At 33.9% G+C, this 230,686-nt stretch carries 207 protein-coding genes, 6 tRNA genes, 1 rRNA gene and 3 pseudogenes (2 of these 217 only partly in view); 91 read left to right on the top strand and 126 right to left on the bottom strand.

All coding sequences use genetic code 11. The annotated features are described in order from the left end of the window. The 11 genes from EJB00_RS01455 to pheS form a co-directional block, all read right to left on the bottom strand. Positions 1-316 carry the 5' end (the start) of a cytochrome c oxidase subunit 3 gene (locus EJB00_RS01455; RefSeq protein WP_015588331.1) on the bottom strand. It extends 512 nt beyond the left edge of the window, so only the first 316 of its 828 coding nucleotides appear in the window; the start codon lies at positions 314-316; the stop codon falls past the left edge of the window. A 47-nt stretch (positions 317-363) separates the two neighbouring features. Then, positions 364-1,023 carry a TenA family protein gene (locus tag EJB00_RS01450; RefSeq protein ID WP_135352899.1) on the bottom strand — a complete coding sequence of 220 codons (660 nt, stop codon included), beginning with the start codon at positions 1,021-1,023 and terminating at the stop codon, positions 364-366. A 39-nt stretch (positions 1,024-1,062) separates the two neighbouring features. After that, positions 1,063-1,728 carry a TenA family protein gene (locus EJB00_RS01445; protein WP_015588329.1) on the bottom strand — a complete coding sequence of 222 codons (666 nt, stop codon included), beginning with the start codon at positions 1,726-1,728 and terminating at the stop codon, positions 1,063-1,065. Positions 1,729-1,837: 109 nt separating this feature from the next. Beyond that, positions 1,838-3,004 carry a methionine adenosyltransferase gene (gene metK / locus EJB00_RS01440; RefSeq protein ID WP_015588328.1) on the bottom strand — a complete coding sequence of 389 codons (1,167 nt, stop codon included), beginning with the start codon at positions 3,002-3,004 and terminating at the stop codon, positions 1,838-1,840. Between the two features lie 42 nt (positions 3,005-3,046). Continuing rightward, a tRNA-Ile gene (locus EJB00_RS01435) sits at positions 3,047-3,120 on the bottom strand. Between the two features lie 8 nt (positions 3,121-3,128). After that, the gene (rpmA, locus tag EJB00_RS01430) at positions 3,129-3,398 is read right to left on the bottom strand and encodes a 50S ribosomal protein L27 (RefSeq protein WP_006012184.1); all 270 of its coding nucleotides are present in this window, start codon (positions 3,396-3,398) and stop codon (positions 3,129-3,131) included. Positions 3,399-3,408: 10 nt separating this feature from the next. Beyond that, positions 3,409-3,711 (bottom strand): 50S ribosomal protein L21, encoded by a 303-nt coding sequence (gene rplU, locus EJB00_RS01425; protein ID WP_015588327.1) that lies wholly within the window; start codon positions 3,709-3,711, stop codon positions 3,409-3,411. Positions 3,712-3,928: 217 nt separating this feature from the next. Further along, the gene (locus tag EJB00_RS01420) at positions 3,929-4,408 is read right to left on the bottom strand and encodes an outer membrane protein (RefSeq protein ID WP_015588326.1); all 480 of its coding nucleotides are present in this window, start codon (positions 4,406-4,408) and stop codon (positions 3,929-3,931) included. Between the two features lie 235 nt (positions 4,409-4,643). After that, positions 4,644-5,120, bottom strand: coding sequence for a P44/Msp2 family outer membrane protein (locus EJB00_RS01415; protein WP_015588325.1), 477 nt, complete (start codon positions 5,118-5,120; stop codon positions 4,644-4,646). 82 nt (positions 5,121-5,202) lie between these two features. Continuing rightward, on the bottom strand, positions 5,203-6,438 hold the full coding sequence (locus EJB00_RS01410) for an NTP transferase domain-containing protein (RefSeq protein WP_135352900.1): 1,236 nt from the start codon (positions 6,436-6,438) through the stop codon (positions 5,203-5,205). Further along, on the bottom strand, positions 6,439-7,482 hold the full coding sequence (gene pheS / locus EJB00_RS01405) for a phenylalanine--tRNA ligase subunit alpha (protein WP_015588323.1): 1,044 nt from the start codon (positions 7,480-7,482) through the stop codon (positions 6,439-6,441). A 781-nt stretch (positions 7,483-8,263) separates the two neighbouring features. On the opposite strand from pheS, the gene EJB00_RS01400 reads away from it, so the two are divergent. Genes EJB00_RS01400 through EJB00_RS01390 form a run of 3 tightly spaced genes read left to right on the top strand, consistent with a single transcriptional unit; the run spans position 8,264 to position 11,507 of the window. Continuing rightward, entirely contained in the window at positions 8,264-10,225 is a 1,962-nt protein-coding gene (locus tag EJB00_RS01400) for a hypothetical protein (protein WP_135352901.1), read from the top strand. Positions 10,226-10,265: 40 nt separating this feature from the next. Next, positions 10,266-10,862: a riboflavin synthase gene (locus EJB00_RS01395; RefSeq protein ID WP_135352902.1), complete on the top strand. Its 597-nt coding sequence runs from the start codon at positions 10,266-10,268 to the stop codon at positions 10,860-10,862. A 57-nt stretch (positions 10,863-10,919) separates the two neighbouring features. Beyond that, on the top strand, positions 10,920-11,507 hold the full coding sequence (locus tag EJB00_RS01390; RefSeq protein ID WP_015588320.1) for a CvpA family protein: 588 nt from the start codon (positions 10,920-10,922) through the stop codon (positions 11,505-11,507). 130 nt (positions 11,508-11,637) lie between these two features. On the opposite strand, the gene EJB00_RS01385 is transcribed toward EJB00_RS01390, so the two are convergent. After that, positions 11,638-12,963, bottom strand: a complete 1,326-nt coding sequence (locus tag EJB00_RS01385; protein WP_179943651.1) for a phosphomannomutase/phosphoglucomutase — start codon at positions 12,961-12,963, stop codon at positions 11,638-11,640. A 129-nt stretch (positions 12,964-13,092) separates the two neighbouring features. On the opposite strand from EJB00_RS01385, the pseudogene EJB00_RS06590 reads away from it, so the two are divergent. From EJB00_RS06590 to EJB00_RS01365, 4 genes and pseudogenes are all read left to right on the top strand, one after another. After that, positions 13,093-15,264: pseudogene (locus EJB00_RS06590) on the top strand (hypothetical protein). Positions 15,265-15,457: 193 nt separating this feature from the next. Then, on the top strand, positions 15,458-16,963 hold the full coding sequence (locus tag EJB00_RS01375; RefSeq protein ID WP_135352903.1) for an actin-bundling T4SS effector WalE1 family protein: 1,506 nt from the start codon (positions 15,458-15,460) through the stop codon (positions 16,961-16,963). A gap of 228 nt (positions 16,964-17,191) precedes the next feature. Continuing rightward, positions 17,192-17,899 (top strand): uroporphyrinogen-III synthase, encoded by a 708-nt coding sequence (locus EJB00_RS01370; protein WP_015588316.1) that lies wholly within the window; start codon positions 17,192-17,194, stop codon positions 17,897-17,899. Further along, entirely contained in the window at positions 17,899-18,681 is a 783-nt protein-coding gene (locus tag EJB00_RS01365) for an exodeoxyribonuclease III (RefSeq protein ID WP_135352904.1), read from the top strand. Before EJB00_RS01370 ends, EJB00_RS01365 begins: the two co-directional genes overlap by 1 nt. A 32-nt stretch (positions 18,682-18,713) precedes the next feature. Here the strand turns inward: EJB00_RS01365 and EJB00_RS01360 are convergent, their stop codons facing one another. From EJB00_RS01360 to EJB00_RS01330, 6 genes are all read right to left on the bottom strand, one after another. After that, positions 18,714-19,667 (bottom strand): hypothetical protein, encoded by a 954-nt coding sequence (locus EJB00_RS01360; RefSeq protein ID WP_135352905.1) that lies wholly within the window; start codon positions 19,665-19,667, stop codon positions 18,714-18,716. Between the two features lie 899 nt (positions 19,668-20,566). Next, positions 20,567-23,095: a DNA polymerase I gene (gene polA, locus EJB00_RS01350; protein WP_015588313.1), complete on the bottom strand. Its 2,529-nt coding sequence runs from the start codon at positions 23,093-23,095 to the stop codon at positions 20,567-20,569. A 111-nt stretch (positions 23,096-23,206) separates the two neighbouring features. Beyond that, positions 23,207-24,673, bottom strand: coding sequence for an Asp-tRNA(Asn)/Glu-tRNA(Gln) amidotransferase subunit GatA (gene gatA / locus EJB00_RS01345; protein ID WP_135352906.1), 1,467 nt, complete (start codon positions 24,671-24,673; stop codon positions 23,207-23,209). Between the two features lie 185 nt (positions 24,674-24,858). After that, positions 24,859-27,231 carry a DNA topoisomerase (ATP-hydrolyzing) subunit B gene (gene gyrB / locus EJB00_RS01340; RefSeq protein WP_015588311.1) on the bottom strand — a complete coding sequence of 791 codons (2,373 nt, stop codon included), beginning with the start codon at positions 27,229-27,231 and terminating at the stop codon, positions 24,859-24,861. A 218-nt stretch (positions 27,232-27,449) separates the two neighbouring features. Further along, positions 27,450-28,685 (bottom strand): hypothetical protein, encoded by a 1,236-nt coding sequence (locus EJB00_RS01335; RefSeq protein WP_015588310.1) that lies wholly within the window; start codon positions 28,683-28,685, stop codon positions 27,450-27,452. Positions 28,686-28,772: 87 nt separating this feature from the next. Further along, positions 28,773-29,912 (bottom strand): ankyrin repeat domain-containing protein, encoded by a 1,140-nt coding sequence (locus EJB00_RS01330; protein WP_135352907.1) that lies wholly within the window; start codon positions 29,910-29,912, stop codon positions 28,773-28,775. Positions 29,913-30,145: 233 nt separating this feature from the next. On the opposite strand from EJB00_RS01330, the gene EJB00_RS01325 reads away from it, so the two are divergent. The 5 genes from EJB00_RS01325 to plsY are packed head-to-tail and all read left to right on the top strand — an operon-like array spanning position 30,146 to position 35,009. Beyond that, positions 30,146-30,829 (top strand): phosphatidylserine decarboxylase, encoded by a 684-nt coding sequence (locus tag EJB00_RS01325; RefSeq protein WP_135352908.1) that lies wholly within the window; start codon positions 30,146-30,148, stop codon positions 30,827-30,829. Then, positions 30,826-31,611: a CDP-alcohol phosphatidyltransferase family protein gene (locus tag EJB00_RS01320; protein WP_015588307.1), complete on the top strand. Its 786-nt coding sequence runs from the start codon at positions 30,826-30,828 to the stop codon at positions 31,609-31,611. Before EJB00_RS01325 ends, EJB00_RS01320 begins: the two co-directional genes overlap by 4 nt. 8 nt (positions 31,612-31,619) lie before the next feature. Further along, positions 31,620-32,954 carry an alanine/glycine:cation symporter family protein gene (locus tag EJB00_RS01315; protein ID WP_135352909.1) on the top strand — a complete coding sequence of 445 codons (1,335 nt, stop codon included), beginning with the start codon at positions 31,620-31,622 and terminating at the stop codon, positions 32,952-32,954. Positions 32,955-32,956: 2 nt separating this feature from the next. Next, on the top strand, positions 32,957-34,423 hold the full coding sequence (locus tag EJB00_RS01310) for an alanine/glycine:cation symporter family protein (protein WP_135352910.1): 1,467 nt from the start codon (positions 32,957-32,959) through the stop codon (positions 34,421-34,423). Between the two features lie 10 nt (positions 34,424-34,433). Further along, positions 34,434-35,009, top strand: coding sequence for a glycerol-3-phosphate 1-O-acyltransferase PlsY (gene plsY / locus EJB00_RS01305; RefSeq protein WP_015588304.1), 576 nt, complete (start codon positions 34,434-34,436; stop codon positions 35,007-35,009). Here the strand turns inward: plsY and EJB00_RS01300 are convergent. The 3 genes from EJB00_RS01300 to EJB00_RS01290 form a co-directional block, all read right to left on the bottom strand. Beyond that, positions 35,004-36,884, bottom strand: coding sequence for a hypothetical protein (locus EJB00_RS01300; RefSeq protein WP_135352911.1), 1,881 nt, complete (start codon positions 36,882-36,884; stop codon positions 35,004-35,006). The two genes, plsY and EJB00_RS01300, sit on opposite strands and share 6 nt — an antisense overlap. 55 nt (positions 36,885-36,939) lie before the next feature. Next, complete coding sequence (locus tag EJB00_RS01295) at positions 36,940-37,836, bottom strand: cation diffusion facilitator family transporter (protein ID WP_015588303.1); 897 nt, start codon at positions 37,834-37,836, stop codon at positions 36,940-36,942. A 27-nt stretch (positions 37,837-37,863) separates the two neighbouring features. Beyond that, positions 37,864-37,936: transfer RNA gene (locus tag EJB00_RS01290), tRNA-Val, on the bottom strand. A 695-nt stretch (positions 37,937-38,631) separates the two neighbouring features. Between EJB00_RS01290 and EJB00_RS06585 the strand changes: the two are divergent. Continuing rightward, positions 38,632-38,739, top strand: a pseudogene (locus tag EJB00_RS06585) (DnaJ domain-containing protein); the annotation flags it as partial. A gap of 269 nt (positions 38,740-39,008) precedes the next feature. Next, complete coding sequence (locus tag EJB00_RS01280) at positions 39,009-39,452, top strand: hypothetical protein (protein WP_015588301.1); 444 nt, start codon at positions 39,009-39,011, stop codon at positions 39,450-39,452. 12 nt (positions 39,453-39,464) lie between these two features. Here EJB00_RS01280 and EJB00_RS01275 read toward each other — a convergent pair whose 3' ends face one another. Then, on the bottom strand, positions 39,465-40,484 hold the full coding sequence (locus EJB00_RS01275; RefSeq protein WP_135352712.1) for an IS110 family RNA-guided transposase: 1,020 nt from the start codon (positions 40,482-40,484) through the stop codon (positions 39,465-39,467). 261 nt (positions 40,485-40,745) lie between these two features. Continuing rightward, positions 40,746-42,020, bottom strand: coding sequence for a collagenase (locus EJB00_RS01270; protein WP_225416293.1), 1,275 nt, complete (start codon positions 42,018-42,020; stop codon positions 40,746-40,748). A 543-nt stretch (positions 42,021-42,563) separates the two neighbouring features. On the opposite strand from EJB00_RS01270, the gene EJB00_RS01265 reads away from it, so the two are divergent. The 6 genes from EJB00_RS01265 (at position 42,564) to EJB00_RS01250 (ending at position 47,269) form a co-directional block, all read left to right on the top strand. After that, positions 42,564-43,583, top strand: coding sequence for an IS110 family RNA-guided transposase (locus EJB00_RS01265; protein WP_135352712.1), 1,020 nt, complete (start codon positions 42,564-42,566; stop codon positions 43,581-43,583). Between the two features lie 162 nt (positions 43,584-43,745). Further along, complete coding sequence (locus EJB00_RS06300) at positions 43,746-44,927, top strand: hypothetical protein (RefSeq protein WP_225416292.1); 1,182 nt, start codon at positions 43,746-43,748, stop codon at positions 44,925-44,927. Positions 44,928-45,067: 140 nt separating this feature from the next. Beyond that, the gene (locus tag EJB00_RS06295; protein WP_225416291.1) at positions 45,068-45,550 is read left to right on the top strand and encodes a hypothetical protein; all 483 of its coding nucleotides are present in this window, start codon (positions 45,068-45,070) and stop codon (positions 45,548-45,550) included. A 165-nt stretch (positions 45,551-45,715) separates the two neighbouring features. Continuing rightward, positions 45,716-45,913: a hypothetical protein gene (locus EJB00_RS01255; protein WP_041581343.1), complete on the top strand. Its 198-nt coding sequence runs from the start codon at positions 45,716-45,718 to the stop codon at positions 45,911-45,913. Positions 45,914-46,027: 114 nt separating this feature from the next. After that, a complete protein-coding gene (locus EJB00_RS06115; RefSeq protein WP_158673911.1) occupies positions 46,028-46,171 on the top strand; it encodes a hypothetical protein in 144 nt (47 codons plus the stop codon). Between the two features lie 141 nt (positions 46,172-46,312). Continuing rightward, complete coding sequence (locus EJB00_RS01250; protein WP_136132826.1) at positions 46,313-47,269, top strand: hypothetical protein; 957 nt, start codon at positions 46,313-46,315, stop codon at positions 47,267-47,269. A gap of 479 nt (positions 47,270-47,748) precedes the next feature. Here EJB00_RS01250 and rlmB read toward each other — a convergent pair whose 3' ends face one another. After that, entirely contained in the window at positions 47,749-48,516 is a 768-nt protein-coding gene (gene rlmB / locus EJB00_RS01245) for a 23S rRNA (guanosine(2251)-2'-O)-methyltransferase RlmB (protein WP_015588218.1), read from the bottom strand. Between the two features lie 92 nt (positions 48,517-48,608). Here rlmB and EJB00_RS01240 point away from each other — a divergent pair, with 92 nt between their 5' ends. Further along, the gene (locus EJB00_RS01240) at positions 48,609-49,100 is read left to right on the top strand and encodes a Smr/MutS family protein (protein ID WP_015588217.1); all 492 of its coding nucleotides are present in this window, start codon (positions 48,609-48,611) and stop codon (positions 49,098-49,100) included. An 11-nt stretch (positions 49,101-49,111) separates the two neighbouring features. Here the strand turns inward: EJB00_RS01240 and uvrC are convergent, their stop codons facing one another. From uvrC to secB, 13 genes are all read right to left on the bottom strand, one after another. Beyond that, positions 49,112-50,929: an excinuclease ABC subunit UvrC gene (gene uvrC, locus EJB00_RS01235; RefSeq protein ID WP_015588216.1), complete on the bottom strand. Its 1,818-nt coding sequence runs from the start codon at positions 50,927-50,929 to the stop codon at positions 49,112-49,114. After that, a complete protein-coding gene (glyS, locus tag EJB00_RS01230; RefSeq protein ID WP_015588215.1) occupies positions 50,913-53,021 on the bottom strand; it encodes a glycine--tRNA ligase subunit beta in 2,109 nt (702 codons plus the stop codon). Before glyS ends, uvrC begins: the two co-directional genes overlap by 17 nt. A gap of 3 nt (positions 53,022-53,024) precedes the next feature. Next, positions 53,025-53,864, bottom strand: a complete 840-nt coding sequence (locus EJB00_RS01225; RefSeq protein ID WP_015588214.1) for a glycine--tRNA ligase subunit alpha — start codon at positions 53,862-53,864, stop codon at positions 53,025-53,027. Positions 53,865-53,919: 55 nt separating this feature from the next. Further along, on the bottom strand, positions 53,920-54,678 hold the full coding sequence (locus EJB00_RS01220) for a hypothetical protein (RefSeq protein ID WP_015588213.1): 759 nt from the start codon (positions 54,676-54,678) through the stop codon (positions 53,920-53,922). 684 nt (positions 54,679-55,362) lie between these two features. Next, on the bottom strand, positions 55,363-56,361 hold the full coding sequence (gene hemB / locus EJB00_RS01215) for a porphobilinogen synthase (RefSeq protein WP_015588212.1): 999 nt from the start codon (positions 56,359-56,361) through the stop codon (positions 55,363-55,365). Next, on the bottom strand, positions 56,354-57,379 hold the full coding sequence (gene nuoH, locus EJB00_RS01210) for an NADH-quinone oxidoreductase subunit NuoH (protein ID WP_135352920.1): 1,026 nt from the start codon (positions 57,377-57,379) through the stop codon (positions 56,354-56,356). Before nuoH ends, hemB begins: the two co-directional genes overlap by 8 nt. Continuing rightward, positions 57,363-59,411 (bottom strand): NADH-quinone oxidoreductase subunit NuoG, encoded by a 2,049-nt coding sequence (nuoG, locus tag EJB00_RS01205; RefSeq protein ID WP_135352921.1) that lies wholly within the window; start codon positions 59,409-59,411, stop codon positions 57,363-57,365. The genes nuoH and nuoG overlap by 17 nt, the downstream gene beginning before the upstream one ends. 5 nt (positions 59,412-59,416) lie before the next feature. Next, positions 59,417-59,629, bottom strand: coding sequence for a hypothetical protein (locus EJB00_RS01200; protein WP_015588209.1), 213 nt, complete (start codon positions 59,627-59,629; stop codon positions 59,417-59,419). A gap of 257 nt (positions 59,630-59,886) precedes the next feature. Continuing rightward, positions 59,887-61,389, bottom strand: coding sequence for a leucyl aminopeptidase (locus EJB00_RS01195; protein WP_051063891.1), 1,503 nt, complete (start codon positions 61,387-61,389; stop codon positions 59,887-59,889). A gap of 96 nt (positions 61,390-61,485) precedes the next feature. Beyond that, complete coding sequence (locus EJB00_RS01190; RefSeq protein WP_015588207.1) at positions 61,486-62,127, bottom strand: protocatechuate 3,4-dioxygenase; 642 nt, start codon at positions 62,125-62,127, stop codon at positions 61,486-61,488. Positions 62,128-62,293: 166 nt separating this feature from the next. Continuing rightward, complete coding sequence (gene putA, locus EJB00_RS01185; RefSeq protein ID WP_135352922.1) at positions 62,294-65,434, bottom strand: bifunctional proline dehydrogenase/L-glutamate gamma-semialdehyde dehydrogenase PutA; 3,141 nt, start codon at positions 65,432-65,434, stop codon at positions 62,294-62,296. A 127-nt stretch (positions 65,435-65,561) separates the two neighbouring features. After that, a complete protein-coding gene (acnA, locus tag EJB00_RS01180; protein ID WP_135352923.1) occupies positions 65,562-68,165 on the bottom strand; it encodes an aconitate hydratase AcnA in 2,604 nt (867 codons plus the stop codon). Between the two features lie 6 nt (positions 68,166-68,171). Continuing rightward, the gene (gene secB, locus EJB00_RS01175; protein ID WP_015588204.1) at positions 68,172-68,675 is read right to left on the bottom strand and encodes a protein-export chaperone SecB; all 504 of its coding nucleotides are present in this window, start codon (positions 68,673-68,675) and stop codon (positions 68,172-68,174) included. A 164-nt stretch (positions 68,676-68,839) separates the two neighbouring features. Between secB and EJB00_RS01170 the strand changes: the two genes are divergently transcribed. The 3 genes from EJB00_RS01170 to EJB00_RS01160 are packed head-to-tail and all read left to right on the top strand — an operon-like array spanning position 68,840 to position 70,838. Beyond that, positions 68,840-69,499 (top strand): Tim44/TimA family putative adaptor protein, encoded by a 660-nt coding sequence (locus EJB00_RS01170; protein WP_135352924.1) that lies wholly within the window; start codon positions 68,840-68,842, stop codon positions 69,497-69,499. Beyond that, the gene (gene dnaQ, locus EJB00_RS01165) at positions 69,499-70,203 is read left to right on the top strand and encodes a DNA polymerase III subunit epsilon (protein ID WP_015588202.1); all 705 of its coding nucleotides are present in this window, start codon (positions 69,499-69,501) and stop codon (positions 70,201-70,203) included. The genes EJB00_RS01170 and dnaQ overlap by 1 nt, the downstream gene beginning before the upstream one ends. 35 nt (positions 70,204-70,238) lie before the next feature. Continuing rightward, positions 70,239-70,838 (top strand): SCO family protein, encoded by a 600-nt coding sequence (locus EJB00_RS01160; protein ID WP_015588201.1) that lies wholly within the window; start codon positions 70,239-70,241, stop codon positions 70,836-70,838. Between the two features lie 52 nt (positions 70,839-70,890). Here the strand turns inward: EJB00_RS01160 and rnc are convergent, their stop codons facing one another. The 19 genes from rnc to EJB00_RS01065 form a co-directional block, all read right to left on the bottom strand. Further along, positions 70,891-71,583, bottom strand: coding sequence for a ribonuclease III (rnc, locus tag EJB00_RS01155; protein ID WP_041581511.1), 693 nt, complete (start codon positions 71,581-71,583; stop codon positions 70,891-70,893). Between the two features lie 100 nt (positions 71,584-71,683). Further along, positions 71,684-72,709: a quinone-dependent dihydroorotate dehydrogenase gene (locus tag EJB00_RS01150; RefSeq protein ID WP_015588199.1), complete on the bottom strand. Its 1,026-nt coding sequence runs from the start codon at positions 72,707-72,709 to the stop codon at positions 71,684-71,686. Between the two features lie 121 nt (positions 72,710-72,830). Beyond that, positions 72,831-73,628 carry a hypothetical protein gene (locus EJB00_RS01145; RefSeq protein ID WP_015588198.1) on the bottom strand — a complete coding sequence of 266 codons (798 nt, stop codon included), beginning with the start codon at positions 73,626-73,628 and terminating at the stop codon, positions 72,831-72,833. Positions 73,629-73,735: 107 nt separating this feature from the next. Beyond that, positions 73,736-73,807 (bottom strand) — tRNA-Cys (locus EJB00_RS01140). Between the two features lie 6 nt (positions 73,808-73,813). Then, complete coding sequence (locus tag EJB00_RS01135) at positions 73,814-74,704, bottom strand: class I fructose-bisphosphate aldolase (protein WP_135352925.1); 891 nt, start codon at positions 74,702-74,704, stop codon at positions 73,814-73,816. Between the two features lie 58 nt (positions 74,705-74,762). Beyond that, entirely contained in the window at positions 74,763-75,761 is a 999-nt protein-coding gene (locus tag EJB00_RS01130) for a molecular chaperone DnaJ (RefSeq protein WP_135352926.1), read from the bottom strand. A 56-nt stretch (positions 75,762-75,817) separates the two neighbouring features. Further along, a complete protein-coding gene (locus EJB00_RS01125; RefSeq protein ID WP_135352927.1) occupies positions 75,818-78,097 on the bottom strand; it encodes an AAA family ATPase in 2,280 nt (759 codons plus the stop codon). Between the two features lie 297 nt (positions 78,098-78,394). Continuing rightward, on the bottom strand, positions 78,395-79,621 hold the full coding sequence (locus EJB00_RS01120; protein WP_015588194.1) for a DEAD/DEAH box helicase: 1,227 nt from the start codon (positions 79,619-79,621) through the stop codon (positions 78,395-78,397). A 34-nt stretch (positions 79,622-79,655) separates the two neighbouring features. Further along, the gene (locus tag EJB00_RS01115; protein ID WP_015588193.1) at positions 79,656-79,907 is read right to left on the bottom strand and encodes a cold-shock protein; all 252 of its coding nucleotides are present in this window, start codon (positions 79,905-79,907) and stop codon (positions 79,656-79,658) included. A 173-nt stretch (positions 79,908-80,080) separates the two neighbouring features. Beyond that, complete coding sequence (locus EJB00_RS01110; RefSeq protein WP_135352928.1) at positions 80,081-81,415, bottom strand: TldD/PmbA family protein; 1,335 nt, start codon at positions 81,413-81,415, stop codon at positions 80,081-80,083. Between the two features lie 18 nt (positions 81,416-81,433). Further along, positions 81,434-82,306 carry an ATP synthase F1 subunit gamma gene (gene atpG / locus EJB00_RS01105; RefSeq protein WP_015588191.1) on the bottom strand — a complete coding sequence of 291 codons (873 nt, stop codon included), beginning with the start codon at positions 82,304-82,306 and terminating at the stop codon, positions 81,434-81,436. A gap of 105 nt (positions 82,307-82,411) precedes the next feature. After that, complete coding sequence (locus tag EJB00_RS01100) at positions 82,412-83,635, bottom strand: tetratricopeptide repeat protein (RefSeq protein ID WP_135352929.1); 1,224 nt, start codon at positions 83,633-83,635, stop codon at positions 82,412-82,414. Further along, entirely contained in the window at positions 83,632-84,363 is a 732-nt protein-coding gene (locus EJB00_RS01095) for a hypothetical protein (RefSeq protein WP_135352930.1), read from the bottom strand. The genes EJB00_RS01100 and EJB00_RS01095 overlap by 4 nt, the downstream gene beginning before the upstream one ends. Then, positions 84,356-85,585, bottom strand: coding sequence for a lipoprotein-releasing ABC transporter permease subunit (locus EJB00_RS01090; RefSeq protein WP_015588188.1), 1,230 nt, complete (start codon positions 85,583-85,585; stop codon positions 84,356-84,358). Before EJB00_RS01090 ends, EJB00_RS01095 begins: the two co-directional genes overlap by 8 nt. Before the next feature lie 116 nt (positions 85,586-85,701). Beyond that, positions 85,702-87,003: a sugar phosphate nucleotidyltransferase gene (locus tag EJB00_RS01085; RefSeq protein WP_135352931.1), complete on the bottom strand. Its 1,302-nt coding sequence runs from the start codon at positions 87,001-87,003 to the stop codon at positions 85,702-85,704. Positions 87,004-87,096: 93 nt separating this feature from the next. Next, on the bottom strand, positions 87,097-88,332 hold the full coding sequence (locus EJB00_RS01080) for a hypothetical protein (RefSeq protein ID WP_135352932.1): 1,236 nt from the start codon (positions 88,330-88,332) through the stop codon (positions 87,097-87,099). 76 nt (positions 88,333-88,408) lie between these two features. Continuing rightward, positions 88,409-88,774: a succinate dehydrogenase, hydrophobic membrane anchor protein gene (gene sdhD, locus EJB00_RS01075; protein WP_135352933.1), complete on the bottom strand. Its 366-nt coding sequence runs from the start codon at positions 88,772-88,774 to the stop codon at positions 88,409-88,411. Next, positions 88,771-89,148, bottom strand: a complete 378-nt coding sequence (gene sdhC / locus EJB00_RS01070) for a succinate dehydrogenase, cytochrome b556 subunit (protein WP_015588184.1) — start codon at positions 89,146-89,148, stop codon at positions 88,771-88,773. The genes sdhD and sdhC overlap by 4 nt, the downstream gene beginning before the upstream one ends. Before the next feature lie 102 nt (positions 89,149-89,250). Continuing rightward, positions 89,251-90,754 (bottom strand): 16S ribosomal RNA (locus EJB00_RS01065). Positions 90,755-90,907: 153 nt separating this feature from the next. Between EJB00_RS01065 and EJB00_RS01060 the strand changes: the two genes are divergently transcribed. Next, positions 90,908-91,525, top strand: coding sequence for a hypothetical protein (locus EJB00_RS01060; RefSeq protein WP_015588183.1), 618 nt, complete (start codon positions 90,908-90,910; stop codon positions 91,523-91,525). Positions 91,526-92,233: 708 nt separating this feature from the next. Here the strand turns inward: EJB00_RS01060 and EJB00_RS01050 are convergent. The 9 genes from EJB00_RS01050 to EJB00_RS01005 all read right to left on the bottom strand — a co-directional run bounded on the left by EJB00_RS01050 (position 92,234) and on the right by EJB00_RS01005 (position 97,741). After that, on the bottom strand, positions 92,234-92,377 hold the full coding sequence (locus EJB00_RS01050; protein ID WP_041581334.1) for a hypothetical protein: 144 nt from the start codon (positions 92,375-92,377) through the stop codon (positions 92,234-92,236). 775 nt (positions 92,378-93,152) lie between these two features. Next, the gene (gene rpoD, locus EJB00_RS01040; RefSeq protein ID WP_135352935.1) at positions 93,153-95,051 is read right to left on the bottom strand and encodes an RNA polymerase sigma factor RpoD; all 1,899 of its coding nucleotides are present in this window, start codon (positions 95,049-95,051) and stop codon (positions 93,153-93,155) included. A 139-nt stretch (positions 95,052-95,190) separates the two neighbouring features. Then, on the bottom strand, positions 95,191-95,493 hold the full coding sequence (locus EJB00_RS01035; protein ID WP_010404276.1) for a cation:proton antiporter subunit C: 303 nt from the start codon (positions 95,491-95,493) through the stop codon (positions 95,191-95,193). Continuing rightward, entirely contained in the window at positions 95,490-95,909 is a 420-nt protein-coding gene (locus EJB00_RS01030) for a Na(+)/H(+) antiporter subunit B (protein ID WP_010404274.1), read from the bottom strand. Before EJB00_RS01030 ends, EJB00_RS01035 begins: the two co-directional genes overlap by 4 nt. Further along, positions 95,902-96,426: a DUF4040 domain-containing protein gene (locus tag EJB00_RS01025; RefSeq protein WP_015588181.1), complete on the bottom strand. Its 525-nt coding sequence runs from the start codon at positions 96,424-96,426 to the stop codon at positions 95,902-95,904. Before EJB00_RS01025 ends, EJB00_RS01030 begins: the two co-directional genes overlap by 8 nt. A gap of 11 nt (positions 96,427-96,437) precedes the next feature. After that, positions 96,438-96,710 (bottom strand): monovalent cation/H(+) antiporter subunit G, encoded by a 273-nt coding sequence (mnhG, locus tag EJB00_RS01020; RefSeq protein WP_135352936.1) that lies wholly within the window; start codon positions 96,708-96,710, stop codon positions 96,438-96,440. Positions 96,711-96,716: 6 nt separating this feature from the next. After that, positions 96,717-96,962: a monovalent cation/H+ antiporter complex subunit F gene (locus EJB00_RS01015; RefSeq protein WP_135352937.1), complete on the bottom strand. Its 246-nt coding sequence runs from the start codon at positions 96,960-96,962 to the stop codon at positions 96,717-96,719. Positions 96,963-96,991: 29 nt separating this feature from the next. Further along, the gene (rpoZ, locus tag EJB00_RS01010; protein ID WP_015588178.1) at positions 96,992-97,384 is read right to left on the bottom strand and encodes a DNA-directed RNA polymerase subunit omega; all 393 of its coding nucleotides are present in this window, start codon (positions 97,382-97,384) and stop codon (positions 96,992-96,994) included. Positions 97,385-97,444: 60 nt separating this feature from the next. Then, the gene (locus tag EJB00_RS01005) at positions 97,445-97,741 is read right to left on the bottom strand and encodes a helix-turn-helix domain-containing protein (protein WP_135352938.1); all 297 of its coding nucleotides are present in this window, start codon (positions 97,739-97,741) and stop codon (positions 97,445-97,447) included. An 853-nt stretch (positions 97,742-98,594) separates the two neighbouring features. On the opposite strand from EJB00_RS01005, the gene purE reads away from it, so the two are divergent. From purE to EJB00_RS00950, 10 genes are all read left to right on the top strand, one after another. Continuing rightward, the gene (purE, locus tag EJB00_RS01000) at positions 98,595-99,095 is read left to right on the top strand and encodes a 5-(carboxyamino)imidazole ribonucleotide mutase (RefSeq protein WP_015588176.1); all 501 of its coding nucleotides are present in this window, start codon (positions 98,595-98,597) and stop codon (positions 99,093-99,095) included. Then, on the top strand, positions 99,095-100,924 hold the full coding sequence (mutL, locus tag EJB00_RS00995; protein WP_135352939.1) for a DNA mismatch repair endonuclease MutL: 1,830 nt from the start codon (positions 99,095-99,097) through the stop codon (positions 100,922-100,924). Before purE ends, mutL begins: the two co-directional genes overlap by 1 nt. Before the next feature lie 414 nt (positions 100,925-101,338). Beyond that, complete coding sequence (gene hflK, locus EJB00_RS00985; RefSeq protein ID WP_015588174.1) at positions 101,339-102,364, top strand: FtsH protease activity modulator HflK; 1,026 nt, start codon at positions 101,339-101,341, stop codon at positions 102,362-102,364. Positions 102,365-102,366: 2 nt separating this feature from the next. Continuing rightward, positions 102,367-103,239 carry a protease modulator HflC gene (gene hflC, locus EJB00_RS00980; RefSeq protein WP_135352941.1) on the top strand — a complete coding sequence of 291 codons (873 nt, stop codon included), beginning with the start codon at positions 102,367-102,369 and terminating at the stop codon, positions 103,237-103,239. A gap of 3 nt (positions 103,240-103,242) precedes the next feature. Next, the gene (locus tag EJB00_RS00975) at positions 103,243-104,706 is read left to right on the top strand and encodes a DegQ family serine endoprotease (protein WP_135352942.1); all 1,464 of its coding nucleotides are present in this window, start codon (positions 103,243-103,245) and stop codon (positions 104,704-104,706) included. Between the two features lie 372 nt (positions 104,707-105,078). After that, the gene (locus EJB00_RS00970) at positions 105,079-107,172 is read left to right on the top strand and encodes a collagen-like protein (RefSeq protein WP_136132825.1); all 2,094 of its coding nucleotides are present in this window, start codon (positions 105,079-105,081) and stop codon (positions 107,170-107,172) included. Positions 107,173-107,270: 98 nt separating this feature from the next. Next, positions 107,271-108,290 carry an IS110 family RNA-guided transposase gene (locus tag EJB00_RS00965; RefSeq protein ID WP_135352742.1) on the top strand — a complete coding sequence of 340 codons (1,020 nt, stop codon included), beginning with the start codon at positions 107,271-107,273 and terminating at the stop codon, positions 108,288-108,290. Between the two features lie 64 nt (positions 108,291-108,354). Beyond that, positions 108,355-108,498: a hypothetical protein gene (locus EJB00_RS00960; protein ID WP_225416329.1), complete on the top strand. Its 144-nt coding sequence runs from the start codon at positions 108,355-108,357 to the stop codon at positions 108,496-108,498. Further along, entirely contained in the window at positions 108,491-108,979 is a 489-nt protein-coding gene (locus EJB00_RS00955; RefSeq protein WP_015588274.1) for an RNA pyrophosphohydrolase, read from the top strand. The genes EJB00_RS00960 and EJB00_RS00955 overlap by 8 nt, the downstream gene beginning before the upstream one ends. Continuing rightward, complete coding sequence (locus tag EJB00_RS00950) at positions 108,969-109,757, top strand: TatD family hydrolase (RefSeq protein WP_135352735.1); 789 nt, start codon at positions 108,969-108,971, stop codon at positions 109,755-109,757. The genes EJB00_RS00955 and EJB00_RS00950 overlap by 11 nt, the downstream gene beginning before the upstream one ends. 5 nt (positions 109,758-109,762) lie before the next feature. Here the strand turns inward: EJB00_RS00950 and mdh are convergent, their stop codons facing one another. Genes mdh through EJB00_RS00915 form a run of 7 tightly spaced genes read right to left on the bottom strand, consistent with a single transcriptional unit; the run spans position 109,763 to position 113,547 of the window. Continuing rightward, entirely contained in the window at positions 109,763-110,707 is a 945-nt protein-coding gene (gene mdh, locus EJB00_RS00945) for a malate dehydrogenase (RefSeq protein ID WP_015588276.1), read from the bottom strand. Positions 110,708-110,710: 3 nt separating this feature from the next. Further along, complete coding sequence (locus tag EJB00_RS00940) at positions 110,711-111,286, bottom strand: NADH-quinone oxidoreductase subunit C (protein WP_135352736.1); 576 nt, start codon at positions 111,284-111,286, stop codon at positions 110,711-110,713. 1 nt (position 111,287) lies between these two features. Continuing rightward, positions 111,288-111,791: a NuoB/complex I 20 kDa subunit family protein gene (locus EJB00_RS00935; protein WP_015588278.1), complete on the bottom strand. Its 504-nt coding sequence runs from the start codon at positions 111,789-111,791 to the stop codon at positions 111,288-111,290. Beyond that, positions 111,782-112,135, bottom strand: coding sequence for an NADH-quinone oxidoreductase subunit A (locus EJB00_RS00930; protein ID WP_015588279.1), 354 nt, complete (start codon positions 112,133-112,135; stop codon positions 111,782-111,784). Before EJB00_RS00930 ends, EJB00_RS00935 begins: the two co-directional genes overlap by 10 nt. A 17-nt stretch (positions 112,136-112,152) precedes the next feature. Continuing rightward, positions 112,153-112,521, bottom strand: coding sequence for an HIT domain-containing protein (locus EJB00_RS00925; protein WP_015588280.1), 369 nt, complete (start codon positions 112,519-112,521; stop codon positions 112,153-112,155). 6 nt (positions 112,522-112,527) lie between these two features. Then, the gene (locus tag EJB00_RS00920) at positions 112,528-112,809 is read right to left on the bottom strand and encodes a hypothetical protein (RefSeq protein WP_041581354.1); all 282 of its coding nucleotides are present in this window, start codon (positions 112,807-112,809) and stop codon (positions 112,528-112,530) included. A 3-nt stretch (positions 112,810-112,812) separates the two neighbouring features. After that, the gene (locus EJB00_RS00915; RefSeq protein WP_015588282.1) at positions 112,813-113,547 is read right to left on the bottom strand and encodes a hypothetical protein; all 735 of its coding nucleotides are present in this window, start codon (positions 113,545-113,547) and stop codon (positions 112,813-112,815) included. Positions 113,548-113,731: 184 nt separating this feature from the next. Here EJB00_RS00915 and EJB00_RS00910 point away from each other — a divergent pair, with 184 nt between their 5' ends. After that, the gene (locus EJB00_RS00910) at positions 113,732-115,108 is read left to right on the top strand and encodes a UDP-N-acetylmuramoyl-tripeptide--D-alanyl-D-alanine ligase (RefSeq protein ID WP_135352737.1); all 1,377 of its coding nucleotides are present in this window, start codon (positions 113,732-113,734) and stop codon (positions 115,106-115,108) included. 48 nt (positions 115,109-115,156) lie between these two features. Further along, complete coding sequence (locus tag EJB00_RS00905; RefSeq protein ID WP_015588284.1) at positions 115,157-116,107, top strand: complex I NDUFA9 subunit family protein; 951 nt, start codon at positions 115,157-115,159, stop codon at positions 116,105-116,107. A gap of 8 nt (positions 116,108-116,115) precedes the next feature. Here EJB00_RS00905 and EJB00_RS00900 read toward each other — a convergent pair. The 4 genes from EJB00_RS00900 to rpmF all read right to left on the bottom strand — a co-directional run bounded on the left by EJB00_RS00900 (position 116,116) and on the right by rpmF (position 118,509). Continuing rightward, positions 116,116-116,189 (bottom strand) — tRNA-Arg (locus EJB00_RS00900). 142 nt (positions 116,190-116,331) lie between these two features. Continuing rightward, positions 116,332-117,288 (bottom strand): beta-ketoacyl-ACP synthase III, encoded by a 957-nt coding sequence (locus EJB00_RS00895; RefSeq protein ID WP_015588285.1) that lies wholly within the window; start codon positions 117,286-117,288, stop codon positions 116,332-116,334. After that, entirely contained in the window at positions 117,281-118,318 is a 1,038-nt protein-coding gene (gene plsX, locus EJB00_RS00890) for a phosphate acyltransferase PlsX (RefSeq protein WP_015588286.1), read from the bottom strand. Before plsX ends, EJB00_RS00895 begins: the two co-directional genes overlap by 8 nt. Before the next feature lie 8 nt (positions 118,319-118,326). Further along, positions 118,327-118,509 (bottom strand): 50S ribosomal protein L32, encoded by a 183-nt coding sequence (rpmF, locus tag EJB00_RS00885; protein ID WP_006014434.1) that lies wholly within the window; start codon positions 118,507-118,509, stop codon positions 118,327-118,329. A 231-nt stretch (positions 118,510-118,740) separates the two neighbouring features. On the opposite strand from rpmF, the gene EJB00_RS00880 reads away from it, so the two are divergent. Continuing rightward, the gene (locus tag EJB00_RS00880; protein ID WP_012481974.1) at positions 118,741-119,523 is read left to right on the top strand and encodes an MlaE family ABC transporter permease; all 783 of its coding nucleotides are present in this window, start codon (positions 118,741-118,743) and stop codon (positions 119,521-119,523) included. Further along, positions 119,516-120,217, top strand: a complete 702-nt coding sequence (locus EJB00_RS00875) for an ABC transporter ATP-binding protein (protein ID WP_015588287.1) — start codon at positions 119,516-119,518, stop codon at positions 120,215-120,217. Before EJB00_RS00880 ends, EJB00_RS00875 begins: the two co-directional genes overlap by 8 nt. 279 nt (positions 120,218-120,496) lie before the next feature. Here the strand turns inward: EJB00_RS00875 and ffh are convergent, their stop codons facing one another. From ffh to rseP, 7 genes are all read right to left on the bottom strand, one after another. After that, positions 120,497-121,840 (bottom strand): signal recognition particle protein, encoded by a 1,344-nt coding sequence (gene ffh / locus EJB00_RS00870; protein WP_015588288.1) that lies wholly within the window; start codon positions 121,838-121,840, stop codon positions 120,497-120,499. Continuing rightward, positions 121,825-123,384 carry a proton-conducting transporter transmembrane domain-containing protein gene (locus EJB00_RS00865; RefSeq protein ID WP_015588289.1) on the bottom strand — a complete coding sequence of 520 codons (1,560 nt, stop codon included), beginning with the start codon at positions 123,382-123,384 and terminating at the stop codon, positions 121,825-121,827. The genes ffh and EJB00_RS00865 overlap by 16 nt, the downstream gene beginning before the upstream one ends. A gap of 303 nt (positions 123,385-123,687) precedes the next feature. Beyond that, positions 123,688-126,498 (bottom strand): FAD-dependent oxidoreductase, encoded by a 2,811-nt coding sequence (locus EJB00_RS00860; protein ID WP_135352738.1) that lies wholly within the window; start codon positions 126,496-126,498, stop codon positions 123,688-123,690. 30 nt (positions 126,499-126,528) lie between these two features. Continuing rightward, complete coding sequence (gene fabZ, locus EJB00_RS00855; protein WP_015588291.1) at positions 126,529-126,975, bottom strand: 3-hydroxyacyl-ACP dehydratase FabZ; 447 nt, start codon at positions 126,973-126,975, stop codon at positions 126,529-126,531. Positions 126,976-126,979: 4 nt separating this feature from the next. Next, complete coding sequence (locus EJB00_RS00850) at positions 126,980-127,540, bottom strand: OmpH family outer membrane protein (protein WP_015588292.1); 561 nt, start codon at positions 127,538-127,540, stop codon at positions 126,980-126,982. After that, positions 127,541-129,874, bottom strand: coding sequence for an outer membrane protein assembly factor BamA (gene bamA / locus EJB00_RS00845; protein WP_135352739.1), 2,334 nt, complete (start codon positions 129,872-129,874; stop codon positions 127,541-127,543). It abuts the gene before it with no gap. Between the two features lie 7 nt (positions 129,875-129,881). Next, positions 129,882-130,997 carry an RIP metalloprotease RseP gene (gene rseP, locus EJB00_RS00840; RefSeq protein WP_015588294.1) on the bottom strand — a complete coding sequence of 372 codons (1,116 nt, stop codon included), beginning with the start codon at positions 130,995-130,997 and terminating at the stop codon, positions 129,882-129,884. Positions 130,998-131,096: 99 nt separating this feature from the next. Here rseP and EJB00_RS00835 point away from each other — a divergent pair, with 99 nt between their 5' ends. Beyond that, entirely contained in the window at positions 131,097-131,363 is a 267-nt protein-coding gene (locus EJB00_RS00835) for a succinate dehydrogenase assembly factor 2 (RefSeq protein ID WP_010404229.1), read from the top strand. Here EJB00_RS00835 and EJB00_RS00830 read toward each other — a convergent pair. Genes EJB00_RS00830 through EJB00_RS00820 form a run of 3 tightly spaced genes read right to left on the bottom strand, consistent with a single transcriptional unit; the run spans position 131,341 to position 133,652 of the window. Then, on the bottom strand, positions 131,341-131,658 hold the full coding sequence (locus EJB00_RS00830) for a cell division protein ZapA (protein ID WP_010404232.1): 318 nt from the start codon (positions 131,656-131,658) through the stop codon (positions 131,341-131,343). The two genes, EJB00_RS00835 and EJB00_RS00830, sit on opposite strands and share 23 nt — an antisense overlap. A 43-nt stretch (positions 131,659-131,701) precedes the next feature. Further along, entirely contained in the window at positions 131,702-131,980 is a 279-nt protein-coding gene (locus EJB00_RS00825) for an HU family DNA-binding protein (RefSeq protein WP_015588295.1), read from the bottom strand. 19 nt (positions 131,981-131,999) lie between these two features. Further along, positions 132,000-133,652 (bottom strand): 30S ribosomal protein S1, encoded by a 1,653-nt coding sequence (locus tag EJB00_RS00820; protein ID WP_015588296.1) that lies wholly within the window; start codon positions 133,650-133,652, stop codon positions 132,000-132,002. A gap of 103 nt (positions 133,653-133,755) precedes the next feature. Here EJB00_RS00820 and trmB point away from each other — a divergent pair, with 103 nt between their 5' ends. After that, a complete protein-coding gene (trmB, locus tag EJB00_RS00815) occupies positions 133,756-134,400 on the top strand; it encodes a tRNA (guanosine(46)-N7)-methyltransferase TrmB (protein ID WP_135352740.1) in 645 nt (214 codons plus the stop codon). A gap of 40 nt (positions 134,401-134,440) precedes the next feature. Here trmB and EJB00_RS06195 read toward each other — a convergent pair whose 3' ends face one another. From EJB00_RS06195 to terL, 3 genes are all read right to left on the bottom strand, one after another. Further along, the gene (locus EJB00_RS06195; RefSeq protein ID WP_167470134.1) at positions 134,441-134,632 is read right to left on the bottom strand and encodes a hypothetical protein; all 192 of its coding nucleotides are present in this window, start codon (positions 134,630-134,632) and stop codon (positions 134,441-134,443) included. After that, positions 134,608-135,129, bottom strand: coding sequence for a pyrimidine dimer DNA glycosylase/endonuclease V (locus EJB00_RS00810; protein WP_015588298.1), 522 nt, complete (start codon positions 135,127-135,129; stop codon positions 134,608-134,610). Before EJB00_RS00810 ends, EJB00_RS06195 begins: the two co-directional genes overlap by 25 nt. A 130-nt stretch (positions 135,130-135,259) precedes the next feature. Beyond that, entirely contained in the window at positions 135,260-136,657 is a 1,398-nt protein-coding gene (gene terL, locus EJB00_RS00805; protein WP_135352741.1) for a phage terminase large subunit, read from the bottom strand. 69 nt (positions 136,658-136,726) lie between these two features. On the opposite strand from terL, the gene EJB00_RS00795 reads away from it, so the two are divergent. Continuing rightward, positions 136,727-137,806, top strand: a complete 1,080-nt coding sequence (locus EJB00_RS00795) for an alpha/beta hydrolase (RefSeq protein ID WP_167470138.1) — start codon at positions 136,727-136,729, stop codon at positions 137,804-137,806. 397 nt (positions 137,807-138,203) lie between these two features. On the opposite strand, the gene EJB00_RS00790 is transcribed toward EJB00_RS00795, so the two are convergent. The 3 genes from EJB00_RS00790 to EJB00_RS00780 form a co-directional block, all read right to left on the bottom strand. Then, entirely contained in the window at positions 138,204-139,223 is a 1,020-nt protein-coding gene (locus EJB00_RS00790; protein WP_135352712.1) for an IS110 family RNA-guided transposase, read from the bottom strand. Between the two features lie 374 nt (positions 139,224-139,597). Beyond that, positions 139,598-140,149, bottom strand: coding sequence for a DNA-3-methyladenine glycosylase (locus EJB00_RS00785; RefSeq protein WP_041581326.1), 552 nt, complete (start codon positions 140,147-140,149; stop codon positions 139,598-139,600). A gap of 68 nt (positions 140,150-140,217) precedes the next feature. After that, positions 140,218-141,204: a hypothetical protein gene (locus tag EJB00_RS00780; RefSeq protein WP_015588122.1), complete on the bottom strand. Its 987-nt coding sequence runs from the start codon at positions 141,202-141,204 to the stop codon at positions 140,218-140,220. A gap of 155 nt (positions 141,205-141,359) precedes the next feature. Here EJB00_RS00780 and mraY point away from each other — a divergent pair, with 155 nt between their 5' ends. Beyond that, positions 141,360-142,340, top strand: coding sequence for a phospho-N-acetylmuramoyl-pentapeptide-transferase (gene mraY / locus EJB00_RS00775; protein WP_135352948.1), 981 nt, complete (start codon positions 141,360-141,362; stop codon positions 142,338-142,340). Between the two features lie 5 nt (positions 142,341-142,345). Continuing rightward, entirely contained in the window at positions 142,346-142,939 is a 594-nt protein-coding gene (locus EJB00_RS00770; RefSeq protein ID WP_015588120.1) for a ribonuclease HII, read from the top strand. A gap of 7 nt (positions 142,940-142,946) precedes the next feature. Here the strand turns inward: EJB00_RS00770 and virB9 are convergent, their stop codons facing one another. From virB9 to EJB00_RS00755, 3 genes are all read right to left on the bottom strand, one after another. After that, complete coding sequence (virB9, locus tag EJB00_RS00765) at positions 142,947-143,732, bottom strand: P-type conjugative transfer protein VirB9 (protein WP_015588119.1); 786 nt, start codon at positions 143,730-143,732, stop codon at positions 142,947-142,949. Between the two features lie 548 nt (positions 143,733-144,280). Continuing rightward, positions 144,281-144,646 (bottom strand): histidine phosphotransferase family protein, encoded by a 366-nt coding sequence (locus EJB00_RS00760; protein ID WP_158673926.1) that lies wholly within the window; start codon positions 144,644-144,646, stop codon positions 144,281-144,283. Next, on the bottom strand, positions 144,631-144,906 hold the full coding sequence (locus EJB00_RS00755) for a hypothetical protein (RefSeq protein ID WP_012481935.1): 276 nt from the start codon (positions 144,904-144,906) through the stop codon (positions 144,631-144,633). The genes EJB00_RS00760 and EJB00_RS00755 overlap by 16 nt, the downstream gene beginning before the upstream one ends. Before the next feature lie 137 nt (positions 144,907-145,043). Here EJB00_RS00755 and purM point away from each other — a divergent pair, with 137 nt between their 5' ends. Beyond that, entirely contained in the window at positions 145,044-146,081 is a 1,038-nt protein-coding gene (gene purM, locus EJB00_RS00750) for a phosphoribosylformylglycinamidine cyclo-ligase (RefSeq protein WP_135352949.1), read from the top strand. Here purM and purC read toward each other — a convergent pair. Beyond that, entirely contained in the window at positions 146,078-146,800 is a 723-nt protein-coding gene (gene purC / locus EJB00_RS00745) for a phosphoribosylaminoimidazolesuccinocarboxamide synthase (protein ID WP_015588116.1), read from the bottom strand. The genes purM and purC overlap by 4 nt on opposite strands. A 74-nt stretch (positions 146,801-146,874) precedes the next feature. On the opposite strand from purC, the gene trmD reads away from it, so the two are divergent. The 5 genes from trmD to EJB00_RS00720 all read left to right on the top strand — a co-directional run bounded on the left by trmD (position 146,875) and on the right by EJB00_RS00720 (position 151,756). Continuing rightward, the gene (gene trmD, locus EJB00_RS00740) at positions 146,875-147,573 is read left to right on the top strand and encodes a tRNA (guanosine(37)-N1)-methyltransferase TrmD (RefSeq protein ID WP_015588115.1); all 699 of its coding nucleotides are present in this window, start codon (positions 146,875-146,877) and stop codon (positions 147,571-147,573) included. Further along, the gene (gene rplS / locus EJB00_RS00735; protein WP_135352950.1) at positions 147,570-147,947 is read left to right on the top strand and encodes a 50S ribosomal protein L19; all 378 of its coding nucleotides are present in this window, start codon (positions 147,570-147,572) and stop codon (positions 147,945-147,947) included. Before trmD ends, rplS begins: the two co-directional genes overlap by 4 nt. Positions 147,948-148,201: 254 nt before the next feature. Beyond that, a complete protein-coding gene (locus EJB00_RS00730) occupies positions 148,202-149,452 on the top strand; it encodes a PstA family ABC transporter permease (protein ID WP_015588113.1) in 1,251 nt (416 codons plus the stop codon). Further along, complete coding sequence (locus EJB00_RS00725; protein ID WP_135352951.1) at positions 149,449-150,246, top strand: phosphoribosylformylglycinamidine synthase subunit PurQ; 798 nt, start codon at positions 149,449-149,451, stop codon at positions 150,244-150,246. Before EJB00_RS00730 ends, EJB00_RS00725 begins: the two co-directional genes overlap by 4 nt. 403 nt (positions 150,247-150,649) lie before the next feature. Continuing rightward, positions 150,650-151,756, top strand: a complete 1,107-nt coding sequence (locus tag EJB00_RS00720; RefSeq protein ID WP_015588111.1) for an ankyrin repeat domain-containing protein — start codon at positions 150,650-150,652, stop codon at positions 151,754-151,756. A gap of 144 nt (positions 151,757-151,900) precedes the next feature. Here the strand turns inward: EJB00_RS00720 and pdxH are convergent, their stop codons facing one another. From pdxH to EJB00_RS06510, 3 genes are read right to left on the bottom strand one after another with little or no spacing between them, the layout of a single operon-like run. Next, positions 151,901-152,494: a pyridoxamine 5'-phosphate oxidase gene (gene pdxH, locus EJB00_RS00715; protein WP_015588110.1), complete on the bottom strand. Its 594-nt coding sequence runs from the start codon at positions 152,492-152,494 to the stop codon at positions 151,901-151,903. A 15-nt stretch (positions 152,495-152,509) separates the two neighbouring features. After that, complete coding sequence (gene mutM, locus EJB00_RS00710) at positions 152,510-153,325, bottom strand: bifunctional DNA-formamidopyrimidine glycosylase/DNA-(apurinic or apyrimidinic site) lyase (RefSeq protein ID WP_135352952.1); 816 nt, start codon at positions 153,323-153,325, stop codon at positions 152,510-152,512. Next, positions 153,291-153,425: a hypothetical protein gene (locus EJB00_RS06510; protein WP_255324779.1), complete on the bottom strand. Its 135-nt coding sequence runs from the start codon at positions 153,423-153,425 to the stop codon at positions 153,291-153,293. Before EJB00_RS06510 ends, mutM begins: the two co-directional genes overlap by 35 nt. A 28-nt stretch (positions 153,426-153,453) precedes the next feature. Between EJB00_RS06510 and EJB00_RS00705 the strand changes: the two genes are divergently transcribed. The 3 genes from EJB00_RS00705 to EJB00_RS00695 all read left to right on the top strand — a co-directional run bounded on the left by EJB00_RS00705 (position 153,454) and on the right by EJB00_RS00695 (position 154,536). Further along, positions 153,454-153,526, top strand: a tRNA-Thr gene (locus EJB00_RS00705). A 66-nt stretch (positions 153,527-153,592) separates the two neighbouring features. Continuing rightward, positions 153,593-154,204: a glycoside hydrolase family 25 protein gene (locus tag EJB00_RS00700; RefSeq protein WP_015588109.1), complete on the top strand. Its 612-nt coding sequence runs from the start codon at positions 153,593-153,595 to the stop codon at positions 154,202-154,204. Between the two features lie 41 nt (positions 154,205-154,245). Beyond that, the gene (locus EJB00_RS00695) at positions 154,246-154,536 is read left to right on the top strand and encodes a hypothetical protein (RefSeq protein ID WP_041581325.1); all 291 of its coding nucleotides are present in this window, start codon (positions 154,246-154,248) and stop codon (positions 154,534-154,536) included. A 591-nt stretch (positions 154,537-155,127) separates the two neighbouring features. Here EJB00_RS00695 and EJB00_RS00685 read toward each other — a convergent pair. Both EJB00_RS00685 and EJB00_RS00680 read right to left on the bottom strand, forming a co-directional pair. After that, on the bottom strand, positions 155,128-156,645 hold the full coding sequence (locus EJB00_RS00685; protein ID WP_015588108.1) for an acyl-CoA carboxylase subunit beta: 1,518 nt from the start codon (positions 156,643-156,645) through the stop codon (positions 155,128-155,130). Between the two features lie 207 nt (positions 156,646-156,852). Next, entirely contained in the window at positions 156,853-157,830 is a 978-nt protein-coding gene (locus EJB00_RS00680) for a hypothetical protein (RefSeq protein ID WP_135352953.1), read from the bottom strand. A gap of 134 nt (positions 157,831-157,964) precedes the next feature. On the opposite strand from EJB00_RS00680, the gene der reads away from it, so the two are divergent. From der to lpdA, 4 genes are all read left to right on the top strand, one after another. After that, the gene (gene der / locus EJB00_RS00675; RefSeq protein WP_015588106.1) at positions 157,965-159,290 is read left to right on the top strand and encodes a ribosome biogenesis GTPase Der; all 1,326 of its coding nucleotides are present in this window, start codon (positions 157,965-157,967) and stop codon (positions 159,288-159,290) included. Between the two features lie 133 nt (positions 159,291-159,423). Beyond that, positions 159,424-160,476, top strand: a complete 1,053-nt coding sequence (locus tag EJB00_RS06285) for a hypothetical protein (protein ID WP_015588105.1) — start codon at positions 159,424-159,426, stop codon at positions 160,474-160,476. Between the two features lie 79 nt (positions 160,477-160,555). Beyond that, positions 160,556-161,029, top strand: coding sequence for a disulfide bond formation protein B (locus EJB00_RS00660; protein ID WP_015588104.1), 474 nt, complete (start codon positions 160,556-160,558; stop codon positions 161,027-161,029). Between the two features lie 688 nt (positions 161,030-161,717). Continuing rightward, entirely contained in the window at positions 161,718-163,103 is a 1,386-nt protein-coding gene (gene lpdA, locus EJB00_RS00655) for a dihydrolipoyl dehydrogenase (RefSeq protein ID WP_015588103.1), read from the top strand. Position 163,104: 1 nt separating this feature from the next. Here the strand turns inward: lpdA and EJB00_RS00650 are convergent, their stop codons facing one another. Then, a complete protein-coding gene (locus EJB00_RS00650; protein ID WP_015588102.1) occupies positions 163,105-163,470 on the bottom strand; it encodes a hypothetical protein in 366 nt (121 codons plus the stop codon). A gap of 73 nt (positions 163,471-163,543) precedes the next feature. Between EJB00_RS00650 and EJB00_RS00645 the strand changes: the two genes are divergently transcribed. Beyond that, positions 163,544-164,566: a UDP-N-acetylglucosamine--N-acetylmuramyl-(pentapeptide) pyrophosphoryl-undecaprenol N-acetylglucosamine transferase gene (locus EJB00_RS00645; RefSeq protein ID WP_015588101.1), complete on the top strand. Its 1,023-nt coding sequence runs from the start codon at positions 163,544-163,546 to the stop codon at positions 164,564-164,566. Here the strand turns inward: EJB00_RS00645 and gshB are convergent. Then, positions 164,551-165,477, bottom strand: a complete 927-nt coding sequence (gene gshB, locus EJB00_RS00640; RefSeq protein WP_015588100.1) for a glutathione synthase — start codon at positions 165,475-165,477, stop codon at positions 164,551-164,553. The genes EJB00_RS00645 and gshB overlap by 16 nt on opposite strands. A 63-nt stretch (positions 165,478-165,540) precedes the next feature. Here gshB and bcp point away from each other — a divergent pair, with 63 nt between their 5' ends. Beyond that, positions 165,541-166,008 (top strand): thioredoxin-dependent thiol peroxidase, encoded by a 468-nt coding sequence (bcp, locus tag EJB00_RS00635; RefSeq protein ID WP_015588099.1) that lies wholly within the window; start codon positions 165,541-165,543, stop codon positions 166,006-166,008. 8 nt (positions 166,009-166,016) lie between these two features. Further along, positions 166,017-167,096: a DNA replication/repair protein RecF gene (gene recF / locus EJB00_RS00630; protein WP_015588098.1), complete on the top strand. Its 1,080-nt coding sequence runs from the start codon at positions 166,017-166,019 to the stop codon at positions 167,094-167,096. A 15-nt stretch (positions 167,097-167,111) separates the two neighbouring features. Here the strand turns inward: recF and EJB00_RS00625 are convergent, their stop codons facing one another. The 3 genes from EJB00_RS00625 to EJB00_RS00615 all read right to left on the bottom strand — a co-directional run bounded on the left by EJB00_RS00625 (position 167,112) and on the right by EJB00_RS00615 (position 170,658). Then, on the bottom strand, positions 167,112-168,272 hold the full coding sequence (locus EJB00_RS00625; RefSeq protein ID WP_015588097.1) for an aspartate kinase: 1,161 nt from the start codon (positions 168,270-168,272) through the stop codon (positions 167,112-167,114). A gap of 89 nt (positions 168,273-168,361) precedes the next feature. Next, positions 168,362-170,080, bottom strand: coding sequence for a monovalent cation:proton antiporter-2 (CPA2) family protein (locus EJB00_RS00620; RefSeq protein WP_015588096.1), 1,719 nt, complete (start codon positions 170,078-170,080; stop codon positions 168,362-168,364). 5 nt (positions 170,081-170,085) lie between these two features. Further along, positions 170,086-170,658 (bottom strand): thioredoxin family protein, encoded by a 573-nt coding sequence (locus EJB00_RS00615; protein WP_015588095.1) that lies wholly within the window; start codon positions 170,656-170,658, stop codon positions 170,086-170,088. 106 nt (positions 170,659-170,764) lie between these two features. On the opposite strand from EJB00_RS00615, the gene tmk reads away from it, so the two are divergent. Then, positions 170,765-171,382, top strand: coding sequence for a dTMP kinase (tmk, locus tag EJB00_RS00610; RefSeq protein WP_015588094.1), 618 nt, complete (start codon positions 170,765-170,767; stop codon positions 171,380-171,382). 131 nt (positions 171,383-171,513) lie between these two features. Here tmk and EJB00_RS00605 read toward each other — a convergent pair. Beyond that, positions 171,514-171,590: transfer RNA gene (locus EJB00_RS00605), tRNA-Met, on the bottom strand. A gap of 96 nt (positions 171,591-171,686) precedes the next feature. Between EJB00_RS00605 and EJB00_RS00600 the strand changes: the two genes are divergently transcribed. The 5 genes from EJB00_RS00600 to EJB00_RS00580 all read left to right on the top strand — a co-directional run bounded on the left by EJB00_RS00600 (position 171,687) and on the right by EJB00_RS00580 (position 177,792). Next, the gene (locus EJB00_RS00600; RefSeq protein WP_015588093.1) at positions 171,687-173,678 is read left to right on the top strand and encodes a ComEC/Rec2 family competence protein; all 1,992 of its coding nucleotides are present in this window, start codon (positions 171,687-171,689) and stop codon (positions 173,676-173,678) included. 168 nt (positions 173,679-173,846) lie between these two features. Continuing rightward, positions 173,847-174,812 (top strand): IS110 family RNA-guided transposase, encoded by a 966-nt coding sequence (locus tag EJB00_RS00590; RefSeq protein WP_135352759.1) that lies wholly within the window; start codon positions 173,847-173,849, stop codon positions 174,810-174,812. Positions 174,813-175,029: 217 nt separating this feature from the next. Then, on the top strand, positions 175,030-175,860 hold the full coding sequence (locus EJB00_RS06280; protein WP_225416287.1) for a hypothetical protein: 831 nt from the start codon (positions 175,030-175,032) through the stop codon (positions 175,858-175,860). Between the two features lie 25 nt (positions 175,861-175,885). Further along, positions 175,886-176,839 (top strand): coiled-coil domain-containing protein, encoded by a 954-nt coding sequence (locus EJB00_RS06275; RefSeq protein WP_225416286.1) that lies wholly within the window; start codon positions 175,886-175,888, stop codon positions 176,837-176,839. Beyond that, on the top strand, positions 176,839-177,792 hold the full coding sequence (locus tag EJB00_RS00580) for an RluA family pseudouridine synthase (protein WP_015588260.1): 954 nt from the start codon (positions 176,839-176,841) through the stop codon (positions 177,790-177,792). The genes EJB00_RS06275 and EJB00_RS00580 overlap by 1 nt, the downstream gene beginning before the upstream one ends. A gap of 6 nt (positions 177,793-177,798) precedes the next feature. Here EJB00_RS00580 and EJB00_RS00575 read toward each other — a convergent pair whose 3' ends face one another. The 4 genes from EJB00_RS00575 to EJB00_RS00560 form a co-directional block, all read right to left on the bottom strand. After that, entirely contained in the window at positions 177,799-178,146 is a 348-nt protein-coding gene (locus EJB00_RS00575) for a diacylglycerol kinase (RefSeq protein WP_007302306.1), read from the bottom strand. A gap of 270 nt (positions 178,147-178,416) precedes the next feature. After that, positions 178,417-181,791 (bottom strand): carbamoyl-phosphate synthase large subunit, encoded by a 3,375-nt coding sequence (gene carB / locus EJB00_RS00570; protein WP_135353030.1) that lies wholly within the window; start codon positions 181,789-181,791, stop codon positions 178,417-178,419. Positions 181,792-181,907: 116 nt separating this feature from the next. Beyond that, positions 181,908-182,672, bottom strand: a complete 765-nt coding sequence (locus EJB00_RS00565) for an SDR family NAD(P)-dependent oxidoreductase (RefSeq protein WP_015588258.1) — start codon at positions 182,670-182,672, stop codon at positions 181,908-181,910. Then, positions 182,659-183,474 carry a YihY/virulence factor BrkB family protein gene (locus EJB00_RS00560; RefSeq protein ID WP_015588257.1) on the bottom strand — a complete coding sequence of 272 codons (816 nt, stop codon included), beginning with the start codon at positions 183,472-183,474 and terminating at the stop codon, positions 182,659-182,661. The genes EJB00_RS00565 and EJB00_RS00560 overlap by 14 nt, the downstream gene beginning before the upstream one ends. A 128-nt stretch (positions 183,475-183,602) precedes the next feature. On the opposite strand from EJB00_RS00560, the gene EJB00_RS00555 reads away from it, so the two are divergent. Continuing rightward, entirely contained in the window at positions 183,603-183,941 is a 339-nt protein-coding gene (locus EJB00_RS00555) for a TrbC/VirB2 family protein (RefSeq protein ID WP_015588256.1), read from the top strand. Between the two features lie 208 nt (positions 183,942-184,149). On the opposite strand, the gene EJB00_RS00550 is transcribed toward EJB00_RS00555, so the two are convergent. After that, positions 184,150-184,530 (bottom strand): hypothetical protein, encoded by a 381-nt coding sequence (locus EJB00_RS00550; RefSeq protein WP_135353031.1) that lies wholly within the window; start codon positions 184,528-184,530, stop codon positions 184,150-184,152. A 214-nt stretch (positions 184,531-184,744) separates the two neighbouring features. Continuing rightward, a complete protein-coding gene (gene purF / locus EJB00_RS00545; RefSeq protein WP_015588255.1) occupies positions 184,745-186,130 on the bottom strand; it encodes an amidophosphoribosyltransferase in 1,386 nt (461 codons plus the stop codon). 249 nt (positions 186,131-186,379) lie between these two features. On the opposite strand from purF, the gene EJB00_RS00540 reads away from it, so the two are divergent. From EJB00_RS00540 to EJB00_RS00520, 5 genes are all read left to right on the top strand, one after another. Further along, the gene (locus EJB00_RS00540) at positions 186,380-187,390 is read left to right on the top strand and encodes a hypothetical protein (RefSeq protein ID WP_225416285.1); all 1,011 of its coding nucleotides are present in this window, start codon (positions 186,380-186,382) and stop codon (positions 187,388-187,390) included. A 226-nt stretch (positions 187,391-187,616) separates the two neighbouring features. Beyond that, complete coding sequence (locus tag EJB00_RS00535; RefSeq protein WP_135352712.1) at positions 187,617-188,636, top strand: IS110 family RNA-guided transposase; 1,020 nt, start codon at positions 187,617-187,619, stop codon at positions 188,634-188,636. A 15-nt stretch (positions 188,637-188,651) separates the two neighbouring features. After that, a complete protein-coding gene (locus EJB00_RS00530; protein WP_225416284.1) occupies positions 188,652-189,461 on the top strand; it encodes a hypothetical protein in 810 nt (269 codons plus the stop codon). Continuing rightward, positions 189,458-190,420 carry a ferrochelatase gene (gene hemH / locus EJB00_RS00525; protein WP_015587997.1) on the top strand — a complete coding sequence of 321 codons (963 nt, stop codon included), beginning with the start codon at positions 189,458-189,460 and terminating at the stop codon, positions 190,418-190,420. The genes EJB00_RS00530 and hemH overlap by 4 nt, the downstream gene beginning before the upstream one ends. A 62-nt stretch (positions 190,421-190,482) precedes the next feature. Beyond that, positions 190,483-191,286: a hypothetical protein gene (locus tag EJB00_RS00520; protein ID WP_015587998.1), complete on the top strand. Its 804-nt coding sequence runs from the start codon at positions 190,483-190,485 to the stop codon at positions 191,284-191,286. Between the two features lie 3 nt (positions 191,287-191,289). Here the strand turns inward: EJB00_RS00520 and gshA are convergent, their stop codons facing one another. After that, positions 191,290-192,444 carry a glutamate--cysteine ligase gene (gshA, locus tag EJB00_RS00515; protein WP_015587999.1) on the bottom strand — a complete coding sequence of 385 codons (1,155 nt, stop codon included), beginning with the start codon at positions 192,442-192,444 and terminating at the stop codon, positions 191,290-191,292. An 81-nt stretch (positions 192,445-192,525) separates the two neighbouring features. On the opposite strand from gshA, the gene hslV reads away from it, so the two are divergent. Then, positions 192,526-193,080 carry an ATP-dependent protease subunit HslV gene (gene hslV / locus EJB00_RS00510; RefSeq protein ID WP_015588000.1) on the top strand — a complete coding sequence of 185 codons (555 nt, stop codon included), beginning with the start codon at positions 192,526-192,528 and terminating at the stop codon, positions 193,078-193,080. A 1-nt stretch (position 193,081) separates the two neighbouring features. After that, a complete protein-coding gene (gene hslU, locus EJB00_RS00505; RefSeq protein ID WP_135352864.1) occupies positions 193,082-194,533 on the top strand; it encodes an ATP-dependent protease ATPase subunit HslU in 1,452 nt (483 codons plus the stop codon). 70 nt (positions 194,534-194,603) lie between these two features. Here the strand turns inward: hslU and EJB00_RS00500 are convergent, their stop codons facing one another. Next, positions 194,604-195,476, bottom strand: coding sequence for an FKBP-type peptidyl-prolyl cis-trans isomerase (locus tag EJB00_RS00500; protein ID WP_015588002.1), 873 nt, complete (start codon positions 195,474-195,476; stop codon positions 194,604-194,606). Beyond that, positions 195,469-196,251, bottom strand: a complete 783-nt coding sequence (locus tag EJB00_RS00495; RefSeq protein ID WP_015588003.1) for a polyprenyl synthetase family protein — start codon at positions 196,249-196,251, stop codon at positions 195,469-195,471. Before EJB00_RS00495 ends, EJB00_RS00500 begins: the two co-directional genes overlap by 8 nt. A 127-nt stretch (positions 196,252-196,378) precedes the next feature. Between EJB00_RS00495 and acpP the strand changes: the two genes are divergently transcribed. The 6 genes from acpP to EJB00_RS06190 all read left to right on the top strand — a co-directional run bounded on the left by acpP (position 196,379) and on the right by EJB00_RS06190 (position 200,603). After that, on the top strand, positions 196,379-196,639 hold the full coding sequence (gene acpP / locus EJB00_RS00490) for an acyl carrier protein (protein WP_015588004.1): 261 nt from the start codon (positions 196,379-196,381) through the stop codon (positions 196,637-196,639). A 6-nt stretch (positions 196,640-196,645) separates the two neighbouring features. Beyond that, complete coding sequence (fabF, locus tag EJB00_RS00485) at positions 196,646-197,917, top strand: beta-ketoacyl-ACP synthase II (protein ID WP_015588005.1); 1,272 nt, start codon at positions 196,646-196,648, stop codon at positions 197,915-197,917. 86 nt (positions 197,918-198,003) lie between these two features. After that, positions 198,004-198,141, top strand: coding sequence for a hypothetical protein (locus EJB00_RS06110; RefSeq protein WP_158307661.1), 138 nt, complete (start codon positions 198,004-198,006; stop codon positions 198,139-198,141). Positions 198,142-198,145: 4 nt separating this feature from the next. Next, entirely contained in the window at positions 198,146-199,432 is a 1,287-nt protein-coding gene (murA, locus tag EJB00_RS00480; protein WP_135352863.1) for a UDP-N-acetylglucosamine 1-carboxyvinyltransferase, read from the top strand. Then, on the top strand, positions 199,425-200,258 hold the full coding sequence (gene thyX, locus EJB00_RS00475; RefSeq protein WP_135352862.1) for an FAD-dependent thymidylate synthase: 834 nt from the start codon (positions 199,425-199,427) through the stop codon (positions 200,256-200,258). The genes murA and thyX overlap by 8 nt, the downstream gene beginning before the upstream one ends. Positions 200,259-200,462: 204 nt before the next feature. Then, a complete protein-coding gene (locus tag EJB00_RS06190; protein WP_167470133.1) occupies positions 200,463-200,603 on the top strand; it encodes a hypothetical protein in 141 nt (46 codons plus the stop codon). 24 nt (positions 200,604-200,627) lie between these two features. On the opposite strand, the gene EJB00_RS00470 is transcribed toward EJB00_RS06190, so the two are convergent. The 3 genes from EJB00_RS00470 to EJB00_RS00460 form a co-directional block, all read right to left on the bottom strand. Continuing rightward, positions 200,628-201,797: a hypothetical protein gene (locus tag EJB00_RS00470; RefSeq protein ID WP_135352861.1), complete on the bottom strand. Its 1,170-nt coding sequence runs from the start codon at positions 201,795-201,797 to the stop codon at positions 200,628-200,630. A 288-nt stretch (positions 201,798-202,085) separates the two neighbouring features. After that, a complete protein-coding gene (locus tag EJB00_RS00465; RefSeq protein WP_015588009.1) occupies positions 202,086-205,517 on the bottom strand; it encodes an ankyrin repeat domain-containing protein in 3,432 nt (1,143 codons plus the stop codon). Between the two features lie 79 nt (positions 205,518-205,596). Continuing rightward, positions 205,597-206,490: a hypothetical protein gene (locus EJB00_RS00460; protein ID WP_015588010.1), complete on the bottom strand. Its 894-nt coding sequence runs from the start codon at positions 206,488-206,490 to the stop codon at positions 205,597-205,599. A 127-nt stretch (positions 206,491-206,617) separates the two neighbouring features. On the opposite strand from EJB00_RS00460, the gene priA reads away from it, so the two are divergent. From priA to EJB00_RS06265, 10 genes and pseudogenes are all read left to right on the top strand, one after another. Further along, a complete protein-coding gene (gene priA / locus EJB00_RS00455; protein ID WP_225416283.1) occupies positions 206,618-208,825 on the top strand; it encodes a replication restart helicase PriA in 2,208 nt (735 codons plus the stop codon). A gap of 115 nt (positions 208,826-208,940) precedes the next feature. Next, a complete protein-coding gene (locus EJB00_RS00450; protein ID WP_135352860.1) occupies positions 208,941-209,747 on the top strand; it encodes an ankyrin repeat domain-containing protein in 807 nt (268 codons plus the stop codon). Positions 209,748-210,305: 558 nt separating this feature from the next. After that, positions 210,306-211,712 carry an ankyrin repeat domain-containing protein gene (locus EJB00_RS00440; protein WP_015588013.1) on the top strand — a complete coding sequence of 469 codons (1,407 nt, stop codon included), beginning with the start codon at positions 210,306-210,308 and terminating at the stop codon, positions 211,710-211,712. 131 nt (positions 211,713-211,843) lie between these two features. Beyond that, on the top strand, positions 211,844-212,431 hold the full coding sequence (gene recR / locus EJB00_RS00435) for a recombination mediator RecR (RefSeq protein WP_179948599.1): 588 nt from the start codon (positions 211,844-211,846) through the stop codon (positions 212,429-212,431). A 120-nt stretch (positions 212,432-212,551) separates the two neighbouring features. After that, positions 212,552-213,415: a hypothetical protein gene (locus tag EJB00_RS00430; protein ID WP_015588015.1), complete on the top strand. Its 864-nt coding sequence runs from the start codon at positions 212,552-212,554 to the stop codon at positions 213,413-213,415. Positions 213,416-213,466: 51 nt separating this feature from the next. Beyond that, the gene (locus tag EJB00_RS00425; protein WP_015588016.1) at positions 213,467-214,669 is read left to right on the top strand and encodes a KAP family P-loop NTPase fold protein; all 1,203 of its coding nucleotides are present in this window, start codon (positions 213,467-213,469) and stop codon (positions 214,667-214,669) included. Positions 214,670-214,827: 158 nt separating this feature from the next. After that, entirely contained in the window at positions 214,828-216,732 is a 1,905-nt protein-coding gene (gene htpG, locus EJB00_RS00420; protein ID WP_015588017.1) for a molecular chaperone HtpG, read from the top strand. 39 nt (positions 216,733-216,771) lie between these two features. Next, positions 216,772-219,425 (top strand): annotated as a pseudogene (locus tag EJB00_RS00415) (ankyrin repeat domain-containing protein); the annotation flags it as partial. Between the two features lie 27 nt (positions 219,426-219,452). Beyond that, entirely contained in the window at positions 219,453-220,049 is a 597-nt protein-coding gene (locus EJB00_RS06680; protein ID WP_422664683.1) for a TomO hydrophobic C-terminal domain-containing protein, read from the top strand. Between the two features lie 150 nt (positions 220,050-220,199). Next, positions 220,200-221,657, top strand: a complete 1,458-nt coding sequence (locus tag EJB00_RS06265) for an ankyrin repeat domain-containing protein (RefSeq protein WP_015588020.1) — start codon at positions 220,200-220,202, stop codon at positions 221,655-221,657. Here EJB00_RS06265 and EJB00_RS06185 read toward each other — a convergent pair. From EJB00_RS06185 to EJB00_RS06260, 4 genes are all read right to left on the bottom strand, one after another. Beyond that, a complete protein-coding gene (locus EJB00_RS06185) occupies positions 221,628-221,771 on the bottom strand; it encodes a hypothetical protein (RefSeq protein ID WP_167470137.1) in 144 nt (47 codons plus the stop codon). The genes EJB00_RS06265 and EJB00_RS06185 overlap by 30 nt on opposite strands. Then, entirely contained in the window at positions 221,768-223,315 is a 1,548-nt protein-coding gene (gene ltrA / locus EJB00_RS00400; protein ID WP_135352711.1) for a group II intron reverse transcriptase/maturase, read from the bottom strand. Before ltrA ends, EJB00_RS06185 begins: the two co-directional genes overlap by 4 nt. Before the next feature lie 687 nt (positions 223,316-224,002). After that, positions 224,003-225,076 carry an AI-2E family transporter gene (locus EJB00_RS00385; RefSeq protein ID WP_135352779.1) on the bottom strand — a complete coding sequence of 358 codons (1,074 nt, stop codon included), beginning with the start codon at positions 225,074-225,076 and terminating at the stop codon, positions 224,003-224,005. A gap of 49 nt (positions 225,077-225,125) precedes the next feature. After that, positions 225,126-226,016 (bottom strand): alpha/beta hydrolase family protein, encoded by an 891-nt coding sequence (locus tag EJB00_RS06260; protein ID WP_225416328.1) that lies wholly within the window; start codon positions 226,014-226,016, stop codon positions 225,126-225,128. Positions 226,017-226,118: 102 nt separating this feature from the next. On the opposite strand from EJB00_RS06260, the gene ispD reads away from it, so the two are divergent. Continuing rightward, positions 226,119-227,324, top strand: coding sequence for a 2-C-methyl-D-erythritol 4-phosphate cytidylyltransferase (ispD, locus tag EJB00_RS00375; protein ID WP_015588128.1), 1,206 nt, complete (start codon positions 226,119-226,121; stop codon positions 227,322-227,324). An 84-nt stretch (positions 227,325-227,408) separates the two neighbouring features. On the opposite strand, the gene EJB00_RS00370 is transcribed toward ispD, so the two are convergent. The 3 genes from EJB00_RS00370 to EJB00_RS00360 form a co-directional block, all read right to left on the bottom strand. Next, a complete protein-coding gene (locus EJB00_RS00370) occupies positions 227,409-228,275 on the bottom strand; it encodes a ParB/RepB/Spo0J family partition protein (protein WP_015588129.1) in 867 nt (288 codons plus the stop codon). Continuing rightward, positions 228,272-229,114 carry a ParA family protein gene (locus tag EJB00_RS00365; protein WP_135352778.1) on the bottom strand — a complete coding sequence of 281 codons (843 nt, stop codon included), beginning with the start codon at positions 229,112-229,114 and terminating at the stop codon, positions 228,272-228,274. Before EJB00_RS00365 ends, EJB00_RS00370 begins: the two co-directional genes overlap by 4 nt. A gap of 86 nt (positions 229,115-229,200) precedes the next feature. After that, positions 229,201-230,686, bottom strand: partial view of a response regulator gene (locus EJB00_RS00360; protein ID WP_135352777.1) — the 3' portion only. 995 nt of this gene lie beyond the right edge of the window; 1,486 of the gene's 2,481 nt are visible here — the last part of the coding sequence; the start codon falls outside the window, past its right edge; its stop codon occupies positions 229,201-229,203.

Raw genomic sequence — 230,686 nt, 5'->3', positions numbered from 1 at the left:
CTTTAAAGAATGAACAAAAGAACGCTATAAAAAACACAACTTCCGAGAGGATAAATAAGTACATTGCAAGCTTGAGTCCATGTTTTACAATGGCAGTATGGCATTTATCATAAATTGTTTCTCTTATTACATCTCTCCACCAATAAAACAGCACTCCTGATACCGCAGAGATCCCCAAAACTAAACCAAATATTCCAGAAATTTGTTTATGGAGTGTACCAACTAATCCAAGTGCAAGAACAAGAATTGCTGCTGATATAGCAATTGGCCAGGGACTTGGGTCCACTAAATGAAAATCATGTTCTTTCCTTTTCATATCACCTTCAAAAATACATATCAAGCATACAAATTAGCTTAAAATTGTCAATATTTCTTAAAATCTTGATCAAATTTTGAAAAATTATATGCGCTATTCCAAAAGTCTAACTCAAATTGTGCAGTTATTTTAAATAATTCAAGCATTCTGGTTCTTTCACTTTCCCTTGCTTTGTTACAATACTCGTCAACAATATCTTCCAAAGCAACACATCCAGATTCCATCAAGCTACTGCCAAAAAAATCAAACCAATCCTTATACCTATTATTTTTTTTAATTTTACTTCTCATACTACCAATAACAACTTTATATATAAAATGGCAAGAGTAAATAACTGTTACAGCTTCATAAATGTCGCTATACGAAGTAGACAAAAGAAAGTTAGTAAAATTGAAACACTCTAGCGACTTTTCTCCACGATTTATAGAGTATACAGCAAAGTAGTGGTCGCATAACACTCTTATAATCTCTATTCCTCCTTGAGCCACCTCAATCAATGGAACAATGTTGTTACAACTCTCCATTTTTGATGCAATAATTAAAACAGTACGAACATAATCAGCTACAAAAAATGCATCTTGTTGTATATAAAACTTGAAATTTTCTATGTTTAAAGTATTATTTGCTAATTCAACATTGAAAGGATGCTCAATAATATCCTTTAAAAGGTTTGACCCATAATAACTCTTAATTATACCACTAAACATCACATAAACTAGAATATAATTTAGTGTTAATACTACAGACTATGCTAGAGAATACATCTCATCCCAAAACATTATTTCTAGCTCTAGACCTCTCTTAAAAAACTCACGCATCTTTTTCCTCTCATAATCACCAGCCTTTGCATATAGATTATTTGCAACGTCAGTAACTTGATTAATCGTAGCATTCATTACTGTGTTATTATAGATATCAATCCACCCTTGATATCTGTGATCTTCAACTTTTTTAGGCATAACCTCTCCTACCATATGATTTATAATAATTTGGTATATATTAAAGCAAGGATAAGACGCTGCTAAAGCTTCAGCAACAGAATTATGATATGCAGCACGCATAAAAAAGTCAGTAAAAGCAGAACAAGATTTTGATTTTTTATGATTATCGGATAAATCACAAGTCTCAAAATATTCAGTATACTGCTTTCGAACCGCAAATGTTCCCCTTGCTATATTAACCAAACTGCCCATTATTTCAATGTCATCAACTTTAGCTGCAATAATCAATAAAGCACGAGTACAGTCCACTAAATATAAAAAATCCTGCTGAAGATAAATTTTGAACTTTTCATAATCTAGCGTATTGTTTATCAATTCAACATTGAAAGGATGTTCTTTTATTTCTTCAATAAGATCAGATGATTCTTTTATAGCAATATCATAAAATTCTTCTTTTGGTTTGTCGGACATCTTGTAAGCCTCATAAATATTAAAACTAGCATGGTTACTAAAAAGTTACTTACAATTTATAATAAGTTATTATATCAGTATCAAGCTAGAAATAAAAGAGTTTAATAGTTTAAAGAAATTCTCTCCTTTTTTCTTCTATATTAAATTCTTTACAAAAATCAGTAGATAAGTCCACACCTTCCCAAGAAAATCCACCATCACCTTCCGAATCTTTACCAAAATGCCCATAGTAGGCTGTACGTTTATATATAGGACGATTAAGTGATAAATGCCTTATTATGCCTTTAGTTGATAAATCTATGTTACCTTCAATAAACCCTTTAATCCTCTCTTCATCTATTGTATTCGTGCCAAATGTATCAATGTAAAATGAAGTAGGTTTTGAGACACCAATTGCATAAGAAAGCTGCACAAGACAACGTTCAGCTAAACCTGCAAAGACAATATTTTTAGCAAGGTATCTAGCCATATAAGCTGCGGATCTATCAACTTTTGTTGCATCTTTTCCAGAAAACGCTCCTCCACCGTGTGGAATATAGCCTCCATAAGTATCAACCATAATTTTTCGTCCGGTTAATCCACAATCACCAACTGGTCCACCAATAACAAATCTACCTGTTGGATTGACTAAGAGATTTTCTTTAGGGCACATCCACCCTTCAGGTAAAGATGAAGCTATGTAAGGATAAATTATTTCCTTCACTTTCGATTGACTCAGATCCTCAAGATGCTGTATTGAAACAACAATACTTTCAGCACGCACTGGAAGGTTATTCTCATACGCCAAAGTGATTTGCGATTTTGCATCCGGACCAAGCTTTACCTCTTTGACCATACTCATGATATTTCTCAGAATCGAGTGTGCATAAAAAATGGGTGCTGGCATGAGGCTTTCTGTCTCTATTGTTGCATAGCCATACATTATGCCCTGATCCCCAGCACCTTGATCCACACCTATTGCAATGTCATTTGATTGTTCATGTAGCAATATATTTACTTTCACTGTTTCCCAGTGGAAACCATCATGCTCATAACCAATATCTTTTATTGTATTCCGTACAATACTTTCAATCTTGCTATTTTCAATGTTCGGCCCAAATACTTCCCCAGCTATAATAACATTATCTTTAGTAACTAAAGTCTCTATTGCAGTACGAGAGGAAGAGTCATTAAAAAGGTATTCGTCAAGTATTGCATCTGAAATCTGGTCTGCTACTTTGTCTGGATGACCAGCTGCTACTGATTCACTGGTTACTGAATTCTTATGTAAAACCATCGTTTAGTTACACAATATCAAAACTATTGCAAATTTAAACGGTGGGTCTGGGAAGAGTTGAACCTCCGACCTCACGCTTATCAGGCGTGCGCTCTAACCACCTGAGCTACAGACCCGTATCTATTCAAGCCAAGGCTTGCATATCATCTGTAGGCACAACATCAATAAACGTCTTTTTATTTGCTGATTTTCTAAAACTCACCCAGCCTTTCGTTTTAGCAAAAATCGTATGATCTTTACCCATACCAACATTCTTTCCAGGATGAAATTTTGTACCTCTTTGACGTACAATTATGTTACCTGGAATAACCTCACCATTCTTCTTTATCCCGAGTCGACGCCCTGCCGAATCTCTACCATTACAGGAACTACCACCTGATTTTTTAGTTGCCATATCTTACCTCTTACTTTTGAAGACTAATTTCATTGATACGAAGAACAGTAATATACTGCCTATGACCATTTTTCCTACGGTAATTTTTTCTTCTCTTTTTCTTAAAGATTATAATTTTTTTATCTCTACACTGCTCCAGTACTTCAGCTTTAACAACAGCATTAGATGAACAAGATAAGCCATTACTTGAAACACAAATCACTTTATTGATTTCCACTTCCTCTTTTTCTTCAGCTTGTAATCTTTCTACTTTAATTATGCTGCCTTTTTTTACTAAATACTGCTTTCCACCAGTTTCGATTACTGCAAACATGACAAATATCAATTATTGTTATTAGCAGTAATCGTAAATGATGTTACACATACTGTCAATATAAATAAAAACATGAAATACTTCTACCTTTATCTGCTTTTCCTTGTGGAGAGTAGTCAAGTTTTAAACTTGACTACTCTCAAATTCTCTTAGTCTCATGAAAACTTTACGACGTTAATAAAAACTCAAGCTTTCACTAAAAACATTCAATCGGAGCTTATAAATTAAAATTCATTCCCAGTTCAAACCCATGAGAAAACTCACTGAACTTGTGAAGTTTGTAGCCAGCGAAAACATTCGTTCTCTCAGAAAGTGAAAGATTAATACCAGAGCCTATCTGGTAAGAAAAAAACTTTTTTACGTCTGGCTGTTGACCTTGCTGTGCTGGTTGAGATACTTTAGCTCCACCTCCTACACCAAAAGTAACATAAGGGGTAATATCCGTATTTTCAAATTGATGATGATAATGAAGCTTTGCCATGAATCCTAGCTCTGCCAAAGATCCTCCAAAAAAAACAGATTTGACTACAGGACCAGCTGAAATTTTTATGCTATCTGTATAATGATAGCCAAGCTCATAATTAATACCAAGATTGCCATATGATAACGAAGTATAGATTTTATCTCTAATCCAATCAACTCCAAAAGACGGTGCTGACAAAGAACAGCAGACTACTAAAGTAAGTAATTTTTTCATTTTCACCCTCTAACCATGAATATACGCATATATACTCACAGAAAAGTTAAAAATCACATAACTTACATAATAAAATCGGAATCACTTTCTTAGCTACTTGCCTTTCTCTTGCAATTGCCAAATTTTTCTTTTTCACATTTTATTACCTGCTGCAATCATCATTTTAGCCTATATAACTTGCTTTTATTTCAACAAAAATTCAAACCAGACTTCACTAAAAACATTCAATCGGAGCTTACAAATTAAAACTCATTCCAAACTCAACCCCATGCGAAAGTTCATGGAACTTTTGCAGCTTGTAGCCAGCAAAAACATTTGTTCTCTCAGAAAGTGGAAGATTAATACCAGAACCTATTTGATAAGAAAAAAATTCTTCTACGTCTGGCTCTTGATCTTTCTGTTCTGATAGAAGCATTTTAGCAACTCCTCCTACACCAAAAGTAATATAAGGAGCAATATCTGTACTTTCAAACTTATAATGATAATGAAGCTTTGCCATAAGTCCCGCATCTAAAATCCCTTCATTAATAACAAGTTTGACTACAGGGCCAACTGAAATTTTAATGCTATCTGTACAATGATAGCCAAGATCATAATTAATACCAAGCATGCCATACGACGAAGAGGTGTAGGTTCTATCTTTAACCCAATCAACTCCAAAAGACGGTGCTGACAAAGAACAGCAGGCCAATAAAGTAAGTAATTTTTTCATTTTTATCCTCTAAAGATTAATATATGCATATACAAGCATATAAATATTAAAAATGGTATAAATTGCAAGTAAAAAATTGGAATTATTTTATTTTTTTTGTTATTTGCCTTTCTCTTGCAATTGCCAGACTTCCCTTTGGCACATCTTTGACTACAACGCTACCTGCTGCAACTAGAGAGTCATCATAAACATTAAGCGGTGCAATTAATGAGCTATTAGCACCAATAAAACAATTTCTTCCAATATTTGTTTTATGTTTCTTTTTCCCATCATAATTACAAATAACGGTACCTGCACCTATGTTACTCCCCTGCCCTACCTGAGTATTTCCTATATAACTTAAATGCTTTATCTTAGTATTTATACCTATATCACTTGCTTTTGTTTCAACAAAATTACCTATGATTGCACCATCACCTATTGTTGTATTTTCACATTTGGCAAATGGACCAACTTGAGCACCAGATCCTATTTTTACTCCAGGACCAAAAAAAACGTATGGGTAAATAATCGAATCCATACCAATTTGCGTATCAAGAGAGAAGAAAACAGTTTCTGGAGCAACAAGCGTTACTCCAGAGTTAGTGAAAAACTTTCTTTTTTCTTCTTGAAAGTAAAACTCGGCCATTGCAAGGTCATTCCTATTATTTATGCCAGTTGCCTCCTCCTCATCAGCAATAACATAGCCGACATTTAAATTACTCTTTACTGCAATGGCAACGATATCGGTCAAGTAATATTCATGAGCTTGGTTATTACACTCTATTTTCTCCACCAATTCACGTAGATTCTTTTCACGTGCAACCATTATTCCAGCATTAGCAAGAAATTCCTCATCATTATTTCTACCATTTTGTGCTTCTACGATTTCTCTTAGGGAACCGTTCTCAATAATTAGTCTACCGTATCCTTTGTTATTAGTTTTAAACCCAAGACAAACTAAAGCATTGCTCTCTCCTAAGCAGCTTATCATTTTAGTTATTGTGCTGCTTTTTATCAGCGGAGTATCCCCATACTGCACAACAACTATATCTGACAATTCTTTCAGGTTTCTCATTGCAATTTTGACTGCATCCCCTGTACCGAGCGTTGACTCTTGTGTAATTAGTTTTATACCCTCAAAGCATTTCAGCCTTTGAGTTAAAGGCAAATCGACTACAATAACTATTTTTTCAGGATTCATCTGCTTTGCATTGTCAATGACGTGCTCAAGCATGGAGAAATTACCTATTTTGTGCAGAACCTTAGGCAAGCTTGAATTCATTCGTTTACCATGCCCAGCAGCAAGTACAACAAATGTATAAGATTTATTTGTCACTTATCTTAAAGACGAAAAATGAAAACCATAATGGTTGAGCCAACTAACTCTATTGTCGTAAAAGCTCCTTAGATCACTAATTTGATATTTCAGCATTGCTAGCCTTTCTATACCAATCCCAAATGCAAAGCCACTGTATTTAGTATGGTCTATTCCAACATTTTTAAAGACATTTGGGTGTACCATACCGCACCCAAGTACTTCAATCCATTTACTATCTTTATAACTTATGTCCACTTCTGCAGAAGGCTCAGTAAAAGGAAAAAAACTATTACGAAAGCGTATTTTTAGACCTTTATCTCCGAAAAATTTACTAAGGAAGCGATGAATAGTAAATTTTAATTGGCCCATATTGACATTTTCATTAACATAAAGCCCTTCTATCTGATGAAACATAGGAGTGTGAGTTGCATCAAAGTCATTTCTGTATACCCTGCCTGCAGCCACTATTTTAATTGGAAAAGTTTTTGTTTTTTCCATAGTTCTAATCTGCACAGATGAGGTATGAGTGCGCAGCACCATTCTTTTATCGTTTATTTTATTCTTTAAGTAGAAAGTATCTTGCTCCTCTCGCGCAGGATGATGACTTGGAGTATTTAGCGCATCAAACACGTGAAATTCATCTTCAATATCAGGACCATCAACTGCTTTGAAGCCCATATGTGCAAAAATGAGCTTTACTTCACTTATAACTTTGCTCAGTGGATGAATCTTGCCAATTCTTTCTGGTCTGACAGGCAGTGTGATATCAACTGCTTCATTTTGCAGTTTTAACTTAACTTCTTTATCTTTTAGTTCATTTTCTTTGCTTGTTATAAGCTGGTCTATCTTATTGCGTAAAACATTAATCACTGCACCTAGGTCGCGTTTTTCTCCTGCATCATCTATATTCTTTAAGTCATCGAAATAAGCTTTTACTACACCCTTTCTCCCCAAGTATGACAACCTAACTTTTTCTAAATCCTGCAAAGAAGCAGCATTTTCAATCTCAGAAACTGCCTTATCTTCAAGTAGAGGTATTTCACTTATTAGCTCTTTATTCACCTTAAAAACGCTAGCTTAAACTTTCATTATAGTGCAATCTTTAATATCATCAATAAAACTATTTGGATAAAAAGGTGTCATCAGAGCATCTGACACTAGTTCCTTTATAATGCCAGTGCTTGACACTGGAATCCAGGAATTTTATTAGGTTGGTAAGCATAAAAGTAGCCGTTTTATGTTAAAATACAACGTTTTGATGATCATGAAAAAACTGGATGCCAGTGTCTGGGCACTGGCATGACATCATCTTTTTTATCAGATGCATATGAAATCAGCGCTTTCTTTCTTGTCATCCCAGTGCTTGACACTGGGATTCAGGACAGGTAATAAGAAGTGCTGGAATGACATCTCCATAGGACTCCTAACTAATCCAGAATATTAAAAAATTTACCAGGCAAAAAAAAGGCAAAAGAATCCCCCAGTAGTGAGTTTTGACCCTATAATAATGTAAATTGGCGTTGTAATAATGTGCTAACGCTTATTTAAAGCGCGTTTTGGCTGAATGTAGAAAAAATAAAAAAGACATACAACCGCTATAATTTTATGTAATCCGCCAATATATACCTGAGTTTTTTACTGAATTTTGTTGTTAAATCTGCAGAGATTAAAAACAAGGATAAATACTCTCATTGTCATGATAAGAAGACTGATGAGATTTGTAAAGTAACTTTTTCTGCTTATTGAACCCAACGCGCCGCTGTTATGCAAGGGTGCTATAATTATTAATTTATCGACTAATTATATTTTTTTGTTAATATTATATTAATAAAAAATTAGAAACATGCACAGTAATAATACCACAACTCCGTGGGAGCAAACAAAAAATTCATTTAAGTCTTTTATGGATAAGGCTAAAAAAAACACAAATAGAGTAATTCCTACCTTTAAAGCTCGTGTAGAGGATTTACCTGAGTCCTTAGCGGGTTTAAAAACAAATGTAAACAAAGCAGTTTCTGGCGTTAGAACTAATGCAGAGAGCTTATCAAAACTTCTCAAAGATAAGTTTCAAGATACAGGAAAAACCCCCGTCAACGTTAAAACTAAGAGAAAATATGAGGTAGAAGATTTACCTAAATTTTTCAAAGATAAATCTAAAGAGATAGGCAAAGTATTTTCCGATGAAGTAGTAGAAATCAGCACTATTCGCTCAAGAAGTGTTGTAAGTGATACACAAGAGTTTTCATTTAAGCTAAGATTGCTAACAGCAGCAGATGAAGACGTCTCTAATATAACCCTACCTAAAATGCAATACTTGATTGGCTTTTTCAAAATCTATCTCCTTCAAGAAAAAAATTTTACAGCCAATATAAAAGTACCAAAAGAAAGTGAAAAATTATATAATAACTACCATAAAGCTAATAAAACTGTAGAAGAATTCATAAGTAATGCTCCAATTCAAATCCTTCTGCAGGGCATAAAGATAACGCTGCAAACAGACGTTAAAAACATCAACCTAGGTAGCTTGCAACAAATCGAGATATTCTTGAATAAGCAGCTAAAACATGTAGAAAAAGCCAAAAGTGAGGAGCAAAGTCAAGATACATTACAAATAGAAGAAACTGAAAATAAAAACGAAAATGTGATTGAAAAAAGAAACACGCAAGATAAACAAATTGTGCAAGGTTCGTTTGGCTACAATATAGCAAGTAACAGAAAGCAAATTACACGTGCACCAGTAATTGTTGCTGCAATGCATGAAAATATTTCCTGGTTTAGGTCTCTTTTTCAGCCATTCAATTTTTTTAATACGGCACAATTCTTTTTCCCACAGCTGCCAAAATTTTCTATACAGAGTAACAATATGCCACCTGGTGTTATTCCAGTACTTGACCAAAAAGAAAAAGAACCAGTGTTAGACACTCGGATAACAGAGGGTAGTATAGGAAATCTAGTACCTCAAGAAACAGAGCGGGATATAGGTCAAACTAGGTCGCACACAGATTATTTTAAGGCTAACAGAAAAAAGAAGTCAAAAAAGCAGGCTAAAGAATTATCGAAAGAGGAAAAACAATCAACTATAAAACAAGCTCAAATTGATGCTAGAATTGCTATAATAGATAACCAGATTGAGTGCAGGGAAAAAAAACTTGATGAAATATTTATTGAAGTAATTAATGGATACAAAAATCAAGACCCAGAAACATTTCGCAATATTTTTAACTCAGTGTTTAATATTGCTTACTTTCAAGATAAACAATTACATGAAGTATTAGAACCAGATGAGATATCAGAAGTGCTAGAGGTACTCAAAAGGCCACAACCCCCTCATAATTCACTTTTAGGTAAAGAATATTTACAAAAGCAAGTATATAGAAAAAAAGAGCAGTTGATTAAATTAGTTTCAGGCCAACCTTCTCCACAGCCTAAAAATGTTTCTCATGAAATTTTACCAAGCAAAGCTGTAGACCATTTACCAAAAACAAATGAAGCTAAAACTCGATTGCCTACTAATATTAGGCTCAAATCACCATTAAAAGCTATGTTTTCTTCGAAAGAGACTTATTTTTGTCTATTTTTAGTAGCAGCTTCTATATCAGCACTCTGCCTATGGCATTTGCCGCTGGGGAAAGTATCAGTTTTAAAGGAATTGGTGTCAACAAAAAAAAGGGAAAGTATCGGTCTAACATTAAACATAGGGTTACCAATATTAATTACACTGTGCGTTTTGAACCTGGCTTACTTTCTATATTCTGAATATTCTGTAGAGCAGATAAGTGAAAAAGATCCTCCTTCGCGCACCTAACAAACAAGATCTTTTGTGATATAATTATTTATTTTATTGCATGTTTAAAGGAATTATCAAAGATATTGGCACTATAACTGATATCACTATCCACCCTAACTCTGATCAAATCTTCCATATTGAGACACAAAATTTATCCTCTATAAACAAAGGAGATTCAATATCCTGCTCCGGAGTGTGTTTAACTGTTGTCGACATAATGAACGATGTATTCACAGTTCAAGTATCTCAAGAAACCATGAAGGTTTCTAACTTAAATACGTGGAAAACAGGGAAAAAAATAAACCTAGAACAAGCAATGAAACTGAGTGACAGAATTGACGGCCACTTGGTTCAGGGTCATGTGGATGACACAACAGAAATTTTAACAATCAATCAAAATTTAGAATCTCATGAAATCAGACTATCATGCCCACAAGAATTAATTAAATTTATTACAAAAAAAGGTTCTGTAACGCTAGATGGAGTTTCCCTTACAGTAAATTCAGTTATCGATCAAGAATTCACTGTGAACATTATTCCCTACACATGGAAAAATACAACTTTTCAATATAACAAAACAGGTAATTACCTAAATTTAGAAGTTGATATGATTGCCCGATACTTAGACCAGCTGATAAAATATCAACATAATTAATTTTACAACTTTGTTATTTACAACTATTATATCTTGAAAATCATATAGATACAAAATATGTTTTTCGATAGCCTAATTATCTTTATTATTGTCTTGTGTGTAATAATATCGATAACTAGAGGTTTTATAAAAGAGCTATGTGCATTAATGTTGTTGCTCTTATCAGTCTTTTTGACAGCTAGTTACTATGATTTTTTTATTATAAATTATAGTAAGTATTTTGACTCTAAAGTTACACAAAACATACTTTCTACAATCTCTGTATTTATCATACTTAATCTTACATTCATGACAATGAATAACTGGCTAATGTACATATTATCACCTATAAGGTTGGGATTAATGGATAGAGTTACTGGAATCTTTGTCGGAGCACTTAGAGGAATATTGCTTTCTTATGTACTATTTTTTGCTGTGCACTTATATTGCCACACAGTATACGTTAAACAAGAGGGAGAGTCTAAAGTAGAAGCAGAAGACATATTGCCCAATTGGATAATAAATTCACACTCTTATCAGGCTTTATTTGTGACAACAGAAGAAGTAATTAACATGTATGTGCCAGAGTCATTGATACTAAAAATAAAAGAGATCGGTGAGGAAATGGTTGATCAAGAAAAATCTCAAAACAATAAAGAAAAGTGAGTGTTCATTTTCTATAGCTAAATTAGCTTAGACAGCTGTTATCCACAGCAGTGCGCCATAGGTTACCAATTCCTATTACTAATCAAACAAAACTGCAAACATTGACGAATAAGTAAATCATCAAAAAAATTTAAATGTATAATTTTAGTGCATCAATGTAATAAAACAAAACTTTTTTAGTGAGTTCAAAATTTTCTAAGGTATTTCCTTCACATCTTGCTGTAATGCAGTTTTGCGTATTTGATACTCTAAGAAGCCACCAACCTTTATTATCGGTTACCTTAATACCATCAAGCTCTGAAAATACAATATTTTTCTGCTTTAGTGTCTCCTTTACTGACTCAATTATTTGAAATTTTTTCTCATCCTTCACTACAATTTTCACTTCATGAGTGATATATAACTTTGGCAAATCTTCAATCATCTCAGATAGGCTTTGGTTTTTCTTAAGTAAAATGTTAATGACTTTAACAGCAGAATATAGTCCATCATCGAAACCCAGCTCAGAAAAGAAAAAATGCCCACTGAGTTCACCGGCAAATTTTGCCCCTTCTTCTACCATCTTTTTCTTAACTAGTGAGTGTCCAGTGGCACAGGTAATTACTTGCCCCCCTAATTTGCTAACGAAATCATGCACTTTCATACTCATTTTTACGTTGGCAATAACTTTGCTTTTTGGGTGTTCCGCCAATACTTCACGTGAAAAAATCATAAACAAGTGATCATTGGAAACAACATTACCTTTATTATCAATCAAGCGTACCCTATCACCATCACCATCAAGTGCAATACCAAGATCACATTTATCTTTCTTGACAATATCTATTAACTGAGCAAGATTTTTTTCTTCTATGGGATCTGGGTCGTGCAGTGGAAACGTTCCATCGATAGAATTATTGGTTATGATGTGTATATGACTTGGTAAAACTTTTTCAATATACCTTACAATTGTTGGACTATTGCCAAAATCCCAGGCTACTTTTAGTTTTTGTGTAGCGTTATTCTTGAGCACATCTTTTAATATGTTAACGTACTCACTATATATATTCGTGTTAATTAAGCTTCCAATTTTCGTGCTGTTTTTAATTGTACTGCCTATAATTTCCTTCATTTCTTGATCTGAGTAAACTTTTTTACTACTGAAAAATTTAAAGCCGTTATATTCTCTGGGATTATGAGAAGCAGTGATCATAATCCCAAGATCTGCCTGCATTGTTGCAGCGTAGAGCATAGGTGAAGAACAGAGCCCAACTCGTATAACATTTGCGCCGGATAAAATTAAGCCTCTGATTAATTCTTTTTCTATGCTTGGTGAATCTATCCTGCTGTCATAGCCTACACAAACGTTAGCTGCAGTTTGACCAAATTTTCTGCCTATCTCGTATCCATCACTGATTTGCAGGTCTCTGCCTACCACACCTCTAATATCGTATTTTCTTATAATAGTATTGTCCATACTGCACTTCTTGGAGTGGTTAATATATAACATTCCCGCAAAATACTCAAGTCTATTTAACTATAAGATTAGTTGATTTTTTAAGAAAATATGCTAATATTATAATATAGTTCTCTAAAAACAGAAATTATGCCAAAAGAAAACTTATTGATAGCTGCAAATCAAGGTTTAGATTTAGATGAGCAGAAGAAAAATGATATTTCAAGTTTCATTAAATCTTGCAGCAATTTTCAGGATTTTATCAGAAAACTAGAGGAAGAAAATTTAATCTGGTACTTTATCGGCCCTTTACGCAAAGATGAGAACGTTAAAGAACAGACAAATTTAAAGTGGAAAAAGGAGTTCCAAAAATTTGAGCAATCAATAAATGCAACACATAAAAATTTTGAAGCATTCCTACCAGGTGAAAATTTCTTAGTATATATAACAAAAGATAATGACTTTAAAATTAGGTTTGAAAATAAAGAAAAACCAATAGAGATTAGCGCCCTTTTAAGAGCCAGCGACGAAGGTAAGGTTTATAACCTATCTCTAGGGCAAGATAGTCAAATCACTGCAACCAAAAAAGGCAGCGAAAGGCACTATGATTTTGCTGGTCCAGGCTCATGTGAAATGACCATCAACTGGCAGGCTAAGGACTCTAAAGGCAATAGCATAGATTGTAGCATGACTGTAGAAGTAAATTCTAAGGGCATAAAAAGAGTGATTGATGAACCAAAATTTGGAGAAATAACTGACCCAGAAGAGGTATTAAAATTAGTTGAGCAGAATAAAGAAGTTTTTATCAATGGCAAAACTCTATATCAAACTTTCACTGACATGGTCAAAAGTGTGAACGATCAACAAACACCAGCAGAGGAAACATTTACAAAAGATTAACCACAGTCAGCTACACCAAGTAGCAGTGGATATTCCTCTCCTGATTCACGTAGAAGTTCTTTCTCTGGCGCTAGTGAATTTAGTGGCGAAGAAGATGAAACGCTTGAGAATAGCATGTCTGATGACGAGAAAAAGTATGAACAAGAAGGATCAGAAAATGGAGTGGATGAAATTATAGATGGAATTGAGGAGTTAAAAGAAGAAAAAGAAACGTTTGCTCAATATTTTGCAAAGCAGGCAAAGCAGCTTGAGGATCTAAAGTTAGAATGCGACTCCTTGAAAAATGAAATTAACAAACAACAGCAAGCAATATTTGAAAGAGATCAAAAAATCGAGGAACAAGATGCTTCTATTAAGTCACTTACAGAGAAACTCAAAAAATCAGAAGAACTTAATCAAAATATAGAAAAGGAAGGTGATACAGGAATAAGAACACTAAGTGAGGAAAAGCAAATTTTGGAAGGAGAAGTTAAAAAACTTAAAGCTGAATTGAAAAGAATAACGCAAGAAAAAGATCAAGGTATTGAACAACTAACACAAGAGATAAAGGCGTTAGAAAAAGAACTACAAGGTCAAAATAATGTAATTGGTCAGTTAAGTGATCAGTTGAAAAATAAAGAAAATGAAATAAATAGGATAAATGAAGAGCAGCAGGAAAAATTAGAGCAAAGTGAAGCTAAGTTAAGTGCACTAGAAAAAAAGAATGCAAATTTGGAAAACGATCTAAAGAAAACATTGTTAGAAGGTTTAAAGAATAATAATGAAAAGCAGTTGGCAGAAAAATTGACAGAAGAAAAAGAGAAAAACAATACATTGGCTAAAAAGATGAATCAATTAGCTAAAGAATTAAGTCAACTGCAAAAAGACAAAGAAGTTTTGGAGGGAAAAATTCAACAACTTGAACCTGGAAAATCACTTGCAGATGAGCTCAGTGAAGTAGGTGAGAATGTAGCTACATCAACTCAAACTGAAGTTGAATATAAAAGTGTAGAAATCCAGGCAAGTGATCAGGAAACTACAGTTCCTAAAACACAAGACCAAGGTACACAAGCTGCGGATAAATCTTCAAGCAAAAAAATTAGTAAATTAGAAAAGGAAAATAAAAATTTGGCTAGAGACAAACTAACTATATCTAATCAACTAAACCAAAAAATACAAGAGATTGGTGAGTTAAAGAAAAATTCAAAGCAATTACAAGAAGAAAATACACAACTAAGACAAAAAGTTACTAAAGGTACAGGTGTTGATGCATCATCTTCAACAGATCAAAAGGAGACTAAAGAAATGGAGATTCAAACTGATGTGCAAATGAATGATTTTCGCGATTTATATGATAAAGAAGGCAAATATGTCAGAACAGAACTATCAGATCCAAACACAGTTCCTGCTAAGACTACGGAAAAATCTACCCCTTTAGGATGATGAGTTTTTGCTTCAACTATAGCTAATCCAAACGAGATATTATATTGCAATAATCACTAATTTTCTGTGCTTTCAAAAAAACACATCAAGCAAAATCATTTGAAAGCAAATGGACATTGTTAGGTGAATTAACCCTAACTTAAGAATCATGTATATACAATATTAGTATGTTTAATTAATAGTGAGGTTAAAAATGTCACCTAGTGAAATAAAATCTAACTCACGTCCTGTTGAAGCTCAACAAGATAATTTGGGTGTTAGTACAATTATGCAAGATTCATTAAGTGCAGATATTGTTCATGATTCTAAAAAACTAAAGGAAAGAATTACTGACTTGTTAAAAGGAGATACAGAATTCTCCAAGATGAAGCAAGGAGATCAGGCTCTTGTAGTAGGTACAGCAAGTGGATTATTTGCAGCAATGTTACCACTTTTGGCAGTTGGTGCAACACTTGCTATACCAAGTGCTATAGTTGGTCTGACTCTATTTTACGCTGCGAAAGTTGCTGTAAAAGCAGTTCAATCTGGATATAAAGGGCTCAAATGGTCAGCAGAAAAAACAGTTGAAGGAGCGAAGCATATTGGCGGAAAAATTAAGGATGGCTATGAGTATTCAGCAGATTCGCTGAAGAGAGGTGCTAGTTTTGTAAGTGAAAAAACAAAGGAAAAGACAAGTAATGTGCTCACTGCAACAGCAAATAAGTTATATCGTGCAGCTGGTAATGAGAATTATTCAGATAGAATAGATAATGAGCTTATTCCTGATTCACCACAAAAGAAGAGAGCTCAAGAAGTGAAAGAAGATCTTAGAGCAATTTGTACTGATGGAAAAAATAATTCCACGTTAATAAAGAGCATACTTTCTGGAATATCAGAAAAAATAGAAGGAAAAATAGCAAAAGAAACATATCTTGATTGGAGAGATTATTTGCCAGACCAGCTAGTAGATAAATGGAGAGAGCAGAAGAAATTTATTGATAACTTGGACGCAGATGGTTTGCGTAATTTAGTTACAAAAAGACTATCAGATAAAGATAAATACTTTAGAGACAGTATTTTCTCTGAACATCATGATGAGATTAAGGAAGTTATTAGAGAATGCAAGGAAGAGCATACTCGTTTTAATACTTTAGAAAGTCTTAATAAGTCAGCAAAAAGGCATAAAGCAAGTTCTATGAATTCACTGGAAAATAGCTTATCAGGTAGTAGTTCAACGAGTTCTATAAGTACTGTTAGCAGCGAAGCAGAATTATTAAATCCTAATGAGCATAAGGAAGTAAAAGCACCTACCTCACTTTGGAGCAAGTTGTCATCATCGCTAAAAGGTGGCAAAAAGCAAGAGGAAGTTACTCTTACACAATATGAAAGGATGAATGCAGATGAGATACCATCTACAAAGAAAGGAAATAGCACTTTTTATGTTGCTCCACCAAGAAGCAATTCAATGGATTCTATAAGTACTGACAGTACTGCTACAACTTCTAGCTTTGCCAGTTATCGTCGTAATTCTGATAGTGGATTCAATTCACCAAGTTCTTCTCCGCAACATGGTATTTTCACTGAGAAAAATGGCAAGTTAAAAACCCAAGCTGACTTAAGAAAGACAGGTTCTTTGGACAAATTGGTGAGACCTTCTTCAGCAGTAACTGTTGACACTAATGTAGAACAGCAAGTTCCAAAAACAAATGAAAGACAGTAACCAAAATTACCCACTTTCTTCAAAAGGATGTTACTCAATGAGTAACATCCTTTTTTCCATTTGATCAAAACGTTCGCTTATTTAATATCAATTTTCTAGCACTAGGCCAATTTATGGAGTTTCTCTTGCCTTTTTCATAGGTTACGCAAGAAACTTAAAAAATAAAAGTTTTTATTCAATAATTTGTGTATAAGGTATATTATTTTACTGCTAGTGAAATAAACCAGAATGAAGTCTATTTTATTGACAAGGCCTTTATTAGATTCGTTGAGCACAAGAAGCACGCTAAAAAAATATGGATACAAAGTTTTTATAGAACCAGTATTCACAATAAAGTACTTAAATCCTGATATATCTACGTATGAATTTGACGTTGTGATATCTACAAGTAAAAACAGTGTAAAGGCTTTCAGTCAAATATGCAAAGAGGATGGCTTTCCAATTATTACGGTTGGTAATTCAACTATGCAGGCTGCAAAAAATTTGGGATTTTCCGATATAATCTCAGCAGACAGCAACGTTGATGGTCTGATATCATTCATAAAATCTCATTATTCAAATGCAATAAAGTTCTTATATATAAGGGGACAAGAAGTATCATGTGACCTAAAAAAGAGATTATCTGAAGAAGGTTTTAACGTAAGAGAAGTTGTACTCTATAAAACAATTACTAAAAGGATTCTAACTAATAGGTGTAAAAATTTACTATTGGACGGTAAAATTGATAGCGTTGCTTTTTTTTCCTCACAAACTGCAAGGGCATTTTGTTCATTAGTTCTAAAAAGTGGGCTATCTCCTGTGATGAATAATACAGTTGCATATACCATGAGTAAAAACATTGCTGATAGTTTAAGGTTAATCAAATGGAAAAAAATTATAACATCAAGGTTACCTACTGGGGAGAGTTTAATTGATATAATTAATAAGGATTGTTGATGCTAAAGATTGCAACTTGGAATGTAAACTCAATACGTAGAAGAGTTAATCAACTTTGTAATTTTATAGGTGATAGTCAGATAGATATAGTTTTGCTGCAAGAGATAAAATGTACGGAAGAGCAATTTCCTTATGCAGAGATAGAAAAGTTAGGATATGAATATGCTATCTATGGACAGGTTGCAAGAAATGGCGTTTGTGTTTTATCTAAATATCCAATACTGGAAAAATTAAAAATCGATGTTGTAGAGAGTTATCAAGAAGCACGTTATATAGAGTGTGTGATAAAGCACACCAATAATAAGATAAGGGTAGGAAGTTTATACGTACCCAATGGTCAAAGCTTGGACTCCCAAGCATTTGAATATAAACTCAAGTTTTTTGATAACTTATATGAAAGGATGGGCACTTTGTTGAAAAATGAAGAGTTAACTATTATAGCTGGCGATTATAATGTTGCACTGGATGAAATTGATGTTTTTGATTCAAATTTATTAAATGGCCAAGTATGCTTTCATATAAAAGAGCGTGAGAAATTAAGAGCGATCTTGAATCTTGGTTTTAAAGATGCATTTAGAATATCTCACCCAAATTTGCAACAGTTTACTTGGTGGCATTATCAAGGTAATTCACTGAGAAATAATCAAGGGATGCGAATAGATTATATGCTACTATCGCCACAAGCTGTAGATAAATTGGAAACATGTTACATAGATGATAGGTTGCGTAAATTAGAAAACCCATCTGATCATACTCCTGTTGTATGTGTTATAAAACAATAAAAGACCTCTTACACAATTCACTTTTGGTAAGTCTATGTCTTACTTGACTGCTGCCTTTGTTCCTCAAATAGCTTATCTACAGTAACTTGCTCATCAAGCACAGTAAGCTGCTCACCCCCTTTATTTCCCACCTGAGGAGCTTGTTCCAGAGTAGGTTGTTTTTTACTCCCGTCAGCAATTGTTTCAAGAGAGCTTTCAATTGGGGTTTTTAAAATATCATCAATACCCTTGCGAATTTTTTCATTCAATTTTACTCTCTTTTCTGTATCATCTTTATCTGGTGAGCTAGGATCATATAAAGTACCTGGCCTATTATTTGAAAAAAGAACTTCAATTCCTCCCTTTACAGCAAATATTGTACCAATAACAGCAGCAACTATCGCAAGTGTAGTAGGACCAAAAATTAATATTGAAGCAATGGAAAAAAGAATAGGAAGAAAAACCTTACGTAAGCACTTTGTTACCATCTCTTCATCACTAAGTAGTGGTTCATCCTCTTCTTTTTTATCTCCACCTAAAAATGGTATTTTTTCTTTCACTCCATCCATAAAGGAGCCAGAAATATTTTTCGGGTCTATTTTTATTCCCAATGGTAACCCAACAAGTTTTATTAGTGAATCTTTAGCTTCTGTACCACGTACATCATCTAAGCATTCCTCTACTACTTGCTTTACTTTACTATCTTCCTCTCCAGCCAATTTTTTCTCTCTAACTTCTTTAAATATAGAAAGTAAAAACTGACAAAAATTCTCTTCACTGAGTGGTCTTATCTTTTCTGGATTGACATTAGTTAGTAGTATCTTCTTATAAGCTAATATAAAATAATCAGTTATTCCTTTGCTCTCCTTTAATTTGGCTTTAACTTCTAATACTTTTACAAAGTAATCGTAAATTTCCTTATGTTCCTTCTTGAAGAGCATCTCATTTTGCCCGGTCACCTGAGTAGATGACTCTAAAGGCTTATTTTTTGCTTTTGGAACTGTCATAACGATCTATTTGTACTAACCTATGTTATAATTATAGCATATTTTTCGTATTAATTCAAATTTCTTAGAACCTGTCTTGAAAGGGAAAAAAGAAAAGAATAAAGCAAAAAATAGAAGAGTAACAAATGATATAAGTGATAAGGGAACGTAAAAAATTGCTTCCATATATTTTAAATCTGATTATAATGATAGTAAGAGATATTTTTAGAGCTCAAAAACTTATCTTTGTCTGCAGACTTTTCAGTCAAACTTTTAATCAAAAAGCGTAGCGTATCTTCTTCAGAGCATGTAAGTGTGCTTAATTTCTGTCGTATGTGCGCTGCACTTTTTTCTAATCTTTTTCACACAGGGGGATTTTATGTCCAGAATTCCAGATATTTGACCTTTACTTTAGCTAAAAATCAATAGGCGCCTATTGTTTAACGCTAATTAAAATAAAAATTTTTCTAATATATAGGAAAATTATAAAATCACTATTTACTGAAAGCGGGATGTTATTGCCAAGAAAGCTGCTGATATCACAGAACCTTAGATTATTCCCAAACGTTGTTTGCGTGACATATGAGCGTGCTCTCCTTACTTCAAGAACTCTTTAATATGACTGCTATTATACTTACGAAATTAACTACTCAAGGCATCCGTTCAGGGGTGTGGCAAAATAAGGTAAAAGTGAATTTACAACAACAAGGCAGTGCTTGACACTGGAATCCAGCCTTTTGTAGTCTCATTGAAAGCGTTGCTTTTAATATCCATGATTAGGTTGCTTGTGAGCAATTTGGATCCCAGTGTCAAGCACTGGGATGACATTATTTTTACTTCAATATTTACACATTAGCCATGCATCTGAACAGATACTACTTAGGTCCTTTCAAGATATGTTCTTAGAGTGTGCAATATAATTAAGAAAAGCCCCAGTTGTCGCTAATTTTTATTTCTACTTCAAGTGGTATAGAGATTTCTATCGCATTTTCCATTACGTCTTTCATAAGTTTTGCTGTTTCTTGTACCTTGTCGTCCTCTACTTCAACCAGTAGCTCATCGTGGACTTGGAGGATTATTTTACCTGTTTTCAATTGATCAAAAAGCTGAATCATTGCACGTTTTATTATATCAGCGGCGGTTCCTTGCAGCGGTGCATTTATTGCTGCCCTTTCTGCAAATTGTCTTAGATAAGGAATTTTATTATTTATGTCTCTTACAAAACATCTTCTACCAAACAAAGTCTCTACATAACCATGATTTCTCGCGATAGATACTGCTTTTTCCATATAGACCTTTATTTCTGGGTAACAAGAAAAATAGTAATTAATGTATTCAGCAGCCTCTTGAAAGGTAATGCCAAGTCGCTTTGCAAGGCCAAATGGACTAATGCCATATATAATGCCAAAATTAATGGTTTTTGCTTTGCGTCTTAATTGCTCATCTATTTCTTGCACTCCAAAAACTTGTCTTGCAGTGATATCATGAATATCTTGCCTGTTTGCAAAAGCTTCTTTAAATGCGGTAACATTTGCAACGTGTGCCAGGAGTTTTAATTCTATTTGTGAATAGTCAGCAGAAATTATCTTGCAACCTTTTGGCACAATAAAGGCTTGCCTGATAAGACTACCTTCTTCGCTTCTGATAGGAATATTTTGTAAATTAGGATTGCTAGAGCTCAGCCTTCCAGTTGCAGTCACAGTGATTGAAAAGCTTGTATGTATCCTACCATCAAGCGGATCAACCTGTTTTATTAACGCGTCAGTATAGGTACCCTTTAATTTACTTGAATGTCGCCAACTTAAAATTTTACCTGCGATTTCTGTCCCCTCCTCTTCAAGTGCCTCTAGAACTTCAGAGTTTGTGCTATAAGACCCAGATTTTGACTTTTTCTTTTTACTTAGCTCCATTTTATTAAACAAAACATCACTTAATTGTTTTGGCGATGCAATGTTGAATTTTTCTCCTGCTAAATTATGTATATCGTTTTCAAGTACAGCAATTAGCTGCTCAAACTTATCAGACAGTTCCTGTAGTTTTTGAATATTAATCAGTATTCCATTTTTCTCCATATCAAATACTACTTTCATGAGAGGCTTGTCGAAGCGTTCGTAAATCGTAAAAAGTTTTTCCTGAAATAATCTTTGTGTCAGTTTCTCATGGATCGCTATTAAAATTTTTGCCGAGAAAGTTTCTACATTTTTACTTAAATTGTGTGCAATTATGTTTGGAATGCTGTGATCATGCTTACCTGTGTCAAGACTATATGACATGATCATCAAGTCATCAATTGAGTCTAGCACTCTCTCTATTGTAGGAAATATTTCTCTGATCTTTCTAATATCATGTATTATTTTAAGCACCCCATTTGAAAATAAAGTTGAATTTATTATAGTGAGTGCATCTTGTAGGCAGCTTTGATCTATGTAGAAAATATTATCTTCACTGCAAGATAAGGAGATTTCGTTTAATGCATTGTTTTCAAAGTGGCAATGAATTGCAATTTTACCTTCATATCTGCAATACTCCAAAAATTTTTCTAATTCTTCACTACTATATTCTGTTTTCTCTTTTGTGCTAGATCCACTATAAGAAAAAAGCTTTTCTACTTTTCCTATCAATGAATTAAATTCATATTTCTTCAAAAAGGATAACAATTTTTCCATATTTGGAGGATGGACTTCATATTTTACAATATCATGTTGAAGATCTACTTTTTTGCATAGTGACAAAAGTTCTCTTGAAATTAGTGCTTTTTCCTTATGCTCAGTAAGAATATTACGAACTCTTGTTTGCTCAATGTTATTGATGTTTTCTATAATGTTATCCAACGAATCAAATTTATCCAGCAATTTAGCTGCAGTTTTTGGGCCTATTCCTGGAACGCCTGGAATGTTATCAGATGCATCTCCAGTTAGAGAAAATAAATCAAGAAGCTTATTTGAATTTACACCAAATTTTTCTATCACTTGTTTTTCATCTACGTATATATTTTTGATAGGATCAAATATTAGAATGTTGTAATTCAAAAGTTGAAATAAGTCTTTATCTGATGAGACTACTACTACTTTAAAGTCTTCGTGGTTGGCATATTTTGCAGCTAGTGTTGCAATTATGTCATCTGCTTCATAGCCTTCAATCTCTTCATAGCTGAAGTTAAAAGCTTCCACCGCTTCTCTCAGTATTGTAAATTGTGGAATTAAATCCTCAGGAGGCGTTACTCTGTTTGCTTTATACTCAGAATATAAACTGTGCCTGAAATTTTTTTTGCCAGAATCAAGTGCTATAGTTAAGTAGTCCGAATGGGCAATATACCTCAGAACCATATTCAAAAAGCCATACACAGCACCTATTGGAATACCGGTTGTGGTAGTTAAATGATGCAAAACGTAATAAGCTCTGAAAAGAAAACCGTAACCATCAATGATTGTGAAAGTCTTTTCTTTCATTTTAGATATTTGAGTGTGCCTTTGATGGTCTATTATTTAGTTACAAAAATCAAGTTCTTGTTTCCTATAGCTAAAATAATCATAATGCTATAGTTACTATAAGAAAATATATTATATAAGAGAGTCAATTATTCTGCCGCAATTTTGCTCTATCACACTTGCCATATTTAATATTCCAGTTTCATCATAATAATTTCCAATTACTTGCAAGGCAAGTGGCAAACCTTCATTTGAGAGCCCAACAGGGATAGAAATAGCAGGTAATCCCGCTAAGCTTGCCGGCACGGTAAACACATCATTAATGCACATCATTAGCGGATCTGACTTTTCATTTAAGCCGAAAGCTTCTGTTGGAGCAGATGGCACAAGTATGTAATCTATTTTTTCAAACGCTTTTATAAAATCATTTCTGATTAATGCCCTAATGCACTGTGCTTTTTCATAATACCCATTGTAATGACCTGAAGAAAGCGCATAAGAACCAATTAAAATTCTCCTTTTCACTTCTTTACCAAAACCTTCTGCTCTTGTTAGCGAGTACATTTCTTCAAGGGTATCAGCATCAACCCTGAATCCGTAACGTACACCATCATAGCGAGCAAGATTAGATGAAGTTTCAGCAGAACAAATTAGATAGTAAACCGGTATCGCATATTTAGTATGAGGCAGAGTAATGTCAACAACTTCAGCACCATTTTCTTTTAAATTGGAAGAAACTTTTTCCCAATGATGAACGATTTCTTCTGAAATCCCATCCATTCTATATTCTTTTGGTATACCAATGCGCTTACCCTTGATATCACCATTTATAAGATTAGAAAATTTAGGCACTGGTTTTTCGCTCGATGTTGAATCTTTTTCATCATAGCCACAAATTGTTTCCAGCATTAATGCTGAATCAGAAACAGAACGAGTAATGACTCCTGCTTGATCAAGAGAGCTTGCAAATGCAATCATACCAAAACGCGAACATCTTCCATAAGTTGGCTTTATTCCAACCACTCCACAATAAGCTGCTGGTTGACGTACAGACCCACCAGTATCGCTTCCTAATGCTCCAGCACATAAAAACCCAGCAACTGATGCTGCAGATCCACCAGATGATCCACCAGGAACAACTTTTTCTCCATCACTTTCTCTAATCCATACATTTTCAACAGGGCCAAAATAGCTATTTATGTTAGCAGAGCCCATAGCAAATTCATCCATGTTAAGTTTACCGAGCATGGCTGCTCCACTTTTTAAAAGCAAATTAGATACCGTAGATTCATAAGTCGGGATGAAATTTTCCAGCATTTTTGAGCATGCTGTTGTTTTTATTCCTTTTGTACAGAATAAATCTTTAACACCAACTGGTATGCCCATAAGTGATGAAATATTATCTTTTTGTTTCAAAAAGTATTCATCTGCTATTTTAGCAGCTTTTATCGCGATTTCTGGGGTTTTTGTTACAAATGCATTTAGTTGCTCATTTTCGACTGCACTAACATGCGTTTCTACAAGCTCAACAGCAGAAAAATCCCCCCGTCTTAGTCCATCATACATCTCTGTAATAGTGAACCTTCTCAATTCATTCATTAACATTCAATTTAGCAAGGTGTTAATTATAACAACAATAGGGCAGAAAATCTATATATTTATGATCAAAAACGGGAATACAACCGAAATCAATTCAGATTTCTGAAATGGATTGGTCAGTAGTACGTTTTAAATAGCCGGTTTGGCACACAATGCTAAGCCATAAGGGTTTAGCGTTTCTAAAATCAAATATCAACATCATGCACGTTAAGTGCATTGTTATTTATAAAGTCACGACGTGGTTCAACTATATCACCCATTAGCACCGAGAATATGCTATCTGCTTCCTCACAATCTTTTATTTCAACTTTTAGCAGAGTTCTAGTTTCTGGATTGAGTGTAGTTTCCCAAAGCTGATCAGCATTCATTTCACCAAGGCCTTTAAATCTCTGCAGAGCTAAACCTTTTTTACCATAATCCATCACTATTTTTGCGAGTGCACTTGGAGACTTTATTTTTATTTCAGTTTCTTGCGACTGTAAAAATGAATCACCATTAAATAAGTCAATTATGTTATCAAGAGAACTCAATATATTCTGTATTTCTTTGCTTTCAAGCATACTAAGCGAGAATACATATTTGTCTGCTAACCCTTGAAACAATTTAGCAATGTGAATTTCCTCATCTTTTACTTCTACTTCCCAAGTATATTCACTATACATCAATTTTAAATATTTTAATATCTCATCAGCAGACAATAGAGCATTCTTTTTACTTAAAATTAGCAATGATTCTAAGAGATCTTTTGGTATTTCCCTATCATAATTTTTGCTAATGTTTGAAATACTGAGACACTTATTCAAAACGAAACGCAAATCTTTGCCTACACCATTTAATGTTAATCTTTTAATCGCTGAATTTACTATATACTCTTCAAAAGTTTCATCATCTTTGATATAAGTATCTTTAGCATTTTTTGTAACTTTATAGAGGGGTGGCTGCGCTATGTATAAATATCCTTTTTCAATTACTTCACGCATATGTCTAAAAAAGAAAGTTAGAATCAAAGTTCTTATATGCGATCCATCAACGTCTGCGTCTGTCATAATGATAATTTTATGATACCTAGTTTTTTCAATATCGAAGTGCTCACTCCCTATTCCAGCTCCAATTGCCGTGATCAGAGAGCCAATTTCTGCAGATGAAAAAATACGATCCAGCCCTGCACGTTCTACGTTTAGAATTTTTCCTCTTAAAGCAAGTACCGCCTGTGTTTTACGATTACGTCCCTGCTTTGCAGTACCACCTGCAGAATTACCCTCTACTATAAACAATTCCGATAACTCAGGAATTTTTTCCTGACAATCGGCAAGCTTTCCAGGTAGAGTTGCAATATTAATATTGTTTTTATTTTTAACTAACTCTCGTGCTTTTCTTGCGGCTTCTCTTCCTTTTGCTGACCTAATTGCTCTTTCTACTATACTTGCTGCTAACTTGGGGTCAGTTTCAAGTATTGTACTCAACTTGTCAAAAACTATACTCTCTATAACTGCCCGCGCTTCAGAACTGACCAATTTATCTTTTGTCTGTGAAGAAAATTTAGGATCAGGCATCTTGAGAGATAAAACACAAGTTAAGCCTTCTCTAACATCTTCTCCAGTCAAGTTCACTTTTGCCTTCTTCAAAAAACCTTCATTATTTGCATAGTTATTGATACATCTGGTTAGTGCAGATCTAAACCCTGCCAAATGCGTACCACCATCCCGTTGTCTTATATTATTTGTGAAGCATAGCATATTCTCATAGTAGGAATCATTCCACTCCATTGATATTTCTACACTGGTACCTAGATCTTTTATATCATCTCTAATGCTGGCAATTTTAGTAACATGTGTCTTATTCTTGTCTAAGTAACGTACAAAATTAGCTGTACCAAAATTATCTTCAGACTCTTTACTATCGTTAAAATGAGACTTTACATGTGGTTTATTACGGAGATCACACAAAATGATCTCAATATTTGAGTTTAAAAATGCCAATTCTCTGATGCGACTCTCAAGAGTGGAGTAACTAAAATCAATACTACTAAAAGTCCCCGTTGATGGCATAAACGTTACTCTAGTTCCTCTTTTACTTGTGTTTTCATTGACTACCTTTAAAGATTCAACAGACTCACCATCTTCAAAGCGCATAAAATGTTCTTTTTTGTTGCGCCAGATGGTTAATTCCAACCAACTCGATAACGCATTAACAACTGAAATTCCAACACCATGTAATCCTCCGGAAACCTTATAGGTATTGCTGTCAAATTTACCTCCTGCATGTAGTTGGGTCATTATTACTTCTGCTGCTGATATTCCTTCCTCTGCATGAATATCAGTTGGAATGCCACGACCGTTATCGGTTACAGATACTGAGCCATCTTCATTTATGCTAACTTCAATCTTACTACAATAACCAGCTAAAGACTCATCTATCGCATTGTCAACAACCTCATACACCATATGGTGCAAGCCTGATCCATCATCAGTGTCACCAATATACATACCCGGACGCTTTCTCACAGCATCAAGACCTCTTAGGATTTTTATTGCGTCAGCGTTGTAGTTACTTTCCATGGAATTGCTTTATTTATAAATATTAATTAATATTACATTTGTATGTGCTGATTAGCAACATCTTTAAGTTGAGAGAAGGATCTTTGACATGTAGATAAAATATAATACATCACCTACACGAAGTGGTTTTACATGTTACTTCAATACATAAACTTAAGTTCAAATAATCCAAAACTCTGCTTCATATTTTAAGATAAATGGCTACAATCAAATACAATTTACCTTCTTCTTTCAATTGGACTTTCTAGCTCAACACAGGATAAGTTGCTCATACACTCTTCTAATATTTCATTCTTTTTATCATTGTTTAATCTATTGCTGAACTCCTGACACCTTCTCTCAAGAGCTGAATGCGTAGTCATAATATACCTTACTGTTTCAGATGATAACTTTGGTAACTCGCTACGGATCCTTTCTTGTTCTGTTCCAGAGAAATTGGTGAAATTGGTTCTGGCCATTTCAGGGAATTTTTGTGTGATCGTTTCTTTTATCATTTCTCTAGCCTCTTCTCCATCGAGTGTAATAACCACTGATGGATGTAAGCCAGATAAAGACTCAAATAATTTATTGTATGTTCCACCTGCACAACTTTGACCTTGATTACCGTAAGTTGTTGCAGCGTCTACAAGACCTTTTACAAACATATCCTTTCTATTTTTTATATATTCATCATTTAAAGGAGTTCTTTGATTTTCTGTCCCTGTATTTCTATCATTGCAGGCTTTCCAACATAAAATAGCTGCTTGCTTTAGTGTTAACTTACTATGATTGTCTTTAAAATTATCTCCTGTTCTATTGATAAATCTTAAGCATTCAAGTGCATGAGATTTATCGCCTTCTGTAAACTCATTTGACTGTTTGATGTACTCTTCAATGCCGGTTGTGTTACCTCTATTTAGCTGTACATAGAATTCATCTTTGCTTAAATTCTCTTTATACTTTTCTACGAGTCTATCAACACTCAAGTTTATACTAGCAACTGCACTTGGATCATGAGTAGTTTGCGCAACAAAGGGAAGAATATTGACTATATCAGCAGCAAAAAGGCCCCTTTCTTCCTCTGGAATTTGTTGTATTAAATCGTTAAACTGCTGTATTGCTTCAGTGAGTGTTTTGTTTAGCAAGCAGAAGAACAACATAGGAAGCACTAAAAATACACAAGAAATAATAATACATATGACTAAAGCAGCCGTTAATATTCCTCTAATAATATTTTTTGGCCATGCTGATAATCTTCTCTCATTTTCCTCTGGTTTTAAAAAATGGTTTACCATCCATAAGCACAAAGAAAATTGTATCAGAAGAGAAAATGGAAGAATCATACTTATTAATAAAGCTATATTAATGAATTTTTTAATTTTATTAGTATTATTATGAGCATTTTGTACTCTTCTTACTAAGTCTTGTGCTCTATTTCTATTCTGCTGTTGATTATTATTTTGACCTGCAAACATACCACACACCCTATTCTAACATTAATATATCATGCTATAGAAAGAATGTAAATAAAGCAAGAAACTTATCAACTACCTGTAAAAGCTTTATTTGTGCTTGATAGGAGGTTCTATCTTTGTACTTTCTACATTATTGAGAGTACTGCCTGTTTTTTGTGCAGCAATTTCTTTAATACCTTTCACAATAAAATACACTACTAGTGCTAAGCCGAAGGTTATAATAGTTAGCGTAATTAATGCTGCTAACTGAACTTTTATCTCTAAACCTGTTTTTGCTTTATTCTCTCTGAGGAATCGAGCCATGTCTTTATCATTTTCCTGCATTGCAAGATCTAAAGGAGTAAGTCCATTCCCATTTTTTATATTAACGTTTGCTCCTTGCTCTAAAAGAAGGCTCACTTTTCCTGTATTACCTTCTTCTACTGCACGAAATATACAACTTTCACCTTCTATCTTTTCAATACTTGCTCCATATGATCTAAGTACTTCAATGGCTTCTTCATTTTCACTGTTGAGCGCAATATCCAAAGCATCCATTCCATCTTTATTTTTATGATTGATAAAATTCTTCAACTGATCTCTATCAAAGCTTCCTACATATTGTTTAATGATGAGTTTCACTACTTTTTCAGGACAATTATTAGCAGCAGGAAAAAGTATTGTGTTGTTATTATTATCTTTTTTCGTTATGTCTGCTTTGAGTTTATTTATCAAATACTCGATAACTTCTATTCTGCTATCATCCTCTGCTCCAGTGCATTGCCTAATAGCTAAAAATAAAGCTGTACGTCCATTATTATCAATATCTTCAATATTCTGTCCCTTATCAACTAAGGCTTGTATTACACTTTTATTCCCATATAAAGCAGCAAGGTGAAAAGGTGTATGTCCTTCAGTGCTTTCTCTTTCATCAATTGACGCACCATTGCTAGCTAGCAATTCTATAAACTCTGGCGTGTTTGCAAAAATTGCAAGGTGCATTGGTGTTAAGTCATCTTTGCCATGATTTTCAGTTTTTGCGTTAACGTTTGCTCCGTTATTTATCAGCAATTTCGCTATTTCAAACTGCTTATACCCGATAGCAATATGTAGTGGTGTACTATTACGTTCATAACTATCATTGACATTTGCACCAAACTTTATTAGCAGCTCTGTAGCTTCAATATCACCCATCCGAATTGCAGAGTATAAGGAAGGAGATTCATCTTTTTCTATTTCCCCTGTCATACGAAATTAAGAACACAACAATTCATATATTATTAAGAATTATTATTAAGTTTTTATTAAAATAATATTAACAATAGCTAAGAAAATTAAATTTTCATTAAAAATTAATCTCTATCAATGGTTATATAAGCAAATGTTTATATAAGCATTCCAAAAGTGAAGAAGTGAAAAAAAGCTTTTCATGAGAAATTATAAATGATAAATTGTTAATAATGAATTATCGAGAATAAATTATGTGCTTTGGTTTGCCTAATATAAACAGAGAAGGTTATTTATTTATAGTTATTTCCTTTATAGTAACATGTATAGCATTTTCTATATCTTGGGGGGCTGGCATTACTTGCTTATTCCCAACATTATTATGTACTTATTTCTTCCGTGATCCGGCAAGAGCTGTACCAAACAATAAGGACTTTATATTAAGCCCTGCTGATGGTGTAATTTCAAAGATAGAAGAAGTTAGTTACTCTTTATCAGAAGAGAATGAAGAAGAAAAGAAGTTTACGCTTGTTAGCATATTTTTAAGTGTTTTGAATGTCCACGTTAATCGTATACCAATATCTGGTACAATAAAGGAAATGAGTTATAAAAAAGGCAAGTTTGTTTCCGCAATAAGCAATAGGTCTAGTAATGAGAATGAAAAACAGGTTATTGCGATTGAATATGAGAAGGGAAAAGAAATCATTGTAGAGCAAATAGCTGGATTTATTGCACGCCGCATTGTTTGTAATTTGAGGACATCTCAGAGCGTAAAAGCAGGTGAAAGATTTGGAATTATAAGATTTGGTAGCAGAGTAAATATTTATATTCCTATTGGTATAGAGGTAAGAGTTTCAGAAGGACAAACTGTCATTGGCGGTGAGACAGTTATAGCAGATTTTAATAAACAAGAGAAGCTTACTTTTGATGTTATATGAATAACGATGAAAGTAACAGTAAATTTTTACCTATTACCAAGTTATTCCCAAACTTTATAACTTTATTAGGTTTATGTGCTGGCCTTACTTCACTTAAATTCACATTTAATGAACAATGGGAATTTTCAGCAATTTTTATTATCATTGCAGCAATAATAGATGGAATGGACGGCAGGATAGCCAGAATTTTAAAATCAACCAGCGATTTTGGAGCACAACTCGATTCTTTTGCAGATTTTCTAAATTTTGGTTCAGCACCTGCTTTTCTTTTATATTTTTGGAAGTTAAATGAAATTAAAGTTGTAGGATGGATTTTAGTAATGATATATGTAATCTGCATATCAATAAGACTTGCAAGATTCAATGTTTCGCTACATTTAGAGCAATTATACTGGAAAAAATTTTTCTTTTCTGGTGTTCCAGCCCCTGTATGCGCTTTACTTGTTCTGTTTCCAATAATTATTACCTTTCAATCTCATGAAAGTGAATATCTACTTCTTATAGAGCAATTTTTTAACGTAAAGAATACAGCTTGTTACTTTTTGACCATCTCATTTTTTTCGATAAGTCATATTCCAACTTTCTCTGCAAAATACATTTATGTCCCTAAAAGTTTATCCTATATATTTGTGTCATTTTTTGGAATATTGATCATATTTTTTATAAGTAAGCCCTGGATAACACTACCAATTTTAGGTGTAGTTTATATCTTAACTATTCCAATAAGTATCGGACTTTATATACATTACGCATATAAAACTAGTCAGCTACATAAAAAATAGTGAGCAACATGATTATAAAAGTAACTGATCTATTAAACTCTTTTTTATATATAAAGATATTCAACATACCATTTATAATTATTTGGGTAATTGCAACTGGGGTTTTTTGTACGATTCGATTCAAATTCATTAACTTCAGGTTGTTCAAATATGGGATACAAACACTATTCAACCTAGAGAGCCATAATAATAACGGCATAATCACCCACATTCAGGCATTTGCAACGGTAATTTCAGGAACAGTTGGTCTTGGAACAATATCAGGAGTTGCAATAGCTATTACAATAGGGGGGCCAAGTGCAGTTTTTTGGATGATAATTACCGGGGTACTTGGCATGTCAATAAAATTTGCTGAAGTAGTGCTTGCATTTACTCATCGCTCTGAAAACACAACTGGTGGGGCTTTTTATTATATGGAACATGGACTTGCAAAGATTGGATTTATGAAGACTGGAAAATTCCTTGCATTTATCTACGCAGTTATGCTGCTTGTTGCAATGATTCTAGGCGGTATACCATTTCAGGCAAATCAAATTGCAGCGTTGTCAAGTAACTTATTTGAATACAACACATCTGTTATTATCTCGCTATTTGTATTAATTGTAATACTGGGAGGAATAAAGCGAATTGCTTTAGTTGCAACAGGTTTAGGGCCGATCATGATAATGTTCTATATAGGCATGTGTATATATTTAATCTGTGTAAACGGAAATAATCTACTGAATGCTCTATCTATAATATTTCAAGATATCTTTAACAAATCAGCTATAGGAGGTGGAGTATTGAGTGGATTAATAGCAGGGGTAAGAAGGTCAGTGTTTGCTAATGAAGCAGGTACTGGAACAGCAGCTATAGCACATTCGATTGTAAAAGAGAAAGACCCAGTTAAAGTTGGAAGTGTTGCAATGATTGCACCATTTGTAGACACAATATTAGTCTCATTTTTGACTGGTATTGTGATAATTATCACCGATATGCATAGCACTAATACCGTAGGTGATATTATGTTAGTTAGCTCAGCATTTTCAACAGCCTTGCCTTTATTTAGCAAGCTAGCTCTTCCGCTGATAATGTTTTCCTTTGCATTTTCCACAATAATAGCTTACTATTACTACTGTGAAGTTGCCCTAGTGTACTTATTTGGTAACAAAAAAGTACTGATATTGTTTCAGTTTTTTATAGTGGGTTCAGTGTATATCAGCTGTATATCAAAAAATGTAGAATTTATATCTTATTTAGGTGATAGCCTGTTTATGTGCCTTATGATTCCAAATGCTGTTGCGATATATCTACTGAGAAGGGAAGTCTTAAATACAATAGATTCTTATTACAAAAGGTATTAAACATGATTTATAGAATGCTTTATATAGTGTTATTTTGCCTACCATTTAATGATGTATACGCTGCTTCAATTTTTCATAAAAGTTATGACACTGCATTAAATGGAGTAAGCAACTTCATGAATGAAGTGTTGTTTTTCAAGATCTTTCACGTACCATTTATAATTCTTTTATTGGCCTTTGGTTATATATTTCTAACACTACGTTTTAGATTTCTCAACATAAGGATGTTTAAGCATGCGTTCGCTATTTTATGTGGAAAATATGACACAGATCATCATGATGGTCACATTACGCATTTTCAGGCATTTGTAACCGCGCTATCAAGCACAGTAGGCCTTGGAACTGTTGCTGGTGTTGCAATCGCAATTTCAATGGGAGGGCCAGGAGCGGTACCTTGGATGATGATTACAGGTTTTTTTGGTATGTCTGCAAAGTTTGCTGAAGTAACTTTAGCATTCAGACACAGAACAGAAGGCCAGGAGCAGTTATTCAGTGGTCCCTTTCAATATATAAGAAATGGACTAGAGGAATTTGGATTTAAGAAGCTTGGTATTGTGCTAGCTGCAATATATGCAGTGTTTCTTGTATTGTCAGGTCTTGGTGGAAGTGTAGCATTTCAGACTAATCAAATGGTTTCAATATTATCTGGCTATTCAAGCTGGATAGATAGTCATCCTTGGGTTCTTTCCTTCATAATTTCTGCATTACTTGCTCTAGTGATTATCGGTGGAATCAGGAGAATAGCTAAAGTCTCTTCTGCGCTAGTTCCTATTATGTCACTCATATATATTTTGAGTTGTGTCACAATCATTGCATTCAATATTCACAATTTTAGCAATACATTGAAAATATTGTTTTCCAGTATGATAGACTTCAATGCTGTTGGTGGAGGAGGAGTAGGAGCATTTGTCGCTGGGATTCAAAGAGCAATTTTTGCCAGTGAAGCAGGTGTTGGCTCTGCTTCAATCACTCACGCGGTAGCTAAAGATGAGGAGCCAGTTAGAACTGGTCTGGTTGCAATGATAGAACCATGCTTTGATACAATGTTAATTTGTTGCTTAACAGGAATAACAATAGTAATAACAGGTGCATACCAGACCGGCATTGGCGAGGGAATATTGATCACCCAGAAAGCATTTGAAACAGTTTCTTCTTGGTTTCCTATACTTTTAACCATAGCTGCACCTTTGTTTGCGTTTTCCTCAGTAATTTCATTTGTATATTGTTGTGAAATGGGATGGCTGTATTTGTTTGGTGTAAAAAGTGTAGTAATATATCGTATAGCAGTAGTAGCGGTTGCATTTTTGTCAGGTTTATCTAAAGATATAATGGCTATTGCTAATATTGGTGGAGCTTTATTCTCTTGTTTAGCACTCATCAATATGACAGCACTTATATTGTTTAGCAACCAGATTAACAATGAAGTCCAATGTTATCTAAAAAGGCTGAGGAATAATAAAATTAGCTAGATTTATTGCTATGATAGAGATATTTGTAGTTTTTGTATTATCTTACATATTAGGTTCAATACCGTTTAGCTTAATTATTACAAAAATAAAAGGAATAAATTTAAGAGAAGTAGGTTCTGGAAATATTGGTGCTACAAATGTTGCAAGGACAGGAAACAAATTTCTTGCTGTTTTGACATTACTTTTGGATTCCTTTAAAGGATTTATCGCAATTTATATAGCACAACAATTTTTTGATAACGATCTGTGGATATATGCATCTGCTATTTTAGCAGTTTTAGGACATATGTTTCCTATTTGGCTAAGGTTCAATGGAGGAAAGGGGGTTGCGACAACTTTGGGAATTTTGATAGCACTTAATATCCCTTTGGCATCAGTGTTTGTGTTTATTTGGCTAATAGTATTTTTTACCTTTCGATATTCTTCTCTTGCTTCTTTGACTGCGGCTGTAATAATTGTTGTAGCGTCTTTCTTTTTTCAAAAAGAATTATTTCTTGCACTACTCATTGTAGCAATATTGATTTTCTTAAAGCACCACAGAAATATTACAAACCTTCTGCAAAGCAGAGAGCGTAAGTTTTTATAAGCGATGAGATGTTAAATCACTGACACTTAAACTACGAGATAAACTGCTTGATGGTATTATTTTATCTTCTTTATTTAAGATTATAATTTTTACTCTTGTTATACTCTCTACTTCTTGAGGTGTTAAAAGTCCATCTTTAATAAATCTTTGCTTTACTTCTTTTGTTTTTTCATAAAGTGTGGTTACATTGCGCTTATTTTGATTATAAATATCTTCAATCTCTATCTCTAGCCTGTGTGAAGCTTCTTTTTTTAACATGTTATTTATCACTGCTTCTGTTATTGCTAGTTTTTCTTGCAGAATTTTCTTTACTTCTTCTTTATCGTCTCTGCTATTTTTACTCAGTTCTGTGTATACCCTATAACACCTTTTCTCTAGTGGTAACATTCTTAAACTATCTAACATTCTGGCCACTTGACCTTCAACGGTCTTCTCAGCTTTTAGCCTAAATTCCTTAATTTCTTTCTCTATTACCTTATCAGCTATTCTCTTAGCTTCATCCAAAGATGAATCCTTGAGAGAAAAATCTGTTTTAAGTAAATCAAGCTCTAAAAGCTTCAAAAAGACTTTTCCTTTGATATTTTCAATTTGATTATCTAAATCATGATCTTGTAATTTATTTCTTATGTATTGATTCAATGTATAATGCTCTAATTTATTTAACTTTACAGAGTTAATATTTTTCATTAACGTCAGCACAATTTGTTCACTATATTGAGAAGTAAAACTCAGTAAATTTCTCATTAAGGAAATACTTACTTCTGCAATAAAATCATCAACTATTTTTTGACTTTTATCATCTTCATAATTATTTTGGGCGTTATGCCAAGCCCTAAGAATTTCTTTACTGTTCTTCTTATTTTTTAGCCTGTCTAACATAAACTTACGTGCTTCATTTTCTGCTTCTGTAAGGAGCATTTGTCTAGGTGGTGTAAATTTAATCTCTGGATCGGAATGAATACCCTCTAATGTACTTAACATTCTGTAGATAATACCAGTAAAACATGTGTTAGGAATTCGTTCTTTTCTAGAGAAAGTTTGACTATCTAGTAAATTTGCAATCAGCGCGTCTTTTTTGTTTTTTACAGTTTCTCTATTTCCATCATTGCAAGCTTTCAGAACTAACAGAAGAATTTGCCCGCCATTGAAACCAGAGCTATGTTTCTCATTACCTTTGCAAAAATCTTGCAAAAACATCACTAATTTTCCCTTATTCTCATTACTAAATGGTTGGCCATCAAGCATATGTAAATGATTTATATATTCAATAAATTCTTTAAATTCTTTATCATTAATAACGTCTTCTGGTACCCCACCATATTTATGCAGTAACTTATCAATATTATTACTAATATCATCGTTCAATTGATGGGGTAGTAAATGCTCGTAAGTATCATCAAACTTATTTGTCATGCTGCGAGTATTTTCTTTTATGCCTTCTAAAAAGAAATTTATAGCAGCTTTAAGTAACGTAAATGGATTAAAATCCTTTGGCCTTAATTCACTTTGTAATAGAATTAAAACCATTGCAAGTGGTATTGTTGCAAGTAACGAAACGAGTAGAAAAGTAGTCGTAAAGGTTAGATATGTTACAAAAACAAAAAATAAAAAGAAAGATGCTATCTTAATTTTATTATTCTTAAAAAATATTTCCCAATATTCCTTTTTACTTATTTTTTCCTGCTTTGCAGTTTTTATGTCTTTATAAACGTAAAAAGTTTTTATTTCAGATCTAAAAAATACTGTAGCGAAAGATAAAAAGACATTGGCCGGATTAACTAAAATGCTTAAAGAAACAAAAGCTGCGAAGTAGCTTGCTGTCTTTAATCTGTAAGAGCCTTTTCCAGGAAATTGTATTTGGGAAATACCTATCATAGCCTATTCTCTATAATATTATGATATTGTAGTAATAACAAATAGCCTATAGATGTCAATGCTTAAGTATTTTACTGTCTACGCATTCATCGTATTCAATTTCAACTGTAGAGTGTGCGATTTTGAAACTATTTAATAGTATTTTTTTTATCTCATACAGAATATTAGTATGTTGCCCATTTTGCTTTATCTTGGCATGCATGGTAAGTATAAAATAATTATCAGATAGTGACCATGCATGTATGTGGTGTACATCTATCACTTCAGGTAGCTTAGATATAATCTCACTTTTTATCTCCTCAGCAGATACACCCTCGGGTGTGCCTTCAAGGAGTATATGGCAAGAATTCTTGAGAATTTTATAGCCACTGCTTAAGATTATTACGCTAACAAATACTGACAAAATAGGATCCACTACTTGCCATCCGGTAAGCATGATAATTATGGATGCAACTATAGCAGCTACAGAGCCTAAAATATCTCCTATGACGTGCAGTACAGCACTTTTTATGTTTATATTGCTTTCACATTTACTATGTAATATAAAAAAGACTATAATGTTAGAGATCAGGCCAAGTGTGGCAATTATTAGCATTACTTTCCATTCTACATTAACTGGAAAAATAAATCTTTTTATTGATTCAATGATAATGACTGCTGCAATGAGAAATAGAGTTAAGCCATTAACAAACGCTGCAATTATCTGCAATCTGTGATACCCATATGACCTCTGTAAATCAGATTTCTTAGCTGAAAATTTGTGCGCTATCCAGCTTAAAATCAAGGCAAAAAGATCAGTGAGCATATGCCCTGCATCTGATAGTAGAGCAAGCGAATGTGAAATTACTCCACCTGCTATCTCCATAAGCATTGTTATTGCGACTATTATTATGGAATAAATTAAGCGCTTGGACTCTGCTATTGAGTGTTTGCCATTGTGCACTGCTGTCATACAAAATCTTTTTATGAGCAAAAATCGTGGGTAACACTGGGCTCGAACCAGCGACCCCTTGCACGTCAAGCAAGTGCTCTACCAACTGAGCTAATTACCCATCGTAGCTTTAGTATAGTGCTTCAGTGAAATGAAAGTCAATTTGCTTTTAGACTTCTTGCTGGATGAAACTCCTTGACAAATTTCCATAAGTGTTGAAAGTATCAAAAATGGCGTGATATAAGGTGATCAACGACATGTAAGTTACCTCCTGATAGTAAAACAATTGAACGTAAAAAAAGAGTCATTAAGATTTAATGTAAACTGTAATAGTGCTATCTTAAATCCGTCTAAGTTACTTCTGATTTTATAAATAAGAAGCTGTTTATATAAATATATACTTTCATTCCATTCATGTCCAAGTTAATGTAATTTATTTGGAAATGGTAGGAAAATTTAGTATATCGTGAAAATATCTATATTAGCTTACTTTTGCCACATTTATATACGAACTAATTTACCTGAACTAATTTACCTGACTTTGTTGCAGCAATTTGAAGCTTCTATTTTTACAACCACGTATTTATGCGGCTTGCTCTTACAAAGGTGGGTGTTTTTTGCAATTTTAAGAAGGTAAATAAACAAATTTCTTGTAACGCTACAGGGTTTAGTATTTTTTATAAATCTTTACTTAATTTATTAAAATCTTGACAGTTATTATAATATTTGCTACACATTTATATTGTATTACCGTGCTTTCATAAAGATGTAGTATTGGTGATGTAATGAAAAATGTTTCAAAATAGAGAGGAATAAATGATTGATCATTATAAAGTATTAGAAGTAGAAAGAAATGCTACTCAAGATGAGATAAAAAAAGCATATCGAAAATTAGCACTTAAGTTTCATCCAGATAAATTTCCTGAAATAGTAGATCTCAATATGTTAAAAGCAAAGACGCACCTTTCAGAAGCAGAAAGAGATCAACTAATTCAACTGAAAAAAAAATTTAAAGAGTGCGAGGAAAAGTTCAAAAAGATATCAGAAGCATTCGAAGTATTATCTGATCCAGAAAAAAAAGCCAGTACGATAATGGAGATGATCTTAGTCAACAAACTTATGATGGACACTCATCATGGGAACAACAAGAGTCAGAGAAAAGACACCAAGAAAATAAAAATCCAATAATTCCTATGTCTTTAGTAATATTTTTAATATCTATGACAATAACCTCAAAAACTAGTCTTGGAAAATCAAAAGTAGGTGAAGTTGTTGCAGTAACACTTGGAGGACTGCTATCTATGCCAGTTGTAAATAATTTAGAACACATAGTGGAGTCAATGTCAGATAATTCTGAAGCAAGAGAGAAGTTAGCGACAACTGCAGATAATTTTAAAAAAGTATGCAAGTCAATTAGTACAAAAAATATTGTATTATCAGGAGTTATTGCAGGATTATATACATCGATTTCTTACATCATCCTTAATATTCATAAAGAATCTTTCAAATCTGGCCTTATAACTGTAGCTGCAGCTGCAATTGGGGGTGGAGCTGGTGCTGCATTGTCAAGAACTGTTTTTACAAAATTGGAAGATGTTGATACTGAACAACCAAATATCCCAAGACAGAGCATATAGCTACTCCTATGATTATTGTCCAATAGAAATTTCAAATTTTGTAAAATCTTTAAAAACCCAGTTATTTTTAAGAGTGTAGAAAATAGTTATAAGAAATTTTCTAGCAGTAGCAGTTATAGCCTTAGCAGAACCACGCTTCTTTTTTATATGTTCATAAAAGCTTTTCAAGTAAGGACTGTAACGTACAGCAATCCAAGTACATTGAACTAAAGAAGTACGCGCTATTTTTGACCCTCGTTTGGTAATTCTTCCAATTGTACATTGCTGATTAGATTGAGAAACTCTTGGTACAACTCCAAAATATGCAGTAAGTTTCTCAGGTCTACGGAAATCATTAATGTCTCCAATTGTTACAATAAAAACAGCTGCAGAAATTGGACCTATTCCCTTTATGCTGATAAGATTGCTGAACCCAGGAAGTTGTTTAGCGAAAGCTATAATTTCCTTTTCAAGCTTTTTAAGGCTTTCTCGGATAGCTTCTAAATGATAGCTAATCACTTCAATTTCAACTTTTTCTAAAGGATCCCAATTATGCTTTTGAGTAGCACGTTCAAATCCTACTTTAGTTGTAAGTACTTCTTTTTTAATTTTTATTCCATGGTAATTAAAAAGACCATGAACTTTATTGATTAAAGATACCCGTGACTTTACTAACTGATCTCTCGTTTGAAGAAGAGAAGCTAACTGCTGGCATTGTTTGTTTTTGCACCTTGCCTCAGGCAACATATCTTTGCTGAGAAAGAAAGCAATAGCTCGTGCATCATGCTTATCTGTTTTGTTCACAGAGCGACGAACAACTTCAAACTGCCCAGGAGCAATTATTACTATGCATTTAACGTAAGGTGAAACTGCATCATAAAAGAAACAGCTATTACCTGTTGCTTCTATGGCTACTTCATCTGTTTCTTGAAGATCTTTGGTGAAATTATCCAAGTCTTTTAAGCGAAACGTTTGAATATGCTCAGGTTTCCCTTCCTGTAAGTAACAAGCAGTAAAACTATTGGTATGTAAATCAACTCCAATGTGACGCATATTTTTTCCTCCAATTGCATATTTCAATATATCAGAGTAGAATATTGCCGGTTGTTCCAAACTCCTATACGAGGTCATCACATCACATTTTGTGAGCCTCACGATGATTTTCGGTGGCAGGGGCAGTTAATCTCTCCTACGAAGTCTTCTTTCTATTCTTCATATAAGAGCAGAAAGTGCTTCAGAAAAATATCCAACCTGCCACCTAGTCCACTCTGAGAAGTTATTATCTTCTCTTGCTTACAACCAAGCAATACTTATTCATACCATCTCTCCTTTATGATATTTTTGATACATTTCACCACGTTCTTTATTCAAATTATCGAATTTGTCTGCCTCACTTTTAATTTTTGTATCATATTTTGATAATATTCTAAAAGCCTGATTTTTATACTCTTGACTGTTTTGATATTCATTACCTTGTTGGTCAGAGTAAGTTAGTTTATCCTGTCCATCAGAAGTTTTTACTACCTTGAGGAAATGATATTCCTTTGATATATCGAGGTTATCATTTGTTGCCCTATTAATAGCACGAGCAACGTCATAAAATGCAACATGTTCTACAGGAGAAAAATTTCCAACGTTTTCTCCATCCATTTTTTCTATATTTGCTTTATAGTAGGATACATTTTTAATTTCTCCACCCACTATTTCTTGACCAGTTGCTATAAAATCTCCTTTTGTAACTTGCAAAGCGTTGAGGTGTTCCATTGCAGTTCCTGTATCATTCTCAGTAAGCCAACTTTTAAAGTCAGCATTATGCCCTTTTATACTTTCCAAGAACCTTTCTGACTTATGTGAATTACCTGCATGTAAAGTATCCAGGTAATCTTTTAATAAACTAGGATCTTTTTCCTGTAAGTACATCACCAACGCATGACCTGTTTTATAAACTAGGCTATTTGCTTCGCTGTCATCTGAATATTCTAAATCTAAAATTTTATCTAAATCCAAATTTGCAGCTTCGGTTTTGTCAATACTTGATCCTTGAGCATTGAACTTATGATCTGAATGGTGCTCAAAGTAATCTGCAATTCCTTCCATTAATACTGTTGGTAAAGATTCGCCTCCTGTAGCCAAGTAAGTCAAACCATGTGCAAATTCATGCTGAAGGTTATGAACGCCACCTTGCTGATAGACGTACATTGTAGCACAAACACCATCTCCTCCTCCTGGATAACATTTACCACCCTCATCTCCAAGGAGGTGAGAACCGAAATGCTTGCTTCCACCAAGGTGAGTGTAATCAGCCTTATCATCAAACACATAAATTTTGAATGTTTGTTCTGAGCTACCAGGCTCCAGCTTAAATGCATCTTTAAAATTAGTAGCTGTTTCTCTTATCTCACTTTCAATGTGAGCAACTTTACTTGTTCTTAAATCATGAGAATGAACCTCTACTTTGATATTTAAATCTTTAACTTCTATGGTATGCTTATTGTTAAAGTATTCTTCTTGAGTTATATTTTTATTTATTTGTTGATTGATTGTCATAATTCTAACCTCTAATTTATTAGTCTTTACAATATCAAGCATAAAGCTACTTCCGCTAAGAAAGTGTAAATTCTCATATTGATATAATTTACATCTTAATAAAAAAGTATAGATAATTAACTCAATATGAAAAATCGAGAATATAGATAAAATTCTATAGCTAACCTCAGGCAGCCGCTAAGAGCATGTCTTCAAACTATATAGGAAGCAGTGAATAATGTCATTTCAGTAAAAACTGTATGAACATTTTAGCTAATTTACATAGCGAACGGTGTTACCCCAGTATCACAACACCGGGGTAACGATAAAGGAGAGATGGTATGAATAAGTATTGCTTGGTTGTAAGCAAGAGAAGATAATAACTTCTCAGAGTGGACTAGGTGGCAGGTTGGATATTTTTCTGAAGCACTTTCTGCTCTTATATGAAGAATAGAAAGAAGACTTCGTAGGAGAGATTAACTGCCCCTGCCACCGAAAATCATCGTGAGGCTCACAAAATGTGATGTGATGACCTCGTATAGGAGTTTGGAACAACCGGCAATATTCTACTCTGATATATTGAAATATGCAATTGGAGGAAAAAATATGCGTCACATTGGAGTTGATTTACATACCAATAGTTTTACTGCTTGTTACTTACAGGAAGGGAAACCTGAGCATATTCAAACGTTTCGCTTAAAAGACTTGGATAATTTCACCAAAGATCTTCAAGAAACAGATGAAGTAGCCATAGAAGCAACAGGTAATAGCTGTTTCTTTTATGATGCAGTTTCACCTTACGTTAAATGCATAGTAATAATTGCTCCTGGGCAGTTTGAAGTTGTTCGTCGCTCTGTGAACAAAACAGATAAGCATGATGCACGAGCTATTGCTTTCTTTCTCAGCAAAGATATGTTGCCTGAGGCAAGGTGCAAAAACAAACAATGCCAGCAGTTAGCTTCTCTTCTTCAAACGAGAGATCAGTTAGTAAAGTCACGGGTATCTTTAATCAATAAAGTTCATGGTCTTTTTAATTACCATGGAATAAAAATTAAAAAAGAAGTACTTACAACTAAAGTAGGATTTGAACGTGCTACTCAAAAGCATAATTGGGATCCTTTAGAAAAAGTTGAAATTGAAGTGATTAGCTATCATTTAGAAGCTATCCGAGAAAGCCTTAAAAAGCTTGAAAAGGAAATTATAGCTTTCGCTAAACAACTTCCTGGGTTCAGCAATCTTATCAGCATAAAGGGAATAGGTCCAATTTCTGCAGCTGTTTTTATTGTAACAATTGGAGACATTAATGATTTCCGTAGACCTGAGAAACTTACTGCATATTTTGGAGTTGTACCAAGAGTTTCTCAATCTAATCAGCAATGTACAATTGGAAGAATTACCAAACGAGGGTCAAAAATAGCGCGTACTTCTTTAGTTCAATGTACTTGGATTGCTGTACGTTACAGTCCTTACTTGAAAAGCTTTTATGAACATATAAAAAAGAAGCGTGGTTCTGCTAAGGCTATAACTGCTACTGCTAGAAAATTTCTTATAACTATTTTCTACACTCTTAAAAATAACTGGGTTTTTAAAGATTTTACAAAATTTGAAATTTCTATTGGACAATAATCATAGGAGATTACTATTGAAGAGTTACGTAATGAGGAAAATACAAAATACAGACCAGCATTCTTAAAGTTTGATCAACTAAAAAACAAAGCAGTTGATGAGATTGAAAATAATCCTCAGGCAGCAAAAATATTAGGAGAGCTGGTCAATATCGATCCAAACTTGATAAGAGGTACAAATCATATTGATCTACAAGAAGGCAAGATTTTTTCTATGCAAGCTCTTGGTCACGGAAATATGGGTGCACTATCTATATATGATGGGAATACAAAGCTTGGAGAGTTGTCGAGCGAATCGGGCTTTTTTAAGCAAGTTGAAGGTCAAACTAAAGAAACTTTTGTTTTTGAGGACATATTGCACAACTTGAATACTCAATATGATGGAGGTGCTTATATGGCAATTACAAAAGAAAACGGTCATTATAAAGCTTCTCTGATAGATGGTAGAACAGTTGAACGTGATGAATACTTTGATGAAGCACATTTACATGAAAATGAATTGTTGCATCCCAGCACTGGACACATTCAAAAAGATTTAGATTCTCTTCTTCTTAGAGGAACCAAAATTCTAAATCATCAGGATTCAAATCATGCTCAATATTCTGATGAGCAAAGAGAAAGCGGCATAATCGTAGAAAAAGGAACATTATTGGATGATAAAGGGACTGATAGAACAGACGACGATGTATACGAAGCGGTTGTAAAGCAAGGAGGCAAAAATCTACATGAATTCAAAAATATGGGTTTCTATATTACTGAAGAGATAAAAAATGAAAGAGGTGAAGTTGTAAATGGGAGTAACTTATTCATTCATGATCAAGGAAAAAATGTGCGCTATCAGTTACCTGAAGAAGTTACTCATCTAAAGTTGGTGCAAAAGGATGACGGATACAAATTGGCACCAGCTGATGAACGTGGTAATGAATATAGGTATGATGCTCAAGGTAATGCTATACCAGAAGAATACAAATATATCAACCCAGTATTTGCACATGAATATGAAAAGAGAGATTATTCTCATAAACATATAAATGTGGGCTTTATAAACTTAGAAAAATATGCCCCTGGTAAACTTTTTACCATTAAACATGATCCAAATGATTATCAGATACAAAGAAACTCGAGTGGTGAAATAGTGAGAATCAACAATCAAAGATATTTCACTAAAGTAAAACTATTTGATGGTGATACTGATGAAGAAATTGGAATGTTATCTAATAACTTCCATAACTTCAAAGGAAAAATATTCTTTTCTGCTGACTACAACTACAGTTATAACGATTTCCTCGCATCTGTTTCTCCTCAAGTTGAAATTGAGAACATGGAAAATGGAAGTAAAAAATAACTTTTGATCAAGGCAGTGGCGATATCGGAGATACTAACAGAGGCTACACGGACTATCAGAGAATATTCACAAAAGAGAAACAAACCGAAAGTCCAAAAGGGCAAGTAAGTGAAACTAAGACAGAGATTGATACGTCACACATGAGCCATATTACTACTAATGTTGTTGCTGAAGAGAGAACTGTATCAAACGACAATAGTGAAATGCAGTCTGATCAACCACAAATTCCAACAAGGGCAAAAAGGTCATCTTCAGTGGAGGAGAAAGAGCAGGTATTAAAAGACACAATTCTCAAAATAGAAAAGAGTCGCGAGCAAGATTCTGAAGGGAAACATAAGGCAAATGTAATCATAGATTATAATGATGTGAAAGCCTTGTATGATAGAGCAGAAGGAACAGACAAGCAATCTGTGTTAGATTTTTGGAACAAACTGCATACATCAAATTATAAGATTGGTGCTTTGCCGGAAGACAAGTATTATTTTAAAGATGGCAAATTTGTAGTTCACGATAGTGATACAAAAAAGCTTATAGTGTTACCTGAAGATAAGGTATCCGTCAAAATAATGAAGGATGGTGATAGTTATAGTTTGGCTATATCAAATATGGTAATGGCAAAGTAATAAGTAGCATTAGTAAAATAGATAATCCAAATTACGAATTGCTGTCAGATTCAAGTCACTTCAACTTAGAAACGCAAGATAACATTGAGTTATCAGATCAACATCATGAATACAATCTCTATCTAGAGAATGGTTTTGTGACAATGTTTGATTGCGCAAGCGATCATGTTTATCACGATCATAACTCAGCCTATATCTAATATACAAGGAGGGCCCTGCCCTCTTCTTGTCATTCAAGTAGCTAACACTGGTTCACCTTATGATGGTGTCATGCCAGTGCCCAGACACTGGCATCCAGTTAAATTTGCTAGTATAAAAGTAATCAACATTTCTTATGATGGAAAAATGGATTCCAGTACTTGAATGACAGATCTGAGTAGCCCCCTCAGTGTCATTCAGGCAGCTCCTTCGGTGTCATTACGGTGTCCAGACACACAACTGTACGAAGATTTAGATGTATTTGTCTCCAGAAAAAAGATGTCATTCAAGTACTGGGATCCAGGAATTCTGATCATACATCAAGCTGGTGAGTACAGAAGTTATATAAAAATACAACGTTTTGATGATTATGAAAAATCAGTGTCACGCACTGTAATGACACCAAAGGGGCTACTAGGATGACATCGTCTGCTACATACTTAGATCACAAGAGAAGAATTATGAAGCGAAAAGCTTCAAGGAAATCTTATACAAAATCTAGTATTTACGGAATTTATATTATTTTCATGCACTCCATGGTTTTTGTAATTAACGGAGAGTTATATGGTGGCTAGTTTAAAATTTGAAAGTGCTGCAGGAACAGCAGCAGCAACTCTGACAGAAGTTAAACTTGTAACTTTGGCAGACAATACGGATAATAAATATACTTTAGATATTACCACAGATGATCTTAAAGTGGCATATACACCAAATGGTGGTCAGGCAAAAGAGTACACAGTAAATGGTTTAGCAGCAGCTCTAGGAAAATTACTTACTATAGATGGGAGTACAGCTGGTAAATCAGTTCTTGCAGAAGAAGTAGCAAAAAAGCCTGTTGTTGAAGCTCTAATACCAGAATTAGCAAAAGATGATGGCACTACCGGTATATATACTAAAAAAGGTGTGGATAATGAGTTGGCTAAAAAAGCTGATACAACCGCTCTAGATAATAAAGCTGACAAGAGTTATGTCAATACTGAGCTAGCAAACAAAGCAGATACGTCTGCTCTAGCCGACAAAGCCGATAAATCTGAATTAGCTAAAAAAGCTGATACATCTGCTCTAGCTGACAAAGCCGACAAATCTGAATTGGCTAAAAAAGCTGATACAACCGCTCTAGATAATAAAGCTGACAAGAGTTATGTCAATACTGAGCTAGCAAACAAAGCAGATACGTCTGCTCTAGCTGACAAAGCCGATAAATCTGAATTAGCTAAAAAAGCTGATACAACCGCTCTAGATAACAAAGCTGACAAGAGTTATGTCAATACTGAGCTAGCAAAGAAAGCTAATACTGCAGATGTTTATACTAAAGCTGAAGCAGAGAATACGTTTCTTAAAACTACAGAGCTTAAAACAAAAGCGGCAGAAAAAGCCGTTGTTGAAGCTATATTTGATGCTAAAGATGGCCAAAAATCAATCTTAGTAGAAAAATTAGGATTATTACTTGATTCTACTGAAACTCCATACGGTGCTCAGAGCAATCAAGCAGCAAAAACATTCTTAGCTGATAAAGGATAAAACCAACGCCTGAAGATGTAGCCACCAAGCTAATAGAAAACCCAAGTTTTCAAGCTAGTGCCAAAATTGCAGTAAATGCTCAAGATTCAGAATTTCAAGAAGCTGTAAAGGCAGTAATGTCACAGCCATCTTTTGAAATTCCAATAGATCCAAGTGCACCTCTTTCTTGGGATTGGTAATGTAAGTGCCAGTAGATGATATCTCGTTATGTCATTCACTGTTGTCATTCCAGCATGTGATACACAGCTGTACGAACATTATTCTGTAGATGCCAGTGCCCAGACACTGGCATCCATCTTTCCATCATCATCAGAAACGTTATATTTTAACATTACTTTTATACTCGCAAATTTAACTGGATCCCAGTGTCACGCACTGGGATGACATCTTCCAGCTGTGCATGTGAAGCTAAAATGGCATTCTTTTTTCTAGATTCCAACGGTCTTGATAGCAGGCAAGAAGTATATTTTTCATTTCAACTAATTTGCAGTGATTTTTGTTTTAATGTAAATGGAATATAGTCCTATTGCTGCTGCGTTTGAAACATTTAGACTATCAATTACGTTTGACATTGGGATTTTTAAAAGATAATCACAATTTTCTTTAACTAGTCTCCGCATTCCTTTCTCTTCAGAACCAAAAATAATTACTCTTTTTTGCCCAAAATTCTTTATTTCATCTATATTTTCCTTGGCATTGCAATCAAACCCATAACACCAGTAGCCTATCTTTTTTAAAGACTCCATCGTCTTTACTATGTTTGTAACGTATATTAGAGGAACAATATCCAGTGCTCCACTTGCTGCTTTTGCGATAGATGCATTTTCGCCCGGCGAATGGTGATGTGGTAAAACCAATGCATCAATGTTGAAACAAGCTGAGGTTCTTAAAATCGACCCTATATTGTGTGTATCAGTAATTTGATCTAAAATGACTATAGTAGAGTTTTCACCTGATCTTTCAGCTATTTCTTCAATATTTAAGCTGTGAAAAATAGGAGTAACTTTTAAAGCAATTCCTTGGTGATTTACACCTTTGGGTAAAACATCATTGAACATTTTGTTCTCTACCAGTCGAGCTTTAATGCCCTTACTATCTGCACATTGTTTAATTTCTTTCTCAAATTCTCTGTAGAAATTTTCTGTTACTAACAGTTCTATACACCGCCTATTCTTGTTTCTTAATGCTGAAATACAAGTGTGCTTTCCATATATCCAACAGTTTTCATTAGCTTTTGATGATTTCATCTCATTATTAAAAATCAGATTTTTATAGAGTAAGCAATATTTTACTGTGTTTATATATTGTTGTAAAATTATGCAGTTCAATTAATGAATTTATGTCAGATGATGAGTTAGATTGGCAAAAAAATGTTAAGCCAATAGAATGTGGAAAAGTTACTTTGAAAGTTGATCACAAAGTAAATATAAAATCTATGATTGATAAAGGTGCCTCTAGTTTACAAGAAAATTTTCTTAATACTGATAATGGTGATTCATCATTTTGTCTTGACTACAATACAAAATTAAAGATCGATAGGGGCAAATATTTTATAAGCGATAAACTCGATTTGCACGGCTATAGTATAGATAATGCTTATTGTAAATTGATAGATTTTATTATCAAAAATTATCAAGCAGGGAATAGGTGCTTATTGGTAATTACGGGGCATGGTAATAGTACAGATAAAATAGACACTATAAAGAATAGCTTAAATAAGTGGTTGAATGACACAAAAGTTCGGAATATGATCTTATACTATCAGCAAGTCATAAAAAAACATGGTGGCAAAGGAGCTTTTTATGTCTTATTAAGAAGAAATAAAGGTTAATTTTAGAGTACCTATTTAGGAGTACCTTTCTTAGAATTTACGTGTTGAAGAATGATTTCTGCTAAACCTTTACTAATTCCAGGTACGTTTTGAATTTCAGCTAGAGAAGCTTTGCTTATGTTTTCTACCGAACCAAAATGAGACATGAGTGCCTTCTTTCTTTTACTGCCAACACCGGATATTTTGCTTAATTGTGAAGCAAAAAATTGTTTATCGCGTTTTTTTCTATGCGAAGTTATTGCAAAACGATGAGCTTCATTACGCAGTAATTGTAAATAAAGCATGACCTTGCTGTCACTTGCTAGAGTAAATTCTTCTCTGCTTGGCACATAAAATCTTTCATTTCCTGCATTACGATCATGACCCTTTGCCATACAAGCAAAAGGAACTTTTATATTCAATATTTCCAATACATTCTGCACTATGGAAACATGTCCTGGACCGCCATCAATCAGTAAAAAATCAGGGATTATATCTTTTATATTGCCAGAGAAACGTCTAGTCAGCACTTCTCTCATCATTTTATAGTCATCACCTGAAATTTCTTCTTTTATAGTAAATTTTTTGTATTCACTTTTTAAAAAACCTTCCTGCCCTACAACAATCATCACACCAACTTGTTGATTTCCAGATATATGGCTATTATCATAAACCTCGATACGCTTTGGAATATTTGGTAACGAGAAAATCTTCCTAAGCTCTTCGAGCTTTTCTAGGTTATTTCTATAATCAGTAATCTTCTGCTCTAGGCTATGCTTAGAATTATTGTAAATAAAATTCAACAAATCACGCTCTTTACTATTTTTCGCATACAAAACTTTTATTGATTTTTGAGTAAGAGCATAAAGTGCTTGTTCTATAATTTCCTTATCCTTAATAAAATCGGGAACGTAAATTTGTGCTGGTGGTGTGCTAACTGGATTATACAAATTGACCAAAAAGGTGGATAAAATTTCATCATTTGGATGATCACTACAATTCTCAATGAAGTAAGGAATGCTTCCATAGTTACCTTTATCTCTGAAAGATAGTACACCAATGCATGCTAAGTCTGCCTCACGTACAACGCTAAAGAAATCTGCATCTTCTTCAAAAGAAAAATCCATTGGCTGCATTTGAATTTGCTGAAGAAATTTCAATCGATCTCTATAGACAGCAGCAAGCTCGTAATTCATCTCCCTACTGCACTTTTCCATTGTAGAAAATAGCTGTCTTTGCACTTCTTTATTCCTTCCTAGCAGAGTATCTTGTGCTTGTTTTACTGATTTGCAGTAATCATCTTTTGTAATTTTATCTACACATGGTGCTGAACAGCGCTTAACTTGATACTCAAGACATGGTCTTTTTGTTGAAGAGAAATATTGATCTGAACATACTCTTAAGAGAAAAGCTTTTTGCAATGATAATATAGTGTTCTTAACAGCAGCAGCAGATGGAAAAGGGCCGTAGTAATGAAACTCATTCTTCTTAAACTTACCTCTATATTTTGCTATCCTTGGATAATCATGCTTAGAAATTGTTATATAAGGATAAGATTTTCCATCCCTAAGCAAAATATTATAAGATGGTTTTAACGATTTTATTAACTGTGCTTCAAGAAGCAATGCTTCGATTTCATTCTCAGTGATGAATATTTCAACCTTAATAACCTGTGAGATCATTACTCTGATTCGTTCAGAAAGGTTTTCGAATTGAAGGTAGTCGGATAACCTCGACTTCAAGTTTTTTGCTTTACCAATGTATAAAACCTTATTCTTATCTCCAACCATCTTATAAACGCCACAGGATTGTGGAGATGATTTGATTTGTTCCTTATATTGCCTGAGCATTTATCAATTGTTTAACCTGTATAAGGTTAAACTCTGCTACTAAATGAAAGGTAGAAACAACATTTGCAAGCAAAGATAACCTGTTTATTCTAAGCTCATTAGAATCACAGTTAATCTTTACACTGTCCATAAATTGATTGATAAATGGAGCAAAACGAGCAAGTTCATCAAGCGCTGTATTAAAGTCGTTATTTTCTATCGCTTGTTTTATGTTTTTACAAGCAGCTATAGCACAATTTGATAGCGCAATCTCCTCATTTTCAATCAAAAACTTCTTACTGTAAGATGCATTATAAGTAGTGCCATCACTTTTTCTCACTTTGCTCATCATGTTACTGGCTCTTTTATAAGTGCTTAGAACCTGTTCACCTTCTGGCGTACTAAGATAACGATCCAATATAACAGTTTGCTTTTCTGCTGTCAGCAGATCATTAATATCGATTTTATATATTATTGAATCTACAATATCTTGCCTTATATTTCTATTTTTTAAAATAACCTTGAACCTCTCTAAGCAAAATTTAAATACTAGCTCTGAAATTTGTTTTTCATTTGGCTTATCAACTGGTGTTGTATTTTTATTAAAGAGAAGTCTTGAACATAAAGATACTGACTTATCTATCAGTAGCCTAATTGGAATATGCAAATTATTTTCAAGTATTGTTCTAATTATACCAATTGTCATTCTCCGCAAACCAAACTGATCATACGAACCAGAGATTTTCTCACCTGCTGCAATTAAACCAACCAAACTATCCATTTTGTCTACAATAGCTACAGCAATCGCAGTAGGAGATTTAGGGCATTCTTGTTCCGATCCGATTGGCTTATAGTGCTCAGTTATAGCTTCTACTACTTCTTTATCTTCTTGAAAGTAAGAAGCGTAATATCCACTCATTATTCCTTGCAATCCCGGAAATTCTTTTACTATCAACGTTGCAAGATCTGCCTTTGCTAAATATGCAGCACGTTCAACTTTAATTAGTGAAGCATGTGGAATAAATATCGCTACATACTTTGACAGAGTAATAATACGCTTCACTTTTTCTTCTACGCTACCGAGCGAAGCATGAAATGAAATAGAGCTCAATTTTTTGACATAGTAATCTAGGTTTTCCTTTTTGTCTTGAGACATCAAAAATTGGGCATCAGCAAGACGTGCTTCTAATATTCTTTCATGACCTTTGACAACTTCATTATTGTTAACATTTACAACAGTAACAAAATGTGAAATTTTCTGTCCATTACTTAAAGCAAGATACTTTTGCTGCATGTTAATTATACTAAGTATTACTTCCTTCGGTAACTCTGATGATTTTACTTTACCAAATAATACTATTGGCCACTCTATAAGCCCTGCCAATTCATTAAGTAAATAATCATTTTTTTCAAGTTGTAAGTTCTCCTCTTTTGTAAACTTATTAATCTGATCTAGTATAAATTGCTTTCTTTTGTCCAACTGGAGAATGACATTATTTTTTTCTAACAATTCAAAATAGTCTTTGGGTGTTTTAACAGTAAGTACTGCATCACCTGAAAGAAACCTATGACCATACGTCACGTTGCATGCTGTAACCCCTGCAAAAGATATGGGTATTATTTCGTCATTTAAAATACATAGAATATTTTTAATTGGTCTAACCCATCTCTCTTTTCTTTCACTCCATCTCATACTCTTTGGCCAAGAAAAGTTTTTTAGCATTTCCTCCAGTTGATTTTTGAGAAACCCGCTGATGTTAAATAAGCAGCTTTCTCTCTTAATGAAGTAAAAATCTTCATCGTTTACTTTGCGAATGAGTAAATCTTCTTCACCTTTCCGATTTTTTCTCAAAAAACCTTCGATAGCACTTTTCGGTGCATTAACTCTTGGTCCTTTAATCTCATTGTTAGAATCTTTTAGCTCCAAAGCACTTATGCCATCAATAAAAAGAGCAATGCGACGTGCAGTCACATAAACTTCTATAGATGCAAATTTCACATTATTTTTACTAAAAGCATTAATGATATAGCTCTTAACCTGAGCTGCAGATGAATTCTGCATTCTTGATGGAATTTCTTCTGAAAGACATTCAAACAATAATTGTGACAACATATTCTACTTCGCTCTATATAATTCACAGCATTTTTTTGTTAACTCTCTCACTCTACCAATATAGGCTGTACGTTCATTCACACCAAGCACACCTCTTGCATCAAGTAGATTAAGTAGATGGCTAGTTTTAATACATTGGTCATAAGCTGCTACTGGCAATTCTTTTTCGATAAGGAATTTACACAGTTTTTCTGTGTCCTCAAACTGCCGTTGTACTACTTTAGTATCATAATAATCAAGTGCCAGGTAAGAAAACTCATACTCTCTTTGTTTGAAAATATCTCCGTAAGTTACACCACTATCATTCCACATTATGTCGTAAACATTATCTACACCCTGTATGCACATTGCTAAACGCTCTAACCCATATGCTACTTCACCAGGAATTATTCTGCAGTCAATACTTCCCACTTGCTGTATATAAGTAAGTTGTGTTACTTCCATTCCGTTGCATGTAACCTCCCAGCCAAGACCGGATGCACCAACACTTGGGTTTTCCCAATCATCTTCAATAAACTTAATATCATATTCTTTTGTCGATACACCAAGAGCTTTTAAGCTATTTAAGTAAACATCTTGCAAATTGCTGCCAGATGGTTTTATTATAACTTGGTATTGATGATGCTGATATAAGCGATTAGGGTTGTCGCCATAGCGTCCGTCTGCAGGTCTTATTACTGGTTGCAGATATGCAATTTTTGTTGATTTTTCGTCAATCGCTGACATGATTGTTGCAGGATGTAGTGTTCCAGCTCCAACTTCAGACGTATATGGGTGAAGTATAACACATCCTTCATCAGCCCAAAAATCTTGTAGCCCCTTTATTATATCCTGTAGATTCACGCAAACTGTATATCTTTTAAACTAAATATATAAGCAAATAAGTACTATTCTATACTTATTTTTTTAATAATGTTTTAATAGTGCCATGGAAATAGTCACTTAAGGCTATTGAACTTTCTTTTACATACTCAAATATGCTTTCATTCAAGACAATCGCATCATGCATAGTCAGATCGCAGAATATAAATGCAGTCAAGTACAATAAAATTACTGCATAAAACACATGAAAAATCCCTTCAAATGTGATTGATATTGTATTGTTATAACTAAGCTGTATCGTACTTATCGGCCATGGTTTTATTACTTCTACAATATTAAAAAATAAATAAGGTATTATAAAGAAAAAGAACAAATGCATAAGATCATTAAACCAAAATGGACATTGAAGTATTGCCTTGCATATACCTAAATAGAATTTACTTACAATATAATAAATTGACATTATTGCCGGCATCGAAAGCGCAACAGTCATCACCTGTCCTGATGCTATTTGTATTACTATATTCTCATCACTGCTGGCTGAAGGATCTTGAGTATGAAAAATAGATATGCCAACTAATTGCAGCACTAACATAACTATTGCTAGCTTGGTAAAAATAGCAGCTACAACTATGCCTGAATTCGGCATTTTATATAGTATAAAATCACCTCCGTATGTAAGCATTAATATAATGTCGGTAATAAATAATATTAGAAAAGAAGACCAATAATGCTGCCAACCCGGTAAATATCCTACTCCTAAAAAAGAGCTTACTATTTTGGCAGGAAAAACCTTGCCTAGCACCTTACCCAAAAATTGAAAAAAAATCCCCATGTCCTAACTAACACTTGACTTATATTTTTCACAATACTGAATTGTAATGGACTTATCAATACACTTCTTGCATAGAAAAAAGGCAAATAATTAAAAACGATCTAAGTTTAGCAATAACCGTTGCCCCTTCTATCGTCATCCCAGTGCCCAGGGATTGGCTCTTTTTTTCTAGATTCCAGTACTGGAATGACATCTTCAATATTCTTACATCTGATCTCAAACTATGGAATAACACCGTTATACGTACTGAAATATGGGCATCATTCAAGTGGCTGATCTCTATGATGGCATCATCCCAGTACTGGGACCCAGAACAGGTAATAAGAACTGGTCACGCGCTGGCCTGAAGCTTTAACTATAAATATTAAAAAATTTACCAGACGAAAAAAAGGCAAAAGAACCCCCCAGTAGTTTGACCCTATAATAATGTAAATTGGCATTGTAATAATGTGCTAACGCTTAAAATAAGCGTGTTTTGGCTAAATGTAGAAAAAATAAAAAAGACATGCAGCCGCTATAATTTTATGTAATCTGCCAATATATACCTGAGTTTTTTACTGAATTTTTGTTATTAAATCTGCAGAGATTAAAAACAAGGATAAATACTCTTATTGATATGATAAGGAAAGTGGGAAGATTTGTCAAGTCACTTCGGCCAGCTACCTACTTAGATGTTCCACACTGCTAAGTAGATACCAAATTTTTTGCAACATCAAGTGCAGCATAGGTAAATATTGCACTTGCACCTGCACGTTTAAAACCAATTAAGGACTCATAAATCACTCTGTTATAATCCAGCCAGCCATTATTTGCTGCAGCTTTTATCATTGCGTATTCACCGCTTACTTGGTAAGCAAAAATCGGAAAATTAAACTTTTCACTTGCTGTTTTTATTACATCTAAGTATGGCATACCCGGCTTTATCATAATAAAATCTGCACCTTCATCTATATCCATTTCGATTTCGCAGATTGCTTCACGTGCATTTCTATAATCCATTTGATAACCACTTTTGTCGATGAAATTTGATGATGCGCACGAACCGACAACTTGCCTGAACGGCGCATAGAAGCTAGAACAGTACTTTACTGCATAGGACAATATTGACATATTCTGAAAGTTATTATCATCCAATGTTTTTCTTATTTTTCCTATCCTGCCATCCATCATATCAGAAGGAGCAACTATATCGCATCCTGCTTTTGCTAAAACAAGTGCTTGCTTACATAATGCTGACACAGTCTCGTCATTTTCTACATCTATCCTACTGCTTTTTAAAATGCCATCATGACCGTGAGTAGTGTATGGGTCTAGTGCAATGTCTGCAATAATGCCAATATCCGGTACATTTGATTTTACAGCACAAATTGCTTTACAGATTAAATTGTCAGGATTGTAAGCTTCCTCGGCGTTTTCAGATTTTAGTTTACTATCAACTACAGGAAAAATTGCAACAGCATTAATCCCCGAGTCCTTAGCTTTCTGAATTATAGAAATTAATCCATCTATTGAATAACATTTGATATCAGGTAAGCCAGAAATTGGCTCAATTGTTTCTTCTCCGTCATGAACAAATAAGGGAAAAATCAAATCATTTACTGATAAAGTGCTTTCACTTGTTAAATTGCGAATCCACTTGCCTGAGCGCCTACGCCTTAACCTTGTATTTGGGAAATTAAACATTGGATCCAGGCAAATTCCCAGTAAAAAGCAACACTCCTGAAATGAGTATTACCCAAAGTACCGATATTGGCAAAAATACTTTCCAACCAAGACGCATTAATTGATCATAACGATAGCGAGGTATTGTAGCTCTAATCCAAATAAATATGAACAATAATAAAATTATTTTCAAGACGAACCAAATCAAACCTGAAATTTTATACAGTAAACTAAGCTCTAATGGGGGATACCATCCTCCTAGAAAGAATATTGTCATCATAGCACTTGCTAAAATCATGTTTGCGTATTCTCCCAAGAAAAAGAGAGCAAAAGGCATTGATGAATACTCGACATTATACCCAGAGACAAGCTCTGCTTCAGCTTCTGGTAAGTCAAATGGGTGACGATTAGTTTCGGCAAGCAAAGAAATAAAAAATATTATTCCTATAGGCATCATCAGCAAATCAATCCAAAATGGCATATTATGTTTCGCTACCACCATCTCTGCGAGATTCAACGTACCAGTTGTAATAACAACTGTAGCAACTATTAGACCTATTGAAACTTCATATGAAATCATTTGAGCAGTTGACCTTATAGCGCCAAGGAATGCATAATTGGAATTACTCGACCAGCCCGCAATGATAATGCCATATATTCCCAAAGAGGATACAGCTAGCACATAAAGCACTCCAACATTAATATTTGCTATTACCTTAGGGATTACTATCTGTTGTCCGTTTTTTGTAATTATTTCAGCTCCAAACGGTATAACTGCCCAGGCAATTAATGCTAAAATAAAGGTGAGCATTGGAGCCATAATAAACAGTATGGTGTTTGCTCTAAATGGTATTATCGGCTCTTTAATTATCAATTTGATAGCATCTGCAAACGGCTGCAATAAACCAAATGGCCCTACTACACTTGGACCATGTCTCAGTTGAATTGCACCAATAACTTTGCGCTCAAAGTACACCAAATATGCAACTGAAAGCAGTAACGGTACCAAAATAAATAAGATATTAATCAGCGTGTCCATGGAAAGCCTTAGTACAATCTGCCATTATTTTTGAAGCACGACTTATTGAGTCTGTCATATAAAAATCATACTTTTTTAAAGTGAAAGGGATATTACTTAATTTGATCTCATTACAGGCAATTGATACCCATTTATTTTTTACTACTTGATCAGCATCTCTAAACTGTGGACCAATAGTGTCTAATTTTTTCCTAACATCAAATAAACTATCATATAGCAAGGAAAGACCCAAATATTGGGATAAATTTTTTATAATCAACCAATCTTCCTTTGCTTCACCAGGAGGAAAAACAGCTAAATTTGTTCTCTGTACTCGCCCTTCAGTATTTACATAAGTTGCATATTTTTCTGTGTATGCAGCTCCAGGTAGAATGACATCTGCTATATGCGCTCCCCTATCACCATGATGTCCTTGATAAATTACAAATGTATTTTCTAATTTTGATGTATCAATTTCATCTGCGCCAAGAAGATAAACAACTTCCACCTCACCACTTTCTGCCTGCTTTAGTATCTGATTAATGTCTTTTCCACCTTTGCTAGGAACAAATCCAATATCGAGTCCACCAACCCTTGCTGCAGCCTTATGTAGTACGTTAAAGCCATTCCAGTCATCTCTGGTCATGTTAAATTTTTCTGCAATTTTGCCAGCTAGAGCTAAAACTGATTCAGAATCATCTCTTATTAATGCATCTTGACCGATAATTATCATAGGGTTCTGAGCCGCACTCAGTAACTCGCAGAATTTATGATTTCCCTCTTCTATTTCTTTTAGAACGTTTGGACCATCACCTAATCTTTCAACATTATATAGATATTCAACATTAGGACCAATATTTGCAATAGTGAAATTACCTTGTAAATACCTCTTTCTTATACGTGCATTAATAATTGGTGCTTCTACTTTGGGATTTGTACTTATAAGCAGACACAAATCTGCATTCTCTATACCCTCGATAGTGGTATTGAACACATAAGATCCACGATTACTTGGTATAAGTTTTGCTCCATCCTGTCTGCAGTCTAGATTTACTGAACCAAGCTTATGCATCACTTCCTTCAGCAGAAGCATAGACTCACAATCTGCTAAATCACCTGCAATTGCAGCTATTTTGTTTGGCTTCGTGCCCTTTAGTTTTTTTGCAGCAAAAGTCAATGCCTCACTCCAATCAGCTAGCACTAATTTGCCCTCTTTTTTTATATAAGGTCGATCGAGGCGTTGTACTTTGAGTCCATCGTAAGCAAAGCGAGTTTTGTCTGATATCCATTCTTCGTTCACTTCTTCATTAAGCCTTGGCAATATTCTCATCACTTCAGGACCGCGATAATCAACTCTAATACTGCTTCCTACAGCATCCAGCACATCTATAGTTTCGCAATGTGATAGCTCCCATGGACGCGCTGTAAAAGAATAGGGCTTTGAAGTTAAAGCTCCCACCGGGCAGAGATCTATAATATTCCCAGATAATTCAGAGCTAATATGCCTTTTTATGTAAGTACTAATCTCTATATTTTCTCCCCTGCCAATTCCTCCAAGTTCATTTGTACCTGCAACATCGGACAAAAATCTAACACATCGAGTACAATGAATGCATCTATTCATTGCAGTTTCAATCAGCGGACCAAAATGTTTTTTTGGCACAGCTCTTTTATTCTCATCAAGTCTGCTTATTCCTTTCCCATAAGCCATTGTTATATCTTGCAAATCGCACTCACCACCTTGATCACAAATTGGACAATCAAGTGGATGATTAATTAGTAAAAACTCGAGCACTCCTTCGCGCGCCTTTTTTACCTTGGGAGTATCGGTATGAATAACCATACCCTCTGCAACTGACATTGCACAAGAAGCTACTGGTTTTGGAGGGCCACCCTCAACTTCAACTAAACACATTCTGCAGTTACCAGCAATTGCTAAACGCTCATGATAACAAAACCGCGGAACTTCAACGCCCACAACTTCACAAGCTTGAATTATAGTGAGCCCATGCTCTACTTCACATTCCTTAGAATTAATAGTAATTTTAACCACAATTACTATACAGCTTCCCACTTTATAGGATTGCCACTTACCTCATCTCCAACCAAATTGCCGTTATCGTATTGAGCTGACATATAGTTCATGCGTGAATCACGATCTATATACCTAACTGGTTTTACTGGCTTATCCTTATACATTTTTTGTTCAGCTTTCTTACGTTGAGTAGGGTTATTTTTACTAGCTGTTTTCGCTTTCCCGCCTGCTGCCATATAAACTCCTAAAAACTTCTTACTTTATTTTAACACTTAAGTACACACCGTCAATGCTAAATAGCTTTAAAGTTTTAATAGTACATAATTATAACCACCATTTGAACAAAATACTTTCTCTTGATGATGCTCAAGTACGTAACTTTAGAATTCCCAAAAAAGAAAATGTAAGTTACTTTGATGATATCATTTTCTACGTCTTATAAATAGACATTCATGTAGCCGTAAATTAAGCTATAAACTCAATACAAAGATCCTTAATTATTAATCTCATAGTATTTCTCAACCAACTTATTTAGCAACCTTACACCGAAACCTACTGCCCCTCTTGGAGAAATATCAGTGCCTTTTTCGTGCCAAGCAGTGCCTGCAATGTCTAAATGTGCCCAACAAGTGTCGTTTACAAAACGCTGTAGAAACTGTGCAGCCATTATACTATCTCCACCAGAACCTGCAGGAGCTATATTTTGCACATCAGCAATCGGCGAATCAATAATTTTGTTATAAGTTTCATTCATAGGAAAGCGCCATAATTTTTCATTTACTTCATTTCCTGAATCAATCAGATGATTTGCTAATTCATCGTTATTTGAAAAAAGACCAGCATATTCATTATTTCCCAGTGCAACCACTATAGCACCAGTTAAAGTTGCAAGATCAATCATAAACTTAGGTGAGAATCTATCCTGCGTATACCACAAAGCATCTGCAAGTATGAGCCTTCCTTCTGCATCGGTGTTTAATACTTCTATTGTTTGCCCAGACATTGAAGTTACTACATCACTTGGTCTTTGAGCATTACCGTCCACTGCATTTTCTGCAAGTGCAACTACGCCAATTGCATTTACTTTTGCTTTTCGTCCAGCTAAAGTACGCATCACTCCAACTACAGTGGCAGAGCCTGCCATGTCATACTTCATTGACTCCATACCACGTGAGGGTTTTAGTGACACTCCACCAGTATCAAACGTTATACCTTTACCCACAAAAGCTACAGGCTTTTGTTCCTTGGAAGCTCCATTCCATTTGATCACTACTAATTTTGGCTCTTTACTACTTCCTTGTGCTACCCCAAGCAATGCTCCCATTTTTTTCTCTTCCATCTGCTTCTTACCAAGCACTTCGATTTCAAGGCCAAGCTTGGTAAGCTCGGTTTTTATTTGATCAGCATAGGATTCTGGATATAAAACATTAGGTGGTTCAGTGGTAAGAGCACGTGCAAGAAATATGCCTTCACCTTCTTGTCTTAAACGCTCAAATGATTTTTCAGCACTACTTAATTGCTCATCTTTTGCTAGCACTGTAATCTCCTCTACTTCTGTAATTTTCTCGTCCTTTTTGGTTTTATACTTATCAAACTTAAAACTACGCAAAAATGCACCGTATGCAACATTTGCTGCATTGCCTTCGATTGAAATTGCCGCTTGCTTGATCTTTAATCTGCTTAGTTCGTAATATATTTTTCCGCCAATATTTAATTCTTTGTTTTCATCCCATTCATCTCTTTTGCCAAGCCCGGCAACTATAACATTCTTTCCCTCTGATGAAGTAATGGAGAAAAATTCACCAAAACCTCCATTGAAATCACTAAATCTTTTGATGCTCTCTATAATTTGCTTATCTTGTAAAACCTTAACGTTACTTATAAATTCATCACTTTCAAATAAACCCACTACTAGCGTTTCAAAATCAGGTAAAGCTTTAGAAATTGTTATCTTCATCGTTGACATCTCCGTTGCAAATAATTGTAAGCTGCACATAAAACATAGTAAAAACATTAGTAAGATGTTTTTCATATACATTTTAAGTACAACAGCGCTTAAGACTAATATGAACTCCCCTGATATGCAAGGGTTTTATCTTTTATCAGAAAATTTGTTATACCCACCCAAGGTGATATTAAACGTGTAGGTCTTAATGGCACGATCATTATAAGTAAATGGTGCTATCAGAAGGCTTGCAAGTCCACTCTCAATAAGATTACCAAGAAGAAGATCATCACAGTTATCGCAATTATGATCAGCAAAAAACATTTGTGTTGTGAATTCTGGAAAATCTGGATGTTGGACCAAAAAGTTGATGTGTGGAGCCCTATCACCAATTTTACCTGGTACTATTGTAATAAAATTATAATAGCCAAGGTTATTTACTACAAATCTTCCTGATTCAGCAAAATTTGGATCAAGCTCCACATTTTCATCATAATAGCTCATGCCAAGTGAGTCTGCGTGCCATATAGAAACCACAGCATTTTGTATCGATAAGCAATTTACATCAGTAACTCTACCCACTACATTTATTAATTCTCCTGCTGCATTATTTGGAGAGCCAGGTTTTCTTCTTAAATTATTTGAAGAGTTAAAGCTTTTTGGCCTTGTTTCAAGATCATAAACCCCTGGAGTTTCAATACAATTAAGCAAAATAGGATCAGCCGCAAATAATGATAAATCGAATATAAATTGTACTAAAAACGCTAATAAGATATTTTTTACATTCATTTTGTTTATAGTGCTTTTATCAAAATTATAGCAACCTTTTTCTTTTATTAAAGACAAGACTTTCTTTGAAGACTCCTTAGAATCATAACTATCCTTTCAGTATATGAGTTTTAGGTTTTAGTACTGCATACACAACTGCACGGACTTCCAATTTAGAAATTGCAAATCAATCCAAACACGCAAGTGTAATGTTACCGCCACATGCTGTAGTGTTGACACTTACAACCTTTTCTATAGAAAAACGTTGCAGATAATTAGGACCACCAGCTTTTGGTCCGGTACCTGACAGTCCTCTACCACCAAATGGTTGTATTCCAACTGCTGCACCTATTTGATTGCGATTGATGTATACATTTCCAACTGATATTTTCTTGCTTATTAAATCGATCTGACTTTGTACACGGCTTTGCAAAGAAAACGTAAGTCCATATCCTGTATTATTTATATCACTTATAACTTCATTTAACTGCGACTTATTAAAACGTATGATATGTAAAATAGGCCCAAACACTTCTTGCTTTAATTGCGAAATTTTTTGTATCTCATAAATGTACGGAGGAAAGAAATAACCATTATAAGAATTTGTATCCATGGGTACCTTGGACAAAAGGTTTGAATCTTCATCCCTTGATATTTTTTCCGTATGTTTAGTGAGCATATCAATAGATGCTTTGTCAATTATTGGACCAATATCTGTGCTCAGTTGTATTGGGTCACCTATCTTTAGTTCTTGAGCTGCATTGCATATCATTTTTATCTGTTTTTCTGCTATATCTTCTTGAATAAATAGCACTCTGAGAGCAGAACAACGTTGACCGCCACTGCGAAATGCAGAAATTAAAACATCCTTAGTTACCTGCTCTAAAAGAGCAGAACTATCAACAATCATAGCATTTAATCCACCAGTCTCAGCGATAAGTGGCACAATAGGACCATCTCTGCTAGCAAGCATTCGATTAATTGTTTGAGCAGTTTGTGTTGAACCAGTAAAAGCTACACCGGAAATTCTATTATCTGGTACTAACGTTTTACCTAAATACCAACCATCCCCTGGAACAAGGTGTAGCACATTTTTTGGTATTCCAGCTTCGTGTAGTATCTTAACGGCTTCATAAGCAATAATCGGCGTTTGCTCTGCCGGTTTTGCCAGCACTGCATTACCTGCTGCAAGTGCAGCTGAAACCTGTCCAATGAAGATAGCGAGTGGAAAATTCCACGGTGATATGCATAAGAAAACTCCTCTGCCTTCAAAAAAGATGAAGTTATCTTCACCTGTTGAACCTGGCAATTTTTTCCAGTCATTCAGTTCATTTTTTGCTATCATTGCATAATAGCGCAAAAAGTCGATTGCCTCTCTTACTTCTGCTATTGCATCGGATAAAATTTTTCCTGCTTCTACAATCAGAATATAAATTAACTCTTTCATCCTTTCCTCAAGCAAATCTGCAGCTTTTTCAAGGCATTTAGCGCGCTCTCCTGCTGAAACATTCTGCCACTTAGTAAAAGCACTATGTGCTATTTCAAGAGCATTTAAAGCCTGAGCACTTGTTGCACTTGACACTTCTCCAATTACATTTTCCAAATGTGCAGGATTCACTACTTCGGTAAATTCCGCACTGTCAAGAAATGACTCTCCATCAATTATTGGGCCAACTTGCCATTTCTTTTCACTAAATTCCCTTACATCATTTGCAAATTGTGAAACTACAATTGAATCGCTAATATCCATTCCCAAGGAGTTTTTTCTTTTCTCTCCAAAAATATCTCGTGGCAACGGAATGCTTGGATGAGGCTCATATTCTAAGCTTTTTACTTTTTCTAACGGATCTGAGACTAATTCTTCAATTTTAACGTCAGAATCATTTACTTGATTGACAAACGAACTATTAGCTCCATTTTCAAGAAGGCGCCTAATAAGGTATGGCAATAAATCACTATGTTTACCAACTGGTGCATATATACGACAATTGATGCTTGTTGCAAGTTCTGAAATTGCATAATCATACAAACTTTTACCCATTCCATGTAAGCACTGAAACTCAAATCCAGGATGATTTTTATCGGCAAGCTCTATTATAGTAGCAAAAGTATAAGCATTATGAGTTCCAAAACATGGATAAAAGTGATTCTCTTTGCTTAAAAGTTTCTGTGCACAGGCAAGGTAGCATACATCTGTGTGGCTTTTTCTAGTAAACACCGGATAACCAATTAACCCTAATTCTTGTGTGCGCTTGATTTCTGAGTCCCAATATGCTCCTTTCACAAGTCTCACCATAACCTTATGCTTTGATCGAATGGCAACATCTTCAACAAAATCAAGAACAGACAAAGCACGTTTTTGATACGCTTGCACAGCTAGACCAAGCCCTTCCCACTCAGAAAGTGACTCATCAAGACGCAACTGTTCAAATAACACGAGCGACATCTCAAGCCTTTCTGATTCTTCTGCATCTATACACAATGAAATATTATACTTTTTTGCTTCATGACAAAGTTCCAGTACTTTAGTTCTCAGTTCTTCAGCCATATTATCAAATTGGCTAAATTCATAACGTGAGTGCAGCGAAGACAATTTGATTGAAACCCCCTGAGATTTAAAGCAATCATTTATGTCAGCAGATTCACCTATGGCTTTTATTGCATGCATGTATAAATTAAAATACTCTTCCGCATCCTCAACTGTGCAAGCAGATTCACCAAGCATATCAAAAGAGCATAAATACTTACTGTAGTCATCTGATTTCACACTTTCCAATGCTTTTTCTATAGTTCCTCCAACAATAAAATGCTTGCCAAGAATGGATATTGCTTGTTTCACCGCTTTGCGAATTATTGGCTCTCCTAAATTTTTCAATAACCTGGAAATTATGTGATAGAATTTTGAATCCTCTTCATTGTTTCTTAATATACTGCTTCCTATAATTAAACTCCATGTAGAAGCATTAACAAACAATGAAAAGGAACGCCCCAAGTGTTTATTCCATTCTTGGTTGGCAATTTTATCTTTGATCAATTCATCTATTGTGTAATCGTCTGGTATTCTAAGTAATGATTCAGCAAGACACATTAGTGCTACTCCTTCATCATTAGAAAGTGAGTACTGTTGTATAAAAGAATCTATAATGCCTAATTTATTACCTCTAATCTTTTCGACAATTTGTTTTGCAATATTGTAAACTATGTTTTTTGAATCAGCCGAAAGTTCTGATTTTTCTACAAGATAACGTACGTGACTTTTTTCATCAGCACGATAAAATGCCTGCAATCGTTTTCGTAATGCGTTAGGTTCTTGTATAGAACTGATCATAATTATCTACAAAACACCCTTTACCATATGTAAGGCAAGATTATATCATAACTTTGCATCGAATAAATATATTATTTAAATAAAGAGCCAAAATCGATTCAAAAACCTAGTTAATGACTGTGATAGCTCAAAAGGACTGCGCAAGTATATAGCTCAACACTCCACCACTCATCAAGTACTTAACCTCAGTTGCAGTTTGTACACAGCACTTGAGTTGAATGGATTGCTCTGAATCATCCTTTCTTTTAATGATACATTCTAGATTTCCATTTGGTACTACTTCACCTTTTATGCTCACTATCTCACTACTATCAAATATCTTTCTCGTTACTCCATCCTGAAATGCAAGTGGAAGAACACCCATACCGACCAAATTGGACCTATGTATGCGTTCAAAACTTTCTGCAATCACAGCTTTAATTCCCAGTAATGCAGTACCCTTTGCTGCCCAATCCCTACTTGAACCTGTACCATATTCTTTTCCTGCAATGACAACTAATGGGACAGCTTCTCTTTTATATTGCATTGCTGCATCAAAAATTGACATAGTTTCTTGAGAAGGAATATGTTTTGTATAGCCACCCTCAGCGCTCACCATTTTATTTCTTATTCTGATATTAGCAAAGGTTCCACGCATCATTACGTTGTGGTTACCGCGGCGAGATCCATATGAATTGAAATCTTGCGGTTCAACTCCAAAACCTTTTAAATATATGCCTGCAGGACTATTTAAGGCAATATTTCCAGCAGGGGAAATGTGGTCGGTAGTAACGCTATCGCCAAACATCGCTAGTATTTGCGCATTCTTTATATCAACTATGTTGCTTTTATTGTTCTTAGTCGATAAATTATCAAAATAGGGAGGGTTTTGTATATAAGTGCTTTTCGCGTCCCAATCATAGATTTCACTTTTCTCACACTTTATCTTTTGCCAATGCTCATCACCAGAAAAAACATCCTTATACTTTTGTATGAACATTTCACGCGTCACAACACTTTTAACACAGCTCTCAACTTCATTATTTGTTGGCCATATATCTTTGAGATAAACATCACTTCCATTCTTATCTTTGCATATAGGATCTTTTGTCAGGTCAATTTGTACAGTACCTGCAAGTACATACACAACAACAAGTGGCGGAGATGCCAAGTAATTAGCTTTGACTAAAGGATGGATTCTTCCTTCAAAGTTACGATTACCGGATAAAACTGCTGCAACAGTCAAGTTTTTATCCTTAATATCACTTTCTATATCTTCATTAAGCGGACCGGAGTTTCCAATACAAGTTGTACAGCCATACCCAACCAAATTAAAACCCAAAGCATTTAGATCTTCCTGTAACCCTGATTTTTCTAAATATTCTGTTACAACTTGTGACCCTGGAGCAAGAGAAGTTTTAACCCAAGGCTTTGATTTTAATCCAAGGTTGACTGCATTACGCGCTACAAGTCCAGCAGCAATCATTACGCTTGGGTTTGAAGTATTAGTGCAGCTTGTTATTGCTGCAATAACTACACTTCCATCTTGGAGTTTATCGCCTTCCTCTGACTCATTAACTGAAAATGATTTAGAAAAAGATTCTGCCACTTGCGAAAGAAAAACCTTATCTTGCGGTCTTTTTGGACCGGCCATTACTGGCTCTACGCTCGATAAATCAAGCTTCAGTGTGTCAAAGAACGCTAATTCTTCATTACTACGCCACAGCCCTTGTTCTTTTGCATAGACTTCAACTAATTTAATCAACTCTTTTGGCCTTCCGGTTAAGTTTAAATAATCTAGTGTCTTCTGATCAATTGGAAAGAATCCACAAGTTGCACCATACTCTGGAGCCATATTAGCTATGGTTGCTCTATCTGCCAAAGATAAACAATCTAAGCCATCACCATAAAATTCCACAAATCTGCCAACAACGCCTTTTGTTCTCAGGATATTAGTAATCGTTAGCACTAGATCAGTTGCTGTTACTCCCTCTGAAAGTCTTCCTATTAATTTAAATCCTACTACTTCTGGAATTACCATACTAATTGGTTGACCAAGCATCACAGACTCAGCTTCTATTCCACCAACACCCCAACCAAGAACCGATAAACCATTTACCATAGTAGTGTGACTATCTGTACCGACTAAGGTATCTGGATATAGAACTCCGCTATCGTTACATACAACTTGCGCTAAATATTCAAGATTCACTTGGTGGCAAATTCCAGTACCTGGTGGCACTACTCTAAAATTTGTGAAGGATGACTCTCCCCATTTTAAGAATTGATACCTCTCCAAATTTCTTTTTACTTCCAGTGCAACGTTTTTACCAAATGCAGAAGTGCTTCCGTAACTATCTACTTGAACAGAGTGATCGATCACGAGATCAACAGGTACAGATGGATTTATTTTGCTTGGGTTACCTCTGTTTTTCTTCACATAATTACGCATTGAAGCTAAGTCAACGACAGCAGGAACTCCTGTGAAATCCTGCATCAAAACCCTTGCTGGCTTGTAGCTAATTTCGTGATTAATGTGTTTCTTGACGCAATTTGCTAATATCTTTATGTCATCTAATTTAACGCTTACTCCATCTTCGTTGCGCAATAAATTTTCAAGCAATACCTTGAGTGAACAAGGCAATTTGGTTAAATTTACTCCTAAGAATTTACCAGCGTTACTTAGGTTAAAGTAGTTATATAACCTTCCATCAATATTTAAAGTCGTCTTTGCATTTAAAGAATTGTTCATCCTGTATTAGTTAAAATTGGAATTAATAGCGCTACTTTTTTGTTGTTGACTTTGCTGCTGATACATAGTTTCAAAATCTATAGGATCTAGCATAAGTGGAGGAAACCCACCACTACTTGTAGTTCTTGCAATTATTTCTCTTGCAAAAGGGAAAAGAAAAGTAGGTCCACCAATAAATAAAGCTTGTCTCACCTCTTCTTCACTTAGCTCTGTAAAGTTTTCTATTGAAAAAATACCGCAATACTTTACCTCGCAAATGAAAGCTATATCATCTTTTACATCTTCATCTTTTACCGTTGCTTTGGCTTCTATATGCAAAGTAATTTCATGAAAAGGCTTTTCTTCACTTATTCCTTTTTTATTTTCTGTTCCTTCTAATTTTGCTGAATTAATATTAACCATTACATTAATATCAGGAGCTTTACTAGAAGGAAGGAATGGCGAATTTGGATTCTCAAACGAAAAATCTTTGACATACTGACCATGAATTTTCATTTTGTGTTGTGACATTTCTTACGTCTCCTTTAATTAAGTTGAGATTTTTAATACTTTCTTATATAATATATTCATTTACAAATGAATAGTAAACCTAACTATAGGTTAATATGAAAAACATATTTTTATCAATAATTAATAATATTTAGATACTTTATATATCAAGGAGTTAAGTTACCATGATAGAGCTTGTAATATATGCTTTACTAGCGGCGTTTATTTTTTCACGCTTATATAATTCTTTAGGAAGATCAGCCAGTCTCAACCTAAAAAAGCTAACAGGTGTATTGGATGTAAGTCAAAGTAAAGAAGATGTGGTAGAAAATATCGAAGATTATATTTATAGCAACGACAAAAGCTCAATAGAAGCTACTTATGAACAAATATTACAAAAAAACAAAAAGTTTTCTATTTCCAATTTTATAGAAGGTTCAAGCATAGCTTTTGAATTAATAATAAAATATTTTAACCAAGGAAATTTACCTCAATTAAAATCCCTTCTGGACAAAGACTTATATAACAGTTTTGTGGATAAGATTAAACATCTTAAAGAGACACATGAGTCCATAATTGTTTCTATCGTTTCACAAAAGATCTTAGAAATAAAGTTAGTAAAAAACGTAATATTTATTGCAGTATATTTCCTTTCAGAGCAAATTAACTTCGTTAAGAATAATGAAGGAAACATCACATCAGGTAGCATGTCTACTATTAACAAAGTTGAAGATGTATGGCAATTCAAAAAAAATATTAATTCATCAGATCTAACTTGGTTACTTGTTTCTATTAACTATAAGAAGGCAAGTACTGATAAAAATTTAACAACAAATGACAACTGATGGAAAGTAGGCTACGAGAAATAGTACTTGATACTGAAACTACAGGTCTTGATACTAAATCTGGCCATCGAATTATTGAGATAGGATGTGTAGAACTAATTAATCGTATTCCAACAGGTAAAACATTTCATCGATATCTCAATCCAGAAAGAGATATACCTTACCACTCATTTAAGATTCATGGTATTAGTGAGGAATTTTTGGAAGATAAACCACTATTCTCAGATGTTGCACTTGAATTTCTTGACTTCATATCCAATGACATTTTGGTGATTCATAATGCTGAATTCGATGTTAAGTTCCTTAATATGGAGTTAGGCAAGTTAAATGCTGGGTTAATTTCCTCAGATAGAGTGCTAGATACATTACCACTTGCAAGAAAAAAGTTTGTAGGATCACCTGCTTCCTTAAATGCATTATGTAAACGTTTTGATATATCGTTGGAAGGTAGAGAATTGCATGGAGCATTAGTTGATGCTCAATTGCTTGCAAAGGTCTATGTTGAGCTTACAGGAGGATTGCAAACCTTTTTATTTAATAATGAATGTGCTCAGGACAATAACTCTACGTTTATTCAACATAAAGTGCGTAATTTAGCTCGCAGAGAACATTCACCAAGTAGTAAAGAAATTGATGAGCATAAGAAATTGTTAGATAAAATTAACAACCCACTTTGGAAGGAATATATTGAATCAATTAACTAATCAATATATGATTTAACTTTATTGGAAACGCTTTAATGATAAAGTTTATAAGGTTATTGTCTAGTTTGCTAATAACAGTAGCAGCTATCTTCTTAGGTTATTGTTATTTTACCAAGCAAGGCATATTTATTTCACAAAATACAGAAATTAAGGTAGGTGGAGATTTTTCTTTGATCAATCAAGACGGACAAATAGTACGCAGTAGTGATTTTAAAAATAAGTATATGATGATTTTTTTCGGATTTTCCTCATGCAAAAGAATTTGCCCTATGAATCTCGGAATAATTTCAGAAACACTTGCAAAGTTAGATAAGAAAACTGACAATAAGCTACAAACATTTTTTATCACAGTTGATCCTGAGCGCGATAACACAGAAAGGCTTAAAGAATTTCATCAGCAATTTGACCATAGAATACAAATGCTAACTGGTGAAAGACAAAAAATAGATGAAGTAGTTACAAAGTATAAAGTATATGCAAGTAAAGTAGATGGAGAAGAGGAAATTAACCATTCTTCAATGATATACCTTATTAGCCCTGAAGGAAAATATGTCACACACTTTGTAGCTGATTTAAATTCAGATGAAAGTCAATCTGATAAGATTCTGGCTGAGATAAAAAAATATGTAAGCTGAACTAAAGAGCTTAGCTTACTTTAAATTTATGCTAACGGCTATTTTGATTAAACTAAGTCGTTTTTTTAATTTTTTCTAGCATCAACTCAGCAGCTTTTTGTTCAGCAATTTTCTTACTAGGAGCGCATGCAGAAACTTTGTCATAACTCTCTATGCAAACTGATATAGTAAATTCAGGATTGTGTGCTGGTCCAGTTTGTTTTACAAGCTCATACTTTGGTAAAGGTAATTTATTTCTCTGAGTCCATTCTTGCAGTGAAGTTTTAGGATCTTGAGGAGGATCGAGGATGTCCTTAGCTAGCTTTTCCCAATGTCGGATAATAAATTTCTCAACACTCTCAAGTCCGCCGTCAATATAAATTGCACCTATTAGTGCCTCAAGCGAATTTTCTAAATTTTTCAAGTTACATTTTCCTCCGTTACAACGTTCACTATTATTCATGATAATAAAGTTACCTAACTCTATTTCTTTAGCAACATTAGCAATGGTACTGCCACAAACTAAATCCGTTTTTCTTTTTGCCAATGCTCCTTCTTTTTCTTCAGGAAACATTTTAAACAGCATAACAGATACAACCATATTCAAAACACTATCGCCCAAAAACTCTAGCCTTTCGTAGCTTACAACCTGGTCTTCGCTATTTCTCTTATTTACGCTTGGGTGGGTTAATGCCTCTTCTAATATTGCATAATCTGTAAATTTATAATTAATAACTTTAGATATTGTATCGCTCAAAATTCTCATACTAATCATTCAATAGAAAAACACTCTCTATCATACCTCTACACTAAAAAGTTAGCTCTATTTCACTAAGACAATATCCATAACTTCCAAAATGTACAGTCTAATGTATACAACCCACTGCTTCAGTAACATTACTAAATCCATCTCTTCTTACCAATTCCGCAAGTTCCAGGTTGATTTTGTTCACAACTTGATGCCCCTGGTATACAAGAGCAGTGTACAGTTGTACTAAAGAGGCTCCTGCCTTTATTTTTTCATATGCATCAACACCACTTGAAATTCCTCCGCATCCTATCAATAGAATTCTGCTTTTAGTAAGCTTATACATGTCACTCAATAACTCGGTTGAAAGTTGAAATAATGGCCTGCCGCTCAACCCACCACTCTCATTATAGTAAGAATCTCGACTTATCGTAGTGTTGCTCACTATTAAGCCGTCAATTTTATATTCTAGTACAAGCTCAGCGATATTTTCTTTTGTTTGCTGATCTATATCTGGAGAAATTTTTAATATTATCGGTATCGATTCAGAGCTATCAATTGATTTTTTGGTTAGAGTAATAGACTTCAACAACTTGGATAATTCTTGTTTGTTGTGTAAATCACGCAAGTTAGGTGTATTTGGGGATGAGATGTTCAGTACTATATAATTGCTCTTTCCATATACTATCTTTATTAAGTCAACATAATCGCTGATTTGGTCCTTTGATGTACTGTTTTTTCCTATATTGATGCCAAAAATGCAATTATCAAGCTTAGTTTCACTTATCTGCTTAAGAAAATAGTCCACCCCTTTATTATTGAATCCCAATCTATTAATTATTCCTTCATCTTTAATTAATCGAAAAATTCTCGGTTTTTTGTTTCCATATTGGGGATATTTAGTTACAGTACCAGCCTCAATAAATCCAAAACCAAATGAGAGCATGGGCTTTATAACTTCCGCATTTTTATCAAAACCTGCGGCAAGACCTACAGGACTCCTAATTTTATTACCAAAAAAGTTTGCATTTAAAGATTTCGGTAGTTCTATATGTTTCCTACAGGGCATCTTTTTTAACGCCGTTATTACCAAGTAGTGAGCAATTTCAGGCGGCAGTAAAAACAATAAATTACGTAATATCATTTGCAAAACACTTTGCTTATTTTTAGTTTATTTTTTACCATGCAACAAGAATAACGTAGAAAGCTGATTAAAGTGAGGTTTATCAAAATAGCAAGTATATAGTTTCTATAAATAGTAAAAACTAATTTTTCTGAAGGTAAACTACAACTTGATCAGTATTTTTATCTAGTAATTCTAGGTAGCCAAATTTGTTAATTTGAGATTTTATTAGTATAGGAATCTTATTTCGATTTAAATAAAATCCCTGTTTTGATTGTTTTTTAATCCGCAACCTTATATCCCCATTCTCCCAAGCAAGCATCTTATTTATTCCAGATTTTTCCTTACAATCATCTTCATTTACAAATCCTAAATATTCATCTTCTGAAGAATATATTGTAATCTTGCACATTCTATACCCTACCCAATTCCCTAGATATGGATCAGTATCGTTTTCTTCGTAAAGCTCGAACTCTCCTTTGACATATTCCCATGGAGCTTTTGCATCACCTACCTTTTTTAGAAAGAGTACGTTCTGATCAAAGTTTACAATGGTCCTTGTATGAAATGTTGTTAAGCTTGTATCCCATAATAGTTGTTCTGTGATGCTAAAATGCTCTTTATCCTTTTGCATATTTTGAAATGATACAATTATCACATCTGCTCCAACTTCTCTTCCATAATTGATATATTGACTAGCACGCCCATGTTTAGCTGTGAATGATGACTTACCTATTAACAGAAAGTCATTAAATAACGCATTATATATAGTCTGTGCACTGTAAGCTGTACCGACGTAAACTGGCTGTTTATTGGATGAAGGGTACTTTTCTGGTGCAAGATGAGTATATGAGCTCTTTAATAAATAGTGAAAAGTGCAACTGGTAAGCAAGAAGGGCAAACCAATCAATAATAAAACTTTCGTTAGTCTCTTTGGCATTTTACTGCTTATATTTTGAATATAGTATCTTATTTTTTTAAATATTTCATTAAAAGCCACACTTCTTGTTAAAATTTCAGAAGAAAAAACGATCTAATTGGAGTAAGAGGCCGGGACCGGAATTGAACCGGTATAAAAGGATTTGCAGTCCTCCGCATAAGCCATTCTGCCACCCAGCCATTTTTTTATGCGTAGATATTAATTATATCTTTTAGCATAGATAAAGCATCCTCTTTTTTTCTTTGGAAAGTGTTGCGCCCGATAATTGAACCATTACCACCACCTTGCTTAATTTCTTTTGCCTCATTGTATATATCATCCACTGACTTTGATTCACCACCAGAAAAAACCACTATTCTTTTTCCTGCAAAGCAAGACTTTTTAATATATTTAATTCTTTTGAATAATGATTCAATATTTTCTATTTTTTCTTTTTCCAAGTGGTTAGTTGGAAGTTTTACTTTTATTATGTTGGCACCAAGCAAAGCCGCTATATGCGCAGCATAAGCAATGACATCAACTGCTGTTTCACCTTCTTTTGAAATCCCTTCACCACGTGGATAAGACCATAGCACTACAGCAAGGCCACAAGATTTAGCCTCAGCTATAATTTTGCGAGCTTCTTCCATCATATCAAAACACTTAGCAGAACCAGGATATATAGTAAACCCAACAGCCACGCAGCCCAAACGTAGAGCATCTTTTACAGAGGAAGTTATTGCTTGATCTGAAGTTAAGCTTTTTGAGTGCAAAGAGTTAGCGCTATTAAGCTTCAAAATAAGTGGTAGCATTCCAGCATAAGTTGAAGCACCAGCTTCGATCATACCAAGCGGAGCAGCGTATGCACTTACTCCTGAATCAACTGCAAGCTGAAAATGATAATGTGGATCGTAAGCATCAGGGTTAACTTCAAAACTTTTTATTGGTCCGTGCTCAAATCCCTGGTCTACAGGAAGAATTACTAACTTGCCAGTTCCACCAAGTTTCCCATGCATAAGAATGCGAGTAAGATTCGTTTTTACTCCAGGGTTTTCACTTTCGTAGTAACTTAGGATTTGTTTTACTTCTTCACTCATTAATATCTTCAAATTTACTCAAAGTGTAGCAAAAACTATAGTTGAAGCAAAGACCTTTTTATGCTCTTGTTCCTACACCTATATTTAAAGGTGTAACTTGAGGATCAGTAGTATGCTGTTGTGGTTTTTCTTGAACTAAATCTTCAAAATACATTTTAACAATAGGAAGAACGAGCGGCATAAGTACTAATTTGTAGTCATACCATGCAAATTTTTCCTTGTAGCTAAATTCTGCATCTTCTTCGTATAAACGCTGGATGCAGTGTTCACTATATAGTTCAGATGCTTTCACAAAAGTCCTAAGTAAAGCAATAAGCAATAAATCTAATACTAAATTAACCATCAGCATCGTTCCATATTGAGCAGGCCAGCCCTTTTGTGCAATTTCCGACACTAAACTGAACACAGCAAACGCTGCTGCAATACATATCACATAATTATCAGCAGCAATGAGTAGATTGCATCTCCGATTTAACCTATCCAGACCTTCTTCTTGTGAACCTCTTTGTTTACTTGCTGCATAAATAATACTACAAAAGGATATAATAAATAACCATGGCCAAATTCCTGTACTGAAAACATAAAATTTATAAGCAACACTCTGCACTTTGCCACTACTAGCAAGCTGTGATAAGCAATATTCGACCTTATGTGATGAATTAAGTACCACATTCGCTAATATAAAAAATAAAACTGCCCTATTTACAGCTTTCTCTCTACGCGATAGAATCTCATTGATTCTCCTTTGTTTTTCCCGCATTTCTTGCTGTAATGGTATAGATATGCCAGCTGCTTTTAAAGCATTAAGATATTGCTCTAGCTTATCTTTATCTGCACTAAGTTTTTTAAACTTTTCTTCAGCTACTTTTTTTTCTTTCTCTCCTATTACTTTATCAGGGTGACATTTTAATGAAGCTTTTCTAAAGCGCCGCTCAACTAACTTAAGTACATCATCAAACTCCTGGCTTATTACTTCTTCCGCTTCTATTCCCAACCTTGAAAATAAATTCCGTAAATTTTGATTACTGTAATATTGATTTCTGGTTAAACTTGCCACTATAGCCTCATTAAAAGATAGTGACTATACTACAAATTTAATACTCAAGCAAGAATTTAAACTATATCAAAAGCAATTCCGTGTTTACCAACATAAATCCTTAATTTCTTTCCTTTAATTAATCGACGATTCAATATTTCTTCAGCTAAATGAACTTTTATCTCTTTTTCAATCAGCCTCTCTATTGGACGTGCTCCCATTTCTTTACTATAACCTGTTTGTGCAAGATAAGACTTTACTTCTTCTTCAACTGAGCAGCTTATGCCCTTTTGCATAAGTTGTTTTTTCAATTCCTGAATAAATTTATCCACAATGTGCAAAATGACATCCGTATTTAAGTCAGAAAAAGAAATAACTGCATCTAAGCGATTACGAAATTCAGGACTAAAAATCCGTTCCATTGCTTTTTCGCTGTCACTAGTATTAAAGTTTTTATATCCAAAGCCAATAGAATTCTTGCTACGTTCAAATGATCCTGCATTGGTTGTCATAATTAAAATTGTATTAGAAAAATTAACTTTACGTCCGTAAGTGTCTGTAACACACCCATAATCCATAATTTGTAGTAATATATTATAAATATCACTATGAGCTTTCTCAATTTCATCAAGAAGTACTACGCTATATTGATTATTAGATACAGATTCTGTAAGCAATCCACCTTGGTCGTAACCCACATATCCAGGAGGGGAACCAATCATTCTAGATATTGTGTGAGGTTCCATATACTCAGACATATCAAACCGAATAAGGTTCATACCCATATTTTGTGCTAGTTGCTTCGCAAGCTCAGTCTTACCTACACCAGTTGGCCCTGCAAAAAGATACTTTGCCAAGGGTTTATTGTAACTTCTCAGACCAGATTTAGCAATTTTAATAGAATTAACGAGAAACTCTATCGCTTGCTCTTGACCAAAAATGGCCCTATTGAGATTTTCTTTCAAAGATTTTACTCTTTGCATATCATCAAATCCGCAAGGTACGTTTGTAATCCTAGCGATAGTACTCTTAATGTCTCTACTGTTTATAACTTTTCGCCTGTTTTTTTGTAACTTACAATATGCCCCTGCTTCATCTATAACATCAACTGCTTTATCAGGTAATATTCGACCAGTAATATACTTGTGTGAAAGTTCAGCTGCAGATTTAATGGCATGTTTCGTGTAATATACTCCATGATACCTTTCATAGTAATGCTTTATACCATCTAGTATCTTTACTGTATCATTAATAGAAGACTCTTTTACATTAATTTTTTGAAACCTCCTTGCTAATGCTTTATCCTTTTCAAAGCTATTGCTATATTCTCTATATGTAGTTGCACCTATACAACGCAATGCACCTCTTGCAAGTGCAGGTTTAAGCAAATTGCCAGCATCAAGAAAGCTGCCACTTGTTGAACCCGCTCCAATAATAGTGTGTATTTCATCAATGAAAAGAATAGCGCCAGGTTTTGCCTCAATTACTTTTATTATAGATTTTATTCTCTCTTCGAAGTCACCTCTATAGCGTGTTCCTGCAAGAAGTGATCCTAAATCCAAAGCATAAATTATGCTGGATCTCAGTGCACTCGGAACACTACCTTCAATAATTTTCAATACCAAGCCTTCAACTATTGTTGTTTTACCAACACCTGGTTCTCCGACATATAAAGGGTTATTTTTTCTGCGTCTTAGTAAGATTTCTATAGTGCGATTTAATTCATAATCACGACCAATGACATAATCTATTTTTTTGCTTCTTGCATAATCATTTAAATTTCTACAATAATTTTGTAGAACTTCTTCATCTTTTAATAATTCACCTTTATTTGCTACAGTAGAGATATCGTTATTCTTATCAAGTTTTATCTTGCGATTAGTTACATATTCTTCTATATCACCTGAATATTTTATATTGGATATGTTATAAATCAAATTAGAATCCTTTGCATTCTGTTTGCGTAATAGCTCTTCAATGTATAAATCTTGCTCAGACAGAATCTCTAATAGAATACTTGCTCCATTTATTTCTTTTCTTCCCAAACGATGAGCTCGTATCATGGCTTTATGTATTATGCGTTGAAATAGCACATCAGGCTCAACTTTATTGACAGTTAAGTCGGAGTTGTCTTGTAAAAAACCTTTTGTATTATTACCATGATCATTCCTTAATATAATATTATCTATATTTATGATTTCACCAGCTCTGATGTTACATCTTGATAAAACATAATTTACATCCACATCTTTGGTTAATGCTAGCAACAAATGTTCCACTTTTGCATATTTAAGCTTACAATCAGAAGCAATCTGTAACGCTCTATTTAAACTTGCCTCTAAATTTTTAGAAATCATCTATTCTCTTTAAAAGTGTAAATTTATATATAATTAGTAGCACACAATTATTAAAAAAACTGAAATCTAGCAGATCGTTGTAGCCAAATTGAATGAAGCTACAGATTATAGTCCACACAGCCTAACATTATACCGTTGTGATAATCTCAAAACGTTATAAGCAGCAGAATTAAGATTATCAAATTGTAGGTAAATCTAATTTGGGTTAGCTATATATTCTTTCTACCATCTTCCAATCACTTCGCTTTGCAGCAAGTTTACTGGAGCTTTTAAAGAATAGAAGAATAGTTAAGTACATTAATACGCTTTTTCTAGTACTCTGCTTTTCTTCTTAAATACATTGATCTTTTTTCTACCGTATTTAGCCTTTAACGTACTTGGCCTTTTAAAGATCTTTTTGCTGTTACATTTTTGAGATTGTATACTACAATCAAAATTTGGCTCTCCTTCTTTATCTGCTAGTGCAGGCAGTCTTCTCTTATCTTGAGGTGTAACAAAAGATAATGCAAATCCTTCAGCTCCCGCACGTGCAGTTCTACCTATACGATGAACATAATCAGCTTGCGATTGTGGTACATCATAATTGATAACATGTTGAATGTGCGGAATATCAAGGCCGCGAGAAGCAACATCTGTTGCAACCATGATTTGATTGCGGCCACGACGAAAAGAATTAATGACTCTTTCACGCTTGTGCTGCCTTAAATCACCATGAATTGCCAAAGCGCTATAGTCATCTTTGTGCAATTTGTCAGCTAGCTGATCCGCTCCTCGCTTTGTTTTGACAAAAATAATGATCGATCCTTTGCGCTGACATAATTGTGTAACAAGTTTTCCATATTTTTCTGATTCTGATGCATAAACAATTTCTTGCTTAATTTTTGCAGAAGTTGTAGCCTGACAATCAACAGAAACACGCTCTGGTTGATTAAGATATTTTTCAGTAAGTTTTACTATTTCTCCAGGAAGAGTTGCAGAAAACATAAGAGTTTGCCTTATTTTAGGCAAATGCTTCATAATTTCTTCAATCTGAATTCCAAAGCCCATATCAAACATACGATCCGTCTCATCAAGCACAAGAATACTAACATTCCGAGTAACTAAAGTTTTACGCTCAATATGGTCTATAATACGACCAGGAGTACCTATTATGATTTGTGGTTTTTTCTGAAGCTGATTTAGCTGCCTAAAAATAGGCTCACCTCCAATCAACAAAGCGACTCTTAGTACAGAATTTTGAGATAAGAGTTTTCTTATCTCATTTGTTACCTGATGAGCAAGCTCTCTGGTTGGCACGATGACTAAAGCTGAACCAATGCTTGGCTCATTCAGCAATTTAGCAACCAGTGGAATAGCAAATGCTAAGGTTTTTCCAGTTCCCGTTTGAGCAGACCCAAGAATATCTTTGCCCTGAAGAGCTAGAGGAATCGCTTGCACCTGAATCGGGGTTGGAACACAAAGATTATTTTTACTTAGAGCTTGCCTAAGCAAAGTTGGAAGCCCCATTTCATGAAAATTATTCACAATACATTACCCTATTAAAAAGCTTCACGATAGACTAATCTTCCAATCTTAAATTTATTGCAGACTTTTTATCTTCTCCGTTCCTACCACGCTCTTCTTTAAGCTCATAACTTACTCTTTCCCCTTTCATTCCTCTCTTTTTATCCTCTCCTCGAAGTGAATCAGGTCTTATTCCTGAACGTTCTAATGTACTAACATGTACAAAAACGTCCTCACCTTTACCTTCTGGCTTGATGAAACCATAGCCTTTTTCAACATTAAACCATTTTATATTACCAAATTCCATATGGATAACTCCTAAACTACTAACTAATATTATTAATGTGATGAAAAACTTTGAAATTACGATTTAGAATGCTTTAAGCTTAGTTGTTGCAACTAAACTTCTATCTCCATAGTCTATTCTTAACATTACATAGTAATAGTACACAATTATTGTACTTAATGCAACTAAAATTTTTAATCACTAAGTGAACCTGCTACTGTCATTTCGCTAACTTTAATCGTTGGTGAATTAAACTGCCCACAGAAAGTTAGGTCATTTGCAACAACTAAATTGCTAAACATATTTTTCAAATTGTCGGCAACAGTAATCTCGTGTATTGGATACGTTATTTTACCATTTTCTATAAAAAATCCGCATGCACCTTGACTATAATCGCCATTGATTAAATTAACACCAAAACCAAATAAATCAGTTATATATATTCCTTCTTTTACTTCCTCAATTAATTCCCTAAACGATCTATTACCATTTTTGAAATAGAAATTACTAGCTGAAGGAATAATTGCAGCATTACTTGCACGAGTTGCATTTGCGGTCGTTTCCAAGTTTAATTTCCTAGCCGAATATAGATCTAAAATCCAGTTTTGCAGTACTCCATTTTTTACAAATTCATTTCTTCTGCTCATTATTCCTTCCCCGTCAAACGGTCTTGATGTTATACCCCTTGGTAACAATGGGTCATCAATAATGTTAATCTCAGTATTAAAAATTTGAGTATTTAAACTATTTCTCAAAAAAGAGCTATTATTTACAATATTGCTACCATTTATGGCAGAAGCAAAGCTCTTTACTAGCTCTTTTGCTGCTCTTTTTTCAAAAACAACCGGAAATTTGCCTGTCCTGATTGTACATGAATCCAATTGATCTATTGCTCTTTTTGCTGCTTCTTTCCCTATTGACTCCGGTGTTTTTAAATCACTGAAGTTGCATGCTACATCGTAATCGTAGCCTATTTTCATTTCACTCTTTTCTCCAGCAACAACAGAAACCTGATTAACAAAAGTTGACTTACTAAATGAACCAACAAAACCAGAAACGGTTGATAATACTGTATTTACTGAAGTATGTGAAGATGAAGCTCCTTCGGAATTAATAATATTTTTATGTGCAAGAGCTGAATTTTCTGTAGCTTCAGTAATTTCTTTTAATTTATCAATTGTTACAACATTATTATCTGAGATATTTAAATCTGCAGAAGAGATATAATTACTGCCATCTACAGCAAAACTAATATAAGGATCTTCCTGGGCATTCTTTGCCATTTCCACCACTTGGCTCACTGCACTACTAAGATTATTCAAATCGTTTGTGGAAATATACGCAGCTTTGTTCTTACCTGCTATAGCTCTAATTCCGACAGTACAGTTTTTAGATTGTGATATTTGTTCAATTTTTGATAGACGCTGAGAAACCGAGGTCTTATTAGTTTCATATATTGTAACTTCTGCGTCTTGATTCTGCTTTTTTATTAGTTTAGTGATATCTGCTGCAATATTTAATATATTCATTTTTCATTCCTTGAGTTTCTATAAAGATTCTGCACCACCTATAACTTCAATCAAATCAGTTGTAATTGCTGCTTGACGAGAACGATTATAAAGTAATGCTAGTTTATTTAGCATTTCTTTTGTATTTCTGTTTGCTGATTCCATAGCAACCATCCTAGCACTATTTTCACTTGCTGCACTTTCAAGTAAAGCAGAATAAAGAGCAGCTGTAACATAATCTTGAGTCAAAGATTTTAAAATAAACTCAATATTTTGTGGTTCATACTCATAGCTGTAATCTGTTAGAGGACTAACTATAAAATTATCAATTAATAATGAGTCTTTACTCCATGGTTTTATTGTTTCTAATATTGGCTTTTGCATGAAGGTATTATAGAATTTACTGTAAAAAACCTTAACTTTATTGTATTTACTTAGATCTATATCACTAACCAAGGCTTCCACACGCTTTAGTGTGATTCCCTTACTATTTTCAACCTTCAAGATATTTTTAGAATTAAATCTATTTTTGCCTGTCTCAAAAGCTTTCTTACCAAAAAAAATAATATCTACTTTCTTATCATTTGCAATTAATTTGTTTATATGCTCCTGGCTGAATTTAACAACAGAGGAGTTAAAGCTGCCACATAAACCACGATCAGATGCAATAATAAATACTAGGAAAGAATCTTCATTATTGATATTTAGAATTCTTGCTAGTAACTCTTGATTCGCTGATAGCGCTAGTGAAGAAATAATGCTATGCAGCTTAGATATATGCAATTTTGAATTTGATAATTTCTTTTGGCTTTGTAATAATTTTGCTGCAGAAACCATTTGCATTATTTTCGTAGTTTTCTGTACAGATTTAATATTCTTAATTCTTAAGGATAATTCCTTCAAGCTCTTCATTTCGTATACAACTCCAATTTATTAAAATATATAACTGGTAATGTCTAAAAACAAGTTTTTTTAATATGGAATTGGCCTTTCTTAATAATTAACAAGAGTATTTTACTATAAAGCTTGATTGTATATACAATCAAAATTATTGCAGCTCGAACACTTATAATCCCATTGCTTTAGCTCTCTATTACAACCAGTACATTTCCAACTTGGATCAGGAACAGCTTCTGAGTCCATCTTGTTTAGCCAGTAAATTGCTTGATCATACTCTTGTAGCATAATCTTGAGCTGTACCATAACAAGGTAGATTGATATGTAATTAGCTTTTTTCATAGCAATATCTAAATGCTGATTTGCAAGATCATATTTCCCTAAGCTAATTGAAGACAAAGCAAGCAAGCAATAACTAAAATAATAATCAGGGCGTAAGTTATATAGTCTTTCAGCGCCTTTACTATTTAATTTGATATACATTCTAGCTGACTGAGGCGTAGGATTTACTGCATACTCTTCTTCCAGCACTGCAAAAGCTTTTTTGATTCTTCCAAGTTTAATATATAATTCTGCTTTTAAGTAATTGATGGGCTGAAAAGCTGTACAGCAACCTTGTGCTCTAAGTAAGGACTTTATAGCCTCTTTAAAATTTCCTTTACTTTCGTATTGCTTTGCTAAAGCACAATAAAAAACTGCCAACATTTTCTTGGAATCAAAGGGAAGAAAGATATTGAACTTAATGGCTTCCTTTAATCTCGAAATTGCATTAACCCAATCTTCTTGCAATACACAATTTTCTATTTGAAGGGGAATAGACAGAATTCTATCATTAATTGAACTAGAGCAATATTCTATGAATTTTCGAAAGACGGACCTTTCTTGCTTTAGGTGAATAATCAGTTTATTAACCAGAAGTAGAGCTAAATTACGATTTTTACTTGCAATACTCATCAAACTATGACTAAAAAAGCTGTAATTTCCCGTTTTACCTGCGTTAAAGAGCTTTACTAAAGATAATTTATCGCCTTCTTCATTTAGATTTTTAATTAGCTTATTGGTGTTCTCTATATTACCTAAGTCTAAGCTAAAGAAAGCTTCAAAGAGAAGCAATTCTTCCCTACTTCTTCTTCTATTTTTTATGTTAGCAAATGTTGATGAAATAGAAGAACAAAAACGTGCAACTGCAATCAATAAAAATAATAAGACTACGCAAGCAAGAATAACGAAATATAGATCAACACTTATAGCGTAATTGCCTAATTCCAGTTTTATTACTTCACCACTTACCTTGATCCACATGCCAAATAAAAACGAAAAAGCAAAAATTATAAAATAAATCATGAGATGTATTGTAATAAATGATGATATATTGTTGACGTATTCTTAGAAGCTACAATAAAACCATTCAATTTATTAAGCCATAACTTGAACTCTGGATGTGTTAAGTCGCCTATTATAGTCGCTATGCTTTGCCCATCATTATCGCTTATTGATTCTTCAATTTCTGCAAATTTTACCTTAAGTGGGTCATTTTGATTATCTATTTTTATCCAATTTGAAATGATTTTTTTTAACAATGTACTTTTATTGTAGTTAATAACAGTAATATTCTTCTCAAAAGATAATTTTAACTCGTGTAAAGTATCCACTTCTTTCAAATTTTCTAATTCATTTACTGCATTTTCTATTTCTGGATCGTCAAGCTCTGATATCAAAGGCTTTATTGAATTTATATGATTATCAAACTTGGCTTCTCGCAATAACGAATTCTTCATCTTAATCACAAGTAGCAGCAACTTTGCGAGGTTCTTATGCCTTAAACTATCATCACCTTGCTCACATTGAGTGTGCAGATTTCTCTTTAAGTCAAATATCCTTTTCTCTACTCTAGATTGATTAACTTCAAGCAATACTCTAAGTTCATCCATCTTTTCCGTTAAACCATTTATACTATTTTCACTTTCTTGCTGATTTATTTTGAAAAATATTATGTTATTTATTGCAATATGGCTAACAAATAACAATATAATTAAGAACCAACCTATGCATTTTTTTCGAGTATCATTCATAACGTAATATCTCCGCTGGATCTTGCGCAGCTGCCTGCAATGCAGGAGGAATTGTTGCTAAAAATGACAAGAACAATGCAAGTGCAGAAATGTTCAATACATCTTGAGAAACTAATATCACTGGCAAACTTGAAAAAAAGTATATCATAGGATCAAATAGCTTGATGTTGGTAATGTTTTCTAAAAACACTCTAATATTTTCAATATTGAGAGAAAAAACAACCCCTATAATAGAGCCAAGACAAGTTCCTGTAAAACCAATGAGCAATCCACAAGCACAAAATATGCGCATAATGCTTCCGCTTGTTGCACCAAATGTACGCATAATTGCAATTGCAGATTTCTTTTCTTGCACTATCATCATCAAACTTGAAACAATATTGAATGCTGCTACAACTATAATTAAAGTGAGAATTAAAAACATCACATTTCTTTCAGTCTTTAAAGCATTAACATAATGGCTTTGCTGAGATTGCCAACTTTCAGCTCTCATTCCTGTTTCTTTTGCTATAGCGTTTGCTAGCTTATTAGCCATAGCAATATCATCTACAAACACTTCTATATTTCTCACATTATCTTTATAATTAAAAAAAGCTTGAGCTGACTTTATGGGCATATACATTAAGGTATTGTCGTACTCAAACATACCCATATCAAATATTGCTACAACTTTATATTCTTTCATTTTTGGTATTTCACCAGACAGTGCGTCAAATCCTTCAGGTGATATAAGAATAATGTTATCACCATAATCAATATTCAAAGCTTCTGCTAATCTTGCCCCTATTATGATACCTTCATCGAATTTTTCCACGTTACCCATAATTACATTATTCTTAACGGTAGTATTATTATGTAAGTCTTTAGTTGACACACCACGGACTACGCTACCCACAATTCCACCATTTGCTGCAACGATCACTTGATCATTGGTCATAGAAGTAGCTTTTAATACACCTGGGATTTTCTCAATAGATTTTAACACTGCGTGGTAATCTGAATTTATGCTTCTATCAAAGTAAACATTAATATGGCCATTAATGCCAAGTACAGAGTCGAGCAGCTTTACTCTGAACCCATTCATTACAGACATTACTACTATTAGCGTTGCAACTCCAAGAGCAATACCAATAATAGAAAACAAGGCCATTATAGAGCAAAATCTAGAATTCTTTGCTCGCAAATAGCGAATAGCCATAGTAAATTCAAAGGCAATAGACATTATACTAAGATTTAAATATCATACTTTTTATGCTTCATATAACTGTAATTTTTCCTTTACCTCAAATTAGGTTGTCTAAATTTAGCAAGCTTATAGAATATATTCAATATTCTATATTAAGACCTTCCATATATATCGTCCAATCTTACTATATCATTATCAGATAAAAACTTTCCTACCTGAAACTCAACTATCTCAAGAGGAAATCTTGTACTTTTATTCTCAATTTTATGAAACACCTTCCTTGGAATCTCTATTACATGATTTTTCGTTATAGCATATGTTTTGTCATCTAAACTAACATATCCAACTCCTGATAGTATTATATGGTACTCATCTCTATAGTGGTGAAATTGCTTAGAAGTGCAGCTTAGTGGATTTATAAAAAGATATTTTATAAGAAAATCCTTGCCCATTAAAACTACACTATAAAATCCCCATGGCTTAATCTCTTTCCTTATTGGCTTTACTTCCTTAACTTTATTAATGAACAACATTAGGCTCTTACTTGGCCGCTTATAAACTCTACCTAGTAAATTTTTTGCATCATTTTCTGTCATCAAAACTGGCTCTCTTCCTTTGGTTACAGCTTGAAACGACTCAAAATTCTTATTAAATCTCTTACTTAACTCTAAAACTGAATCCCAAGTGCCAACATCCATCCAATCGAAATTGGCTTCTATCATTACAATATTTTCTGCTTTTTCTATCACTAGGTGATCAATAGATGTATCACCCATTCCTGCACAATTTTGCTGTTTTAAATACAGAAATCTCTCTCGTGGTACAAAATGCTTCATACTTTCACAACATAAATTATAGAGAGTCGGAGCAATTTTTTTTATCTCATCTATATAGCGTTTTGCTCTAAACACAAATATTCCAGAGTTCCAATAATGATCGTTACTTACCTTACGCTCGGGTTTTTCTATAAAATCTTTTACTATATGACATTTTTCTTTCTGACCATATACTGCATTTATATAGCCGTATTCAGAATTGAATTCATGAGGCTTTACCCCAAAAGTGACTATAGAGTCAGTTTCAGAGGCTAGCTTAGACGCTTTCTCAATAGAAACATAAAAACTATTCAAATCACCTATAAAATGGTCTGAAGGCAGAACTAAGATTGTCTCGTTCCTATCGCAGAGAAGCACAGCAATTAGTATTGCTGCCGCTGTCCCAATTTTAACTGGTTCAAAAACTACTTTACATTCCTGTAATGCATGTAATTCCTGCATCAATAATGACTCATATTGTATATTTGTGGTAATGATGGGTGGCATATAATCGCCTTTTAGCCTCAACAAAGTGTTGTGAAACATAGTATTCTGACTAAATATTTTCTGAAATTGCTTTGGCTTAGATAGAGGCCAAAGTCTGCTGCCACTACCACCACACAGTATTACAGGGCGCATTTAATTAAGATATTAATTATTTGATTAATATCTTATACTAACGGCAAAATGCATGCAAGTTTTTATTGTGAGATGATTAAAGTAAAAAGTAATTTAAAGTGATGGAGTCCCTACATTTCGTGATGAGTCTTGTCTTCTTTCTATCTCTCCATCAATATGAGGAGTGTTGCTTTTTTGATTAACGGCTGCAGCTATTTTTTCATCAGTTTTGTTTTGCAACTTTTCCTTTAAGCTCTCTCCAACACCTAGTTCTCTAGATTTATCTATACTTTCACTATTTTTGCTCAACCCCTTCTCTAAGTTTTTTTCAATATCTGATTTTTTAGCGTTAAGCTCTTTCCATGTACCCGCTATGCTAAGTGGCTTATGATCCTTCTGCTTCGGCTTTGGCCTTTCCCCATTTGTAACAACATTAAAGTCGCTTTTTACTTCTTTCCAACATTCTTTCAATTGGTATTTCCACATAGTAAGATAAGCATCACCATACTTTTTCTCATTTGCTACAAATAATAAAATTGGAACCTTAAGTATTGTAGCTCCCACATTTACTAAATTTTTTACTACCACTGCAGGAGTGAAAAAAAGATAACCAAAAGATTTTGCAACTTGATTTTTTCTAGCTATCAAATTCTCTCCTAATTTCATAGGAATGAAAGTCAGCATTATAGCACAAATCTTAGCTAAACCCGCAGCAAAAACAATAGGAACAGATATCAGACTTTTATCTAGCTCTAGACTACCACTTTGATCTCTAATTTCTGAAAAATTAGTGCTTAATTTTTTATAATTACTAGTGTATAGTAATACTTCATTTCTTCCCTTTTCATCAACAACTCCCTGAACTTTACCCTCTCCATTTTTTACCTTTTTCATTAGCACAGAAGAGTGAGTTAATTCAAACGGATATTTAGGATCATTAGTTTTTTTAGCTTCAAAAATTGGAATATGTTTTTCAAGATCGATTTTTGAAAACTCAAATGGTTTATAGTAGCCATCATAATGCTTAACATCCTTGTTTTTTTCCCGATTAACTAAAAAGTCAATGGTAAAATAGGACCTATCATCCGTTTTCTCGACAAGAGCTAATTCAAAAATTTCCTTGCCATACGAAAGTTTATATATAGTCTCATCATTACTATTCTTACTTTCTACAACTTTCCCAGATTTTACAATCTGATCGTAATTCTTTGGATATTTGCATTTTCTTCCATCTGTATATGTCATTACCTTTCTAAGATCCTTGACATAAATTTGAGATTCAGATGAAGCAAATAAACCTTTTGCTTTAAGCGTAAAATCTGCTACTCCTTTTTTTAACACCCCAAACATGTTGTCAAACCAAAATCACTATAGCTCAATAATAAAATTAGTAAACTAATAATATATTAACACAGAACTAACAATTTTACAAGAAAATATGCCTATAAAAGAAAAAAGTCGTAAAAGCAAGGACTATATAAGTAATGCTTGATAAGTATTTTATGCATGTAATTGTAAAAATCCTTAGAGGTACGCTGTCTATATAATCTTCACACACTACCTGCATTCCAAGAACTGCATGCCAAAAAATGCAAAACACCAGTATAACAAAAAACAAAAGCTCTAGTGGATGATTAATAGCCTGAAATAATTTTTCATTAAAAGATAAAGGGCTATCAACATAAAATGTGCAAGAAAATGAGTAAATAAACCAAGGAAATAAAAATAACAAAATCACCGCAGAAATACGCTGGATCCACCAATGATGTACTGAATTTACAGATTGACTCATATAAATATAAATAAAAAAGCCATAGTAGAAAGAAATAGCATTATTGTTAGTAACATAGCACTTTTTAAAACACTAGCAATTTCTAAATTAAGCCCAGCATCCCACAATAAATGACGAATACCATTAAGAAAATGATACATAAAGCTTACAAAGCATAAGATATAAGCTAATTTAGCAACAGGAGTGAACAATAATGCATTTAAACACCTTACTATAATTAACTTAGGGGAGTAAACATATAATATAAAATACCAAGAAAGTATGATTAATAAAAGAAATAGCAAGATACCAGTCAATCTATGCATAATAGAAAAAAAACTAGTAACTTGTACTTTATATATTTGTAAATATGGGGAAAGAGGCCTATTACTCATAAAATTTCGTTATTGAGAAATTAAAAAATAAAGTAGAAGTAAAGACAGCAGTATAGTACATAATAACACTATTATTTGAAATGGTGAATTACGTACAAAGCCTAAGGAGGTAATCCAGCTGCAGATTCCCCTACTGCTACCTTGTTACGACTTCACCCCAGTCACTGATCCCACTTTAAATAACTCCTTCCTTGCGGTTAGGCCATTAGCTTCGAGTGAAACCAATTCCCATGGCGTGACGGGCAGTGTGTACAAGACCCGAGAACGTATTCACCGTGGCATGCTGATCCACGATTACTAGCGATTCCAACTTCATGTACTCGAGTTGCAGAGTACAATCCGAACTGAGATGTCTTTTAGGGATTAGCTTAGGCTTGCGCACCTTGCAACCCATTGTAGACACCATTGTAGCACGTGTGTAGCCCACTCCATAAAGGCCATGATGACTTGACATCATCCCCACCTTCCTCCAGCTTATCACTGGCAGTTTCCTTAAAGTACTCAGCATTACCTGGTGGCAACTAAGGATGAGGGTTGCGCTCGTTGCGGGACTTAACCCAACATCTCACGACACGAGCTGACGACAGCCATGCAACACTTGTGTAAAATCCGGCCGAACCGACCCTATCCCTTCGAATAGGTATGATTTCCATGTCAAGAAGTGGTAAGGTTTTTCGCGTTGCATCGAATTAAACCACATGCTCCACCGCTTGTGCGGGTCCCCGTCAATTCCTTTGAGTTTTAATCTTGCGACCGTAGTCCCCAGGCGGAATGTTTAACGCGTTAGCTGTAATACAGAAAGTAAACTTCCCATATTTAACATTCATCGTTTACAGCGTGGACTACCAGGGTATCTAATCCTGTTTGCTCCCCACGCCTTCGCGCTTCAGCGTCAGATTTGAACCAGATAGACGCCTTCGCCACTGGTGTTCCTCCTAATATTTACGAATTTTACCTCTACATCAGGAATTCCTCTATCCTCTTTCAATCTCTAGATTAATAGTTTTAAAAGCAATTCCAAGGTTAAGCCTCGGGATTTCACTTTTAACTTATTAACCAGCCTACGCGCCCTTTACGCCCAATAATTCCGAATAACGCTAGCCCTCTCCGTATTACCGCGGCTGCTGGCACGGAGTTAGCCAGGACTTCTTCTGTGAGTACCGTCATTATCTTCCTCACTAAAAGAGCTTTACAACCCAAAGGCCTTCTTCACTCATGCGGCATGGCTGGATCAGGCTTTCGCCCATTGTCCAATATTCCCCACTGCTGCCTCCCGTAGGAGTCTGGACCGTATCTCAGTTCCAGTGTGGCTGATCATCCTCTCAGATCAGCTATAGATCATTGCCTTGGTAGGCTATTACTCCACCAACTAGCTAATCTAATATAGGCTCATCTAATAGCAATAAATTTTTCCCCCGTAGGGCGTATACGGTATTAGTTGTCGTTTCCAACAATTATTCCGTACTACTAGGTAGATTCCTATACATTACTCACCCGTCTGCCACTAAGTTATACCATAGCAAGCTACAATATAACTCCGTTCGACTTGCATGTGTTAGGCCTGCCGCCAGCGTTCATTCTGAGCCAGGATCAAACTCTCAAATTTAGACTTCAACCTATAAAAGGTTGAGGGTACATCGGATAAATCCGACAAAAAATAATTTAGCTTAATACTGCTGTCTTTATTTCTACTTTAGAAATATTTTAATCTCCAACTATTCAAACAACTTTAAGAGTATTATTATGTGATATAATCACTATGTCAATATGTTTTTGCAAATCAAAAGCATTAATGTATAAATATATAACTATTTGGAATATTACCATGAAAAAATACATCTTTCTGCTTGCACTCGCGCCAATGTTAGTTGGCATCACATTATACTTATTGCGCAACATTGATAACACAAAACAATCTATAACTGCAGGTGACAAGTTTTACGAAGTATTATTCTTAAAAAAAGATAATAAATCGCTGCTAGAAGAAATAGATTCAAATTGGGAGTATTTAGCAAATTTTGAACGTGCATTCAATCATATCTCAGATTCAATGCCAACAGACACAGCATCTATTATTTATAATGATTTGGCAGACGATAAAGATGCTCCTGATGTTTTGCGTGAGTTAGCACAATACTTAGAATTAATGAGCTTACTTCACTCCAGCGGTGAAAAAACAAATAAAGATAAAATTAGTAATTTAGAATCAAATGCAGTGTACCCTTATTCAAGCCAAGAAGCTATCGCTATAGTAAAGATACACAGTAACGACATTAAAGGTGCAATTGAAATATTGCATTCATTATTAAATGATAGAGAATGTCCGACCCTAATCAAGGCCAATGCACAAGAATTACTTCGGATATACGAAAACTAAAAAACTTGCTTGCATAACAATTTGGCAGCGCATCTGATGAAATAAAGAACTTTACTTGACAAACCTCCCTATTTTATTATGGCACTAAAACTATTTATGACTCAAAATTTGTTTTTGACTGTAGGATCAATCACAAAATCCAGTAAAAACTTAGGTGTTTATTGGTAGATTACGTAAAATTATAGCGGTTTTTTAAATTTTTTCTATACTCAGCCAAGTTGCGCTTGTTAGAACATTATTACAGCACCACTTACAGTAATATAGAGTCAAAATTTCACTACTCAGAAGTTCCTTTTACCTTTTTATTTAGTAAGACTTCTCTATATTTATAGTTAATATATCAAAGAATAAACTTCACTAGCAGAATGTCATTCTAGCACTAAAATGACAAAAAGAGGATAAAATCGCAATAGCTATGTATCAAGCACCGTTGTATTTTCTCTATATTTTAGATTATTTTGTTTACCCCCCTCCCTTTACCATTCAGCTACGCAGATAGTTACTACAAACCGTAAAGATGTTTAAAAGAAATCTAATTTTTATCAACTCATACATTTCATTACCAACTTCACAACAAGGTTCTGCAGTTGGATAAAAATAATCAAAAAAGAAATAATCCTTTAGTATTTCTGTGCTGCATCCAGAATTATAGTAAGTATCAAGCCTTCCTTTAAATATCAACAAGAGTATCTTTATACTTTTTCCAAATCACCCTACCCTAAACTGGTCTACGATGTTTGATAGGTATGCATCTCGATCATTTAACCCTTTGCTCTTATATTTACCAAGCATACTTTTCACTTTAGAGTTAAGATCGAATGCTTTTATTTCAAGATCTGCACCTTTCTTCATATAATCTAAATCATTAGCTAATTTTGTATTAAAACTCTGTGTAAGCTTTGCAGCCAGCTCTCTTGCTTTTCGTCTTTATTAAAGCTAGTATCAAACCACCCTCAGTCACATTTGCAACAATCACATGCTTTACACCATATTCATTTAGAACCAAATGCATTACATATTTCACTAACCGCTTTATTTCAATACTTTTTCTGCTTTAACATTGTTATAAGCAGTGGCACCCATAATATTATTTCCTCGATTATAATGAAAAATAAAATCTCCTTTACCTACGTCTGGATGATGTTTAATTACTGCGTTTAGCTGATTAACTAAACGAAATTTATTGAGGAAATAAGAAAAAATAGGGTTAAGAATTTCAGATGCTGTTGCATATAAAATCGCATAGTTATGATTTTGCTGTTCATAGTATCGATCAAAAAATGAGCATCTCCATGATGACTTAAATTCTTCTAAACCTAAATACTTTGCTACATATTCAATAACAGTAAGGCCATTGCTAAAAATCCTCCTTAATAAAAAGGGGCATTAAGTTTCACGTTTCTTACAAAGGATAAGTTATTAGAATTTCAATAATTACACCATTATCAGATAAACTATCACCCAGAACACAAAAATTTTTACACTTTGAATTAGAGTTATTATTTTTATTTGCCATAACATTCAATATCTAATCATACTGCTCTATGAAGCCTATAAAAAAGAAAAATAGGGTAAAATTATAGAACTTTGGCTGAATTTTACCTATTTTTTGAGCAGCCCTTCTGCCTTAAAAGAAACCTCTAAGTTTTTTAGCACGGCTTGGATGTTTCAACTTACGTAGTGCTTTTGCCTCTATTTGCCTAATTCTTTCACGTGTAACATTAAAAATTTTTCCTACTTCTTCTAAGGTATGCTCCTTTCCATCTTTACCAAGGCCAAAGCGCATCCTTAGAATTCTTTCTTCTTTTGGTGTTAAAGTTGCAAGAACATTGGTCGTAATGCCACGCAAGTCGGCAAGTATTGCAGCATCCTCTGGTTTAGAAACTCGCTTATCTTCTATACAATCACCGAAGGTACTACTATCATCCTTTCCTGTTGGAGCTTCAAGACTTACCGGATCTCTTGCTATCTTCATAACTTTGCGTATTCTTTCTAGCGGCATCGCCAATTCTATACTCAATTCCTCTAATGTAGGCTCTCTACCCATTCCATGAGTCATCTTTCTTAATGCTTTGTTGATTTTACTGATAATTTCCACCATATGTACTGGTATTCTAACTACTTTAGACTGTTCAGGTATTGCCCTAGTGATTGATTGTTTTACCCACCAAGTACCATAAGTCGAAAATTTATACCCACGTTTGTAATCAAACTTATCCACAGCCTTCATAAGACCAATATTACCTTCCTGTATCAAATCAAGCAGATCAAGGCCTCTTTTTGAATACTTTTTAGCAATCGAAACCACCAGCCTTAAATTAGCCTTAATCATTTCTTGCTTTGCTTGAGAGACTTCTTGTTCATGTTTCTGTATTCTCTTGATTAGCTTCTTAAATTCCTGAACTTTATCTCCTTGTACATAACTCTTAATATTGCTTAAGGCACTAGCTATATACTCATAGCTATCGTTTATAAACCCTAAGAATTTATTTTTTAATTCACCTGTAAAAAGAGATTGATTTTCATTAATCTTGAGAAAACTTATTTCACTAAACTCGTGCTCTAAAAGCACATCATCATAAACATTATAAAAACTTTCTCTATCAATATCGTACTTTCTAGCTTCAGTAATAAGATTAGCTTCTTCAAACGTGATTAGTCTATTTATTTCGCAAAGTTTTTGTGTAATTCTGGTAATAGCAGCATCACTAAACTGAATTTGTAATGCTACAGACCATATTTGATTATATAAATTTTCTAGCTCATTAGAGAAATCTTTAGAATTTTTTTTCAATACCAATGCTTCATTTGTTAAAGCAATGATCTCATCCAATGCCGTGATAACCTTTGGCAATAAATCACTTTCCATTTCAAGAACAGAAATATTTAAGTTAGCTGAACTTATGTCTTCACTCTCATTTCCCTTTTCATCATTAATTTTTTCCTCATCATTAACACAATCTCTAACATCTTCAGCTTCACTTTCTTCTTTGTCTACCATATTGAAATCAGAGTTATAAATTGCATCCAGATTTATAATTTCTCTCAGTAAAAAAGTTCCACCACTTAAATCATCACGCCATATTTTGATCATGTTGAATGCCACTGATGTTTCAATTATTGCACGTAACATGTTATGCTTTTCAGATTCAATTTTTTTTGCTATCTTAATTTCATCTGCTCGCGACAAAAGCTTTACAGAGCTCATATCTTGTAAATAAATCCTTACTGGATCATCATTTTGCACTAAAGTTGTAGTAGTATTCAACGATGTCTCATCATCATCAAGCTTATTACCATCATCATTAGAAGGAGCTTCTTCCTCATCTTCACTACTTTCGAGTATGTTAATTCCAGAGTCTTGCAATAAAGCTATAGTATCATCTATAAAATCAGGTGGAAAACTTTCATCTGACAACTTATCATTTATATCATCAAAAGTGATAAAACCGCCCTTTCTTATACTTTTAGTTACAAGATCTTTGATGATCTTTTTCCTATCTTCCGTACCATTAATAGTTGACATCATTACCTTTACAGTTTATAATTTTATTTCTTATTTATCAAATAAACTTACAATTAGCAAGCTTATAGTTTTATTCTTAATTTATAGTTACTTGCTACTTCATATAGTTTAAGATACTGTCAATTTATTCACACTCTTCTTAATCAACTAATCTCTCCATTCTTACTACTATGGACAATCCAACTGAAAATGTTGCAATTCCAACCACTATAGCAGTAAGCATTAAGACGTGAGGTATAGGATTGGTATATAAGTGAAAATTTGAAGTCAATATAGGAGGTAAAGAACTTTTTACATACCCTAAAGATATGTAAAACAACAAAACAGATGCTTGTAAGACACTTAATCCCATCATTTTTTTGATTAAGTTTTTATCATTTACAATGATATAGAAACCTAGCACCATTAATATAGTAATGCCTACATAATTATATAGAGTCATTGTTTTTTCTTGCGAGCAAAATTTATATATATGATTAACATGGAAGAAGAGACGGTAAGCAATACACCCAGCTCCACTAAGAAAATACCCAATTTTTGACCTGTTCTACTATCAGCTGACAATATACTATAGGATAAAAAATTTTGGCCAAATAAAACTGTTATAATACCAGCTCCTCCATAGGTTAAAATACCTAGTACGTTAGTAAATTTGATAATAGAGTAAGGTATTGCTTTTAAAGTTGTAGGTATATCAAATAACATAGAATATAATATTATCCCAGAAGCAATAATTATTCCCGCCTGAAAACCTCCACCTGGAGTATAGTCACCATGAAACTGTATGTATAAACCAAACAAAATGATAAAAGGTATCATCAAAAATGTTACTGCACTTAATACCGGATCTTTAATCACTTTCTTTCTCTTCTAATATTAACATTATACAAAGTGCAGCAGTAAAAACTACTATAGTTTCTCCAAATGTGTCATAGCCACGAAAGCTTGCTAAAACAGCTGTCACTATATTAGGAATACCAATAGCTTTTTCAGTATTTTCGACATAATAAGGAGCAACGTGCAAGTGAATTGGAGCATTATGACTGCCAAAATCTGGTAATTGAATTATAAAGTATGATAAACATGCAGTCAAAAATAACATAAAAAAAAGTGTTGTGGGGCTATGAGATAAATTTGCTTTGTAATTCTTTACCAAAGAGAGTGCTGCAAACGTAAAGACTGTGCTCAATCCTGCACCAACAGAAGCTTCAGTAATTGCAACATCTGGCGCATTCATAATCAAGTACATAAGTGCAATAAGTGCACTAAATACACACATTAGAACAGCACTTACAACCAAATGTTTCGAAAGAACTATAAAAACTGTAACCGTGAGTAACAGCAAAAGTAATATTAGATTCAGTATTTCTAGCATCTTAACCTTCTTTAATAGTCTTTACTTTTATAATAAGTACGCGCTAAAATATAACTGTTAGTTGAATTGGCTATCCATATTATAAAAATCAATAATATAATTTTAATAGTATTGATTGAAAATTCATTTTGCCAAGCAAAACCAATCAACAACAACATTGCACCACTAGAATCTGCAATACCTGCAGCATGTAGTCTAGTATAGAAATCAGGAAATACTACTACTCCTATGCTTGAAATGACTATTAAACAAATACCTAAAGATATGAGAATGGATGCTACCATAAATTATCAAAACAACATTAATCTCATTAGTGCTATAGTTGATATAAAGTTGATGCTAGCATATAACAATGCTATATCAATTAAAAAAAAATCATTCAGAATAATTGATATTGCTGCTATGAGTAAAACTACCTGTGTTGATAAATTATTGAATGCTAAAACCTTATTGTATACATCACTTGACCTAAACACTATACAACATAACATTACACTCATACAGAATAAAAGCGCATAGATAGCAATACTAATCATTTATAAGCTATTATAACCTCTGCAGATTTCTAAATCGGTACTTCTTCATCACTATCTTGATCATCTATTTCATCATCTTGACTTTCTTGACTTATATCCAGACTCGCGTTAAGTTGATGATCAGAAAAATTTAACAAATTTGCTAGCTTACTTGGACTACTACTATAAGCATTATCTGTGTTTCCTTTCATGTGCTCCTTGCACCTTTTCACCAAAAGGTTAAACAACTCATGAGTATTCACCTTCTTTTCTGCTATTTCATATAAAGAAACTATCGTATCCTTATGATCTTTAAACTTAACCATTTCAACGGGATCGCTTGCTCCTGTACTCAAATCATGTGTTCTTTGACTTGCTAGCAGAACCAATTTAAAACGATTGTGTACCCGTTCTACACACTTTTCTACAATAGACTCAACCATAAAATACTACCTTGATAAGCTTTATACTATATCACAAAAAACAAGATGTCAACTTCGGATCTATTGAGATCCAATTCTACATTCTACTTTTTCTTCTTTACCTTTTACTGATTGATTTTCTGTTATTGTAATTGTTATCTCATGATCAAGCTTTTTCAAAAAACCCAACAGTCTCTCTAAAGAAAAACCACTTGTCTTACCACTTTTAATTTGTGACACCTTTGGTTGATCAATACCAAGTTTCTCAGCCGCACAAGCTTGAGTCCAAGTATTTTTTCCTATAATTTTACTTATTATGCCAAGCAAATTTTTTTTTATTGCTTCACTATCCAGATTGTTTAATGATATTGTTTCCATAATTTTTACTCTCACATACCAACTAGCTTTATTAAATATTATATCATAATATTTAATATACCAATATATTAATACTATATAATTTGTCAATAACTATCTGATACTCAAAATTTTAAATTGACTATAATTTTTATCAACATACTAGTAATTTCAAACTATTATTTTGTAAAAAACTTACTATTAAAGAGAATAAGTTGAAATTGCAAAGTTTAAAACACAGAAATAATCATTTTACAAACTCGTTTTAGAGACTGTACATGATCTCAAGAAAGGAATAAAGCAGGAGATAGAGTATGTAAATTATGAAAACAGAGCAAGATGAGTAGGAGAAAAACTGAGTAGAGTTCTGTAGAAAGAAACAAAATCAAGAAGATTTAGGATGTATTTTACATAGTGCTACAGGTCCTAAAAAGTGGCTTCAGTGAATCAACAATGTTTTCAAAATGGCAAGATTATTTTAATAAATGAAGTAAAAAACATAGCAGAAGTAAAGAAAGTGTTTTGAAACATATATAAAAAAGTAGTTGCAAAGAAACAAATATAGAGGATGTAACTGTAGAGATCTTTGCCGTATTGTCAAAAGGTAAGTCTCTAATACTCTTATAGAAAAGTGTAGACAATTGTGATAAGCAAATTCAATACTAGCTTACAAATCGTCTTCTTGCTTCCACCGCTTTGCTTCTAAAAAGATTATGAATAGACCCTTATATCCGAAATTTATACCTCTATATTTTAATATAGGGATTCATTTTAATTTTTAAAGTTTCTATTTAATGAGAATGCTATATCATATTCGTAATTTAATTCAAATATTTGTTGCTTCTGAAATACTATTTGGTTAGTAAATAAAATCATGTCTAATACAGAAAAAATGAAAAAGGATGTTGCTGTAATTATGGGAAGCGAGTCGGATTATGGCACTATGGTGCATGCTATTAACCTATTAAAAGAATTGGAAATTTCACATGATGTATTTATAATATCCGCACATAGAACACCAGAGAGACTCTTTAATTTTACTAAGTCTGCTCAAGAAAAAGGCTTTAAGGTTATTATAGCTGGTGCAGGAGGAGCGGCTCATTTACCCGGTATGACTGCATCGCTTACTTATTTACCTGTTATCGGTATTCCTGTTCATAGCAAGCAATTAAATGGGCTAGATAGTCTATTATCTATAGTGCAGATGCCAAAAGGTGTTCCAGTTGCAACAATGTCTATAGGAGAGAGTGGAGCATGCAATGCCGCTATTACTGCTGCATCTATATTATCGATTTCTAATAGTGAAATTGCAGATAGATTAAAAAAATGGAGAGAGGAGCAAACTAAAGCAGTAAAAGAAAAACCAACATTATAATGGCAATAGTTCTTTTAGATACAAAAACCATAAATCGTATAGCAGCAAGAGAGGTAATAGAAAGGCCTGCAAGTGTGGTAAAGGAATTAGTGGAAAATGCAATAGATGCAAAAAGCTCAGAGATAGAAATTAGAATAGAAAGTGGTGGGCGTAACCTCATTACTGTGATCGATAATGGTAGCGGAGTAAAAAAGGATGATTTAGAACTTGCGTTTATGCGCCATGCTACTTCAAAATTGAGTGATAGTGAATTGATAGAGATTAAGCATCTTGGCTTTAGAGGAGAAGCTTTGTCTTCAATTGCAGCAGTAAGCAGAATAAAATTATCATCTAAGGCAAGCAAAGCAGATCAAGCATGGTCTATAAGATATGAGGGGGGAGAAAAAATAGAAGAGCTTGTTCCTTATCCTTTATCGACAGGAACATATATTGAAGTACGAGATTTATTTTTTGCCACATCAAATAGACTAAAATTTCTCAAAACCGAAAGGGCAGAAACACAAAGCATTGTTGATATTGTAAACAACTTAGCAATGATCAATTATGGAATTGAGTTTACTCTTATCTCCGATAATAAGAAGCTTCTTAAGTATACTAAGCAGACCTCATTATTTAGCAGGCTATGCGAAGTAGAAGAAGAATTTCATGAAAACTCTTTGCAAATTAGTGAAGAAGAAGATGGCATTAGACTTACAGGATACATCTGTAAACCTACTGTCAATCGTAGCAATTCAACTCAGATCTATACATTTGTTAATGGTAGACCAATTAAAGATAATCTACTTATTGGTGCAATTCGTTATGCGTATCACGACCTTATTCCAAGCAATAGATATCCTTTTGCAGCGCTGCACTTAGAGATACCGTATGATCAAGTTGATGTAAATGTGCATCCAAATAAATCAGAGGTAAGGTTTCAGAACAAGAGGCTAATATATGAAATAGTGAGAAGAGGGCTAATAAAAGTGCTATCAAAGAGAATAGATCTTGCAGAAACTGTATTGGCCCAGACTAGAACAACAACGAATCATCTATCATCAGATCCTTTTAGTAGGTCTAGTCTTAAAAATGAATTTTATGAAAGAAGGTCAGATCCTTTTGAAAACCAATTAATGAGAGAATTTACTTCTCCAAATATAGAGACAAAAAGCTTATCAGAACATTCAAAATCGTTTGATTATACTGGTATGCAAAAATCTCCTCCACGAGCAGAAACTACAATTTTGGAAAGGAAACAAACCGATCTAATAAGGGATTATCCACTTGGGTTTGCACACTGTCAAATCTACAATACTTATATTATTGCTGAGGTAAGAGACAAACTAATTATAGTAGATCAGCATGCAGCCCATGAAAGACTAGTATACGAGTGCTTAAAGGAGAAATCAAGTATAAAAAGACAAAAACTTCTTTTGCCTGAAATGATTGAAATCAAAAATCAAGCTGGAATGGAAATGATTAAAACTTATAAAGATAAACTTTTTGAGATGGGTTTTGAGATTGAAATTAAATCAGAAAATAAGATCATAGTAAAAGAAGTTCCTGCAATCTTAGGAGCAATAGACACAAAGAGAATGCTCATTGATATAGTGGATAGACTAACAGAAATAGAAGATACATTACCTATAGAGGATAAGGTGAATAAAATACTAGCCACAATTGCTTGTTATGGATCAATAAGAGCAGGCAGAAAGATGAAATTGGAGGAGATGAATGAATTATTGAGGCAAATGGAAAAGACACCTTATTCTGGACAATGTAATCACGGAAGGCCAACCTATATAGAAATGAAATTAAGCGATATTGAAAAGTTATTTGAGCGAAGGTGAGAAGTTATCACAAATATGTATAGATTATACAACTCTAGTTTCGTCATCTCAAAACTCAGATACACAATTGTTTGAACATTACAATTTGCAGGTAATTTGCATAGTAGATAATGTCATTCCATCACTTGACAATGATTTATTATGCAGCTACTTGATTAAAATTAAGTTTCCTAAATCCCAGGCATTGTCTTTTATGTTAATAATTAATATACAACTAAAGATACTTATCAAAAACGACAATAAAGAATTCAAAAAAAGCTAGAAATTCTGTAGAATTGACCATAACATATAGAAAAAAAGGAAGTGTATGATCACATCCTTCACTCTGATCATTAATTTGTAAACAAAATAGTTTTGCATTTTTTGATAAGATTAAGTAATATCAGCGTATTAGTTATACAATTAATAATTTTTATGGATGAGCGTAATCCTTGGAATCTTGGAAAGAAACCGTCAGGTCCAGGTAATGAAGATATTTTAAGTAAAGCTGTGTCTGATATAAGATGCTTTTTTAATGGCTTAACCAGAAATAGAGGGAAAAAACCTTATTTCATCATTTTCATTGTTTTGTTGTTTTATTTTTGTACTGGTTTCTATATTGTCCATCCGAGTGAGGAAGGTATAGAACTTACTTTTGGCAAATATTCCAATACAGAAACATCTGGTTTGCGCTATCACTTTCCCTATCCTGTTGGTAAGGTTTTTAAAGTGAATGTTAAAGAAGTAAATCGTGAAGAAATTGGCATAAGCAGCTCTTATGGGCGAGATACAGATCGTGGTGAAGGAGTGATGCTCACCGGAGATGAGAACATAGTCAACGTTAACTTTGAGGTCCAATGGAGAGTCAGGGATGCTAAAGATTATTTATTCAAAGTGCGGGATTATAAACCTGGTTTTAGCGTTAAAAATGCTGCTGAAAGTGCTATGAGAGAAATAATAGGTAAGAATACGATCTCTTTTGCACTCGAAGGTCAAGGCAGGGCTGAAATTTCCAGAGATACTAGAATTTTATTGCAACAGATTCTTGATGGATATCAAATGGGTATAGAGATTTTATCCATTCAAATGAAAAAAATTGATCCACCAGAAAAGGTGATTAGCTCATTTAGGGATGTACAAAGTGCTCGCGCAGATAAGGAGCGTATCATAAACGAAGCATACGCTTACAGTAATGATATTATACCTCGTGCAAAAGGTGAAGCAATAAAGATAAAATTAGATGCAGAAGCATACGAGAATGAAATAATAAATGAAGCAAAAGGTAATGCAAATCGCTTTTTATCTCTTCATGAAGAATATAGACAAAATCCTTCTCTTGTTAAGAATCGTATTTATCTTGAAACTATGGAAAATATTTTTAGCAAGGTAGATAAATTTGTTATAACAGACGATCTAAAAGGTATGTTCTCTTATTTACCTCTTACAAATCTAGGAAAATAGTCATGAGTAGTAATATTAAAATTGTTTTTGCTTTTGTATTTGTTGCATTATTGATTGCATTATCTAATTCAATCTTTGTTGTTCAAGAAACAAAACAAGCGATAGTTATACAATTAGGTAAAGTCGTCAGAGATGTTAAAGACAGTGGTTTATATTTTAAGCTACCATTTATAAATAACGTAGAATTTCTTGATAAGAGAATTTTAGATCTAAGTCCTGATAAAACTCCAAGGGAAGTGATAACTGCAGATCAAAAGCGTATTATAGTAGATGCTTATGCAAAATATAAAATAATAGATCCTATCACTTTTTACCAAACTGTGAAAAATGAATCAGGGCTAGTTAGAAGATTATATCCTGTCATAGAAGCTCACATAAGAGAGAATATAGGAAGATTTTCATTAATTAGTTTGTTGAATGAAAAGAGATCAGAAGTTATGCAATTAATTCAACGTGGAGTTTATTCTGAAGCTGGAAAATTTGGCATAGAAATAATAGATGTAAGAATTAAGAGAGCAGATCTACCAGAAGAAAATAGTTCTGCAATATTCCGCCGCATGCAAACTGAAAGGGAAAAGGAAGCAAAAGAAATTAGAGCAGAAGGAGAACAAGCTGGACAAGAAATTAGATCAAAAGCTGATAAATTAAAAAGGGGAATTGTCTCTAGTGCAGTAAAAGAATCACATGAAATAAGAGGCCGTAGTTATGCTGAAGCAACTAGAATCTATAATGAGGCATTCAAGGTTGATGAAGAGTTTTTTAACTTTTATCGCTCTATGAAAGCTTACAGTAAATCATTTGTTGAGGGTAATACTAAATTTGTGCTTTCACCAAATAATAATTTCTTAGATATTTTGAACAAGGGATGGAAATAGCTTATGAAAAGTAAAGCATTTATTTTATCTATATTTGCATATTTTTTAATTTCATTTTCTTCATATGCTAATCTGTTTGCAAAAACAGTTGCAGATCCTGTATGCAGTTGTAACAAAGGGCTTGCTGATATAGTAGAAGAACTTATTCCCGCAGTTGTAAATATTTCAAGTGAGCAAATAGTTAAGCAAGAAAATAACAGTAGAACTAAAATTCCCTTTACACCAAGAAATAATTTCTTTGATGACTTTAGAGAATTTTTCGAGCATTTTGATCAATTTTTTGATAGAGCTCCTAGCATTAATAGAGAAGTGACGTTACTTGGGTCTGGATTTATTATAGATAAAAGTGGAACCATAGTAACCAACTATCACGTTATTAAAAATGCCCAAGATATTACAGTTACTATGAACGATAATAGTTATTTCAAAGCAGAAGTTTTAGGCTATGATGCAAAAACTGATCTTGCTGCGCTTAAGATTAATTCTGATAAAGATCTTCCTTTTGTTGAATTTGGTAATTCTGATAAAGCAAGAGTTGGTGATACAGTTATTGCAATAGGCAACCCTTTTGGTTTAGGTGGCTCTGTAAGTAAAGGAATTGTGTCTGCAAGATCTAGAGACATTAGTATTGGTACTATGAATGAATTTATTCAAACTGATGCTGCAATTAATAGAGGTAACTCAGGGGGACCACTATTTCATCTAAATGGAAAAGTTATAGGTATTAATACTGCTATTTATTCCCCATCTGAGTCTGGCGGTAACGTGGGTATAGGCTTTGCTATACCATCTAATCTAGCTATTTCAATTATTGACACATTAAAAAGTGGTAAAAAAATAAAACATGGTTGGCTTGGTGTGCAAGTTCAGCCTATAACAAAAGAATTTGCTGAATCCTTAGGTTTAAAAGATATTAAAGGTGCATTAGTTGCAAGCGTAGTAAAGGGCAGTCCTGCAGAGAAAGGAGGAATCAAAGTAGGTGATATACTATTAGAGTTTGACGGCAAAAAAATTGATAGAATGACGCAATTACCTCATATGGTTTCACGAACTGAGCCCGGAAAGAAAGTACAGGTTAAATTACTTAGAAAAGGTAAAGAAGTCAATATCAAGGTTGCAATCGAGGAATCTACAAATGATGATTCAGGTAATAATCAAGAAGAAAATAAATCAACATCTAGTTATATAAGTGGTTTAACCGTTTCAAATTTGCCAAAAGAACTAAAAAATAATGCACCCACAAAGGGTGTAGTAGTTATTAGTGTAGATAGTAGTAGTAATTCTACACTACGTGTTATTAAGAAAGGTGATATAATTATCCAACTAGATGGAATCGATATTGAAAATACTAATGATTTTCAAAAACAAATTGATTCAGCAGTAAAAAAAGACGGCAAAGATTCAGTAATGCTGCTTATTTATCGCAACGGCAATCAATTTTTCACCTCAATCAAATTGAAGAAGTAGCTATTTATCTAGCTGGTCATGAAAAAATTGCTTGACAAATTTAACTAGCTTCTTTATCCTGAGGGTAAAGGTATTTCTGTAGATTAATAAAATTTATCCCTATACTGAAAACGTTTCCAACGAGATTATGGAAGAACTAGATTTCAGTATCAAGCACTGGAGCGATATCATCTATAAGATGAAAGAGCTGTAGTGGTAAGAAGCTGGATAATATAAAACCTTTTTATAATCAGTTTAAAAAGGATAACTTTCTTTCACAAATTAATTTATAATTAAATTAGTATAAAATATAATTATATTTACTGATCATCATTATTAATCAATAATTAATACCCATAAATTAATTATATCTAATCGCAAAGGGAGGTGGAGATGCGTTTTAAACTAGAAAAAGAAGATATTTCACAAAATGATTGTAATAATAGAACTGGTCGTAGGGTACCTGCACAAATAAGATTAAATAACAAAACAACATTTAGCCTGAATAGTGCATCTTACATTATCACCGGAGATGATAATCAGCGTTTTAAAATTCTGGATTTGAATAACAGGGAAAGTACACTAGACGACTCATTCCAAGGGCTACAACTAAAGCTACAAAAGGTAGGAAATGATTACAAATTTGCTTTAGTTACTACTTCTGATCAACCTTATTATTATTACTATGATGGCAAAAATACTATCATAGATACTATTGATCGTATACCTCATGGTTACACAAATGGTTTCTATGTTAACACATATAATCGTGAAAGCTGTAGTATTTATTATGCACCGCTAGAAAACAGGAAGGTTTTAATAGATCCAAAAGACATAATTAGTAGCAAAAATATCACCCTTACTGTTCAGGATCTTCAAAATTCACCTAATAAAAGATTGAAAATAGAAATAGGAGACTATTTTTTTAAGGAATCGCAATATATATACAGATACTATAAGAGTGCTAATGTATATGATTCAACTGGTAGAAAAGTTGGCATATTGAATCATATCTTTCCACAGTTCAGTCTTGCACGCAATACATTCGAGTTATTTCCTTTTCATGAAATTGAGAGCTTGGAAACGCAAGATAACTATTTCGCAGTAAAAAAGTTAGGCAATAATTATGTTGGTTGCATATCGTATGAAAATAGCACATGCAAAAATTTTCATGATTTTAACCCTAATTCTTTTGGGTATGAGCGCGACAATAGACCAGGTCCATATCCTTATTATTACAACTTAGAAAATTTTGATAACTTTTTGGAGGTTGATGTGAATATTCAAGAACATATAAATTTAGAAACAGAAATTGAACTTTTAAAACGCAGAATTGAAAGATTAGAACATACTGGTGTACAAGGTCCTAAAGGTGAGCCAGGTGTAAGGGGAGTAAAAGGTGATATGGGCTACTATGGATTGACTGGTCCTCAAGGTGACAAGGGGGATACTGGATCGTCAGGTGCGCATGGATCAAAAGGCGATCAAGGACCTAAAGGAGAAAAAGGAAATCAAGGCACTAATGGAATAACTCCAAGTATTAATCAAGTTGTTACCGAATTTTCTTCTAACAGAGCCCATCTATATACTTTAGCAGCAGCTATAATGGAAAAAGATCAGCTTAATTCCATGGGATTTTCAGAAAGAATAGCACATTTTTTTGGTGAGCGTGTAAAGCGAGAAGATTCTTTAAAAGCGTTAGTTAAGGGCGTACAAGGTCCTCCAGGCCAAAAGGGTGAACCAGGCCGTAACGGTGAACCGGGGTTAAAGGGCGAACAAGGTTCCAAAGGTAATAAGGGTGATCGAGGTTTTCTTGGTCCAGAAGGTTCTAAAGGAGATACTGGAACGTCAGGTGCGCCTGGATCAAAAGGAGATAAAGGTCCTATAGGACCTAAAGGAGAAAAAGGGAATCAAGGCACTAATGGAATAACTCCAAGTATTAATCAAGTTGTTACCGAATTTTCTTCTAACAGAACCCATCTAAATCCTTTAGCAGTAGCTATAATGGAAAAAGATCAACTTAATTCCATGGGATTTTCAGAAAGAATAGCACATTTTTTTGGTGAGCGTGTAAAGCGAGAAGATTCTTTAAAAGCGTTAGTTAAGGGCGTACAAGGTCCTCCAGGCCAAAAGGGTGAATCAGGCCGTAACGGTGAACCGGGGTTAAAGGGCGAGCAAGGTTCCAAAGGTAATAAGGGTGACCGAGGTTTTCTTGGTCCAGAAGGTTCTAAAGGAGATACTGGCTCTAAAGGTGACAAAGGAGAGCCAGGTGCACCTGGATCAAAAGGAGATATTGGATTACCAGGTCCTCAAGGTATACAAGGTCCTCCAGGTTTACGAGGTAATAAAGGTGATCAAGGTTCTCCAGGCATACAAGGACAAAAAGGTGATATTGGTCCTAAAGGAGTAGATGGAACTATGGGAATAAAAGGTGATATGGGTGAGAAAGGAGAGATTAACTGCCCCTGCCACCGAAAATCATCGTGAGGCTCACAAAATGTGATGTGATGACCTCGTATAGGAGTTTGGAACAACCGGCAATATTCTACTCTGATATATTGAAATATGCAATTGGAGGAAAAAATATGCGTCACATTGGAGTTGATTTACATACCAATAGTTTTACTGCTTGTTACTTACAGGAAGGGAAACCTGAGCATATTCAAACGTTTCGCTTAAAAGACTTGGATAATTTCACCAAAGATCTTCAAGAAACAGATGAAGTAGCCATAGAAGCAACAGGTAATAGCTGTTTCTTTTATGATGCAGTTTCACCTTACGTTAAATGCATAGTAATAATTGCTCCTGGGCAGTTTGAAGTTGTTCGTCGCTCTGTGAACAAAACAGATAAGCATGATGCACGAGCTATTGCTTTCTTTCTCAGCAAAGATATGTTGCCTGAGGCAAGGTGCAAAAACAAACAATGCCAGCAGTTAGCTTCTCTTCTTCAAACGAGAGATCAGTTAGTAAAGTCACGGGTATCTTTAATCAATAAAGTTCATGGTCTTTTTAATTACCATGGAATAAAAATTAAAAAAGAAGTACTTACAACTAAAGTAGGATTTGAACGTGCTACTCAAAAGCATAATTGGGATCCTTTAGAAAAAGTTGAAATTGAAGTGATTAGCTATCATTTAGAAGCTATCCGAGAAAGCCTTAAAAAGCTTGAAAAGGAAATTATAGCTTTCGCTAAACAACTTCCTGGGTTCAGCAATCTTATCAGCATAAAGGGAATAGGTCCAATTTCTGCAGCTGTTTTTATTGTAACAATTGGAGACATTAATGATTTCCGTAGACCTGAGAAACTTACTGCATATTTTGGAGTTGTACCAAGAGTTTCTCAATCTAATCAGCAATGTACAATTGGAAGAATTACCAAACGAGGGTCAAAAATAGCGCGTACTTCTTTAGTTCAATGTACTTGGATTGCTGTACGTTACAGTCCTTACTTGAAAAGCTTTTATGAACATATAAAAAAGAAGCGTGGTTCTGCTAAGGCTATAACTGCTACTGCTAGAAAATTTCTTATAACTATTTTCTACACTCTTAAAAATAACTGGGTTTTTAAAGATTTTACAAAATTTGAAATTTCTACTGGACAATAATCATAGGAGAAAAATTACTGATTCAGATTTTGCTATGAGAAGAATTAAAGAAAAGAAACTATTTGTGCCTCAAGGTTCACTTAAAATTGATAACTCAAACTTAAGCGCAAAAGAAGTTGCAAAAAAAATTGTTGAAAAAATGAATAGTAAAAAAGTAGTTGGAACTTCTATGATAGATAATTTAGCAGCAGAGAGCATTTGTGATTAGTGAAGAGAAAGAGTATCGCCCTTGTGTTGGCATAATGTTATTTAACAAACAAGGAAATATTTTTATTGGAAAACGCTTTGATAGTGACTCTTATTGGCAGATGCCACAAGGTGGAATTGATGATGGTGAAGAGCTAGAGCAGGCAGCGCTACGTGAGCTATTGGAGGAAGCTGGTACTGATAAAGCAGAAGTTGTGGCCCAAAATAAAGATTGGATATACTACAACTTACCTGAGGAAGTTATACCAACATGCTGGAATGGGAAGTATTCTGGCCAAAAGCAAAGGTGGTTCTTAATGAAATTTTGTGGGAAGGATAAGGATATTAATATTAACTATACTGATCATCCAGAGTTCAAAGAGTGGCGTTGGCAAAATGTAGATGATTTGGTAGCCAGTGCCATACCGTTCAAAAAAGAAGTTTATAAAAAAGTGATAGAAGAGTTTTCTTCTATCATAAAAGGATCTATTTATGATAATTGATTCTCATTGTCATCTAATTTATTTTTCTGGTGATGAAATACCAAAGGTAATTTCAAGAGCAGAGCAAAATGGTGTGAGAATTTTGCATAACATATGTATAAGCATTAATGATATCCCTAAATTATTAAAAATCTCTTCATCCTATGATCAAGTCTACTGCTCCGTTGGTATACATCCGCTTGATACTACTGTGGAAAAAGGTGAGTGTATAAATGCTGATGAATTGATTGAATTTACTAAGGGCAAAAAGGTAATTAGTATCGGTGAAACCGGATTAGATTTTTATAAATCTGATAACAAAAGCTATCAGAAAGAAAGTTTTGTATCACACATAGAAACAGCAAGAGTAACGGGATTACCTTTAGTTATTCACACTAGAAATGCTGATAGTGAGATGATTGATATGTTAAATTCAGAAATGAAGAAAGACGCTTTTAGTGGAGTAATGCATTGCTTTGCTTCTTCTAAGGAGCTTGCTTATAAAGCTATGGACTTGGGATTATACATTTCATTTTCTGGAATTATTACTTTTAAAAATGCGAGCTTACTCAGAGAAATTGCACAAAATGTACCACGTGAACGTGTTTTAGTTGAAACTGATGCACCTTATCTATCTCCTGAGCCTTACAGAGGAAGAAAAAATGAACCGGCAATGGTGAAATATGTTGTGAATTGTTTAGCAGAATTATGGAATGAATCGCCGGAACAAGTAGCAAAAATAACTACAAATAATTTTTTTAAGCTGTTTACAAAACTTGAGCTCAAAGAAATTATATAGGACAATTAATTTAGCCGACAAAGCTCTTCCACTGCATTTACAGATTTATTGAACATCTCTTGTTCACTATCATCCATCTTAACTTCTAGAATTTTCTCAACTCCATTTTTGCCAATAATAGTAGGAACACCAATGAATAAGTCTTTCACACCATATTCACCATTAAGATAAGCAGCGCATGGTAATATACGCCTTTTATCTTTTAAGTATGATTCTAGCATGCTTATGGCTGAAGATGCAGGAGCATAGTATGCAGATCCAGATTTAAGTAGATCAACTATTTCTTTTCCACCATTACGAGTGCGCTCAACTATTTCATCAACTTTTCCTCGCGTAATCAAACCCATCTCAATGATTTGGGTAAGTGGAATGCCAGCAATTGAAGCATAATTGATTAGTGGTACCATAGTATCACCATGTCCTCCAAGCACAAAAGCAGATACATCTTCGACAGAAATATTTAACTCACTTGCAAGAAAATAACGAAAACGAGCAGAGTCAAGCACTCCTGCCATACCAACAATCATATTAGTTGGCAGACTTGAAGATTTGTGTACTACTGAAACCATAGCATCTAAAGGATTGGTAACCACTATTACAAATGCGTTTGGAGAATGTTTTTTAATATTTTCCCCAACCTCTTTCATTACTGCAGCATTAGTTTGCAGAAGGTCATCTCTGCTCATTCCAGGTTTTCTGGCAATGCCAGCAGTTATTATAATTGCGTCAGAGCTTTTTATATCTTCATACCTATTTGTACCAGTAATATTGACATTAGACCCATCAATAGGAGATGATTCTACAATGTCAAGCGCTTTACCTTGTGGTATTCCATTGCTGACATCAAGCAAAACAATATCTCCTAGCTCTCTTAGTGCAATCATATGGGCAAGCGTTCCACCGATATTTCCTGCGCCAATCAAAGATATTTTTTTTCTTTGTGCTGTCATTTTTTACTCCTTTATATTTACTTTTGTGGCTTTCCTACCTTCCCAAGGGGATAAGCTGTCAAACATACGAAAATCTTGCGGTAAGTCTATAGGATTATATATAACCTTTTTTGTCTCTATATCGTATCTTACTTCCTCGTAGCCAGTGAGAGAAAAATCTTTTAACATTGGATGACCTTTGAATCCATAATCCGTTAAAATCCTACGTAAATCAGGGTGATCAGAAAACTCTATTCCATACATATCAAATACTTCACGCTCAAACCACGAAGCTGCGTTAAATATCTTTGCTACACTTAGAGGTATATCACCTTCACATAACTGAAGCTTTATGTGCACTCTGATATTGTGTACAACGCTGAGCAAATTGTATATTAGCTCGAAACGTTTTTCTCTATCTGGGTAATCAACTCCAAAAACGTCAACTAATAATTCAAGCCTACACTTTTCATCATCACGTAGAAAGAGTAAGTGATTTTCAATGTCATTCAAAGCTGAATATATTACAATAGTGCCATCATTTTTCTGAATACATTCACATTTAGTCTTTTTTTGTATGTATTTTGCAGTTTTATCCATGCTATATATTTTTAGTTCGTTTTATTTTATTTTGTAGACATAGCATTCCATATAGCAACGCCTCAGCAGTTGGAGGGCATCCAGGAACATACACATCAACTGGCACAATTCTATCGCAACCACGGACTACTGAGTAAGAATAATGATAATAGCCACCGCCATTTGCACAACTTCCCATAGAAACGACGTATTTGGGATCTGCCATTTGATCATAAACTTTACGCAATGCTGCTGCCATTTTATTAGTTAACGTGCCAGCAACAATCATAACATCTGCTTGCCTTGGGCTTGCACGAAAGATTATGCCATATCTATCAAGATCATAACGACTGGATGCAGTGTGCATCATCTCTACTGCGCAACATGCAAGACCAAATGTCATTGGCCACAATGAACCAGACCTTGCCCAGTTCATTATATAATCTATTAAATCACCAAATTTAGTGATAAGAAAACCTTCTTTTTTGTAACGATTCCAGTCGCCATTAGATAAATTTACTCCCATTCCAACGCACCTTTACACCACTCATAAATAAAGCCTATAGTAAGTATTGCAAGGAATATCATCATAGACCAAAATCCGTAATAGCTTATTTTAGATAAAGAAACGGCCCAAGGAAAAAGAAAAGCAATTTCTAAATCGAATATTATGAACAATATTGCAACTAAGTAAAATTTTATGTCGAAACTTTTTCTGGCTCTTGATAAAGGATTAAAGCCACACTCATATGTAGAAAGCTTTTCACCATCTGGGTTACTGACTGCAAGAAACATAGGTAATACACCTAAAGTAAAGGATAATACAATTGATACACAGATAAAAATTAATATAGTTAAATATTCACTCATTTAAAAAACATATAACACTATGAATTTACATGCTTTCCTAATCTTTTACCACCTAAAATATGTATGTGAAAGTGCGGTATAACTTGCTCTCCATCTTTACCGTGATTAGTAACTAATCTATATCCTGTTTTTTCTAAGTTATATTTATGTGCTATTTCTCTAACAGTTTTAAAAAAACTTACTATTTCCTCTTCGGAAGCTTTCAGAACAAAATCATCGTATGAAACGTATTGAGCTTTTGGTATAACTAGAATATGAACTGGTGCATCAGGATACTTATCACGAAAAGCTAGCACATTTTCATTTTTATGTATTTCCTCATAATACAACTCACCTCTTAATATCTTAGCAAAGATATTAGTGTCATCATAAGCTGTACTACCCATACTTTATTAAATTCCTGGTCCTCTTCTATTTTGCTTATGATTTGGTGTAGAAGGTGGGCTTATTGCTGCTTCGCTAGAAGCATCTTCAAGACTTGAAACGTCTTTTAGCTGTATATCTTGTCCACGCAAAACTGACCCATAGTCCATTTGGTGTCTTTTTGAAAACGTTTCTATTCTATTTGCCCTTCTTGCAGCAATAACTTCTGGTTGTAAATGATACATATCTCCAGGAACAGTTAGGCTATGATACCTTTCCTCTATTTGAACTTCTTTCATAACACTCTCCATAATTTATTTCCCCCTACCTCTTATGCTTTCGCAACTTTCAAAATCTTGTTTAATAGCTTTTTGCCAATTATTTAAAATTTTCTCTGATGATTTTTCTTTATCCATAGGCCTTACAACTTCCTGTGACTTCTGCTTTTTACTATCATATCCACTATACAACTTTTCTGCAATACCATACAGCAATTTCCGATCTGTGTGAACTTTAAACTCTCCACCAGTAATTTTTGCCAAATTTTTAAGATCACAATCAATCTTATTATAAATTCCTTCAAGAGCGTACTTTTTCATTACTTTTTCATCCATACCTAGATTTTTATCTTTTATTTCTTGGATAATCTTTTCAACATCAACTTCAATTACAATTTTGTTTTCTTCTCTAAAAATAGTTATATTGGGCAGATCTTCCCTTATTTCATCTAATTTCTCTGGACTCAAGTAAGGTATATCCCCCGTTAAAGTTCTTGACGCTAAAAAACTTACCTTACCTTTTTCTTGTTTTATTATTTGTATGCCAAGGTACTTACTAGCTTCTGTGGTTTTTATAGGTGGGTCATATTTCTCTTCTTCTTTAGGTACATCACTCACAGCGTTTTTTAATGAAACTTTAGCATCATGCTTCATTTCATCAATTGAAGCAAACGGTTTCTTTATAGGATAAATAAGTGCTTTAGGCACAAGAAAAAACACGCCTTTTATCTTAGCCAAAATAGACTTTTTATTTGACTCATCTTTTGCCATACATACCTCCAAATCACTTTCTACAATCAGATGGTAAAATACACCTAATTATAGACGAAAATGTTTAAGCTTGTATATCTATTATAAGATGAAATTATAGAAATAGCAATCATTATTTGTACATTACCAAAGTATGTAGTATTTTTGCTGCTTTTCTTGTTCAAATTACCTTTAAAGATAAATTATGTTAAAATGGAACGCAAATAATATTATCGATGCTACTGGCGGAAGAGGGGAGGGTGTTTGTAATTCGGTATATAGCTCAAATATTTCAACGGATACAAGAAGCATAAAAAAAGGTGATTTATTTATTGCTCTCAAGGGAAAGAAATTTGATGGGCATGATTTTCTACATGAAGCATTTTTAAAAGGAGCTGTTGCTGCGGTAGTAAGCGAAGATAAATATAGAAATTTTCCTCTAATTATTGTGCAAGATACTCTAAAAGCTTTGCATAATATGGCATCATATTACATTAGAAATATTCTTGTTAATGCTAAAGTTATCACAATTACAGGTAGTGTTGGGAAAACCACTACAAAAGATATGCTTAACACTGTTTTGTTGCATTATGGAGTATCTCATGTAAATGAAGGTAACTTGAATAATAATATAGGATTGCCTTTTACGATTCTAAAAGCGCCAGAAGATTGCCAGTACTTAATCCTTGAAATAGGAATGAGTAGAGCTGGTGAAATAAAAGAATTATCGGAGATTAGCAATCCGGATATTGCAGTTATTACCAACATTGAACCTGCGCATGTTGAAAATTTTTCATCTCTACTTGATATTGCGCAAGCGAAATTAGAAATTCTACATGGTATGAAAAATAATGGTACTTTGGTTTTGAATAAGGATAATGAACATTATGATTATCTCTTATCAAATGCTAACAGAAATGTAGTAAGCTTTGGTAAGAATGAAAGTGCTACTATTTGTTTGTTAGACCTAATAAGAGACGATAACGGTCTAAATTTAAAAATCAAACTGAACAATGGTCAAATTATGAACTGTAATTTACCTGTAAAAGGCGAACATTTTGCATACTCTGCATTAGTTGTTACAGCAGTTTTGCAAAGTCTCGAACTTGATTTATCTAAATTACCACTAGTACTTGAGAATTTTACTGTAACAGAAGGTAGAGGTAATGTTCATCAAGCTAAATACAATGGAAAATTAGTACATTTGATTAACGACTCCTATAATGCTAACCCTACTTCAATGAAGGCTGCAATAAGAACTTTAGGTACATATTCTAATTTAAGAAAAGTGGCACTACTTGGCGATATGTTAGAACTTGGTAATGAAAGCATAGTATTTCATACAGAATTGCTTGACTCTATAGTAGAACAAAATGTGAATAAAGTTCATACGGTTGGTAAATTTATGTTAGAATTGAATAAACTTTTACCGGAGAATATAAAAGGCATGCATTTCGATGATTCTAACAAATTGAAAAGTAATTTAGCTAATATTGTTCAAGATAATGATGTAATTTTAGTTAAAGGTTCTCATGGAATGAGAATGGACCTTATAGTGCAGGAATTCACAATAGAATATTAAATAAAACTATTGTATTAATTTAAAGTTAAGTTATTGGAAGTTTTAACTGTGATAAAACGTATAGTTATTTTTGGTGGAACGGGATTTATAGGAAAACACATCGTAAGACGCTTGGCAGCGGCGGGGTATTTAATAAGAATATTTACTCGTGATCAGGAAAAAGCTGCTTGTCTGAAGTTATGTGGAAATTTAGGACAAATATCAATAATTGAAGGAGATTTTTTTAATGAAAAATCAATTTTAGAAAGTATGGAGGGGTGTGATGTTGTTATAAATTTAGTAGGAATATTATATGAAAAAAGAAAATACGATTTCTATGACGTTCATGTTGGAGTAGCTGAAAGAATAGCAAAAGCTGCGCAAATAAAAAGTGTATACATGATGATACATTTTTCTGCCATGGGAATAGAAAATAGTAAGCTGTCAAGATACGCCCAAAGTAAATTAGAAGGTGAAAAAGCTGTAACTTCAGCATTTCAGGGAGCAATAATAATTAAGCCAAGTCTTGTATTCGGTAAAGAAGATAGTTTCTTCAATAAATTTGCAAGATTAGCAACAATTCTTCCTTTTTTGCCGTTAATCGGTAGTGGAATAACGAAATTTCAGCCGATATGTGTAACAAACTTAGCTGAAGTGGTATATCGTATTATCAGCTTTAATAAGCAAGATAAAAAAATTTATAATATAGGTGGACCAAAAGTTTACTCTTTTAAAAGCTTATTAAAGTTTATTCTGAATGTGACTAACAGAAAGTGTCTACTGATCAATGTACCTTTTCCAATGGCAAGATTGATAGCCTTTTTCTTAGAAAGTAAAGTTGTTTCTGTGCTGTTAAAACCTATAACCGGAGATGCAAGCCCTATACTTACTCGAGATCAGGTGAAAGTTATGATGAATAGTTCAATCGAAAAGTCAGATGATCTCGGAACAATGAAAATTAGACCACTAGCAATTGAAAATGTGGTACCAGAATACTTGAAAATTTATAGAAAGCATTGATAGAAGAATGTGCCCGGTAGGATTCGAACCTACGACCCACAGCTTAGAAGGCTGTTGCTCTATCCAACTGAGCTACGGGCACACATCATATATAAAATGCTTCTTAGTACACGTGAAGTCAAGTATTTCTTGTGAATATAATGTTTGTGATAATATCTCAAAACTTTGTCAGTACAGCATGTAACGATAAAACTGAGAAAAAAGAAACGTGGGTAATAGGAAGTCTAATAGCGCAGTAACACAGAACCCCAGGCTAAACCTGCACCTATTGAAATCAGCAATATCAGATTTCCTGACTTTATTTTTGATTCTTGTACTGCATAGTCTAAGGCTAGTGGAATTGACGCTGCTGAGGTGTTTGCATGCTTATCAACTGTATTAATTACTTTTTCTATAGGAAAATCTAATTTCTTTACTACTGCTTCAATAATGCGAATGTTTGCTTGATGGGGAATTAACCAGTCAATATCAGTAATCTTCAAACTATTGCATTTTAGAGTTTCCTCTACTGAGGCTGTTAATTTCTCTACTGCATGTTTAAACACTTCTCTTCCATTCATAAGTATCTTTCCAGAATCACAAGTAGAGGATATTCCTCCGTTTGTACATAATAAGTCCACATTGCCATCAGAGTGTAAGTTTGTTGATATAATGCTACTGCTACTCATTTCTGATTTCATTATCACTGCACCAGCACCATCACCAAAGAGTACACAAGTTGACCTATCTTCCCAATCAACAATCCTAGACATTATTTCAGCACCAATAACAAGCGCGTATTTAATTCTATCGTTAGACTTTACAAGTGAATCAGCAACTGTAACTGCATATATAAAACCAGAGCATGCTGCCTGTACATCAAAAGCAAATGCGTTTTTACATTTTAATTTACTTTGTATAATCGTTGCACAGCTAGGAAAAGTTTTGTCAGGTGTTGTTGTTGCAACTATGATCAAACCAATTTCATCTATTGAAATTTTCGCTTTTTCTATAGCATTTTTCGCTGCATTAACAGCTAAATCTGACGTTAGTTCTCCTTCATCTGCTATATGTCTTTGAACTATTCCTGTTCTTTGCCTTATCCATTCATCGTTTGTTTCAACTATCGATGCAATTTCGTTATTACTCAAAATTTTTTTTGGTAGGTAAGAACCAGTGCTCAATATGAAACTTTTATTCAATATGACTTACCCCGTTAATTATCTTCTGGTTTAAATTTTCACTGATTGCATTTACTGCAAATTTTATAGCGTGAGCAAAAGAAATAGCATCAGAATTTCCATGGCTCTTTATAATGATACCATTTAGCCCTAAAAACATAGCTCCACTTCTAATTTTAGGATTAAAACGCTCTAATGCTTTATTTAGCTTGGGTTTCAACAATATGCCGACAAGCATTTTTGTCATCCATGAATTAAATACTTCCTGTTTTATTAGACTGATAAAAGTACCAGCAGTTGCCTCAGCTGTCTTGAGCATTACATTACCAACAAAACCATCAGCAACAATCACGTCTATATTACCATCTAAAAATTCACTTGCCTCTATATATCCTTTGAAGTTAATACTTGGAGCATTTTTGAGTAACTCAAAAGCTCCTCTTACTGAGTCAGTACCTTTCACTTCTTCTGTACCAATGTTTAGCAAAGCGACTTCAGGATTTTCAACTTTTAATGCTATTTTTGCAAATATACTCCCCATTAATGCAAATTGAAATAATGAGTCAGTATTACAGTCAACATTTGCACCAAGATCAAGCAATGCAAAGCTTTTTGTCTTAGTTGGACAGATAGATGCAATAGCAGGACGATAGATATTGGGTAATGTTCCTAAAATAAATCTGGAGATAGCCATCAATGCTCCAGTGTTGCCTGAAGACACCATTCCAAAAGCTTTACCTTTTTTCACTGCTTCAACAGCTGCCTTCATACTTGAATCTTTGCGATGTCTCAGTGCAAAAGAGGGTTTATCATTTGGAAGAACATTATCAGAGCAATGGGTAAATTCGGAGTTATCGCTTACTTTTTTGTATTTTGAAAGCAAAGGAGATATTTCTTCCTGATCTCCATAAATATGAAAAAAAACTTCAACACCTGGGTCAACAAGATTATCCAAGAAAAAACTAGCACCCTGAATTACGGAAAGAGGTGCAAAATCCCCTCCCATAGCATCAAGTGCGATAACTATGTTGTTGTTAACCGTGGGTAACATATCATGAGTTACTCCGCCTTTTGTTTAATGAAAACACGTTTTCCTTTGTAACTATTGTCAACTGCTATGTTGTGAGGCAACATGAATTCTCCAGTTGTTGCACATACCACAATATTCTTAGGCTTAATAGCATGATGAGAACGATGCATATTACGCCTTGACTTTGACTTTTTTCTCTTCGGAACTGCCAAAACTTACTCCAATTCAATTATATAACACAATTTATTAGTAGCATGTTTTTTACAAGAAGTAAATAGCGAAATAAGTAAGGTTTTCTTATACAATTCAGTCTTATAAACTTAAACTCAAGCATTTTGATCAAAGTATATTGAACTTAAGACATATCTTGACTATACTCTGGCGAAGTTAATAAAAATTTTAATAAAATCAGTAAAACTAATTTTAGCTAAGATAAATGTAAAGTGAGTTCCTTTAATATAGACAGCGTTAGAATAATCGGTAGATGCTTTATGAACTTTCTGTTGAGGATTGGTAACGCATTTGTATTTTTTATTCAATCTCTATATCACTGCTTTATTCCTCCATATTATTTTAGCAATGTGGCAAGACAAATTATAGAGATAGGCTTTTTCTCTTTGCCAATTGTTGGGCTCACTGGAGTTTTTATAGGAGCAGTGATAGTTTTACAGAGTAGCTTAAGTGGTATATTGATTAATCAAGAACAAGTAGTACCTAAACTTGTTACGATCACTATCATTAAAGAGTTAGGGCCAGTTTTGATCAGCTTAATAATGGTAGGAAAGGTTGGGTCCTCAATTGCAGCAGAAATTGGCACGATGCGCATCACTGAACAAATAGATGCACTTACAACTTTGGACATCAATCCTTTCAAATATTTAATTGTACCAAGAATTCTAGCGTCAGTTATAGTATTTCCAATACTTACAGTATGTGCAGATCTAATAGGAATATTTGGAGGGTATGTCACCGCAGTCTTTGAATTTAACCACAATTTAAATATATACATAAAATATACAGCTCAATTCTTTAATATGTACGATTTTATTGTTGGGCTGATGAAAGCGACTGCTTTTGGCGCCATAATTTCTGTTTCAAGTTGTTATTACGGTTACCATTGTAGGGAAGGTGCACGAGGAGTAGGTATTGCAACAACATCAACTGTTGTTATATCCTCTATATTGATAATTTTAGCAAATTACTTAATTACTTTAATACATGCATAGCCCCATAATATCAATATTGAATCTAAGCTTATCCTTTGATGATAGAACGATATTAAACAACATAACTTTCAATATATCGAAAGGAGAATCATTAGTCATACTTGGCGGCTCAGGAAGTGGTAAATCTGTATTAACAAAAATAATTATTGGATTACTGACACCAGACTCAGGGTCTATTAAAATAAATAGTAAAAGCAAAAATAAATTTGGAGTCTTATTTCAAAATTCCGCTTTGTTTGACTATGTTACAGTGTGGGAAAATATATCTTTTAATTATAAAAAACGCTTTAATATCAGCATAAAGGAGGCAAAACGCCTAGCAATCGAGAAGTTAAATGACGTTGGACTGGAAGAAAACATAGCAGACATGTTTCCAGTAGAACTATCAGGTGGAATGAAGAAAAGAGTGGCACTTGCAAGAGCAATTGCACACAACCCAGAAATTATTGTATTGGATGAGCCAACTTCAGGATTAGACCCAATCATGTCAGATGTAGTAAACGAGATAATAATAAAATTATCTCAAGATCTTCGTCCTACAATTATCACGATTACACATGATATTCATAGTGCATTTAAAATAGCTGACAAAATAGCAGTATTATATGAAGGGGAGATCATTTCTCACGGAACTGTTCAGGAAATACAAAATACTAACAACGAATATATAAAAAAGTTCATTTATTGTATATAGCTACAGGTTTACAAACGATATTGTGGATGCTATAACTAGCCTAACTTGAGATATCGACAACCTTCGGTCTGTTACTAGTGTAGTGCTATGGTGGTATAGTGTGTTAGCTATAAAACAGCGCATTAAATATAGATAAAGTAACTTGTATCAATTTTTATTATCATGCCAATTCCAACTGAAGAAATTTATTGAATTTATTACTTCACGCTAAAATAATATACTTTACTATTCAACAGCAATTACAACTGATGATTTTATTTCATTCCACTACCTGCTGACTTACTTTCTGCTTAGCATATCCATCAAATCAGATTCTTTGAGTTTACTATGGTCAACTTTACTGAACTTATTCACCATAGAGCTCATTTGATTATACTGCTTAATTAGAAGATTAACGTCAGTTACACTTGTTCCAGACCCCTTAGAAATTCTAAGTCTTCTTTTGCCATTTAAAATATCTGGATTTTGCCTTTCTTTTTCGGTCATTGAGTTTATGATGGCTATATATTTTTTCACTTTATTGTCATCTGGCACACTGCTACTTAGCTTTTTTGTGAATGAACTAGGGATGAATTTCATTATGTTGCTAATGCCATCCATTTTACTCAGAGTTTTTAACATTCCCACTAGGTCGTTTAGGTCGAATTTACCCTTTTTTACTTTCTTTTGTAACTTATCAATTTCTTCCTGACCAACAATCTCAGCAGCTTTTTCAACCAATGATACAACATCACCCATGCTAAGTATCCTTTTTGCAATTCTATCGGGATAAAAATCATCGAGGTCACTTAATTTTTCACCACAAGCAATAAATTTAATTGGACAATCGGTGATCATTTTCATAGAAAGAGCAGCACCACCACGTGCATCACCATCAACACGGGTAAGAATAATGCCGGTTACACCTATTGCCTCATTGAATGATTTGGCAATATTGACTGCATCCTGGCCTATCATTGCATCTGCTACTAAAATAACTTCTGCAGGTGAAACTATTTCCTTTACGGATTTCAACTCATTCATCATATTATTGTCAATATGAAGCCTGCCTGCGGTATCTAGTATTAATACATCACAATTATCGCTCTTTGCTGTTGCCAATGCCCTTTTTGTAATTGCAATAGGCCCCTCATTTATCACTATAGATAAAGTTTGTACGTCTATTTGTTTACCCAGTACCTCAAGTTGTTTCTGAGCAGCTGGCCTATAAATGTCTAAAGAGGCAAGCATCACTTTTTTCTTTTGCTTTTTTAGCTTTAAAGCAAGCTTTCCTGAGGTAGTTGTTTTACCTGCACCTTGTAAGCCCACCATCATAATCACAGCAGGGGGTTTAACTGCTAGATTTAAGTCACTTTTCTCTGATCCGAGAACTGCAACTAAATTATCCTGCACAATTTTAATTATCATTTGTGCTGGAGAAACACTTTTTATGACTTTTTCCCCAATCACTTTATCTTTAATGTCGTTGATGAATTTTTTTGCAACTTCAAGTGAAACGTCAGCTTCAATTAAAGCTATACGTATTTCTCGCATGGCAAGATTAAAATCATCTTCAGAAATGATTGACTTTCCTCTCAGTTTATTAAATACAGAATTTAAACTTTCAGTTAACGATTTAAACATAATAAAATTAGTAGAATGCTCATTAAAAAGAGAGAAGAAGATGAAACGAAACTCACTGAGTTATAACTCAGCACTTCTTTAAGTTTAGTAACATTATTAAAGTATAAACTAGTAAGTGAATTAGTCAAGTTTTGCAGTAGATTGGCAGACATTTCTCTCACTTTAAGGACCAGTTGATTGAACAGCAAGACAATATAGGGTATGAAAGCTCTAAAAATCCAATCAACATCCATTTTAAAATTTATTCTTGGGTAAAATAACCTGCGTAAAGGAATAAACAGTAAAGTGGTACATAATAACAAATTAAATTGCGACAAAATATTTTTTGTGTTGTACACAAAATCGAAAATTGAATGTTTATTGTAAATAGGCAAGTAAGGATTGCTAGCGATTACACATATAAATGCCAAAATAATTATGGATATTTTGCCTTCCCTCTCTGCTAAAGGTTTTGACTTACTTTTTGCAATAAATATGTAGTAAAGAAATTTGAGTCCCACACTTAAATGAAGCAGCAAATTTAGAACCTTATATAAATTTTTATACCCTTTTAAGGCAACAGTGTTCATTTCAATTTCAGCTGTGATATATGATTTACTGATAAATCCAGCAGTTCCAGGAAATGCAGCCATTGTAAGTATTGCGATTATAGCACACATGCCTTCCACTGACATCAGTTTACCTACTCCATTAAAACTAATTGTTTTTGTTCGTGAAATAATCGAATTACTAACTACAAACAATAATGATTGATAAACAAGAGAGAAGATTATATGCAGTATCAAAATTGGTATTGCCTTTTCCGAAGGGCTGAGTAAACCTCCTGCAATAATCAGCAAGCCCATTTGTCCTACAACATTATAGCATAGAAATCTACGAATATTTTGCTCAAGAGAAGCAAATATAATGCTGTAAATTACAGTGATGGCGCCTACAAGCGCTAATATTTCAGTACAATCTTGCCATAGGTTATAAGTGTGTAAAAGCATCACTAAAAAAGAGACTTTAGTGGTAAATAAAGAGAGATATGTAGTGCCATGTAGTGATGAAGCGGGATATGCATCAACAATCCAAAACGAAAAAGGAAAGCAAGCACAGTTTATCAATAAACCTAAAATTATCAGGTTAGTACTTTGCAGTGCCAATCCTGCTGTTAATATAACTCCAACGAAAAAGTGTACACAAGCGTACCTTATTGCAGGTCCACTATCTCTACAGCTAGCTACGATAATAAAAAATGCACTGATGGTCATTAATTCAAAGAATATTATAACCAATATCATCTGCTTGGATAAAATTGCACAGAGTGAACAGGTAGTGTAAGCAGCAAAAGATAGCATCTCTGAAAAAGTCAAATTTTGTGTTGGTAGAACAGCTAAAAATGCAACTGACAAAAAAGATATTAGTATGATACGAAAAGATAAATCAAAATTTAGAACTGGATGAGACCAATTCAGTATAGCACCTAAATTTTCAGGTAATGTTAGGACTATCACTATTAATGCAGTTAGTAGAAGTAACAGTGACGATTTATAAAGTTGCACAGTGATGTAAACCAGTATGGTTTATGCTACCTCAATATACGAATAAAAGCAAATTGCATATTAACCACTAATTAAACTAATTACCATATAATTATATCAGGATTTAGAGGGTTATAGAGAAACCGGTCAGATTAGATTTTTAATCTAATCTGACCGATAGCTTTAATAGTGAGGTAAGCTTTAATCTAGCACTCCTAATTCATAGTGCTACACTCGTGCATAATTTATTTTTAATTTGTGCACGAGCGTTAGTAAATTATTTACTTTTTGAAATAAAATTTAGCATCACTTTAATATCCAGACTTAGTAAACCTCAGTAGGGCTGCCAGTTGGACCCATAAGAATTACTTGTTCACCTTCTTTAAAACATTTACATAAATTAGTGGAACCGCCAATTTCAAGCACAATAGTGGAAATAAATCCTTTTTTTTTGTCTACTTCAGTGCCGGTTACGGCTATACCTTCCATAGCAAGGTTTGTATTATTGGCTTTTCTGCTATTGGTTTCAAAATTTTGCAACCTAAAGAATTGTCCAGGTTTAAAATTCTTTGCCGCAAGAGGTGCTTTGATCACTATTTCCACAACTTTGTTTGTTAAATATTGAACTTTTATAACCTTTGCAGTGAATTTTTCTTTAATTTTATTAAAGAATTCTTCATTGGCCAGGTGTTTTGAAGCACGTTGATTAGCTACTCGACTCAAAAGCTGAGAAATGATAGGGTAACCATTCTTAGCGCTTGCCATAGCTTTCACGACGCTGCCGCTATACGAAGGATGAAGATCACCAAAAAAGCTAATTGTTTTATTGCTTTGCTTATGCACTAATATTCTATCTTTATCCTGCATTTTAGGAGAAAATATTGGGTCTATTTCTTTTTCTGATGAATTCAAATGAGTAAAATACCCATTGCTTAATTTAAAATGCTTTTTATCTTCTGTTGCAATAATTGTATTTGGCTCAGTACCTGCTGCTATAAAAATAGAACGTGCTTTCATGCATTTGATTTCGCCGGATTTTGTGTCTATTAATTTTATTGATTCAGCATGGTTATATTTATCCGTCACAACTTCAACTGGCTCTAAGTTTTCAATAAAGTAAATCCCTTCTGATAGTGCATTTTGCACCTCTTCGCTATTTAATCGATAACTTGGTGAATTTTTTAGATCTTTTCTATATACAATTTTCACTCCCCCAAGACTCTGCATTAACTCTAATATTTTTATTTCTCTGTTTTCTTTTTTTGCTAGCGCTTGCTCTGCTTGGATCAATTTTGCGTGTGATATGAGCTCATTTGCAATTTCATATTCTTCTTCTGTCCAATCTTTTTCGACATATTTCTTTCCATACTTATCAACCAATATTTCATAACGAAGAAGAAATTTTTCCACTTGAATAGGATAGTAAGCTAAAGCTTCAGTAGCAGTATCAATTGCAGTGAGTCCTGCACCTATGACAACTATCGGCATGCGAACTTGCAGATTTGCTATAGAATCACACTTAAGAGCACCTGTTAGTTGTAACGACATGAGAAAGTCGGATGCCATGCGCACTCCACGAGCTAGTATGTTTTTTATTTTGATCATTCGTGGCTTACCAGAGCCAAGTGCCAAGGAAATGTGATCAAAACCCAAGTTGAACGAGTCATCAACAGTTATCGTACCTCCAAAACGAATTCCTCCATAAAGTGCGAAATTCTCACGTCTTTCCAGTAACAGTCTGATAATTTTTAGGTAATTTTTATCCCATCTGGAAGTTATTCCATACTCTGCTACTCCACCAAATCCGCCAGCTATGCGTTCACTTAGTTTTTCATGCTCGAAATCTTTAATTAACTGGAAATGATCAATCAAAGGTTCTATCTTTAATCCATCGATGGCGATAACGTTATGTCCATCATTTAATAAATGATGAGCTAAATTAAAACCCGCAGGACCAAGTCCTACAACTAGAACGTTTTTTCCAGTATTTTCTTTTGGCAATGGACGCTGAAAATTTAAAGGATTCCAACGGCTAAGCACAGAATATATTTCAAATCCGTACGGCAAATTGAGTACGTCGTCCAAAATCCTTGTTTCAACCACTGGCACATTTACAGGTTCTTGTTTCTGATATATGCATGAGTTCATGCAATCATTGCATATTCTATTCCCAGTAGCTGCACATAATGGGTTATCTATCATCACAATTGCAAGACTTGCTATGCTATATCCTTCGCTTTTTACCAGATTCATTTCTGATATTTTCTGCTCTAGTGGGCAGCCGTGCAGCTCAACTCTAAGTGGAGACTTTTTGAAAGTGTTGTCATCATTGATTAGCCCCTTTGAGCAGCTGTCCTTACTTTGCTTATGACAAAATATGCAGTAGTGAGCATTATCTAGTGCTTTATTCAAACTCACCTTTTTGCTTGTTAGATCAAAACCATATCTTCTTTTCACCTCATTTGAATACAGAACCTCAACCTCGTCTACTTCTTTTTTCAAGAATGATACGAGATTTTCGTAATCAATTTTCTTATGTATGCTAAATAGTATACTCTGTTTATTTTTTACTCTCCAAACTGCATATTGAGCCGCAAGTTCTATTTCTTCTTTGTGATCCTCTTTATTTTCAAGCCAATTCATTACCTGCTCAGAAAAGTTTTTTTCTGTTGTTGGTAAAGTAAGGAAACTATTTAACCTGTTGGTTACATAATCAATATTTACTACATCAGTGTATTTCTTCAATGCATAGCGCTGAACAAAAAACCTTTTGCATCTGTATATTACAGCAAAGTCGTTGTGTTTTTTCTTTAGTTCCTCTATTTCTTTTTCAATGTTGAAAAGTTTTGCAATGAATTCATCAAGTAAATATGAAAGGTCTATTATTAACTGGCTATTACAATCATCTGTCATCCAAGTAGCTGATACTGAAATCCATCCTTCTTGTTTTCTAGATCTCAGTGTCAAGCACTGGGATGACATCGAAGAAGAAGCTGCTTTTTCTCTTGCTTCAATTAATGAACAAAACAAGCTTTCATCGGACGATTTTATGTAATCTAAAAACGCCTCATCTAACTTTATTAATTCACTACGAGTGTATAAGTTTGAAAATGAGATTTTGAAATTCAGTTGCATCTTTATACTATACAGCGTACATACTGTTTCTTACAGATGAAGATTTGATTTATTTTTTAATGCTGCTGAGATTATTGCTTCTGCAACCTTTTCTTCCTTAACATATGCAACACACTCAAATTTGTGTAGACCTAAACGCACACTTTGAATATTAGCTTGAAGAATCAATGCGTCTCCTGGAGTAACTGGCTTTGTGAATTTTGCATTTTCAATTGATCTCAAGTAAACAACTTTATTTTCCATTACCTTTTTACCGAGAACACATATTGCAGATGCCTGAGCTAAAGATTCAATTATCAAAACTCCTGGCATTATCGGATGGCCAGGAAAATGACCAATAAAAAATTGCTCATTGAAAGTCACGTTTTTAATTGCTTTTATACTCATACCAGGATCGCATTCTATAACCCTATCTACTAAGAGAAAAGGATAAGAATGTGGTAGTATTTTTATAATATCATTGATATTACATTGCATAAGCCTATTCAATGTTTTGCAAAGCAAATTCGGGTATTTCCTTGTTTACATTTTTTAATACTACATCCGATAAATCTACTTCATCCATAGAGTATAAAACTTGATTCTTTTTTGAAATAAATAGTACCAAATCTATGTTGTTTTTTTCTGCTGTTTTTTTAGCAACTTCTTTTATCTTGTTAAAGATACTTTCTACTGCTTCTCTATAATTTTCTTCTAAATGTGACATTTTCTTAGCGTAATTATCCCTAACACTTACAGTATGCTTACTGAATTGTTCTGTCTTTTCTTTTTTTGCTTCTTCTGACAAAAGGTCAAATTCTTCTTTCGATGGCTTAAATTTTTCTAACTCATTTTCAAATTCCTTCTGTAATCTAGAATTCTGCTCCTTTATTTGTTGTTGTATATTTTGCAGAGCCAGAGATTCATTGATAACCTTATCACTATCAATAATGGCAGCCTTTGTATTGAGCGTGCTCTGAGGTTGATACCCTACAAACTTATACCCCACAAATAAGGAAATAATTAAGGCAATAACTGATGTAAATAACTGTATATATTTCATTTAAATCCCCGCTTCAATAGAAATTTTAACGTTTGTCGATGGTATTATGTCATAAGCTTCCTTTACTAAAGGAAACCCAAAATCTAATCTCAGCCTACCAAAAGGAGAAGGCATTGAAAAGCCAAAACCTGGTGATACTCTTATAAGCTTACTATCGTAATATTTCCCACTATATCCCTCCTTTTCATCTAAACCAAAAAGTGTTGCATAGTCAACAAATAGTGAGCCTTTGATACCAGCATAGTCGTATAATTTAGATAGTGGAAAATCTACTTGCTGTGTTAAATTAAAATAAGTTTTGCCTCCCAATGAGCTTTTATTTTTGTCTTCTGCTCTTGGTCCAATGCCGGAAAGGTCAAATCCTCTAATCTCATTACCCCCTTTAAAAAAGTGCTGGCCAATGTTTAGATCTTCATCGGTATAAGAAAAAATATGACCTGCTGCTACTTTAAAGCGCAGTGTTATATCATCATCAATTTTGCTTAATATAGGGTGTGTATAAAAAGATAAGAATTCAGATTTTAGGAAATTTACATTTCCTCCCAATCCTGAAATATCCTGATTTAAGCGCAATAAATATCCCTCTTTAGGAGTATAGAGGTTATCCAGTTTATTGTATGATAACGTATATCCCACTGATGAAACCTGATACTCACCTTCTTGATCTCTTATTATCTCAGAGATATCCTCATCTTTTCCACCCTTATTGTCCATGTGTATGTGATTATACTTATAAGAATATTGAAAGGAATTGGTTAGATTTTCTGAGATTTTATATGATACTTTTGCTATTCCTCCCCAGTTGCAGGTATCGAAAGTAGTGTTTGGTTTGTCTTGTTTTTCATAAAAAACACCCATGCCTAGTGAAGTATCAGAGTCATTAAAATTATTTTCAACAGCGTCTATACTAGTAGAAAGAACATATTGACTTTTTTCAAGAGCAAAAGATACCTCTTTACCACTACCAAATAAATTACGATCTGTGAAATCGGTTTTAACAAATACTCCACCAGGAAGAGACATACCACCTGTTAAAGATAACGAGGCAGTTCTTTTTTCTTTAACATTTAAATCAAGATTCACTGCATTGTCATCCACTGTATAACTATTTATTTTTACTGTTTCAAAGAAATTACTATATATCAATTTTCTACGTGATTTTTGGATCTCAGATGTGTTATATGCGTCACCTTCTGCCATGCTAAGTTTTCTTCTAATTACTTTATCTAAAGTGCGGTCATTGCCATCAATAGTAATTTGGTTTATATAAATCTTTTTACCTGGTAGCACTTTGTAAGTTACATCCACAATATTGTTATGTTGTGTATATTCTGGATTAACTTTTGCAAATATATATCCTTTTTCGCTTAAATGTTTACTTATTTTTTCTGCTGTATTGTTAATTTTAACTCTATTAAATATTTGATTATTTTCCTCTTTGATAAATTCTAATATTTCTTCCCTTAAACTTAAATCCTGAATCTCAGTTTCAATATCAACTTCATTATTTCCAAATAAGTATTGCTGCTTTTCATCAATCAAAAAAGTTAACTCTATTTGGTTGTTATTATCAACCTCAACAATTGGTTGGATATTATTTTGAATATATCCCTTAGATGAATAGAAGCGATCAAGCAGTTCTGTGTTAATCAGTAGATATTGAGGTGAATAATGAGTTCCGCTTTTAAAAATGGCTCTAAATAACTTACTAAATATATCATTGCTATGCCTTTTGATAACTTGCTCTAACTCATTTGCTGAAAAGTTTTTATTACCTATAAATCGTAAACCCTTAATTTTAGACGTTCTTCCTTCTTTTATCTTAAAAATTAGGTTTATCCTATTGCTACCAAGCTTATCTAGCTCATATGCAATTTTAACACCAATTTTACCACTGTTCCTATAAAGAGTAGCTAGATTTATTAAATCGTTTTGTAATTTTGTTTCAGTGAAAATAGTTAGTGATTTTGACTGGATAACGTTATTTAGCAACTCTTTACTGTTAAATAACTTATTGCCTTTCAATATTACTTTGTTAATCAATGGATTCTCATGAATTTTTACTACTAAGTTTTTTTCATCATCGATATAGGCGTTAATACTAGCAAATAACTTTGTTTTATATAAATCTTTTATAACTGAATCTACATCATCATCATTTATATGACTACCTGGTTCTAATTTTGTATAAAACCTTATTGTTTGATCACTTACTCGCTCATTGCCAATATACTTAATATTTTTTATCTGTACTTTTTCCTTATTTTCTAGAGCAACAAGTAGAGTGGGAAAAGAAATAAATATTATTATTAGTATGTGAAATAACTTTTTCATATGTATCTTAAAAAAGATGCCTAATATCATTTGTGATTGCAACTGCCATCAACAAAAACAGTATGGTAGCACCAAAAGTGGCTGCATATTTTTGATATTTCAAACTCAAATCTCTACGTATAACTGCTTCTATAATATAATGAAATAAATGCCCACCATCTAGTAGTGGTATTGGCAGCAAGTTAATTGCAGCTAAATTAGCTGAAATAATTGCCATAAAATATAGAACCATAATAAGTCCCTTTTTAGCTGATTGCCCTGAATATTTTGCAATTTTTATTGGCCCACCTATTTCATTTATACTCCTTTTACCAACAACAATTTGAAAGAGTGCTTTGATTGTTAAACACATAGTGTGGTAGGTTTCATTCACTGATAGGCTAGCAGCTCCAAGAAAAGATGACTGTTTTAACCCTATCATATTAATTGAGGTAATTCCTATAGTTTTTCTTTCTATTATGTTACCAAAGACATCTCTATCCTCAACTGTAACCGGAGTTAGAATAGTTCTGTACTCTTCGTTATTTCTGCTATACTTAATTTCTATTCTTGTTTCAGGGTTGGACATTATCACGCGTGAAATATCTTCAAAGTATTTTATTTTGTACTCATTGATCTGTGTAATAGTGTCACCTGGTAATAGGCCAGCTTGCTTTGCTGCACTTTCTTCAATTACATTACCAATTACTGGTGGAGTACGATAATAACCTGCCACGCTGAAAAATATTGTGAAGGCTATAACGGTAAATATCATGTTTGCAAAAGGCCCTGCAAAAACTATTGCTGCTTTTTGATATCGAGGTTTTGTATGGAATGAGTGTAATTTTTCTTCTTCAGTTAATTTTTGTTGATCAACAGGAACGCTTGCTGCATTAGTATCCCCTAACATTTTAACGTAGCCACCCAATGGAAAGGCACTTAATTTCCATCTAGTTCCAGACTTGTCGTTAAAACCAAAAATTTCAGGACCAAAGCCTATAGAAAAAGATTCAACTTTAACCTTGCATGCTTTAGCGATAATATAATGCCCACATTCATGCACGAATACTATGATAGAAATTATTAAAGAAAACGATAAAAAATAATATATTCCAGCGCTAAGTTGATGAGAAACTAATTCCACCTATGTTTTAAATCTTAATCAAACGTTGAGTATATTAAAATGCGCCTTGCTTGACAAGTATTTAGTTTAGTCTTTAAATTAAAAAAAAGTTTAATGATAATGATAGATATCTCCTTATTAAGAAGAAAACTGATGTATAGGAGTTGGCATAGGGGTTGTAAAGAAACTGATATACTTTTAGGGCATTTTGCATTGAAATATCTTGATAAATTTTCCTTAAGTGAACTAATTGAATACGAAAAAATAGTTGATCTTGATGATTGCGAATTATATTGTTACATAACTCGTAAGAAACTTCTCCCCCCTGATTTGAGTAGTGAGGTAGTCGATTTGATTGCTTGCTTTAATCACTTATGCACCCAATAATCTTGTTTACCCTATCTAATACTTCAGCATATTCTACTCTTTTTTCCTCCCTATACTTTTTGCATTCTTGATTTATTTCGTCTAATCGCTTTGTTAATTCTAAAATTTTGTCTTCGAGAGTCAATGCTGCAAGTAAGAAATTTAATGCATCTGAGCCCTTACCTCCAGTTCTTTGAGATATGGAGCTAACTAGCTTGTTGAAGCTATTAGCAAGTTGTAATAAATGGTCCTTCTTTTTACTTTCGCAAGATATTTTATATGTGTTATTATGTATAACTATTTCTACTACTTGCATATGATGCTATATTGTACAACTTTCAAATTTACAATATAGATTTTCATTCATTTATCAAGAGGGATAACTTTTTACTGCTACGAAAATAAGTTTTAAAGTATTGATGTTTTGCAACCTTCTGTGACGTCAAATTACTTGCTTCTTTCAAGTTATAGCTTCTAATTGAAAAAGAACCAAATCCCCTGATTTCAACTCTATTATGATATTTCAACGTGTTTGAAAACACTCGAAAAAAACTATCAACTATGGCTGCTATAATGACCTTATCTAACAAAAGGTGTTTTTTTGCCACTTTTGCTATTATATCAGATTTCGTTGCCATTTATATGAAGCATAAGAAGTTATTTGGCAGATAATATTATATTATATTTTTCAACACCTACTACTTCAATTTGTATTTTTTCTGATATAGAAAACTTTTTATTTTCTGGTAAATGCTCTTGATCTACTAAAAGGGTTACATTGTTCTCAACCTCAACGATTAGACCATTTTCCTCTCTCTTACTTACAGTAACCTGAATTTTATCCCCTACTTTAACTTTCTCTATCAGTTCTTCAAGAGGATCATACTCTATTTGTTTTACTCCAAGATAAATTCTTGTCCGATCTACGTTAGCCCTTATCACTTTTGCTTCTATTTCATCACCTACATTATACTTTTTTATCTCATCTGAATTGTTTTTCGACCAACTTAGATTTTGCATATAAATTGTTCCTTCTACGTCCTCAGATATCTCAGAATTATCAAAAGTCACAGATATTTGTGAACCATTGTTACTTTTAACTTTACCAGAAACAATAGAACCAAGAGGATATTTATCAATAAATACCTGCCAAGGATTCTCTACGCACCTTTTTGTGCTTAAACTCATCTTATTTTTAATAATGTCAATACCGAGAATTTTTACATCCACTTCTTGTCCTATTGTTACAAAACTACTAATTGGTAAATTACTCTTGCTCCAAGTTATTTCTGATGAGTGTACCAAACCCGCAATCCCAGGTTTAATCTCAACAATGAATCCACAATCTTTTATACCCGTTACGCATCCTTTGTGTACGCTGTTAATTGGACATTTTGACTCTAGATCTTGCCAAGGATTGTCTCCTAATTGTTTTACACCCAGGGAGATTTTTCCATTTTCTCTATCTATTTTTATAATTTTAGTTTTTATATGCTGACCACAAGAAAAAATTGCAGATGGATGACTTACATTACTCCAAGAGATATCTGTAATATGTAGCAGTCCATCTATAACTCCCACTGTATCTGATTCATGAATGCCAACAAATGCACCGTAGTGAGTGATGCTTTTTATTTTGCCTTCTACTACATCACCTTCATTTAAAGATTCTAAAAACTTAATTTTTTCACCAGCATGCAATTTCTCTAATACCAGCTTTCTTGATACTACAATATTCCCCTGCTTCTTATCCATTTTAAGAACGATGAATTTTTGTTCAGTTTCAATAAGGTGATTAGCATCTTTTATTTGCTTCAAATCCACATGACTCAGCGGTAAAAACGCACTTATTCCATCACCAAGATCAACAATAAAACCGCATTTAATTGAGCGTTTAATGATTCCTGTTACTTCATCCTTTGTAACCGCGCTTTCTTCCAATTTATTCCATTTTTCGTCTCTGATTGCTTTCTCACGACTAAGAACAACATTACCATGGTAATCTTCAATTCTTTCAACATAAACTCTAATTTTCGAGCCAACAGTGATATCATCATTACAACTGAGCTCCTTAATCAGAATCCTTCCGTCTGACTTTAAACCAACATCAACCACAATATCATTAGAATTTCTTCTTGTGATTATACCTTCTACCACATCTCCTTCTTTGATTTTGTTAGCAAAAGAATCTTCACAAAAATCATTATCTTGATTATCAAATTGATCTTGAAATATCTCTTCTATGAACCTATTTGATAATAGTCCCCTGATAGCAACTGTATTTTCCATACCTTTTAACTTTAACTTCATTAGAACTCATATATTATATAATATTAATAATTAGTGACAAGTAAATTCTCATTAATTCATTTTGAGAATTGTTTAAGCTATAAAAGATTAAGTTATGTAAGATATGCTATCTAGGAATAATAAATGGATTAGATCATTTTCCAGAAGATCTAGGTTGAAGTTGAATGTTTTGGAGAAGTATTCTATTAAAAACAGCAAGGAATCTATAAAAAAGATCGTAGACTTACAAAAAAGAATACGGGTAGAAATAGGTTTCGGTAATGGTGAAAATATGCTCCATCAGGCATTCAATGAATCTGATCTATTATTTATAGGATGTGAGCCTTATTTAAAGGGGGTTTCTTCCTTGCTAAAAAGCATAGAAGCACACAGCATAAAAAATATTTTAATATGGACAGAAGATGCAAGAGAATTAATTGCCAATTTTCCTGACAACAGTGTTGAAAAATTCTTTATTCTCTTTCCAGATCCATGGCCAAAAAGAAGTCACAACAAAAGACGGTTAATTAATACGGAATTTTTAAATTTATTAGCAAAAAAAATACTTGTCACAGGGGAAATATTTATTGCAACTGATCATCAAGATTATGCAGAGTGGATAGAGTTACATATAAAGCAGTGTAACTCTTTAATCTATAAGGAAGATAGTTTTGCGAATTATACTCCTACAGAATACCACAGAAAAGCGCTAGAATATCAGAGTAAAATAAAGTTTTTTAAAGTAAGTGTTATGTCTAAACTGACTTAGATTTGCCTCTACTTGTTAGTACAGATATGTACATGACACTCTACAGTGCAAGCAGCCCATCATGTATTGGAAATAACAGTTCACTAAATTCTTTAATCTCACAAATAGAAAGATCAATAAACTTGATAAACATCAACATTATCAGCCAGCATTGCTTTTGTAGCTTCAATTTACCTTTTTTATGACCGATTTGGATAATTTTATAACCTATAGCATTTTGTCTAGCAACCAATCTGGTACTTCTCTACCTTTTTCCCACTTAGCAAATCTCATCTTTTCTTTTAGGTAATATTCTCTATAGGCTTCTATTGGGTTACTACATTTATATCGATCAGGTAACGCTTGTGTAAAAGCTTGTATATCAGCTGATCGAAATATTAGCAAATCCTTGTTATTATCGCACCAATCTATAACTTCTTCGGATTTATGCGTTCTTTTGTATCGCAAGCTATATTCTATACACAATTCTTTTCCATGTTTTATTAACCAATCAAAGTTTCCTTTTGATTGTCTAGCCCATAAAGAACAAGGATGGTTTTTGTGAGTAAGTTTATATGGAACTTCTATATTCTGGTTTGTAATGCTGACTAAAGGATTTGGCTCTTTTAATGCTATTGAAAAAACACTGCTAAGCAATTGAGCAGTTTCTAGCGGCATTTTTACTATGTGCTTATCGCATAACATTTGTGCTGCAGTTACAGGATTTTCGTCTAATATAAAGATATTCATCTAAGCACCCAGAGATAGAATTTTTGCGTAGTATTTATTTCAATAAACCCTAAAATATCATTCAGAAAATGGATAAGTTAAATAAGCTCAGTTAAAAAAATTATACACAATTCCGAGGAACCTTTTCAAGCTACAATGAACGTATAGCTACCACTCTAGCAATATTGTTTCTCACCCACTGAAGATATTGCACGGTACTGTCTACTTGATCGTCGTGACGGATTTCTGGAAACATTAAAATCTCATACTCAAAGTCGCTAAGCCATACTGCTTGGTTAGGGAGAAAAACCCGCTCAGATTCTATAATTGGGACAATTCGGTGAAATCGAGTTAATTTGTCATCATGTGGTACTATTTGAATAATAGGTAAATCACTGTTTTTCCTGAGCTCCTGAACCAATTGCTGACCGCTTGCTTTTGCTTCGATTAAAATTGCGTGTGGCTTCCACCTTGCAGCCAGCGATAGAACTTTCTCTTTAAGTTTTGGATATTCAAGTTTTGCGCGATATACATCGAGTAAATAGAATGTATTATCTACTTTTGTCCAGGTAGTGCAGACACTAAAGTCACTTGTATTGTTTGTTGAAATTGCAGTATCCCAACTTTGTGTTACATGCAAGAGGCTATCAGGAAAATTTTTATAGCGCTTCAACCATTCTCGTTTAATTATAGCACTTGAAAGTGGTAGAGGGTTTTGTTGGTATTGAGCAGCAAAACCATAACTCCCAAATTCAGCTTTTATCATCTCAATTTCTTCTTTTCCTTCAGTTAGGGAATACAACAATTGACCTTCTTTTCTTGAGTATATTTCCTGTTCATGCTCTGGAATATGATTATTAACTGAATAAATAATCTCCTTATCTTCAGCTATTATTGGTAAACGGACATGATGCCATATGTTTCTTGGTTTACAGAGGAGGTGACCAGTTAAATCTTCTAAATGGAGTCTTTGCATCACAAGAACGATAACTCCTTTTTTTCTGTCGTTGAGCCTGGTTACTAAAGCCTGATCAAACCAGTTTGCAGCACGCTTTCTAAATGTTTCGCTCAAAGCTTGTGCGGGACTTAGTGGATCATCCACGATAATGAAATCTCCACCTTCACCGGTTAATGTTCCCCCAACTGATGTTGCAATTCGACATCCTCTCTGAACTGTTTGAAATTTATATTTAGTGTTTTGATCTTTGCATAATTCTACTTTCGGAAATAGCTCTCTATACCAATCAGATTGCATTATGCACCTGGTATCGAGTGAGTGCTTTTCGCTAAGCAACCGAGAATAACTTGCAACTATTATTCTTGCAGTTGGCTGATTTCCAAGTATCCATGCGGGCCATGCAACACTTACACAAATGGACTTCATTGAACGTGGCGGCATGTTGAATATTATTCGCTTCACTTTACCAGCGCTTGCCGCTTCAAGCCTATCTGCTATGACTTTTATATATTGATAATCATTATACTCACACCCCGGCACTACCGTTTGAAAGCATAATTCAATGAATTTGAGAAGGTTTATATTGTTCATAAAATTAAGGTTTGTTGATTTTTTTAAGATTTTGTTGTGTAATTAAATCAGCATAGTGAGGGTTAAAATATGAAAGAAATAAGAGAGCAAACTGAGAGAGAATTTGTAAGAACTCAAAACTGGATGAAAATCCATACAATTACGCTTCCTAGTAAAAGTATAAACAATCAAAGTGAAAAACATCTGATATACTTTATTGGCGGAAATAAATCATTCAGTCCTAGCAAAGACTATTCCCAAAACTGGGATTGGGCTACAGATCAATGGATTACTGTACATCTTTTTAATTATTCTGGATTTGGTTTAAGTAAAAATAACTCACTAATACGTAGCAATAGAGTTAAATCTGGTGTAGCAGTTGTAACTAACTTATTGGAAAGAGGTATAAAGCCAGATGATATCATATTGTTTGGAGACTGTCTTGGTGGACACGTAGCTGCAGAGGTTCATAAAAATTTTAAGTATAAGGATATACATTTAAGATGCATCGTTAGCAATGCTGCAAGTTCACTTAAACAAGCTTCTCTTTATTATTTTGGATTCATAGCAAAATTAAAAATTTTTCTTGCTCCGATAATCAAATTGGTACTAAAGATTTTTGGCTGCCACTGGAAGACATATAAAATCGTAAATTCAATTACTCCTTATACAATGTACTTTAATCGAGAGGGAGATAAAACGATAAAACAGCCAGCGCAACTTGCAACAGAAATAGAAAAAATAGATCAAAGCGGTAGAAGGAAAGATTATCAAAAAAAAGAAATATTTGAAGATTTTGAGGAATATGAAGGCTTTTTTAAGCAGCATACAACATTAAGAAAGAATGATAAATGTATTGATTCTAAAAAAGCTGATAAAGATATACATAAATTGCCAATTACGTGTTTAAAGTCTTCCAACAAAACTGATTACACTTTTCCTGAGTTGATTAGTTTATATATTCACATTACAGATGAATATTTTTCTAAATATGGCTCATTAAATAATGAAGAGAAGATTAAAGCATTTAAAGGAAGTAAATTTTATAAAGATTTTTCAAGCTGTAAAAATTCAAAGGGCTTTTTGCATAATCACATGAAGAAGCAAGAGATGTCATTTCAGCATGTGATAATAGAATCTGGGGAAAAAAGACCTTTCTTAACAAGTTAAAGAAGGCTAGTTGCTCTTAACTTGACGCGTATACTTTCTTCAATATTTTAGCCATCTGTATCTGTTCAGATGCATCCAAATATTGAAACCAGTGTTTCTTTTCTTATCATCCGAGTACTGGGATCCAACTAAATTGGTGAACACTTTACAGCATTTTTGATGGAAAGAACTAGATGCCAGTGTCAAGCACTGACCATTTTTTCCTTAAGTTTTTGCAGCTTGTGTTCTATTACAAAACCACTGTGGTACTAACGAGTGGCAAAATGATAGCAAATCCAAGTTTTAAATTTTATTTTCAATAACGAAATTTGGCACATCTTGCTACACTTCCAGTTTTTATTGTACAAAAGAGGCTTCTGTCTGTGTCTGACATGAAGGTAATGTTATTCTCCTATGATTATTGTCCAATAGAAATTTCAAATTTTGTAAAATCTTTAAAAACCCAGTTATTTTTAAGAGTGTAGAAAATAGTTATAAGAAATTTTCTAGCAGTAGCAGTTATAGCCTTAGCAGAACCACGCTTCTTTTTTATATGTTCATAAAAGCTTTTCAAGTAAGGACTGTAACGTACAGCAATCCAAGTACATTGAACTAAAGAAGTACGCGCTATTTTTGACCCTCGTTTGGTAATTCTTCCAATTGTACATTGCTGATTAGATTGAGAAACTCTTGGTACAACTCCAAAATATGCAGTAAGTTTCTCAGGTCTACGGAAATCATTAATGTCTCCAATTGTTACAATAAAAACAGCTGCAGAAATTGGACCTATTCCCTTTATGCTGATAAGATTGCTGAACCCAGGAAGTTGTTTAGCGAAAGCTATAATTTCCTTTTCAAGCTTTTTAAGGCTTTCTCGGATAGCTTCTAAATGATAGCTAATCACTTCAATTTCAACTTTTTCTAAAGGATCCCAATTATGCTTTTGAGTAGCACGTTCAAATCCTACTTTAGTTGTAAGTACTTCTTTTTTAATTTTTATTCCATGGTAATTAAAAAGACCATGAACTTTATTGATTAAAGATACCCGTGACTTTACTAACTGATCTCTCGTTTGAAGAAGAGAAGCTAACTGCTGGCATTGTTTGTTTTTGCACCTTGCCTCAGGCAACATATCTTTGCTGAGAAAGAAAGCAATAGCTCGTGCATCATGCTTATCTGTTTTGTTCACAGAGCGACGAACAACTTCAAACTGCCCAGGAGCAATTATTACTATGCATTTAACGTAAGGTGAAACTGCATCATAAAAGAAACAGCTATTACCTGTTGCTTCTATGGCTACTTCATCTGTTTCTTGAAGATCTTTGGTGAAATTATCCAAGTCTTTTAAGCGAAACGTTTGAATATGCTCAGGTTTCCCTTCCTGTAAGTAACAAGCAGTAAAACTATTGGTATGTAAATCAACTCCAATGTGACGCATATTTTTTCCTCCAATTGCATATTTCAATATATCAGAGTAGAATATTGCCAGTTGTTCCAAACTCCTATACGAGGTCATCACATCACATTTTGTGAGCCTCACGATGATTTTCGGTGGCAGGGGCAGTTAATCTCTCCTACGAAGTCTTCTTTCTATTCTTCATATAAGAGCAGAAAGTGCTTCAGAAAAATATCCAACCTGCCACCTAGTCCACTCTGAGAAGTTATTATCTTCTCTTGCTTACAACCAAGCAATACTTATTCATACCATCTCCCCCATAGAAGATCAAAAAGTATCCTTAGGTTATCCAAGAAGTCTATTGTTGGTAAACATAAAAGGCCTATTTGCCTTTTTATCTAGTTTATGCAGGAGGTCTAATATTTATTGTTGAGTGTGATTTTAGGCATTTCTGCTAAAACGCAACTTTTAAATCGCCAAAATTTCTCCTTGCCTTTACTAATTCCGATTCTTGGAGTGCACACATAATCTGGTTTGAGGTGATATTCATAGAGACAAAATTCATGACTTATAGTAAGGTCTTGTTTATTATGTTCTTTTGTAATGTTTAATTTTTTGCACAGTATGCCTGGCCCGCCTAAATTTGCTTCAAGCGGTTCAGTGAGCTTTAATCCTCGTATTAACACTGCTGCTGGGAATCCTTCTGCTTCTGTTACAATATTTAGACAATAGTACATTCCATATATAAAATATACGTACGAAAACCCTGGCGTACCAAACATTACTGAGGTTCGATTAGTATAGCCTCTTGCTGCATGACAAGCTGGGTCATCCATCCCTATATACGCTTCAACTTCAGTTATTATTCCACTAAAATTAGAAAATTTCAGCATCTTCCCTAGCAGCTCCCCAGCTACGGTTAAAGTTGGCCGTTTATAGAAATTTCTTGGTAATATTGTGTTATTCATCATAGAAGTACAAGTTACTTACATTTGTAAGCAAGTTATACTATTTTTGCTTTTTCTTATTTATTTAGTCAAGAGCATCTCTGAGAAGTAGAAGTTGGTGTTATTGTCACATTTGTTACATCTGTTGAAGGCTGCTGTAAAACCTTGACTGATTCAGAGCTCTTTTGTTGCAATTGCGGTACTAACGCTTCATATAAAGATTTTGGCTCACGTCTCTTACCTATTTTGACTTCTTTATTTGCATGCAACTGCTCTGCAGTAACACCGTTGCCTTCAAGGAGAGTTACACCATTCTTACCATCAATGTTAACTTTAATTTTGCATTCTCTTCCATCAACATACCACTTTAAAGTCATTTCATATAACCCACTAATTATTTCATAAACTCTTTCCTCATTATCACTATCATTATTAATATAGCAACATGCCCCTCTCTTTTTTTCTTGATTAGGATGACAAAATGTAATTGTTCTTACACCATACTCTTTACATATACTACCGCCTAGAAGTTTAGCTATATCTACTCCTTCTTTATTGGCATGTAGCACAACTCTCACGGTGGGGTAAACAATACTACCTTCCCTTTTGCCTTCTTTTATCATTATGGATCCTATAGTATGATTTTTCATACCTTCAGATATCTCTGCTTTAATTTGGTCAGCAATTTTACCTATGATCTCTTTGCCATGATAGTGAGATTCTCCTTTCTTCGGAGAAAAAGGCTCTTTGTTCGTAGTATTAGTGTCTGGATCATTCTGTAACTCAAAGAATTCATCCCATTCTTCATCATTGTCTAATTTGATATATCCACGCTTATTCTTGCCTGATGCTGCATTCTGAATACTAGACGATCCTTCCGTTACAGTTGTACCAGAGCTATTGCTTTTACCTTTTAGAAGAACAAGATGCTCTTCTGACCTTTCTTCCTTACTCAACTTTGAAGCTGCATCACCAAAAGAAGGTTTCTCTACTATATGCGTGTAAGAATTTTTAACTCTACTCTCATTATCAAGTACTGTAGTAGCCCACAAAAGCTTTTTAATATGATCTAACATATGCCACCTCTTACCATTAACAAAATATTAGTATGCAAATTTTATCATAATTCATCAACAACTAATTTATCATAAATAAAATGAGCTGCTAAAAAGGTATAAATTGAGGTTAGGTAAAGCTTTTGGTATAATACCTAGTCAATTTGGATAGGCAAGTGATCTTAGCTACAAAGACGTTTTTTATCTCATTTATTTTTGGGTTTATTCTCTTTCCCTATTTTATAAAACTTCTAAAAAAGATAAGTAAAGATGGACAACCAATCAGATCATATGGACCAGAAAGTCATTTAATAACAAAAAAGAATATACCACCTATGGGTGGAATAATAATACTCACTTCTGCTTTATTACCAATCTTGTTTTGGACTCAATTAACACAAGAAATTTTATTTTTAGTATTTATAACCCTATTTTTTGCTCTACTTGGATTTATTGATGACTATTTAAAATTGAAGACAAATCACCACCGAGGTTTAAGTGCAAAAACCAAAATACTTATTCAGTTTGTCGTTACTCTGGTCTGTATGTTTATACTTAAGCTACAATCTGCTGAAGGTTTTACAAAAATTTCTCTATTTAGAGAAGTAGCAATCGACCTTGGCTATCTATATCTTCCGTTTGTTGCATTTGTTATTGTTGGCTCTGCCAATGCTGTGAATCTTACAGATGGTTTGGATGGCCTTGCTGCAACTCAAGTCATTACTTCCTTTGCTTTTTTGGGACTAGTTGCATACATCACTCAGACAGATGTAAACATTACTTTATTCTGCATTGCATTTATAGGAGCTATTTTAAGTTTCTTGTGGTTTAACACACATCCAGCAAAAATATTTATGGGTGATGTTGGAAGCCTATCAATCGGTGCAGCTTTAGGACTCACTAGTGTTCTAATTAAAAAAGAAATGCTTTTTGCCGTTATTGGAATAATCTTTGTAATAGAGACTTTATCTGTGATTATTCAGGTATCATATTTTAAATATACAAAATTTAGATATGGAGCAGGAAGAAGAATTTTCCTTATGACACCAATACATCATCACTTTGAAAAGAAAGGGTGGTCAGAAAATACAATAGTTATAAAATTTTGGATAATTTCTATCGTTTGTTCGATTTTTGCTTTAACTTTCTTATTATAGGAACTATGAAATATCCAGATTTCACATTAGAAAATACATTATCAGGAATTATAGCAGGAGTAGATGAAGTTGGAAGAGGTCCGCTTGCCGGTCCAGTGATATCTGCAGCTGTAATATTTACTGATAGAGATACGGTTATTGATGGAATAAACGACTCAAAAAAGCTAACCCCTAAGTGTAGGCAAGTTCTATACGAAAAAATAACGTCTGTTGCAAAATTTGGTATAGGAATGGCAAGTGTAGAAGAGATAAACTCATACAATATCTTGCAAGCAACAAAGCTTTCAATGAAACGTGCGCTGGTAAATTTAGATTTAGAACTAGATTATGTGTTAGTTGATGGTAACCAACCACTTGAAGTGAAATGGCAAACAAAGTCTGTAGTGAATGGTGATAGTTTAAGTATATCAATTGCAGCCGCTTCAATCGTTGCAAAAGTTACAAGAGATCGGCTTATGGAAGAATTGCATAATAAACATCCTCAATATAATTGGTATAAAAATAAAGGATATGGAACAAAAGAACACCTCAGCGCTATTGGCCTTCATGGAATTACGAAGCACCATAGAAAGAATTTTGCACCTATAAGAATAATATAGCCTTTAATCACTTACCTTTTTTGAAAGGTATGTTTTCATTAAATAGGCAGACTGTACTTGATCCGTTTCTTAAGGTAAATACCGAGCTTACTCTTTCAATTATCAGGTAGTCATCAACTGTACGAAAATTTATCAAGGACTCATATCCTGCAGAATCAACCATAAAAACTGCCGGGAAATCAGAGTTTATTTTATTAAATTGTAGATATGTAAATTTTCCGTCATCAAAAACCTTAATTGGTATTATTGATTGACTGCCTTCAACGTGCGAGATGGAATAGTTAAAATTCAAGCCTTTCTTTATAACCTCAATATCACTTATATCAGGGATAGTGGTATGACTAGCTTGCTCTAGAATATCACCGTTACTCGTTGAATAAATTTCATCACTGTTGAACAGTGGATAAAGAAACCTTACTTCATATGCTAACCTTGGATCATCTAGCCCGTTTGCTTCTTCAGCATGAAACTCGAAATAATAAACTCTTTTATTGGTAATTATAGTTGCATTAGTATCGGCAATATCATCTATAGGCTTAATAAATAATCTATTAGCTTGAGGAAGGAGTTGCCAACCGGTTGCATCACCCATTGAAAGACTCTCTATTACCTCCCCTGGCTCAAACAATATGCTGGATTGATAACCATAAAAGCCCGTGTACTTATGTATAGCCTGTGGATTATAATTCATTACCTTTATGTGGTTATCACCAGCTATTGGTCGTGGTTCCTGTTTTGCAAGTGCATCACCACCACAAAAAAATAATAGTGCAACAAAGAGTAACCTAATCATAGTATCAAAATAAACTGATCTTTATTTTATCATTGATAGACATGTACTGCAACTGTCAAGCTATCCCAGTAGTAAGCGACAGAAAATGCAAGCTTCATAATAATTCATTACTGCAGGAAAAAGCAGGAAAAAATTCTTTAAACATTATTTTCATATATGTTAAAATGAGTTGTGAGGTAAATTAGGGAGTGTTAAATAAACCATACGCGTCAAGTTAAGGAAAAGTGGTATAAGGAAGAAAGGAAACGAAAAAAACTATTTTATATATTAAGTAATAAAGTTATTAATTTATAGATTCTTCTGAAAAAATTATCTTCTTCCAGATAAGAACTCCCTAAAAAAATAAATGTAACAAATAAAATGCCCATCTCAAATGTTGCTATATTTCACGATATTTCCTTAACTTGACACGTATGGTTTATTTAACACTCCCTGCAAAGAAATTAACTACAGATTTTATGTCTAGGTTACTCCACAAAATTTTTCCTTTCCTTATCCAAGATTCAAATTTATAGTATCGAGTCCTTTTCATGAAATATGAAGCCATCTCAAGTTATAGTTAAGCCTATATTCAGTGAATTACTTTCACAAGTGCAATTGATTTTAGTGTTATACTGTTCTAACAGTAAAGAAATCATATAGATAATAATGTCTTTTGTATCCAAACGAATATCATTTTTTTTTGTTAATTTGCTCACTAATAATGTACTTATTGATTTATGTTCATTTACTACTTTTATAGTTAGTAGTGTTTTATCTTCTGTTTTAGTCAGTAAAATAGACACTAATTCAATTTGTGCCACTGCACTGATTATAGCTATCACCATATTGGAAATTATCTTATTTATTTTTTCAATTAAGTTTTCTGTAGGACATTCACTTACTCTCCACTGAAGCTTTACTTTTTTTTTAATAAATAATTTTCTATATTGGATTTAGTCTTAACAAAGCTGCAATTATCTGATGAATGAGAATACGCTTGCTTCATAACTTTGTATTTATATATTAAATCATCAGAGCTTTCTTTAAGCAATGACAATGCTTCGTTTTGCATATTAGGATTGTTTTCTTCAAGCTCTTCCAATCCACCCACTATTCCTTGCATAGAACTAGCAAAATCATGAAGAATTCGTCCTGATAGGCACTCTGTTATTAACATTATGTTTTTATTCATTGGATAAAAGTATAAATGATTAAAGTTAACCCTATATTGGTAGGCATGTAGTAGTCAATTTAAGAGAAAGTTTCGTTGCGCTTTTTGTATCAAAGCATTAATCTAGTATTAATAATTATAAGATTTATGAAGGCGCTATGAATACTTATGCTAAATCTGGAATAGACCTTAAACTATATAATGAACTAATAAAAAAAGTTAAACCTATCATTGAAAAGACTAAAGGAGAAGAAGTAATTAGTGAAGTAGGATCATTTTCCGCATTGTTTGACTTTTCTTCGCTGAGTAAGAAATACGACCATCCAGTACTTGTTTCCTCAACTGATGGAGTGGGCACAAAACTATTAATAGCTCAAGAGGTGAATAAGCATGATACTATAGGTATAGACTTAGTTGCAATGTGTGTAAATGATTTACTTGCACAAGGAGCAACACCTTTATTTTTCCTTGATTACTTTGCAACAGGCGTTTTAAACAAAAACGTTTTATTGTCTGTAATCCAGGGCATTGCAGAAGGGTGCAAGGAATCTAAAATAGCATTAGTTGGTGGAGAAACTGCAGAAATGCCTGGAATGTATGGTAACAATCACTATGACCTTGCAGGGTTTGTGGTTGGTGTTGTTGATCGAAAGCAGATTCTTCCAAATTGTAGTATAATGAAAGCAGGTGACTGTGTAGTTGGTTTAGAATCAAATGGAATTCACTCAAATGGATTTTCTTTGGTACGCCATATTTTTAAAAGCTTAGGTATAAATTATAATGATATATCTCCATGGAATAATAAATCTTGGGGTGAAATATTACTTAAGCCAACAAAGATATATGTTGATTCTTTGTTGCCTATTATGCCAAAGGTAAAAGGCATTGCGCATATAACAGGTGGCGGGTTAATAGACAATATTCCAAGAATTCTCTCAGGAAATTTATTTGTAGACATAAATATTAATTCTTGGAAATGGCCAGATATATTTTTATGGCTGAAAAAAGAAGGCAAAATAGAAAAGAGAGAAATGTTAAAAACATTTAATTGCGGCATAGGTATAGTACTGATTGTAGATCCCGAGAATATGAAGGATGTGGAAAGCCATTTCCAAAAGCGTGGAGAAAAAATTGAGATTATTGGAAAACTTGATGAGGCATGTAACCCTCCACTTGATAGAGTAGTATTTAGTTAGTCTAACTTTACTGACAGTCTTTTTGCAACTTCTGAGTATGCTTCCTTTAAGTTTCCTAGATTTAAACGGAAAACATCTTTGTCTAGCTTTTTATACGTATTTTTATCCCATAGCCTACAATTATCAGGGCTAATTTCATCGGCTAAAATGATTTTAGTGCTGCTGTTTATCAATTTGCCAAATTCTAACTTGAGATCAACTAAATATATATTTGCATTTGAAAATAGGTCGACTAAGATTTTGTTGATCTTTAAAGTTGTAGTTTTAACTTCTTCCATTTCTTTATGGGATAACCAACCAAAATATAGTATGTGATTTTCATTCACCATTGGGTCGGCTAGGTCATCATTTTTGTAAAAAAACTCGATTATAGGAGATGTAAGTGTCTCACCTTCTTTGATATTAAAACGTTTGCAAAAGCTCCCAGCTGCAATGTTTCTAACCACTATCTCAAGAGGTATTATCTTGAGTTTTTTGACTAGCTGTTCTCTTTCGTTTAGAGTGTTTATAAAGTGCGTGCTAATTCCTGCTTCTCCAAGCTTTTCCATGATAAAAGCACTAACATGATTATTAATTATTCCTTTGCCCTCAATAATTTCATATTTTTCCTTATTGAATGCTGTAACATCATCTTTAAAGTACTGTATAACAGTTGATGAGTCTTCAGTTTCAATAATGACTTTGGCTTTACCTTCGTATATCGTTTTATTCAGTGACATATTTAATTTAACTATGTATCATATCAATCTACTGTTCTTAGAGTATAGCCCCAAATAACTTAAAATAAACCTTAATGGCGTTCAATGTTACAATATTAACCATATTTCCAGAAATGTTCCCCGGATTTTTGAACTATTCTCTTGCTGGAAGAGCGTTGGAAAAAAAAATATGGAATCTTGAAATAGTAAATATTCGTTCTTTTGCTAAAGATAAACATTCAACTATAGATGATGTTCCATATGGAGGTGGAGCAGGGATGGTTATGCGCCCAGATGTGATTGGTAATGCAGTTGATAATGTGCTTTCTGCTCATAAAAATACTAGATTTATTTATATGACTCCATCTGGTACAAAATTTAATCAGAGCATTGCAAAGGAGTTAACAGAAATTCCTCATGTAACAATATTGTGTGGTCGATTTGAAGGTGTTGACCAAAGAGTAATTGATGTGTATACTCCTTATGAGTTAAGTATTGGAGATTATATACTTTCGGGAGGTGAGCCAGCTGCGATGGTGGTTCTTGATGCATGTATTAGGCTTCTTCCAGGTGTAGTAAATAATTTCGATAGCGTTGCTGAAGAAAGTTTTAGTTATAGTGGTGGTATGCTTGAATATCCTCAATATACTAGGCCTGAGCAGTGGAGTAGGTACAAAGTTCCTGAGGTTCTGTTGTCTGGCAATCACAGAAAAATAAGTGATTGGAGAAGGGAACAGTCATATGTTAGAACAAAGGAACGTAGACCTGAATTGTTGAATGGAGATGATAAATGACAAACTTGCTTGAAAAATTTAACGAACAACAAATACAAAGATTAGCCAAAGAGATGCCAGCTTTTTGTCCTGGCAATGATTTGAAGGTCACTTTTAAGGTAGTTGATAGTATGGGTGAGCGTATACAGATATTTGAGGGCGTATGTATATCAAAAAGAAATCGTGGATTACACTCTTCTTTTTCAGTTAGAAAGGTAAGTCACGGAGAAAGTATAGTATCACAATTTTTTGTTTACTCTCCTGCATTAATTTCAGTACAAGTGATAAGAAAGGGAAAGGTCCGTAGAGCAAAATTATATTATCTGTGCAAGCTATTTGGGAAAGCTGCAAGGATCAAAGAACGTACTACTTATGTTAAAAAAAAATCTAAGTAGATACAATAGGGAGTGATGTCAATTGTATCATCTCAAGACTCTCTCTTATTATCCCAGTGTGTGACGCACAACTGTACGTTTGCCTCCTGCTGTGGTGTCATCCCAATTTTTGACACTGGGATCCAGATTCTCCTTTTGGTTTGTGCTTTCATGAGAAATATAAAAATTATTTGCAGGCAAAGCCTGCTAGATCTAAGTGTCAAGCACTGGAAAAAGGAGAAAGTTTTTTCAAATCCTCATATAAAGAAAAGTAAATGAGTATAAAGAAAAACTTCCTTAAGTTACTTCAATCTAAGCGCGTACATGCTCGTGTAAAAAGAAAAAATAAAAAGAACAACATTTTATGCTTTTGCTCTTTTACAGCACTGATTGTCTCAATTGGGTGTCCTATATGTATATTACTAAGTATATTAGTTAACTCTTATAGTGCTTTAACAGTAACGAAAATTTTATTGCCAGTTGAAATAAATGCTGATCTTATTTTAACTAATAATCCTGGTGATTTACGATATAAGTCCATTAGCCTACTCAATAACTCTTTACATAAAGTGTTTGAAGGAATTGACTTTAAAGACAGTGACGAAATTTTAAGTCGTAACTCTTACAAGGAGCTAGAGAGGTTTTTTCTTAAGAGAGTAAAAAATAGTGGTGAATATGAGATTTGGTTTACCGCATCGAGTGTGATCAATTCACTATATAAAAATAAATGTTTGAATGATCATTATGCTAAATTACTTGATTGGTTAAAAGAGAAGGGAAGAGTAAGAAAATTTTTTAATAAGTCTCTGTTTCTTAAGTCTGATTCTCGTGAGCCTGAGAACGCAGGGATTTTAGGGGCATTTATCGGTTCATTAATGACAATTATAGTATGCTTAGCGTTGGCATTGCCAATAGGAATTATGTCAGGTATCTGTCTTTATGAATTTATGCCTAGAAATAGGCTAATAACCAGTATTGTAGAAATTAGCATGAATAACCTTGCTGCAGTGCCTTCGATAATATTTGGTGTGGTAGGACTGACTCTCTACTTAGGCATATTTGGGTTACCCCGTTCTTCACCATTTGTTGGCGGGATGACTCTTTCATTTATGATGCTGCCTAATATTATTATTGCAACAAAAAATGCCTTTACAAACGTTCCTATTGCAATAAAAGATGCAGCGTTTGCGCTAGGTGCACCTCACATCAAGGTGATATTGGATCACTCTTTACCAATTGCGTTGCCACGGATAATACATGGTGCAGTGCTTGCAATTGCAAGGATTTTAGGCGAATCTTCCCCTTTACTTATGATAGGCATGGTAGCATTTATTGCTGATACACCTACATCCTTCTTCGATCCGGCAACTGTTCTACCTGTACAAATATACATATGGTCAAGTAGTCCTGAAATTGCATTTATTGAGCTTGCTGCCATTGCAATTATAGCTTTGTTGTTAATGCTATTTGCTTTGAATTTAATAGCAAATTTTGTAAAAAGAAAGTTCGAGTTTTTTGATTCATGAAAATTACAATCCTATCTGGTTATGGCTTAAATTGCGAAAAAGAAACTGCATTTGCATTTATGGAATGCAGCAGAAAGCTTGGTATTAATAATATTGAAGTAAAAATCGTTCACATTAATGATATTATAGATAATCTAAGTGAACTGAAATTAAGCAATATACTTGCAATTCCAGGAGGTTTTTCCTATGGTGATGATACTGGTGCTGGTAATGCATTTGCTTTGCGTATAAAAAACAACTTGTTAGACGAATTTCAAAATTTCTTATCTCAGGATAAGCTTATTATAGGGATATGTAACGGTTGCCAGATATTAGTAAAGTTAGTTCCAGAATTCTCTAATCTAGCTTTAACCTCTAATGATATAGGCAATTATCGATGCTGTTGGGTTAGAGTGAGAGTTAATCCGCAGAGCAGTTCTGTTTGGCTACGGGGCCTGAGTGAGCTATATCTTCCTGTTGCTCATGGAGAAGGCAGGTTTTTTATGGATCAAGATATTTTAAATCAATTGATTGAAAATAATTCCGTTGCACTGCGTTACGTTGATGAAAATGGTGACTATGCAAATTTACAATTTCCTTACAATCCAAACGGATCTATATACGACCTGGCAGCTTTGTCAGATAAAAGTGGTAGAGTTTTAGCTTTAATGCCTCACCCAGAGAGAGGAATATTTTTTACTCAGCAGGACAACTGGCCTCTTGAAAAAGAAAAATGTAAACGTTCAGGAGTGGCTATGCCAAAATATGGTGATGGAATGCTCATATTTGAGAATGCACTAAAATATTTTGCGTAAGTATTACAATACGTTACATACAACAAGTTTTTAAGCCATAAAAAGTTACTTTATCAGCCCCTTATCATGACAATAAATCCTTATTTTTGGGTTCAATGACAAAATTCAGTCAGAGTATTTATCGGCGAAATTGTAGCGGCTTTTTAAATTTTTCTACATGCAGCTGAAACGTGTTTGTTAGCACATTAAATTATTAAAACTCACTACCAAGGGGTTCTTTTGCCTTTTTTCTACTTAGTAAACTTCTCAATGTTTATAGCTAAAAAATATTTGATTCAGAAATTTTAATAAGCTGGTGAATACAGCAAGCGTAAAAAAATTCAACAGATAAATATTTTTGTTTGAGTATTACTCATTTTAATATAATATTGTTCGGTATATTATAGAGGAATAGAGGATAAATATGTTCAGTACACTTCGATGGCTTTTAGATGAGAATATTCCATTACATACAGCTGCTTTTCATGGTGAAGTAAGCAAAGTTAGGTCATTACTTAATGCAAAAATTGATGTCAATATCAAGGATAGAGCTGGATTTACAGCACTGCACAATGCTGCTCATTCAGGGCATTTAGACGTAGTAAAGTTACTAATAAGTAAAGGAGCTGATGTTCATGCAAGAAATATTGAAGGCAGTACACCTTTACACTCTGCTGTTATAAGTGAAAATAAAACTACAGTAAAAGCTATAGTAGAGAAGTTAACCATAGCAGGAGCTGATTCCAACACAAAAGACTATACTGATGGTAAGACACCTTTACATATTGCTGCTCAAAATGGACTTGTAGAAGTTGTAAAGGTATTACTTAACACTCAAAAAATTGAGGTTGATGCTAAAGACAATACATTTGGTAACACAGCTCTGCAAGCAGCCGCTCAAAATGGACACACTGAAATAGTTGAATCATTAATTAACACAAAGAAGGTTGATGTTAACACAGCAAACAAAGATAATTTCACACCCTTGTATCGCGCTGCTCAGAATGGGCATAAAGCAGTAGTTAAGTTGCTTCTTGATAACGGTGCTAAAGTCAATGGTTGTGGTGTCGGTAGAGATCCCTTAAGTGTGGCTGTTAACAATGGCCATAAGGAGATAGTTGAGTTATTACTTAGTGTAGAAGGGGTAGATGTCAATATTAGCAATCAGCTTGGCAATACACCTCTACATATAGCAGCTATAAAAGGTCATGAAGAAATAGCAAGATTACTGCTAGAAAAAGGTGCTGATGCTAATATTAAAAACCATTCAGGATATACTCCTTTACAAGCAGCTGCTAAGAGCGCTAAAAACAGTAACTGGCATGATGATGTTCCGAATCCACAAGGGTTTCATAGGTTCCTTAGGTTAGTTGGTTTTGGAGATTTGGGAACATTACCTTCATCTCAGCAATCTCTTGGGCAAAAAAAAGTTATGGAGCTTTTGGTACAACATATGAAAGACACCAGACCTAGTTCATCAGTAGATGAAGTTGACTTATCGAAAATTAATATCTCTGCACCTAGCAAGTGATGTGAAAACTTACAAAGTGAGGCACATCAGTTTAAGAAAAATTGATGAAGAAAAAAAAGAAGTAGTCTATTAGAGATAAGTTTATAAGGAAAAGACAAGTTCCTTAACTTTACGATAAAAGGCTGAAAGTGCATATCTTTAAAATTAAGGATATAGCTGCTCTATTTTCCAGTTGCTTTCTTCAACAAGAGTGTATCTAAATCTAGTATGTCTCCTATGCTTACCTTCTTGCCAAAATTCAATTACTTTTGGGATTACACAAAACCCCACCCAAAAATCAGGACGAGAAACTTGTGTATTGTGGAATTCTTTCTCCTTCAATTTTATAGCTTGCTCAAAATCTTGCCAATTTTTCAGAACACTCGATTGTTTTGAGCACCACGCGCTAATTTGACTATCACGTGCTCGAGAAGAGAAATATTCGTCAGCCTTTTTGCCGCTTAGAAGCCTAACTTCTCCTTCAATTCGTACTTGTCTAGAAAATTCTGTCCAATGCAATACGAGTGCAGCTTTGGGGTTCTCAGTCAATTCTTTTCCTTTTCTACTGTTTACGTTAGTAAAGAACACAAAACCTTCTTTACTATATTCCTTTAGTAATACCACTCTTGCAGATGGAATGCAGTCTTTGCTACACGTTGCTAGCGTCATTGCAGTTGGCTCCTTACACGGAGAATTAAGTACTTCTTGATACCACTTTGAAAACAAATCAAAAGGATCTTTTTCAGGTAAGAGTGTCATATGCAAAAATAAAATTTAATTCTGACATGCATTGCAAAAATAAGTGCTACGACCATTTTGTCGTATAAGTGTTATGATATTGTTGCAGATTCTGCAAGGTTTTTGCACTTTACCATATACGTAAAAGTTATTTTGAAAGTATCCAGCAGATCCAGATGGCTGTGCATAATCTTTCAGTGTTGAACCACCAGCAGCAATTGCATCACTCAGAGTATTTTTTATTTCGATAGCAAGTTTTTCGCACTCTATATATGTTAAATCTTGTGCTAGCCTAAGTGGTGATATGCGAGCTCTAAATAAGCTCTCAGAAGCATATATGTTACCTACGCCAACTATTAGCTTATTATTCATTAATACTGATTTGATATTTGCTTTTCTGCTCTGTAGCAACTTCTGTAAATAATTTCCATTAAATTCATCTGTGAGGGGTTCTATTCCTAGGTTATTAAAAAAATTTAGTTCTTGCTCTCTGCTTAAAACAATCACTAATCCAAACCTTCTTGGGTCATTAAAGATTACCGAAGTGTTGTCAGAAAATAAGAATATCACATGATCATGTTTGTTCTGTGCTTGATTGTCTTCAGCATATATAAGCTTTCCGCTCATGCCAAGGTGTATGATTACAGCCATACTAGCATCTATATTCAAGATTATATATTTACCTCTACGCTTGATATCATTTATAACTTTGCCCTTTAGCAAATCATCAATATTCTTCGTTATTGGTACACGTAAATTCCAATTATTGACTGTCACATTGCTTATTTTCTTATTTTTGATTTTATCAAATAAGAAGTTAGAGATTACTTCCACTTCTGGGAGTTCTGGCATCTTGTCTACTCTGTTGCTGTTTTTTTCTTTTTAGAATATTTTGCTTTAAAGCTTTTGCCAATCTTTTTCTCTCTTCTTCTTTTTCCTTATTTTTTTTCATGTTATTCATTATCATAATACGTGAACTTGCCGTTGTAGCTCAGGTGGTAGAGTACGTCATTGGTAATGACGAGGTCCCAAGTTCGAATCTTGGTAACGGCACACTGAATTATATTCATGTTATTGTAGACGTAAAGTAATTAATAAGGTTTAAGGTAGGAGCAATAAATGGTAGAAAATGTAGTTATAGATTTATCGCACTGGAAGCAGGATATAGATTTTAAGTTAGCGAAAGAAGATGGAATATTAGGAGTTATGCACAAAGCTACACAAGGGCTGAAATATGTGGATCCAACATATGAAGAAAGGAGAAAAGTAGCTGGAGAAGAAGGATTGCTTTGGGGAGCATATCATTTTGGAGTAGGAGAGAAAGGAAAAGATCAAGCAGAGCATTTTTTGGAAAAAATTGGAGATGCTTCTCAAGTGCTGCTTGCTCTAGATATTGAAGAAAATGGGGGAAACAATATAACGCCAGAACAGGCAGAAGATTTTGTTAATCAAGTTCATGAAGCAACAGGACGCTTACCATTGATTTATGGAAGTGCTTACTTTCTAAAAGATTTTGCAACGCCAACTTTAATGAAATGTCCCCTCTGGATAGCAAGATGGGGAGAAAGTCCAATGTTACCGAAAGGATGGAATGACTGGATTTTATGGCAGTACACTGACGGTCAGACGGGACCTGAGCCACATTCAGTGAAAGGGATTGGACCATGTGACAGAGATAAATTTAATGGAACATTGGAAGAGCTAAAAAAGTTCTGGCTAACAGGAGAATAATGCTATTAAAATTTTAGAACAATTATTTTGACAGGTGTGTTATGGGCTTCAAGAACGTCTTTAATAAGATAATAGAATTTGTTTTGGGTAGTAAATTAAGTATAGAGCTTGATGAATATAAAAGTAATTTTTCTTTTATGGTAGATGTTCTAGTTAGCTCTCTAAAAAATGATAATAAAAGCAATAAGACCGCAATTGATGGAATAGTAGGCCTAAAAGACAGGAACAACGACTTATTGGAAATTGGCAAAGTAAACAAAGACAACTTTTGTATATCTTTGTTAGTAGTCAGTGCCTTACTTATATACTCTCACTTGAAGTCTTTTTCATAATTAGCTGACACAATTACGAGTATCTTTACTTAAAATCAACTACAAAGTTTAAAAGAACCAAGGTTATAAAGGATTCCATATCCTTATCATCATAAGCACTGCTACTATAGTAATAACACTAAGAATAACTACAAGTTTCTTTGAATGATAGTTGAAGTTTGATAAAAATTTTGAGACTGTAAAAATCGCAGGTACCAGTTGGTTTTTATTAGCTAAAGTAAAGGTCAAGTATCTGGAATTCTGAACATAAAATCCCCCTGTGAAAAAAAAGATTAGAAAAAAATGCAGTGCACATACGACAGAAATCAAGTATGTGTGTATGCACCCACATACGCTGAAGAGGATACGCTACATTTTTTTATGAGTTTGATTGTTTAATAAAAAAAAGTCTGCAGACAAAGATAAATTTTTGAGCTCTAAAAGTATCTCTAATTGTAATTATAATCAGATTTAGAATATGCGGAAGTAATTTTTTAGCTATAAGAATATATTATAGAAAAAAGGAACCCAAAAGTTAGCGTTATTGGTAATCCAAGCGCTAGTCTTGGTGTAACGGCACTGTAGACCTTACAATAAAGACTGAGAGGAAAGTTACAAAGGAAGATTATCATGCTTCTTCCATATTCTTTCTACTTTCTTGTTTTTAAGTAGCTCTAATGCTTTGTGAAAGTGATGCCTTGTTTTACTTGGCACTATAATGTCATCAATGTATCCATGTGATGCAGCAAAAAATGGATTAGCAAATTTCTCTTTATATTCTTTGATTAACGTTTGCTGTTCTTTTTCATGCCTAAATATAATTTCAACTGCACTTTCAGGGCCCATTACAGCTATCTCAGCGGTTGGCCAAGCATAATTTATATCACCTTTTAAATGCTTTGAGTTCATAACAATATATGCACCACCATACGCTTTTCTAGTGATAAGGCTAATTTTCGGCACGGTCGCTTCAGCGTAAGCGTAAAGCAGTTTCGCTCCGTGTTGTATTATATTATTGTATTCTTGATTCGTGCCAGGTAAAAACCCTGGAACATCAATAAGTGTGATGATGGGAATGTTAAATGCGTCACAAAATCTTACAAACCTTGCAGCTTTTCTTGAAGAGTCAATATCCAAGCATCCTGCAAGGTGCATAGGTTGATTTGCAACAACACCAATAGTATTTCCTCCAATTCTGCCAAAGCCAATTATGATGTTACGAGCAAAATCGGGTTTTAGTTCAAAAAATTTCCTTTCATCACACACCTTTTCAATGAGTTCATACATATCATAAGGAGTATTAGGATTACTAGGAACTAGAGTGTTCAAAGATTCATCAACATCATCAATTAAATCGCAGATTGGTACAGTTTTTGGCAACTCTTGATTATTTGCTGGCAAAAAGGTGAAGAATTTTCGCATTTCTAGTAGCATTTCAACTTCATTATTGAATGCAAAATCTGTTACTCCTGTTTTGCTCGTATGAATTTTTGCTCCACCGAGATCTTCGTGGCTTACGTTCTCGTATGTAACTTTTTTCACTACATCTGGTCCGGTTATAAACATGTATGAGCTATTTTTTACCATGAAAATAAAATCGGTTAGCGCTGGAGAGTAAACTGCCCCACCAGCACATGGGCCCATGATTAGAGAGATTTGTGGTATAACGCCTGATGCATTTACATTCCTTTGAAAAATTTCTCCGTAACCAGCAAGGGAATTTACTCCTTCTTGGATTCTGGCTCCACCAGAATCGTTTAGTCCGATAATTGGAATCCTGGCATTAATTGCCATATCCATAATTTTGCATATTTTTTTTGCATGTGATGCACCAAGTGATCCACCAAAGACAGTAAAATCCTGAGAATAAACAAAAACTTTTCTGCCATAAATAGTACCATGGCCAATTACAACTCCATCACCTAAAAAATCAGCATTTTGCATGCCAAAATCAGTTGCATGATGCTTCACAAACTTATCATACTCTTGAAATGAATTTTCATCGAGCAATATACTCAGCCTTTCTCTAGCGGTTAGCTTTCCTTTTTCATGTTGCTTGTTAACCCTATCAGGACCTCCTCCTTTTTCAGCTTCTAATGTTTTAGTTTCTAGTATTTTAAAGTCCTGCATATCAAGAGGAGTAATTCTTCAATTAATTAAGTATACATTACTTTTTTGAAGTGTCTATTTTTGACCTAAACACTTTCTTAAGGTCTAACGAAATTGATGAAACTGCACGCATTCACTGTAACTGTCACAAGCAGATTTATAGTCTAGAATTTGAACATTTTTAACACTAAGAATGTACACTATTAAACAGTGTACATGCTTTATTTGTCAGCTTACTGTTAGAACTTCCTGAGAATGCTGAGATGCATTAGTATCGTCTAGAGTAGAAGAAGGTTTTGTTTGCACAAAGCTTTTGGCAGCTTCAACAATCTCATTTATATGAGGTTTTTCTTCTAGCTCTTTAAGGTACTTTGAGAAGATTTCACAATTTTTGTCGTTCATATAGACCATCATTTTACCAAATCCTGAAGCATCTTTTGAGGATAAAACCATTTCAACTGTTTCATCGTAAAAGGTCAAGGTCATTATTACGCTGCCTTTTATATCATGATATTTTCCATCTTTTATTCGAATTATACCATCTCCGATTTTTAGCGCTCCGTCTAAATCTTGAAGTTCTGGATGGCTCAGCAACTTTGTAGGAATGACAGTACACCCTGCTGGATACTTTATAAAATAGCATTGATTGTCTCTTTTTACTGCAACTTTGTTTATTTCACCATTATCAATACTTTCACTTGCAATTTTCTCTAGGTTTGATAAGTAATCTTCACATCTTTCAATTACATCTTCTGGCAATAATTTTAACACTCTCTCACTTACATAATTACCTTTTGAAACGAGATCACACACTTCTTCCCAAATAGGCTTTAATTTATCTTTGTCATTCCCCTTAATATTGTCATCCTTGTGTATGAGATGGTTAAGTCTACATATCAAGCTATCTAGTATTGCTGATCCTCTTTGGGGATCAAATGGAACACTCAGTATAACCTTTTTCTTTTTTACATCTCTTATAGATTCTAGAAATCTATTTGCAATCTCTGCCACAGCCTGATCAATAGGCAAGTCTTCTGAATCATTATATATGTTATAAGCATTATGAAACTCTCGCGATATATCTAAAATATTTTTTCGCTCATGTTCGTCAATAAAAGCACTTATTTCTTCTGGATAACCTATCTCTTCCAAAGACCCTTTATGTTGCTCTTTATTTGCACTTGATATTTTTTCTGGTATTAGCATAACCACCCTCATTTACATAATAAATTTAATATAAAACATACTAACCTTAGGATAAGCACATAATCTATTAAGTCAATAGTTAAAGTGAAAAATTTTGATTATAATTTACTATGTATAAAACACGCTCTTAAACTATGCTGAAAATAGTCATAATAGGCCTTCCAAATGCAGGCAAGTCAACTCTATTTAATAGGCTAGTAAGAAGAAAAGCAGCGGTGGTTAGTGACATTCCAGGAGTAACGAGAGATAGGCGTGAAGGAATTGGAAGAATTAGTGATTTAGAGTTTAAAGTTATAGATACAGGAGGATGGAACGACCAAACCAGTTTTTCACTACAAGTTATTGAACAAATAGAGTTTTCTTTATTAAGCGCAGATGTAATTTTTTTTCTTGTTGATGCAAAAGTGCAAAACGAGCAGAACAAAGAGTTTGCAAAGTGGCTGAAGAGAAAAACGAACAAACCTGTAATACTAATAGCAAACAAATGCGAAAGTCATAAATCGGAAAACGTTGATTATTTGCAGTTCTTCAACTTCATAGGTCCGGTGTACATCTCAGCTGAACATAATCTTGGTATGGTTGATCTTTATGATGCATTAGCTAGTGTTATTGAAGGTCTGAGCGAAGGCACTGAGCTGCCTGAAAGTGAGTCCATTAGACTGAGGATTGCAATCATCGGTCGCCCAAACGTTGGAAAATCAACTTTTTTAAACAGTTTACTTGCAGAAAATAGACTAATAGTAAGCTCAAAACCTGGTACCACGCGTGACTCTGTGGATATTTCATACGACCATAATGGGAAATTAATCACTCTCATCGATACTGCGGGAATCCGCAGAAAGGCAAATGTTGTTGATAACTTAGAATCAAGATTTGTTGAAAAAAGTATAGAGTCAATAAAGCGCTCTCATGTAGTGATTTTAATGCTAGATTCCTTGCTTGGCGTTGAGCAGCAGGATTTATCAATTGCTGAAGCTGCAATTAAAGGGGGGAAGGGAATTATCATTGTTTTAAATAAGTGGGATTTAATAGGTAAGGATGACAGAAGTAAGTTAATAAAATTTGTCAAACAACAGGAAGTGACTCGGTTATTTTTGGAAGTGCCAACTGTAACAATTTCTGCATTGAAAGGTATGCGCTGCGGTGATGTGATAGATAAGTGTCTTGAAGTGAGTGAATCCTTAAACAAGAAGATCAGCACTGCAAAACTGAATAATTGGCTAATAGATGCCGTGGAAAAACATTCTCACCCACTTATAAAAGGTAGAGCAATTAAAATGAAGTATATTGCTCAAATTGGCACCAAACCTCCAGCTTTTTCTTTGGTATGCAACGTCCCTGAAAGTGTTGATGAGAGTTATAAACGTTATTTGACTAATGGTCTTAGAAAAAACTTCTTTGCTCACGGTGTACCAGTCAGATTACTTTTGAAAAAGAACAAAAATCCCTATGTAAAGTAGATAATCTTGTTTTATTAATAATATAGCTTTTTATCTTGGGTAATATTATTGATAAGTAAACAATATTACCTAAATAAGTAGTTGATAAATTAATGTTATATAGTAAAGTATTAACTTATTTAGTACTTTTGCTATGAATTATAAAGGACAAGATTTAAGGCCTGGATCTCCACATACTTTCACGGTTGATACACCTTTAGTATTTCAGTGGCTTCCAAAAAGATATGGATATCCGATCCCAGAAAAATATTTGGAGAGATTGAGCGAATGGGCAAAAAGAGAAAATACACGTGTAGTGAAATTAGTAATAAATGGATCTGGTTTTACTCCTGAGCAACGTAAAGAGTTGGAGAATAAAATATCAAACAGAAAATTTAACCCAAACAAAAATATAGAACTTATAGATTTTAATGAGCTAGATTTAGGAGAGTATGAATTCAGCTTTCACTTGCAACCAAATAAGAAAACAGAACTATCTAAATGTCCTTTATACATTGTATCTCAATATTTCAAAGATCTATACTCTATTCCAGAAAGTAAAAGATTATCTTTTGGTGTTGAGATAGACAGCATGCGTATATTTATATTGTTGGTATTGAAATCTCCTATGATCTATTTTGATTTTGATATCTTACCTAAAGAAGATAAGAAAGTTGGTGAGATTCAGGCTATGCATGGCTTTTTGGTTGCTGAAAATGACAGAAAAGGTTATGACTATGACGGTATAGCAAGTATTGAAAATGCTATCATTGCTCTAAGCGATGCTGGTAGAGTAAAAATTATGGAAATTTACAATGAAGTAAAGAATAAGTTTCAAAAAGATTATCCTTTGTTTAAGTTATCAGAACATGAGATTTACAAAATTATGGAAGAGATAGTATATTTCACTCTTTCTAATGACGTTCTTCTTATATCTAGCTATCAAGATTATAACAAACGTTACAATAGACGTTTGGAAGAAGCAAGATTGCTTATGCAAGAAACATTTGGGTTTAAAACCAATGGAGGAGAAGTTGATATTCAATATGACAATAGCTGGACGAAAAACAAGGATGAATTGTATACCAAAGAAGAAATTGCAAAAATAGATAGTGATACTAGAGTTGCAACTGATATGAAAGGGCTGATTATTGAACCAATATACAACGGCGAGCATATGTATAGAGGTGTAAAAGTAGTAACATAGTACTTAGTGTTCTATCGTTACATGAAACATTGTCAAACAAGAGTTGACTCTTCACAGATATTGTAGTAATTCATTAACTATGTCAGATGTAAATAACAATTCTATAATTTTTCTCTTATCAAGCGCTGTCGCTTTAATTTTTGCATATGTGCTAGAGTATTTTTTCAATATGATACCGTGTAAGTTATGTATATACGAGCGAGTAGTTTACTATGTTACAGGGCTACTTGCAGTTGCGTACATGTTCAAAAACAACAAAATCCTAATCTATGCGATGTTTTGCAGTTATCTCATTGGTGCAATAATATCTTTTTATCATGTAGGTCTTGAACTCCACTTATTTCATGATGTTTTAGGCTGTACAGAGCAAGCAAGTGGTAACGTTAGCATAGAAGAGCTAAGAAATAATCTATTAAACCCTAACTACTCTCCATCTTGTGACAGACCTCATTATATTTTTGGTGTCTCGTTAGCAACATGGAACTTAATTTACCTTATAGTAGCTCTATTCTTATCAGGTAAAATGTATTGTAGAGAAAAAAATAAGGTATAACAGTAACTGGTATAGACACTGTGCTTGTGCGTTACTTGGTGCTGTCCGTAATTTAAAAATTTGGCAAGTCACACCCACTGATTCTTGCACAGCTGTACGAACATTATGGTTCAGCATGCCAGTGCCCTCTTTCTTGTCATCCGAGTAGCTGACACTGGAAGTGCAGCTATCATCCAAATAACCTTTCATTGTTATTCAAGCAGCCTATTTCTTGTCATCCCAGTGCCCAGATACTGGGATTCAGTTTGTCCATAGTCTCACCAAAAACGTTGTGTTTTAGCATAATTTTGTGCTCAATATGCTTATTTGTAGTAAAGATTCCAGCATCAAGTGCTGGCCTGAAGCTTTAGCTATAGATATTAATAAATTTACTAAGTAAAAAAAGGCAAAAGAATCCCTATATAGCGAGTTTTAATAATGTAAATTGATAATGTGCTAACAAGCGTGTTTTGGCTGAAGTAGAAAAAATTTAAAAAACATGCAGCCGCTATAATTTTTATGTAATCTGCCAATAAATATCTGAGTTTTGTTGTTAAACCCGCGGAGATTAAAAACAAGGATAAATACTCTCTCTTATTGATATAAGAAGAAAAGTGGGAAGGTTTGTCAATTCGCTTCTATGCACCTGAGCATTGATTATACGGGTTCCATCTGTTATATATAATCTTTTTGAATACGAAGAAAGCTGATGAATAAGTATGATATTACAGTTATAGGTAGCGGTCCTGGTGGTTATATAGCAGCAATTAGAGCGGCGCAGTTCGGATTTAAAACTGCAATTGTTGAAAAGGAAGAAAATTTGGGTGGTATATGCTTAAATTGGGGGTGTATACCAACAAAATCGCTACTTAGAGCATCTGAAATTTATAGGTTAATAACAAGATCAGAAGAATTTGGCATAAAAGTAAAGGATGTAAGTTTTGATATACAATCAATAGTGAAATACTCAAGAAACGTTGTTGATAAATTGTCAAGCGGTGTTGCATATTTGATGAAAAAAAATAACATCAAAGTTCATCAAGGCTTTGGTAAACTTGCAGGTAATCGTACTGTAAAAATTCTTAATGACAAAAAGGAGGAGGAAATTTCTTCCAATTATATCATTTTAGCAACAGGTGTTAGAGCGCGAAATCTACCTAGAATAGAGGCGGATGGAGATTTAATATGGAATGCGCAGCACGCTATGACTCCAAAGAAATTACCAAAATCGCTACTAATCATAGGTTCTGGTGCGATAGGAATAGAATTTGCAAGTTTTTATAGTACTTTGGGGGTTGATGTAACAATTATAGAAGTAAAAGACACTATCTTGCCGCTGGAAGATAAAGACATTTCAAATTTAGTACAAGAGATATTTACAAAACAAGGAATAAAAATATATACGAGCAATAGTGTAAAAACTTTCACTAAAAATAAAGACTCTGTTCAAGTGCAGCTAAGTAGTGGTGATGATAAAGAATTCGATAGAGTAATTGTTGCAGTTGGCGTTCAAGCAAACACTGAAAATATAGGTTTAGAAAATACAAAAATTAAGTTGAGTCCTTCTGGTTTCATTGAAACGAATGAGTGGTATGAAACAAGTGAATCAAGTGTGTATGCAATAGGTGATGTAGCTGGTCCCCCATGTTTAGCGCATAAAGCAAGTCATGAAGCTGTAATCTGTGTTGAGAAAATTGCTGGTAAAAATGCTCATAAGTTAAAAAAAGAGTGCATACCAAATTGCACTTACTCTCATCCGCAAGTAGCAAGCGTTGGCCTTACTGAGGAACAGGCAATAAAAAGTGGATACGATATAAAAGTAGGAAAATTTCACTCCAACTTTAATGGTAAATCTATTGCACTAAGTGAAACTGAAGGTTTAGTGAAAACAATTATAGACAAAAAAACAGGCGAACTTCTTGGAGCTCACATGATAGGAGCGGAAGTAACAGAGTTAATTAGCAATTTCGCTCTTGCAAAGCAACTAGAGGGAACAGACTGCGACATAAAATCTACGATTTTTCCTCATCCAACTATTTCGGAAATTATACACGAATCAGTACTTGCTGCAGATGATGAATCGTTAAATAGTTAAGCTAACGATTCATTGTTTTAGAGCTACAATTATCCTGATTAGGCGATTCAATTCTAATAGATTGATTACCAATATCAGATTTTTCTAACTTTTCTTTTAACCCTTCAGCTGCTTCTTTCACTTCAAGCTTTTTTTCCTGATTAAGATCCTCTGGGCTTTTTCTTTTACTGTCTAAACCTTGTTGTCTATCAATATTTTTATTGAGTTGTTCTTGCTGAGGTAGATCAACAACTGAGTTAAAAAGAGCTTTTGTTATGCTTTTTAACAATCCTATAAAACCTCTGCTTCCGCCTTCTCTTTGCTCTTGAGGCTTATTTTTCACGTTTTTACTGTTGCTACTTTCAGGCATTTTTAACTCAACTATCATAAAGCTTAATAAAATTTTACATGCAGATTATTAAAAAATGATTAATAATCTATTATCAAATTGCTATTTACAGATGGATATTATTCTAGCAACAGGCGGTACAGGTGGGCATGTTTTTCCAGCTATAACCTTAGCAAAAGCACTAAAGGTACAAGGGCACAATTGTATATTATTCACTGATCAAAAAACCATCAATATAGAAAGTTATATTTTACCATTGTGCAAGCCAAGTGGCAACAAATTGAAGTTTCTCTTTTTGTTAATGTATAGTTGTGTATTAGCACTGTATCAAACAAGAAAATTAAAACCAAAGCTAATAATTGGTTTTGGTAGCTACGCTTCTTTTCCAACTCTTTTTGCAGCAAAGATTTTTTCTATACCTATAATTTTACATGAACAAAATACAGTTTTAGGGAGAGTAAATAGATTCTTTTTCAAGAGTGCAAAATTAATTGCAACTAGCTTTCCAGAGACTAAGTATGCAGAAGACAGTAAATGCGTTTTTACAGGAAATTTCGTCGATATAGAAGCACAAGGCTATTCTAGTGCTGAAACAGTTTTAAACGTGTTAATAATAGCAGGTAGTCAGGGTGCAAATTTTTTTGATAATGTAGTGAGCAGCGTAATTTGTGATCTACCTGTTGAAGTAAAAGAGAGGATTAGAGTAACGCAGCAATGTACGAAGAAAAATATAAACAAGGTCAAGAGTCTATACAAAAGTGAAGGAATTGATTGTGAGTTAAGTGAGTTTTTCGATGATATGGAAAATAAACTGGCCAATGCTCATTTGGTAATTAGCAGAGCGGGGGCAACTTCAATAGCAGAGATTACTCTTGCTGAGCGTCCTGCTGTATATATTCCTTATCCTCACTCAAAAGATAATCATCAATTTTATAATGCAAAACATATTGAAGATTCGGGAGCAGCTGTAATGGTTGAGCAAAATAGTAACGCGAAAAAGAATCTAGGAGAGTTGCTAGTTGATTTATTGCAAAATTGTCAAAAATTGCGTGATATGGCTAATAATACTAAGAAAACAAGAATAAGGAATGGAGTTACTGAATTTATTAAGGCAATAGCTCAAGAACTTAGTTGACGAATTGCTTTTTCTTCAAATGCATCCCATAGTTCTTTTTCTAGTGATTTACTATACAACTTATTGATATAAACTACTCCCGTAGGCGAAGTTGTGTTAATTTCAAGAAGGAAGTCATCTATAATATCAATGCCAACGAATATTAGCCCTCTTTTCTTTAGCTCAGGACCAATTTTATTACATATTTCGTTGTCTCTATCATTCATTTGGGCAGGCTCAAAACTTGCTCCTAGTCGCATATTTGTCCTGATCTCTCCATTCACTTGTGGAACTCGCTTCATTGATCCTATTGGTTTACCATCTAGCAATAATATCCTTTTGTCTTTGTCTATGTTTTTGCAAAAGGCTTGTGCAATCACAGGACATTCATATTTTGCAATCATGAGATCGACTACTACTTGAATGCTATTTTGGTCTTGTATTCTTATTACGTCATTTCCTCCATAGCTATATAGTGGTTTCAAGATGATATCTTGATAGTCGTGACAAAAATTTCTAATCATCGATATATTCTCAGTGATCAAAGTTGGAGGAATTAGCTCTGGAAATAGTGAAGTAATTAATTTTTCAGGACAGTTTCTTATTTCTGTTGGATTATTTATTACTAACGCAGTAGTCTTTTCTAAGATATAGGTTGTTGTAATGTACCGCATATCAAATGGTGGATTCTGTCTGATAAATATGATATCCATTTCATTTAGGTTGATTACTACATCCTCTTTTGAAATGAAGCTACAATCATCAACGCTGACTTTCTGAGCAAGGGCAATCGGCTGATTTAACTTAAGCGCTAAATTATTAGGTACATAAACAAAAATTTCGTACCTTCTTCTTTGCGCTTCTTTTATTAATGAAAATGTAGTATCAGCTTCAAAATTTATACTTTCATCCATCTGAAAAGCTACTTTCATTTATCCTCCCTTCCTATTACAATATAATATAGTACCATAAAAGTGTTAATAATGGAGCAAAGTATGGAATTAACAATAGGAAATAATGCACCTGATTTTAGCTTGCCAATAGATTCTGGTGAGATTTTATCACTGAGTGAATTTTTGGATAAAAAAAATGTAGTTCTTTATTTTTATCCTAAAGACGATACTCCGGGCTGCACAATGGAGGCAAAAGGCTTTAGAGACAAAATAGAAAATTTCTCTTCTCTTGACACAGTGATAATTGGTGTGTCAAAAGATAGTGTTAAGTGCCACGTTAACTTCAAAGCAAAATATTCTCTGCCATTTTCTTTAGTTTCTGATGAAAATGCTGAAATGTTGGAAAAGTATGGTGTTTGGGTAGAGAAAAGTATGTTTGGCAAAAAGTATATGGGAATAGAGCGTACTACTTTTTTAATAGATAAAAAAGGTAAAGTAGTGAAGATTTGGAAAAATGTAAAAGTGAGTGGACATGTTGATGAGGTTTTAGAGGAAGTAAGCAGAATATAAATTAAAGAATGGCTACCCATTGCTATATAAAAAAATTGAAATTACATAATTTCCGTAGTCATTCAAATTTCGAACTTGATTTAGACGATAGATCGGTTGTAATAACTGGTCAAAATGGTGTTGGTAAAACTAATATACTTGAGGCAATCTCGTTGCTTGCTAAAAGTAATGGCATGAAAAAAGTAAAAATTAGTGAGATGCAAAATAGACTCAGTAATGAAGATTGGGCAGTGCATTATGACTTTTTTAATGGAACATACTTTAACTCAATTGGTATAGGAAAGAATCTTAATAATAAACTAATACAAATTGATGGAAAAACACAATCAAGTTATTCATCTCTGTATAGAATATCCAATGTAATATGGCTCATTCCACAAATGGACTATATTCTTCTTAATTCTCCGAGCGACAGATTAAAATTTTTAGACCGTATCGTCTCACTGTTTGAAGAAAATTACACTTATTGCTATATGAAATACAGGAAAGCTAAACATGAGCGAAGTAAACTGCTTAGAGAGAATATTTTAGACGAAAATTGGCTCTCTAGCCTTGAAAACGTCATGGCTACCAATGCAGTTGATATTTTACGTATGCGTTTGTCTGTTTTAAAAATACTACAGGGCACAATTGATAACCATTCTTGTGAGTTTTTTCCAAAGGCAAGTTTGAAATTTAGCAGTCAGCTAACTTTGAACGATACTGCAGAATATTTTCAGAATCGTCTAAAGGAAAACAGAGAAAAAGACTCATTAACTGGTAGAGTAACCTTTTCTGTACATAATGATAATTTTCGGGTTTTTTACCAAAAAGGGGACATGCCAATAAATCTTTGTTCTACTGGAGAGCAAAAGCTATTACTGCTTTCTATCATCTTATCTAGTGTAAAAGCAAGGTGTATTCATTACAATAAAGCACCTCTTCTTCTGCTTGACGATATAATGTCGCATCTTGATAAAGATTACAGAAAGGTGTTAATGGAGGAGGTGTTAAGCATTCAATGTCAAACTTGGATAACCGATGTAAATCAAGATAATTTCAATAACTATCTTTGCTCTTTCAAGTTTTTTGAATTATCAAGTAAATAAATTTCAAGCGTGCTGTCATACATCAAGCTCATATTCGGTATGTAAATCTCTAATTAAAGCCTCAGCGTGTTTTTTTTGAACAACTATACTGATCTTGATTTCGGACATTGTGACAGCAAGTATTTCTATCTTTTTTTCGCTTAAAACCTTGAGTGTGCGGTACATCACTTCAGTGTTAGACATAACACCAATACCAATTATTGAAATTTTAGCTATATTATTGTTTACGACATAATTTTCATTTTTGTTCAATAACTTTGTCATTAAATCAACATCAAATTTGGAAATCAAAAAGCTTGACCCATGTATCATGTCAATTTTAACGTTTGCTCCTGCTATATCTCTTAAAGTATCCAGAGTATTTGCAAAGTTAGTAAAAGTTACAAGAGCTTCGTGAGTGCTATAAGTTATTCCAGTAATTAAGTATCTTTCCAGTACATCTTTTTCGCGTAGTACTGTAGTGCCTTCTACTTCCTCAAAAGTGGATAACACTTGCACCTTAATATTATGCTTCATTGCAAGTTGTACTGAACGATTATGCAATATTTTAGCACCAGATGACGACATCTCCAATATTTCATTGTAAGAGATAGATTTAAGCTTGCGTGCCCTTGGAACAATTTTTGGGTCTGCTGTATATATTCCGTCAATATCAGTAAAAATTTCACAAGTCCTAATACCAAAGACTACAGCAAAGGCAATTGCTGAGATGTCAGATCCTCCTCTACCAAAAGTAGTGATTCTATCATCGTGTATACCCTGAAAACCAGCAATGATTGCAGCAGTATAACCCTCAGCAAAAGATCTTTTTACATGGTCAATTTTTATCTTTTTTATTTTAGACTCAGAATAAAAATTATCCGTTAGAATTGGCAACTGCCAGGCGAGCCATGATTTAGCATTAACTCCAACAGACAGAAGAGTGATAGCTAATAACCCGCAAGAGATTTGTTCTCCTGCTGAAAGCAGGACATCATACTCTGATAACTCTTGTCTACAATTTAAATTTGAAATTTGCCTGGCTTGAAAAGCCATTTGGTCAGTGAATCCTGCAGCAGCAGATACAACAGCAATTACATTATAACCTTTTTCAATATCGTTTTTTATTAGATTTGCAACTCGATTTAAGTCAGTTAGCGAAGTACCACCAAATTTTTTTATTATTATTTTGTTCATAGTTACAATAAGGTCAATTTCACCTTTCTAGAGAGTATAGTTGCTTAATTAAATGTGTTTTTCTGGTCACTAATTAAAGTGATAGAGGATTATTCATCTTTATCACTACCAAGGGCTTTTAACATACTGTAGTTGCCTTTTCTAAATTTACCTTTTAAAGATGTAACTCCGCTTTCGCTAATACCACTTAAACTTAATGCTGCTCCACCTAGCTGCAATCCAATTTCAGACGTTTCGGGAATAACTTTACTAGCCCCTAGATCTTTATAAACCTCCACATTATTCAAATCTGGTAAACGTATTATAATATTTACATGCGGGAAGTTTGTTGCAACTAGAGAAACTATTTTCTTTATAGTGACTTCGTTCTTTATTGAAACCACAAGAGCTTGAGCTCTTTCTATTCCTACTGATTTTAAAATTTCATATCTTGTAGCATCTCCAAGATATATAGGGAAACTGTCATTTTTTCCTTCTTTCACTATTTTTGATTGAATATCTACAACAACATAACTTAAATGCTCTGCAGTAAGCATTTTCGTTACCATATATCCCACTCTACCAAACCCGGCAACTATTACGTGGTTATGAAGATCTTGTGTGTCTGTTTCGATTGCTTCATCGTCTAGTATTATTTTTTCAGTGCTAAATGAATTTGCTATCCAGTCTCCAATTCCCGATAAAAGAGGAGTAAAAGCCATAGTTACTGTAGTTACCATCATAAGCACTTGAGCGATTTCACTTGATAGTACATCTAATTCATCTGCTAAACGGAATAAAATAAATGCAAATTCACCGCCTTGTGCAAGCAGTAATCCAGCTTGTATTGCAGGTGCACTTCTAAATCCAAAAAATCTACACAATGTATATATAATGGACGTCTTTAAAATGATAAGGATAATTGATAATAAAGTAACGAGTGGTAACTTATTGAGTAAAAGGTCAATATCAATAGACATGCCAACAGTCATAAAGAATAAACCAAGAAATAAGTCTTTAAATGGCAATACTGCATGTTCTACCGAATTCCTGTGTTCTGTTTCTGCAACTAGTAACCCAGCAACAAATGCGCCTAATGCCATTGATAAATGAAATTGTTCAGTAATAAATGCTGATCCTAATATTATCAGAAGTGTTGTTGATATAAAGATTTCATTACTCTCCATTTTGGCAATAACCGAAAACAATGGCCTCAGTAATAACCTACCAGTTACAAATATCAACACCAATGCAATAGCTGCTTGCACTAATGAGCCTGCCAACGAGCTTATTAAGCTGTGTTCAGAATTGCCAGTAAGTAGGGGCACTAGTACTATTAGAGGTACCACTGCAAAGTCCTGCATTAGTAGCACTGCTATTGACAATCTGCCAACTTGGCTTGCTTGAGAACCCTTTTCTTGCAGAACCTGCAACACTATTGCTGTTGAAGATAGTGCAAGCCCACCACCAATAACTGCTGCCATGTTTATGCTCACTCCAAAGGCGAGAGCAATGCACCATATTACTATCATAGTAACTATAACTTGGAGAGAACCAAACCCAAACACATGCCTACGCATGGCGATGAGGCGTTCAAATGTCAATTCAAGACCTATAATAAACAACAGGAAAACTACTCCAAATTCTGCGAAGTTATCCATTGCTTCAGCTGAATTTATCAGATTAAATCCATGAGAACCAATCAACGCACCTGCAACAAAGTAACCAAGCACTGGACTGATATTCATTTTCCAAAACGCTATGACTATAAACACAGCAGCGGAAAGTAAGATGATAATATCAAACAAATGCTGAGAGCCACTGTGCATGATATTTACCCTGTAGAATTAGACCACTTGATTGAGCAACCAATACTTGATTTTTGGTCAATTGGAGGATTGCTAGTTTTTGCAATAAATTTCATCGCTTGAAATAAATCACTACTTCCTATTTCATAATTTTGAACTTTCTCTTTTTTTGCATTGTTAAAACGTCCACGATAACGAAGTTTTAAATCAGCGTTAAACCCAAAGAGATCAGGGGTACAAACAGCACCATACTCTTTAGCTACTTCTTGGTTACTGTCAATTAAATATGGAAATGTAAACTTATTTTTCTTGGCAAAATTAATCATGTTTTCAAAGGAGTCTTCTGGGTACTTATTCACATCATTTGGCATGATTGCAACGGTGTTTACCTGATAATCTTTTTTCAACAAATTAACATCGCTTACTAGATTGCTAATAATTGATTGAACGTAAGGACAGTGATTGCATATAAACATTACAATAAGACCATTTTCCCCATAGCAGTCACTTAATGTATAATATTTGTTATCCACTCCCAAGAGATTGAAATTCTTTGCAGTAAAGTCTAAATCTATCTTAGGAGTGTCTAGCGTAACCATAGCTCATAGAGAATTGTATACCGTATATAATTTATGATCTTATTGCTTAAATGTCAAATGGTTTCTATGTACACTGTTTGCATTTAGCATTGTAATTATAAAATTTATGTTCATAACCTTCGAAGGAATAGATGGTTCTGGTAAAACAACACAGTCTGAGTTACTTGCAAATTATTTCAAGCAAATTCACGGTGAAAATAATGTCGTATTGACTAGAGAACCAGGTGGTACTGATTTTGCAGAAAAAATAAGAGGATTACTACTTAAGGATAATATTGATCCCATCTCTGAACTTTTATTATTTACCTCAATGAGATATGAACATATGAAAGAATTAATACTACCAGCTCTTAAAGAGGGAAAGACAGTTATTTGTGATCGATTTATCGATTCAACTATTGCGTATCAAGGGTATGGACTAGGTGTTGACTTGAGTCTAATAAGAGACTTACACAAATTAGTGGAAATTAAATATCCAGATATCACATTTATTTTAGATATTGATGTTCAAGTTGGACTCAGCAGAGCAAAGGATAAAAATAAGTATGAAGAGATGGACGTTGATTTTTATAATAAAGTTCGAGAAGGATTTCAAGAAATAGCTATAAAAGAATCTAATAGATGTAATGTTATTACTGGAATTGCAGATAAAGACAACAATAAAGTGTATAGTGAAATTATTGATGTAATAAGAAAAAAGAAAAAAGGCATGCAGCCGCTATAATTTTGTCAATAAATACCCTGAGTTTTTTACTGAATGTTACGATTGAGCCTACAGGTCAAAAACAAGCTTTGAGTTAGAAATACCATTGCTATTATAATAAGAGAAATCGCAGTGTTTGTACAATTGAAAGATGGTTGCGGGAGTAGGATTTGAACCTACGACCTTCAGGTTATGAGCCTGACGAGCTACCGAGCTGCTCCATCCCGCGTCGTTGCTTATTTATTATTATATGCGTAATAATAATAAATAAAAGAATAAAATCACACTATTACATATATTTATATATCTATTAACCTTTCTTAACATGATAGTAAATTATATACATAACAATCTGTGCAATGAAAAATATAACTTGATATTGTGGTTCCCTGTTTTTCAGTGTGCAGGAATTTTAACCTATTTCTCATTAAATTTTGAACCAAGCTGTGCTTTCACTATATCTATTTTTCTCTTGCTTTCACCTATACTAATTCTGATTGCAATATTATACAGGAAATACGCAATATTATGCATTTCTTTAATTGCAGTGCTCATAGGATTTACAGCCAGCAAATTCAGAACAGATTCAGTTAATACTCACATTCTTGATAAGGAAAGGTATGTGAAAGATATTGTTGCTACAGTGAAAGATATTAATAACAAGGGCTCATATGAGCAATTTTTGCTTTATGAAATAAAAAACACGAAGTTTAAGTTAGATAACATCAGAATATCAGTTAGAACCAAAGCGGAAGAAGGCATTAAAATAGGGGATCAAGTAAAATTATCAGCAAAACTCTTTCCTCCAAAAATTGCGCCTTCGGAATATGCATATGATTTCGCAAGAATAGCATATTATCAGAAAATAAGTGCAACAGGCTTTGCAACAAGCAAAATAGTCCTGTACAAAAAGGCTGAAGCAAGAAAATTTCAAGAGTATATAGAATCTTTCCGTCAATATATCTATGAAAACCTACAGCAAAATACCAAAAAGCCACACGCGGACATAATCTCTGCATTATTAATTGGCAAAAAAGACGGGATAGATCAAAAAACTATGAATGCGATACGAGATTCAGGTATAGCACATTTATTCGCTATATCTGGTTTACATTTATCGTTTGTTGCTGGTCTGTTTTTTATAGTATTCCGTAATTTATTTGCAATATCTGAAACTTTGACTCTTAAATATAACACTAAAAAAATATCTGCATTCTTTACTATCTTGCCAACTACCTTTTATTTGTTGATTACCGGTATGCAAATTTCTGCTCAGCGTGCCTACATCATGGTGATCTTGGTACTTGTTGCAATAATCATAGAAAGGAAATATCGAGGATTAATAGCAATTGCATTTGCTGCTTCGGTGATACTCATAGTGGAGCCAGAAGCAATCTTAAAGCCAGGTTTTCAAATGTCATTTTCTGCTGTTTTGGCACTAATTGCCAGCTATCAGATCAATGCTAATAAGTTATTTAAAATAAAAATAATAAAATATTTTGTGTCGATAATGATCAGCTCAGTCATAGCAAGTTTAGCAACTATTCCGTACACAATATACAATTTTAACTATTGTTCAATCAGTGGCATTATCACAAATTTGATTGCTATACCAATAGTTACACTCATTATTATTCCACTTGGAATAATTTATGTTTTATTGATTCCTTTAGGTATTGAATGGATTATAGCGCCATTTATAGAGCGCCCAATTGACAGTATCTTGTGTATAACAAATGCAATCGCTAGTCTTCAGTATTTGGTTATTCCCACTCGCACTTTTCCTGGCTCATCAATTATTATAATAACACTTGGGTTATTGTGGCTATGCTTGTGGGAAAGGAATTGGCGTTTTTTTGGAATTTTCTTTATTGTGCTGGGTATTTTCTCTAGCGCTATGTATAGAACCCCTGACATCCTGGTCAGCATTGATAATCTTGCTGTAAAAGAAGATGACAGTTTACTATATTCTCTTACTAGGAAAAATAGGAACTTTGTTGTCAAAACATGGGCTAAACAAAACGGGCAGAATCAAATTTTGAATCATACTAAATTCAGTAATTCACACAAAAGGCTAAAATGTAATGATTATGACTGTATATATAATAAAGGAAATAATAAGTCAGTGTTGCTAGCTTATAAAAAAGAAGATATTGTAGAAAGTTGTAACAATGTCGATCTAGTAATTCAGCTAAGCAAATTCAACTACCCAGCTTGCAATACTAAAACCATCAAGTATGCTGACTTAGAAGCATATGGCACACACTCTTATATGTTAAAAACAAGTCTTTATAAATGTCACGAAATGGCGGTATAAAGACACGCAGAGAGGAGGAACCGTACATACTCTTGGTCATAAGGACCGTTTTGCAGCAAGGTTCTCCTCTCTGGTTTATTATACTGAAAGTTCCGAACAACTGGTTGAGCTTTTAGGCTCGTATATAAGGGTGGAAAATGCAGTATACACATTATTTATGGAGGGATTATGAATTTATCAAATATTATTACTGGCATTGATATTAGCAAAAATAAACTAGATATCCATATTCATCCACTTGGACATCATAAAGTATTTGAAAATAACGTTCAAGCTATTGATCAAATAATCGACTTTTTGCGTTTACATAACGTAACCAAAGTTGGACTTGAAGCAACTGGTGGGTACGAAAAATTATGTGCTTATACTTTATTAAGCCATGGTTTTGAAGTATATGTCATTCAACCAAGATGGGTGAGAGATTATGCAAAAAGCCTTGGTATTGCTACTAAAACTGATAAAATAGACTGTAGCATCATCTCACGTTATGTTAGTAATACAGACATGCGTGTCACTCCTTTAAAAGTTAGTAGTATTGACTGTTTGAAGCAAAAATTATCTCGCAGGAATCAACTAGTAGAAATAGCAAAAATACAAAAAACCCAAGCTCATCAAGTAACCGATTTATCTATAATCAAACAAATGGAAGAGCTACTTGCAGTTTTACAAAATCAAATTCAAGTCTTAGAAGATGAGGTAATGGAATTAGTCGATAAAAATCAAGAGCTTAAAAAAAAGTATATGTCAATAACTAGTATACCTGGTATAGGTGCAATAACAGCTATTACTTTTATTTGTTATCTACCCGAGCTTGGAACTCTCCAACATAAAGAAATATCCAGCCTTTCCGGAGTTGCACCTTTTAATCGAGATAGTGGTTTTAGTAAGGGAAAAAGGTGTATTCAGGGTGGTAGATCACAAATTAGAAAGGTTTTACATATGTGCATTCTTAGTGCGCAAAGGTACAATTCTTATATAAAAATCTTCTTTGATAGGCTATACAATCAATATAAAAAACCATATAAAGTTGCTTCTACTGCTGCAATGAGAAAATTACTTATCCTTGCTAACTCTTTAGTAAGAGACGGTAGACTGTTTACTGAGGAGTATAGCCCTAAAACTGTTTCTATATAGTAATAGCATAGCTGTGAATAAGTACGCCCACACAAATTTTAAGTACTTATTCACAGCTACATCAATTTTTCTATTGACTTTTAACACAACTGCTGTTTGGCTAACAGATAGTGGTATAAAGGTTAGTAAAGTGCGTTCTAATCGTCCTTGGCATAAGCCAAAAAACTTGTTTTTAAAGTATCATTTATATATAATTAATTAAGGTGTAAGGAAATTTATGCATTCAGATACAACAAATCCTTTCAAGGTTAAGGTAGATCATAATTTTGCCAAAATAGATGATGCTATTGGTTTTTTTCCTAGATTATGGCGTGCAACAAAGAAATATTCCGTAAGTAACACTCTACCTATAGCAGCTGTAAATACTTGGCTTCAATTTTCTTTGGCTTATGTAGCTGCAATAATAATAACTAGTAATAATTTAAGCTTTATTACAGATATTTTTAACCCAACATTCATGCCAATTTATACCTTAGTTTCTGTTATTCTTTTAACAGCTTTTGTTGCCTCTTCTGCTATGAGATATATGCATAAGCAGAAGATAAAAGAAGGAAAAAAGCCGATAGAGGAATTAATAAATGATAAAATTAGAGGTGGCAAAGACAACGAGATAAGTGAACTTGCTGAAAATGCTCTAAAAATAGAGATAAAACCAAATTTAAGTCTTATAGGTCACAAAAAAGCAAACTTTTCAATAGTTTTACCAATTTCTGAAAGTCAGAAAAAGATATTAGATAGTCAGAAACAGGAGAATAAAAATAAGGCCATTTTTCTTACCATACCATATATAATTAGCACTGTAATTATAGTTGGCGCATTAATACAAAATAGATTTAGCTTTGCCAATGTTCAGGATTTGGAATGGGCCATAGTTGCACTGGCTAGTATCATTGCTATTGTTGGGATATGTATAACATTCAGCAAGCTAAAAAACAATGAGATAAACAATAATCATAATATTGTTAAAAAGTTTAACAATTTGGATATTCTCTTTCCATTCAGAAGAGGTGGGGTTGTATCGGTAATGGAAAAAAAAGACAAAAGATGAGGAAGAAAATGATTCTATATCTCGATTGATAAAATTACTTGATAAGCACTTGACTGATTTTACAGATAAAATTGTTGACTCACTCGATAAGCACTTAGGTGAAGCTACAGATCTACTTGATAGCAAACTTCTAAAACCTGCAAATGATGAAATTCAAGAAACACTTGTTCATCTACAAGGAATTAGAGGAGACATCAAAAAAGATTTAGATAAGTTGCGTAAGGAAATGATGGTCATTTTAAGCGAAGCTAAAGAGCTGGCAAAAAGAACAAATTCACTAAAAATTGAAAGCATTTTTTCTAGTTTAGAGAATACTATTAAAATCGCTGAAGATAAGGTTGAGCGATTTGAACCAAGCAGATTAGTTGGCTTTTTTCAATCTGGAGAAAGAACAATTAGCGATGATCGTGAGTTCATAGATACATTGGAAAAACAAAAAGAAGAAGCGGAAAAGATAAAGAACGAATTAGAAGAAGAACTAAAAAAAGTAAAAGATGAGCTAGCAGAATTAAAGAATAAACAGACTCAATCAAATGAACCTAATAGCAGTGAAGGCAGTATTACTGCTACTCCTTTTGACAAACAACGGGATGAAGAGAAAAAAGCAAAAGAAAAAAATAGACTATTAAAATCAAAAAAAAGGATGAAAGAGCTGGAGCAAGAAAATGCAAAATTGGAAAAAGAATTATCTGAACAAGAAAAAATGGACGAATGGAGAAAAAAAGTTAACGGTAAAGCAAGTGACTTTCTATATTATTTATTAGAGTCTATTAAGCTAGAAGAAAAAGATAAAAAAGAAGAAAAGAGGGAGTTAACGCTACGGGATTTTGATAATAAAATAATAATTTACTGGAAAGATGGCTCTCAAACAATTTGCCATATTAAAAAACAAGACAGCCTTCAAATTCAACCTAGTACAAAAGTTGATTTTGTGAATCCAGATGTTCATGCAGCATTCAAAGTAGCTTGCGCAGGGTAGTGACCATAGATATAACCTTAAATGTTAATAGTGACGAAAAAAAATTAAGGCTAGATACTTACATAGCTAAAAAGTGCAACATATCACGCAGTAAAGCGCAAAGATTGATACAAGATGAGCGGGTAACATTATTTGGCACGCCGATAATTAATAATGACCACATAGTAAAACCAGGTGAAGAGTATATAGTACATCTCGTTCAACCTGACATATCCACATCAATTGAACCTAACTATAATATAAAGCTTGATATCATCTACGAAGATGGGGACATTATAGTTCTGAGTAAACAAAGTAGATTAACAGTACACCCAGGTGCTGGAACAAACAATGATACACTCCTGAATGCAGTGATCGCTCACCTTGGCAAAATTCCATATACAAATACAAGACCAGGAATTGTTCACAGGCTTGATAAAGATACTAGTGGACTCATGGTAATTGCAAAAAATGAACAATCCCACAGCTTCTTGTCTGAGCTGCTATCAAATCGTAAAATAAAACGGGAATACTTAGCAGTAATTTGGGGAGCATTACCTAATCTGCAAGGAACAGTAAAAACCCATATTGCTCCAAAACGCAGTAATAAAGAAATGATGTGTGTCACAAAAACAGCAGGTAAATTAGCAATCACTCATTATTCAGTGAAGAAAATTATAGGGCAAGCAAGCCTGGTTAAATGTACTTTAGAGACAGGCAGAACACATCAAATTCGAGTACACATGAGCCACATAGGACATTCTGTAGTTGATGATCAAGTTTACGGAAAAAATAGTAGTAAAAGTGCAAAACATGCTAAAAACTCTGACTTTATCCGTAATTTCAATAGACAGGCACTACATGCTCACACGCTAGGCTTATATCATCCAAAAAGTAAAGAATATATGGAATTTGTTTCTGATTTACCACAAGACATGCAAGTCTTAATCGGTGAATTTGAAAATATATCTTAACAACATTCATATCAATATTATCATCCATGTTATCAAGAAGTTAATTAATGAGAGAAAAACTGCTGCACTACCTAGATCTTTCACTTTTTTTGAAAGTATATGTTGTTCACTGGAAATACGCTCAATTGTTGTTTCAAAAGCAGTGTTAATAATTTCTACAATTAACACCAAAAATAGGCTACTTACCATTACTGCACGTTCTAAATTACTTACATCTAAAACAAACAAAGTTGAAACACATATTATAAAAAGCAGTAACTCCTGTCTGAACGCAACTTCTGATACAAAAGCTGATTTTATTCCTTCACAGGAGTATTGAATTGCTTTTATTAGACGAGTAATGCTTTTCTTCATTATCAATTTTGGAAACTCAATGAATTACACTTATTGCACTCAGGTAAAAAATGCATGAAAACACCTTTCAGTTGTGATCACTTACAAAGATTTTTAAGTTAAAGTCTAGCATATTGTTTGAATCAAGAAAATTAGTACAAAGCCTTTCAACAAACGCTCAAGGCAGTTATATATTGATACTGACACAAAATCCTTTAATTAAATTTCTCTCGCCTTAGCTTGCACGATCCTAATTTTGAAATAAGTAATAATTTATTATAGTCTTGATATTTAAACATTTTGTATCTGCTGTAATGATTTCACTTCCAATTTGCTATTCTTTACATATTGAATTGCAAGCGCTAACGCTTTACTCCCAGAAGCTGTGGTGCTATAAGCTATATTTTGCAAAATAGCAGTTCTGCGAATATCTTTGCTATCTGAGACTGACTTTACACCTTTTGAGGTATTGATCACTAGATTTATTTTTCCATCTTTGAGCATATCAACTATGTGGGGTCTGCCTTCTCTCACTTTATTTACAGCTTTTGCAGCAATGCCGTTATTGTTCAGATACGAAGCTGTGCCTTTGGTGGCATATATTTCAAAATTCAGTTCTTTCAACATTCGTGCAACAGGCAATATATACTCTTTATCATCATCTTTTACTGAAACCAGAGCTGTTCCTTCTGTTGGTAACTTGTATCCTGCAGCCATGTGCACTTTTGCAAGTGCAGCTTCGAAAGATAAGTCAATTCCCATCACTTCTCCTGTTGATTTCATTTCAGGACCAAGTAAAGTGTCAATTCCCGAAAAACGCGTGAATGGAAAAACAGCAGCTTTAACTGCAAAATGATTGAAAGGCTTGTTTTCCTGATTCAATTTTTTACCCAAAATAACCTGAGTGGCAAGCTTTGCAATAGGAATATTGATTACCTTGGAAATAAAAGGAACTGTGCGACTAGCCCTTAGATTCACTTCAAGTATGTATACATCACTAGACCTCTTGCATAACTCGATTTCTGAAGGCAATTTTGTCGTCAAAGCTTGTCTGCGCTCCTCAAATACATTCGAGTATTCTGTGATGCTCATCTGCACTTTTTCTAAAAATTTCTCATCACAAACAGGTTCTGCAAGAGGTCTATTCTCTTGAACAGCAAACTGAATGTTTATCAGACCTTTCACTTCTAGTGCAAGAGCTATTCTTTCAGTTTGGAGCTCGATCTCTTTTATTACTTCGTCACTCAATGTATTTGTCGGTATTGAGCATGTTGAATCGCCAGAGTGGATACCAGCTTCTTCAATGTGCTCCATGACCGCTGCAATGAAAACTTTTTTCCCATCACATACAGCATCAACGTCAACCTCAACTGCATTGACTAAAAATTTATCAAGAAGCAGTGACCCGTGTTCAAAAATTTTGGTTTGATTCAAGACATACTCTTTAAAGCTCTGAGTATCATGTCTAATCGACATAGACTGACCGCCGAGGACATATGATGGCCTGACTACTAGTGGAAACCCCACCTTTTCTGCGTTGGTTAACGCTTCTTTTACTGAATGGCAGATAGAACTTTCAGGTTGTTTTAAATTAAGTTGCAAAGCAAGGTTTTTAAATCTCATGCGATCTTCTGCAAGGTCAATAGAATCAAACGAAGTTCCCAGAATTTTGAAACCTCTCTCGTTAAGCACTTTGGCTAACTTTAAAGGTGTTTGACCACCTATTTGAACTATTACACCAACCAGTGTGCCATTTTCTTGCTCTTTGCTTAGTATTTCAAGCACATCCTCTGCAATCAGTGGGGCGAAATATAAACGATCAGCGGTATCATAATCAGTTGAAACGGTTTCTGGATTACAGTTAATCATTATTGTTTCATACCCCATTTCTTTGGCGGCAGAAGCTGCATGTACGCAAGCATAATCGAACTCAATACCCTGACCAATGCGGTTTGGACCACTTCCTAAAATGACAACTTTTTTTCGATCCGAAATATTCGCCTCACATTCCGTTTTATTTTCAACATCACCCTCATAACAGCCATACATATAAGCAGTGCTCGATTCAAATTCAGCTGCACAGGTGTCTACACGCTTATAAACTTGTTTAATGCCAAATTTTTTTCTTATTTCTTCAATTTGCTCTACTTTCTTATTGCTTAATTTTGCCAATCTTGCATCTGAAAACCCCATTTTTTTCAGCTCTAACATTTCATATGCAGTCTCAGGCAGGCCGTTTTCCTTGATTTTTTGTTCAGCTAATATAATTAGCTGTATATTCTGCAAAAACCACAAGTCATATCCTGTAATCGAATTTATTTCTTCTATGCTTATTCCATGACGCATTGCGTCAGCAGCAATCAGTAATCTGTTTGGCAGCAATTTTGCTAATTGAGATTTTACGTGATCAATATCAATGTTCCCAGGAAATACTTCATCAAGTCCTGTAAGATCAGTTTCAAGTGAACGAAAAGCTTTCTGCAGTGACTCATTAAAAGTGCGGCCGATCGACATTACTTCTCCCACTGATTTCATGGAGGTTGATAATTCACAATTCGTCCCCTTAAACTTCTCAAATTCAAAACGAGGAATTTTAGTAACGATATAATCAATCACTGGTTCGAATGCTGCTGGTATTATTGGAGCGCAGTCGTTACGTATTTCATCGAGCGAATATCCAATAGCAAGTTTAGTGACAACTTTTGCAATAGGATAGCCTGTTGCTTTTGAGGCAAGTGCAGAAGAGCGAGAAACCCTTGGATTCATTTCAATTACAACGAGGCTTCCATCTTCTTTAGGATTCACTGCAAACTGAACATTTGCACCACCGGCACTAACATCAATTTCTCTTAGCACTGCTATAGATGCATTTCTCATTTGTTGATATTCAGCATCACGCAGAGTCAAAGCAGGAGCAACTGTGATACTATCTCCGGTGTGCACTCCCATTGGATCAATATTTTCTATTGAACACACTATTATACAGTTATCCTTGCAGTCACGGATAACTTCCATTTCATATTCCTTCCAGCCCATAATTGATTCATCTATCTGAACTTCATTTATTGGTGAAATTTTTAGAGCACTTTCTGCAATATTGAAAAACTCCTCTTTATTGTATGCTATGCCGCTACCTGCACCACCAAGGGTGAATGATGAGCGGATGATTGCTGGTAATCCAATGTAGTCCAAAGCCTCTTTTATTTGTTCTTGATTTTTTATAATGATACTTTTGGGGTATTTCAGTCCTATTCTATCCATGGATTGGCGGAATAACTCTCTATCCTCTGCTTTTTTTATTGCTTCTCTATTTACCCCTATTAATTCTACGTTGTATTTGTCTAACACTCCATCATCTGCAAGTTTTATTGCGCAATTGAGTGCTGTTTGCCCGCCCATTGTTGGCAATATTGCATCTGGCATCTCCTTGATTATAATTTTCTCTATGATTTCAGGCAGTACCGGCTCAATATAAGTTGCATCAGAGAATTCAGGATCTGTCATTATAGTTGCAGGATTGGAGTTAACCAAAATGACTTTATAACCTTCACTTTTTAATACTTTACAGCTTTGCGTTCCGGAATAATCAAACTCGCATGCCTGACCTATAACTATTGGGCCTGCTCCTATTACTAATATAGATTCTATATCTGTGCGTTTTGGCATAATTACAATAATAGTCTCGTCTCAAATAATGTTACCAATCTTTCCTGTGTATGTGAATTTTTATTAAACCTAACTACCTTTAGACTTAACGGTATCTTTGCAGATACTATGGTAATTTATTCGGGAGATTTACTTAATGGCAAGATTTGTCCTGATATACTGCAGTCATCAGAAGCCAACTCTACGAATTTATTTGTTAATTTCTCAGGCGATACTAATTCAGATATATCTTTTCCCAAAAATGCTTGCTTATACATTTCACTATCGATAGGCCCTTCCGAATACACGGCATTTATGCATAAGTTCGTATGCTTTGTCTCAGATGCATATATCTTCACCATTGCTTCTAGCGCAGCCTTACTTGCAGCATATGGTACCCAATATGGATAAGAGGAAGGAGAAAGTGTTATCTCTGAGGTCATGAATATCGCTCTTCCAGCATTAGACTTTTTTAGTATTGGACCCAAATTTTTTAGCAAGTACCAACTGGCAGTAAAATTTGTGTTCATTACGTTCTGTAGATCTTCAAGCTCACAATCATGAACAGAGCTCAACTTACCTAAAATTTCAGTGCATGTAATCAGTATATCAAGTGTTCCAGATTCTGATAATTTTGGGCTTTCTATCATATTTGCCAGTTTTTCTACGTTTTCAAAGTCCAAAAGATCAAGTTGAATTAGTTTCACAGAGCCTTCTTTAAGCTCTTCAATTTCGTTATACAATGGCTTGAGATTATCAAGAGATCTGGAAATCAGAATTACACATGCACCTTCTTTTACAAATCTTTTTGCAACAGAAGAGCCTATTCCACCTGAAGCTCCGGTAATTAAAGCTATTTTACCTTCTAAGTCACCCATTTCTTTCTCCTTAGCAAGATCCATTGAAATATTTTAGCTGAAAATTAAATTTTGCTCCATATATAAAAATCAAACTTAGCACATAAAAAAATAGTAACGATACTACCACACCACCTAAGCTTCCATATATCAAATTCAGTTGGTCAAAAGAAGCTTTTAAGTATTGCTTGAAAGCTGAAGCAGAGATCGTCCAAAGAATAACAGCCACACAAGATCCGGGAAATACGTCTGATAAGTTTTGTTTTATGTTTGGCAATGTGAAATATAGCCAAGATACTATAGTAAAAAGCAGAAACTCAATAAGTAAATATCTAGTATAACTTAGCCCTTGGTAAGAAAAATCAATTAACATTGGCACTAATGTAAAAAATACTATAGTCAGAGTTGTAACAAGCGTAATTACTAAAAATTGTAATATACTGAGCACCCTTCTCCATATATAAGGCGATGAAACCGGAACTTTATAGGCCTTATTCAATATCGTTCTAAATCCTTCAATTGTCGATGAGGCAGTCCAAACAGCGCCTACAATTGCCAAGGTTAATAAGCTTTGCGGAGGGCCTGATATTATCTCCCTAATACGTGGCATCAAAGATGATAAAATATCCTGTGGCATGTTATCAATAATAAATGCCCAGCCGACATTGTATTGATCTAAGAAATTTACGAACGTTGATGCCATGGCTATTAAAACAATAAGAAAAGGAAATATTGATAACAGGATTAAAAATGATAGATACCCTGCATGCTCCACTCCATCATTATAAATTGTGTCAATTAAAGCACGATAAAGGCAATAAACGATACTATAAAATTTCTGTAGCACTTGTAATATAAATAAACTAAGAAAAGTATTCTAAATGAAATAAAGCATACTTTTAAGTAAAAAATCCTCACCGTTTACTTAAATTTAATCAAAGTGAAGGATAATCCAGCGTTAAATACGGAGGCATAATGAAAAACTTTCTTCTACTTGTAGCTTTAATTCTTTCCTTTGCGTTTGATGTACATGCTGATGAAACATCAGCAGTGATATGTAAAATAGTGAGCTATACTCACAGTTTGGGTGGACCAATGATCACGATAGTGATAATAGGTGCAGCATTGCTTGCAATATTTGGCAGAATGCCGTGGCCAGCGCTTTTTGCACTCGGTGCGTTCACTGCTGTGTTTTTTGGCGCTCCTGCAGTTGTGAAAGCAATAACAGGAAAAGATGCATGTACAACTAGTAGTACAACCCCAACTTGCCCTAGTGGTCAAACATGGGATGCAACATCAAATAGCTGCCGCTAGGCACTAAAATTTCAGAAAAACATTAGCAAATGGTGCTTCTTTAAGAAGCACCATTACTGCACGAACTTGTGACTTAAGCCACCATAAAGGTGTTATTCGAGTAGTCCCTCCGTTGTCATCCCAGTGCTTGACACTGAGATCCAGGAATTTTATTAGGTTGGTAAGCATAAAAGTAGCCATTTTATGTTAAAATACAACGTTTTGATGATCATGAAAAAACTGGATGCCAGTGTCTGGGCACTGGCATGACATCATCTTTTTTATCAGATACATATGAAATCAGCGCTTTCTTTCTTGTCATCCCAGTGCTTGACACTGGGATCCAGCCTCTACTTACCAACAAAAACTTAGCATAACTTTCATGCTCAAAAAATTCCTGGATCCCAGTGTCAAGCACTGGAATGACATCTGTGCTCTTTTTGCTATAAATATTAAGAAATTTACCAAATGAAGAAAAAAGGCAAAAGAATCCCCGTGTGAAGAGTTTTAATAATGTAAATTGGCGTTGTAATAATGTCCTAACAAGCGCGTTTTGGCTGAATGTAGAAAAAATAAAAAAAGCCGCTATAATTTTTGTGTAATTTGCCAATAAATATTTGAGTTTTTTACTGATTTTGTAATTGAACCTGCAGATCAAAAATAATGATAAATACTCTTATTATCATAGTAAAGGGAATGACGAAATTTGTAAAGTAGTTTTCACTCAAATGACGCCCAGGCAAAAACTATATGGTGATGCAAAAAACCTATTTTTAAAAGTGTTAATGTAATATAGAAAAAACCTCACCTTCATTAATAATAGATTACTTACCAATTGGGTAGTCACCAGTGAAGCAAGCATCACAATATTGCGGTGTAGCATTGTTACGTTTTTCTTCTTTAACAGCCCTGTATAATCCATTAATACTCAAGAAGGCTAAGCTATTTACTCCTATAATTTCCTTAATTTCCTCTACAGATTTATTTGCAGCAATTAAATCTTTGCACTCTGGCGTATCTATTCCATAAAAACAAGAATGCTTAATTGGTGGACTTGAAATTTTGAGGTGAATCTCTTTTACTCCTGCATCTTTTAGCATAACTATTATGTTTGTTAACGTACTACCACGCACTATACTATCATCTATTAAAATTATGTTTTTACCTTTCAAAGTGTGCTTATTAGCATTGAATTTTAATTTTATTCTAACTTTACGTACTTCAGCAGTTGGTTGTATAAAAGTTCTTCCTATGTAATGATTACGAATTATCCCCAGTTCCATAGGTAATCCTGAATGCTTTGCATATCCAATAGCTGCAGGTATTCCAGAATCAGGTATTGGTACAACCATATCTACATTGTTTTTTGGTGGGCTCTCTTCTGCAAGTATTCTTCCTATTTCTTTTCTTATATCATATATGGACCTATTCTCCATTATGCTGTCTGGTCTCGAGAAGTAAACGTATTCAAAAATACAAAAACTTGATTTTTGCTGTGGGAAAGGAAACATTGAGGCTAGCTTACTATCCGAACTGATGGTAACTAATTCGCCTGGTTCTATTTCTCTAATAAACTCTGCATTTATTATATCAAGAGCACAAGTTTCAGATGCAAGAACGTAAGAATCGTTTAACTTTCCTAAAACAAGAGGCCTGATTCCAGATGGATCACGTACTCCAATAACTACTTCTTGATTGATTGCCACAAAAGAATAAGCACCTTGTATTTGCTTTAATGCATATATAAAACTCTCTAAAAAGCTATCTTTTTCACCACTTGCTGTCAGATGCACTACTACTTCTGTATCAATATCTGACTGAAAAACGCACTCTTGTTTAATTAATTGTTCGCGTATCGGAGAAATATTAATTAAATTACCATTATGTGCTATGGCAAAATCCCCAAATTTGCCACTTTTGCCAAATATGGGCTGCACTCCAAATTTACTGCCACTTGTTGAGTATCGAACATGACCTATTGCACAATCTCCAGGTAAGGATTTCTTTATTTCATCTATATCATCAAATACACTGCTCACTTGACCTTGAAAGTGATAAGAGTGCAGCTTATCGTTGTTACTGGTTACTACGCCAAAAGACTCTTGACCTCTATGCTGCAAAGCGTGGAGAGCAAGTATAGAGTTAAAAGCAGCACTTTGGTTGTAACTTATGCCAAATACCCCACACTCCTCATGTACTTCATCAAGCATGAAAAATATTAAATAAAGCCTGATTGTACTTTAGTAGAGGCAAAGTACAAGAGTTTTATTTGTTAATCCCTTTCAAAGTTGAAGCTTTCTACAGTAGTTTTGATGTATACCAGAAAGTAGGTTATATGCAATTAACCAATTTTGAGATTTTTGACAATTTTTTAGCACTGAAGAGAAAAAGATATTTTTATTGACTTATCTATGTATTGAAGTAGTCACTAAAAAGTTTTAGTGGTTATGGTATATAATATGTTAAATCAAGTAGGTAAACAAGGTGAAAGTAATCTTATTTTAGAGCCTGAACAGTTCTCTAACAGCTTCTTCAATAGTCAACAGAGTAATTCATCAAATCCAAAATTACCGACTATAAGTCGTAAAGATAGGCATATGGATTTAACCAAGAAAAGGTACGCAAAAAACAAAGATATTGCAGAATATCTAAGGAATTATGACTTTATTAAAAGAGCAGAGGAATTGTCAATAATTTATCTTTTTGAGCGAGACTCATCTTTTACGAAATTGCAAATACCATTGACTACAGATGAACAAATTCTAGTTAAAAAATTTTGTGATGAGATGATAAAAGGTATAACAGAACACGATGAGCAAGAAAGCGTTTTAAAGTACATGGAACGCACAATAGAGGGTTATTTAAATCAAGGAATAAGATTAAACTCATATTACGGTAAGGATAATAAGACTGTAACAAATTTTATATTTGAAAAAATGGAAGAATTAATTAATCGCTTTCATGCAAATCCACACAATTCAACTACAAAAAATATCATACAAAAGATCACTCGTAATTTAGTGTTAAAAGGTGGGGTAGAAAAAGGATTATCTTTTTATAGCGATATTGAAGGCGGATATTACGGCTCTAATTATTTAAATGATCTTAACGAACAATGTAAGAGTAAGAAAAAAATGCTAGAGGGTCTAGCATTTGAAGGTATTGTGAAAGAAAATAACAAGCAAATTGATAAATATGATCTTGAAGTAGAAGTAGATAATAAATATTTTTATATTAAGTATCCACAAGGTAGTATTGTTAAAACTGCAAGAACTTTAAATAATGAAAAAGCTAAGGATTTAGAAGTTGGCATATTTCAGATTAAGGAAAGTATAGTAAAAGTTGAAATTACAGAAGATGGAAAAAGAAATTACACAGATATCTTAAAAGGTGGTATTGAAATATTTTTTACTACTAAAATAGGAGATGGTATGAATAAGTATTGCTTGGTTGTAAGCAAGAGAAGATAATAACTTCTCAGAGTGGACTAGGTGGCAGGTTGGATATTTTTCTGAAGCACTTTCTGCTCTTATATGAAGAATAGAAAGAAGACTTCGTAGGAGAGATTAACTGCCCCTGCCACCGAAAATCATCGTGAGGCTCACAAAATGTGATGTGATGACCTCGTATAGGAGTTTGGAACAACTGGCAATATTCTACTCTGATATATTGAAATATGCAATTGGAGGAAAAAATATGCGTCACATTGGAGTTGATTTACATACCAATAGTTTTACTGCTTGTTACTTACAGGAAGGGAAACCTGAGCATATTCAAACGTTTCGCTTAAAAGACTTGGATAATTTCACCAAAGATCTTCAAGAAACAGATGAAGTAGCCATAGAAGCAACAGGTAATAGCTGTTTCTTTTATGATGCAGTTTCACCTTACGTTAAATGCATAGTAATAATTGCTCCTGGGCAGTTTGAAGTTGTTCGTCGCTCTGTGAACAAAACAGATAAGCATGATGCACGAGCTATTGCTTTCTTTCTCAGCAAAGATATGTTGCCTGAGGCAAGGTGCAAAAACAAACAATGCCAGCAGTTAGCTTCTCTTCTTCAAACGAGAGATCAGTTAGTAAAGTCACGGGTATCTTTAATCAATAAAGTTCATGGTCTTTTTAATTACCATGGAATAAAAATTAAAAAAGAAGTACTTACAACTAAAGTAGGATTTGAACGTGCTACTCAAAAGCATAATTGGGATCCTTTAGAAAAAGTTGAAATTGAAGTGATTAGCTATCATTTAGAAGCTATCCGAGAAAGCCTTAAAAAGCTTGAAAAGGAAATTATAGCTTTCGCTAAACAACTTCCTGGGTTCAGCAATCTTATCAGCATAAAGGGAATAGGTCCAATTTCTGCAGCTGTTTTTATTGTAACAATTGGAGACATTAATGATTTCCGTAGACCTGAGAAACTTACTGCATATTTTGGAGTTGTACCAAGAGTTTCTCAATCTAATCAGCAATGTACAATTGGAAGAATTACCAAACGAGGGTCAAAAATAGCGCGTACTTCTTTAGTTCAATGTACTTGGATTGCTGTACGTTACAGTCCTTACTTGAAAAGCTTTTATGAACATATAAAAAAGAAGCGTGGTTCTGCTAAGGCTATAACTGCTACTGCTAGAAAATTTCTTATAACTATTTTCTACACTCTTAAAAATAACTGGGTTTTTAAAGATTTTACAAAATTTGAAATTTCTATTGGACAATAATCATAGGAGTATTGTATGCATGCTTGTTGTAAAAAAACTAAATCTACTACCAAACAACCGGTTGAAACTGAATCTTCTGCTAAAACATTTGTTAATAATTTAAAATCATCAATTTTTTGTGGAACAAAGGGATTTTTAACTTTTAATTTGGCGTGTTTGAGTTATTTGGAGTATAGCGCATATCGTAATACAAAATTAAAAGAAGGCGCTTTTTTTGCAATAAAAAGAAACATCATTCCATTTCTTGAAATGACAATCATAGTGCCATTTATTTGTCTTGCATTACCTATGATAGGTAGTATAAGTCTTAAGGAGTGTGCACTTACATGCGCTGCATTGATGATTGCAACATGTTTTGTTATAAGAACCTTTCACTTGCGTGAAAAGTTATTAAAAAAAATGACTAATAATGAAAATTATACCGAGAAACAAATAGAGCAGGAATTTAAGAAAGACATTATAAAATTTCCTATCTTTGATAAAAACAGACAGCATATTGAGTATAATTCTCCTAATCCAGGACAACTAATGAATGAAAGTCCTCCCTCTCTCTTTGTTAGGTTTTTACTTTTTCCCCTTACTATTCTTCTGAAGGCCCTACAAAGCTGCATAATGATATCTTTGGCTGCTGTTGAGCTTCTTGAAGCAGTTCCAAGTTTCTGTGTTGATGTGGTTTTTGATAGAAACTTTGTATCTACACAGAGTAACGTGAAGAGATCTGGCCATCTATTGTATGCTAGTGTGAGAAATTTAGTGCCTGTAACTAAACTTGATGAGTGTGTAGCTGATTTTATAGGCAAACCTGAAGCAAGGTGTTGTCAGTGAAGAAGGCAGTAATCTTATTTAACCTAGGCGGGCCTGATTCACTGAGTGCAGTTCGTCTTTTTTTATTTAATCTCTTTTATGATAGAAGAATAGTCAATCTACCCAATCCTTTCCGCTTTCTTTTAGCAAAGTTTATCTCCAAAAGGCGAGAAAATACTGCACAAGAAATATACGAGCACATTGGAGGTAAGTCTCCAATTTTGGAGAATACAAAAGCACAAGCTGATGCTTTAGAACTAAAATTAAATGAAGATGAAAACCATGTGTATAAGATATTTATCTGCATGCGTTATTGGCATCCATTTGCTGATGAAGTTGTTAAAAGCGTAAAGCAATTCGACCCTGACGAAATCATTCTGTTACCACTATATCCACAATATTCAACCACCACAACTCTATCATTCATCGAGAATTGGCAAAAAAATGCCAAAAAACATAGCCTAGAATGTAACACAACAATAATCAATAATTATTATGACAATGAAGACTTTATTGAAGCTTACACCAATCTGACAGCTAAGTACTACAAGTTAGCTAGCAAAATCGGTAAGCCAAGAGTACTGTTTTCAGCTCATAGCTTGCCTCTTAGTATCATTAAAAAAGGCGACCCTTACGCTTCACAGATAGAAAAAACAGTAAAGTTAATAGTAAAAAAATTGAATATTGAAGATCTTGATTGGGGAATATGTTATCAGAGTAAGGTTGGCCCAGTAAAATGGTTGGAGCCTAGCACTGAAAGTGAATTGTCACGCGCAAAAGCCGATGATATACCCGTAGTTTTATCACCTATATCTTTTGTGTCTGAACATTCGGAAACACTGGTTGAACTTGATATAGAGTATAAAGCAATTATCAAAGACGGATATTATTTTCGCGTACCAACTCTCAGTACTGATCTCTTATTTATCAAATGCTTGGCAGATTTATGTTTAGATCACTCTCAAGGTCCTGATTTATAGCACTTTATCTTTTAAGATTTTTATGGTATAACATTAAAAAGTTATTATTTTATTATCTACTTATGCCAAAAGGTAAGCCAAATACATTTATACACAGTATACATGATGCTCACAATCATGATATTAGAAAGATGTATTGTATTGCAGTAGGTTTAACAGGCATATTGTGTAAAATTTCATTGCAATTCTGTTGCGAGTTTATTGATAACAACAGATCCAATATTTGTACTATATTAGATATTGCCAAGTTCATAAAATTACCAACATCAACATTACTCATTCTTCATTCTGGACTCAAGTTAGCTGGATATAAATCTCAGGACGATAAAGGTGAGCCTAAAAAACCAGCACAGGTTATAGGTAGCTTAGCCTTCTTGGCAAATTGTACAATAGGAATATTGATGCAGACAAAAATCATTCATTTCCTAGCTGGGAACAATAAAGATATAATAAGTTATATTAGCTTAACATCAGCAGTTCTGTTTCTATTTTCAGAATTTATAAGCTATTATTATACATGGAAGAAGTATCTGGATAATAAGAATCCTGAAAAATCTGCTGAATGTAGAAAAGATGTTATTTTCAGCACGATAACCTTGTCATTAGGCTTATTAAGCTTTACATTAAAGAGAATGGAAATTGCAACTATACCGATAGACTTGGGTGGTGGCATAATCTATAACTTCAACTTAAGCATAACAGTTAGCTTAATATTAAGCATAGCATACTTGATATCAAACATCGATAAGTTTGTTAATCAACCTAGTAATGGCACTGATCCTTCTACTGGACTCTATCATGCTCACCATACTCAGCCCGGTAATGATGGTAATGATCTGCCCGATGGCAACGCTGTGGGAATGTAAGGATTAGAGGTGAAAAGATTTTATTTCTACTGCCAATGCTAATACTGCTAATTTGCTAACAATGTTCCAAAGTGGCAGAGTTTTATTTTCTTGGCTGATGTCATAAAATTCACAGTCAGTGGAATTCAAGCTAGAATATGTATCTTTTCTATTATTGCATCGATATAAGTAGCACGCAGGCGTATTCCCTACATAGTATATCAGCGGTTCTGCAGGACTGCACTTAAATACATCGATAGTTGGTACACCTTCTTGTATAATAACACTACTTACTTCTATACCTTCCTTTACCTTTTTCATTTTACTGCGCTTTTTTTTGTTGAGGTTTAACACTTCTTCACCACTTGTCACTGTTATGATACCCATTCCGTATGTGCCATTGCTTGCTTTGATAAAAACGTAAGGTTGTGTTTTTATTTTATATTCCTGATATTTACTTTGTATTAGAGACAATACTTGATCAACTTTAACCGCTATTGCTTTTAGTGATGAATCATCATTAAAATCTACTTCATTACAATTTTCTGTAAGTGCAGAAATGAGCCATGAGTCTATTTTAAACCCGCTACAAAATTCGGACGCTAATTTTTGATAAATTTCAAAATACTTAAATTTCTGTCTACTGTGCCAACCATACAGTGGGCTCGGTATTATCTCTTGTTTTACATTTTTGAGAATATCTGGAATGTGGCTTGTCATATCTCTATTCAGTATAATAACATCGGGTACAAATCCTGAAGTTGTCTTTAATAAAGAATTTTCTTTTACAATAGTCTCATATAATTCTATTAAATTATATGCTTCACTGTGAAAGAGACCAATTTTAGTTTCGAAACCTGCAAGTTGAAGCACCTTTTCTATGGCAAATACATTTTCTATATACATTTTATTTCGTGTGTAATTTTCCGGTATTATAAGGGCTTTCTTATATTGTTTTGTTTCGAAGTAGCTTTTTATCAATTTTGCTGCTGTTACTCTCGATACCTCGCTCAGATTGTTGAAACCTGCAGGAAATAAATTAGCGTCTACTGGAGCAATTTTGTAGCTGGAGTTTCTAAGATCTATAGAGCTATAAAATGGCAATGTAAGGCCGTTAAATTTTGCCTCAAACCAATTATTTATATCTTTTTCCAGATTTGGATGAATTATGTTTTGCATCTACACTTTAAATGTTATAAGAAAAGTACTATATTATAAGTTATAATCTTAATATAATATAACGAATTAAAATAACAAAAAATGATTAATCATGACAGCAGTAAAATGTATGGTACTACTATACTGTCAATTAGAAGAGACAAAAATGTAGTAGTAATAGGTGATGGGCAAGTCTCGCTAGGCCATACCGTTATAAAATCTGGAGCAAAAAAAGTTAGGCGTCTTTCTGGTGACTCCGTAATTGCCGGTTTTGCTGGAGCAACAGCTGATGCATTTACTCTCTTCGAAAGGCTAGAATCTAAACTTGATAAGCACCCAGGACAGTTAATGAGGGCATGTGTTGAACTTGCAAAAGACTGGAGAATGGATAAATATCTAAGAAAATTAGAAGCTATGATGATCGTGGCAGACAAGTCCATTTCATTGGTCATTACAGGAACGGGTGATGTTCTTGAACCTGAGGATGGCATTGCAGCCATTGGCTCTGGAGGAAATTTTGCTTTATCTGCAGCAAAAGCTTTGATTGACGTTGAAGGAATATCAATAGAGGAGATTGCAAAAAAGGCTATGAAGATAGCTGCCGATATATGTGTTTATACAAACCATAATCTAATTATTGAAAAAATAAAGGAGTAATATGTCAAGAACTTTGTGTACCAATTCTTTTGGTCAACCTGTAGTAGGTCAATTTGATAATAATGATGACTGTAATGAGAAAAATAGCCTCTATGAAAATGAAGGTACAGGAAGTAGCAGCATTCAAAGCTCACAAGCTTTATTAGATGATCTACCACCACAGAAGATAGTTAAAGAATTAGACAGATTTATAATCGGGCAGAATGATGCAAAGCGCGCTGTTGCTATTGCACTCAGAAATCGTTGGCGTCGAAATAAAGTCCCACTTCCACTACGTGAAGAGATTATACCTAAGAATATACTCATGATAGGCCATACGGGAGTTGGTAAAACTGAAATAGCTCGCCGTTTAGCAAAGCTTGCTGGTGCACCTTTTATAAAAGTTGAAGCAACGAAATTTACTGAAATAGGATATGTTGGACGTGATGTTGACTCGATAATACGTGATTTAGTTGACGCAGCAATAGTTTTAGTTAAGGAAAAAGCACGTAAAGCCTTAACTAAAAAAGCTTTAGGTTTGGCTGAAAAGATAATAGTCAACTCCATGGTTGGTGAAGATGCAACCGAGGAAAGCAAAAAAGTTTTCAGAGAAAGACTGAGAAATAAGGAATTTGAAGATGGAGAAGTTTCTATTAACGTCAGGGAGAGCAAGGGTATGCTACCCACTTTTGATATACCTGGTATGCCAGGTGGGCAAATTGGTGTGATGAACGTAACAGAAATCGTGGGCAAGATGTTTAATGGGAGCAAAAAAACAAAAACTATTACAGTTAAAGTGAAAGAAGCACGTGAAATATTGATTAATGAAGAAAGCGAAAGGTTAATGGATGAAGACAAGATAATTAAAGAAGCGATTGATCTTGTTAGCAATGAAGGCATAGTGTTTTTAGATGAAATAGATAAAATTGCAGCACGTACAGAAATAAAAGGTGAAGTCAACAGAGAAGGAGTGCAGCGCGATCTGTTACCATTACTTGAGGGAACAACTGTTTCAACTAAGTATGGCCCCGTAAAAACAGACTATATATTATTTATTGCATCTGGTGCTTTTCATTTATCTAAGCCATCTGATCTTTTACCAGAATTACAGGGTAGATTGCCAATTAGAGTGGAACTTAAGGCGCTTACTCAAGAGGATCTAATAAAAATATTAAAGGAACCAGAATCTAGTTTGTTAAAACAGTATATAGCGTTAATGAAAACGGAAAATGTAACACTTGAGTTTACTGATGATGGTATAGAGACTATAGCTGAAATAGCATTTACAGTTAATAGAGAAGTGGAAAATATAGGTGCAAGAAGACTTCATACTGTCATGGAGAAGCTTTTGGATGAAATAAATTTTATCGCTTCTGAAAAAAATAGTGAAAAATTTGTTATAGATAGCAAATATGTAAGAGATAAACTAGAGTCAATTTCAAAGCAGCTTGATTTATCTAAATTTATACTTTAGAGGAAGCCTACTTTAAGTAATATAGAGCATTCAAGAGGTTTTATTTTTTCTTACTTCGTAATTCTTTAAGCTATTTTTCAATAGTAGAATTCAAGCTTAAATCAATTATTGCAATATCAAAATCTATGTCTTTTGTTAATACATCAGTTAAAAGGTCAGGTGGAGAAAGAACTGTTCTTTTATTACCAGCTCTCATTCCCACAACTCCAAGCTCTATAGCAAGTGGTGTTTTTTTGTCACCAACCTTAAACTGCACTATTTGATCTTTGATTATATACTCACCATTATGTCTCTTTATGCTATATTGAACTGATATCTCATCGCCACATTTTACTCGTTTTCCAGTTTTGTTAATTAAATCATTAAAAATCATCAGGTTATTTACTGAATCGGGATATTTATCTTTTACTTCAATCAGTTTGATGTAATAAGAGTTAAAACTCATTTTGTTGTCATCAGCAGCAATAGTAACTACACGCTCTCCGCCTTCTTTCATACCTATTACCCCTAAATTCACTTCTTTTAAGTAATCCTGACCTATTTTCAAATTGACATCAGTCGGAAGTAGCGTTGCTAGGTTGTTGGAGACTTTGTACATTTGTAGCAGAACTTCTTGGCCACAGAAAACTTTACTGCCACTGCCTTCAGTAATTTCATAAAAGTTTATCATCTCTTCTTCTTTTTGCTGTGTTATTTCTTCTAAGTATTCTGCTAACCCATGCTTTTCAATATAACGATCAAGAGCTGATTCAAGTATCGGCCTGACCAAATAACTTGCTATCATCTGTGTCAAACCACCATGTGTAGCATTTATTTCGTAAAGCTTTTCCCTTTTCTCTGGTTTATCTTTGTTTATATAAACAATCGTAATTATAAAAGCAGAAGCTAAAGTGAGAATCATTACTACAGAGATAAACATTTGTAATATAATTTTTCTAACCATCCTTCTTTACTTGATTCAATAAATCATATAAGTCATTAGTATTCCCTGAAAGCGTACTTAAATTATCTGAGGCCTGTTTAAAGAGACTATCTATATAGTTTTCCATTTCATTTTTTCCAAGCACGGACATTAAATTGTTTGTTTTATCTTGCTCATAATCTTCGATATCATCTTTGGCTTGAAAAATAAGCCCTAGATTTATTCCATAGTTATATAATGCTTCCCGCTCCTTGTCTGTAGCGCCTCCTATTATAGCCCCTATTTCACATGAAGCTGCAAATAGTTTTGCAGTTTTCATCAAATGAATTTCTTTTATTTTGTCAAAATCTGCACCTATATCTAAAATCTGCCCTCCCACCATTCCCTTCATTCCTATTGCTTGAGAGAGCACTTTTATGATCTCACAATTTAACACAGATAATATCTCAAAAGCCAGGGTAAGTAATGCATCTCCGGCCAGTACTGCTGTTGCTTCACCAAATTTTTTGTGGCAGCTTGGCTGGCCTCTGCGGGTATCACTGTTATCCATACATGGCAGATCATCGTGAATTAGGGAGTAAGCATGAATAAATTCAATTGCTGCTGCTGTTGTTATTGCTTTTTCAACCTTTATGTTGAATATCGACGAAGATGCTATAACTAAAAAAGAACGTATATGTTTTGCAGGAGCAAGAAGCACATAACGCATAGCTGATATAAGTTTATTCTCACTATTTTCAGGTAAGAGCTTATTCACTTCTACAACAAGCAAATTTTTTGTTGTTTCGTCTAGCATTTTTAAATCTATTAACTATCGAGTGCTATGAGATAGGAAGTTTTTAATAGTTTATATAATCATAAAAGCTATTGCAAACATCAAAATTTCTTATAACATCAGAGAATAGGTTATTTTTTAGTAAGAAATGAACGAATTGGCAAAAAGCACTAGGGAAGATATAGAAGAAAAAGTAAAGAAGATTATACTAGAGCACATCAGTAAGGATGTAGAGGGATTTGGTAGTTCTTCAAAGCTTTCAGACCATGGCACAGATAGTTTAGATGCAGTTGAAATAATCATGGCAGCTGAAGAAGAATTTGGTATAGAGATTCCTGATGAAGATGCGCAAAAAATGGAAACTATGGAACAGATAGTTGAATATGTAGTAAACAAAGCAAACAATTGATGTTGAATGAGCAGAAGAGTAGTAGTTACCGGTGTTGGCTTAATTACTCCACTAGCAGCAGATGTTAATAACACCTGGTCAAAGCTGAAAGAAGGTAAATCTGGCATCAAAGCAATCAATACAGATAGGTTCGACTCTTCTGATCTTGCTTGTCAGGTTGCAGGGCAGGTGCCTGTGCAATCCGATAACATTGAGCATTATTTTAATCCACCAGATTATATTTTTGAAAAAGACCTAAAAAGAACAGATCGTTTTATTCACTACGGAATTGCAGCAGCTGTTCAGGCAGTAGAAGATTCACTAATTTTGGAAAATAAAAATATTAATAAAGAGCGAATAGGTGTGGCTATTGGTTCTGGTATAGGTGGTCTTCCATCAATTCAGGAAAATGTAATTACCATGCAGGAGAAGGGGCCTAGACGTGTTAGCCCATTTTTTGTTCCTGCAAGTCTAATAAATTTGATATCTGGTCATATTTCTATTAAATACGAATTTATAGGTCCAAATGACTCAGCGGTAACTGCATGTGCAACAGGTGCGCATGCGATTATAAACTCAGCAAGAGCTATAAAACTCGGTGAAGCTGACATTATGATTGCAGGCGGAGCAGAAAGTGCGTTATGCAGAGTTGGAATTGCAGGTTTTGCATCGATGAAGGCGCTATCAACTAAATTTAATGATAAGCCTGAAGAGGCCTCAAGGCCATGGGACGAAGAACGCGATGGATTTGTCATGGGCGAAGGGGCAGGTATATTAGTTCTGGAAGAATATGAACACGCAAAAAAAAGGGAAGCAAAAATATATGCAGAACTCACTGGATATGGACTCACAGGAGATGCGCACCACATCACAGCACCACATCCAGAAGGAAGAGGCGCACTTAAGGCAATGGAACTTGCTTTAAGGAGTGCACAAGTAAGCCCAAGTCAAATTGGGTATATCAATGCACATGGAACTTCAACAACACTTGGGGATAAAGTTGAAGTAATAGCAATGAAGCAGTTATTCGGTGACTATGCCTATAAAATACCTGTTTCCTCGACTAAATCTTCTATAGGACATTTACTTGGTGCCGCAGGAAGTGTTGAAGCAATATTTAGTATCCTTGCATTAAACAATGGAATTGTTCCACCAACTTTAAACCTACACAAACCTTCAGAAGGGTGTGATTTAAATTTTGTACCACTTAAAGCTCAAGAGCATAAAATTCAATATGCGCTTTCTAATTCATTTGGTTTTGGTGGTACCAACGCGTCTCTCATCTTTGGAAAGGTGTAGTTAATTATGCTATTTTGAATCGACTACGAAAATGTTATTCGAGTAGCTGAAACTGGAGTCCAGTTAAATTGGTCAGCATAAAAGTAATGTTGAAATATAACATTTTGATGATGATGAAGAAATGGATCCCAGTGTCAGCTACTCGAATGACAGAAGAAGAAAAAGCAAAATTTTGTCTTTTACCGCTAACCTATTATACTTACTTGATAAGTTCTATCGCTTGATTAAATGCATAAAATATTAGTAAGAAGTAACCATAAGCCCTTAATTGGAAAAATCAAGATTAATGGTTCAAAGAATGCCGTCTTGCCAATAATGGCGGCAAGCTTGTTTAGTAATTCTTCAATAACTTTGCATAACGTACCTGATTTAATTGACGTGCATTTGATGTCTGAGCTGCTTAAGAGTCTTGGTGCAGAAGTAAATTTTATATGCAATAAAGACTATAAAGCAAATCACACTTTGGAAATTGACTGTAGCAATATCAATAACTATTTAATATCACATGAAATTGCAAGCAGACTGCGAGCATCTTTTTTAATGCTAGGTCCAATGCTCAGCAGATTTGGTAGAGTTTCAACAGTATTTCCTGGTGGATGTAATATTGGAAAACGTCCTGTTGACATTCATATTAAGGCACTTGAAGCAATGGGAGCTAAAATTGAAATTGATAGCTGTAATATAACTGCAACAACAAAGGGGAAATTGCAAGGCAAAGAAATAACATTTGAAAAAGTGAGTGTTGGTGCAACAGAAAATATAATAATGGCAGCAACACTTGCAGAGGGAGTAACAATAATAAACAATGCTGCAATTGAGCCGGAAGTTCTTGATTTAATAGAATTTCTGAAGAGTATGGGTGCCAATATTGAAGTTAATAATACAAAAATCACAATAGAAGGTGTTGAAGCATTAAATGGGTGTGAGCATAAAATAATACCAGATCGCATAGAGGCCGGTACTTATGCTCTGGCTGCTGTCATTACCGGCGGCGAGCTAAAGCTAGAAGGAGTAAATTTGTCTGATATGGAATGTATTGCAAATGAATTGAAGACTATAGGAGCCGGAGTTGAGTTATGTGACGATGGTATGATTATTTCTAGAAAAAATGGCTCTATTAAATCTATTCACGTTACAACAAATCCATACCCCGACTTTCCCAGCGATATGCAACCACAACTAATGTCTGCTATGTGCATTGCAGATGGAATATCAATCATTGAAGAGAATGTTTTTGAAAGTAGATTTGCACATGCGAATGAGTTAAGAAAATTAGGTGCTAATATCAGCATCGAAAAAAGTAAAGCTACTATAAGTGGAACAAAGAGTCTATCTGGAGCTAATCTGCATGCTAATGACTTAAGGTCAACAGCAGCTTTAATTCTCGCTTCTTTGGTAGCTAAAGGAGAAACTATAATAAATAACTCACATCATTTATGGAGAGGCTATGAAGCGATGGACGAAAAACTCAATTCGTGTGGAGCCGATATTTCCTTGAGGACATGTTATGAATAAGCGAACTACAGTAAAAGAGATAGATGAAATTCTATACGAAGAACATAAGGTGTTAGATCATGGATTTGTTCGAGTGATTGATTATATGGGCTCTGATAGCGCCATAGTTCAAGCTGCTCGTGTTTCTTATGGAAAAGGAACAAAACAGATAAATCAAGATGAAGCGCTTATAAAGTATTTGATGAGGCATCATCATACAACTCCATTTGAAATGTGTGAAATTAAGTTTCACGTGAAACTTCCAATTTTTATTGCAAGACAGTGGATAAGACACAGAACTGCAAATGTGAATGAATATTCCGGAAGGTATTCGATACTTGATAATGAATTTTATATACCAAAACAGGTTGCAAAACAATCTGATAATAATAAACAAGGCAGCGGTGAAGCTTTTGACTCAAGTACTTCAAAAGAAATAATAGATTCTCTAATAAATGATTCTAATTTAGTATATTCTCATTATGAGAAATTTATTGAACAGGGCCTTGCAAGGGAAATTGCCCGAACTAATCTAACACTTAATTACTATACTCAGTTTTATTGGAAAATAGATTTACATAACCTTTTTCACTTTTTAAGGCTTAGAGCTGATCAGCATGCCCAATATGAAATTAGAGTCTATGCAGAAGTTATGTTGGACATAGTAAAGAAATGGGTCCCGCTGGCCTATAATGCTTTTGTTGAATACTCCTTAAAATCAGCCTGCATTTCAAAAACTGGTCTTGAGATAATTCGCAAGCTAATAAAAGGAGAAAATGTTACGAGAGAAGAAAGTGGCATTGGTAAAAGAGAATGGAATGAGCTGATGTCTATACTTGGTAAATAATCTTGAAGATAAATGTATAGTTGTTATTTACATAGCGTTTGCAGGATAGCTGTACAAAACCCAAACCAGTCACAGCTGTACGAACATTTTGGTAATTTGCATAGTAGATGATGTCATTCTAGTACTTGATACTGGAATCCAGGAATTTTGATTCTAAATTGAGTATTGGTCTTAAATTAAAATAAACGTTTGTGATGAGATTATATGAACACTGGATCCCAGTGTCGGAGCACTGGGATGACAAGAGAAGGAAAAACTGGCATGACAGAAGACGAAACCACTGGAACATTTATTTTTGAAAGTAAATTACATAGTAGATGGTCAGTACTTGATACTGGAATCTAGTCCTTAAGATCAAGTTATGTCCACTTACAGACTTGCAGGTGTGAGCAACAATTGATTCATACCTTTATCAACTGATATATCAATTATTCTTGAATTTGTTCTTTCCATTGTTTCATAAAGCTTTTCAGCTTTCTTTAATATTAGTGTTGCATTTCTAAGCATAATATAAGCTTGGCAATAATCTGCAAAATTTTCAATATACATATCATATGAATAACGGTTTACAGCAAGTTCCATTACCCTACAAACGTCCTCTAATGTAAAATTGGCAGCTCCTGTATCAGGACAAAAGCCAACCGCTCCTTTATTAGAGTCAAAAAATATGTATTTATTATTCTCTGCTTTATACACCAACATAAAATGTCCAGCACCCTTGGAATCTGCTCTATTATAAGTAAAACAAAAAGAACTAAATTCTAAGTAGCATCCTATCTCCACATCATTTAAAACACGTTTGATTTGTTCTTGCTCAGTATCGATCCATAGTTTTGTTGAAGATAAATCATCACATAATTGCTCATATATTGTTTCATCAGAATAAAATGTATCTCCTTCTCGCTTTTTAATGCTCTGAACATCAAGAATAGGTAAAAATTGCGATAAAAACTTCATCATCAATAACTTAATCGTTTGTTCTTTTCTTCCATCAATATAATTCATAAAATCTTGTTCAGATATAATATTATCAGACTCGAGAAATCTAACAAAATCTTGCTTATTCTCTAATTTTAGAAAAGTAATAAAGTAATTTAATGAGTGACATAACCCTCTTTCGAGAGAAAAACCTAAAATTTCTTCAAATCTATCTTTTAATTGTACAATTTTAGATATACTATCTAACATAAAAGTATTCAAATTAAATTGAATGGCTTGCTCACTTTCAAATAATTTATTATATTGTTCTTCAGCTGATAAATCTGGCGCCTTATATACATATCTACCATTTTCTCTACATATACCTTCTATATCTTCAACGATACCACGTTCTACATTTTTACTGATAGCAAGTTCTTTATTTCCTTGATTCCTTACATTAGTTAATAGGTTTAAAAATTCTACAATTTGCTGTTTTGAAAGTGTTTTTTCAACTTCTCCATCTTTAGTTTTAGAAAACACTCTAATTTTAGCGTTTTTCTTGTCAGTATAGACTTTTAATACAATAGATTCAGCAATGCGATTAACATATTTTGGCATATTAATTATTAAGATATTAACTATATATCTTAATAATAGTATAACCCACACCACTTGTCAATTAATATATTAGTAAATTAGTATTATTTATTATATAAAAAAGTAAATTACATAGTGGATGGTCAGTGCTTATCCAGGAATTTTGATTCTAAATTAGGTATTGGTCTTAAATTAAAATAAACGTTTGTGATGAGATTATATGAAAAACTGGATCCCAGTGTCGAAGCACTGGGATGACAGGAGAAGATTTCATTCCTTATATCAATTAATTCTCATCCACCTTTTATGTTACATAAACTCATCACTTTTATAGAACATCTCATTAAAATCATTCAAAATTCCAAAATCTTGATTTTTAATAAATAGATGCCCATCTGCAATATAGGACTCAGCAAGAGTAAATGGTTCATCATGATGCTGTGATGCTGGCCTAACAATTTCATTGTACAAAACCATTACTTGCTCATAATTGTATCCACTACCATCATGATATTTACCACGTATAGTGTCATAAAAATTTCTTACATCATCATACGTAACTTGCAGTTCTACCTTATATTTCCCTATTTCAACAGCCTCACCCACTTTGATTTTTAAAGGATGTTGTGATTCTTCTTTCACATTATCTATAATAATTGTTTCCTCTTGCTTCTCTTCGTCTACTATTAGCGACCTTTTATTCCTTTCTTCACTTGCAGGTTGATCTGCTGGCATTTGGTCTATATCGTTTTCTTGCATAGTAATTTTTTTGAGATAGCTAAGCATATCCTTTCCAGCTTTTTCCCAAGTTGCAGCCTCTTTTGAAAGCTCACGATAATAAGAATCATTATCGCCTTTGCTATCTATTACATCTCTTTCTAGTCCTTTCCCTTCTGCCCATAACTCAGCATGTTCAATAAGTGTCCTGCCATCTTTGCCTACAACGTCAACGTCAGCTTTGTTTTTTATTAGATATTCTATTGTATCTAACTTTCCATGCCTCACTGCATGAACTAAAGGTGTCCAACCATCATTATCCTGAGCATTAATATTCGCACCTTTTTCAACTAACTGCTCTATCATCTTCTTATTCCCAAGATCAACAGCAAGGTGCAAAGGCGTTAAGCCGTAGCTATCCTGAACATCAATATCCGCATTATACTCTATGAGATATTTAACTACTTCCATATTTTTCATGTGCATGGCAAAATGTAGTGGAGATTTACCAGAGCTAATATCACGGGCATCAATATCTACATCATGATCTATTAAATACTTAGCAATTTCCGTGTGTTTTAGCCCGATTGCATAGTGCAACAGCGTTTGAGCTGACGTGTTCTTGATACTGAGATCTGCACCATGCTCAACTAAATATTTTACCATATCTAGATCACCTACTTTAACAAAATGAAATATCGGATTACATACATTAATATCTGCACCGTTATCTATAAGATATTTTACTAAAGCTGTATTCTTTATAGCATAGTCAAGCGGCCTGAGATTGTGAGCATCCGGAATATTAGAATTTGCACCATGCTCCACTAGGTACTTAACTATTCCCATATTTCCCAATTTTACGGCATAGTGAAAAGGTGTCTTGAAGCAAGAGTAATTAGTTCCCTCGTAGTAAGTATCTTGAGAGTTGAGATTTGCTCCATAATCAATAAGATATTTTGCTACTTCCGTATTTCCTGACTGAATGGCATAATGTAGTGGTGTTTGTCCATTATGGTCTCTTGCATCAATATATGCATTGTGTTTTAGAAGCGTTGCTACTTTGCTTAAATCTCCCAATGAAGCAGCAGAATGTAAACTAGTCACCTTATTTATCTCGTTTACTTTTCCTATAGTATTTTCTACATTATTGTCATCAATATTCACCTTTAAGAAAGGCTGTTTATTATACTTCATAACTTTTGTTGTAACAGCTTTTCCTTGTTCGTCTTCACTCGCTTTTTTAGCAAGTTGCATAGAATCTTCTCTACTGACACTTGATTTAGATTCTATCTTGGTTTTATCACCACTTACATTATGTACTGGGCTATAACCATATAGACCCTTGCCTGCACTTTGTTGGCTTGTTGAACTTTCAACACTGTTAGATTCAACAACATTATATTCCATATGTTGTTCACCACTCAGCTCAGCCTTAACCCATTTTTTAAATTCTTGATCATAACCTTTCAGCTCAGTCAAAAAATCCTCAAATAATTTATTACCTTGAGACCTATTTGCACCAGATTTAGAAAGGCTCTTGAGCAAATTATCAATCATATCTGGGTGTTTATCTTCAAGAAATTTGATCACTTGTTCAGCATCCGAATGATAATGTTCTCCTTTGTTATTGCTAATATTATTGCGCAATATTTCATCTAGTTTGAGATCTTTATTCTTTATTGCAATCAAGGCCTCTTTATCTCCGTGATCATTGACATGCCGACCATCTTCCAAACTTGCCATATAGTTAGCAACCCCTTCATGCATGGCCTTAGATAAGACATCACCTGTACCATAATAGGAGTTAATAATAGTTAAAGCGTGCCCCATTTCGTGTTTTAAAGTTTTACATGAGTCATTGAATTGGTCCTGCAAATAAAAATAAACATGAATTTCTGAGCCACGCCCTTGAACTGTTAAGCCAGAAGCGTCTTTATAGTTAACGTTCAACTCCTTAAGATAATTTTCGTAGTCACTCTTTGTATTAAATACGAAAACATTAACTTTATTTGGTATGTTGTACCAAGGCTGAGAATTATTAATGCCAAATGCTGAATCAAAATCTTTTATAGTACTCTCGATAGCATTTTTTACACTACTCAATTTGCTCTGAGTTAATTCCTCATCATCATATTTTATATTTATTTGAAGCTTGTGTTCGCCGAAAGTCATAACTTCACTATCGGGCACAAGATCTGCCACAATTTTATTGCCACTTTTTACATCCATCCACTGCTTAAATTCTTTTTCAACTTCTGAGTTATTCAAAAGATGCTTGAATTTTGATATCGCTTCTACTCTATTGAAGGACATCTCAGTAAGTAATTGCTTTATGAATTGAGGATGTTTTTCTTGTAGGAATGTCACTAAGCAATCTGACATTCTATAGTCATTAGACATACTTGCTATTTTATACGGTGTATCATGACCAGATTCCTGCATTTTATTGTATGCTTCTTTTGTATAATGCATATCGCGAGTGCTTTCTTTTTTAGCTGCATCATAGCTCCACATGAAAAGCTTCATACCGGTACGTAAAACTTCAGGTACTGTATCCATATTACCGGTAGAGTACTCAAGAAATGCATCGCTCATTTTTTCCATTAAAATTTTAGATTTTGCACAAAGTAAGCCATTTACATCTCCAACAATAAAAGTCTTTGCTATCGTGCCGTCAGCTTCGTGTGCTCTTACTGTTCCACCACCCCATAATTCTCTATGGTCCTTACCACCTGAAAGTTCCTTGATGTGAGCTTTGTAATCATCGTAATTTTTCAGCACATAAAGCTGCAATTTTACTGGACCAGAATGAACGCTTTTTTGTGAATAGAAATTATCAGACCAGGCTCCGTAAGCATCTTTTACAGTTTGTTTTATATACTCAGGGGTATAACTAGCTAATCCCCCATATTTTACTTCTATCGTAAGCTGATCATTTATTACTATACTCTCTGTATTTGGAAATAAATTTTTAATCAACGTCTGTGATTTGTCAGATCCAGAATTTATTTTGAACTTCATATTCACCTCTTAAAAATTTTCACTATAAATAAGTCTTGGAAACAATGTGTTAACCATAGATTCAGCCCTTACTTGATTTTTACATAACTGCTGAGATATCGCTGAAAAGCCGATTCTTAGTATTGAGATATTTAGCATAGCTGCCAGCAGCAGGTATTGAATAAAAACCGCTTGCAAGTTCAAGATAAGAGCTGCTATTCAGAACAAAAAATAAATCGCTCTGGTCAAGCAATATGTCATAACCAGAGCTCGTGCAATGTAAGTATTCATTGCCTTCATACTCTGCTATGTAGTATTTACTTGCATCAAGATCACCATTAAGCTGTAAAATTGCCGCTGAACGTCCATTCCCAATACTATGGCCTTTTATTACTTTAAGTACTTTAATCTCATCATTTTCTATGAGTTCTCTTAACTTTTCATTCTTTTGATTTAATTCTTCCTCTGCTTTTCTTCTGTCTTCTTCTAATTTTGTTTCTTTTTCGACAAGCTCATTTTGTATTTGCAAAAACATATCTTGAATGGTTAAGCCATTTAGAAAGTAATCCAACACACTTGACACAAGTGGCTGCAATTCACCGTTATCTTCGAAGCTCTTTTCCTGCTTTTTGTCATATTGAGTGGGGTTATAGATTGCATATAGAGGATAAAAGCCATAATTTGTCTCACCAGGTGATAACTCTATCGAAAATCCGTTGTGATCAAGTGGAAGTTTAGTAGCTAAATATCTACCATTATCATCTCTGACATATAGCTCATTTATACCATAGTGACCACTATATTTGTTGTAATAAATATAAAAATTCTCAGGATTAAGATTAAAGTAATCATCTAAATTGTTAGGTTTACCGAGCTTTTCACATAGAAAATTCTTGCTCTTATCTGTAAGTTTGATGCGTGTAGAAAAGTAACACCGATCTATTCGGTCACCTTTTTCTATTTCAAAGTCTAGGACTATTTTATCGCTAAACATACAGAATTTCCTCACATTTTCAATACTTATGATTATAAATTGTGTACTATGAAAAAAGCATTAAGGTCTTTTTGCGTATCTGATTTTTCTGATTCATTTGAAAATTACAAAAATAGTTTAGGCTACTATGAAGAAAGCAGTTGACGTATTACTACCACTTCCAATTGATCAGTTATTTTCATATGTAGTTGAGGAAGATACTAAAGTTTCAATTGGAGATTACGTAGTAGTACCGTTTGGTAGAAAACGCTTGATTGGAATAGTTTGGAGAAAAAGTAGCAAAAGCGATCGAGAATTAAAATACATTGAACAAAAGGTCAATTTGTCGAGCATCAGACCAAAGTTGATCGAATTTGCAGAATGGGTTGCTCAATATAATGTAATACCTATTGGTATGCTTGCCAAAGTGATAATGGGAGGAGTATTAAAGGTAAATCAAATAGATAAGTTAGTTTGCACTAAGCAAAAGCAGGAAATAAGTGAAATAGATTACCAATTAAACCCTGAGCAGCAAGCAGCTCGAGATAAAATAATAAGTAATTTGAATGAGTATTCAGTAACTTTACTTGACGGTGAAACCGGGTCTGGAAAAACGGAAGTTTATCTCTCTGTGATTGCACAGTTAATTAAGAATATTCCAGCGTTCAATACACAACTAGACGAATGTTACAATATAAGAGTAATTTTTACCAAAAAGGATGTCATCCCAGTGCCCCGACACTGGGATCCAGAAAACTTAATTTCAAATCAGTACACTAAGCATTTGTACGATAAAGACTGGATTCCAGTGTCAAGCACTGGAATGACATCATCTACTACTAAAACTACCTGCAAATGTTCAAACACCAAAAGGTTACACACTGGAATGACAACAGAAGGAGGTAATGCACAAGTCCTTATCCTTCTGCCAGAAATTGTCCTAACTTCACAATTGGTAAATCGCGTTCGCAGTCAGACATCTGGAAATATAGCTGAGTGGCATTCAGGACTTACTCCAAAAGCTCGCCGAAATAATTGGCTCAGTATCGCAAATGGAAGTGCGCAGATAATTATTGGGGCACGGTCAGCGCTTTTTTTGCCTTATAAAAACCTAAAATTAATTATCGTCGATGAAGAGCATGACTCATCCTTTAAACAAGAACAGGGGATTATATATAATGCTCGAGATATGGCCATTATCTTAGCCAAACTCGAAAATATTCCGATTATTTTGTCATCCGCCACTCCGCTACTTGAAACAATTTATCATGTTAAAAAAGGGAATTACAATCATGTAAAATTGACTAAACGATTCGGTAGTGCAGAGTTGCCACAAATAAAAGTAGTAAATAATAAGCAATGGATTTCCAATGAACTTTTCGAAGGAATAAAACAAACCATAGAGAAAAAACAGCAAGTTATGCTCTTTCTAAACCGCCGGGGGTATGCGCAACTTGCAGTTTGTAAAAAATGTGGATATAAAATTTCCTGCTCAAATTGCACTGTATGGCTTACTTACCACAAGAAAAAGAACGTCCTTTTATGTCACCATTGTTCTTATCAATCAAAACTTCCAGAAAAATGCTCCAATTGTCAAAGTGAGCAGTCATTGCTCCTTTATGGTGTGGGAATTGAAAGGTTAGTTGAAGAAATAGTGAAATTAATACCAAATGCAAAAACTGCGATTATCAGCAGCGATCAGAAGTCGCTTGGTAACGTCATTGATTTAGTGTTGAAAGAAGAGGTGAATATTATAATCGGTACACAAGTGATTGCCAAAGGGCATAATTTCCCTAAGTTAACTTTGGTTGGAGTGATAAATGCAGATTTAGGACTTGAAAATTCTGACCTCAGGGCAGCAGAAAAGACGTATCAATTATTGCATCAAGTTGCGGGTAGATCTGGGAGGTTCAACGAAAAAGGAACGGTAATAGTGCAAACCAATAATCCTGAAAGTTTAATAATAAGAGCATTACAGCAGCAAAAAAGGGACTTGTTTTATGAAGTTGAACTTGAGTCAAGACGCAAAGCTAAAATGCCACCATTTAGTAGATTAATAGCGCTTATAGTTTGTGATAAGGATCAATTTGCAACGCAGAAAGCAGCAAGTGAGCTAACAAGCTTTTTACATAATCAATGTTCAACTACCTTTCAGCACTTGACGCTGAAAGAATTTGAAATTTTTGGCCCATCACCAGCAGCAATAAATTTTTTAAACAATAAATATCGTTATAGAGTGTTACTGAAAATACACAATAACCATAGTCTATTCATAAAGAAAAAGCTGAAACATTGCTGTAACTTGAGTTCAAACATTGCAATAACAATAGATGTTGATCCTGTGAGTTTCTTTTGATGTTATTTGAATTTATTTGACATTCACAGAATTAATTGTATTAATTTTTTAATCAATAGTTTGACTTTTATTACGATTTATTATATTATTGATATAATTAGAATAAGGAGATGGTATGCATGATTTAATTAAGATTATTCATAATCGAAACGAGAGTCTTGAAAAAAACATTCAAGAGTTGAAAGATTATCTTACTGATGATAGAAAAATTGTGATTGAGAAAGAGTTATTCTCAGCAGCTATTGTAGATGTAATCTCTACAAAAGGAGATTTTATCAATGAACAAGCAGTGCAAATATACCTTATTTTGCATCACTGTATTAAACACTATAGTGCAAGGTCTGAGAAAGGAGAGATATTGTCATTTCAAAACGCAATGAATATTCTAGATGAAGCAGTGCATGACTATACTACTCTTGAAGATTTCTATAAATTGATCAATTTTCGAGATCAAAGTGGAAATACATTATTACACCAAGCTGTTATAAGTAATAATACTGAGGCAATAGAAGCCCTTTTAAAATATGGCGCAAATTCTTTGATAAGGAATAAAGAAGACAAAATGCCATTAGATTTAGCTCAAGAAGAAAAAACAAGAGAAGCACTCATTAAATCTATGAAAGACCAAGCTCAATCGAAAAAAGAAAGTGCTAGATGTAATGGTTTGATTGGTATCATACCTGGTGTTTTTCTTGGTGTTGGACTGGGTATTGGTAGTGCTCTAGTACCTTCAATGACTATTATATTATGCGCACTCGCAGTATCTGCTCTTGTTGCTGGAATAGCAATTGGAGTAGCTATATATTTACTAAGTCAGGACTATAAACAGGCTAAATCGATAGAAAAAGCTGTTGATTCTCAACTCTCTTTCGTTAAGAATGAAAAGATTGAAAATACTGGAGGAAAACCAGGAAAATCTTGAGTTTTTTAACATTAGATTTCTTGCATAACTGGAATTCGAAAGTTCCAGCGCATTTTACTTATTGGATCCCAGTGTCAAGCACTGGGATGACATCTGTTTATGCAAGAAATCTATTCATTTAAAACTTGTTTGAGAAAACGTAGCTATAAAAACCGCAGGTACCAGTTGGTTTTTATTAGCTAAAGTAAAGGTCAAGTATCTGGAATTCTGAACATAAGATCCCCCTGTGAAAAAAAGATTAGAAAAAATGCAGTGCACATACGACAGATATGCTCTGAAGAGGATACGCTACATTTTTAGTGAGTGTGATTTAAAAGTCTGCAGACCGAAGATAGATTTTTGAGCTCAATAAATATCTCTAACTGTAATTGTAATCAGATTTAAAATATGCGGAAGTAATTTTTTAGCTAATAATTCTGTCTTGTAGGAGTTTAACAAGAGAACCAAAAAGTTAGCGTCATAAATATTTTTATCAAAAACTATTTTAAAAAAATTTAAATAGAGTTGAAAATTTTTAAAGATGAGATACCCTACCTGTAATCTAATTATTAGTTTTTTATGTTACCAATAGAGGGTCAAATAAACGCTGCAGCAAATTTTCAAGCAGAAGACTTTGAGTCTAAAAATGCTACAGATCTTGATTATTTAGCTAATCCTCTAAGTGCTTCGAATGCAAAGCTAGAGAATAGCGTTAAAGCTAAAGATAAAAAGAATGAGGTACCTTTTTCCAGTAGAAGAGGCAGCTCGCATGTTTTAGAACTTTTTTCTAATGAAAGCGTTGAGATTAACATTCAAGATGAAACGCCTTGTGCCGCTCGGAGTGAATCAGGTATAGCTGGGCTGTTTAGAGGTATAGCTGGGTTATTTAAAGGCAGGGGTAGTATGAACATAAACCTTTATCAATCTAAAGTGCAACGTAGTTCTGCAATTGATTACAGTACTAGAGAAAGTATAGGGTCACGGCTACTAAATATCTGTAACGGGGAAGAAGATATCTCTTTTGATCAAGAGATTAATTTTTTATATCAAGAGGGTTGTTTGTATGATGCCTTATTGTTGCAAGATGAAGAAAATCAGGACACACCTTTACATGTGGCTATTAAAAAAAATCATGCTGATTTTGTAAAAAAGCTTTTGTGTATTCTTAAGGAGCCATACCGTGCGAATGAGTTTTACAAGCACAAATATTTTGAACATAAGGAAGAGAATGAAAAGCCGCTTTTCAAATTTATTAATACTAAGAACAAGGATGGAAAAGATGCAATTACTCTGGCTATTGAAGGTAATAATTCAGAATGCATTTCAGCTCTTTTTAACTACTTAACTGATAAAAATATTAACAGAAGAAAAGATGTTGAAAGTGAGTACACACCTCTACACGAAGCTGTGCTTCTTGGCAAAAATGAAGCAATCAAAGAGCTTCTGAAATCAAGAGATATAGATACTGAACTCATAGATAAGGAATCTTACAAAGCATCTAATTATACTAATGACCAAGAGGCAATAGAATTGTTTATTAAGCACTATAGTAGTAAAATTAGTGAGTGGCGTATAAAATTAGAAGATAATAATAAAAAATTAGCGCGAATTAAGTGCGTCCTAAGCAAAACAAAACTTGCTTGTGTATGCTTAGCAGCCTTTGGCTCTTGTTTTAGAATGTATGGAAATTCCCATGACATAATAAATGAAAAAGTGAGTGAAGATATGTTATATTATTCTCTTGCATTGCTTTCCAACACTACAGGTCTAATATTATTTTTTAATTATTTGATCGATACAATACTTTCCAAGTATGAAGAAAAAAACTCTAGTTTGAATAAAGAGTCAAACAGTTATGTAGAAGAAAGAAATATGTTGAAAAATAAATTGCGTCATTTTCAAAAAAGAAATACTAGAACAAATACGCAAATATCTGAGATAATTTCAGTTCTACCTGAAGTAGAATCAAGCTGCAGTAGATTGTGATTACATTACTTTTTTTAAGATAAGTTCTGAAAAAAGTGGAAAATCTTTTTCATAGCCAATCAAACCAAGCTTTCTTTACGAAAGGTTTGATGTTATCATTTTATGCACTATCCTGAATTTGTTGAATGAACATTAATATAAAGAATTTAGTTCATGCTTTTTCTAAATTGCCAAGTTTAGGTCCATCATCATCAAGAAGGCTAGTTATACATCTGCTTCAAAACAAAGATAGGGTTATGCTACCCCTTGCATCTTTGATTAGAGAACTAGCGGATCTTATAATAGAGTGTAAGATTTGTGGGAATCTAGATACTAAATCGCCATGTTCTATTTGTATTAACCCAAAGCGTGACACCAAGCTAATGTGTGTAGTAGAAGAATTGGGTGATCTATGGGCATTTGAAAAAGGGAGTATATATTCAGGTATGTATCATGTTTTAGGTGGAAGGCTATCAGCAATAAATGGCATAGGTCCAAAAGAACTGAATCTTGATAACATTCCTAAAAGAGTTACAGAATTTAAAATTGAAGAGGTTATTGTCGCAATTAATCCAACATTAGAAGGCCAAGTTACTGCGCAATATATAATTGAATTGCTAAAGAACTCAAATGTAAAAATATCCCGCCTTGCTTGCGGCATACCGATAGGTGGAGAAATTGACTACCTAGATGAAGGAACGCTGAAGATAGCGCTTACTTCAAGACAGGATATTAAATAATATTCCATTTCTTCTGAGCAACACACTTTAAAAACACTGTAACATACTTCAGCCTAAAAACTTGCTTTACTAATTGAAAATATTGTACACTTAAAACATAATGTTTTAAAATGAGCAGTTGTGTTAACTTTTTTATTAGATGGAGTATATAATACTTATAATTGGTTAATCAAAAAATTAAGATCAATCGCTCTTGATTTCATTGCGCTATTTAACAAAGAATACGCAGATAGTAAACGAATTGGATATATAATAGAAGATCATCTGGTTAAAAAAGATCTGATAAATATTGAGCCTGAACTTGAAATCAAATATGAACTAAAAAGAGATCTGATGAATATTGAACCTAAATTTAAAATCAAATATGACCCATATATCACAAAAATAGATTCTTCAAAAATGTTTAAAGTAATGGAACAAGAGCATAGATCTATTGAAAATCTGAAAAATGTGATTCGAGTAAGAATTGATGATCTAGTTGGACGCGGGTTTAGCTATTCTTATGGTAGTGGAAGAGATCCTGTTTTTTATGCAATGAATCAGGCACATGAAATAAAGGGAATAACAAAAGATACGGACTTTGTTCTTCTTTTGTGGCTAATGTATGTTCATGTGCCTATAGATGAACATGGAGAACTATTAAAGGATCTTGTAAGGAATCACTCCGGTAATAGAGCTGAGATGATAGAAAAGTTATATCTACTTCAAGAAGAAGGTAAATTATCAATAAACAATCGTGAAAGTCTAGATTGGATAATTAAAATATCTCCACTTATAGAGAAGGAGTATATTTCAAATGGAAAATTTCCTGTTATGCAAATGGTAAGTTCCGGCAATATAGATGATTTAGAAAAAAGGTTAAAAAAAGATATAGAAGGAAGGGTGAAAGAATTAACCGGCATAGATATTCAATATAGTCCCGAAAGCAGCTTGAAGAACCTTTCCATTCATGCAGTGATAGAAAATTATGGGTTATTTAAGTAAATGAATTCTTAACTTATAAAATACTATAGTAAAATATAGCATAAGGATCTTATGTGCTTTAAAAAACTTATATCATTAGTAAGATTCAGAAAAAAAGAAGAGGAGCAATTGCCAAAGGTAATAATTTGGGAGAATGATTGCTTAGGCTATAAACAAGTTGCAAGTAAATTTAGTTCTATAATCAAGACAATTGGTAAGTCTTTTTCTATTGTATCCTTAGAAGGATATGATAAATGGGGTAAGACGTTTTTTTTGAAAGAATGGGTAAAGGATCTAGAGCAGCAAAATGAAATTGCAGCTTATTACAGCGCATGGGATATTAGTGCTATAGATCAACCATTGCCTTCTTTTTTACATTTCCTGTTTGAGGATCTATTTGCATCATACGAAGTAAAAAGAAGTGTTATACAGCAATTTAAAAACATAAACCAAGAACTATTTTCTCTCAATACATTAGGAAAGCTAATCAGTAAATCTCCACTCGCTATGCTTTCAGTATTTCTCGATGCTGCAAAAGAGGCTGATAAGAAAGACATAGGTTTTGTCTTGGGTGAATTAAATCTTCTCCAAAGGAGAAAAGAGAACATTAGAGATTTTAAAATACAACTAGCAGATGTGGTTAACAAAATCAGAAAAGGTAAAAACATTTATATAATGGTTGATGATCTTGATGTATGCCGCCCTAAATTCATTGTTGATTTTTTAGAATCGATAAAGTACATGCTTGATGTAGAAGGATTGGTTTTCATTATCTCTGTTAGTCAAGATAAAAGTAACGTGCAAAGAGCAATCAGCACAATACTTGGACCAAATTTCAGCCTAAAATCTTTTACTGATCTTTCTTTGCACTTACCAAAACAGCCAATAGAGAAATTTACAAGAAAGCTGTTTCAAAATATTGAATTGCCGAAAAAATCAAAGAGCTTAATTATAGATAGCTTTATATTTTATGCAGAAAGCTTCTCATTATCATTGCAGGCAATAGAATACTGCGTAAAGAAAATAAAGCTATGTTATGCGAAAGCTGATCCAAATTTATTTACATTTTTAGTAATACTACAGTCAGTAAACACTAATTTGTATGAGGAATTATATTCATCACCTCAGAAAGCACTGGAGAAGATTGAGAGCGCTTTGATTCTAAACGATCAGGAAGAATGGGAAAAGCTTAAAACTTCTCTTGAGACTACTTTTACAGAAAAAGAATCAAAGACTCACAAATCTTTGAAGCAAATAAGAGATATTATATTCTAGCACTTTCTTTTTAATTTGCATGACACAATGGTTGTGCTTATTCCAGTTTAGCATTGGAACCATAAGCTGGCTCACATAAATTTTAGCATACATGACCTTGAAAGATCGCGTTGCAATACTTAAATTATTAGAATAGTAAGCTAATAATGGAGCTCAAAATGCACAACATACAAGAAACTGAAAGTTTAAAATTTGACGCTGAAGTAGGCAAAGTACTAAATATAGTAATTCATTCACTTTATACCAATAAGGATATTTTCTTGCGTGAGTTAATATCAAATGCATCAGATGCATGTGATAAATTGCGCTATGAATCACAATTAAATGCTGATTTATTAGATTCAAGTGATGAGTTGAAGATTACTATTAGCTCCAGTAAAGATAAGAATGAGCTGTATATAACCGACAATGGAATTGGAATGAACAGGCAAGATTTAATAGATAATCTTGGCACGATTGCAAGTTCTGGTACGCAAAAATTCTTGAATGCAATTAAGAATAATAAAGATTCGAGTCAAGCTGTAGAGCTGATTGGAAAGTTTGGTGTTGGTTTTTATTCAAGCTTCATGGTTGCTTCAGAAGTTATAGTAGAATCAAGGAAAGCCGGAGAAGAAGAGTCTTGGGTATGGAAATCTAAAGGAGATGGAGAATATTCAATCAGCAAATTAGATGGTCAAATCTCTCATGGCACAAAAATTACGCTCATCATGCGTCCTGAAGAAAGCGAATTTTTAGACAAATTCCGTATTGAAAACATTGTTACTACTTACTCTGACCACATAAATTTTCCCGTTGAGTTTGTAAATGAAGAGGGAAAAAGTGAAAAATTAAACAGCAAAGCTGCAATTTGGATTAAGCCAAAAAATGACGTTACTCAAGAAGAGCACAACGACTTCTTCCGCGGTGTTGCGCATGTAGGTGGTGAGCCTTGGATGATACTGCATAATAAAAATGAAGGTGCAATAGAATATACGAATTTGCTTTATGTTCCTTCTATCAAGCCTTATGATTTGTTTCATCCAGATAGACGCTGCTCTGTAAAGTTATATGTCAATAAAGTATTTATTACTGAAGATAATGTACAAATTATACCACAATACCTGCGTTTCTTGAAAGGTGTGGTTGATTCACCAGATTTACCTCTCAACATCAGCAGAGAAACACTGCAGAATAATCGCGTTGTTGAGCAGATTAGGAAATCCCTAACTAAACGCGCAGTATCAGAGCTCGGCAAAAAAGCAAAAGATAATTTAGAGGAATACACAAAATTCTGGGGCAATTTTGGTGCGGTGTTAAAAGAAGGTCTTTGCGAAGCTATGCCAACTGATGAAAGAGAAGCATTGCTTTCCATTTGCAGATTTCATAGCACCAGTGATGATAAGCTAGTCAGTATTGATGATTATATAAGCAGAATGAAGCCTGAACAGGAACATATCTACTATCTCACAGGAAATAGTCTCGATTCAGTAAAAAACAGTCCACAACTTGAAGGATTCGTCAGCAAAGGATTGGAAGTGCTTCTATTTGTTGATCCAGTTGATGATTTCTGGACTAGCGTGATTCATGAATATAAAGATCAAAAATTTAAGTCCGTGACCCGTGCTGATGTTGATTTAGAAAAATTCTCTTCAGAAGAAGGTAAGAAAGATGAAGAAAATAAATCAGATGAAAACAAAAGCGAAGAAAACGCGGATTCTATACTCGAATACTTCACCAAAGTTCTTGGAAGCTTAGTAAAAAGTGTAAAGATCTCTAAGAAATTAACCGACAGTCCTGTGTGTCTAGCAGTTGATGAAGGAACTATGGATCTTCGTATGGAGCGTTTTTTACGTGAACAGAAGCAGCTAAATTACCGCACGCCAAAAGTACTTGAAATTAACATTAAGCATCCTTTGATAAGAAACATAATGGAATCTCACGCTGAAAATGGTGAAAATCCAACACTTGGAGATATGATTTATTTATTGTTCTATCAAGCTTGTATAGTGGAAGGTGAAGAGATGGAAGACGTAAGTCTGTTTGCTAAAAGACTCAATAATTTGCTTGGCAAAATTTCTGTTTAATGCTATAATGAACTTAGCTAATGGTCAGGCGGGTAAATCATGGGTGGTTGGAATTTACTTGGTGGGCTCATGCCGCCAACAACAAATCATGCAGAAGAAAAAGAGCGTCGCCATTCCAGAGATTCAGGTGCTGAAGAAGAATTCGAAATTTTAGAACAAGAAGAAATTAAGGAGCATCGTCATTCTGGAGATTCAGGCAATTGTTCAGAGGTTGAGGAAGGACAAAATACTAACAGAGCAATTGAATTGGAATTTCAGCTAACACAATCTTTGCTAAGTCAAGTAAAGGCAAGTGAGAATAATAGGAATGCAAATTCTGGCAAGCAAGCACAACTTGATCTAGAAAGAATGGATTTTGCAATTAATGGGCAAACAATAAGTAAAGAGTATGTGCGCGAGTTATATTATCAGCACAACTACTTAATTTTAAATGAAAATTATCGCACATTTGCTAAACAAGTTTTCACAGGAATGTTTAAATATGCTGAAGCAGAAGTTCCAAATGATAATATACTAGAAGAATTAATTACTAATTGCAATCAGGCTGGTTATGAATTTGCAATGTATAGCCACATTCATCCTATATTTAGTCAACATAGTCTAGTACCAACAATCCCTAAAAAAATAATAAGTCTTTATTGTAATAGTGCAGAATCTGTCAATGTTGAGTATAGTGATACTATAGTTATAAAAAATTCAGATCGACTAGAACAATATGAATCTGATAGTAAGCTAGAGTTTACGCTTAAATCTCAGGATGGTAAAGTAGAGTATGAAAATGGTAAAGTAACACTTATCATTCCTGAACAATTAGAGAATTACAAAGCTGATGGCAAAAGTTTGTTAGATGAAATAAATAGGCATTTCGAAGATGAGGATAATAGAATTACAGAGACTCTTGAGAAAAATATGAATGAAGGACCTAAGTCATTTTCTGCTGAAGATTTGTCTATTACTGAAAGTTCACCTGATAATAGTGAAGTAACAACTAGAGCAGTGGCTGATCCAGGCATTTTGGGTAACATTGTAAATGTATTTATAGGTGCTGCAGAAATTGGTACAGGAATAGCAACGGAATTATTGTGGCCTCAAGATCAAATTCGTGTAGAGCCAAGACGTAATGAGGAAGAATTTACTATTATTCCTAAAAATTTAACCTTTGATGAATTGACAGATGTTATAAATAAAGCAAAAAATTATGGTGATTATGCAGATTTAGATAAAACTATAAATAATATAGAGGAAAGCGATAGATTTATTACTGATTTGAATTGTGGTAATTTGAAGGATTTTTGCTCTCAACAGCTTAATTTGACTGATCATACGCACAATGTGCTGTTGAATAATAGTTATGATGAAACAAATGGTTATTATAATTATTCAGTAAAAGAGCTTTCACTACTAGCCATTGCAGCTAATGATACGCTTGTGGAAAGATATGCAAAAACGCATAAAAGTATATTATTTACGCAAGATGAAGGTCTCGATAGGCTACTTATTGGTGTTGGTGGACAGCGCTATACTAAGCTTTTATTAGAAGATTTGGAAAAAAATCGAAGTACTATTCTACCTTGGAATAGCATATGTGAAAAACTTCGAAGGGCGTTGTCTATTCGTAATCAAGAATGCGTGAAAGCGGTATTAGATAAATTTAAAGATACTGAAGCCAGGTCTAGAGTTTCTGATATGTCAGAAAAATTTTTGCACTATGCTATACAACAAGATTTTATAGATGTAGCAAAGACTATTATTAATCATAAAATTGCTGATATTAATAGTATAGACAATTCAGGGCATGCACCTTTGCATTGGGCTGTGGCACGTAATAATTTAGAATTAATGGGCTTGCTTATTGGAAATGGCGCTGAAATTGATATTCAAGATGAGAGGCATGGCAGAACAGCTTTACATTGGGCTGCTTACCATGATAAATTTGAAATAGTAAAATTACTTGTAAACAAGGGAGCTGATTGGAACATTCAAGATAGAGATGGCAAAACAGCTTTAGATCTGGTAGGAACGAAAAGTTTATATTTTGTGAGGGAAGAAAACAGGGAAAAATCTTCTAGTGAATCAAAAATCACAAAATTTCTTGAAGGTTTAGATGATAAAACACCTTTGCATTTAAATATTAAAAAAGTCCAGAATCCAAAAATATTGATAATCAACGGCCACAAAGGAGTATTGTTGATAAAGAAGAAAATATTATGAATAATAAAAAGGTTTCAATAGAAGAAACTATAGATAATAATAATTATAGGAGGGGTAAAATGCCTAAAAATATAGAAGAGAAATTGTCTAATGCTATCTTCGCTCTTAATTATGAAGAAGTAATGTCTTTAGTGGAAAAGGTAAGGAAAGAGGACGATAGTGTAGACACAAAGCAAATCTTGAATAAAGCCTTAGAAGACGCTAATAAGACGGAAGTTGGTAAGAAAGATAAACTATCTCAAAGCAAGCTCGCAAAAATTAAAATATTTCTTGAAAAAGAGTTCGAGCATGTTGCTGCATTATCAGTGAGTGGTAATATAGCTGCTACTGCAAGTAGCCAAGAAATTCCTGTAGTGGAGCGTAAAGAAAGCGAGCCGGATTCACCATCACTGAATTCTGAAGATGATGATTTTTCTAAACTTGAAAGTGAAGATTCTGCTAGAATTTCTTCAGATCCTCCTTCGTTTGATATTATTTCTGAAACAGAAGTACCTGAAACTGCAGCAGAAATGCCTTCAATGGTCACTGAGGAAAAGTCTGATGATCTAAATGACGAAAAAGATAATCAGAATTTGACAATACCTACAGCTGTAGATGAGGGTATATCGCCTATTCCCGAAAGTCAATGTGGTACTGCACACAATGAAGAAGATTTTACTGTTCCATCTCAATCATCATCATTAGGTTTTGCAAATGAAAGTGTTAATACCGTAATATCAATTGATAATAACAGAGAAAAGCAAACTTCTAATAAACCCGCCAAGTGTGTAGAACAAGTTGCTAACGAAAATATACAACTAAAATCAGTAGCTAATAAGCAAGCTAGTAATAGCAACAAAATTTACACAAAAGAGAATAGCGTTAAATGGCCTACTGTGGCTACATGGATGTTTGCAGTAACTGGAATACTTGCATTAGCTGCTGCACCAGCTGCATATTTTGCTCTCGGTACTAGTCTGCTAGTAGCAGGAGTATCAGCAGGTATTGGAGCTTTCTGTATAGTTGCTGCTATAGCTGTACATTATTATAATAAGGCACCTTCAGGTCCACTTAAAGGACCAGATGTTGAGGAGATTGTTCGTAACGCTGCTGTAGGAGCAAGTTAAGAAATAGTAGTCTATCATTCAATAATTTATTATAATTGTATTGATTATTAATAGATAAGAACTTGGTAGACTACGAAGAGATGCTTGCTAAGTTGACAAAATTGCCATTTAATGCTACACTTAGCTTAGCTACTAATTAGGAAGAAAAACATGTTAGGTTCAGATTTTGTATCACAGAAATCAAACAAAATTTTAAAGAAATCAGATTCTAGGGATTCTGGCACTGAAGAAGGGTTTGAAATTTTAGAACGAGAGGAAAAAGGGCGCCGTCGTTCTGAGGATTCAGGTAATGAAAGTCAAGAGGAATCTGGCGTTAATAATTCTGATACTAAATCTAGTGCAGTAACTACGTTAGAATTTCAGCTAACACAATCTCTGCTGGGTCAAGTAAAGGCAAATGAGAATAATGAAGATGTAAAGTCTGGTAACACAGCTTATCAAGACCTATATAGAACGGATTTTTTTGTAATCAATGATCGCACTATAGATAATAATTTCATTAAAGGGTTATATGATAAATATAATGAGGGAGATGATAAACGTCTGTTTGCAAAGTATGTTTTTACGGAAATTTTTAAACATGCTAAAGCAGAAGTTCCAAATGACTATATATTGGAAGAGTTAATTACTAGTTGCAATCAGGCTGGGTATGATGGCTCTTTGTTAATGCAGCTCTCTCCTATATTCTTTAAGCATAAACTAAGCTTGCCTCATGCCAACGATAGAAAGATAAGTATTGTATATAATAGCCAAGGTTCTCTCAATATTCAGTATTGTCCAAGTATGCCTGTTAGAGAACTTGATACGAATAAGGAAATATGCAGGGTTGATACTATTTTAGAGTTCACACTTAAATCTCAGGATAGTAAGGTAGAGTATGGAAACGGTAAAGTAACACTTATCATTCCTGAAGAATTAAAAGCTTATAGAGAAAGTTTACTAGACAATATTAATGAATATTTCACAGATTATGATAATAATGGATTTACTCCCTTACAAGTTGCAGCGCAAGAAGGTGATGTCGAACTTGGCAGGCATTTACTAGAATGTGGTGCAAATATCGAGATAAAATCAAAGACAAAAGCAGATGGTAACACCGCACTTCATTTAGCTGCTAGGAATGGTCATAAAGATTTTGTGAAGCTTTTACTTGATAGCGGTGCAAATGTTAATTCAGTAAGCAGTACAGGCAGCGGAGTAACTCCTTTACATGAAGCAGCATATAAAGAACATTCAGATGTTGCAGAATTGCTAATAGAGCGTGGTGCAACAGTTGATGCTAAAGATCGGCATAACTTTACTCCTTTGATGTATGCTTCTGCAGAAGGTAATTTGGAGATGGTGAGATTACTTTTACAAAACAATGCAGATCTTTATTTACAGGATAATAATGGTGAAACTGCATTGCATAGCGCTGCTTATAATGGTCATTATGATACAGCTTTTATTTTAATAAGGGCGGCAAAAGATAAAGAAAAGTATGTTAATACGCAAAGTAGATATACTGGTACTGCATTACATGTTATAGCTTATAATCGAGAAATAAATGAAGGGCATAAAAAATCTGCAAAATTGCTACTAGACAATGGTGCAAGCCCGGTCAGGTAAGGAAGCAGTATTACTACTACCCCCTCCCTTAGAAACGCAGCATGCAGGTTTCCCCACACTACGCTTGAGCCCCTTATCTAAGTTCTTCTTTTCTAGAACCGGCTTGTCCTTCATGATTCCTCAGGAAACATCATTCTTAATGGTGACACCAACAGTAGAGAACCTTCTCTTGAGAAAGAGCTTGCTAACATTCTTGTTCGTTTCACTCTCTCATCAAAATACTTTTTCCATTTTAAGTCAAGGGGATTTGCATCCGCTCTGATTTTAACATGTCGTCTGATAGGTATATCAATCAGCTTAAGCAGTCTTAAATACCGTATCTCTTTTGGTTTGTTCTTGCATATGGGTGCAGCAAAGACCCATTGGCGTTGACCCATTACTTTGAAGTAACGATTCTTTATCCAACGTAATCCTTTACGAGGATGTCTTTTTTTTGCCCATTTCCATAAACTATGCCAAATTTCATTGTCGATCTTTCTAAACGCTTTTTTAGCACACACATGGTGATAGTAATTTCCCCATCCTCTCAGTAGAGAGTTGAGTGACTTAATTACTATAGCCTGAGTGTTCGCTATATTTGCTTTTATCAATGTACGTGCTTTATTAAGAAGTCTTTTAATACTTTCTTTCGAAGGTTTAATAATTAACTTCTTATTATATCTACGTACATTACAACCAAGAAAGTCAAACCCTGTTGTGATAGATGTAATCTTTGTCTTCTCTTCTGAAAGAATTAAACCTTGCTCATGAAGAAAAGATGATACTAAAGGCTTAACTTCATTTTCCAGTACTTCATGTGTGAAACCTGAAATAATAAAGTCGTCTGCGTATCTGATTACGTTCACTCCACTTCTGATTTTGTTTCTTCTTCTACTGCCGAGTTTACCAAATCGACTTTCCAATAACTTTTCAAGTCCGTTTAAGGCTAAATTGGCTAGTATTGGAGAAATTATACCACCTTGCGGGGTACCTGCAGTTGTGGGATACAGAGTTTTCGATTCTAGGAAGCCAGCTTTTAACCAACTATGCAGAATTTTCTTCTCCATAGGAATATGCTTCATAAGCCATTCATGATTAATGTTGTCAAAGCATCCTTTGATATCACCTTCAAGTATCCATTGTAGTTGATTACGACTTGCCAGTAACAAATGACAAGCTACTGTAGCATCTGCACAGGATCTTTTAGGCCTAAAGCCATAGGAGTGACGATCACTGATTGTTTCAGCTATCGGTTCCAGAGCAAACAGATATAATGCTTGCATGGCTCTATCTTTTATCGATGGTATTCCAAGAGGTCTTCTTTTGCCATTAGATTTACTGATATAAATCCGTTTTAGCGGAGAAGGTTTATATCCTCTTTGCTTTAACTGCTTTATTCCTTGAAATTTAGCATTGCAAGTTGACCATAATTGACGATCTACACCCGCTGTGTTTTTTCCTTGGTTTTCAGTTACTCTCTTAACAGCCAAAGCTTTTCCGCTAAAAGAGCGTGTGAGAAGATGTTGTAAAGCTTTTACCTTACCCCATCTTCCTTTTTGGACAGCCTTAACAATACGTCTTTGTAGCCTCACAATAACTTTCTGGCATTTCTTCCATGGCAACTGCTTCCATGCTTCAAAGCTTTCGGTAGATGCACTTACAGGTTTACTTGTAATCATCTGCTTTCCTACCTTAAGTGGTTAACAAAGTTTCTTGTCACGAGGGAACAAACGGAAGTCTGCTCGTTCACGCGAATTAATGTTACAAATTCTATCCATTTCGTTACAAAATGGCATTCGCTTTCTCCATTCTCCTTTACCTGCACTTCCATCAGCATTCCTTGCGGTTTGCTTGCCATGTAGGCGAAAATACAGGCTTACCCTGTTCCTTCTGTCATACAACAGTGGGTTAGGTGACTTCTCTATACCGGTGGAGTTATTATTTGCGTACATCTAGAAATGAGAAATGTAACTTATCCACATTACCTTTTTGGTTAGAGCTTATCAGCATCTTTAGCTCCTTCATAATTACGATACTTTGAAGTTTCACTTACGTTCACCATACCACTAGCCTAGCTCTCCAACCACATGATGCTTGTAGTTTATGCTCCTCTCACGATTGAGCATCTTCTTTTTCAAGAGGAGGTTCATTGTCCGCATCGCTTGGCACCAACCGGTTGCCCGATTCGCACTGATGCGTAGACTCAGATGGCAAAACATCTGGTTTAATAAGTTTTAGAATCCTTTCAGTTTCTTTCTGGAGGAATTCCTCTCCTTTTAAACAATATGACCGAAGACTTTCAGGTCGCACCATTTAGAAAATGTATCAGAGATCCTTTTTCTTTTTATCGTGAACTAAAAGGTTCATTAGCCATTTTTATAAAGCTCACTTTCAAAATATTTATTAACTGTATATTCTACTAACACACTGAACATTGCTATTATTGGAATAAAAAATAATATACCTATAAACCCAAAATATGAGGTGCATATGACAACTCCCAAAATAATGATAGTTGGATGTATATGAACTTTTTTTCCTATTAATAAAGGCACTAATATGCTTGAGTCTATTAATTGACCAACACTAAATAACAGCAAGACAGCAGCACTTTCAAACCATCCACTAAATTGAGTAATGGCGCTCAAAAATCCGATAATAGTGTATAATAATGGCCCTATATAGGGTATAAATGTTAATGTTCCTGATAAAATTCCAATAGCTACAGAATGCTTCAGCCCAATTATGCTAAGGCCCACGGAGTAAAAGATCATCATAACTATACATACGTTTAGCTGTCCCTTTAGGTAATTAGATATAATGAAATCTACTTTGGAAAAATAACCTGCAGCTTTTTCTCTGTAGAGAATGGGAATTAGTTTACTAACCTTTTCTACAATTGAAGGCCAATCACGTAATACATAAAAAAACACCATAAGCGTAATAGCTATTAATGATACCATGTAAATCAAACTAAAGCTTGAACTTAGCACTTGAATTATAAGATTACTGCCCATGCTAAGAGCATTTATAAAATAAGATATATAATCACTGTAATTTTCTACTAGATTTTTAGACAAGTGATCAAATAAACTATCTTCAGTTTTTATATTAAGAAATTCTAGCATAGAAGGAACCACTTTAAGCTTTAATGAAGGTATCTTATTCACTAAGAAATTTAATATTAAAGTAATTTGAAAATATATAATAGGTAAAACAAATGTAATAACTAATATAAAAGCTATCAATAAGGCAAGTGTTATAAAAACTACAGAACATGAACGCGGTATTCTGTATTTTTCAAACTTGGTTACTAGAGGGTTAAACAAATGTGCAACAAAAACGGATATTAGACACGGAACAATCATAGGACGCATCAAAAATAATGCTCCTATTATAAAAAGTAGTACACAACAAATAGTTATATGACGTTTTTGCATATGTCTAACATAGTCGATTTACCAAAAAATATACAGTTTTTTGTAAATACTATCTATTCATTGTTTTATTAAGTATTAGATCAGCTAAATTTTCATCCAATTCCCAACCAGATAAAACTCCGTTGTGCGGGTCATATTCAAAGCTTTTCAAATTAACGATTTTGGTCAAATTCATATTTAATGATTGATTATCTTCTAGTCCTTTTGCTAATTGTGCAGGATATGGTATTAAGGTGTCTCTTTCATGATTAATGACCACTATTGATATATTATTATTTTGTAGCTTTTGTATATTGCTTACTATATCAAAGTCTAAATTTAGGACCTTAAGCATTTTTTTTAACAAACAAGAGGGTAGTATGCTTAGAATTTTTGTCTGAGGAATTGGAAAATGCTTTATTGCCTTGTGAAAAGAGCTGAAAGTGCTGGTAAAAATAATACCTCCGAGTTTAATATCTCTGTCTGTAAAATATTTCAGCACTTCTGATGCAATTGCTCCTCCAAAGGAATGGCTGAGAAGTATAATGTTTTCAGGCTTCACACCATTGTCAATTAATTTACTGATTTCTTTTATTGAAGGCTGAGACAAGCTTTGATTCTTATTTATAAACGGAATCATGAGTGGTGGTACAGATAAAAAGATGCAAGTTAAAGCTGCTAAGATGGCTAAACTTGCTGTCCTAGATATCATTGGATTAGTAAGTAATATTAAAGTTGGTAATAGTATTGATGTTCCTAGAAACAAGAAACTAGCTATTGCGTAAGTTATATAGTTTTGAAATGCAATTGGGTATTTATGTGCATGAGTGTGAAAATTAGACCTATGGAGATATGTAGATCTATCTTGTATATACCTGGACGCATTTTTATAATTATCACCTATTCCATGAAAAAATATAAGATGTATCTCATTTTCTTTATTATACTTAGCAACGTGCATTATTTCCCTCTAACATATATTACACCTAGTAAAAGAATATTCCTTTTTGAGAATTAGATCAAACTTTTTTAAAATGCTAGATAACTTATATTAACACCGAAAATGGTAAGCATGCACACTAACAGACTTGAGGAATACAAGATAGCAGCATTAATAGTTGCAGCAGGAGTAGGCAGTAGATGCAATGCCAAAATCCCTAAACAGTATATAAAACTGGCAGGTAAGTCTGTTTTATTTCACACAATTAGAAAATTCTTAGCTAATCAGTACATAAGTTACATAAGAGTGGTAGTAAATGAAAGTCAAAAAGATTTCTATAAAGAAGTTACGTCATCAACTATAGATACTAAATTGCTGAGTCCAGTATGTGGAGAAAAAAGCAGGCAGAGTTCAGTTAAACTTGGACTGGAGAGTTTGCAAAAGATCAATCCAGATTTTGTTATTATACATGATGCTTGTAGGCCTTTTGTATCAAATATTCTAATAAATAACTTGATTGAATCTATGATTAATGGTCAATATACAGGAGTAGTTCCAGCAATAGAAGTCGAGGATACTATATCGTTGGTGAGTAATAATTTCGTTGAATCTACGATTTTAAGAGAAAAACTTAGAGCCATACAAACCCCTCAAATTTTTAATTTCAGAGAATTATTATCGTGCCATCAGTCAGTCAAAGAATTTACTGATGATTCATCACTAATGGTGGAGCATAAAAAACATGTTGCGATTATTGAAGGTGAGAAAAAGAATTTTAAGTTAACTACAAAAGAGGATATAAATATGGCAAAACTTCTCTTTGGAGAGCCAAAATTCCGTGTCGGAACCGGTTATGATATACATAAATTTGTTAAAATTCAAAATGATGCTAAGAGCTTTATAAAAATTTGCGGTGTGGAAATTGAGCATAATATGGCAATAGAGGCACATTCCGATGGTGATGTTGCAATACATGCAATCGTTGATGCAATACTCGGAGCACTAGGATGTGGCGATATAGGAGAACATTTTCCTCCTAATTCCTCTAAGTGGAAGGATTGCAATTCATCTCATTTTCTTGACTTTGCTGCTAAAAAAGCACAGGAAAAAGGATATAGCGTGTCTAATTTAGATATTACTATAGTTTGTGAAGAGCCTAAAATATCGCCTTACAAAGCAGGAATGAAGGAATTCATATCAAAAATATTAGAAATTAATGGTGAATTCGTAAATATCAAAGCAACCACAGCGGAAAAATTAGGTTCTATTGGAAGAAATGAGGGAATAGCAACGTATGCTTCTGTACTATTGTGTGCAAATTTTTATTGAAGGTAGAAACGAAATAACTTACTTGACAAACTCCACCATTTCACTTCCATTGCAAGGAAAGTGGGAAGGTTTGTCAAGAAATTTCTATGAGCTACTTTCGACATTAATAGCTGATTCGAGTCTTCTATTCAAAATTTTCAATATAAAATCCAATTCATTTGAGTTGTTATAACGTATCATGACTTTACCCTTAGAATTACTGTCATTAATTTTGATCTTTAAACCAAGCTGAGAAGATATAGCTCCTTCTAATGCTGCCATATCTTGATTTTTAGTACACTTATGCTCTTTTCGGTCGTTATTTTGTTGTAAGTCTTTTATCAATTTTTCAGTTTGTCTAACGCTCAGGCCCTGAGAAACTATTCTTTCTGCAATACTTTCCGCATTTTCAACATTAATCAATGCTCTTGCATGACCCATAGACAATTTTTTCTCGTTGATCATTGTTTTTACTCCATTAGGGAGTGATAGCATTCGTATCATATTGGTTATGTGACTGCGGCTTTTACCTAAAGTTGAGGCTAATTCTTCGTGTGTATAGGAGAATTCATCTATTAGTTTTCTGTACGCCTCACCTTCTTCTATTGGATTAATATCTTGCCTCTGTATATTTTCAATTATCGATACTTCTAAGCATTCCTTGTCATTTAAATCTTTTATGATAACCGGTACACTATCAAGATTTATGACCTTACTTGCTCGCCAACGACGTTCCCCTGCTACTATTTCGTAACCTTCATTATTTGGATCTTTGCGCACCACAACAGGTTGTATTATACCATTTTTCTCTATCGAACCTGCAAGTTCTTTTAATGACTCCTCATCAAAATATTTTCTCGGCTGAAATTTGCTCGGGTGTAGTAATGAAATAGGTAACCGATCTTCTTTATTATCATAATTATCGCCTATGAGGCCAGCAAGACCTCTACCTAAGCGCCTATTGTCCTTCATGCTGCACCCTCACTTATCAGCTTTTTCTCTTTACAGATGCTCATGTGTTTCTTTAAAATTTCTTTTGCCAAACTTATATATGCTTGTGCACCAGGACACTTAAGATCATATACAATAGCAGGTTTTCCATGAGAAGGTGCTTCTGATAGCCGTACATTACGTGGAATAATGGTCTCATACAAGGGGATAATAGTTTTATATACTTTATCATTTAAATATTGGCAAATATCATTTTTAATCTGCTCACTAAGTTTGTTGCGTCTGTCATACATTGTGAGCAATATTCCTTCTATTAACAGGAAAGGGTTTAGGTTATTTCTTTTTATCAGCTCTACAGTCTTAACTAAATGGCTTAATCCTTCCAGAGCGAAAAATTCACACTGAAGAGGAACAATAATCGAGTCAGCAGCGGTCAGAGCATTGATAGTAAGCAGACCAAGTGATGGAGGACAATCTATAATTATGTACTCATAATTATTACGTACTTTCTCTAGCGTATCTTTTAGTACGAATTTTCCCTGCTCAAGTTGTGATAGCTCAATTTCTGCAGCTGATAAGTCAACCACTGATGAAATCAGCGATAGATTTGGAATTTCCTTTATATTGAAAATTGCCGATTCCACCAATTCACTTCCGCTGCTCAGCAGTATTTTATATATATTTTTTTCTTCCCTGCTACGATAAGAAACCCCAAGTCCTGTACTAGCATTTCCTTGGGGGTCAAGATCTACCAGTAAAGTACTTTTTCCCACAGCAGCAAAGGCTGTTGATAAATTTATACTAGTTGTGGTTTTACCAACTCCACCCTTTTGATTTACTATTGCAATGATCTTGCTCACGCCTTTTATCTTATGTATAAAATAACTCTATTGTATATATGCAAGAAATTTTTGCATTAGAAAAATTTTTTTGTTGCCAATCATGCTCAAAGTAAACTGCCTTTTTTTGTCTTGTGTAACACACTTTGAACCTTATTTCCTAACTCATTCAGAGTAAATGGTTTGGGTAAAAAATGGAAGTCTTCTATACTGATTTCATCGCTCTTTAAAAAAGCATCCTCTGCATACCCAGAAATAAAAATAACTTTGATGTTTGGCCTATGTATCAATGTTTCTTTAACTATTTCTGGACCACTCACCTCTGGCATGATTACATCAGTGATTATTAGATCTATGTGTTGATTTTTTTTTCTAATGATCTCTAGTGCCTCGCTGCCTATACTCGCTTCTATTACATTAAATCCTTTTCTTGTAAGAGCCTTAGCAGTAAATTCCCTTACTGAATCTTCATCTTCAATTAATAAAATTATACCATTACCTTTAATCTCTACCGGTTTCTCTATTTCTTTACTATCTTCCTCTTTATCATTTTCATCCGATATGTAAACTATGGGCAAAAATATGCTGAATTTAGTTCCATGATTTACTTTGCTAGCAACATAGATGTATCCTTCGGTTTGTTTAATAATGCCATATACAGTAGAGAGGCCAAGACCTGTACCAGAAGTAATATCTTTGGTAGAAAAAAATGGATCAAATGCCTTTTCAATTATATCACTCGTCATTCCACATCCAGTATCAATCACTTCAATCACAACATAATTCCCATGTTCAATCGTTTCCTTATCTGGAGAAAACATATCCTGAGGTGTAGAATTTAATGAATCAACCTTTTGATTAAAGGTTCGTATAGTTAACTCTCCCCTCTTTTCCATAGCAGCACCAGCATTAACTGCTAAGTTAAGCATAACTTGCTCTAATTGTCCTTGGTCAGCCCTAACAGCACCCAAATCGCTACCATAATAAATATTAAATTTTATATTTTCACCTATTAATCTTTTGATCATTTCATAAAGATTAGCTATCGTACCATTTACATTAATAATCTTTGGCTGCAAAGTCTGTCTTCTTGAAAAAGCAAGCAGTTGTCTTACTAAATTTGACCCACGTTTTGCATTTTGCTGTATCTGTATTATATCTCCAAAAGATGGATCGCTAGCTGAGTGCTGGAGTAAAAGCAAATCACAAAATCCTATTATTCCGGTTAATATATTATTGAAATCATGTGCAATACCACCTGCTAACTGCCCTATAGCTTGCACCTTTTGATAATGCTCAAGTTTTATCTCTAGTTTTTTACGTTCAGTATTATCAATAAAATAACAAAGTATGAACATCACTTTATTATGAAGAAACTTATTAAAATATATTTTCATGTTATTACCGCCATTGAGCTGCACATCAAAGGACGCATTATTTATCCTATTACTTGAAAAATATTCACGCACTTTCATATGATAACCATCTGATATCAATGCAAAGATAGAACCATTATTTGACCCCGCAAGTTTTACTAATGCTATATTTTTCTTTATAAAATTGCCATTTATGTCGCATTGTGCAATAGCAATT

Origin of the sequence: Wolbachia endosymbiont of Drosophila mauritiana (genome assembly GCF_004795975.1) — a bacterium.
GTDB lineage: Bacteria > Pseudomonadota > Alphaproteobacteria > Rickettsiales > Anaplasmataceae > Wolbachia.
Note: the sequence above shows the minus strand (reverse complement) of the source record. Positions and strands in the feature narration are given on the sequence as shown.

What these genes read in the sequence shown, in the direction of transcription:
- acpP (WP_015588004.1), top strand. Translation starts at nt 196,379, where the DNA reads ATGAACGAATTGGCAAAAAGCACTAGGGAAGATATAGAAGAAAAAGTA.
- mdh (WP_015588276.1), bottom strand. Translation starts at nt 110,707, where the DNA reads ATGACAGCACAAAGAAAAAAAATATCTTTGATTGGCGCAGGAAATATC.
- fabZ (WP_015588291.1), bottom strand. Translation starts at nt 126,975, where the DNA reads ATGCAATGTAATATCAATGATATTATAAAAATACTACCACATTCTTAT.
- EJB00_RS00725 (WP_135352951.1), top strand. Translation starts at nt 149,449, where the DNA reads ATGAAAATTACAATCCTATCTGGTTATGGCTTAAATTGCGAAAAAGAA.
- EJB00_RS01035 (WP_010404276.1), bottom strand. Translation starts at nt 95,493, where the DNA reads ATGACTCTATATAATTATGTAGGCATTACTATATTAATGGTGCTAGGT.
- EJB00_RS01250 (WP_136132826.1), top strand. Translation starts at nt 46,313, where the DNA reads ATGGTGGCTAGTTTAAAATTTGAAAGTGCTGCAGGAACAGCAGCAGCA.
- EJB00_RS06295 (WP_225416291.1), top strand. Translation starts at nt 45,068, where the DNA reads ATGAGCCATATTACTACTAATGTTGTTGCTGAAGAGAGAACTGTATCA.
- EJB00_RS01370 (WP_015588316.1), top strand. Translation starts at nt 17,192, where the DNA reads ATGAAGTCTATTTTATTGACAAGGCCTTTATTAGATTCGTTGAGCACA.
- EJB00_RS06680 (WP_422664683.1), top strand. Translation starts at nt 219,453, where the DNA reads ATGCCTTCAATGGTCACTGAGGAAAAGTCTGATGATCTAAATGACGAA.
- EJB00_RS01280 (WP_015588301.1), top strand. Translation starts at nt 39,009, where the DNA reads ATGTCTTTAGTAATATTTTTAATATCTATGACAATAACCTCAAAAACT.
- rpoZ (WP_015588178.1), bottom strand. Translation starts at nt 97,384, where the DNA reads ATGGTTGAGTCTATTGTAGAAAAGTGTGTAGAACGGGTACACAATCGT.
- EJB00_RS00425 (WP_015588016.1), top strand. Translation starts at nt 213,467, where the DNA reads ATGTGCTTTAAAAAACTTATATCATTAGTAAGATTCAGAAAAAAAGAA.
- EJB00_RS00370 (WP_015588129.1), bottom strand. Translation starts at nt 228,275, where the DNA reads ATGAAGGACAATAGGCGCTTAGGTAGAGGTCTTGCTGGCCTCATAGGC.
- EJB00_RS01310 (WP_135352910.1), top strand. Translation starts at nt 32,957, where the DNA reads ATGATTTATAGAATGCTTTATATAGTGTTATTTTGCCTACCATTTAAT.
- EJB00_RS00755 (WP_012481935.1), bottom strand. Translation starts at nt 144,906, where the DNA reads ATGAATAAAAACATAATGTTAATAACAGAGTGCCTATCAGGACGAATT.
- putA (WP_135352922.1), bottom strand. Translation starts at nt 65,434, where the DNA reads ATGATCAGTTCTATACAAGAACCTAACGCATTACGAAAACGATTGCAG.
- EJB00_RS00810 (WP_015588298.1), bottom strand. Translation starts at nt 135,129, where the DNA reads ATGAATATCTTTATATTAGACGAAAATCCTGTAACTGCAGCACAAATG.
- polA (WP_015588313.1), bottom strand. Translation starts at nt 23,095, where the DNA reads ATGAAAGAAAAGACTTTCACAATCATTGATGGTTACGGTTTTCTTTTC.
- EJB00_RS01060 (WP_015588183.1), top strand. Translation starts at nt 90,908, where the DNA reads ATGTCAATATGTTTTTGCAAATCAAAAGCATTAATGTATAAATATATA.
- EJB00_RS01320 (WP_015588307.1), top strand. Translation starts at nt 30,826, where the DNA reads ATGAATAACGATGAAAGTAACAGTAAATTTTTACCTATTACCAAGTTA.
- secB (WP_015588204.1), bottom strand. Translation starts at nt 68,675, where the DNA reads ATGTCACAACACAAAATGAAAATTCATGGTCAGTATGTCAAAGATTTT.
- EJB00_RS00930 (WP_015588279.1), bottom strand. Translation starts at nt 112,135, where the DNA reads ATGAGTGAATATTTAACTATATTAATTTTTATCTGTGTATCAATTGTA.
- hslV (WP_015588000.1), top strand. Translation starts at nt 192,526, where the DNA reads ATGATTAATCATGACAGCAGTAAAATGTATGGTACTACTATACTGTCA.
- sdhC (WP_015588184.1), bottom strand. Translation starts at nt 89,148, where the DNA reads ATGAGTAATAGGCCTCTTTCCCCATATTTACAAATATATAAAGTACAA.
- hflK (WP_015588174.1), top strand. Translation starts at nt 101,339, where the DNA reads ATGGATGAGCGTAATCCTTGGAATCTTGGAAAGAAACCGTCAGGTCCA.
- sdhD (WP_135352933.1), bottom strand. Translation starts at nt 88,774, where the DNA reads ATGAGTCAATCTGTAAATTCAGTACATCATTGGTGGATCCAGCGTATT.
- EJB00_RS01170 (WP_135352924.1), top strand. Translation starts at nt 68,840, where the DNA reads ATGATAGAGCTTGTAATATATGCTTTACTAGCGGCGTTTATTTTTTCA.
- ffh (WP_015588288.1), bottom strand. Translation starts at nt 121,840, where the DNA reads ATGTTTAAATCGTTAACTGAAAGTTTAAATTCTGTATTTAATAAACTG.
- EJB00_RS00625 (WP_015588097.1), bottom strand. Translation starts at nt 168,272, where the DNA reads ATGAACAAAATAATAATAAAAAAATTTGGTGGTACTTCGCTAACTGAC.
- EJB00_RS00730 (WP_015588113.1), top strand. Translation starts at nt 148,202, where the DNA reads ATGAGTATAAAGAAAAACTTCCTTAAGTTACTTCAATCTAAGCGCGTA.
- EJB00_RS01190 (WP_015588207.1), bottom strand. Translation starts at nt 62,127, where the DNA reads ATGAATGTAAAAAATATCTTATTAGCGTTTTTAGTACAATTTATATTC.
- pdxH (WP_015588110.1), bottom strand. Translation starts at nt 152,494, where the DNA reads ATGACACTCTTACCTGAAAAAGATCCTTTTGATTTGTTTTCAAAGTGG.
- EJB00_RS00535 (WP_135352712.1), top strand. Translation starts at nt 187,617, where the DNA reads ATGCGTCACATTGGAGTTGATTTACATACCAATAGTTTTACTGCTTGT.
- EJB00_RS00915 (WP_015588282.1), bottom strand. Translation starts at nt 113,547, where the DNA reads ATGGCAAAAGATGAGTCAAATAAAAAGTCTATTTTGGCTAAGATAAAA.
- EJB00_RS00620 (WP_015588096.1), bottom strand. Translation starts at nt 170,080, where the DNA reads ATGCACAGTGGCTCTCAGCATTTGTTTGATATTATCATCTTACTTTCC.
- EJB00_RS00460 (WP_015588010.1), bottom strand. Translation starts at nt 206,490, where the DNA reads ATGTTTAGCGATAAAATAGTCCTAGACTTTGAAATAGAAAAAGGTGAC.
- EJB00_RS00440 (WP_015588013.1), top strand. Translation starts at nt 210,306, where the DNA reads ATGTTACCAATAGAGGGTCAAATAAACGCTGCAGCAAATTTTCAAGCA.
- atpG (WP_015588191.1), bottom strand. Translation starts at nt 82,306, where the DNA reads ATGAAGAGCTTGAAGGAATTATCCTTAAGAATTAAGAATATTAAATCT.
- EJB00_RS06190 (WP_167470133.1), top strand. Translation starts at nt 200,463, where the DNA reads ATGAACACTGGATCCCAGTGTCGGAGCACTGGGATGACAAGAGAAGGA.
- purM (WP_135352949.1), top strand. Translation starts at nt 145,044, where the DNA reads ATGAATACTTATGCTAAATCTGGAATAGACCTTAAACTATATAATGAA.
- EJB00_RS00680 (WP_135352953.1), bottom strand. Translation starts at nt 157,830, where the DNA reads ATGCTAATACCAGAAAAAATATCAAGTGCAAATAAAGAGCAACATAAA.
- purF (WP_015588255.1), bottom strand. Translation starts at nt 186,130, where the DNA reads ATGCTTGATGAAGTACATGAGGAGTGTGGGGTATTTGGCATAAGTTAC.
- EJB00_RS00780 (WP_015588122.1), bottom strand. Translation starts at nt 141,204, where the DNA reads ATGTTAGATCATATTAAAAAGCTTTTGTGGGCTACTACAGTACTTGAT.
- EJB00_RS00785 (WP_041581326.1), bottom strand. Translation starts at nt 140,149, where the DNA reads ATGAATAACACAATATTACCAAGAAATTTCTATAAACGGCCAACTTTA.
- trmB (WP_135352740.1), top strand. Translation starts at nt 133,756, where the DNA reads ATGCTATCTAGGAATAATAAATGGATTAGATCATTTTCCAGAAGATCT.
- carB (WP_135353030.1), bottom strand. Translation starts at nt 181,791, where the DNA reads ATGCCAAAACGCACAGATATAGAATCTATATTAGTAATAGGAGCAGGC.
- EJB00_RS00920 (WP_041581354.1), bottom strand. Translation starts at nt 112,809, where the DNA reads ATGGAGAGTGTTATGAAAGAAGTTCAAATAGAGGAAAGGTATCATAGC.
- mutL (WP_135352939.1), top strand. Translation starts at nt 99,095, where the DNA reads ATGGCAATAGTTCTTTTAGATACAAAAACCATAAATCGTATAGCAGCA.
- EJB00_RS00935 (WP_015588278.1), bottom strand. Translation starts at nt 111,791, where the DNA reads ATGGGAGTAAATTTATCTAATGGCGACTGGAATCGTTACAAAAAAGAA.
- rpmA (WP_006012184.1), bottom strand. Translation starts at nt 3,398, where the DNA reads ATGGCAACTAAAAAATCAGGTGGTAGTTCCTGTAATGGTAGAGATTCG.
- EJB00_RS01265 (WP_135352712.1), top strand. Translation starts at nt 42,564, where the DNA reads ATGCGTCACATTGGAGTTGATTTACATACCAATAGTTTTACTGCTTGT.
- EJB00_RS00650 (WP_015588102.1), bottom strand. Translation starts at nt 163,470, where the DNA reads ATGATAGTTGAGTTAAAAATGCCTGAAAGTAGCAACAGTAAAAACGTG.
- EJB00_RS00520 (WP_015587998.1), top strand. Translation starts at nt 190,483, where the DNA reads ATGCCAAAAGGTAAGCCAAATACATTTATACACAGTATACATGATGCT.
- EJB00_RS00850 (WP_015588292.1), bottom strand. Translation starts at nt 127,540, where the DNA reads ATGAAATATATACAGTTATTTACATCAGTTATTGCCTTAATTATTTCC.
- EJB00_RS00600 (WP_015588093.1), top strand. Translation starts at nt 171,687, where the DNA reads ATGATAGTAAATTATATACATAACAATCTGTGCAATGAAAAATATAAC.
- EJB00_RS00450 (WP_135352860.1), top strand. Translation starts at nt 208,941, where the DNA reads ATGCATGATTTAATTAAGATTATTCATAATCGAAACGAGAGTCTTGAA.
- EJB00_RS00695 (WP_041581325.1), top strand. Translation starts at nt 154,246, where the DNA reads ATGGGCTTCAAGAACGTCTTTAATAAGATAATAGAATTTGTTTTGGGT.
- EJB00_RS01445 (WP_015588329.1), bottom strand. Translation starts at nt 1,728, where the DNA reads ATGTCCGACAAACCAAAAGAAGAATTTTATGATATTGCTATAAAAGAA.
- trmD (WP_015588115.1), top strand. Translation starts at nt 146,875, where the DNA reads ATGGCGTTCAATGTTACAATATTAACCATATTTCCAGAAATGTTCCCC.
- EJB00_RS00385 (WP_135352779.1), bottom strand. Translation starts at nt 225,076, where the DNA reads ATGCAAAAACGTCATATAACTATTTGTTGTGTACTACTTTTTATAATA.
- EJB00_RS01335 (WP_015588310.1), bottom strand. Translation starts at nt 28,685, where the DNA reads ATGTTTGCAGGTCAAAATAATAATCAACAGCAGAATAGAAATAGAGCA.
- EJB00_RS01270 (WP_225416293.1), bottom strand. Translation starts at nt 42,020, where the DNA reads ATGCTTGATATTGTAAAGACTAATAAATTAGAGGTTAGAATTATGACA.
- EJB00_RS01330 (WP_135352907.1), bottom strand. Translation starts at nt 29,912, where the DNA reads ATGACAGGGGAAATAGAAAAAGATGAATCTCCTTCCTTATACTCTGCA.
- EJB00_RS01315 (WP_135352909.1), top strand. Translation starts at nt 31,620, where the DNA reads ATGATTATAAAAGTAACTGATCTATTAAACTCTTTTTTATATATAAAG.
- EJB00_RS01255 (WP_041581343.1), top strand. Translation starts at nt 45,716, where the DNA reads ATGTTTATCACGATCATAACTCAGCCTATATCTAATATACAAGGAGGG.
- EJB00_RS00470 (WP_135352861.1), bottom strand. Translation starts at nt 201,797, where the DNA reads ATGCCAAAATATGTTAATCGCATTGCTGAATCTATTGTATTAAAAGTC.
- gshB (WP_015588100.1), bottom strand. Translation starts at nt 165,477, where the DNA reads ATGAAAGTAGCTTTTCAGATGGATGAAAGTATAAATTTTGAAGCTGAT.
- acnA (WP_135352923.1), bottom strand. Translation starts at nt 68,165, where the DNA reads ATGAACAATTCTTTAAATGCAAAGACGACTTTAAATATTGATGGAAGG.
- EJB00_RS01145 (WP_015588198.1), bottom strand. Translation starts at nt 73,628, where the DNA reads ATGCCAAAGAGACTAACGAAAGTTTTATTATTGATTGGTTTGCCCTTC.
- purC (WP_015588116.1), bottom strand. Translation starts at nt 146,800, where the DNA reads ATGTCACTGAATAAAACGATATACGAAGGTAAAGCCAAAGTCATTATT.
- EJB00_RS00835 (WP_010404229.1), top strand. Translation starts at nt 131,097, where the DNA reads ATGATAGATATCTCCTTATTAAGAAGAAAACTGATGTATAGGAGTTGG.
- metK (WP_015588328.1), bottom strand. Translation starts at nt 3,004, where the DNA reads ATGGTTTTACATAAGAATTCAGTAACCAGTGAATCAGTAGCAGCTGGT.
- EJB00_RS01110 (WP_135352928.1), bottom strand. Translation starts at nt 81,415, where the DNA reads ATGAATATATTAAATATTGCAGCAGATATCACTAAACTAATAAAAAAG.
- EJB00_RS00495 (WP_015588003.1), bottom strand. Translation starts at nt 196,251, where the DNA reads ATGCTAGACGAAACAACAAAAAATTTGCTTGTTGTAGAAGTGAATAAG.
- murA (WP_135352863.1), top strand. Translation starts at nt 198,146, where the DNA reads ATGCATAAAATATTAGTAAGAAGTAACCATAAGCCCTTAATTGGAAAA.
- EJB00_RS00970 (WP_136132825.1), top strand. Translation starts at nt 105,079, where the DNA reads ATGCGTTTTAAACTAGAAAAAGAAGATATTTCACAAAATGATTGTAAT.
- mnhG (WP_135352936.1), bottom strand. Translation starts at nt 96,710, where the DNA reads ATGGTAGCATCCATTCTCATATCTTTAGGTATTTGTTTAATAGTCATT.
- EJB00_RS01200 (WP_015588209.1), bottom strand. Translation starts at nt 59,629, where the DNA reads ATGGCAGCAGGCGGGAAAGCGAAAACAGCTAGTAAAAATAACCCTACT.
- hemB (WP_015588212.1), bottom strand. Translation starts at nt 56,361, where the DNA reads ATGTTTAATTTCCCAAATACAAGGTTAAGGCGTAGGCGCTCAGGCAAG.
- EJB00_RS00590 (WP_135352759.1), top strand. Translation starts at nt 173,847, where the DNA reads ATGAATTTATCAAATATTATTACTGGCATTGATATTAGCAAAAATAAA.
- EJB00_RS00975 (WP_135352942.1), top strand. Translation starts at nt 103,243, where the DNA reads ATGAAAAGTAAAGCATTTATTTTATCTATATTTGCATATTTTTTAATT.
- hslU (WP_135352864.1), top strand. Translation starts at nt 193,082, where the DNA reads ATGTCAAGAACTTTGTGTACCAATTCTTTTGGTCAACCTGTAGTAGGT.
- EJB00_RS01050 (WP_041581334.1), bottom strand. Translation starts at nt 92,377, where the DNA reads ATGAAGAAAGGTGCAGATCTTGAAATAAAAGCATTCGATCTTAACTCT.
- EJB00_RS00770 (WP_015588120.1), top strand. Translation starts at nt 142,346, where the DNA reads ATGAAATATCCAGATTTCACATTAGAAAATACATTATCAGGAATTATA.
- EJB00_RS01295 (WP_015588303.1), bottom strand. Translation starts at nt 37,836, where the DNA reads ATGACAGCAGTGCACAATGGCAAACACTCAATAGCAGAGTCCAAGCGC.
- EJB00_RS00820 (WP_015588296.1), bottom strand. Translation starts at nt 133,652, where the DNA reads ATGAAGTTAAAGTTAAAAGGTATGGAAAATACAGTTGCTATCAGGGGA.
- thyX (WP_135352862.1), top strand. Translation starts at nt 199,425, where the DNA reads ATGAATAAGCGAACTACAGTAAAAGAGATAGATGAAATTCTATACGAA.
- rpoD (WP_135352935.1), bottom strand. Translation starts at nt 95,051, where the DNA reads ATGTCAACTATTAATGGTACGGAAGATAGGAAAAAGATCATCAAAGAT.
- bamA (WP_135352739.1), bottom strand. Translation starts at nt 129,874, where the DNA reads ATGAAAAAGTTATTTCACATACTAATAATAATATTTATTTCTTTTCCC.
- EJB00_RS00720 (WP_015588111.1), top strand. Translation starts at nt 150,650, where the DNA reads ATGTTCAGTACACTTCGATGGCTTTTAGATGAGAATATTCCATTACAT.
- EJB00_RS01390 (WP_015588320.1), top strand. Translation starts at nt 10,920, where the DNA reads ATGTTTTTCGATAGCCTAATTATCTTTATTATTGTCTTGTGTGTAATA.
- rplU (WP_015588327.1), bottom strand. Translation starts at nt 3,711, where the DNA reads ATGTTTGCAGTAATCGAAACTGGTGGAAAGCAGTATTTAGTAAAAAAA.
- EJB00_RS00795 (WP_167470138.1), top strand. Translation starts at nt 136,727, where the DNA reads ATGAAAGAAATAAGAGAGCAAACTGAGAGAGAATTTGTAAGAACTCAA.
- tmk (WP_015588094.1), top strand. Translation starts at nt 170,765, where the DNA reads ATGTTCATAACCTTCGAAGGAATAGATGGTTCTGGTAAAACAACACAG.
- EJB00_RS01005 (WP_135352938.1), bottom strand. Translation starts at nt 97,741, where the DNA reads ATGGAAACAATATCATTAAACAATCTGGATAGTGAAGCAATAAAAAAA.
- plsX (WP_015588286.1), bottom strand. Translation starts at nt 118,318, where the DNA reads ATGTTACCCACGGTTAACAACAACATAGTTATCGCACTTGATGCTATG.
- EJB00_RS01080 (WP_135352932.1), bottom strand. Translation starts at nt 88,332, where the DNA reads ATGTTTGGGGTGTTAAAAAAAGGAGTAGCAGATTTTACGCTTAAAGCA.
- EJB00_RS06260 (WP_225416328.1), bottom strand. Translation starts at nt 226,016, where the DNA reads ATGCACGTTGCTAAGTATAATAAAGAAAATGAGATACATCTTATATTT.
- EJB00_RS01220 (WP_015588213.1), bottom strand. Translation starts at nt 54,678, where the DNA reads ATGGGGATTTTTTTTCAATTTTTGGGTAAGGTGCTAGGCAAGGTTTTT.
- EJB00_RS01300 (WP_135352911.1), bottom strand. Translation starts at nt 36,884, where the DNA reads ATGATAGGTATTTCCCAAATACAATTTCCTGGAAAAGGCTCTTACAGA.
- recF (WP_015588098.1), top strand. Translation starts at nt 166,017, where the DNA reads ATGGCTACCCATTGCTATATAAAAAAATTGAAATTACATAATTTCCGT.
- EJB00_RS00500 (WP_015588002.1), bottom strand. Translation starts at nt 195,476, where the DNA reads ATGGTTAGAAAAATTATATTACAAATGTTTATCTCTGTAGTAATGATT.
- EJB00_RS00575 (WP_007302306.1), bottom strand. Translation starts at nt 178,146, where the DNA reads ATGAAGAAAAGCATTACTCGTCTAATAAAAGCAATTCAATACTCCTGT.
- EJB00_RS01095 (WP_135352930.1), bottom strand. Translation starts at nt 84,363, where the DNA reads ATGAATGATACTCGAAAAAAATGCATAGGTTGGTTCTTAATTATATTG.
- EJB00_RS00875 (WP_015588287.1), top strand. Translation starts at nt 119,516, where the DNA reads ATGCATAGCCCCATAATATCAATATTGAATCTAAGCTTATCCTTTGAT.
- rnc (WP_041581511.1), bottom strand. Translation starts at nt 71,583, where the DNA reads ATGAGAATTTTGAGCGATACAATATCTAAAGTTATTAATTATAAATTT.
- EJB00_RS01160 (WP_015588201.1), top strand. Translation starts at nt 70,239, where the DNA reads ATGATAAAGTTTATAAGGTTATTGTCTAGTTTGCTAATAACAGTAGCA.
- lpdA (WP_015588103.1), top strand. Translation starts at nt 161,718, where the DNA reads ATGAATAAGTATGATATTACAGTTATAGGTAGCGGTCCTGGTGGTTAT.
- EJB00_RS01415 (WP_015588325.1), bottom strand. Translation starts at nt 5,120, where the DNA reads ATGAAAAAATTACTTACTTTATTGGCCTGCTGTTCTTTGTCAGCACCG.
- der (WP_015588106.1), top strand. Translation starts at nt 157,965, where the DNA reads ATGCTGAAAATAGTCATAATAGGCCTTCCAAATGCAGGCAAGTCAACT.
- EJB00_RS00540 (WP_225416285.1), top strand. Translation starts at nt 186,380, where the DNA reads ATGTTAAATCAAGTAGGTAAACAAGGTGAAAGTAATCTTATTTTAGAG.
- EJB00_RS00465 (WP_015588009.1), bottom strand. Translation starts at nt 205,517, where the DNA reads ATGAAGTTCAAAATAAATTCTGGATCTGACAAATCACAGACGTTGATT.
- EJB00_RS01085 (WP_135352931.1), bottom strand. Translation starts at nt 87,003, where the DNA reads ATGCGCCCTGTAATACTGTGTGGTGGTAGTGGCAGCAGACTTTGGCCT.
- nuoH (WP_135352920.1), bottom strand. Translation starts at nt 57,379, where the DNA reads ATGGACACGCTGATTAATATCTTATTTATTTTGGTACCGTTACTGCTT.
- EJB00_RS01025 (WP_015588181.1), bottom strand. Translation starts at nt 96,426, where the DNA reads ATGCTAGAAATACTGAATCTAATATTACTTTTGCTGTTACTCACGGTT.
- EJB00_RS01100 (WP_135352929.1), bottom strand. Translation starts at nt 83,635, where the DNA reads ATGATTTATTTTATAATTTTTGCTTTTTCGTTTTTATTTGGCATGTGG.
- gatA (WP_135352906.1), bottom strand. Translation starts at nt 24,673, where the DNA reads ATGAATGAATTGAGAAGGTTCACTATTACAGAGATGTATGATGGACTA.
- EJB00_RS01420 (WP_015588326.1), bottom strand. Translation starts at nt 4,408, where the DNA reads ATGAAAAAATTACTTACTTTAGTAGTCTGCTGTTCTTTGTCAGCACCG.
- EJB00_RS06280 (WP_225416287.1), top strand. Translation starts at nt 175,030, where the DNA reads ATGCATTCAGATACAACAAATCCTTTCAAGGTTAAGGTAGATCATAAT.
- EJB00_RS00660 (WP_015588104.1), top strand. Translation starts at nt 160,556, where the DNA reads ATGTCAGATGTAAATAACAATTCTATAATTTTTCTCTTATCAAGCGCT.
- EJB00_RS01275 (WP_135352712.1), bottom strand. Translation starts at nt 40,484, where the DNA reads ATGCGTCACATTGGAGTTGATTTACATACCAATAGTTTTACTGCTTGT.
- gshA (WP_015587999.1), bottom strand. Translation starts at nt 192,444, where the DNA reads ATGCAAAACATAATTCATCCAAATCTGGAAAAAGATATAAATAATTGG.
- EJB00_RS01325 (WP_135352908.1), top strand. Translation starts at nt 30,146, where the DNA reads ATGTGCTTTGGTTTGCCTAATATAAACAGAGAAGGTTATTTATTTATA.
- EJB00_RS06185 (WP_167470137.1), bottom strand. Translation starts at nt 221,771, where the DNA reads ATGAAGGACAAGCCGGTTCTAGAAAAGAAGAACTTAGATAAGGGGCTC.
- EJB00_RS00950 (WP_135352735.1), top strand. Translation starts at nt 108,969, where the DNA reads ATGATAATTGATTCTCATTGTCATCTAATTTATTTTTCTGGTGATGAA.
- EJB00_RS00565 (WP_015588258.1), bottom strand. Translation starts at nt 182,672, where the DNA reads ATGGATCTTGCTAAGGAGAAAGAAATGGGTGACTTAGAAGGTAAAATA.
- purE (WP_015588176.1), top strand. Translation starts at nt 98,595, where the DNA reads ATGTCTAATACAGAAAAAATGAAAAAGGATGTTGCTGTAATTATGGGA.
- EJB00_RS00830 (WP_010404232.1), bottom strand. Translation starts at nt 131,658, where the DNA reads ATGCAAGTAGTAGAAATAGTTATACATAATAACACATATAAAATATCT.
- fabF (WP_015588005.1), top strand. Translation starts at nt 196,646, where the DNA reads ATGAGCAGAAGAGTAGTAGTTACCGGTGTTGGCTTAATTACTCCACTA.
- EJB00_RS01015 (WP_135352937.1), bottom strand. Translation starts at nt 96,962, where the DNA reads ATGATTAGTATTGCTATCTATGCGCTTTTATTCTGTATGAGTGTAATG.
- EJB00_RS01125 (WP_135352927.1), bottom strand. Translation starts at nt 78,097, where the DNA reads ATGATTTCTAAAAATTTAGAGGCAAGTTTAAATAGAGCGTTACAGATT.
- bcp (WP_015588099.1), top strand. Translation starts at nt 165,541, where the DNA reads ATGGAATTAACAATAGGAAATAATGCACCTGATTTTAGCTTGCCAATA.
- EJB00_RS00910 (WP_135352737.1), top strand. Translation starts at nt 113,732, where the DNA reads ATGTTAAAATGGAACGCAAATAATATTATCGATGCTACTGGCGGAAGA.
- hflC (WP_135352941.1), top strand. Translation starts at nt 102,367, where the DNA reads ATGAGTAGTAATATTAAAATTGTTTTTGCTTTTGTATTTGTTGCATTA.
- glyS (WP_015588215.1), bottom strand. Translation starts at nt 53,021, where the DNA reads ATGTTGTCACAATTATTGTTTGAATGTCTTTCAGAAGAAATTCCATCA.
- virB9 (WP_015588119.1), bottom strand. Translation starts at nt 143,732, where the DNA reads ATGATTAGGTTACTCTTTGTTGCACTATTATTTTTTTGTGGTGGTGAT.
- EJB00_RS01090 (WP_015588188.1), bottom strand. Translation starts at nt 85,585, where the DNA reads ATGTCTATTGCCTTTGAATTTACTATGGCTATTCGCTATTTGCGAGCA.
- terL (WP_135352741.1), bottom strand. Translation starts at nt 136,657, where the DNA reads ATGAACAATATAAACCTTCTCAAATTCATTGAATTATGCTTTCAAACG.
- EJB00_RS06110 (WP_158307661.1), top strand. Translation starts at nt 198,004, where the DNA reads ATGTTGAAATATAACATTTTGATGATGATGAAGAAATGGATCCCAGTG.
- EJB00_RS01240 (WP_015588217.1), top strand. Translation starts at nt 48,609, where the DNA reads ATGTCAGATGATGAGTTAGATTGGCAAAAAAATGTTAAGCCAATAGAA.
- EJB00_RS00825 (WP_015588295.1), bottom strand. Translation starts at nt 131,980, where the DNA reads ATGGCAACGAAATCTGATATAATAGCAAAAGTGGCAAAAAAACACCTT.
- dnaQ (WP_015588202.1), top strand. Translation starts at nt 69,499, where the DNA reads ATGGAAAGTAGGCTACGAGAAATAGTACTTGATACTGAAACTACAGGT.
- plsY (WP_015588304.1), top strand. Translation starts at nt 34,434, where the DNA reads ATGATAGAGATATTTGTAGTTTTTGTATTATCTTACATATTAGGTTCA.
- EJB00_RS01135 (WP_135352925.1), bottom strand. Translation starts at nt 74,704, where the DNA reads ATGAGTGAAGAAGTAAAACAAATCCTAAGTTACTACGAAAGTGAAAAC.
- EJB00_RS01385 (WP_179943651.1), bottom strand. Translation starts at nt 12,963, where the DNA reads ATGGACAATACTATTATAAGAAAATACGATATTAGAGGTGTGGTAGGC.
- EJB00_RS01395 (WP_135352902.1), top strand. Translation starts at nt 10,266, where the DNA reads ATGTTTAAAGGAATTATCAAAGATATTGGCACTATAACTGATATCACT.
- EJB00_RS01360 (WP_135352905.1), bottom strand. Translation starts at nt 19,667, where the DNA reads ATGACAGTTCCAAAAGCAAAAAATAAGCCTTTAGAGTCATCTACTCAG.
- EJB00_RS06115 (WP_158673911.1), top strand. Translation starts at nt 46,028, where the DNA reads ATGTCATTCAAGTACTGGGATCCAGGAATTCTGATCATACATCAAGCT.
- priA (WP_225416283.1), top strand. Translation starts at nt 206,618, where the DNA reads ATGAAGAAAGCAGTTGACGTATTACTACCACTTCCAATTGATCAGTTA.
- EJB00_RS01365 (WP_135352904.1), top strand. Translation starts at nt 17,899, where the DNA reads ATGCTAAAGATTGCAACTTGGAATGTAAACTCAATACGTAGAAGAGTT.
- EJB00_RS06265 (WP_015588020.1), top strand. Translation starts at nt 220,200, where the DNA reads ATGTTAGGTTCAGATTTTGTATCACAGAAATCAAACAAAATTTTAAAG.
- EJB00_RS06285 (WP_015588105.1), top strand. Translation starts at nt 159,424, where the DNA reads ATGAATTATAAAGGACAAGATTTAAGGCCTGGATCTCCACATACTTTC.
- gyrB (WP_015588311.1), bottom strand. Translation starts at nt 27,231, where the DNA reads ATGGAAAGTAACTACAACGCTGACGCAATAAAAATCCTAAGAGGTCTT.
- rlmB (WP_015588218.1), bottom strand. Translation starts at nt 48,516, where the DNA reads ATGAAATCATCAAAAGCTAATGAAAACTGTTGGATATATGGAAAGCAC.
- EJB00_RS06510 (WP_255324779.1), bottom strand. Translation starts at nt 153,425, where the DNA reads ATGAAAAAAAATAAGGAAAAAGAAGAAGAGAGAAAAAGATTGGCAAAA.
- EJB00_RS00860 (WP_135352738.1), bottom strand. Translation starts at nt 126,498, where the DNA reads ATGCAACTGAATTTCAAAATCTCATTTTCAAACTTATACACTCGTAGT.
- rplS (WP_135352950.1), top strand. Translation starts at nt 147,570, where the DNA reads ATGACAAACTTGCTTGAAAAATTTAACGAACAACAAATACAAAGATTA.
- mutM (WP_135352952.1), bottom strand. Translation starts at nt 153,325, where the DNA reads ATGCCAGAACTCCCAGAAGTGGAAGTAATCTCTAACTTCTTATTTGAT.
- EJB00_RS00555 (WP_015588256.1), top strand. Translation starts at nt 183,603, where the DNA reads ATGAAAAACTTTCTTCTACTTGTAGCTTTAATTCTTTCCTTTGCGTTT.
- EJB00_RS01115 (WP_015588193.1), bottom strand. Translation starts at nt 79,907, where the DNA reads ATGGAATTTGGTAATATAAAATGGTTTAATGTTGAAAAAGGCTATGGT.
- EJB00_RS00700 (WP_015588109.1), top strand. Translation starts at nt 153,593, where the DNA reads ATGGTAGAAAATGTAGTTATAGATTTATCGCACTGGAAGCAGGATATA.
- EJB00_RS01195 (WP_051063891.1), bottom strand. Translation starts at nt 61,389, where the DNA reads ATGTGCAGCTTACAATTATTTGCAACGGAGATGTCAACGATGAAGATA.
- EJB00_RS00685 (WP_015588108.1), bottom strand. Translation starts at nt 156,645, where the DNA reads ATGCAGGACTTTAAAATACTAGAAACTAAAACATTAGAAGCTGAAAAA.
- EJB00_RS00925 (WP_015588280.1), bottom strand. Translation starts at nt 112,521, where the DNA reads ATGGGTAGTACAGCTTATGATGACACTAATATCTTTGCTAAGATATTA.
- EJB00_RS00615 (WP_015588095.1), bottom strand. Translation starts at nt 170,658, where the DNA reads ATGGTTACGCTAGACACTCCTAAGATAGATTTAGACTTTACTGCAAAG.
- ispD (WP_015588128.1), top strand. Translation starts at nt 226,119, where the DNA reads ATGGTAAGCATGCACACTAACAGACTTGAGGAATACAAGATAGCAGCA.
- EJB00_RS00965 (WP_135352742.1), top strand. Translation starts at nt 107,271, where the DNA reads ATGCGTCACATTGGAGTTGATTTACATACCAATAGTTTTACTGCTTGT.
- EJB00_RS00790 (WP_135352712.1), bottom strand. Translation starts at nt 139,223, where the DNA reads ATGCGTCACATTGGAGTTGATTTACATACCAATAGTTTTACTGCTTGT.
- EJB00_RS00645 (WP_015588101.1), top strand. Translation starts at nt 163,544, where the DNA reads ATGGATATTATTCTAGCAACAGGCGGTACAGGTGGGCATGTTTTTCCA.
- EJB00_RS01150 (WP_015588199.1), bottom strand. Translation starts at nt 72,709, where the DNA reads ATGATATTACGTAATTTATTGTTTTTACTGCCGCCTGAAATTGCTCAC.
- ltrA (WP_135352711.1), bottom strand. Translation starts at nt 223,315, where the DNA reads ATGATTACAAGTAAACCTGTAAGTGCATCTACCGAAAGCTTTGAAGCA.
- uvrC (WP_015588216.1), bottom strand. Translation starts at nt 50,929, where the DNA reads ATGCTCAGGCAATATAAGGAACAAATCAAATCATCTCCACAATCCTGT.
- EJB00_RS01450 (WP_135352899.1), bottom strand. Translation starts at nt 1,023, where the DNA reads ATGTTTAGTGGTATAATTAAGAGTTATTATGGGTCAAACCTTTTAAAG.
- EJB00_RS01375 (WP_135352903.1), top strand. Translation starts at nt 15,458, where the DNA reads ATGTCACCTAGTGAAATAAAATCTAACTCACGTCCTGTTGAAGCTCAA.
- htpG (WP_015588017.1), top strand. Translation starts at nt 214,828, where the DNA reads ATGCACAACATACAAGAAACTGAAAGTTTAAAATTTGACGCTGAAGTA.
- EJB00_RS00940 (WP_135352736.1), bottom strand. Translation starts at nt 111,286, where the DNA reads ATGGATAAAACTGCAAAATACATACAAAAAAAGACTAAATGTGAATGT.
- EJB00_RS01400 (WP_135352901.1), top strand. Translation starts at nt 8,264, where the DNA reads ATGCACAGTAATAATACCACAACTCCGTGGGAGCAAACAAAAAATTCA.
- EJB00_RS00530 (WP_225416284.1), top strand. Translation starts at nt 188,652, where the DNA reads ATGCATGCTTGTTGTAAAAAAACTAAATCTACTACCAAACAACCGGTT.